This is a genomic window from Variovorax sp. BGA-UO-ETr-C22, from assembly GCF_059567965.1.
Map to the genome: position 1 here is coordinate 1 of NZ_JCAQPA010000010.1, position 227,750 is coordinate 227,750.

Genomic DNA, 227,750 nt, shown 5'->3' on the forward strand with positions numbered 1-227,750 from the left:
GCAAGCCCGGCTCGATCAAGCCGCACGTGCACTTCACCGCCGAGGTGTATGTCCTGTCCAAGGACGAAGGCGGCCGTCACACGCCGTTCTTCAACAACTACCGTCCGCAGTTCTACTTCCGTACGACGGACGTGACCGGCGCGATCGAGCTGCCCGCGGACAAGGAAATGGTCATGCCCGGCGACAACGTCAGCATCACCGTGAAGCTGATCAACCCGATCGCGATGGAAGAAGGCCTGCGCTTCGCCATCCGTGAAGGCGGCCGTACCGTGGGTTCGGGCGTCGTGGCCAAGATCCTCGACATCTAAGTCGAGCGTAAAGAGTACCGGAGGGGTATAGCTCAATTGGCAGAGCGTCGGTCTCCAAAACCGAAGGTTGTAGGTTCGATTCCTACTGCCCCTGCCACCTAGGTGGCACCCCGACAAGCCCATCGCGATCCGATGGGCTTCGGCGTCTCAAGAGACGCATTGAATTGAAGGCCGCGAGGCCACAGGAAATCAGCCGACATGGCCACTTCTCAAATCGAAACCGTGAGCACGGGTGCCGACAAAGCCAAGCTGGCTGCGGCGGTGGTGCTGGCAGTGGGCGCGATCGTCGCGTTCTACCTGCTGTCGCGCCAAGGCTCGCTGGTGCAATGGGCTGCGCTGCTGGTCGGCCTGGCTGCGGCCGTGGGCGCCTTCGGCAGCTCCGAGAATGGCCGTCAGCTGTGGGCTTTCGGTCGTGACTCGTGGCGCGAGGTCAAGAAGGTCGTGTGGCCGACCCGCAAGGAATCGATGCAGATGACGGCCTATGTGTTCGCCTTCGTGGCGATCATGTCCGTCTTCCTCTGGCTCACCGACAAGACGCTCGAATGGGTGTTCTTTGACCTCATTCTGGGCTGGAGAAAATAATGACCGACGACGCAGTTGAAACCACCCAGAGCACGCCGGAAGAGGAGCAGAACCCTCTCCTGACCCCCGCTGCCAACCCTGATCTGCGTTGGTACGTGGTGCATGCCTACTCGGGCATGGAAAAGGCTGTCGAGCGCAACATCACCGAGCGCATCACCCGCGCCGGCATGCAGGACAAGTTCGGCCGCATCCTGGTTCCGACCGAAGAAGTGGTCGAGATCAAGAACGGCCAGAAGCGCACCACCGAGCGCCGCTTCTTCCCGGGCTACGTGTTGGTCGAAATGATCATGGACGACGAGAGCTGGCACCTGGTGAAGCACACCAACAAGGTGACGGGTTTCGTGGGCGGCGCCAAGAACCGTCCGGCCCCGATCTCGCAGAAAGAGGTCGAGGACATCGTCAATCAGATGCAGCAGGGCACCGAGAAGCCGCGCCACAAGGTCGAGTTCACCGTGGGTGAGTTCGTGCGCGTCAAGGAAGGCCCGTTCACCGACTTCAATGGCACGGTGGAAGACGTCAACTACGAGAAGAGCAAGGTCAGCGTGTCGGTCATGATTTTCGGCCGCGCCACCCCTGTGGAGCTCGAATTCGGTCAGGTCGAGAAGACCTGATCCCATGGCCTGCCTTCGGGTGGGCCTGCCAGTTTCCGGCTGCGCGTTGTCCGACTCGGCGCGCGGTCTTGATCGAAGAGTCGTTTAACCCCGGGGAGCCGCGGCGAGAGCCAAGGCGATATCACCCGCAAGGAGCAAAGCATGGCGAAAAAAATCGTCGGCTTCATCAAGCTGCAAGTGCCAGCTGGTAAGGCCAACCCGTCCCCGCCGATCGGTCCCGCACTGGGTCAGCGCGGTCTGAACATCATGGAGTTCTGCAAGGCGTTCAACGCGCAAACCCAAGGCGTCGAGCCGGGTCTGCCGCTGCCGGTGGTCATCACCGCGTTCGCTGACAAGAGCTTCACCTTCATCATCAAGACGCCTCCGGCGATCACCTTGATCAAGAAGGCCATCAAGCTGGACAAGGGCTCGGCCCGCCCGCACACCGACAAGGTCGGCAAGATCACGCGCGCTCAGCTCGAAGAAATCGCCAAGGCCAAGATGAAGGACCTGACTGCCGCCGACCTCGACGCAGCAGTTCGCACCATCGCCGGCTCGGCCCGCTCGATGGGCGTGAATGTGGAGGGCGTGTAAATGTCCAAGATCACCAAGAAGCAAAAGTCGCTGCAAGGCAAGGTCGACAGCAACAAGCTGTACCCCCTGGCTGACGCCATCGTCATCGTCAAGGATGCCGCCACCGCCAAGTTCGACGAATCGATCGACGTGGCCGTGCAGCTGGGCATCGACGCGAAGAAGTCGGACCAGGTGGTTCGCGGTGCTGTCGTGCTGCCGAACGGCACCGGCAAGACCAAGCGCGTCGCCGTGTTCGCCCAAGGCGCCAAGGCTGAAGAAGCCAAGGCCGCCGGCGCCGACATCGTCGGCATGGACGACCTGGCTGCGATGGTCAAGGCTGGCGACATGCCTTTCGACGTCGTGATCGCTGCCCCCGATGCCATGCGCGTCGTCGGTACGCTCGGCCAGATCCTCGGCCCGCGTGGCCTGATGCCCAACCCCAAGGTTGGCACCGTGACGCCTGACGTCGCCACCGCTGTCAAGAACGCCAAGGCTGGCCAGGTCCAGTTCCGCGTCGACAAGGCCGGCATCATCCACGGCACGATCGGCCGTCGCTCGTTCGACAACGACAAGCTGCAAGGCAACCTCGCTGCGCTGATCGACGCTCTGGTCAAGGCCAAGCCGGCGACCAGCAAGGGCGTGTACCTGCGCAAGGTGGCTGTGTCGTCGACGATGGGTCTGGGTGTCCGCGTGGACACGCAAACCATCTCGGCAAGCTAAAGAGATTGGCCCGATCCCGCAAGGAGAGGGCGAATGTGGTGGGTCGTGGCAGCTTCGGTTGCCGCGAGCCATCCAAGACCGCTGGTGTGCAGGGCGCTGCACTTAATGGCCGGATCGATCCTTCCGGTATCCAGCGCAGATGGCGACCCCACTGCAAGGAATTTGATTTTTGTTCCGAAACAGTTGGTCGCTGCATGAAGCGCGATCCGAGGCCCCGGCCGAAGGTCGCATTAAAAGGAGTAGACCTTGAGTCTGAATCGCAGTGAGAAAGAAGCGGTCATCAGTGATGTGACCAGCCTCGCCGCAAAAGCTCAAACGCTCGTGATGGCGGAATACCGTGGCATCACGGTGGCCGATATGACCAAACTGCGCAGCGAAGCGCGCAGCAACGGTGTGACCCTGAGTGTTCTGAAGAACACGCTGGCTCGCCGTGCTGTCGCTGGCAGCCCGTTTGAGATCGTCGGCGACCAGATGACCGGTCCGCTGATCTATGGCTTCTCCGAAGACGCTGTGGCTGCCGCAAAGGTGGTGGCCAATTTCGCGAAGACCAACGACAAGTTGGTGATTCGCGGTGGCGCATTCGGTGGCAAGGCCCTGGACGTCGAAGGCGTGAAGCAACTGGCCAACATCCCTTCCAAGGAAGTGCTGCTGGCGCAACTGCTGGGCTTGATGCAATCCCCGATCTCTCGTACCGCCCGCGTGCTCGCGGCGCTGGCCGAGAAGCGTGGTGGTGGCGAAGCTGCACCCGTCGCCGATGCACCGGCAGAAGAAGCGCAGGCCGCCTGAGCGCGCCTCGTTTTTGAATATTCAACCCAATTGTTAGGAAACAAAAATGGCATTCGATAAAGACGCATTTCTGACCGCGCTCGACGCAATGACGGTCCTGGAACTCAACGACCTGGTGAAGGCCATCGAAGAGAAGTTTGGCGTGAGCGCCGCAGCTATGTCGGCACCCGCTGCCGGCGGTGGCGCTGCTGCTGCAGTCGCTGAAGAGCAAACCGAATTCAACGTCATGCTGATGGATGCTGGCGCGAACAAGGTGTCGGCGATCAAGGCCGTGCGCGAAATCACCGGCCTGGGCCTCAAGGAAGCCAAGGACCTGGTGGAGGCCGCTCCCAAGGCTGTCAAGGAAGGCCTGTCGAAGGCGGACGCTGAAGCCGCCAAGAAGAAGCTGGAAGATGCCGGCGCCAAGGTGGAACTGAAGTAATTCAGACCCCCTAGAGGGCTGGAGGTGCCTGAAAAGGCCCTCCAGCCTTTGCCGCTTTCAGAGCGCACCCAAAAGCCGGCTTGGCGCCGGTTCTTTCAGAGGCCGAAAGGTCGATGGAATAGCAAAAGCCAAGACGATTTTTGAGTGTCTTCTGAACCCGACTGCAGAAGACCCCTTGGTTCGGGCGATGTGCAATGCATCGCCGTCCGCCAACGGCTGGTAGTGGCCAGCCGCCAAGCAGTGGTGCCGTTCGCCCGGCACTGCTGACAAGTCGCTGAAGATCTCAAGCACCGGAGCTCTCATGGCCCAATCGTCCGCGTACAGTTACACCGAACGCAAGCGCATCCGAAAAAGTTTCGGTAACCGCGACAGCGTCGTCGAAATCCCCTACCTGCTGCAGATGCAGAAAGACGCGTACACCGCGTTCCTGCAAGCCGGCATCGCCCCCAAGCACCGCACCGTCGAAGGCCTGCAGGCCGCGTTCGACGCTGCCTTCCCGATCGTCTCGCACAACGGTTTTGTCGAGATGAAGTTCCTCGAGTACAACCTGGCGAAGCCGGCGTTCGACGTGCGTGAGTGCCAGACCCGTGGTCTGACCTTTGCCTCGGCCGTGCGCGCCAAGGTGCAGCTCATCATCTATGACCGCGAGTCGTCGACCTCGCAGTCGAAGGTGGTCAAGGAAGTGAAGGAACAAGAGGTCTACATGGGCGAAGTGCCGCTCATGACCGACAAGGGTTCGTTCATCATCAACGGCACCGAGCGCGTGATCGTCTCGCAGCTGCACCGTTCGCCCGGCGTGTTCTTCGAACACGACAAGGGCAAGACGCACAGCTCGGGCAAGCTGCTGTTCTCGGCCCGCGTGATTCCTTACCGCGGCTCGTGGCTCGACTTCGAGTTCGACCCGAAGGACATGCTGTACTTCCGCGTGGACCGTCGCCGCAAGATGCCGGTCACGATCCTGCTGAAGGCCATCGGCCTGAACCCGGAATCGATCCTCGCGAACTTCTTCGTGAACGACAACTTCCGCCTGATGGACAGCGGCGCGCAGATGGAGTTCGTCTCCGAGCGCCTGCGCGGCGAAGTCGCGCGCTTCGACATCACCGACAAGTCGGGCAAGGTCGTGGTCGCCAAGGACAAGCGCGTCACGGCGCGTCACACGCGTGAACTCGAGCAGGGCGGCACCACGCACATCAGCGTGCCGGAAGACTTCCTGGTCGGCCGCGTCATCGCCCGCAACATCGTGGACGCCGACTCCGGCGAAATCCTGGCCAAGGCCAACGACGAACTGACCGAAGCGCTGCTCAAGAAGCTGCGCACGGCCGGCGTGCAGGACATCCAGGTCATCTACACGAATGAACTGGACCAGGGCGCATACATCTCGCAAACGCTGCGCATCGACGAAACCGTCGACGAATTCGCAGCGCGCGTGGCCATCTACCGCATGATGCGCCCCGGCGAGCCGCCGACGGAAGACGCGGTGCAGGCCTTGTTCCAGCGCCTGTTCTACAACCCGGACACGTACGACCTGTCGCGCGTGGGCCGCATGAAGTTCAACGCCAAGGTCGGCCGCGACGAATCGACCGGCCCGATGGTGCTGACCAACGAAGACATCCTGGCCGTGGTCAAGATCCTCGTTGACCTGCGCAACGGCAACGGCGAAGTCGACGACATCGACCACCTGGGCAACCGCCGCGTGCGTTGCGTCGGCGAACTGGCCGAAAACCAGTACCGCACCGGCCTGGCACGTATCGAGAAGGCCGTGAAGGAACGTCTGGGTCAGGCCGAGCAAGAGCCGCTGATGCCGCACGACCTGATCAACAGCAAGCCGATCTCGGCTGCGCTGAAGGAATTCTTCGGTGCGTCGCAGCTGTCGCAGTTCATGGACCAGACGAACCCGCTGTCCGAAATCACCCACAAGCGCCGCGTGTCGGCCCTTGGCCCGGGTGGTCTGACGCGTGAACGTGCAGGCTTCGAAGTGCGCGACGTGCACGTGACCCACTACGGTCGCGTGTGCCCGATCGAAACGCCTGAAGGCCCGAACATCGGTCTGATCAACTCGCTGGCCCTGTACGCCCGCCTGAATGAATACGGCTTCATCGAGACGCCGTACCGCCGCGTGGTCGACAGCAAGGTCACGATGGACATCGACTACCTGTCGGCCATCGAAGAAGGCAAGTACGTCATCGCCCAGGCCAACGCGGTCCTGGACAAGGACGGCAAGCTGACCGGCGACCTGGTCTCGGCGCGTGAAGCCGGCGAATCGATCCTGGTGGGTGCCGAGCGCATCCAGTACATGGACGTGTCGCCCGCGCAGATCGTGTCGGTGGCCGCCTCGCTCGTGCCGTTCCTGGAGCACGACGACGCGAACCGCGCGTTGATGGGCGCCAACATGCAGCGTCAGGCCGTGCCTGTGCTGCGCCCCGAAAAGCCGATGGTCGGTACCGGTATCGAGCGCGTTTCTGCGGTCGACTCGGGCACCGTGGTCACGGCCACCCGTGGCGGTATCGTCGATTACGTCGATGCGACCCGTGTCGTGGTGCGCGTGAACGACGCCGAAGCGGCAGCCGGTGAAGTCGGTGTGGACATCTACAACCTGATCAAGTATCAGCGTTCGAACCAGAACACCAACATCCACCAGCGCCCCATCGTCAAGCGCGGCGACAAGATCGCCAAGGGCGACGTGGTGGCCGACGGCGCATCGACCGACCTCGGCGAACTGGCCCTGGGCCAGAACATGCTGATCGCGTTCATGCCCTGGAACGGCTACAACTTCGAAGACTCGATCCTGATCTCGGAACGCGTCGTCGCCGAAGACCGCTACACCTCGATCCACATCGAGGAACTGGTGGTGATGGCTCGCGACACGAAGCTGGGCGCCGAAGAAATCACGCGCGACATCCCGAACCTGGCCGAGCAGCAGCTCAACCGCCTCGACGAATCCGGCATCATCTATGTCGGCGCCGAAGTGCAGCCGGGCGACACGCTGGTGGGCAAGGTCACGCCGAAGGGCGAGACCACGCTGACGCCGGAAGAGAAGCTGCTTCGCGCCATCTTCGGCGAGAAGGCTTCCGACGTGAAGGACACCTCGCTGCGCGTGGACCAGGGCTCGCAAGGCACCGTGATCGACGTGCAGGTGTTCACCCGCGAAGGCATCCAGCGCGACAAGCGCGCCCAGCAGATCATCGACGATGAACTCAAGCGCTTCCGCCTCGACCTGAACGACCAGCTGCGCATCGTCGAAGCCGACGCGTTCGACCGTATCGAGAAGCTCTTGACCGGCAAGGTCGCCAACGGCGGCCCGAACAAGCTGGCCAAGGGCACCAAGCTCGACAAGGCCTACCTGTCGTCGGTCGAGAAGTTCCACTGGTTCGACATCCGCCCGGCGGAAGACGACGTGGCTTCGCAGCTCGAGTCGATCAAGAACTCGCTCGAGCAGACGCGCCACAGCTTCGACCTCGCATTCGAAGAAAAGCGCAAGAAGCTCACGCAGGGCGACGAGCTGCCCGCGGGCGTGCTCAAGATGGTCAAGGTCTACCTGGCCGTCAAGCGCCGCCTGCAACCCGGCGACAAGATGGCCGGCCGTCACGGCAACAAGGGTGTGGTGTCCAAGATCGTTCCGGTCGAAGACATGCCCCACATGGCCGACGGCACGCCGTGCGACATCTGCCTGAACCCGCTGGGCGTGCCTTCGCGGATGAACGTGGGCCAGGTGCTCGAAGTGCATCTGGGCTGGGCCGGCAAGGGCATCGGCCAGCGCATCGGTGACCTGCTGCAGCAAGAGGCCAAGGTGGCCGAGCTGCGCAAGTTCATGGAGCAGCTGTACAACGGCTCGGGCCGCAAGGAAGAGCTCGACCAGCTGAGCGACACCGAGCTGCTTGCCATGGCGGCCAACCTGCAAAGCGGCGCGACCTTCGCGACGCCGGTGTTCGACGGCGCCTCGGAAGAAGAAATCCGCGGCATGCTGAAGCTCGCCTACCCGGACGACATCGCCAAGCTCAAGGGCCTGACCGACACGCGCACGCAGGCCTACCTGTACGACGGCCGCACCGGCGACCAGTTCGAGCGTCCCGTCACCGTCGGCTACATGCACTTCTTGAAGCTGCACCACCTGGTGGACGACAAGATGCACGCCCGTTCGACCGGCCCGTACTCGCTCGTCACGCAGCAACCGCTGGGCGGCAAGGCGCAGTTCGGCGGCCAGCGTTTCGGTGAAATGGAAGTGTGGGCGCTGGAAGCTTACGGCGCCGCCTACGTCCTGCAGGAAATGCTGACCGTGAAGTCCGACGACGTGCAAGGCCGTACCAAGGTGTACGAAAGCATCGTCAAGGGCGAGCACTCGATCGAAGCCGGCATGCCGGAATCGTTCAACGTGCTGGTCAAGGAAATTCGTTCGCTGGGTCTCGACATCGAGCTCGAGCGTTCCTAAGTTGAAAAGGGAAAGAGTCTTATGAAATCGCTACTCGACCTGTTCAAGCAATTCACGCCCGATGAGCATTTCGATGCCATCAAGATCGGCATGGCTTCGCCCGAGAAGATCCGTTCGTGGTCTTTCGGCGAGGTGAAGAAGCCTGAGACGATCAACTACCGCACGTTCAAGCCCGAGCGCGACGGTCTGTTCTGCGCCAAGATCTTCGGCCCCATCAAGGACTACGAGTGCCTGTGCGGCAAGTACAAGCGCCTGAAGCACCGCGGCGTGATCTGCGAGAAGTGCGGCGTTGAAGTCACGCAGACCAAGGTGCGTCGCGAGCGCATGGGTCACATCGACCTGGCCGCGCCCTGCGCCCACATCTGGTTCCTGAAGTCGCTGCCGTCGCGTCTGGGCCTCGTGCTCGACATGACGCTGCGCGACATCGAACGCGTGCTGTACTTCGAAGCGTACGTGATCACCGACCCCGGCATGACCCCGCTGAAGAAGTTCGGCATCATGTCCGAGGACGACTACGACGCCAAGCGCAAGGAATACGGTGACGAGTTCATCGCCAAGATGGGCGCCGAAGGCATCAAGGACCTGCTCGAAGGCATCGAGCTCGACAGCGAGATCGAACGCCTGCGCGGCGACCTGACCGGCTCCGAAGTCAAGGTCAAGAAGAACTCCAAGCGCCTGAAGGTGCTCGAGGCCTTCCGCAAGTCGGGCATCAAGCCCCAGTGGATGGTGCTCGAAGTGCTGCCCGTGCTGCCGCCGGACCTGCGTCCGCTGGTGCCGCTGGACGGTGGCCGCTTCGCGACCTCCGACCTGAACGACCTGTACCGCCGCGTCATCAACCGCAACTCGCGTCTGCGCCGCCTGCTGGAGCTGAAGGCTCCGGAAATCATCGCGCGCAACGAAAAGCGGATGCTGCAAGAGGCTGTCGACTCGCTGCTGGACAACGGCCGCCGTGGCAAGGCCATGACGGGCGCCAACAAGCGCGCGCTGAAGTCGCTGGCCGACATGATCAAGGGCAAGAGCGGTCGTTTCCGCCAGAACTTGCTGGGCAAGCGCGTGGACTACTCGGGCCGTTCGGTCATCGTGGTGGGCCCGACGCTCAAGCTGCACCAGTGCGGCCTGCCCAAGCTGATGGCGCTCGAGCTGTTCAAGCCCTTCATCTTCTCGCGCCTCGAAGCCATGGGCATCGCGACGACGATCAAGGCTGCCAAGAAGGAAGTCGAATCGGGCACGCCGGTGGTCTGGGACATCCTGGAAGAAGTGATCAAGGAACACCCGGTCATGCTGAACCGTGCGCCTACGCTGCACCGTTTGGGCATCCAGGCGTTCGAGCCGATCCTGATCGAAGGCAAGGCCATCCAGCTGCACCCGCTCGTTTGCGCGGCCTTCAACGCCGACTTCGACGGCGACCAGATGGCTGTCCACGTGCCGCTGTCGGTGGAAGCGCAGATGGAAGCCCGCACGCTGATGCTGGCCTCCAACAACGTGCTGTTCCCGGCCTCGGGCGAACCGTCGATCGTTCCTTCGCAGGACGTGGTGCTGGGTCTGTACTACACGACCCGCGACCGCATCAACGGCAAGGGCGAGGGCCTGATCTTCTCCGACATCGGTGAAGTGCAGCGCGCGCTGGACGCCAACGAAGTCGAACTCACCGCCAAGGTCGCGGTGCGTATCACGGAGTACACCAAGGACAAGGAAACCGGCGTCTTCACGCCGTCGACCTCGCTCGTGGACACCACCGTGGGCCGTGCCCTGCTGTCCGAGATCCTGCCCAAGGGCTTGCCGTTCTCGAACATCAACAAGGCGCTGAAGAAGAAGGAAATCTCCAAGCTCATCAACGTCTCGTTCCGCAAGTGCGGCCTGAAAGAGACCGTCGTGTTCGCCGACAAGCTGCTGCAAAACGGCTTCCGCCTGGCGACCAAGGCCGGCATCTCGATCGCGATCGACGACATGCTGGTGCCCGCTGAGAAGCACGGCATCATCGAGCGCTCGGCCAAGGAAGTGAAGGAGATCGAACAGCAGTACGTCTCCGGTCTCGTGACCTCCGGCGAGCGCTACAACAAGGTGGTGGACATCTGGGGCAAGGCGGGCGACGAAGTGTCGAAGGTCATGATGGCCAAGCTGTCCAAGCAGAAGGTCATCGACCGCCACGGCAAGGAAGTCGAGCAGGAGTCCTTCAACTCCATCTACATGATGGCCGACTCCGGCGCCCGCGGTTCCGCAGCGCAGATTCGCCAGGTGGCCGGTATGCGGGGCCTGATGGCCAAGCCGGACGGCTCGATCATCGAGACGCCCATTACCGCGAACTTCCGCGAAGGCCTGAACGTGTTGGAGTACTTCATCTCCACCCACGGTGCCCGTAAGGGTCTGGCCGACACGGCGCTGAAGACGGCGAACTCGGGTTACCTCACCCGTCGTCTGGTCGACGTGACGCAAGACTTGGTCGTGACCGAGCAGGACTGCGGCACGCACGGCGGTTACCTGATGCGCGCCATCGTCGAAGGCGGTGAAGTGATCGAGTCGCTGCGCGACCGAATCCTGGGCCGCTCGGCGGCGGACGACGTGCTGCACCCGGAAAACCGTTCGGTGCTGCTCAAGGCCGGCGAGATGTTCGACGAAGACAACATCGAAGCACTGGAAGCCCAGGGCGTCGACGAAGTCAAGGTCCGCACCGCGCTGACCTGCGAAACGCGTTTCGGCATCTGCGCGACCTGCTACGGCCGCGACCTGGGCCGCGGCGGCCTGATCAACATCGGCGAAGCCGTCGGTGTGATCGCTGCCCAGTCCATCGGCGAACCCGGCACGCAGCTGACGATGCGTACCTTCCACATCGGTGGTGCCGCTTCGCGCGCTGCCATCGCCTCGAGCGTGGAAGCCAAGTCGAACGGCTCGATCGGCTTCAACGCCACGATGCGCTACGTGACCAACAGCAAGGGCGAGCTGGTCGTGATTTCGCGTTCGGGCGAGATCGTCATCCATGACGAGCACGGCCGTGAGCGCGAGCGTCACAAGGTGCCGTACGGCGCCACGCTGACGGTCAAGGCCGACCAGCAGATCAAGGCCGGCCACGTGCTCGCCAACTGGGACCCGCTGACCCGCCCGATCATTACCGAGTTCGCCGGCAAGGCGCAGTTCGAGAACGTCGAGGAAGGCCTGACGGTCGCCAAGCAGGTGGACGAAGTGACCGGTCTGTCGACCCTGGTCGTGATCGACCCGAAGCGCCGCGGCGCTGCCAAGGTCGTGCGTCCGCAGGTCAAGCTGATCGACGCCCAAGGCCTGGAAGTGAAGATCCCCGGCACCGACCACTCGGTGACGATCGGCTTCCCGATCGGCGCCCTGGTGCAGATCCGCGACGGCCAGGACGTGGGCCCCGGCGAAGTGCTGGCACGCATCCCGGTCGAAGGTCAGAAGACCCGAGACATCACCGGCGGTCTGCCGCGCGTGGCCGAGCTGTTCGAAGCCCGTTCGCCGAAGGACAAGGGCATGCTGGCCGAAATGACCGGTACCGTGTCGTTCGGTAAAGAGACCAAGGGCAAGATCCGCCTGCAGATCACCGATCCCGAAGGCGGCGTCTACGAAGACCTCGTGCCGAAGGAAAAGAACATCCTGGTGCACGAAGGCCAGGTGGTGAACAAGGGCGAAAGCGTGGTCGACGGTCCGGCGGACCCGCAGGACATCCTGCGCCTGCTGGGTTCGGAAGAACTCGCGCGCTACATCGTGGACGAAGTGCAGGACGTGTACCGTTTGCAGGGTGTGAAGATCAACGACAAGCACATCGAGGTGATCGTTCGCCAGATGCTGCGTCGCGTCGTGGTCGACAACATCGGCGACACGAGCTACATCTCCGGCGAACAGGTCGAACGCAGCGAAATGCTCAACACCAACGACGCCCTGCGCGCCGAAGGCAAGATCCCCGCGACGTTCACCAACCTGCTGCTGGGTATCACGAAGGCGTCGCTGTCGACCGACTCGTTCATCTCGGCTGCTTCGTTCCAGGAAACGACGCGCGTGCTGACCGAAGCCGCGATCATGGGCAAGCGCGACGAGCTGCGCGGTCTGAAGGAAAACGTCATCGTCGGTCGCCTGATTCCCGCAGGCACCGGCATGGCGTACCACCAGGCCCGCAAGGTCAAGGACGCCATGGACGAGGCCGAGCGCCGCGCCATCGCCGAGTCGGAAGCCGCCGAACTGGCCGGCTCCGGCGACAGCGATGCAGCGACCAGCACGGTCGACGCCAACGAAGGCGCCGCGACCGAATAACTGGTTAGCATCACCGGCATGACCGGTTGCCCACGCCCTCCGACCGCTCCGGTCGGGGGGCGTTTTTCTTTGTGTTCGCAGGGTTCCGACCGATGACCAAGAGGTTCTGTTTCCGATGAGCGTCCTGCCCGATTCGCTGGCCGGCTGGCTCGTTGTCGCGCTGCTGCTGTTCTGGTTCGTGGGCGCCTACAACCGGCTGGTGCGTCTGCGCGCGGCCGTGCTCCAGGCCTACGCGGTGCTCGACGTGGCACTGCGCAAGCAGCTGGATTTCGTCCAGGCCAGCATCACCGCCGCGCCCCGGCCCGAGTCGCCGCCCGAAGGCGCGCCCACCGTGGCGCCGCTGCAGGCCGCCACGACGCAGCTCGCGACCCTGCTCGGTGCGACGCGGGTGCGCCCGCTCGACCCGGGCAGCATGGCGGCGCTGGCCACTGCGCTGCAGGTGCTCATTGCGGCATGGCGACGCCAGTACCCGGGCGCGGTCACCGTGTTCGACGCGGACGGCACGCTGTCGCGGCCTGCGCCGCTGATGCCCGGCCTGGGCGGCGCGTCCGATCCGGCCGCGCCCATTGCCTGGCCCGAGCCCTCGGCGGCGGCGGAAATCGCACGCGGCCAGTTCAACCTGGCCGTGGCGCAGTACAACGCGGGCATCGCCCAGTTCCCGGCGCTGCTGGTGGCCTGGATCGTGCGACTGCGGCCCGCGGCCCCGCTGCTTTGACCTGACCCGACCCGGCGACAGGCGATAACGCCTTCGTTTCCATTCCCACCGCGCGGCGTGCTGTCTTTCTCGCCCGTTACCATCGGCCCCAACTTGCCAGCAGATCTTTCCTCCGACCCCTCTTCGGGCAGCGCCTCCTCGGCGCCGCAACAACCGCCGCTCTGGCGCCAACTGCAACTGACCGCAGGGGCGCTGGCGTCGATTCGCGCCGGCACCTCGGGCACCGTTGCGTTCGAGGCCGTCGAGCCCGCGCTGCGCCCCGGCGTGCAGGCGCTCGGCTTCCAGGTGCTGCGCTGGCTCGGCCGCGCCGAGGCGCTGCGCCGCCACCTGGCCAAGCGCACGCCGCCGCCGCTGCCCGACGCCTTGCTGTGCACCGCGCTCGCGCTGGCCTGGCACAGCGACCACGCCCCCTACGAACCCTTCACGCTGGTCGACCAGGCCGTGGAAGCCGCCAAGCGCAACCCGGCGACCCGGGCGCAGGCCAGCTTCATCAACGCCTGCCTGCGCCGCTTCCTGCGTGAGCGCGACGAGCTCGTGGCTGCCACCGACACCGAACCGGTCGCGCAATGGAACCACCCGCGCTGGTGGATCGAACGCCTCAAGCGCGACCACCCGCGCGACTGGCAGCGCGTGCTGTCGGCCGACAACGCCCAGGCGCCGATGACCTTGCGCGTCAACGCGCTGCAATCGACGCCGGCCGCCTACCTGCTGGAACTGGAAGCGGTGGGCCTCGCGGCCACGCGCGTCGGCGCCGACGGCCTGCAACTGGCCCGGGCCCGCCCGGTGCAGCAGCTGCCCGGTTTCGCCGACGGCGCCTGCTCGGTGCAGGACGCCGCCGCCCAACTCGCGGCCCCCTTGCTGCTCGATGGCCTGCTGCCGGCCACGCCCGGCGCCGCGCCGCTGCGTGTGCTGGACGCCTGCGCCGCCCCCGGGGGCAAGACCGCGCACCTGATCGAACGGGCTGGCCCCGGCGCCGTCGAGGTGACTGCGCTGGAGGTCGACGCCGTGCGCAGCCGCCGCATCGACGAGACGCTCGCGCGCCTCGGCCTGAAGGCCAAGGTGGTGGTGGCCGATGCCGGCCGCACCGCCGACTGGTGGGACGGCGCCCTGTTCGACGCCATCCTGCTGGACGCGCCGTGCACCGCTTCGGGCATCGTGCGGCGCCATCCCGACGTGCGCTGGCTGCGCCGCGAGAGCGACACGGCCCAGCTGGCGACCCAGCAGGCGATGCTGCTGGCCGCGCTGTGGCCGCTCGTGCGGCCCGGCGGCCGGCTGCTTTATTGCACCTGTTCCGTGTTCCGCGAAGAAGGCTCGCAACAAATTGATGCGTTTCTTGTACGCAACACCGACGCCCGTTTGCTGCCGTCCCCGGGACACTTGCTGCCTCAAAGTGGGGCGAATGCCCGTGGCGTCCCGGACAATCCCTCTGGTGACCACGACGGCTTCTTCTACGCCCTGCTTGAAAAACCCGCGCCGCACTGACGGCCGCCGGTCGATCCTGCTGGCCGGCCTGTGGCTGGCCTGGGCCCTGTGGATGGCCCTGTTCCCGGCCGCCGCCACCGCCCAGGGCAGGCCCGGCGGCGCCACCATCACCCAGATGCGCCTGGAGCAGGCCGACGATGGCGTCTACCTGAGCGCGGCCGTGCAGTTCGAACTGCCCACGCTGGTGGAAGACGTGCTCGACAAGGGCATCGCCATCTATTTCGTGGCCGAGGCCGAGGTCTTCCAGGAGCGCTGGTACTGGACCGACCGCAAGGTCGCCCAGGTGGCGCGCCACATGCGGCTGGCCTACCAGCCCCTCACGCGCCGCTGGCGGCTGAATGTGTCGCCGGTGCCGATCACCGGCGCCGCCGGCTTCGGCATCTCGCTGAACCAGAACTTCGACAGCCTCGGCGACGCGCTCGAGGCCATCAAGCGCATCGGCCGGCTGCGGCTGGGCGACGCCGCCGAGATCGGCGACGAGCCGCTGCACCAGGTCACCTTCCGTTTCCGGCTCGACACCTCGCAGCTGCCGCGTCCTTTCCAGATCGGCATGGTCGGGCAGGCCGAGTGGAACATCGCCGCCGAGCGCACCGCCCGGCTGCCGTTGGAGAAGCAGCGGTGAGCAGCAAGCCGCGCAGCGGCGCCGCGGCCACGCCTGCCGCCCGCCGCTCGCGCGCGCTGCGCTGGGCCGTGGGCGTCGGCGCCGCGATGGTCACGGCCATCGGCCTGGTGCTGATGTTCCTGCTCGCGCAGGCCACCAACAACCGCGCGCTGTACGAGCGCTACTACGTGCGCCTGTTCGGCATCAACGTGGTGGTGGCCGTGCTGCTGGTGCTGGTGATCGGCTGGGTCGCGTTCCGGCTGCTGCGGCGGCTGCGGCAGGGCAAGTTCGGCAGCCGGCTACTGATCAAGCTCGCGGCCATCTTCGCGCTCGTGGGGGTGGTGCCGGGGGCGCTGGTCTACGTGGTGTCCTACCAGTTCGTCGCGCGCTCGATCGAGAGCTGGTTCGACGTCAAGGTCGAGGGTGCGCTCGATGCCGGCCTGAACCTGGGCCGGGCCACGCTCGATTCGCTGTCCGACGACCTCGCCGCCAAGACCCGCACCGCCAGCGCCCAGCTGTCGCAGGTGCCCGACGTGAGCGCGGGGCTGCTGCTGGAGCGCATCCGCGACCAGCTCGAAGCCAGCGACGTGATCCTCTGGACCGGTTCGGGCCAGCTCGTGGCCAGTGCGGGCGCGTCGCGCTTCCAGCTCAACCCCGAGCGGCCGACGGCGCAGCAGTTCCGCCAGGTGCGGCCCGACCGCGCCGTCGCGCATGTCGAGGGCCTGGAAGAAACCGCCTTGCCCAGCGCCACGCCGTCGAGTGCCAGCGTGCGCGCGCTGGCCATGGTGCAGCGCCCGGGCTTCGACTTCGACACCGCGCCGCGCTACTTGCAGGTCACGCGGCCGCTGCCGCCGGCCGTGGTCGCCAACGCGCTGGCCGTGCAGGAAGCCAACCGCGAATACCAGGAGCGCGCGCTGGCGCGCGAGGGGCTGCGGCGCATGTACATCGGCACGCTCACGCTGAGCCTGTTCCTCGCCGTGTTCGGCGCCGTGCTGCTGGCCGTGCTGTTCGGCAATCAGCTCGCACGGCCGCTGCTCGTGCTGGCCGACGGCGTGCGCCAGGTGGCCGCCGGCGATCTGCGGCCCACCGCCGTGCTGCAGGGCAAGGACGAGCTGGGCGGCCTCACGCGCTCGTTCGCCGTCATGACCCAGCAGCTGGCCGACGCGCGCGGCGCCGTGGAGAAGACCATGGACCAGCTCGACGCCGCCCGCGGCAACCTGCAGACCATTCTCGACAACCTGACCTCGGGCGTGATCGTGCTCGACGCCAAGGGCACCGTGCTGTCCACCAACCCGGGCGCCACCCGCGTGCTGCGCGCGCCGCTCGCCGCCTATGAAGGCAAGGCGCTGGTCGATGTGCCGGGGCTGGCCGATTTCGGCGCCAAGGTGCAGCAGCAGTTCGACGAGTTCCTGGTCGAGCGCATGCAGCACGGCCTTGATCACTGGCAGCACGCCTTCGAACTGCACGCCACCGGCAACGACCTGCCGCAGCAGGACGACGCCATCAACATCGTCGCGCGCGGCGCCGAGCTGCCGGGCGATGCGCGGCTGCTGGTGTTCGACGACATCTCCGAAATCGTCTCGGCCCAGCGCGCGCAGGCCTGGGGCGAGGTGGCGCGCCGCCTCGCGCACGAGATCAAGAACCCGCTCACGCCGATCCAGTTGTCGGCCGAGCGGCTCGAGATGAAGCTCTCGGGCAAGGTCGAGCCACCCGAGCAGGCCATCCTGGTGAAGTCGGTCAAGACCATCGTCGACCAGGTCGATGCGATGAAGCGGCTGGTGAACGAATTCCGCGATTACGCCCGGCTGCCCGCGGCCGACCTCAAGCCGGTCGACCTCAATGCGCTGCTGGCCGATGTGCTGCAGCTGTATCACGCCGAGAACCTGCCGATCACGCTGCGCTCGGAGCTCGACGAGCGCTGCCCGCCCGTGCGCGGCGATGAACAGCAGATCCGCCAGGTCGTGCACAACCTGCTGCAGAACGCACAGGACGCTGCCGAGGCCGCCGCCAGCGGCACGGGCCGGGTGGGCGAGGTCGTCATCCGCACCCGGCTGGGCGATTCGGGCCAGCGCGTGCGCCTCACCGTGCAGGACAGTGGACCCGGCTTTGCCGAAAATATTCTCAAGCGCGCCTTCGAGCCCTACGTCACCACGAAAACAAAAGGTACCGGTTTGGGCCTGGCCGTCGTCAAGAAGATCGCCGACGAACACGGCGCGCGCATCGAGCTTTCCAACCGTGTCGTCGACGGGGCTGTGGCGGGGGCGCAAGTCTCGCTATCATTCGCGCTGGCAGGCGAACCGCGGGCAGCGGTCGCTCACACCGAAGATTCGAAATCTTCGTCCGCCTGAGTACCGGCGAATCCAGCGCATAGGGGCTGGATCGGGAGCGGATCAATACACACCAGCGCATACAACAAGCAGCACTCATGGCAAACATTCTCGTGGTCGATGACGAGCTGGGCATCAGGGACCTGCTCTTCGAAATTCTCAATGACGAAGGCCACAACGTGGAGCTCGCGGAAAACGCCGCCGAAGCCCGCGCGGCCCGACAACGCGCCCGGCCCGATCTCGTGCTGCTCGACATCTGGATGCCGGACACCGACGGCGTCACCTTGCTCAAGGAGTGGTCCACCGCGGGCCTGCTGAGCATGCCGGTCATCATGATGAGCGGCCACGCCACCATCGACACCGCGGTCGATGCCACGCGCATCGGCGCCTTCGCGTTCCTCGAAAAACCCATCACGCTGCAGAAGCTGCTCAAGGCGGTGGAGCAGGGGCTGGCGCGCGAGAGCGCCCGCCGCACCGCCGCCGGCGTGGTGCCGCCGCCCACGGGCGCCCACCAGGCGGCCGCCATCACGACCACGGGCGACAGCCTGCTGATGGCGTCGCTCGCGGCCGTGCCGGTGGCCGACGCGGGTCCTCAGTCGACCCAGAGCTTCGACCTGGACCGCCCGCTGCGCGACGCACGCGACGGTTTCGAGAAGGCCTACTTCGAGTTCCACCTCGCGATGGAGAACGGGTCGATGACCCGCGTGGCCGAGAAAACCGGGCTCGAACGCACCCACCTGTACAGAAAACTCAAACAATTGGGTGTGGACCTTTCCCGAGGCCGTAGAAGCGCTGTATAATTTGAGGCTGCACACAATGGCCCGGTAGCTCAGTTGGTAGAGCAGCGGATTGAAAATCCGCGTGTCGGTGGTTCGATTCCGCCCCAGGCCACCAAATTCAGTCAAAAAGCCCGACCTTCCGAGGTTGGGCTTTTTGCATTCTGGCGCCGTGTTTGGGGAATCACGTTCCCGCTACCCGGCCCGATCCCCGTTGATGTCGTCATGCCCGCGGCGCCTGCGTTCGGCCCGCGTCTTCGCCAGCGTGGCCTGGCTCTGCTTGGCCGCCGCCTCGCAGCGCGCGTGCAGCGCGATCAGCTCCTTGTCCGTGAGCCGCTCGATGCCGATGAAGTCGTCCTCCGCGTCGGAGGTGCGGATCAGTTCGTCGAGCTTGGTCTGCAGGGCGACGCTGTCGCGGTTCTGCGTGTTCTGGATCAGGAACACCATGAGGAAGGTGACGATGGTGGTGCCCGTGTTGATCACCAGCTGCCACGTTTCCGAAAAGCCGAAGAACGGCCCCGCGACTGCCCAGGCCACGACGACGACCACGCAGACCAGGAAGGCCGCCGGGCTGCCCGTCCAGCGTGCGACGGTGTTGGCGAAGGAATCAAAGAGTCGCTCCATGCGCGTGTCCTCCAGTCGGGGCGATGCTGCCGCGGTGGTGCGCGCGAGCGCGTCAGCCGAGGCCCGCCTCGCATGGCATCGCAATTCCCCTGAGGCTGTCGGCGCATAGCGGCGCGCGGCCGTGGCCTCGGACACGGCTTACACGCGTCGTCGGGTCGAGACGACAGGGCGCTTCCCGCACCGTGTCGACCATGAAGGCTCATTGCAGTCTTTCTTTCTCAACCCGGCCCTCGCTTTGGCGACCGGCCTTCAAGGAGCAACCACCCATGGCCAACGATACCCAGGCAACCACCGCGGACGCGGTGTCCAACGATCAGGTGATCGACGTTCTGAACGACCTGCTGGAGAACACGCGCGACGGCGAGTACGGCTTTCGCGCCTGCGCGAAGGAAGTCGACTCGGCGCAACTGAAGCCGGTGTTCGAAAGCCGCGCTTCGCAATGCGCCAGCGCGGCATCCGAACTCGTCGCGCTCATCCGCCAGCTCGGCGGCAAACCCGACGATGGCGGCACGGTCAGCGGTGCGGTGCATCGCGGCTGGGTGCATGTGAAGGGCGCGGTCGGCGCGAACAGCGCGCTGTCGATGCTCGAGGAATGCGAGCGCGGCGAAGATGCGGCACTCGCGCGCTACCGCAAGGCCCTCAAGGCCGACCTGCCGGCCGAGGTGCGCATGCTGGTGCAACGCCAGGCCGACGGTGCGCAAGCCAACCACGACCAGATCAAGGGGCTGCGCGATCAATTCCGCAGCGCCAAGGGCTGACCGGCCGGCACCCTCGGGATGCCTTCCACCATGACCGGTGACAGCCACGCGCTAGTCATGCCCAGTGCGCCGTCCGCGACGGAAGTTGCGGACGGCGTCGGCGAGCGCCTTCTCACTTTCAGCTACCTCGGCTGGTGGTTTTCGTGCGCCGCGCAGCGGGTGGACGATCAGACCTTCAGGCCGGTGGTCTTCTGCCGCGCCTATGGGGGCGGCAACGTCGAAGGCGCGGAGCAGCGCCTGCCGCCCGACACGGACAACGTCGCGTACGGCAGCGAGGCCGAGGCGCTGCGCCACGCCGAGCAGCAAGCCATTCGCTGGGCGCATGACCGCACGGGAGACGGCCAGGGGCGGTTCTGATCACGCAGCTCGGACGAGTGCGATCGTCGCGTCGTCCCGCGCGCCGTTGAAGTACTGCACCAGCACATCGCCGAACACGGGGGCTTCAGGCGCCACGATTTCGAACAGCGTCATGCAGGAGCGCAGCTTGAGATCGTCCGGCGAGCCGAAGACCTGATGCGCATCGGTGCCGGGCAGGGCGCGCACCAGCTCCGCGCAGTGGCGCAGTCGCTCACCGAGCACAGCGTGCTGCCAGTGCGCCGTCGCCTCGGCGGTACCGTCGAGGCCGAAGAACTGCGCTGTCGCACTGCGGCCCAGCGCCTTCAGTTGAGGAAACACGAACCACATCCAGTGCGTGCGCTTGCGTCCAGCCGCGAGTTCCGCGCAGACCTGGGCGTACACGGGCTCTTGTGCCGCCACGAAGCGTTCGAGGTGCCAGTCGATGGTCATGTGTTCACGCGCCCGGTGTGGTTGCAGTCGCCCGATCATGCTGCAACCGCGGCGGCAACCGAGGGTCGAGCCAGTCCATGCGCCAGGCCAGCAGCAGCACCGCGCCGACCACGCAGGTGACGGCCAGCGCACCCGCGAGGCCGTGCCGCTGGCGGTACGGATCGGGTGCGATGCGCTGGGCGCCCGGTGGCACGCGCGCCGTCTGCGACAGCATGCCGCCCAGGCGCACGTTGACCTTCATGCGGCCGTTGATGGCCCATCCGCTCGCATCGAGGATCGGGCCCAGGCTGCGCTGGCGCAGCTTGAGCCACGCGATCAGCATGCTCGGTCCCGAGATCGCGATCACGATGCCGACGAGCGCCACCGGAATCCATTGCCCCAGGTCGACGAACTTGCCGAAGATGCCGACCAGCACGGCACTGATGCTGCCCAGCGCCACGCCGATGGCGGCTACGGTGCCCACGTCGATGCGGCTGGCGGTGGGCAGGATCGGCCCCGGCTTGGCCGGCGTCTTCGTTGACGAGGCCGCTGCGTCGGTCGGTTGGTCGGCGGTGGCGACGCGTCCGGCCAGCGTCTGCAACGCGCTCTGCGAGCCGGCCTCGCTGGCCGCCGCGCGCTTCGCGACCTGCTCCTCGATCAGTCGGACGAACTTCTTGTACGGCGCGAAGAAGGCCTGCGCGACGCTCGTGGGGTTCTCGATCAGCTTGGTGACAGTGGCGTCCCAGTCGCGGCCCTGGCGGTCGTAGAACACGCCGTTGCGCCCGGCGAAAAGGAAGTCGACGTCGCCGGCCGTGAACGCGGCGACGATGCTCATCTTCTCTCCCTGGCGCGTGCAGTCGCAGTACGCGAGGCAGGTCTTGGCCAGGCCGGCCAGCGCGGCGTGGCGCGCGGTGTCCTGCACCTGCACCGTGAGCTCGCAGCTGCGCCCGTCGAGGTAGAGCGTGCCCGCCTGGAAGATCGCGCCCTCACGCCGGTAGAACGCCTTGAACGACACGAAGTTGTGCAGCAGCACGCGCAGGTCGCGCTGCAGCCGCAGCAGCTTCTCGAGGTCGGTCAGCAACCGGTTGTGGTGCTCGGCGGCCTCGTCTTCGGCAATGAGTGCGAGCAACGCGTCGCGTGTCGCGAGCAGGGCGTCGATGCGTTCACGCGGCAGGCCCGCGAGCGCGTTGGCAGGGCGCGCGGCGATCCATGCGTCGCAAGGCGCGAGCCGCTCGTGCAGCGCTTGCCACTGGGCTTCTTCGAGCGTGTCGCGTTCGCCGAGCAGCGGCGCCACCGCATCGCGCGCGAACGCGGCCATGGCCTCGGCCCAGGCGGGATTGAGGCTCGCACCGCTCAGTGGCAATGCGCGATGGGGCGTCACCGGCGCCAGCGGCAACTCGGCCACGGGCTGCACGTTCGCATCGAAGGTGTGTCCCGCGAGCGCGTCGTAGGCCTCGGGCGAGGGGTTGAGCGCCACCACCGCCTGCACGTCGTAGGCGGCCACGCGGCAGCGCGCGAAGAAGTCGTCGACCTTGGCCGCGACCGCGCGCAGGGCCTCGGCCGCGGCCAGCGTGCGTGCGCCCAGCGGGAGCAGCGCCTCTGCGTCGCCCTGCGCATGCCAGTCGCGGACCGCTTGCGCTTCGGCCATGAAGGCCTCGGCACGTGCGCGATCGAGGCCGGGCGTCTGCTCGTGCCGGTCGGGCGTGCTGCCGTGGGTGCGCATCGCTTCCTCGATGGTGGCGCGCAGCGCGTCGTCGGTGCCGGCCGTGGCCGGCGTGACCACACCGTCGCCGTTGAAGCGCATTGCTGCCAGCCATTCGCCGCGGTCGGCAATGTCGGCGAGGGTCAGCGTGTGCGTGTCCTGCTTGCCGAGCAGGTCGAGGATGCGTCGGCCTTCCTTCGCGAGGTCGGCACCCGGCGCACGCGTGTCGTCGAGGTCGTCCAGCGACAGCGTGCCGCCGCCCGCGAGCAGCACGTCGGCGCTGCGCAGCCGTTCGCAGGCCCACTGGCAGGCCGCGATGACTTCGGGCGGTCGCACGCGGCCGTCGCCGTCGGTGTCGATGAGGTCGAGCGTGCGCGCATCGAAGTCGATGCCGCGCGTGGGGCACGCGAGTGCGACCCACAGTTTCTGGTCGAGCTCGGCGATGCGTGCGATGTCCTCGCCGCTGCGGAACACCACCTGGTCCACGCCGCCCGCACGGATGAGCTGCCAGCGGTGCGGTGTCGGGCCTGGCGAGTGGGTGCCGGGAAGGCCGGCGGGAACGGGGGCGGTGGCGGTCGTCAACGGGCTGATGTCCTTGGGGTGGTCGTGCGGGGTCGGGAGTGTTTGAAGAGAGGGCTGCGTGCGTCATGCACGACGCAGCGCCTTCAATTCGTGGGCGTCAGCCTAGATCGCGCGACGGGGCGGTCGTGAGGACAGACGGCGCGCAGCGATGTCGGTCGACGCCGACATCGCGACCGACGACCGCGGCATCCCACCCATGGCCAGCAGGGTCAATGCCAGGGTATTGAGTGGATGCGCCGCGCCGACTTATCCTCCGGTCGCCATGACCGCCACACGCATCGATCTCGATCTGCCCGACGGGTGGAGTTGCTGGCTCGAACTGCAGCAATCCGCCGAAGGCGCCTGTTCGGGCAAGGCGGAACTTCGCGAGGGCAACGAGCCGCGGTGCGTGCTGGTGATTGCGCAGCAGCCGAACTGCGAAGCCGTGATCGAGCGGTTGAAGTTTCGCGCCGACTACTTCGTCGGAGAGTGGCGCATGCGGCAGCGCGAGGGGGGCGCGCCGCGGCCCTGAGCCTTGGGTAGCTTGCGACTTCTGCGCAGACCTCCAACCCGCAAGAAGTTGCACTCCCCAAAAGAAAAGCGACCGTCCGAAGCGGTCGCTTTTTCTCTTGATGCGCGAGGGTGCGTTCGCACCCCGGATCTCACATGCGATACGACGGCGCAGGCGAGGACACAGGCACCAGCTGGTAGCCCTGCCCGTAGACCGCGCGCAGCACGTACCCGTTTTCGCGCTGCAGCGACAGCTTGCGCCGCACGTTCGTGGCGCAGGCGTCGAGCGAGCGCGTGACGGGGCGTTCGGGCGGGAGCTTCCACACCGAACTCATGAGCCAGGAGCGCGTCAGCACGTTGCCGAGGTTGCGGAACAGCTCGAGTGCGAAGGAGAACTGCCGCGGCTGGAGCGCGATCTCGCGGTCGCGGTGCAGCACGGTGTTGTTGCCGTCCACGAAGCGATACTCGCCCCAGGTCCAGCGGTCCGTGGAGGGGGCCTGGCGCGTGGCGGCGCTCGTGTCCTGCTCCGTGTAGAGCGTGTGCATGTGCTGCACCAGCGCCTCGTTCGAGATGCGGCGCAGGTCGAAATTGGTACCGCTGCCCAGCAGGGGCATGTCGTCGAAATAGGAGGGCAGCGCAACCACGTCGGGTTCGCCCTGCGCGGTGATGGGCAGGGCGGGCATGCCCAGCACCCAGCACACGGTGAGCAGGCTCTCGCTGCCCATGGCATCGGGTGCGGCCAGCAGCAGGTCGAAGCGGCTGCCGCGGCTCAAGGTGGACAGCAACTCTCCGATGGTGCTGAACATCACGGGCCGGTGACCCATGGTGCGCAGGCGCTCCTGGAGCAAGGTGCTGCGCGAGCTGCTGTTGTCCAGCAGGGCCAGGGACAGTTTTCCCTCGAGGGTCATGGGATGGGTCGATTCCAAAAGACGGCGGTAACTCACAGCGGAATCAGCCAGCGACCTTGAACCTGCTTGCAAGGCGCCGAAGCTGCCTCCGCGGTGCGCGAAGAATCTTGATTCTGGTCAGGGGGTGTGCTTTTCTTGATCCGATCCTGCCGCTGGGTGATCCTTCCTTGCCCGCTTCTTGGTACGGAGCGAGCCTCTCCATGGGCTCTTACTTGTATTCGATGCTGAACGTGGCGGTGCCGTCGGCCCGACCCGGCGTCACCTGGTTGCCGGTCTGGAAGTAGCGCGCGGTGTAGTTCAGCACGTAGTCGCCGTTCCTCGAGGTGCCGACCAGCGCTTCTTCCCCGAACTTGACGGGCACGCTCTTCTCGTCGATCACCTGGATGCCCACGCCGGTCGCGAGGTTCGGCGCGCCTCGCGTGGGTTGCAGCACGCCTTGTTCGTTCGACGGGTCCTGTGCCGCGTCCATGCGCAGATACACCGTGTTCTGCGCGTTCTGCCCGGCCTTGCAGTTGAGCTTGATGCTGAACTTGCGTTCGGCCGTGGTGCTGCCGCGGCCCTTGAAGCCGTCCTTGGGCACCTTGCCGAATTGCACCAGGATGTTGCGCGAGCCCAGGTCGACCGAGCAAGAGGGCGTGATGATCGTGATGCCTTCGCCCAGCAGGTTCGTCGTGAGAACCGACTTGGTGTCGGCGACGCTGTAGTACTGGGTGTAGGTGCCCTGCGCGAGCGGGCCGTTGCCGGTGACGGGCGCGGTCTTGAACAGTTCCACCTGAAAGCGGGACGCCGCGTTGAAATCGCCGAAGTCGTCGGTGGTCGAGCGCTCGTGCGGGTAGTAGGAGACCGAGCTTTGGTCGAAGTAGCGCGACAGGCGGATACCCACCCCGGGGACGCTGGTGGTGAACACGTGGTCGTAGCCCGGCACGGGGGTGCCCTGCAGCATCACGCCTTTCACGACGCCGCCTTTCTTGCAGGTCCATGGCTTGTCGGTCGTGCCGGAAAGGGGCAGGGGAAAGAACTGCTGCTTGAACACCGTGCCCACGGTGGCGTCGTTGGGAATGACGACGCGGCCGATGTTCATGTTGACGATTTTTTCCACGTAGCCCTTGGTCACGTAGCACTCGGCCAGCACTGGCGAGGCGCACAGCAGCAGGCCCAGGGCCGAGGCTGCCGTGCAGGCATTCAACAGGGGGCATCTGCTCATTTCATTCCCTTCGGTGGCGCGCTGTCTGTCGCCTGGCATTGCGCGGTCAGTTCGCGGATGGGCGGGGGGCTGGGATCGACCGGCAGGCGGTAGGGCACGTTGCACTGGTCCGCCGCGTCCTGGCCCCAGCGCACCGTGAGCTGGCCGCTGTCGCCCGCGCCCGTGACGAAGGCCTGGCCGTCCGGTCCGACGACGCCGACTTCCTGGCCGCTCTCGTTCTCGATCCGCGCGCCCAGCGGCAGTGCGCGTCCCTTGCCGTTGGTCAGCGTGATCAGCAGCCGGTAGCCCACCGAGGTCTCGAACCGCGCGGCCACCACGGCGCCGCGCGTGGGCACCACGTCCATGGCGGCGTTCTTGACTTCCACGGTGTCACCCAGGTCGCCGGTGCGAAGCGCGACACGGTTGAGCCGGTACGGGCTGAGGTTGGGAATGACGGCGTCGCCCGCCCGGTCGGTGCTCACGCCCGGACGCGATTCGAGGCCGACGCCCTGCGCCTTCGGTGCCTGCACCAAGGCCACGGTCTCGCCCAGCGGTTGCGACAGCGTCACGCCGCCGGCATGCGCCAGCAGGCCACCGGCCACGCCGACCGTGGTCTGGCCGTAGCCCGGGCCGCGCGAATGCCCGAGATCGAAGCGGCCCACGGGCGAGAGGTAGCTGGCGCTTGCGCTGCCGCTGCTGTCGCCGCCCTGGTTGGCATGCGCCGCGGTCAGGTTGTAGGTCAGGCGACTGTCGTCGAACGCCGCGCCGTAGACGCTCGCCTGCTGCACCAGTCGCCCGCCGATCTCCCGGGTGGCGGCGTACTGCGCATGGGCGCGCGTGTCGCCCAGGGGAATGGTCAGCGTGAACATGATCTGCCGGTTCGGCGCGCGGTTCAGGCTGGTGCTGTGGTTGTAGAAGAGGCTGTAGCCGAACTGCCTGTAGCTGCCCGAGTAGCCGACCTGCACCAGCCGGTCCTGTGCGGAGGTGCCCCAGTAGCTCTGCTGGCGCGCCGAGGCGTACACCGACCCCCACTCGCCGAGCTGCTGCGACAGTTCGAAGCGCAGTTCGTTGCGCCGGCTGTGGAACGACTCCTGCGGCTGCAGGTCCTGCATCTGCACCGCCTCCTGGAAGGTGCGGTAGCCGCTGGTCGAATAGCGGTAGCCCGCCACGCGAAAGCTGGTGCCGGCGTCCAGGAAGGATTTCGAATACAGGAAACGCAGCGACTGCCCGTTGTAGACCGACGCGCCGTTCAGGGGCGTGCGATCGGTGGTTCGCGCGTGGGTCAGGTCGACCGAGACGGCGCCGAAATCGCGCAGGTTCTTGCCAACCCCGACGAGCAGTGACTGGTACATGTTCGCCCCCATCAGCCCGCCGTACAGCGAGAGCTCGTTGCCCAGCCCGCGCGCCAGCGTGGCCTGCAGGAAGGCCGGTCGTGCCGCCGCGGGTGTGGTCGGCGATGTCTCCACGCCTTCGCCATTGCGGTACCTGCCGACGGCGGCCGAGAAGCGCCACGTGCCTTCGCGCAGCAGTGTGGGCACGGCTGAGAAGGCCTGCGTGTAGCGCGTCTGCCGGCCGTCGGCCTCGGCGATGCTCACTTCGAGGTCGCCGCTCGACGACGTAGGGTAGAGGTCGTCGATGACGAACGGGCCGGGCGCGACGTAGGTGCTGTAGATGATGTAGCCGTTCTGGCGCACCGTGACCCGCGCGTTGGTCTGGGCGACGCCGCGGATGGTGGGGGCGTAGCCCTGCTGGCTGTCGGGCAGCATCGCGTCGTCGGAGGCCAGCTGCACGCCCCGGAATGGCAGGCTGTCGAAGAAGTTGCCGGGCGTGTTGCCGTCGCCGATGCGCAGGTAGGCGTTGATCGATGCCAGGTCGCGTTGCGCGTACGTGCTCACGCTTTGCCAGCGGCTGTGGCCGTCGAGGCCGCGGTTGTAGGTCGAGAAATGGCGAAAGCGCCAGTCGCCGACATTGAAGCCCGCGCGCAGTCCCGCGAAGAGCGTGTTGCGCTGCGGCTTGCGCGCGCTGTCGGCGAACGGATTGCCGTCTAAGATGTTTTGCGGCGCCGTTGGCATCGGCGCGGTGTCGCGCGTGCTGTTGCCGCTGTAGCGTGCGAAGTTCAGCTGGTAGTCCAGCATCGCGGCGGTGATGCCGCGGTCCCACTTTTCGGGGCCGACGGCCCCGCGTGCCGACCGCTTCAAGGCCGCTTGCGGAATGCTGAGCGTCAGGCGCTGCTTGCTGCCGTCGTAGGTGACGGCGGATTCGGGAATGGCGGAGGCCAGGTCGACGCAGGCGTCGTCCGGGAGGTTCGCCAGGCCGGGAAACACCGGCACGTTCAGGCCCCACGTGTCGAACATGCCGCGTGTGAGGCAGGGGGTGGCGTCGAGCTGGCCCTCTACCGCGGTGAAGCGGATGTCGGTCTGGCCGGTGCTGCGCTCGTTGAGCGAGACATCGACGAGATACGTCCCTGGCAGCACGCGGTTGCCCGTGGAGAACAGGGACAGGTCCGCATGCGGCTGGTCGCCGCCGATGCTGAGAAATTCCGCATTGAAGTCGGCACTGCCCGACGGCGGCCGTGGCGCTGGTTGTTGTGCGAGGGCGGGCACGCTCAGCATGCCGAGTGCACCCAGCATCGCGGCGTGGAGTGCTGATCGAACCGGCGCGCGAAAGACGCAGGAGTGGCGCATGGCGATTCGTCCCGGACGCGGGGTCATCACTGCTTGCTGCCATCCGCCGGGGCGGCGGGCGGCGGCAGCGGCTCGGCCTTCACCGCCACGGGCGTGGTGCCCTGGGGAACACGGACCTGCTCCCCGGGCGTTTCGCCGCCGTAGTCGTTGAGCGTGGTGAAGCTCACCCGGATCGCTTCGGGCGTCTTCACGGCGGTCAGCGGATAGCTGGCCTCGCCGAAGGGCGGCACCATGTCCGCGTTGATCTTCTGCTGGCCGTCGTTGATGTCCAGCGCCGTGAACGTCACGTGATAGGCCGACGGATTGGCGACCCGCAGCACCGCACCGCGCCCCTCGGGGCCGGGGCTCACCACCCACTGCAATTGCGCGCGCGACTCTTCCGGCTTGCCCGCCAGCCGCGCTGGCCGGTAGAACAGCTTGATGCGGCTGCGCACCGCGATCTGGAGCACGTTCTCTTCCTTCGATCGCTCGGGGATCTCCTTGACGTTGAGCCAGAACACCGACTCGCGGTCGGCCGGCAGGTCGCCGGCCACGCGCATGATGCGCAGGATGTTCTCCATGCCCGGATCGAGCCGCGACAGCGGCGGCGTGACGAGCAGCGGGGTCTTGTTCTGGCCTTCGCCGGCGTCGATCCAGGTCTGGACCACGTAGGGCGAGGTGCTGGTGTTCTTCACCGGGATGGAGGCTTCGCGGTCCTTCTCGCCCAGGATCACGCGCGTGCCGCTGAGCGTGATGCCCGCACCGGCCGGCCACGGAAGGCACAGCGCCAGCAGGACGGCCAAGGTCCATCGGAAGCGGTTCTTGCTGAACATAGAAAAAATTCCTCGGCGCGTTTCCGACACATGAACCGCGCGCACCCGACCGTGCCGGCGCACCACGCAGTGCGCCCGGCGTGCGGGCAAGAAATGAAAACGGGAGGTGGCACCTGCCGCCGTGTGTCGATCGGGCGGCGGTGCCGTGAAACCTGGGCGGTATCGCGCCGACGCGATGCGAAGGGCTTCAGTCGGCGTGCGAGGACCGCGGTGCGGCGATTACTTGTAGGCGACCGTGAACTGCGCCACCGCGTTGGCGGGGCCGGCCGTGACGGCCGTTGCGGTCGCGATGTAGGCGGCCTGGAACTTCAGCGAGTTGTCACCCTTGCCGAGGATGTATTCCTGCGACTTCTCGCCGAGCTTGATGCGGGTGCCGGCGGAGTCGCCGAGTTCGATAGCCACGCCCGTGGCGGTTGCCGTGCCGACCTGGCCGGCGTTCGCCAGGCCCAGCAGGTCCGGGTTGCCCGCGGCGGCCACGCCGTTGAAGGTCACGAAGGCACCGGTGGCCGTGGCACCGCAGCCGATCAGGTCGATGGTGAACTTGGCGGGCGTGGCCTTCTTGCCGACGCTGGCAGCCGCACCGACAGCGATCGGGTTGCTGTCATAGAAGGTGGCCCGCGACACCTTGCCCAGCGGCACGGTCAGGTTCTGGCTGCTCGGTGCGATGGAGCACAGCGTGTCGACGATTTCGCCGGTGAAGTTCACGGTGCCGTCGGCGGCCAGCGCGCCTTGCGAGAGAACCACGGTGACCGCGACTGCCGCAGCCTTGAAAAAACTACCCTTTTGCATTTTATTTCCCTGAATCTTTAAGAATGAATAACGCTTGCCTTTGTAAGGCGGGCGGAGTCTATTTCTTAAATCTTCTGGATGAAATGTGAAATTTTCAGTAATTAACTTTGGTTGTGTTTGGTTGTTTTTTCTTGTGAAGAAATGGTGACATATTTCATGTGAAATGCAGGCGGATGGGTTTGAAAAACTCACTGCATATAGACGCATGAATATGGCGATTCAAAGGAGGATTGCCGATTAAGGGTTGTCGGTGCTCAAGAAATTGCGTCCAAATCGTTAACTGAAGATGCAGATCGCCTCACGGAAAAAGCCTTTGCAAAGGCTCGTTCGATCCGGCCCAGCAACCGAAGTCTTGGGATGAACAGTTAATTTTCGAGTGATTTAGTTCGCCTTTGGCTGTCCGCAGGTCACCGGAGTATCACGCGGTTCCAAACGCGTATGCCTGCGGGACACACGCCGTTCATAAATTGGCCTGACTCCCACGCGACCGGCGCAGGAGCACCGGCGTGACAGGGCCTCCGAAGACGAACCCCGCGCGCACAACATCCAAACCCACGTCTTCAGGAGTTCACTCGATATGCGTACCCATTTCATTGCTGCCGTTACTTTCGCTGGCGCACTCGCCCTCTCGCAATCTGCCTCGGCGGCGGACGGGAACATCTCTTTCAACGGCGAGATCACGGGCCAGACCTGCGTGATCAACGGGGGCAACAAAGACATCGTCGTGACCTTGCCGACCGTCGCCGCCAGCACGCTCAGCGCGACCGGCAAGACGGCCGGCAAGACGCCGTTCAGCATCGACCTGACCGGCTGCGCCGCCACACCCGCCAAGGTGCAGGTCCAGTTCGAACCGGGTGCCACCGTGGACAGCACGACCGGCCGTCTCATTCCCTCCCCGGGTGGAGCCACCAATGTGCAGGTCGGCCTGAGCAACGCAGACGACGCCAGCCCCATCAAGCTTGGCCTGGCGCTGTCGGCGCAGAGCTCCAAGGCCGCCGACATCGTCAACGGCGCGGCCTCGCTGCGCTACACCGCCGAGTACGTCGCCAGCGGCGGTGCCGCCACCGTCGGCAAGGTCACGACGAGCGTCGTGTATTCGATCGCCTACCAGTGACGGGTTGCGCGGGCGGCCGCAGCCAGCGGTCGCCCGTGTCCGGAATGACCGCTTCGGGAGAACCCATGAAGACTGCGCATGCATCGGCTGCGATGCGGATCGTGACGGCGGCCGTCGGCGCGCTCGTCCTGTGTGGCGGGGTGCAGGCGGCCGTGGTGATGGCCGCCACCCGCGTCATCTATCCCGCGAAAGAAACCGAGGTGACGCTGAGGCTCTCGAACGAGGGGGCGTCGCCCGCCCTGGTGCAGGTCTGGACCGACGACGGCAACGCCGAAGCCGGTCCCGCCGCGAAGGGCGCGCCGTTCCTGGTCACGCCGCCGGTGTCCCGCATCGATCCCACGCGCAGCCAGACCCTGCGCATCGCCTACACGGGTGAGCCGCTGCCTTCCGACCGCGAGTCGGTGTTCTGGCTCAACATGCTCGAAGTGCCGCCCCGTCCCGAAGGGGCCATGGCCGAGGCGAACAAGCTGCAGCTGGCGTTCCGTTCGCGGATCAAGCTGTTCTTCCGTCCGCCCGGGCTGGCAGGCAAGGCCGAAGGGGCTCCGGCCCAGGCGGTCTGGCGGCTGGTCGGGCGCGAGGGCGCGCCGGCGATCGAGGTGCGCAACCCGACGCCCTATCACCTGAACCTCGTCTCGGTGGAACTCGAGAGCGAAGGCAAGCGCGCAGGGTTCGACGATGGCGTGATGGTGGCGCCGGGCGAAACCAGGGAGCTCCCGCTGAAGGGTTCGCTCGATGGCCGTGCGGCCGCAGACCTCCAGCTTCGCTATCAGACGCTGAACGACTACGGCGGCGCCGTGCCAGGCAACGCCGTGCTCCCCAAGGGCGCCGCACGCTAGCGGATGGCGATGCATGAAGGCCTCGAAGAACGCCGTGCGGACCGTGCGGCGGTTGTCCCCCTGCGCGGTGGCGGCGCTTCTGGCGATGGCGGCCGGCACGCAGGCCAGGGCCGACACGCCGGCCGCCGCAACGCAGCCTGCGGAAGTGCGTTTCAACGAAGACTTCCTGCGGCTGGGCAACGGCGTACCGCTGGACCTGAGCCGCTACAACAAGGGCAACCCCGCTGAGGCGGGGCGCTATCGCGCCGACCTCTACGTCAACCAGGTCTGGCTCGGGCGCAGCACCGTCACGCTGAAAGCCGTGGGCGCGCGCAGCGGCGATGTTGCGACCTGCTTCGACCGCGATCTGCTCGAGCGTGTCGGTGTCGATCTGCAGCGCCTGTCGCCCGAGGCAACAGCCCTGCTGCCGGGCGCAGCGCCGTCGCCATCGAAACGAGACTGCGTGACGCTGGCCCAGTTGGTGCCCGACGCGACCGCGTTCTTCGACAACGGCGAACAGCGGCTCGACATCGGCGTGCCGCAGGCGGCGCTTCGGCGCCAGGCGCGCGGCCATGTGGACCCGAGCCAATGGGACGACGGCGTGCCCGCCGCCTTGCTGCAGTACGACGCCAACTACTACCGCTCGAAGACCGCAGGACGCTCGGACAGCCAGGGCTACGTGGGCCTGGTGGCGGGCGGCAACATCGGCCCCTGGCGGCTGCGGCACCACGGCAGCCTCACGACCGGCTCGGCGCGCGGCACCCACTACCAGGGCACGCAAACCTACGTGCAGCGCGCCATCGAGCCCTGGGGCAGTCAGCTGGTGGTGGGCGATGCCTTCACCGAAGGCGCGCTGTTCGACAGCTTCGGCTTTCGCGGCGTGCAGCTGGCCACCGACGACCGCATGGTGCCGGAGTCCCAGCGCGGCTATGCGCCGCGCATCACGGGCATCGCCCGGGGCAACGCGGTGGTGCGCGTCAGACAGAACGGCAACCTGCTGCGCGAGACCACGGTGGCGGCCGGCGCCTTCGTGATCGACGACCTGTACCCCACGGGCTACGGCGGCGACCTCGACGTCGAAGTCACCGAAGCCGACGGCAGCGTGCAGGTGTCGAAGGTGCCTTACGCCGCCGCGGTGAACGCGCTGCGTCCCGGCATCACGCGTTACCGCGTGACGGCGGGCCAATTGCGCGATTCACAGCTGCACAGCCGGCGCGCGTTGTTCCAGGGCACAGTGCAGCATGGCTTCACGAACATGCTCACGGGCTACGGCGGCGTGCTGCTTGCACGCGGCTATCGCGCCCTGGTGGGTGGGGCTGCGCTCAACACCAGCTGGGGCGCCTTCGGCGTCGACCTGACCGGCACCGCGGCCAGCCTGTCCGGGCAGGAGCGCCGAAGCGGCCACAGCGTGCGGCTGGCCTACACCAAGATCCTGGCGCCCACCGACACCCACGTCACGCTTGCGGCCTACCGCTATTCGAGCAAGGGCTACCTGGGTCTGCGCGAAGCCGTGGCGCTGGGCGAGGCCCCGGGGCCCTCGCGCGGCGACGGCAGCGGCCTGCCGGGTGGACACCTGCGCGGCCGCCTTCAGCTCATGCTCAACCAGAACCTGCCGGGCGACCTGGGGTCCTTCTACCTGAGCGGCTCGACCCAGGACTACTGGAACCGCGAGGGCCGGGACACGCAGTTCCAGGCCGGCTACAGCAAGAGCTTCGGCCGCGTGAACCTCGGGCTCTCGGCCGCCCGGCAGTTCGACCCCTTGCGCAAGCGCTGGAACAACACGGTCATGCTGACCTTCGGCATTCCGCTGGACGCCGGGTCGCGCGAGGTCTACACCACGTCGAGCGTGCAGCGCGATTCCAGCGGCGCGATCGACATGCGCACCTCCGCAGGCGGCGTGTTCGGCGAAGACAACGCGTGGAGCTACAGCCTCAACGCGAGCCACAGCAGCGGGGGCGACGGGGTGTCGACGTCGTCACGCACCGGCGGCGGCGCCACGGTGGCCCATGTCTCGCCCGTCGCCACCTGGCGCGGCAGCGCGTCGGCCGGCGAAGGCTATTCGCAGCTGGGCGTGGGCGTGTCGGGCGGTGTGGTGGCCCACGGCGGTGGCGTGGTGTTCGCGCCTGCGATGGGCGAAACGCTCGCCATCGTCGAGGCGACGGGCGCGAACGGCGCGCGAGTCGCCAATGCAAGCGGGTTGCGTGTCGGGCCAGGAGGGCAGGCCGTGGTGTCGAACCTCGCGCCCTTTGCGAGCAACGAAGTCGAGCTCGATCCCAAGGGCCTGCCGATGAGCGTGGAGCTGAAGTCGAGCACGCAGCGCGTCGCACCCACGGCGGGCGCCGTGGTCAAGCTGAAGTTCGAGACCTCGGGTGGCGGGCGCTCGGTGCTCGTGCGCGTCACCCTGGCCGACGGCACGCCGGTGCCGTTCGGTGCGCGGGTGACGGACGCGGCGGGGCAGGAGGTCGGCACGGTGGCGCAGGACGGGCGGCTCTTGCTGCGCAGCGTGATCGCCGACGCCGCGCAGTACGAACTGGCGTGGGGCGAGGAGAAGGGGCAGCGCTGCAGCCTGCCGCTTCTGTCGGGCGTGGCGCCGACCGATGCCCCTGCGTCGCCGTGGCAGGCGGTGGACGCTCAGTGCGCCCAGTGAGGGGCGAGCCTGCCTCAAGACAACGGACAAACAAGGACACGCGATGAACTGCAAGGGATGGCTATCGAGATCGGGCAGCCGCATCATGCGCGCGGCACTGGTGTGTCTCGTCATGTGCTTGCTGGGGGTGCCTTCCATGACCCTTGCGCAAACGAAATGTGCTCCGATGGCCAATCAGATACTTGTTGTGCCAGCCACGATCGCTGTGCCTCGTGACCTGCCGGTTGGCGGGATCCTGATGGATTGGCGAGGCCTATCTTCAGCGACGACTTCCATGTATGAGTGCACCGGGAATGCCGTTTTCGGCGCAGCAATCAGGGTCGCAGGACTGTCCAAGTCAGGCATTCAGACCAGTTACTCGGGGGCAGCGGTCAGTGTCTTCGAAACCAATGTTCCAGGGGTCGGCGTCGCATTTGCCATCGGCCTTTCAGTGCAAGGGCTTGCGTGCATGAGTGGTGTACTGGATCCCGGTGGATTGCCTTCGGCAGGCGTTGCAGGAACGGTCCAGTCGGCGCCTGAATACGGCGTCTGGTTCCAGTGCGGGCTGGCGTCGTCGACCAAGACCACGCTGGGGATTGGCCTGCGCATGCAGTATGTGAAAACCGGCCCGATCAGCGGTGGCACGGTCACTCCCTCCGCGTCGATGCTGGAATCGAGGTACAGCATCAATGGCGTTCTCAGCAAGGGAGCATGGGGAGTGACCGTGGGACCCACTGTCGTCCAAGGCCCTCCGACCTGCACTGTGCAGGATGTGGCCGTTGCCCTGGGATCACACAAGAGCTCGGCCTTCAGCAGGATTGGAGCCACGGGGCCCGCGAAGGCGTTCGCGATCACGGTCACGTGCCCTCCGGGCATGCTGGTCACCGTCGGCGGCGTCTCACGGCCGCTGAACATCGGATATCAATTTGCCGCGCCCGCTGGTGTGTTGGTGCCATCCAACGGTGTGATCGCGTTGTCTCCGGGGGCGACCGCCTCGGGGATCGGCGTGCAACTGAAGGACGCAGCGTCCGCAGTCCTACAGTTCGGAAAGAACTATCCTCTGACGGGCTATAACGTTACTTCGGGTAGCACCCATTCCGTCAAGCTGCAGGCCGCCTACTACCAGACCGGAGCAGTGGTCGGGCCCGGTACTGCCAATGCCGTGATGACATTCACGTTGAACTACCAGTAGCACGCCCTTAACGCGCCCCTTGCGCATCCGGTCCGCACGCCCTCGGCACAACCCGCCATCTTGCACGCAGACAGCGCCGTCAGGTGGAGTGAATGCACTGAGAAACGCGTCACATTGCACGCTTAACATGGCTCCTTCGCCTTGCCCAAGGCGCTCTTGAACGTGCCGCTTCGGCGGCAGATGGCAAGGAGGGAGCACCCATGGAACGACGCACGGTTTCTCTTCGTCGGCTGGCCGCGATGGTTGGCATTCCCTGGCTGGGCGGCCTGGCGCTTGGCAGCCACGCCGGGGACGGCACCATTCATTTCACCGGTGCCATCGTCGCCGCGCCCTACCAGGTGGCCCTGGTGCAACCCCAGCAACATCAACGACAACAGCCGCAGCGGATGAAGGCGACATCGACGGGCGAACGCCAGGCCGAGCTGGCCTTTTCCCGTGAAACCGTGGACCGGCCCAGCGCGCGAATGAAGGTCGAGATGGCGCGCACGCAGGCGGTGTCGGCGCGCTTCGTGGACAGCCGGGGGCGCACGCAGGCCATCGATCCCGCGCAGTGGCATGCGATCGGCCAGCAGGGCGGCACGCTGTCACTGCTTGCGTTGGCGCAGCCGCAAGCAGGCGGCCCATCGGCCGCATTGGTGACGCTCGCCTACGACTGACGCTGCGATGTCGCGACGCTGGCGTGAACCGTGTCGGTGGCGGCCATCGCACCGACGCTGACGCCCGCCATGTCGAGCCGCGAGATCGGCAGCGTCTGGCTCTGGCTGTGGCGCATGGCCATCCGCAGGCGGAACTCCTTGGGCGTCATGCCCTTGATCTCCAGGAAGCGTCGGTTGAAGTTGGCGATGTTGTTGTACCCGGCGGCGTAGCAGATGCTCGAGATCTGCTGGTCGCTTTCCATCAGCAGCTGGCACGCCTTGCCGACGCGCAGCCGGTTCACGAAATCGGTGAACGGCACGCCCGTGGCCTGGCTGAACAGCCGCGAAAAACTGCCCTGGCTCAGGCCTGTCTGCGCGCAGACCTCCGAGAGTGACAACGGCTGGTCGAGGTGCTGCCGGATGTACGCGACGGCCTTGCCGATGCCAGCGACCGTCTCCGCGTTGCCCTTGACCGGCAGCCAGCCCGACGAGAGCACGCGATGCTGCCTGCAGCGCGTGAGCAGGCTCAGCAGGCCGAGAAACTCGGAGAACCGTTCGGGCCCTTCGCTGCGCTGCAGGCGCTCGAGGTGCTCGCGCACGTCGTCGCTGATGCCAAAGAACTCGACCCCGTAGCGGGCCATTTCGAGCAGCGGGGCTGCCTCCTGGAGCTCGGCGAACACCTGCATGCCCTGGCGTAGCGGCGCGTCCGGAAACTGCAAGGCGAGGCTGCGAAGTTCCACGCCTTCGGACGGCAGGTTGAGCGACACCCAGTTGTGCGGCAAGCGCGGCCCGGTGAGCACCAGGTGGCCGGGCTCGAAGCGCTCGACGTGGTCGCCGACGAAGGCCCAGCCTCCCGTGTCGGCGATCAGGTGCAGCTCGTACGCGTCGTGGCAGTGCCAGCGCTCCTGCGGTGACGGGCTGCCGTGCTGCAGGCTGTGCAGGAAGCCACGCTGGCCCGAAGGCACCGGCCCGGTCTGCGGATGGTGCATGAAGCTGTGCTCGATCTCCGGCGCGGGGTTGCGGCGCACGCCTTGCGGCTTGATGGCGCTCCTCATCGCGGATGCGGCGCGGCGGCGCCCCGTGCGGTCTTCCTGCGTGTCCCTCGTCGTGGCATCGAGCACTCCCCTTTGTCTGTGTCTTGTGGCGGTTGCCGGGCCGTCCGGATTCGCGGCAGGCGAACGGTCGGCGCTCAAGACCTATTGGGGCGGAGCTCTGTAAATAAAAAGTAAACAATTCAAAAGCACAAAGAAACACGCGCAATGCAAACAAGTGTTCTGCGCATGCGGAGGCCCGCGGCCCGGGGGCGCCCGCTCAGGTAACTCGGTCAGGCCGCGTGGGCCGTGGTCGCTGGTGCGTCTGTGCGGTGGTGGGCCAGGGCCTGCGCAATGGCCCGCACCAGGTCGGCCGTGAGGAAAGGCTTGCGCAGGATCCGCGTGCGCGGCGGCACCGCGTGGCGGTGCGCGAGCAGGTCGGAGGGAAGTCCCGAGATCAACACCACGGCAGTGCGCGGGTAGAGGCGCTGCACGTCGCGCATCAGCTGCAGGCCGTCGCCGCCGGGCCCCAGGCTGACGTCCGACAGCACCAGGTCGAAGGCCTGGCGTTCGAGCGCGGCGGTGGCGTCGGTGGCCGACGCCACCGCCTGCACTCGCGCACCGTGCTCCTTGAAAAATTCGAAGGTGGCGTCGCGCACGTCGGTGTCGTCGTCCACCAGCAGCACCTGCAAGGCGTCGAGCGACAGCGCGGGTGGCGGCGGTGCGCAGGCCGGCGCCGCCGACGGCGCGGCCTCGGGCAGCACCAGCGTGAACGCGGTGCCCTGGCCGACCGTGCTGCGCACGCGCAGGTCGCCGCCCGACTGCTTGACGAAGCCGTAGACGATGCTCAGGCCCCGCCCGCTGCCTTCGTTCTCCTTGGTCGAGAAGAAGGGTTCGAAGATGTGCTCCAGCACGTGCGGCGGCATGCCGTGGCCCGTGTCGCTGATGCGGATCTCGACCACCGGGCCAGGGCTGCCCTGCGCGCCATTCACGCCATGCGCCGCAGCCGCCGCCGCGTGCCACGCGCTGTGCAGCGTGAGCACACCCCCGCGCGGCATCGCCGCGCCCCCGTTCAGCGCCAGGTTGAGGATTGCGTTCTCGAGCTGCCCGCCGTCGGCCAGCACGCACGCCCCGTCGGCCTGCAGGTCGAGCTCGACGCGGATGCCCTGGCCGAGCGAGTACTCGATCAGGTCCTGCAACCCGGCCAGCATCTGGTCGACATCGATCACTTCGGCGCGCAGCGTCTGGCGGCGTGCAAAGGCCAGCAGGCGCGTCGTGAGCACGGCGCCGCGCTCCGAGGCCCGGAACGCCCGGTCCACGATCCGGCGCATGTCGGGCGACAGGTCGTCGCGCGACTGCAGCAGCTGCAGGTTGCTGAAGATCGCCGCCAGCAGGTTGTTGAAGTCGTGCGCGACGCCGCCCGTGAGCTGGCCCAGCACTTCCATCTTCTGCGCCTGCCGCACTTGCCGTTCGAGCGCGCGGCTCTCGCTCTGGTCGCTGTACAGCGTGACGAAGCCGCCGGCCGGCATGGGGTGGTTGCGCACGGCCAGCACCTGGCCGTTGTCGAGCAGGTAGTCGTCGCGCCGCCGCTGTGCGTCGGGCGGCCCCAGCAGGTCGACGGCGGGGCGGCCGTCGGCCAGCGCCGGTAGCGCCGCGCGCAGCGTGTCGAGCGTCGCGCCGGTATGGATCGCCTGCGCGGGCAGGCGCAGCAGCGCGGCGAAGCGCGGGTTCCAGGCCACCAGGCGGCCTTCGGCGTCGAACGCGCCCAGGCCGTCGTCGATGCTGTCGAGCACCGTGCGCAGCAGGCGCCGTTGCTCCGAAATGTCCGCACCCATCCGCCGCATCGACAGCGTGTTGTCGCGGAACACGTTGAATGCACCGACGAGCGCACCGACCTCGTCGTCGCGTCGCGAGACATCGGGCGGCGCGCTGGCGTTGCCGTGCGACAGCTCGGTGATGGCGGAGGTGACCCGCGTGAGGTCGCGCAGCGATTCGCGCAGGCTCCAGTACCCGAGCACCAGCGCGGCGGCCGCGACCAGCAGCGCGAGCGTGACCGCGATCAGCCCCGAGCGCACGATCAGGCCCACCGAATGTTCGCGCGAGGACACCTCGGCGCTGAGCGCCGCCACATGGCGGTCGACCGAGCGCGTGAGCTCTTCCGAGAGCACGCGCGTGGAGGTCAGCAGCAGGGTCTTGCGATCGCGCAGCGCGAGGTGCTGCCTGCGCAGCGCGAAGATGCTGTCGGCCTGCGCGGCGATCTGGGCGCGGATCGCCGCATCGATGCGCAAGGCGTTGGCTGAGCCGGCGTAGGCGAGATAGACCCGCTCGGCCTCGTCCAGGTCGAGCGTGTTGTGGGCGTACAAGGCAACCCGCAGCAGATGCAGCGTGTGGTCTGCAACGAACCTGGAACGCTCGGGCAGATCGGCGATGCGGTGCTCCATCTGGCTCAGCGCGTGAATGCGCCCGCGGCCTTCTTCCCGCAGCGCGAGGTCCAGGCGCTTGAACTCGATCAGATCGTCCAGCACCACCTGCATGGCGCTCAGCACCTTCGGCACACCGGTGGCTGCGCCGCTCGCTGGCGGCAGTTGCGCCGCGAGCGCGCGCACCTCCTCCTGTCGCTTCAGCAGATCGGCCTTTTCCTGGTTGAGCCGCGCCGATATCGACATTTCCGCCACGTACGGCGCTGCCGCCGCCAGGTGAGTGACGCGCTCCGACAGCGCGAGCGACTTCGCCACCGACGGCAGGATGCGCTCGTCGAAGCCCTGGATCGCGGCCTTGGCGTTGAACAGCGCCACCATCGCCACGGCGGCCAGCACCAGCGTGGTGATGGCCAGTACGGCGAACGCGGAGAGCCATCGCCCGCGCAGGCTGCACGAGCGCTTGCGCCCGCGCGCAGGCGCGTTCGCGTTCGAGGAGGTGCGGGGGCCTTGCATGGGGCGGGCGGGTGCCGGCGCTGCTGCCTCAGCAGCGCACCACGTTCGCTGCAAAGCGGTAGCCCGCGCCGCGTTCCGTGCAGATGAAGCGCGGATGGTCCGGATCTTCTTCGATCTTGCGGCGCAGGCGCGACACCAGCACGTCGATCGTGCGGCTCACCGCGTCCGACTGGGCGCTGCGCGTCTTGAGCAGCAGCTGCTCGCGGTCGATGACGCGGTTCGCATGCAGCACGAAGACCTCGAGCAGGGCGAACTCGCCGTGCGTCAGGTCGCAGGGCGTGCCGTCGCCGTGCAGCAGCTCGCGCGCGGTGATGTTGAGGGTCCAGGGGCCGAACAGGTAGCGCTCGTGGCTCAGGCGGTCGGTGCGCAGCGAGCGCGGCATGCCGGTCTCGGCCGAGCGGCGCAGCAGCGCGCGGATGCGCGCGACCAGTTCGCGGTTGTCGAAGGGCTTGGCGATGAAATCGTCGACGGCGGTTTCCAGGCCCAGGATGCGATCGGCGGCCGTGCCCTGGCCGGTGAGGATGATGATCGGGATGCGCGAGCGCGTGCGCAGCTGGCGTGCGAGCTCGATGCCGTCTTCCTTCTTCAGACGCAGGTCGATGATCACGAGCGAGAAGGCGCGCTGGTCGAGCCGGGCTGCCATGGCCAGGCCGTCCGGCACGGCCTGTGCGCGAAAGCCCGACGACTCCAGCAGGTCGACCAGCGTCTCGCAGACTTCGGGATCGTCGTCGACCACCAGGATTTCGGGTTTCACTACGTCAAGCATGAGGTTCCAGAAGGCCGGACTGTGTGTCCGGTCGTCCAAAATTCTTGCAGACAAAAGCGCACCAATTGATACCTAAAGGTTAATCAAGTCCCTCTCAGGCTGGTATTTCGCGACTTTTTTTCGTCCGATGCTTTACACATGCATCGAAGCATCCCTTTCGGGGACTTCAATGTGATCCGTTTGTCACCCAAGTGCGGGCGGTTCGACCGGCAGCGCCCGCTTGTGGGCGCTCTTGCGATGCGTCGACAGGATCACCGCACGCGCCGCGGCCGACACCGGCTTGCCTTCGAGGAAATCGTCGATCTGCTCGTAGCTCACGCCGAAGGCGTCTTCGTCGGGCTTGCCCGGCACCAGCGACTCGAGGTCGGCCGTGGGCACCTTGTAGACCAGCGCATCGGGCGCGCCCAGCAGCTGCGCCACCGCGCGCACGCGGCGCTTGTTGAGGCCGGTGAGCGGCGTGATGTCGGCCGCGCCGTCGCCGAACTTGGTGAAGAAACCCATCAGCGCTTCCGCTGCGTGGTCGGTGCCGATCACGAGGCCGTCGTGCGCACCGGCCACCGCGAACTGCGCAATCATGCGCTGGCGCGCCTTGATGTTGCCGAGCACGAAATCCTCGTGCGCCGCATCGCGAAACGCCTGCCCGCCCGCGCGCAGCGCGGCCAGCATCGCATCGGCGGCGGGGCGGATGTCCACCGTCAGCAGGCGGTCGGGGCGGATCACCGCCAGCCCGGCCTGCGCCTCGGCCTCATCGCGCTGCACGCCGTAGGGCAGGCGCATCGCGATGAAGGTGGCGTCGCGGCCTTCGGCGCGCAGCTTCTCGACCGCGCGCTGCGCGAGGCAGCCGGCGGTCAGCGAATCGACGCCGCCGCTGATGCCCAGCACCAGCGTCTTCAGGCCGGTGCTGCGCAGGTAGTCGGCGAGGAAGTCGGTGCGCCGCGCGAGTTCGGCGGCGGCATCGAAGACGGGCGCCACGTGCAGGGCCGCGATGATCTCGCGCTGCGTGGCATCGACGGGGGTGAGGTCTGCACTCATCTGTGGGGCCTGGATGTGAGGATGAAGATCAGAAATCGACGAGGCTGAGGCCGATGCTGAGCACCGTGCGTTTGCGGTTGTAGTCCACCAGCGTGTCGCCGTAGCCATGGAACAGCTGCGTGTGGAAGCGCAGGTTGCTCTTGGTCGGGTCGCCGATGGCCTTCAGCCATTCGAGGCGCACCGAGCCGCGGCCGCTGTCGCGCAGGTTGTTGCGCACCGTGATGCCCAGTTGGTTGTCGCGGTTGAGGTTCCAGCGGCCCGTGACTTCGGCGCGGCCGATGTAGTCGGCGATGTCGGGGTTGTCGTCCTTCGCGGCGCTTTCGGACATGCGCTGCCAGACGCGGCCCGTGACGGTGAAGCGGTCGTCGAGCTCGGCGCCGCCCATCAGGTACACGCGGTTCCAGCTGCGCGACAGCGGCAGGCTCTGGCCGTTCGACTGGTGCACGATGCCCACGCCCGCATAGCGCCAGCGCCAGCCGCCGGGCAGGTGGACGTCGGTCGGGTAGACATACATCAGCTCGGGCTCGTGGTCGGTGGTGCGGAAGGGCCGCGAGATCGAGCCGTTGAACAGCTGCCAGGTCGACTGCTGCGAATAGGCGAACCACAGCGAGTCCTTCTTGATCGGGTCGTTCTGCGTGAGCATGCCCTGCGCGAGCTTGGTGCGCACTGACAGGCCGATGCGCATCTCGTTCGCCTGGTAGGCCACGGGCTCGGCCGTGTGGCCGGCCGACGGCGAGGTCGGCGGCTGGGGCTTGTCGGTGGCGGCCGATGCCGACACCGTGAGCGGGCGGTAGCCGCGGAAACCGAAGGTGCCGCAGTCGGTGGCGTTCTCGAGTTCCCAGAAGCGCGACAGCGTCGAGTACTGGCGGTCGCGGCAGCCTTCGATGGTCGCGACCGAGACCACGCGCGTGGCCGGAATCGTGCCGTCCACCGGCGGCTGCGTGCTCGCGAGCACCGGCGGCGCCACGGGCACCGACACCGAGGGCAGCGTCTGTTGTTGCGACCAGCGGTCGTAGCAGGCCAGGCGTGCCTCGTTGTTCGCGCCGAGCGCGGCGCATTGCTGCCAGGTGAGTTGTGCATCGGCCAGCGGACTGGCGGGCTTGTCGACGGCTTGTGCTTGTGCGACAGATGCGGCGCCGAGGCATGCGGCCACGGCAGCCACGGTGCGCAGCGTGAACAGAGAAGCAGGGTGTCGTCGTGTCGTCTTCATGGCTTTCCTTCCTGTGCGACGGTCTTGCGCAGCACGAACGGGTGCGTGCGCTCGGTCGCGGCATCGCGCCACGTGCCGCGGAACTCGCGGCCGCAGGCGCCGGGTTGCAGCGTGCCCGACCAGACGCCGCTGATGGCGCGGCCGTCCAGCGATTCGTCGATGGACAGCGCGCCCTCGTCGTCGACATCGCCAGCGAGCTGCGCGACGGTCGTCTTTGTTGAGGCATCGGCGCGGCGCGTGATGGTGCCGCGCACGCCGGCGTACTCGGGGTGCTTGCCCAGCTGCACGACGGCCGTGCCGGGCAGGTCGTCGAAGCGGGCGTCCCACTGGCCGTACAGCGCCTGCAGCGGCAGCTCGCGTGCGTCGGCGGGGCAGTTGGGGTCGCGGGGCGTTGTGCAACCGGCCGCGAGGGCGGCGGCAAGCAGCGCGACTGCGACCGTCGCCGTCGTCCTCATGGCGTGGCGGCGGCCTTGGCCGCGCTGTCCAGCGCCTTGCGTGCGAACTCGGCGCGCAGCGCCTTCAGTTTCTCGCGCGGGTCTTCCTTGGTCGTGGCCTTGTCCAGGCCCATCTCGGCGATGAATCGGCTCGGCATGCAAGGCACCATGTCGCGGCCCTGCTTGCGCTTCTTGGTCCAGCTCACGGCCAGGCTGCGCTGCGCGCGTGTGATGCCCACGTACATGAGGCGGCGCTCTTCCTGCAGGCGCTGCGTGGTCTCGTCGCTCACCACCTTCTGGCGGCCGTTGTCGTCGTCGAGCTTGAAGGGCAGCAGGCCCTCGGTCACGCCGATGAGCATCACGTGCGGCCACTCCAGGCCCTTGGACGCATGCAGCGTCGAGAGCGTGACCACGTTCTGGTCCTGCTCGCGCTCGCTGATGGTCGACAGCAGCGAGATGGTCTGCGCCACCTCGAGCAGGCTCTTGTGCTCGTTCGGGTTCGTGTCATCGGCGCCCGAGGCGTCGTCGAGCGAGCCGCCGGCGCGCTGCGACATCCAGTCGACGAACTCCAGCACGTTGGTCCAGCGCGTGGCGGCTGCGGCCTCGCTGTCCTCGCCTTCGTACAGATGGCGCTCGTAGTCGATCTCCTTGAGCCACTCGAGCATGAAGGCGCGCGAGGCTTCGGCGCCCATGGTGCGGCGCGCGCGGTATTCCAGGTCGTTGATGTAGCGGCCGAACTCGTGCACGCCGTCGAGCGTGCGCTTGGGGATCACGCTCGGCAGCGAGGGGCTGAACAGCGCCGCGAACAGGCTCAGCTTGTACTGGCTCGCGAAGCTGCCCAGGCTGGCCAGCGTGGTGTGGCCGATGCCGCGCTTGGGCGTGGTGATGGCGCGCAGGAACGCCGGGTCGTCGTCGTTGTTGACCCACAGGCGGAACCAGCCGCACAGGTCCTTGATCTCGGCGCGGTCGAAGAAGCTCTGGCCGCCCGACACCTTGTAGGGAATCTGTGCCTTGCGCAGCGCCTGTTCGAAGATGCGCGCCTGGTGGTTGGCGCGGTACAGGATCGCGAAGTCGCGGAACTCCTTGTACTGCTTGCCCTGCGACACCGTGTCGCCCGCGCGCAGGCTGATGATCCGCGCCACCGTGCGCTCGGCCTCGTGCAGCTCGGTGTCGGCATCGACGATGCGCACCGGCTCGCCTTCGCCGAGTTCGGAGAACAGCGTCTTCGGAAACAGCTTGGGGTTGGGGCCGATCACGTTGTTGGCCGCGCGAAGAATGGCGCTGGTGGAGCGGTAGTTCTGTTCCAGCTTGATGACCTTGAGCGTCGGGTAGTCGACCGGCAGCTTCTTCAGGTTGTCCAGCGTGGCGCCGCGCCAGCCGTAGATCGACTGGTCGTCGTCGCCCACCGCCGTGAACTGGCCGCGCTCGCCGGCCAGCGCCTTGAGCACTTCGTACTGCGTGGCGTTGGTGTCCTGGTATTCGTCGACCAGGATGTGGCCCAGCATGGCCTGCCACTTGGCGCGCACCTCGGGGAACTCGTACAGCAGCTTCAGCGGCATGCCGATGAGGTCGTCGAAGTCCACGCTCTGGTAGGCCTGCAGCCGCTCTTCGTACTGGACCATGATCTCGGCCGTGATGCGCTCGTTGTCGTCCACCGCGGCGGCCGCGGCCTGCGCAGCGTTCAGGCCCATGTTCTTCCACTTGCTGATCGTCCACTGCCAGATGCGGGCGGTGGCGATGTCGACGGTGCCGCCGCAGTCTTTCAATATCTTGGTGACGTCGTCGGCGTCCAGGATGCTGAAGGCCTTCTTCAGGCCCAGCACGTGGCCGTCTTCTCGCATCATGCGCACGCCCAGCGCGTGGAAGGTGCACACCACCACCTTGCGCGCGTCGCGCCCGATCAGGTCCTTGGCGCGCTCGCGCATTTCGGCCGCCGCCTTGTTCGTGAAGGTGATGGCCGCGATGCGCTCGGGCTTCAGGCCCGACTGGATCAGCCGGCCGATCTTGTGCGTGATCACGCGCGTCTTGCCCGAGCCCGCACCTGCGAGCACCAGACAGGGACCGTGCATGTAGTTGACCGCTTCTTGCTGGGCGAGATTGAGACCGTGGGACATGGGGGAGGGGGAACCGGGAAAGCGGGAACGCGAAAAAGGCAGGAGGGGCCGCAGGGCGCGGCCGTCGCAAAGCGGGCAATGATACGGGCCCGGCTGCGGCCGTCCGTGTCAGCGGGCATCGCGCGACGAAGGAGGACGACAATGCCGGCGTGCTGCCTGTTTTCCTTGTTACTTTTCCTTTCTTCGCCCTGATCGCGGCCGGCTACGCTGCCGCCCGCACCCGCATCCTGCCGCTGGAGGCGATCCCGGGGCTCAACACCTTCGTGCTGTATTTCGCGCTGCCCTGCATGCTGCTGCGCTTCGGCGCCGGCACGCCCATCGCGCAGCTGCTGGACGGCAGCGTTGCACTGATTTGGGGCATCTGCGCGCTGGCCGTGGTGGCGGGCGTGGTGCTGTTCACGCGCAATGCGCGCATCGGCTGGAACGACGCGGCCTTCGGCGCGCTGGTGGCGGCCTTTCCGAACACCGGCTTCATGGGCGTGCCGCTGCTGGTGGCGCTGCTGGGCGCGCAGGCGGCCGGGCCGATCATCATCACCATCGCGTTCGACCTGGTCGTGACCTCGTCGCTGTGCATCGCGCTGTCGCGGCTCGACGGTGCCGGCAGCGCGGGCCGGCACGGCGCCACGCTGGCCGCGCGCAAGGCGCTGCGCGGCATCCTCGTGAACCCGATGCCCTGGTCGATCCTGCTGGGCGTGCTGCTGTCGGCGGTGCGCTGGCCGCTGCCCGGGCCGGTGGAGCGCACCATCGCCATGCTGGCCGACGCGGCCTCGCCGGTGGCGCTCTTCACCATCGGCGCGGTGCTCGCGCGCTCGGCGCTGCTGGCGCGCGAGCACGGCGCCAGCGCCATGGTGGCGGCGGCGATGGGCACCGGCGCCGGGCCCACGCCGAAAGCGCCGCTGGCCGACGTGCTGCCCGTGGTGCTGGTGAAGCTGGTGCTGCATCCGCTGGCGGTCTGGGCGCTGGGGCGCGGTGCCATCGCGCTGGGGCTGCCGCTCGCGCCCTCGGCGCTGGCCGTGATCGTGCTGGTCGCGGCGCTGCCGAGCGCGAGCAACGTGTCGATGCTGGCCGAGCGCTTCGGCGCCGACAACGGCCGCATCGCACGCATCATCCTGTGGACGACGGTGGCGGCGTTCTTCACCTTCCCGGTGGCGGTCGGCGCGTTGCGCTGACCGGGGACGCTACTCGGTCAGCACGCCGAGCTTGTACGGATCGGCGTCGGAGAGCCGCTCGCACTTCGAGAAGTCGCGGCCCTGCGTGCCGTCGCAGTAGTAGGTGTTGTAGATGCGGCCGAACAGCGTCGGGCTGGCCGTGAAGAGCACGCCGTGGTCCGGCTGCCAGTTGTCCTTGGGGGCGGGCGCGGTGGCTTCCATCGGCCGGGCCGTGTCGGTGGTGCCGGGGGCGGGCGTGAAATCGGCCAGCGTCTTGCGGGCTTCCTCGCCGCGCCAGCGCACCGCCAGCTCGGCCGCCGTGGGGCGGGTCGCCACCGGCACCAGGATGCCGTTGACCTGCAGGCCGTGCCCGAAGCGGTGCGTCTTGCCGGCCAGGAAGGCATAGGCGCAGGCCGCCATGCAATGGCCGCGCACCTCGGTCTGCACGCCGCTCTCGCGGATCGCGTCGGCATACGCGCCGGCTGCTTCGGCGGTGCCGCCGAACGAGTCTTCGAAGACCACGGTGCGCACCGTGCCGCTGCTCAGGAGTTCGGTGAAGGCCTTGACCTTGCTGCCGTCGAGCGTGCCCGACACCACCAGCCGCCGACCCTGCAGTTCGAGTTCCGCCGCGCCCGCGGACCCCGCAGCGGCAAGGTACGAGAGCGACACGGCGACAGCCACAGCAACCCCAGCCAGAAGAGACGACGATTTCACGGCGACCTTTGCATCAAGCGAGCGGGCACGAAACAACGCGGACCCAGCGATGGAACCGCACAGGCACAGCTTGTGCAAGGGCGGGGGTACCGTCAACTCTTTTTGCAGATTATTTCGGGGTAATCCCAGGGCATGTCTAAAGGCATACCGTGCGTTATCTCTTCAGATGAATGCTTGCGTATGCAGTTGCACTGCTACAGTGGTTCCGAGTCCAAGGTGTGAAGGGTCCAAGTGGGGCGCGCGATGGCAATACTGGTTCGCATCCTGATGTGGTTGACCTGGCTCGCTGCGGTGGGCTGGTTCTGGCATGCCGGCACGATCGGCACGGGCGCCGCGCTCGCGCTGGCCGCGCTGAGCCTCGTCGTGTTCGCCTGGCCGAACAGCATTGCGCGGCGACGGCACAACGAGCTGCGCTACGTCGACATGGGCAAGGAGCCCACCGGCTACCACTGACGATCGACGCGGCGCGTTCGTGCCGCGCATAGGACTTTGGTCCAATGCGCAACGACGCAGAGCTTCCTAGGATGGCGGCGCCTTACCGCCCTCCAGGAATCTCGCCGTGCCTCTTTTCTCCCCACGTTTTCGTTTCGCCCGTCTTCTGCTGCTGGCCGTCCCGATGGCCGTGCTCGTCGCCTGCGGCGGCGGGGGAGACGGGGGCTCTGGCGTCGGCTTCCTGCCGAACAGCGGCACGGGCACCACGCCGCCCGTCACCACCACCCCACCCACGGCACCGCCCGATGCGCCCGACGACGGCGATGCCTTGCGCAACGCGCCCTGGGTCGAGGGCGTGTTTCGCACCGCGAGCCTTTACAAAGACCACTGCGCGGCGCCGCGCACCGGCACCGACCCCGACGGCAAGCCCTTCGCCGACAAGACCGGCCGCACGCTCGACGAGAACAACTGGCTGCGGTCGTGGACCAACGACACCTACCTCTGGTACGACGAGGTGCCGGACCTGGACCCGGCGCTGTACGCCACGACCGACTATTTCGACCTGCTCAAGACCCACGCCGTGACGCCGTCGGGCAGGGACAAGGACCAGTTCCATTTCACCTACACCACCGAGGAGTGGAATGCGCTCGTGCGCGCTGGCACGTCCGTCGGCTATGGGGCGCAGTGGGCGATGTTTGCCAACCGCCCGCCACGCGATCTGCTCGTGGCCTATGTGGAGCCCGGCTCCCCCGCATCCGCGCCGGGTGTCGGCCTGCGGCGCGGCGACCAGGTGCTCAAGGTCAATGACACCGATTTCGTGAACGACAACACGGACAAAGGCATCGACATCATCAACGCGGGGCTTTTTCCTGCCGCCCCGGGGATGTCCACGCGTTTCACCGTTCGCGACGTCGTCAGCGGCATCGAGCGCGAGGTCACGCTGAAGGCCACCGCCGTGACCTTGGTACCTGTCCAGAACGTCAAGACCTTCCCGCACGGGGGCCGCACGGTCGGCTACCTGCAGTTCAACGACCACATCGGGACGGCGGAGCTGCAACTGAAGGCGGCCATCGAGCATCTGCGCGCGCAGCGGGCCACCGAGCTGGTCGTCGACCTGCGCTACAACGGCGGCGGCTACGTGGACCTGGCCAGCCAACTGGCCTTCATGGTCGCCGGCGAGGCGCAGACGCGCGGCAAGACCTTCGAGACCATGCGGTTCAACAACAAGCACGCCGAGCGCGATCCGGTGACCGGCGACGCGCTCGCGCCCACGCCGTTCTGGGCCACCACCCTGGGCTTTCTTTCTCCCATCGACCCGCCCCTTCCCCTGCCCAGCCTCGACCTGCGACGCGTCTACGTGCTCACGGGCCCCGACACCTGCTCGGCCAGCGAGGCGTTCATCAACGGCCTGCGCGGCATCGACATCGACGTGATCCAGATCGGTGGCACCACCTGCGGCAAGCCTTACGGCTTCTATCCGCAGGACAACTGCGGCACCACCTATTTCAATGTGCAGTTCCAGGGCGTGAACGCCAAGGGGTTCGGCGACTACCCGGACGGCATCGCCCCCACCTGCGCCATGCCCGACGATTTCGGCCATGCGCTCGGCGATCCGGCGGAGGCGCGCCTGGCCGCCGCGCTCTCGCATCAGGTCACGGGTGTCTGCCCTGCCGTGCCCGGCGGTCGCCTCGCCAAGAGTGCTGCCACCGGCCCCGCCGCACCCCTGCTGCACAAGCCCGAAGGCCTGCGCAACCGCATCCTGCGTCCGCGCTGAAGCAGGCGTTCGCGCGCCGCGCTCAGATGCTGTGCGGGTCCACGTCCACCAGCCAGCGGATCACGCCCTTGCCCTCGGGCGTGCGCCGCAGTTCGTGCAGCAGCGGCTGCCAGGCGGCCAGCAGGCGCTGCAGCGCGGCGCGTGAGGGGCTTTCGATGAGCATCTGCGCGCGCTCCACGTTCGCCACGCGCTGGATCGCCAGCGGCACCGCCGGGTAGCGCGTGACCAGGTCGGCGCCGGGCAGCGCCTCGGCCTGGTCGGCTGCGAGGTTCAGGAAGCCCTGCGCCACCGCCTGCTCGCGCGCGTCGGCGCGCACCAGCGCCTGGAACGCGAAGGGCGGCATGGCGGCGGCCTGGCGTTCTTCGAGCTGCTGCTTGGCGAAGGCCTCATAGTCGTGCCGGCGCAGCGCCGCGAACAGCGGATGCGGCGCATGGTGCGTCTGGATCCACATCTCGGCCTTGGCGCCTTGCGCCGCGAGGTAGGCGGCGTCGCGGCCCGCGCGGCCGGCCGACTGCATCAACAGGCTGAATAAGCGCTCGGGCGCGCGGAAGTCGCTGGAGAACAGCGCACCGTCGGGGTTCACCGCGGCCACCAGCGTGATGCGGCGGAAGTCGTGGCCCTTGGCGATCATCTGCGTGCCGACCAGCACGTCGACCTCGCCCGCGTGCACGGCCGCGAGCTGCGATTCGAGCGCGCCTTGCTTCTTGGTGCTGTCGGCGTCGATGCGCGCGATGCGCACCGCGCTGCCGTCCGCATGCTTCACGCCGGCGAACAGCTCGGCCAGGTGCTCTTCGAGCCGCTCGGTGCCGCGGCCCACGGGCGCGATGTCGGGGTTGCCGCAGGCCGGGCAGGCGCGCGGCACGCGCTCGGTGAAGCCGCAGTGGTGGCAGCGCAGCGTGCGGTCGATCTTGTGGAACACGCGGTAGGCGCTGCAGTGCGGGCATTCGCTCTTCCAGCCGCAGTCGCCGCAGGCCAGCACCGGCGCATAGCCGCGCCGGTTCAGGAAGATCATGCTCTGCTCGCCGCGCGCGATGCGCTGGCCGATGGCATCGAGCAGCGCGCCCGAGATCACCGTCTTCGGCGGCTGCAGGTTCATGTCCACCAGCCGCACCGCCGGCAGCGCGCCCGCGCCGATGCGCGAAGGCATGGCCAGCCGCACGTAGCGTCCGCCCGGGTCGTCGCCCTCGGGCGGCCGGCTCTGGTGCCAGCTCTCGAGCGAGGGCGTGGCCGAGCCCAGGATCACCTTGGCCTTTTCGCGCTGGCCGCGCCACACGGCGAGGTCGCGCGCCGAGTAGCGCGCACCTTCCTGCTGCTTGTAGCTGGGGTCGTGCTCCTCGTCGACCACGATGAGCTTCAGCCCCGGGATCGACGCGAACACCGCCATGCGCGTGCCCAGCACGATGCGCGCGGCGCCGCTGTGCGCCGCCAGCCAGCTCGCCAGCCGCTGCGGGTTGGTCATGCCGCTGTGCAGCGACACCACGGCCTCGTCGCCGAAGCGCGCCTTGAAGCGGGCCTCGAGCTGCGGCGTGAGGTTGATCTCGGGCACCATCACCAGCGCCTGCGCCTCGGGGTCGCGCGCCAGCAGGTTGGCCACGCAGCGCAGGTAGACCTCGGTCTTGCCGCTGCCGGTGCTGCCGACCAGCAGGAAGGTGCCGGTCTCGGCCTCGATGCGGGCTAGCGCGGCCGACTGTTCTTCGGAGAGGGCGATCAGGTTCGCGGATTCGGCCGTCTCGGCCACCGGCCCGGCGGTGGTCTTGCGCTTGAGGCGGCGCGCCAGCTGGGTGGTCGTCAGGTCGCGCAGCTGCGGCGGCAGGGCGGCCAGCGCGATCTCGCCGATCGAGCGCTGGTAGTAGCGCCCGGCAAACGCCACCAGGTCGCGCCAGGCCTCGCCCAGCGGCGCCAGCGCGTCGAGCGCCGCGCCCACGGGCTTCAGCGCCATGTCGGGCTCGGCGCCCTCCAGCGAGGTCGGCTCGTTCCAGACCACGCCCAGCACCTCGCGCTTGCCCAGCGGCACCCGCACCAGCGTGCCCGGCACCAGCGGCTCGGCGCCGGCGTAGCTCAGCAGGTCACCCAGCGCGGCATGCGCGGGCGTCTGCACCGCGATGTCGAGTCGCCAGGGGCAGGAGACGTTTGTGGCGGATGTGACCGTCGGCGCGCCGGCTTCGGGCGGCGATTCGGTGGAGGGGCTGGGCGTCCTTTTTGGCAAGGTTTGTTAATGCGTTTTGGAGCAAGACCGCTTAAGTTGTTGATTTCACAGCGCTTTGGCGGTCATCCAGAGTTTCTGTGGATAACTTTGTTGACAAGACGGCTGGATAGTCGCCGAAGCCTTGATTTTCAAGGCTTCCGCTGGAATGCCTGTAAAAAAAGCAAAAATCAAAACCTATATAAATCAACCACTTAGCGTCGCTATTGGTTTAGGAGCAGAACCAATGCCCCCTCAGATAATCTTGCGCAGTGCAACACGCGTTTTGTGCATAAGTCGGGCGTCCGGGGCCGTTTTAGGGCTTGACAAACGCCGGGCGACTGGCTTTCAGGGGGCGCTGAGTCTGCCAACCGGGCGGTCGGCAGTTCACATTTGTTAGCTCAAGTGCGCAGCGCGCGCGACTGGTCGTGCACCGCCTGGACCAGCGCCGCGACGTGGTCGGGCGGCGTGAACTGGCTGATGCCGTGGCCCAGGTTGAAGATGTGCGTCGGGCCCGCGGTGGTGCGGTCGGTGTGGGGCTTGCCGAAGGCCTGCAGCACCTTGCCGACCTCGGCCTCGATGGCCGCGGGCGGGGCGAACAGCACGTTCGGGTCGATGTTGCCCTGGATCGCCTTGGCCTTGTCCTCGGTGCCTTCGGCCACGAGGCGGCGCGCGGCGGCGAGGTTCACGGTCCAGTCGACGCCGAGCACTTCGCAGTCGAGCGCGCGCATGGCGCCCAGCCACAGGCCGCCGCCCTTGGTGAAGACGATGCGCGGCACCGGCTGGCCGTCGGGGCCGTTGCGTTTCAGGCCGGCGAGCACGCGTGCGGTGTAGGCCAGGCTGAATTCGTGGAAGGCGCCGTCGGCCAGCACGCCGCCCCAGCTGTCGAAGATCATCACGGCCTGTGCGCCGGCGTCGATCTGTGCATTGAGGTACGCGGCCACCGAATCGGCATTGACCGCGAGGATGCGGTGCATCAGGTCGGGGCGGCCGTACAGCATGCTCTTCACGAGGCGGTAGTCGCTCGAGCCCGCGCCTTCGACCATGTAGCAGGCCAGCGTCCACGGGCTGCCCGAGAAGCCGATCAGCGGCACGCGGCCGTTCAGCGCCTTGCGGATCGAGCCCACGGCGTCGAACACGTAGCGCAGCTTGTCCAGGTCGGGCACTTCGAGCGCGGCCACGGCCGCTTCGTCGCGCACGGGGCGCGCAAAGCGCGGGCCTTCGCCGGCCTCGAACGACAGGCCCAGGCCCATCGCGTCGGGCACGGTGAGGATGTCCGAGAAGAGGATGGCTGCGTCGAGCGGGTAGCGCGCCAGCGGCTGCAGCGTGACCTCGGTGGCGTAGTCGGTGTTCGTGGCCAGCCCCATGAAGCTGCCGGCCTTGGCGCGCGTGGCAACGTATTCAGGGAGGTAGCGGCCGGCCTGGCGCATGAGCCAGACGGGCGTGTGATCGGTGGCCTGGCGCCAGCAGGCCCGCAGGAAGGTGTCGTTTTGCAAAGGGGCGAAAGGCATGGCCCGATTGTCGCAGGGCCCCCCGCGTTCGCCGTCAGTTGACCGACAGCGCACTTTGCGTTGCATCAACCCGCCCCGATGCGCCAGGGCGCGCGCCAGCCGCGAGCATCCGTTCCCGACAACAACTTCAGTCTGGAACGGACATGGCGCAGCAGGTTTTCGATGTGGTGGTGGTGGGCGCCGGCTCGGCCGGCTGCGTGCTGGCGCACCGGCTGGTGCGCGCCGGGCGCCGCGTGCTGCTGCTGGAGGCGGGCCCGCCCGACGACGACCGCTTCATCTACATGCCCGCCACCTTCGTGCGCGTGATCGGCACCGAGCGCACCTGGGCCTACGAGAGCGAGCCGCAGCCCGCCGCCGCCGGCCGCAAGATGTTCGTGCCGCAAGGCCGCACGCTGGGCGGCGGCAGCTCGGTCAATGCCATGGTCTACGTGCGCGGCACGCCGGCCGACTACGACGGCTGGGAGGCGCAGGGCTGCGAGGGCTGGGGCTGGCGCGATGTGCTGCCGTGGTTCCGCAAGGCCGAGGGCAACGCGCGCTTCGCCTGCGAGCTGCACGGCACCAACGGGCCGCTGAAAGTGAGCGACACGCGCTTTCGCCATCCGCTGAGCCTGGCCTTCCTGCGCGCCGCGCAGCAAAGCGGCCTGGCCTACAACGACGACTTCAACGGCGCCGCGCAGGCCGGCGTGGGCTTCTACCAGACCACCACCTTCGAAGGCCGGCGCGCCAGCACCGCCGCCACCTACCTCGCGGCCGTGCGCGACGACCCGAAGCTCACCGTGGTGACGGGCGCGCACGTGCTGCGCGTGCTCACGCAGGACGGCGCGGCGAGCGGCGTGGTCTACCGCACGGGCCGCAACGGCAGCGGTGAAGAGGTGGTCGCCACCGCGCGCGATGAAGTGATCCTCTCGGCCGGCGCGCTCGCTTCGCCCAAGTTGCTGCTGCTGTCGGGCATCGGCCCCGGCGCGCAGCTGCAGGCGCTGGGCCTGCCGGTGGTGAAAGACCTGCCCGGCGTGGGCGAGAACTTCCAGGACCACCTGGAGGTGTCGGTCTACGGCCGCACGCGCGAGCCCGTGAGCCTGCTGGGCAATGACCGCGGCCTGGCGGCGCTGAAGCACGGCCTGCAATGGATGATGTTCGGCTCCGGCCTGCTCACATCGAACGTGGTCGAGAGCGGCGGCTTCGTCGACACCACCGGCGAGGGCCGGCCCGACCTGCAGTTCCATGTGCTGCCCGTGCTCGTGGGCGACGTCGACCGCGAACCGCTGGCCGGCCACGGCCTGTCGATCAACCCCTGCTTCCTGCGCCCGCAGTCGCGCGGGCGCGTGGCGCTGCGCAGCGCCGACCCGATGGCGCCGATCCTGTTCGACGGCGGCTACCTGCAGGCGCAGGCCGACGTCGACACGCTGGTGCGCGGCGTGAAGCTGGCGCGCCGCATCCTGCGCGCGCCGGCACTGCGCGAGGTGGTATCGGAAGAGCTTGCGCCGTCGGCCGCCGACGACATGTCCGACGAGGCCCTCGAGGACTACGTGCGCGAGCGCGCCAAGACCGTCTACCACCCCAGCGGCACCTGCCGCATGGGCCGCGACGCCATGGCCGTGGTCGATGCGCGCATGCGCGTGCACGGCGTGGCGAAGCTGCGCGTGTGCGACGCCTCGGTGATGCCTTCGCTCGTCAGCGGCAACACCAACGCGCCGACCGTGATGCTGGCCGAGCGCTGCGCCGACTTCGCGCTGTCAGGCAACTGAGATTGCACGTTCGGTCAATCGCCGAAGCGCACTGAAACCTAGAGTCCTTCCCAAACAGGAGACACAGCGAATGAGTTCCCCGAATTCCATGGCCGGCAAGGTCGCGTTCATCACCGGCGGCGGCACCGGCATCGGTGCGGCGGTGGCCGCGCAGTTCGTCGCGGCGGGCGGCCGCGTGGTGCTGATGGGGCGGCGCCTCGCGCAGCTCGAAGCGGTGGCGTCGAAGCTCGGCGGGCTCGCGGTGGCGGGCGATGCAGCGAACACTGCCGACGTGCAGCGCGCCCTGGCCGCCGCGCGCGAACGCTTCGGCGGCGTCGACGTGCTGGTCGCCAACGCGGGCGGCCACGGCGTGGGCGATGCGCTTGCGACCGACGACGCCTCGTGGGCGCTGTCCACGCGCCTGAACCTCGACACCGCCTTCGTCTGCGCACGCGAGCTGCTGCCCGAGCTCATCGCGCGGCGCGGCAACATCGTCGTGCTCTCGTCGCTCGCGGGCCACTTCGCGGGGCCGGGCGTGGTCGGCTACGTGACCATGAAGCACGCGCTCATCGGCCTCGTGCGTTCGCTGGCGCGCGACTACGGACAGCAGGGCGTGCGCGTGAACGCCGTGTGCCCCGGCTGGGTGCGCACCGAGATGGCCGACGAGCAGATGCAGGTGCTCGTCGACAAATGCCGCCTGCCCGATGCCGACGCGGCCTACGCCCTCGTCACGCGCGACGTGCCCATGGGCCGCGCCGCCAGCCCCGACGACGTGGCGAATGCCGTGCTGTTCCTCGCCTCACCGCTGGCCGCGATGGTCAGCGGCAGTTCGCTGATGGTCGATGGCGGCGCGTCCGCGGTCGACCTGCCCACCATCGCCTTCGCGCACGACGCCTGAGAAGAAGGAAGCAATCCATGAGCACCGACACCACCCAGCCCGCCGACTGGAAGACCTACGACCAGTTCGCCCTCGGCATCGCAACCAACCGCCTGCCCGTCACCGACGCACTCGCCGGCCAGACGCTGCGGCTCGCGCTGCCCGGCTTCCAGCTCACGCTGCAGCCGCGCGCGCAGCACACGCTCGACTGGCACGAAGACGGTGCACGCGGCGGCCAAGGCCAGGGCGACTGGTACGAGGCCATCGAGGTCGCGCCCGACACCTTCTTCCTCGACATCACGCAGGCCAGCCGCCCCAGCGAGGCGCTGACCGTGGTCCTCAACACGCGCACGCGCCGCGTGCTCGCGATTCGCTGCCGCATCATCGGCGCCGACGAGGCCGCGGGCCAGCCGCGCGTGCCGCAGGACTTCTGGCCCGGCACGCTCGAAGGCGGCGCCGCCACCGGAAGCGCGCCGCACGCCACGCGCGACCTCATCGGCCTGCGCACCTGGCAGACCTACAGCCCCAACCACACCTACGAGCACACCTACCTGAGCGCCGAGCGCTACGCCTGGCAGTGCCTCGTGGGCGTGCAGCGCGGCCACGGCGACGTCGACCTGGCGAGCTACTGGAAGTTCGACGACGACCAGTACGTCTTCACCTTCCGCGAGTTCCTGATCCCGGTCGCGTCGGTGTTCTTCTTCGACTTCGCGAACGGCCGCTCGACCGGCAAGTTCCTCGGGCTCACCGGCACCGGCGCGATCGCCAACAACCCCGCCGGCGCCTTCATGCGCAAGGCCTCGCAGACTTTCTACCCGCCCGAGTTCGGGCCCGTCTGACTTCACCGTTGTCCAGGAGCTTTTGTCATGCGCACCCCTTACCAGATCGTGGCCGACCACTACGCCGCCTCCGACCGCCACGACCTCGCCGCGATGTTCGCCGACGTGGCCAACGACGTGCAGTGGACCGAGATGGCCGGTTTTCCCTGCGCCGGCACGCACGTCGGCCCCGCGCAGGTGGTCGAGAAGGTCTTCCAGGTGCTCGGCGCCGAATGGGAGGGCTACCGCTTCGTGCTCGAGCGGCTGGTCGACGGCGGCGACACCGTGGTCGGCATCGGCGACTACCACGCGCGTCACCGCAAAACCGGCAAGCCGATGCAGGCCCGCGTCACGCATGTGTGGCAGGTGCAGGGCGGAAAGGTGCGGCGCTTCGAGCAGTTCACCGACACGCTGCTCGTGGCGCGCGCCATGCAGCCGTGACGCCTCTTTCCTTCGCATCCCTCGCATCCCTTCCCGGAGCCCGCCCATGAATCTGCGCGACCTGTCGATCGAACACCTCGGCCAGGTGGGCCTGCTGGCGCAGCGCCGCCGCGGCAACCACATCGACGGCCACGAGGTCGTGCCCCGCAACGGGCAGTACCTGCCGGTGGTCGACCCGGCCACCGAGATGACCGTGGCCGAGGCCCCCGACAGCGACGCGGACGACGTGCACGCCGCCGTCGCCGGCGCGCGCCGCACCTTCGAGAGCGCCGCGTGGAAGTCGCTGCGCCCGGCCGACCGCGAGCGCCTGCTGTACACGCTCTCGACGCTCATCGAATCGCACGCCGACGAACTCAGCGCGCTCGAAACCCTGCAAAGCGGCAAGCTGCGCGGCATCGCGCGCATGGTCGACGTGGGCGCGGGCGCGGAGTTCGTGCGCTACATGGCAGGCTGGGCCACCAAGCTCGAAGGCCAGACGCTCGACAACTCCATCGGCATCCCCGGCGCGCAGTGGGTCACGTACACGCGGCGCGAGCCGGTGGGCGTGGTCGCGGCCATCGTGCCGTGGAACTTTCCGCTCGCCATCGCGCTGTGGAAGGTGGCGCCCGCGCTGGCGGCCGGCTGCACCGTGGTGCTCAAGCCGTCGGAAGAAACGCCGCTCACCGCGCTTCGGCTGGCCGAGCTGGCGCTGGAGGCGGGCTTTCCGCCGGGCGCGCTCAACGTGGTGTGCGGGCGCGGCGCCACGGCCGGCGCGGCGCTGGCCGCGCACCCGGACATCCGCAAGATCAGCTTCACCGGCTCGACGGCCGTGGGCCGGCACATCGGCCACGCGGCCGTCGACAGCATGGCGCGCTTCACGCTGGAGCTGGGCGGCAAGTCGCCGCTCATCGTGCTCGGCGACGCCGACCCGGCGGCGGCGGCGCAGGGCGCGGCCAACGGCATCTTCTTTCACCAGGGCCAGGTGTGCACCGCGGGCTCACGCGTGTACGTGCAGCGCGGCCTGTTCGACGAGGTGGTGCGCCGGCTTGCGCAAGCGGCCGAGGGCCTGCACATCGGCTCGGGCTTCGACCCGAAGGCGCAGTTCGGGCCGCTCGTGTCCAAGCGCCACCTGGCGCGCGTGATGGCGCACATCGACGGCGCCGTGGCCGAAGGCGCCACGCTGGTCACGGGCGGGCGCCAGGCCTTCGACGGCGGCTGCTTCGTGCAGCCCACCGTGTTCGTCGACGCGCAGCCATCGATGCGCATCGCGCGCGAGGAAGTGTTCGGCCCGGTCGCAACCGTGGTGCCCTTCGACGACGTGGACGACGCGGTGCGCCTGGCCAACGACAGCGCCTACGGCCTGGCGGCCAGCGTCTGGTCGAACGACCTCTCGGCCGTGCACCGCATCGTGCCGCGCCTGCAGGCGGGCGTGGTCTGGGTCAACGCGCACAACGTGCTCGACAACGCGCTGCCGCTGGGCGGCGTGAAGCAGTCGGGCAGCGGGCGCGACCTGGGGCGCGCGGCGGTGGAGAGCTTCACCGAACTCAAGAGCGTGTGCATGGCGGTGTAGCCCCGCCCCGGTTTCGATCACCCAGAAAGAAGGAGACACCTCATGCAAAGCAAAAGACGAATCGCGCTGTCGGCCGTTGCGGGCGCGCTGGGCCTGGCCGGCTTCAGCGGCGCCTGGGCGCAGGCGGGCCCCGACTGCGGCCTCAACACCGGCAAGCCCGCCACGGGCGAGCCCATTCCCATCGGCGCCGTGGTCGGCAAGACCGGCCCCGACGACTTCAGCGCCTCGGGCCAGGCGGCGGCTGCGTACTTCAAGTGCGTCAACGCCAACGGCGGCATTCATGGCCGGCCCGTCGACTACCTTGTGCTCGACGACCAGTGGAACCCCGAGACGGCCGCGCAGGTGGCCTCCAAGCTCGTGAAGGACCGCAAGGTGGTCGCGCTCGTGGGCAGCACCAGCTTCGTGGAGTGCGGCGCCAACGCCAAGATGTACGCCGACGAGGGCGTGATGGTCATCGCCGGCACCGGCGTGCCGCGCGAGTGCTTCAACGCGCGCAACTACGTGCCGGTGAACGCGGGGCCGCGCGTGTCGGCCACCATCGCCGCGATGTACGCCGCGCAGAAGTACAAGGCGAAGAAGATGGTCTGCATCATCCCGAACATCCCGAGCCTGGGCAACTGGGCCTGCGAAGGGCCGAAGGAATGGGGAAAGAAGAATGGCGTGACGGTCGAGACCCTCACCATCGACCCCGGCTCGGCCGATGCCACCTCGACCATGCTGCAGGCCGCCGCGAAGAAGCCCGACACCATCATCATGAACGTGCCCAAGGGCATCCTGGTGCCGATGCTGGCCGCGGCCGAGCAGCAGAACCTGGGCAAGAAGATCCACTTCGTGTCGGCCGCGCCGGCCTACAACGTCGACGTGCCCAAGGCCATCGGGCCGTACTGGAAGGGCAACTTCGACGTCAACCTCGAATTCAACCCGCTCGAATCGGCCGGGCCCGACAACAAGAACTGGCTCGCGGTGATGGACAAGCACGGTGCCAAGAGCGACCCGCGCGACACCTTCTCGCAGGCCGGCTACCTGGCCGCGCGCCTGGCCACGCAGGCGATGCTGAAGATGGACCCGAAGAAGCTCGACCGTGCCAGCGTGACCGACGCGCTGCGCAAGGTGAGCGACTTCCGCAGCGACATCCTGTGCAAGCCCTTCTACGTGGGCAGCGGCAACCGCCACAACGCCAACAACAGCGGCCCCATGGCCAGCCCCGACGGCAACGGCTGGCGCTTTGCGCCCGGCGGCTGCCTCACGGCGGACGACCCGGAGCTGGTCGACATCCGTGCCGACGAGCAGAAGATGGGCCTGAAGTAAGCGCGCCGGGCCATGGAGGACTACCTGCCTTTCGTCATCTCGGGCCTGGGCCTGGGCGCGGTGTACGCGCTCTCGGGCGTGGGGCTGGTGGTGCTCTATCGCTCGTCGGGCGTGCTGAACTTCGCCTTCGGCGCCATCGGCGCGCTCGGTGCCTACGTGGCCTGGACGCTGCTCGAAGCCGACTGGCCGCAGGGCCTGGCGTGGTGCGCGGCGGTGCTCGCGGCCATGGCGCTGTCGCTGGCCTACGGGCGCCTGCTGGCGCCGCGCCTGTCGCACCGCGACCCGACCATCCGCAGCATCGCCACGCTGGGCTTCGCGCTCGTGGTGGTGGGCTTCACCGAATGGACCTGGGGCGAGCAGCCGCGCCGCCTCGTGCTGCCGACCGACGGCGGCGCGCTCGAATTCGTGTTGGGCGAGGTCGAGGTGCGGCTCACGCACACGCGCGCACTCGGCCTGGCGCTGGCGGTGCTGATGATGGGCGGCGTCGGCCTGCTGCTGTCGAAGACGCGCGTGGGGTTGAAGATGCGCGCGCTGGCCAACGACCGCGACCTGAGCGCGCTGCTCGGCATCCGCGTGCTCGGTGTTGACACGGTGGCGTGGATATTGAGCGGTGCCTTCGCGGGCGTGTGCGGGCTGCTGCTGGCCAACATCGTGCGGCTGCAGGCCACGCTGCTGACCTTCCTCGTGATTCCGGCCTTCGCCGCCGCGATCATCGGCCGCCTGCATTCGCTGCCGGCCACCGTGGCGGGCGGCATCGCCATCGGCGTGCTGGAGGCGCTGGCGATCACGGTGCCGGGCTTCGCGGCCTTTCGCACCGCCACGCCGTTCCTCATCGCGCTGGCGATGATCGTGTTCTACCGCGCGGGGACGCGGTCGGCATGAACGCGTCGATCCTCGAAGGCGCCATGCCCGCGTCCGACGCCGCACCCGCCGCGCTCGCGCAGGCCACGCGCCGCGCCCGCCGCTCGCTCATCTTGATGGTGGCTTGCGTGCTGCTGATCGGCTGGGCCGTGCCGTGGTTCGCGAACGCGTACTGGATCAAGACGCTCACGTCGTCGCTCGCGTTGTCGGTCGCGGCGGCCGGCGTGGCGCTGCTCTATGGCCAGCTCGGGCTGGTGTCGCTGTGCCAGTACGCGCTGCTGGGTGCGGGAGGCTGGGTCGCGCTACGCGCGGGGCACGGGCTCGGTTGGCCCTTCGAGCTGTCGGTGCTCGCGGGCGGGCTGCTGTCGTGCGTCGTGGGCATGCTCGCGGGGCTGCCGGCGCTGCGGCTCAAGGGGCTGTACCTGGCGCTCGTCACGATGATGATGGCGGGCGGCTTCCAGGTGGTCGTCAACGTGACGGGCTTTCCCGACGGCGGCGCGGGCTGGCTGGGCCGCGTGTTCGGCAGCGAGCGGTTGATGATGCCGCGGCCCGCGCTGGCGCTGTCGGACGCCGCGTACTTCCGCTACGTCGCCGTGTGGCTGGCGGCGGTGCTGGCGCTGATCGAGCTGCACCGGCGCACGCGCGCGGGCCGTTCGTGGGCGCTGATCCGGCGCGGCGAGGCGGCGGCCGTGGCGGCCGGCGTGAACATCCTGCGCTACCAGACCTGGGCCTTCGGGCTCGCGGGCTTCTGCGCGGGCGTGGCCGGTGCGCTGCTCGCGGGCGGCGTGGGGCAGCTCGACGGGCGCGCCTTCACGGCCGGCGAATCGGTGATGCTGTTCGCGCTCACGGTGGTGGGCGGCGTGTACCACTGGGCCGGCGCGCTCATCGCGGGCTTGCTGCTGCGCGCGGTGCCGGCGCTGCTGACCGACTTCGGCGTCAACGGCTACCTCGCGATGATCTTCTTCGGCGTGGCGCTGCTGCATGCGCTCATCACCGCGCCGAGCGGCATCGCGGGGCAACTGATGGGCGTGTTCGATGCGGTGCGCCAACGCTTCGCTGCATCGAAGGACAAGGACGCCGCGCCATGATCCGCATCGACGATCTCACCGTCGCCTTCGGCGGCGTCAAGGCCATCGACGCGCTCACGGCGCAGCTCGATGCGCCCGTGTGCGGCCTCATCGGGCCGAACGGCGCGGGCAAGACCACGCTGGTCAACGTGCTCAGCGGCCTCGTGTCGCCGAGTGCGGGTCGCGTGGCGGTGGACGGCGCCGACCTGCTGGGCCTGAAGCCCATCGCGCGCGTGCGCTTCGGCCTGCGCCGCTCGTTCCAGACCGAGCAGGTGGTGGAAGACCTCAGCGTGTGGGACAACGTGCGCGCGCTGCTCGACCATGTGCCGCATGCGCGCGGCGAAGCAACATCGCAGGTGGCGCGCGCGCTGTCGCACACGGGCCTGCTCGACGTGGCGACCGTCATGGGCCACCGCCTCAACCTGTTCCAGCGCCGCATGCTGGAGCTTGCGAAATCGCTGGTCGGTGCGCCCAAGCTGCTGCTGCTCGACGAGCCTGGCGCCGGCCTCACCGAGCAGGAGGCCGGCGTGCTGCGCCGCACGATCGGCGCGGTGCATGCGTTCTGCGGCGCGCAGGTGCTGCTCATCGACCACGACGTCGACCTGATCGCCGCGACCTGCACGCAAACCCTGGTGCTCGACTTCGGCCGCCGCCTCGCGCTCGGCCCCACGCGCGAAGTGCTCGACGATCCGGCCGTGCGCAAGGCCTACCTGGGAACGGAGTGACCACCCCATGCTGAACGTGACGGATCTGCGCCTGCAGCGCGGCGGCAAGGCCGTGATGCACGGCATCGACCTGCAGGTGCCGCCGGGCGAGGTGACGGCGCTGCTGGGCGCCAACGGCGCGGGCAAGTCGAGCACGGTGATGGCGATCGGCGGCGTGTTGCCGCTCGCGGGCGGGCGCATCGAGGTCGAGGGCCACGCCCTGCACGGCCAGCGGCCCGAGCGCGTGCGCGCGCTGGGCGTGGCGGTGGTGCCCGAGGGGCATCGCGTGCTCGGTGAGTTGTCGGTGCTCGACAACCTGCGCGCTGCGGCCACCGCGCTGCCTGCGGCCAGCGTGGCCGATGCGGTCGAGCGCGTGCTCGGCGTGTTCCCCGAGCTGCGCGTGAAGCTCGCGCTGCCTGCGCGTTCGCTGTCGGGCGGACAGAAGCAGATGGTCTGCATCGCGCAGGCGCTCATCGGAAACCCGCGCTACCTCGCGATCGACGAACTCTCGCTGGGGCTCGCGCCCGCGGTGGTCAAGCGGCTGGTCGAGGTGGTGCAGCAGGTCGCGCGCGAGGGCGTGGGCGTGCTGCTGATCGAGCAGTTCACGACGGTGGCGCTGGCCGTGTCGAGCCGCGCCTATGTGCTGGAGCGCGGGCGCATGGCCTTTGCGGGTTCGTCGGAAGAACTGCGCAGCCGGCCGGAGATCCTGCACAGCAGCTATCTCGCGGCGGCCTAGGCGCGCTCCTTCTGCGCCTTCCGTGCGGTGGGCATCACGAAGGCCTGGAAGTAGTCGCGCAGCCGCGCGGTGAACTCCTCGGCGATGGCCGAAGGCGCCGACTGCGGCGAGTACGCCATCGACACCTCCACCGGGCAGCGCGGCGACAGCGGCAGGATCTTCAGGTCGCGCGCGAACACGGAGGCCACGTAGGGGTTGACGATGCCGACGCCCGTGCCCTGCGCCGCCATCATGCAGATGGTGACCGAGTAGGTGGTCTCGACCGTGGCGGCGCATTCGATGCGGTGCTGCTGCAGCGTGCGCTGGAACTGCTGGTGAATCTCGTCGTCGGCATTCAGTGTGAGCAGCACCTGTTGCTTCAGGTCGCGCACATGGACGGCGTCGCGGTGCGCCAGCGCGTGCCCGGGATGCACGACGCACACCGCGCTGGCCTTGTGCAGGCTGACCGCGTCGAGCTGCGGGTCGTGGAAGGCGGCGGTGCTGAGCGCGACGTCGTACAGGCCGTAGAGCAGGCCCTCGCGCAAGGCGTGCGTGCCGACGGTCTGCAGGTTGACGTGCACCTCGGGGTGCAATCGCGAGAAGGCATGGATCACCTGCGGCATGACGCCCAGCCCGAGCGCCGGCGTGCAGCCCACGCGCAGCGAGCCCGCGCCCGACTTGCGCAGCACCGCCACGCTCTGCTCGATGCGGTCCAGGCCCAGGAAGTGGCGCTGCACCGTGTCGAACAGCTGGCGCGCCTCGTGCGTGGGGCGCAGGCGGCCCTTGTGGATGTCGAACAGCTTGAGCCCGGTGGCATGCTGGATCTGCGAGAGCAGGCGGCTCACGGAGGGCTGCGTGGTGTGCAGCAGGGCCGCCGCGGCGGTGGTGGTGCCGGTCTGCATCACGGCGCGGAAGGCCTCGATCTGGCGGAAGTTCAATGGGCGCGACATGCGGGGGCTCCTGGGGCTGCACGGTGCAAGGCAGAAAGCATGGCATATCTTTTCTGCATAGCCTGTGAATGAAAATGAATTTTTCAGAATGATGCTGCGTTCCTAGACTGCGCCCTATCCACCCCCTCCATCGCGCCGTCGCGGCGCACAGCAAGGAAGACGCATGACACAGCACTGGCCCCGCAGGGCCGCCGGCCTCGGCCTTCTCGCACTGGCCCTGGGCGTCGCTTCGATGTCGCAGGCATCGCAGCCGCAGGCCTATCCCGACCGGATGATCCGGCTCGTGGTGCCCTTCACCGCCGGCGGCAGCTCCGACGTGCAGGCCCGCATGCTGGCCGACCGGCTGGGCAAGCTGTACAAGCAATCGGTGGTGGTCGACAACAAGCCCGGCGCCGGCGGGCACATCGGCGGCAAGTTCGTGGCCGACGCACCGGCCGACGGCTACACGCTGCTGCTCGGCTCGATCGGGCTGCACGCGACCTACGGCGTGTTCAAGAAGCTGAGCTACGACCCCGCGACCGACCTGAAGGTGGTCACGGTGCTGGCCGAGATGCCGCACGTCGTGGTGGCCCACCCCGCGCTTCCCGCCAACGACCTGAAGCAGCTGGTGGCGCTGGCGCGCAAGCAGCCGGACACCATCAACTTCGGCTCGGCCGGCGTGGGGTCGTCGGTGCACATGATCGGCGAGCTCTTCAAGCTCACGGCCAACGCACCGCTCGTGCACGTGCCCTACAAGGGCAGCACGGCCGCGCTGAACGACCTGCTGGCGGGGCAGATCCAGCTGATGTTCGAGAACCCGCCGACCACGCTGGCCCACATCCGCGGCGGCAAGCTCAAGGCGCTGGCCGTGACGGGCAAGACCCGCCTGCCGGCGCTGCCCGAGGTGCCGACCGCGATCGAGTCGGGCTTTCCGGCCTTCGAGGCCACCTCGTGGACCACGGTGGCGGTGAGCGCCAAGGTGCCCGACGCCATTGCCGACAAGCTCAATGCCGACATCCGCAAGATCGTTGCGGCGCCGGAGTTCCGCCAGGGCCTGTCGGAGCAGGGCATGACGGCGGTGGCGAACACGCGAGATGTCGCGACGCGCTTCATCGCCGCCGAGAAGCTGCGCTGGGACAAGGTGATCCAGCAAGGCCGCATCGCCGCGGAGTGAGCCCGATGTCGTCGAACCCACTTCTCGAGCAACCTCGCCTAGCACCGGCACCCTGCCGCCGCGTGGGCGATGGCGCGCAGCACCATTTCTTCGGCTACTACAACAAGAGCGCCTGGGACCGCAGCGGGTGCTACCTGCTGGCGCAGCAGGTGCCCTGGATGGACGCCGAACTCACGCCGACGGCGGCAGCACGCATCGGCTACTTCGACCTGCAGGACAACGACCGCTTCCACGCGGTCGGCGACACCACCGCATGGAACTGGCAGATGGGCAGCCAGCTGCAGTGGCTCGACGGCGCACCGGGTCGCCAGCTGATCTACAACAGCCGCACCGGCGATGCCGATGCGTTCTACCCCGGCTTCGGCGCCACGGTGCTCGACGTCGACACCGGCGCGAAGCGCCTGCTGCCCTTGCCGATCTACGTGGTGGCGCCCGACAGCCGCTGGGCCTTGAGCGTGGACTACCGGCGCCTGTACATCACGCACCGGACCATCGGCTACAGCGAGGCTGGCGGGCCGTTCGAGCTGCCGCTCGCACCGGCCGACGATGGCATCCACGCGACCGACCTGGCCACGGGCACGGCGCGGCTGCTGCTGAGCTACCAGGACCTGCGCCAATTCCACCCGCGCGCGTCGATGGACAAGGCGATCCACTGGGTGAGCCACATCGAGGTCAACCCGTCGTCGTCGCGCGTGCTGTTCCTGCACCGCTGGACCGAGCGCGTCGAGGACGAGACCTGCTTCCTGCACCGGCTGCTCACGATGAACCCCGACGGCTCCGACCTGCGCCTGCTGGAGTGCTCCGACCACCCGCTGCCGCAGCTGGCGGACGACTTCGACCCGACGGCCGTGGGCACCTTCGACTACGAGAAGTCCGAGTACCAGATCTCGCACCCGCTGTGGCAGGACGACGCGCACATCATCGTGTGGGGCCCGCACGCCGGAAAGATCCACTACCACCTGTACCACGACCGGGAGGGCGGCGAGGTCCGCGTGATCGGCGACGGTGTGCTGGTGGAGAACGGCCACATGACCTTCTCGCCGGTCAACACGCGCTGGCTGCTGAGCGACACCTACCCCGACGCCCGCACGCACGAGCGCGTGCTGTTCCTGTTCGACATGGCCACCGGCCGGCGCCACGACCTGGGCAGCTTCTACGCCTCGCCGGACCTGAGCAAGGAGAACCGGTGCGACCTGCACCCGCGCTGGCGCCGCGACGGACTGCAGGTGTGCATCGACTCCGTGCACGAATCGCAGCGGCAGATGTACATCGTCGACGTGTCGGGGATCGTGGGCAGCCCCTGAAAGGCGTTGCCTAGTGTGTGAGCGCCGGCGACGCCGCCCGCTGCGCCTCGCGCCGCTGGAACTCGCGCGGCGACACGCCGTACTGCGCCTTGAACACGCGGCAGAAATGCGCGCTGCTGTTGAAGCCCCAGGCGAAGGCGATCTCGGACACCGAGGCGCGGCCGCCCGCGGCCTGGCGCAGCGCCTCGCTGCAGCGCTCCAGGCGCATCTGCCAGATGAAGCGGTCGAGCGTCTGGTCTTCGTCCTCGAACACGCGGTGCAGGTAGCGCTTGGAGCAGCGCAGCTGCTGCGCGATGAGGTCCAGCGACAGGGCCGGGTCGGCCAGGTGCGCGTGCACGAACTGCTTCACGCGCGCCTTCAGCACGCCCGGCAGCGGCTGCGCGCCGAACTGCTCGTCGGCGTGCGTGGCGAGCGTGGAGGCCAGCAGGCCCAGCACGGTGTCGCTGACCGAGCGGCCGACAGCATTGGGCAGCGACGGCAGCTGGTCGGCCAGCGAGGTAAGGAAGGAGCCGAGCACCGCGTACAGCCCCTGCATGGCCGGCGTGTGGGCCTCGCAGGTGTGCAGGTCGGGCATCTTCATGCCCTTGAACTGCTGGCGCGGGATCGTGATGGCCAGCAGGCGCGAGCGCTCGGGGTTGGTGATGGCGTAGGGCACGCGCGGGTCGTACAGGCTCCAGTCGCCCGGATGCAGGTGGAACTCGCGGTCGCGCTGCGAGATGTGGCCGTGGCCTTCGAGCTGCAGCACCAGCTTGTAGTGCTCGTCGAGCGCGATCTCGCGGTGCGTGTCGGGCCGCGCCACGCGGTGCGAAGGCGCCTCGATCATGAACATGCCCAGCGGCCCGAGTTCGTAGGCGTCCATGCGCGCGTCGAACGGGCCGGGGTCGAGGCACTGCACGCGCAGCGCGCCGAAGTACGACTCGTTGATGCGGCCCCAACAGGCCTGCCGGTCGGCCGGGTGTTCGAGCCGGGTGCTGAAGTGGTGTGCGTTCATGCCGTGGTTCCCTGGGGGCGCCGGAAGCGCTGGTGCAGGATAGGCAGGTCGGCGCGCGCCATCATCGGTACTTCCACCCGGGGCGGCAGGGGCGGTGCGCTCCCGGTCAATGGCCGGTGCGCGCTGGGTCAATGCCCGCGGTTCACACCTTCTCAGACGACGGGCACGCGGCCCGCGTCGGCCGGGTCGACATTGCGGCGGTACAGCATGAGCGTCGCGATCAGCCCGCAGGCCGCGGCGGCCGTCATCCACAGGCCGGGCGCGCCCTTGTCGCCGGTCATCTCGATCAGCCCCGTGGCAATCGCCGGCGTGAAGCCGCCGAACAGGGCCGTCGCAAGGCTGTAGGCCAGCGAGAAGCCGGCGGTGCGCACGCTGACCGGCATCACCTCGGTGAGCGCCACCACCATCGCGCCGTTGTAGCTGGCGTACAGGAACGACAGCCACAGCTCCACCTCGAGCATGCGCGCGAAGCTCGGCGCACTGACCAGCCACTTGAGCGATGGGTAGGCCGTGAGGATGGTCAGCACGGTGAACAGCACGAGCAGCGGCTTGCGCCCCACGCGGTCCGACAGCGAGCCCATGACCGGCAGCCAGAAGAAGTTGGAAATGGCCACGCACAGCGTGACGATCAGCGCGTCGGTGGTGCTCAGGTGCAGCACGGCCTTGCCGAAGGTGGGCGTGTAGACGGTGATCAGGTAGAACGACACGGTGGTCATCGACACCAGCATCATCCCGGCGACCACGAGGCCCCAGTTGGCCACCATCGAGCGGAAGATCTCGCGTGCGTCGGGGCGGTGCTTGCGCGCCATGAACTCCTCGGTCTCCTGCAGCGAGCGGCGGATGATGAACAGCACCGGCACGATCAGGCAGCCGACGAAGAAGGGAATGCGCCAGTAGAAGTCGCCGATCTCCTGCGAGGTGAAGGTCACGTTGAGCCAGTAGCCCAGCGCGGCCGCCACGACGATGGCCACCTGCTGGCTGGCCGACTGCCAGCTTACGTAGAAGCCCTTGCGGCCCGGCGTGGCCATTTCCGACAGGTACACCGACACGCCGCCCAGCTCCACGCCGGCCGAGAAGCCCTGCAGCAGCCGTCCGACCAGCACCAGCAGCGGCGCGATGACGCCGATGGTCGCGTAGCTGGGCACGCAGGCGATGAGCAGCGTGCCGACGGCCATCAGCGCGAGCGTGACGATCAGCCCCTGGCGGCGGCCCACGCGGTCGACGTACGCACCGAGAAAGATCGCGCCCAGCGGCCGCATCAGGAAGCCCGCGCCGAAGGTCATGAAGGTCAGCATCAGCGACGCGAACTCGTTGCCGGCGGGGAAGAAGGCCTTCGAGATCTGCGTGGCGTAGAAGCCGAACAGGAAGAAGTCGAACATCTCCATGAAGTTGCCGCCGGTCACGCGCAGGACGGTGGCGAATTTCGAGGAGGAATGCGCGTTGGCAGGCGCGGAAGTCATGGTGTGTCCCCTGGGGCGGTGTTGTGGGCCCAAGGGTAGGTCGGGGTTCCCGACCGGGACCTGACGGGGGGAGTCAGGTAGCTGTCAATGCGGCGCGCCGCGCAGGCCGGCGACGCGCGTGCGGCACGCTCAACTCTTGTACTTGATCGAACACCCGTACGGCCGTGTGCTCGCCATCGACACCGGTTTTCCGCCGGTCACTTCGCCCAGCGCCTGGTTCACGTAGTTGGTGGCGGTCTTGATGTCGTCCACGCGGGCCGAGGCGATGCTGTCGATGCCGCCGGCATACACCAGCGTGCCCTTGGGGTCGATGATGAAGATGTGGGGCGTGGTGCGCGCGCCGTAGACCTGGCCAATCACGCCGTCTTCGTCCATCAGCACGGCGGTGGGCGCGGCCTTTTGCGACTTCATCCAGGCGTCGAGCGCGTCGGCCTTCAGGTAGTCGCTGGCGGCGCGTTCGGTGGAGTTGATCGCGAGCCAGACCACGCCCTTGTCGGTGGCCGCCTTCTGCGTGGCCGGCATGTTGCCGCTGCCGTAGTGCTTGCGCACGAAGGGGCAGCCGGGGTTGGTCCATTCGAGCACCACGAACTTGCCCGCGAAGTCCGAGAGCTTGTGCTTGGCGCCGGTGGTGTCGACGGCCACGAAGTCGGGCGCCTGCTGGCCCACGGCGGGCGCGGCGAAGGCGTTGGTGCCCATGAGGAAGGTGGCGCCCAGCGCGACGGCGGCGGCCACGACGGCGCGGCGGGAAGCGCGGCTGAGGGCGGCGCGTGCCTGGCGCGCGGCGCGAAGGGAGCGTGAGTCGACAGTGGGCGAGAGCGTCATGGCCAGCTTGAACTCCAAAAAAAACAAAATTCCAAACAACAACTGCAGCTTAGAACGGTTTCTTCAAGTGCGTGTGACAACCCATGACAGCGGCGTTGTCATCTCGTTTCAATTCACCGCATCGGCGCTCAAAGCGCTGCCAACGCGGCGCGCACCTCGTCTTTGCTGAGGATTTCGGTCAGCACGACAGGCGCCTTGCCCGGCGCCTGCAGCACGTACACGGGTACGCCGCTGCGGCCCAGCGCGGTGAGCGCGGCGGTGATGGCGGGGTCGCGCCGGGTCCAGTCGGCGCGCAGCATGGCGACCTGCTTCGTGTCGAAGTCGGCGAGCACTTCGGCGTCGGCCAGCGTGCTCTTCTTGTTGTACTGGCAGGTCACGCACCAGGCGGCGGTGAAGTCGATGAACACGGGCCGGCCCGCGGCCGCCATGTCGCTCACGCGCTGGGCCGACCACGGCTGCCAGCGCTCGCCGTCGTTCGGTGCTGCCGAGGCCAGCTTGGCCGTCGGCTCGGGCACCTGCACGATGTTGCGGCCGATGGTGCCGGCCAGCACGGCGGTGAAGGCGATCATCACGGTGGCGATGACGACGCGCGTGCGTCCGGTCAGCGTGAGCGCCCAGACCACGGCGGCCAGGCACACCAGCAACGCGAGCAGCGTGCCTGCGCCGTCGATGCCGCTTTGCTGGCCCAGCACCCAGACCAGCCAGGCCACGGTCGCGAACATCGGGAAGGCGAGCAGGCGGCGCAGCGTGTGCATCCACGGGCCCGGCTTGGGCAGCAGGCGCGCCACGGCCGGCACGAAGCCCGCCACAAGGTAGGGCAGCGCCAGGCCCAGGCCCAGCGCGGCGAACAGCAGCAGCGCCTGGGCCGCCGGCAGGCCGATGGCAAAGCCCAGCGAGGCGCCCATGAACGGCGCGGTGCAGGGCGAGGCGATCACCACGGCGAGCACACCGGACAGGAAGTCGTTGGCCAGCGGATGCTTGGCCTGCGCGCTGCACACCGACTGCGGCGCGGCGCGGCCGAACTCGAACACGCCGGCCAGGTTCAGCCCGAGCAGGGTGAAGAGCGCCGCCAGCGCCGCCACCACGCCGGGCGACTGCAGCTGGAAGCCCCAGCCGAGCTGCGCGCCGGCCGCGCGCAGCGCCAGCATGGCGCCGCCCAGCGCGAGGAACGACAGCATCACGCCGCCCGTGTAGGCCAGGCCCGCCTTGCGGTGCGCGCTGGCGTTGCCGGCCTGCCGCGCGAAGCCCAGCACCTTGATCGCGAGGATCGGGAACACGCAGGGCATGAGGTTGAGCAGCAGGCCGCCGAGCAGCGCGCCGAGCAGGGCGACCATGAAGGTGCCGGCGGGCTGGGCCTGCGCAGCGGCAGCAGGGGCCGCCGCCTGGGCCGCGTTGGCGGCCAGCGCCGCCTGCAGCGCGGGCGACACCTCGGCGGCGCGCGGCGCGGCGGTGGCGGCGGGCCAGGTGCCCGACACCGGCGCCTCGGCGCGCCAGGCCACGGGCTGGCCGGCCTGGCGGTCGGCCTCGGCCAGCGCCACCACCACCGGCATGGCGGCGGGGCTTTCGCTGCGCTGGTCGGCCAGCGGCATGGTGGCGGTCCAGGTCGCGCCGTCCCAGGCCTGCGTCCAGTCCTTGCCGGAGACGGCGGCGGTGCGGATCACCTCGGGCGTTTCAGGGAAGAACTCGAGCGTCTTGCCGCGCACGGCGGCGGGCAGGCCTTCGAGGCGCACCTTGAGCTGCTGGCCCTCGACGGCGATGGCGCCGGGCGCGCCCAGCGGCTGCGGTTGCGTGGCCTGCGCGGTGTCGAAGGCCGGCTTGTTCAGCGCGGTCGAGCCGCGCGTGGGCAGCGAGAGCGTGAACTCGCCCTCTTCGGGAATGCATTCCTTGCGGCAGACCAGCCAGGAGGCCTGCAGCTTGATGTCCATGGCCGGCGAGCCGCCGGTGAGCGCCACGTCGGGCTTGTAGAGCGTCGAGACCTCGAGCGGCACCGGCAGCAGCACGGTGTTCTCGTAGCCGTAGTTGGCGAGCGTGCCGACCGGGATCTTCTTGGGCACCGGCCAGGCGATCTCGCCGGTCGAGACGCCGGCGGGCAGCGTCCACTTCAATTCGGTCGGAAGGCCGGAATCGCCGGCGTTCTTCCAGTAGGTGTGCCACTCGGGCTGGTGGGTGATCTGCAGCCCGACCCAGACCGGCGCGCCGGGCGCCACGCCCTGGGGCGCATGGGCGACCAGTTCGGCGCGCACGTGGGGGGTGGTGACCACGGCCCCGGTCTTCGGGGCCAGCTGGGCCGCAGCCGGCATACAGGCTGCGGCGGTAGCTATCAGAAAAGTAGCGAAAGAGATGCGCGAAAAGGTCATGCCGGTCAGTCGGAGCCAGAGGGCGGGGCGAAGTTCCTGGGGGCCGGGTCTTTCCCGAGGCTCAGGCCGCGGTGGCCGCGGGCCAGCCCAGCACCACGCGCCGGGTGGTCGCGCTCTTCTTCTCGATCTTGGTGACGACCATGGCGCCGATTTCCGCCGTGTTGGCCACGTGCGTGCCGCCGCAGGGCTGGAAGTCGATCGACGGCGCGCCGCCGTCTTCGCCCGTGCCGCCGATGCGGATGGTGCGCACCGTGCCCGTGCCGCGCGGCGGCTGCACGCTCATGCTCTTGACCAGCGCGGGGTTGGCGTCGAGTTCGGCGTCAGTGATGGCCCCCACGGTCAGCGGGTGGGCGGCCTCGACCAGCTTCGCAAGGCCCGCGGTGAGCGTTTCCTTGTCGAGCGGGTCGGTGATGTGGAAGTCGATGCGCGCGTACTCGGGCGTGATCGAGCAGCCGTTCACCGGCACCGGTACGAGGTGGCACAGCAGGTGGCTGGCGGTGTGAAAGCGCATCAGCCGGTGGCGGCGCTCCCAGTCGAGGCGGGCGGTGACGGTGTCGCCGGGCGCCAGCGCAGCCAGCAGCGCGGCCTGGTCGGGCGCGGGCACGTGGACGAACTCGGCGGTCGGCAGGCCCTCGGCGTCCTTGGCCTTGCGGGTGTCGGCGATGGCGATTTCGCGGCCGTCGGCGAGCACCAGCACGCCGGCATCGCCGGCCTGCCCGCCGCCCAGCGGATAGAACACGGTGCGGTCCAGCACGATGCCGGTGTCGTCGATGCGCAGGATGCGGGCTTCACAGGTGCGCAGGTAGGCGTCGGCGCGGAACAGGTCGTCGGTCATGCGGCGATGGTAGCGATGATGCGCGAAGGAGGTGCGCGCACGCCGGAAAGCGCCCACGACCGACACGCCCGCGCCGTGCGATTGCGCATGATCCGGCGGTCTGCGGCCGCCCGCCGCGCAAGGAATCCGCATGAACGCATCGCCGCACCTTCCCGTCCGCCTCGCTGTGTCCGCCGCGGCCGTGGCCGCCGTGCTGCTCGTCGCCGGCTGCGGCGAGACCGCCAAGCTCGCGCCCGAGCTCACGACAGGCCCCCGGCCGCAGCTGGCCGATCCGAACAAGACGCTGATCCCCACCGTCAACGTGGCGCCCGCCGTCGGCTGGACCGACACTGCCGGGCCCACGCCCGCCGAGGGCCTGCGCGTGACGGCGCTGGCGCGCGGGCTGGACCACCCGCGCTGGGTCTACACGCTGCCCAACGGCGACGTGCTGGTGGCCGAGAGCAACAAGCCGCCCAAGCCCGAGGGCAGCGGCGCCGGCGGCCCGGTCGCCAAGGTGCGCAACTGGGTCATGGGCAAGGTCATGGGCCGCGCGGGCGCCGGCGTGCCCAGCGCCAACCGCATCACCTTGCTGCGCGACGCCGATGGCGACGGCCTGGCCGAGGTGAAGCAGGTGTTCCTGGCGAACCTGACATCGCCCTACGGCATGGCGCTGGTCGGCAACGAGCTCTTCATCGCCAACGCCGACGCGCTCGTGAAGGTGCCCTACACCGAGGGCCAGACCTCGGTCAGCGCCACGCCCACCGTGGTGACGGCGCTGCCCGCCGGCCTCAACCACCACTGGACCAAGAACGTCATCGCCAGCGCCGACGGCAGCAAGCTGTACGTCACGGTCGGCTCCAACAGCAACATCGGCGAGAACGGCATGGCGGCCGAAGAGGGCCGCGCCGCGATCTGGGAGGTCGACGCGAAGAGCGGTGAGAAGCGCCTGTTCGCCAGCGGCCTGCGCAACCCCAACGGCATGGGCTGGGAGCCCGAGACGAACGTGCTGTGGACCGTGGTGAACGAGCGCGACGAGATCGGCAGCGACCTCGTGCCCGACTACCTCACCTCGGTGAAAGACGGCGCCTTCTACGGCTGGCCCTGGAGCTACTGGGGCGGCGTGGTCGATGCGCGCGTCACGCCGCAAAGGCCGGAACTGGTGGCCAAGGCGCTGGCGCCCGACTACGCGCTGGGCGCGCACGTCGCGCCGCTGGGCCTGGTGTTCTCGCACGCGCGCGGCATGCCGCCCGAGTTCGCGAACGGCGCCTTCATCGGCGAGCACGGCTCGTGGAACCGCAAGCCCAAGTCGGGCTACAAGGTGGTGTTCGTGCCCTTCATCGGCGGCAAGCCGAGCGGGCCGCCGGTCGACGTCCTCACGGGCTTCCTGAGCGCCGACGAAAAGGCGCACGGCCGGCCGGTGGGCGTGGCGCTCGACAAGAACGGCGCGCTGCTGGTGGCGGACGACGTGGGCAACGCAGTGTGGCGCGTGTCGAAGGCGAAGTAGCCCGGCGCGGTCGTTTCAGCGCCGCGGGTTGCCGATCCGGAACAGCCGGTGGCCGCGCAGCGCATCGCCTTCGGGCACCGCCGGATGCTCGAAGGCGCCGGCCACGTCCTCGTGCATGCCGATGCGTGCCATCACGGCGGCCGAGCGCAGGTTGCCGTTGGCGGTGAACGCCACGATCTCGTCGAGCCCGAGCCGTTCGAAACCGACCTGCAGCGCGCCGCGCGCCGCCTCGGTCGCGAAGCCCTGGCCCCAGCTGGCGCGCGACAGGCGCCAGCCGATCTCCACGCAGGGCGAGAAGGGCAGCGTGGCCATCGGCACGTTCAGGCCGGTGAAGCCGATGAACTCGCCTGTGTCCTTGCGCTCGACAGCCCAGAACCCCCAGCCGTTCTGCGCGATGAGCGCCCGGGCACGGTGGGCCGCTGCGTCGCTCTCGACGCGCGTGGGCAAGGGCAGCAGGAACTCCATCACCTGCGGGTCGCAGGCCAGCGCGAAAAATGGCGCGAGATCGCTCTCGCGCCATTGGCGCACCCGCAGGCGCGGGGTGTCGAATTCGATGAGGGGCGGGTGTGTGCTTTCTTCGGTCATGCGACCGATTGTGCGCAAATCAGAATCCGGCCAGCACCACCTTGCCCTGCGCCTTGCCGCTCTCGATGAGCGCATGCGCCTTGCGCAGGTTCGCGGCGTTGATGGTACCGAAGCTCGCATTCGCCGTGGTGCGGATGCGGCCCGCGTCGACCAGCGCGGCCACCTCGGCCAGCAGCTTGCCTTGCTCGGCGATGTCGGGCGTGGTGAAGCGCGAGCGCGTGAACATCATTTCCCAGTGCAGCGAGATGCACTTGGTCTTCAGCGGCATCGCGTCGAGCACCTTCATGTCGTCGATCACCGCGAGCTGGCCCTGGGGCTTGAGGCTTTCGATGAGCTGCGCGTAGTGCTGGTCGGTCTGCGTGAGGCTGGCGACCATGTCGACTTCATCGATGCCGGCGGCCTTCAGTTCGGCGGCGAGCGGCTTCGAATGGTCGATGACGACGTGCGCGCCCAGCGCCAGGCACCAGGCGCGCGTTTCGGCGCGCGAGGCGGTGGCGACCACGCGCAGCTTCGTGAGCTGGCGTGCGAGCTGGATGAGGATGGAGCCCACGCCGCCGGCACCGCCGGTGATCAGCAGCGTCTGGCCTTCGCCGCCGCCCTTGGGCACCTGGAGGCGGTCGAACAGCAGCTCGTAGGCGGTGATGGTGGTCAGCGGCAAGGCGGCGGCTTGCGCGTCGTCGAGGCTCTTCGGTGCGAGGGCGGCGATGCGCTCGTCGACCGCGTGCAACTCCGAATTGGCGCCGGGGCGAATGATGGAGCCGGCGTAGTAGACGCGGTCGCCGACCTTGAAGTTTTGCACGTCGCTGCCGATGGCTTCGACGGTGCCGACCGCGTCCCAGCCCAGCACCTTGGCCTGGCCGGCTTCGGGAGCGGCGTTCTTGCGGACCTTGGTGTCGACCGGGTTGACCGACACGGCCTTCACGCGCACCAGCAGGTCGCGCGCGCCGGGCACGGGGGCGGGGAGCTCGATGTCCTGCAGCGATTCGGGGTTGTCGATGGGGAGGGGCTGGTGGTAGCCGACGGCTTTCATGGGAAGAGACCTTCTTTCTGGAACGATGGCTGGACTGTAGGATGACAACGTCTGTTTGATAAGGTGGTATGAATCACCAACACTTTCAAATGAAGATTGAAAATATATCGGACCTGCAGGTGCTCGTGCAGACGGCGCGCGGCGGCACGTTGACGGCGGCGGGGCATGCGCTGGGGATCACGCCGGCGGCGGCCAGTGCGACGTTGAAGCGGCTGGAGGCGCAGTTGGGGGCGCGGCTGTTCGAGCGGTCGACGCGGGCGATGCGCCTGACGCCGCAGGGGCAGACGCTGCTCGACTATGCGGTGCGTGCCTTCGAGCTGCTGGACGAGGGGGAGTCGCTGGTCACTGCGGATCGGGGCGAACTTGTGGGCACCTTGCGGGTGGCCTCGCCGTCGGACCTCACGCGCAGCACCTTGCTGCCGTGGTTCGACGAGTTCCTGGCGTTGCATCCGGGGGTGCAGTTGTCGCTGTCTGTCGGGGACCGGCCGCTGGACGTGATGCGCGACGAAGTGGACGTGGCGCTGCGCTATGGGGCGCTGGCCGATTCGCGGCTGGTGGCGCGGGCGTTTGCGCTGACGAATCCGGTGCTGACGGCTTCACCGGACTATCTGCGTCGGCATCCCTTGCCTCGGGTTCCGCAGGATCTGCTGCAGCACAACTGCCTGACGTTCAACCGGAGTGGGCGACGGCACCGGGTGTGGCGGTTTGCGCAGTTGGGGCAGTGGACGGAGGTGCGGGTGAATGGGGATCGGAGTGTGGATGATGCTTCGCTGGCGCGGGAGTGGACTGTGGCGGGGTATGGGATCTCGCTGAAGTCCGCGTTGGATGTCCGTAATGACATTCGGGAAGGTCGTCTTGTGCGGCTGCTGCCTGACTGGGAGACGGAGCCTTATCCGTTGCATGCGCTGTTGCCTAGTGGGAGGTTTGTGCCGGCTCGGGTTCGTGGCTTTGTGGATTTCCTGGCTTTGAAGTTCGAGGGGTTGTTGGCTGTGGGGTGATTTCTTGAGGCTGCTGGCCGGGACTCGCCCCGGCGGGCGACTCACTTTCTTTGCTTCGCCAAAGAAAGTAAGCAAAGAAAGGCGACCCCACTGTCCGCGTCCCTCCGCTTCGCTGCGGGCAACCTGCGGTGCTCGCGTTTCGCGGGGTCTCGCCCAAACTCGCTTCGCTCAAACAAGGGCGAGCCCTGATCCGCGAAACGCTGCGCTCCTCGGCGCGGCCAGAGGGGAGGGGGAGCACTCGGGCCATCGCTTCGCTCGGCCTGGGGGATCGCATCACTGCGTTCGCTCCCCCCCTGCTGTCCCTTGTCAGATCATCGGGGTCACTGCGCCATCCATTGCCACGATCGCGCCGGTCACATAGCTTGCCTTCGGCGACGCCAGGAAAAGCACGGTGTTGGCGACTTCCTCGGGCGTCGCGATGCGGCCCAGCGGCAGGCGTGCAGTGGCGCGCTCCAGCGCCTCGTCGGTGTCGATGCCCTGCAGCTTTGCGTCGGCCTTCATGCCTTCCTGCAGCCGCGCGGTCAGCGTGAGGCCGGGGTTCACGGCGTTCACGCGCACGCCCTTCGCTGCGTAGGCGGCGGCCATGCCGGCGCTCACGAGCATGAGCGCGGCATTGGCGGCGCCTCCGGCCATGTGCACGGGGCTGGCGACCTTGCCGCCCTGGCCGATGACGTTGACGATCGCGCCGCGGCCGCGGGTGCCCATGCGCTTCACGACCGGGTCGATCATGTGGATGTAGGTGAAGTACTTGGCGTCCATCGCGTCGTGCCACGCAGCAGGCGTGAGCTCGTCGGGCGGGGTGCGGCGCGCGGCGCCTGCTGAATTGACGAGCACGTCGACGGGGCCGAAGGCCTGTTCTGCGGCGTCGAGAGCGGCCACGGCACTGGCGGGGTTCTTGAGGTCGGCGGCGTGCAGGCTGACGCGGCCTTCGGCTTGCGGGAGCGCGGCGAGCAGCGACTGCTGGCCCTGCTGCAGGTTCTGCAGGTCGCGCGAGACCAGGCTCACGCGCGCGCCTTCGCGCAGGAAACCCAGCGCGCAGGCCAGGCCGATGCCCTTGCTGCCGCCGGTGATGAGAACGTGCTGGTCCTGGAGCTGGAGGTCCATGTCGGGGGTCCTTGGAAGAAGGTGGGTCTGTCTGCGGCGCTGCCGCCGCGCGATTGAATCACCGCCCCGAAACCCCTGCAGCGACGCGGCCGAAAAGGCCGCGTCGGTTGCCTCTGCGCGTCAGGCCTTGCGGCGCTTCGCTGGTGCTTCTTCTTCGAGCGCGGCCGGCGCGGTGTCGGTGGCGTCGCGCAGCTGGCCGTGGTGGTCGTGGTGCGCCAGCAGCTGGCGCGTGCGTTGCCAGGTCGACAGGCGCGCGGGCGCGACTTCGATGTACGACGCCAGCGCGAACAGCGACGACTGCTCCTTCTCCGGCGGCGTCTCGCTGCGGTGCTGGCGGCGGCGCAGCGGGCCCATGATCAGCATCGAGGCGAGGATCACGCCGATGACGATGGCGTACAGGCCCAGTAGCTGAAGCACCTCGGGCTGGGAGCGCGCGCCCATCACGTAGGGCCAGGCGTACCAGATGGCGCAGAACCAGATCGCGACGGTGATCGCGGGACGCAACACGCGCAGCCACAGGTACATGGCCAGGGTGCGCGCCGGCGAACGGCCGTTGCCGAAGGCGTGCAATGGAATGCGCGCGGCGTCGATGATGGGTTCGTCCACCGCGGGTTGGCCCCACGAACGGGTGCGGGGCGGCGGGGCTTCGTGCAGCGCCGGCGAAGAGAGCGGGTTCTCAGGATGCATCGGAAGAAACTCCTCGGTCAGGGCTCGTCCACACCGCGCGCTTGCCGCGACGACGCATCAGAGCGTTGGGAAGGGCGACCACCGTGGTGGCCATCGTGATCGTCCAGAACGCGATCGGGTACCAGATCGTTCCGGCGAAATAGCGCATGAGGTCGCGGTCGTAGCGACGGTCGATCCACAGGCTCAGCAGCATCTGCAGGATGCAGGTCATGGCCAGCAGCGTGCCCTGCCAGTGCGGCAGCAGCGCCGAATGCAAGGCCGACTCGTGCGGCAGGAAGGGGCGGATGAAGCTGATCAGCAGCACCAGCGCCATCGCATAGGCCCACACCACGCTCACCATGTACTCGCTGTAGATGAGCCACAGGCGCCAACTGCGCAGGCGCAGGATGGACGGCGTGATGCGCAGCATGGTCTGGATGCCACCGACGGCCCAGCGCAGGCGCTGCTTCCACAGGCCGCGCAGGGTCTCGGGCATGAGGATCCAGCACAGCGCGCGCGGCTCGAAACGCAGGCGCCAGCCGGCGAGCTGGAGCTTCCAGCTCATGTCGATGTCCTCGGTGAGCACGTCGGGGCTCCAGAAGCCCACCTCGAGCACGGCGCGGCGGCGGAACATGGCCAGCACGCCCGACACCGTAAAGAGCGTGCCGATGAGCTGCTGCGAGCGCTTGATGAGGCCGATGATCGACGAGAACTCGCCCACCTGCATGCGCCCCAGCAGCGTGGTGCGCGTGCGGATGCGCGGGTTGCCGGTGACGGCGCCGATGCGATCCGAGGCCAGCATGCGCTTGAGCATCCACGCAATGGCGTTGGGGTCGACCAGCGCGTCGCCGTCGATGCCCAGGATGTACTCGCCGCGCGCCAGCTGGCAGGCGGTGTTCAGGCCCACGGCCTTGCCCTGGTTGCTGGCGTTGTGGATCACGCGCAGGCGGCTGAACTCTTGCGTCATCTCGTCGAGCAGCTCGCCGGTGCCGTCGGTGCTGCCGTCGTTGACGGCGATCACCTCGTAGTTCGGGTAGCGCGTGCGCATGAGCTGCTCGATCACTTCGCGCAGGTGCGGCGCCTCGTTGAAGCAGGGCACCACGACGGTCACGAGCGGCTGCGAGGGCAGCAGCGGCAGCGGGTCGATCTCGACGTCGCGCTTGCGCTCGAACGACCATGCGTGCGAGAGGCCGCCCGCGATCCACACCCACGCCATGAAGAACGGGTAGTAGAAGACGAAGCCGAAGAGCACCGGCGGAATCAGGTCCACCAGCATCTGGAGCGTGTTCATCGGGGCTTCCCTCCTTCAGGCGGCAGCGTGGCGGCGTCGTGGTTGCGCCGGGGGGCGCGCGACAGCAGCGAACGCACCGAGATCGCGCGGCGCACGGTCTCCAGCGAGGGCTGGTTGTTCAGGAAGTCGTCGGGGTAGTAGCCCAGGTGGCGCACGCCGGCGCGCTGCAGCAGGGTCCACTGGCGCGTGAGCTCGGCGTCGGCCACGGGTTTTCCGGTGCGCCAGTCGCGTGCCTGCAGCTCGAACACGGTGCGGTCCAGGCCGTGCGGCGTGGCGGCCGCGCGCTGCGCCAGGCGGCCCAGCCAGGCGTCGCTGTCGGCCGGGGTGCGGGCCTCCTGCTCCATGCGCGGCATGGCCATCAGGCCGATGTAGTCGTAGGCGGCCAGCGAGGCTTCGTAGTTCTGCGCGAACCACTGCTCGGCCTGCGGCTCCAGCACCGGCCGCGCGTAGAGGTTGCGCGCCGTTTCCAGCGCGGGGCGCCAGGTGCCCACGCGTGCCGCGAGTTCGTGCGTGAAGTCGATCAGGTAGCGGGTCTTGGCGGCGGTCCAGCGGGCCATGAGCGCGGGGTCGGCGCGCAGCGCGGCCACGTCGGCCGGCAGGCCCCAGCGGCGGTAGGTGTCGAGCGCGGCGGGGCTGGCGTCCTCGTCGTCCGAGAGCATGGCGTCGTCGTGGAACAGCAGGCCTTCGAAGAAGGTGTGGCGGCCCAGGTCTTCGTACAGGTCGCCGACCAGCGTGCGCACGGCCGGGTCGAAGGGCGAGAGCCGGTGGTAGCGGTCGACCGGCGCGTCGCCCTTGAGCGTGCGCACCGTGTGCGTGGCCAGCGGGTTCGACGCCGGCAGCCGGTAGGCGGTGACGGGCATCCACGCGTAGACCTTCACGCCGGTGCGGCTGCGCAGCTGCCAGGCGGCGCGGGCGAACAGGTCGGCGCGCATCGGCAGGTGGCGGTTGGGAAAGTACAGCGCGTCGGCCACGCCGTCGCCGTCGGGGTCGGCATAGGCTTGCAGGAACACCGAGCGCGGGCGCACGGCGGCCACGCGCTCGATCAGTGCCGAGAGGTTGCGCTCCTGCTGGGCCGGGTCGGCGTCGTACACGTAGTCCAGGTCGACGTGCATCACGCGGTTGATCGGGCGCACCTCGCCGCCCACCGGGCTGCGCAGCATCTGCACGTAGTCGGGCGCCTCGTTGTCGTAGGCGGCCAGCGCGCGACGGATGCGGTTGAGCGGAATCTCCTTGGTGTTCGCGCCGTCGTCGAGCGTGAAGGTGATCGGCATGCCCACGCGCGCCGAGGCTTCCAGCGCGGGCGTGTTGTAGGCGCCGTAGGGCCACACGGTGGCGCGCACCTTGGCGCCGGTGCGCTTTTCGATCAGCTCGCGGCTGCGGCGCAGGTCGGTCTCGATGCGGCGCAGGTAGGCGGCGTCGTCCTCGTAGCGGCCGGTCGTCGGGTCGTAGCGGTGCGTGGCCGCGGCGGGCAGCATGTTGCCCTGCGGGTTGGCCTGGATGCCGGTGTGCATCGCGTCGGTGTGGCTGGCGAACTCGACCAGCGGCGAGCGCGCCATCTCGGCGGCTTCGCGCCACAGCAGGAAGTTTTCGCGCGGCGCGGGCTTGTCGCCCCAGTGCACGGGCTGGCCTTCGGGCACCTCGAGCCAGCTCGTCACGAGCGCGAACAGCGCCGGGTAGTTGAAGCGCTGGAGCAGCGGGAACACGTGCGTGTAGGCACTGCGGTAGCCGTCGTCGAAGGTCAGCAGCACGGGCTGCGAGGGCAGCGGCTTGCCGCCGCTGCGCGCATCGATGATCTGCTGCAGGCTGACCGGGTGGTAGCCGCTGTGGCGCAGCCAGGCGAACACTTCGGCCAGCGTGCGCTCGTCGATGGCGGTTTCGTCGGGCGAGGTCTCGAAGCTGGCGCGCACGTTGGGGCGCACGTCGTGGAACGAGATCACGCGGAAGTCGACGCCGTTGTCGGGATCGGCGGGCAGCACCGGCGCCGCCAGTGCAGGCAACGACGCCGCCAGCAGCAGCCCGAGCAGGGCCGCGCGCAGCCGGAGGAAGAAGGTGGGGGCTTGCATCACGGACATCACTGCAGGGGCATCGAAAGGTTCAGGAACACGCCGCGCTGTTTTTCGCGCACGCCGTCGTAGGGGTGGCTGCCGAAGCTCAGTCCGTAGCGCAGCGTGAGCTTCTGGCCCAGGGCCCAGCGGTGCTCGTAGCGCACGTTCCACAGCGGGCCGCTGCCGAAGCCGGCCTGCTGGTAGCTGCCGCCGCCGAGTTCCAGCACCTGGAAGAACTGGCGGTCGTCGCTTTTCCAGGTGAGCCACTGGCCGCGCACCGACAGCTGCGCGCTGGCATCGCGCGAGGGGCTGAAGTAGCGCACGTCCTGCAGGCGGCTGCGGCTGGCATCGACGCCCAGCCGCGTCTCGATCTGGAAGCGCGGCGTGCTGACCCAGCGCTCGCGCCAGCCGAAGTCGAGGCCGTCGCGCAGGTTGCCGTCGCTGAAGTCGAGCCGGCGCCATTGCAGGTCGAAGCGGCGCGACTCGTTGACGACGTAGGCCGCGCTGGCGCCGAACTCGCGCGCGCCGATGGCCTGCGCGCCGAAGGGCACGGCGCGGGCTTTCCAGGGCAGCTCCTTGCTGTCGCCGTCGTAGGTGGCCGACAGGCGCCAGGCATCGCTGGCGCGGTAGTCGACGCGGCCGGCCACGCTGTTGCGGTAGCGCCCGCTGTTCGCATGCTGCAGCACGCCTTCGGCCAGCCAGCGGCCTTGTTGCCAGCTCGCGCCGAGGCCGCCGCGCGCCCACTGGGCGGTGCCTTCGGAGGTGTAGCCGCGGCCCAGCGTCTGCGCGTAGAACACGCGCCATGCATCGCCGATGAGGCCGGAGCTGAGCCGGCTGTCGACGCGCCATTCGCGGCTGGCCAGCGTGCCGCCGCCGCGCGAACCTTCGGCATCGACCTCGAGTTGCGGGCCGACCAGCGAGCGGCGCTTGCGCGCCATCTCGCGCACTTCGGCGGCGTCGGGCGCATCGGCCTCGAGCGACTCGGCACGGATGCGGGCCGCGCGGAATTCGTCGGCGTCGAGCAGCGCCTCGACATGGCCGGTGCGCACGCTCAGGTCGTCGGGGTGGTCGGCGCTCAGCGCCTCGAAGCGCGCCACGGCCGCCTCGGGGTGCTCGCGCAGCCGTTCGGTGAGCGCGGCGCCGTAGGCGTAGCCCGCATTGAGCGGGGCTTCCTGCGTGAGCGTGTTGAAGCGCGGCTGCGCGATCTTCGGGCGGTCGCCGTAGAGCTGCAGCAATGCGCCCAGGCCGCTCACTTCGGAGAACTGGTCGTTGGGACGGCCGGCTTCCGGCGCCAGCCGCATCAGCACGGGCGTGGCGCTTTCGATGCGCTGAAGCAGCGCCTCGGCCTCGTCGAAGCGGCCGGTGTCCAGGTAGGCGTAGACCAGGCCGAAGTGCAGGCTGTCGGGCATCGGCAGGTCGACGACCGCTTTCTCGAACAGCGGCACGGCATCGGCCGAGCGGCGCTCCTGCGCCAGCGCGCGGGCGGCGGTGCCCAGCGCGTAGGGCGGCAACGCGGTGCCGTCGGCACGCAGGCTGTCGTACAGCGCGATGGTGTCGGTGGGACGGCCGCGCTCCAGCAGCGCCATCATGCGGTCGGACTGCAGCCGCGTGCGCAGCGTGCGCCAGGTGTCGGCGTCCGGCGGGGCGGGCTGCGCGAGCGCGGCGTCGACGCGGGCCAGCGCGGCACTCTGGGCGGCCAGCACCTTGTCGAGGTCGGTGACGCGCGCCGCGCCCAGGCGCTGGTCGCGCGCCTTCACGGCCCAGCGCAGCTGCTGCGCCAGCGCCTGCTGTTCGAGCAGCGCGAGCGTCAGCGGCGCGAGGCTGCCGGGCTGCTTGCGTTCGGCCGCCTGCGCGTCCTCGAACGCGGCGGTGGCGCCGCCGTACTCGGCCAGCAGGAAGTCGGCGTCGCGCTGCGCATCGCGGCGCGCGGGCTGCAGCGCGGTGATCTCGCCGTAGGCCGTAAGCGCCTGGAAGGGCTGGCCCTGGGCACGCGCCAGCGCGGCGCGCAGGTCGAGCAGCGCGACGCGGTCGGCGACCTCGGTGGGTGCGGGCTGTGCGAGTGCGCGGTAGAGGGTTTGCGCGCCGGCCGTGTCGCCGCTGGCCAGCCGCCAGAAGGCTTCATGGATGCGCGGTTCGCGGGCCGCCGGCTGGCGCGCGCGCCAGACCTTGACGGTGTCGCCTTGCAGGGCGATGTCGCCCGTGCGCCGCGCGGCGCCGGCCAGCGGGCCGAGCGCGTAATCGCCCAGCTCGCCGGGCGGCACCTGGCGGCCCACGGCCACCGCGTCGGCGAACTGGCCGTCGGCCACCGCGATCGCGATGGCGTCGGACGCTACGCGGCGGCGCTGCTCATCGGCCAGGGGCGCCGCCAGCCATTGACGCAGCTGCTGCAGGGCTTGGGCCGGCGTGATGCGACCGGCACGGCGCGCGACGATGAGGGCGTCGTGCTGCGAGGCGTCATACGCCAGCGCGCTGCCCAGGGGGGCGGCCGGCGAGGGCGCGACAGTGGATTCCGCGTACGCGGTGCTGCTTCCGAAGACCAGCACGCACACGATCGGCGGCAAACCCCGCACGGCTCGTGCGAGATGGTGAGGCAATGCCTTGAAGGGCGCGACTTTGCGCCCGGCAACGACGGTGCCTCCATTTTTTTGTGGATGGATGGACACGCTACTCCCTTTTGCGTGAACTCTCCTGGGCCGTGACAAGCCGTGGCGGAAAGTTCGTGAAAAGTGACTCTAGGTCAATTTGTAAACAATAGGACCGAACATCGGGAAAGATGAGAACTAATCGTGAACAGATTCGCGATCAATTCATCCGATGTTGGCAAGTTGTATGCAAGTGTTGCCCCATGCGTCGCCCATGGCCCCGTCCTAAGATCGCGGCATGAACGCACTTCCGGCTCCTCTACCCCGTTTCTGGTCCCAATTGACGACGCGCGACTTCGCCGCGCTCGACGCGGCGACCACGGTGGCGGTGCTGCCGCTGGGCGCGACCGAGCAGCACGGCCCGCACCTGCCGCTGGGCGTGGACACCGTGCTGGCCGACGGCATCGTGGCCGCCGCGCTGCCGCTGTTGCCGCCGGAATTGCCGGCGCTGTTCCTGCCGACCCAGCAGATCGGCCTGAGCCCCGAGCACGCGCGCTTCGCGGGCACGCTCACCTTCTCGGCCGAGACGCTGATCCGCATGTGGAACGAGATCGGCGCGGGCGTGGCGCGCGCCGGCGTGAAGAAGCTGGTGCTGTTCAACGCCCACGGCGGCCATGTGGGCGCGATGGACATCGTGGCGCGCGAACTGCGCGCCGCGCACGGGCTGATCGTCTACAGCGTGAGCTGGTTCAACCTGCCGCTGGGCGATGCGAACGCGCAGTTCAGCGCCCGCGAGCATCGCTTCGGCGTGCACGCGGGCGAGATCGAGACCTCGATGATGCTGGCGCTGACGCCCGCACTGGTGCGCATGGACGAGGCGAAGGATTTCAGCTCCACCTCGGAGCAGCGCGCGGCCGACTGCGCGATCCTCGGCAACGGCAAGAGCGCCAAGCTCGGCTGGGCCATGGAGGACTACAACGCGCAGGGGGCGGCGGGCAATGCCGCAGCGGCCACGGCAGCGAAGGGGCAGGCGGTGATCGATGCGGCCGCGCAGCAGTTGGCCTTGCTGCTGGCCGAGGTGTCCCAGCTGCCGCTGAGCACGGCGAACACAGGGCCGCTGCCCTGAGACCGGATCAGGCGCTGCGCCCCAGCACCTCGGCGAACATGTCCGCGTCGACATTGCCGCCGCTCAGCGCAACGCCCACCGTCTGCCCGCGCCAGCGCTCCTTCTGCTGAAGCGCCCCCGCCAACGCGGCCGCACCCGCACCTTCCGCCACGTTGTGCGTGTCGCTGAAGAGCACGCGCATGGCTTCGGCCACCTCGTCGTCGGTCACGGTGATCACGTCGTCGGCCTCGCGCAGGATCACCTCCAGCGATTCAGGCACCGGTGTGCGGCAGGCCATGCCGTCGGCCAGCCGCGTGGTGGCGGGCGATTCGACCGCTCGGCGCGCGCGGAAGGAATCGCGGTAGGCCGTGGCATGCGCTGACACCACGCCGATGAGCTTCGTCGACACGCCGCAATGCGCGCGCGCCGCCGCCGCGCCGGCAAAGCCGGAGCCCAGGCCGATGGGCACGAACAGCACGTCGGGCGGTGAGTCTTTCAGTGCGCTGAAGAACTCGACATACGCGGTCGACACGCCGCGCACCAGCTCGCGATGGAACGAGGGCACGCGGTGCAGCGCATCGCGTTCGGCCAGCACCGCGGCGTGTTCGGCGGCCGCTTGAAAGTCATCGCCATGCTCGACCAGCGTCACGCCGAGCGCGCGCATCGCCGCGTTCTTCTCGCGCGAATTGCCGTGCGGCACCACGATGGTCGCGGCCAGACCGTGGCGCTGCGAGGCGAAGCCGACCGACTGGCCGTGGTTGCCGCGCGTGGCGCTGATCACGTGGCGCACGGCGGGCTGCTCGCGCGCGAGGGTCTCGAAGTAGGTCAGGCCGCCGCGGATCTTGAAGGCGCCGACCGGCGTGTGGTTCTCGTGCTTGGCCCAGACCGTGGCGCCCAGGCGCTGCGACAGCTGCGGCCAGGTGTACTGGGGCGTGGGCGGCATGGCCGCATGCACGGTGCGCTGCGCGGCTTCGATCTCTTCGCGGGTGAATCGCATCGACGTCCTTCGGGTTGCTTACTTGCGTTCGGTGAGTGCCACGCGCACTGCCAGCGCGGCCAGCACGCTGCCCATGATGTATCGCTGCGCGCGCAGCCAGCCCGCGCTTTGCGACAGCACGGCCGTGATGCTCGCGGCGCCGACGATCATCACGGTGTTGACCAGCGCGCTGCTCGCCATCTGCGCCATGCCCAGCTGCAGGCTCTGCAGCAGCACCGAGCCGCGCTCGGGATGGATGAACTGCGGAAAGAACGACAGGTAGAACATCGCCACCTTCGGGTTCAGCAGGTTCGTGAGAAAGCCCATGCGGAACAGCTTGGCCGGCGGGTCGGCCGGCAGCGCGCGGGCCTCGAAGGGCGCGTTGCCGCCGGGCTTGACCGCCTGCCACGCGAGCCACATCAGGTAGGCCGCGCCGGCGAAACGGATCGCGTCGAACGCGACCGGCACCGCCAGCAGCAGCGCCGTGAGGCCCAGCGCCGCGGCGAACAGGTGCACCAGGAACGCCATCAGCACGCCGCCCAGCGAGATGAGCCCCGCGCGGCGGCCCTGGATCAGCGTACGCGACACGCAATAGATCATGTTCGGCCCCGGCGTGAGCGCCAGCAGCAGCGAGGCGAGGGCGAACCAGGCGATTTCGGTCAGGGTGAGCATGAGAGTCAGAGTCCTTGCGATTCGAGGGTGACGGGGCCGCGCGGCGTGTCGAGCACGGCGACGAGGTTGGGCGGCCCGGCATCGACCGGCAGGTCGCCCATGCCGATGGCCGTGAGTGCGGCCGACAGCGCCGGCGCGCGCGGATGCGCCACGCGCAGCGAACGCAGCGCCAGGCCCGAGGCGGGCATGGCGTCGGTGGGGTGCACGGCGCCCCACTGGATCAGCGTGGGCAGCGCGCCGTAGAACAGGCGCTGGCCGTCGTCGCGCACCGTGATCTGCCATTCGAGCCGGCCGGCCGGCGTGTCGCGCGAGGCTTCGAGCAGGTGGCCGCGGTCGATGTGCGCATGCTCCTCGCGTGCGAGTGCCTGCGTGGCGGCGTGTGCGTCGGGCACGCGCGCCACGAAGTGGATGAGGCGCGGGCCGCGCTGCGCGAGCGCGGCCTGCAGCGCGGCGTCGTCCAGGTCGAACCAGCGGTGCGTCTTCGGCCGCGACGGCGCCTTGCCGGGCTCGATGGCGATGATCTCGGCATAGGCGCGCGGGAACGCGTCGCTCGCGATGTTCAGCAGCCGGTTGTGCGTGCCCATCAGCGGGTGCACGCCGCCCGGCGCGGGCGTGACGCCGAGCGTGGCCTCGCACCACGCCACGCCCTCGGCCAGCGAGGCGGCGGCAATCACCAGGTGGTCGATTTCGGCGGGGGCCATGGCGTGCCTTCGTTCAGAGGGTGACGTGGCCGTCGACGCAGGTCACGGCATCGCCGCCGACCCAGATCGTGCCGTCGCTGTCGCGCTCGATGTGCACGCGGCCCGCGCGGCCCAGGCATTGGCCCTGCGCGGCCAGGTAGCGCTCGGGCATGTGGCCGTCGGCGATCAGCCATTCGGCCAAGCTGGCGTTGAGGCTGCCGGTGACCGGGTCTTCCTGCACGCCGATGGGCTCGGCGAAGGCGCGCACCTCGAGGTCGATCTTGGCGCCGTCGTCGTTCGGCGTGGCGGGGCGGTTGCCGAAGGCGCGCGCCTCGCGGTTCGAACGGCCGATGAGCAGCGAGGTGTCGTGCGCCGAGGGCACGCCGGCCACGCCGGCCTTCACGCCCAGTTCCTTCAGCGCGCGGTGGTCGGGCTGCAGCGCCAGCACGGCGTCGGCGTCGTTCAGCAACAGGCCGAACCAGACCGGGCCGTTGTCGAGCACCTGCGCCGCGATGACCTGCTGCGCCTTCAGGCCCAGCGCGCCGGCCACCTTGGCCAGCAGCGCGGGGCTCGGGGCGCTGCGCTTGAGCGGCGGCGCGGCAAAGGCCAGGCGCTCGCCGTCGCGACGCAGCGGCACCAGGCCCGCGCCACACTGCTGTACCACGCGGCCCGCCACCTTGGGTTTGCCGCCGGCCTGCAGCCAGGCATGGCAGCTGCCGATGGTCGGGTGGCCGGCAAAGGGCAGCTCGCCGCCGGGCGTGAAGATGCGCACGCGGTAGTCGGCGCCCGGGTCGGTCGGCGGCAGCAGGAAAGTGGTCTCCGACAGGTTGGTCCACTGCGCGAAGCGCTGCATGGCGGCGTCGTCCAGGTCCTGGCCGTCGATCACCACCGCGAGCGGGTTGCCGTAGTAGGCGGTGGCGGTGAAGACGTCGACTTGCTTGAAGGGGCGGGATTTCATCAGGGTCATTCGAGGGAAAGGTCGAGCACGCCGCGCGTGCCCGGGCGGGACAGCAGTTCCGAATACCAGCGTTCGACGTTGGGCCAGACGGGCCGTCGGTACTCGGCGCCGGGCAGGCCGAACCAGCGGTGCGCCTCGCAGCCGATCGGGATGTCGGCCATGGTGAAGCGCTCGCCGGCCATGTAGGGGCGCTGCGCGAGGTGCGCGTCGAGCATGGCGAACAGCGCCTCGCTCTCGCGCACCGACGCGGCGATCAGCGCGGGCTGGCGCTCCGAGGGCGGCGTGCGCACCCATTGCACGAAGGCGTCGCGGCTGGCGCGGTTGAGCGTGGTCTGCTGCCAGTCCATCCAGCGCTCGGCGTCGAAGCGCGCGGGCAGCTCGCTCGGGTAGAGCGTGCCGTGCGAGTAGCGGGCGCACAGGTAGCGCACGATGACGTTCGACTCCCACAGCGTGACGCGCTCGGCGCCTTCGCCGTCGTCGATGGTGGGCACCATGGCGTTCGGGTTGAGCGCACGGTATTCGGGCGTCTGCACCACGCCGAACTTGCCGCCGGCCTCGGTGCGCTGGAAGTCGAGCCCGAGCTCCTGCGCGCACCACACGACCTTGCGCACGTTGATCGAACTGATGCGGCCCCAGATGTTGAGCATGGTGTTCAGTGTCCTTGTGCGCAGAGGGCGTCGGCCGTGGCCGATGGCTGCGTCTGCAGGTACGGTTCGATGTTGCGCAGCGCGCGCGCCACGTAGTCTTCTTTCTCGCCGACCGGCGCGACGTAGTGCAGCGCGCTCTTCGCGGCCTCCAGGCCTTCGGTGCGCGCGATGAGCCAGGCCGCGAGGTAGGGCGCCGAGAAGCAGCCGCCCGCGGTGGCCACGTTGCCCTGCGCGAAGAAAGGCTGGTTGAGCACCTCGACGCCGGCTTCCTGCACCCAGGGCTTGGTCGTGAGGTCGGTGCAGGCGGGCACCGTGCCCAGCAGGCCGAGCTTGGCCAGCAGCAGCGTGCCCGAGCATTGCGCGCCGATGAGCTGGCGCGACGGGTCGAGCCCGCGCAGCACGCCCATCAGGCCCGCGTCGGCGGCGATCTCGCGCGTGCGGATGCCGCTGCCGACGATCACCGCGCCCGCCTCGCAGGCCGCTTCGAGCGTCGCGGTGGCATGCACCGTGACACCGTTCATCGAGGTCACGGTGGCGCTGGGCGAGGCCAGCGTCACGCGCCAGCCGGGCTTCTTCACGCGGTTGAGCACGCCGAGCGCGACCAGCGAGTCGAGCTCGTTGAAGCCGTCGAAGGTGAGGATCGCGATGTGCATCGTCGTCGGCCTTGTCAGGCGTGGGCGGGGGCCAGCAACGCCAGTTCTTCGCGCAGCGTGACGGCAAGCGCGGCGATGGCGGTGTCGATCTCTTCGACGCTGGCGGTCACGAACGACAGGCGCAGCGTGCGCGGATCGCCTTCGCCCGCGTAGAACGGCGCGCCGGGCACGAAGGCCACGTTGCGCTCCACGGCCTTGGGCAGCAGGGTCACGGTGTCGATGCCCTCGGGCAGGCGCGCCCACAGGAACATGCCGCCCTTGGGTGCGTTGAACTTCACGTCGAGGCCGGCCATCTCGCGGTGCAGCGCGGCGATCATCGCGTCGCGCTGGCGCTTGTACAGCGCGCGGATGGTGGGCACGTGGCGGTCCAGGAAGCCGTCCTTCATCACGGCCGAGACCATGCGCTGCGTGAAGATCGGCGTGTGCAGGTCGACCGCCTGCTTGGCCTGCAGCAGCTTGGGGAAGATGGCCTTCGGCGCCACTAGGAAGCCCAGGCGCAGGCCCGGGGCCAGCACCTTGGAGAACGAGCCCAGGTAGATCACGCCCTCGGGGTTGCGCGCGGCCAGCGGCAGCGGCGGGGCTTCGTCGAACCAGAGCTCGCCGTAGGGGTTGTCCTCGACGATCGGCAGGTTCGCGGCGGCTGCGGCCGCGGAGACGGCGGCGCGGCGCGCCTCGGTCATGGTGCGGCCGGTGGGGTTCTGGAAGTTGGGCAGCAGGTAGACGAAGCGCGCGTCGGCCGCCTTGCTCACGAGGTCGTCGACGATCACGCCCTCGTCGTCGCTGGCCACGCCCACGGGGTGCGGCTCCATCGGGCCGAAGGCCTGCAGCGCGCCCAGGTAGGTGGGCGTTTCGACGAGCACCTTGCTGCCCGGATCGATCAGCACCTTGGCCACGAGATCGAGGCCCTGCTGCGAGCCGGTGGTGATGAGCACCTGCGAGGCGTCGACGTCCCAGGGCAGCATGTCGGCCACGGCCTGGCGCAGCGGCGCATAGCCTTCGCTGGCGGCGTACTGCAGCGCGGCCTGGCCGTCGTTGTGCAGCACTTCGGCGCAGGCGTCGGCGAATTCCTGGATCGGGAAGGTCTTGGGCGAGGGCAGGCCGCCGGCCAGGCTGATGATGCCGGGGCGCTCGGTGACCTTGAGGATTTCACGCAGCACCGAAGGATTCATCTTGGCGGCGCGGGCGGCGAGTTTCCAGTTCATGGGAGGCTTTCTTCTTTCTGGCGAATGAGAGGTGAGTCTGAGTGTGTCGTCAGGATGGCGGGATGTCGCCACGGTGCACGACATGGATTTTGTTGCCGTCCGGGTCGCGCAGGTAGGCGCCGTAATAGCCCTGCCCGTAACGGGGGCGGGGCCCGGGCGCGCCTTCGTCGCGGCCACCGTGGCGCAGGGCCGCCTCGTGGGCGGCATGAACGGCCTGCGGCGAGGGCGCGCAGAACGCGACCATGCTGCCGTTGCCGGCGCTGGCGGGTTCGCCGTCCAGCGGGATGTACACGTAAAAGCGCGGCAGCGTCTGGCCCGGCGCGATCCAGCAGGCGGCGTCGGGGCCGCCGTCGGGCGTCACGGGGCGGCGGATGAGGCCGAGCGGGGTCAGCACCGCGTCGTAGAAGGCGGCGGCGCGCGGCAGGTCGGTGCAGCCGACGGTGACATGGCTGAACAGCGTCATGGTCGTCAGCTCCTGGCTTGCGGCTCGGCGCCGCGTGGAACGGCAGGCGCCGCCGGTTGCGACAGCCGCTTGCCCGCGACCACCGTGGCGACCACGGCGGCGGCGAAGCCCAGCGTCACCAGGTCGAGCGGTTCGCCCAGCAGCGGGATCGACGCGAGGATCGACAAAAAGGGCTGCAGCAGCTGCGTCTGGCTCACGCGCAGCGCGCCGCCCAGGGCCAGGCCGCGGTACCACGCGAAGAAGCCGATCCACATCGAGAACATGCCCACGTAGGTGAAGCCGACCCAGGCCGAGGCGGCCACGGGCTGCTGCGGCCACAGGGCGATGGTGGCGGGCAGCGTCACGGGCAGCGCCATCACGCAGACCCAGCAGATCACGCGCTCGGCGCCCAGCGACGGCGTGACCTGCGCGCCGTAGATGTAGCCGACCGAGGCCGCGACGACCGCGCCGACCAGCAGCAGGTCGGCCCATTCGAAACCGAAGCCGTGGCCGCTCTGCTGCGCGCGCAGCACCGAGAACACCACCACCAGCAGGCTGCCCGCGACGGCGCAGAGCCAGAAGCCCAGCCGCGCGCGCTGGTGCAGCACCCAGGCCGCGACCGCGGCCGTGACCAGTGGCAGCAGCGCCGTCACCACCGCCGCATGGCTGGCCGTGACCACGCGCAGCGCAAAGGCCAGCAAGAGCGGAAAGCCGATGCAGTTGCCCAGCACCGCCATGCCCAGCGGCTTCCACTGGTGCGCCGCCGGGCGCGGCGAGCGCGTGACCAGCAGGAAGATGGCCGACAGCACGCCCGCCAGCGCCGCGCGCCCGAGCGTGACGAACCACGGCGACAGCTGCGGCGCCTCTTGCGTGCCTGTGGCCAGCCGCGTCATCGGCAGCGTGATGGCGAACAGCGCCACGCCGACCACCCCGAGCCACATGCCCAGCGTTTCGTCCTTGATGGCGAGCTTCATACGCCCACCATCCACCAGGCCGTGAGCACGAGGATCAGGCCCATCGCGCGGTTGAACCACAGCAGGCGCCGGCCCTTGGCCAGCCACTCGCGCAGCAGCGCGCCGACCAGCGCATAGGCGAAGTTGCTGGTGAAGGCGTAGGTCAGCATCACGGGCGCGACGATGGCGAAGCGCGCGAGCGCGTCGGGCTGGCCGGCGATCCAGCCCGCCACCAGCGTGAGCGCCAGCAGCCAGGCCTTGATGTTCACGAACTGCAGCATCACGCCCTGCCCGAAGCCGACCGAAAGGCGGGCGCTGTCGGCCTTTCCGAGCTGGGCGCTGCCGCTGAGCTTGTAGGCCAGCCACAGCAGGTAGGCGATGCCCAGGCCCTTGATCGCCAGGCGCAGCGGCGGCATGGCCACCACCAGCGCGCCGAGGCCGGCCGCGCAGATGGCGAGCAGCAAGGTCCAGCCCACCGGCACCGCGACCACGAAGCGCATGGCACGCGGCAGGCCGCCGTTGGCCGCCAGGGCGGTGGAGAGCGTGGTGTTGGGTCCGGGCGAGAAGCTCATCGCCGTGGCCAGCACCAGCAGCGCGGTGAATTCTTGCCAGTTCATGTCACAGACTCTAAACTTTGGACCATTACAGTTCCAGTACAGATGATCGAACAAATCTGAAATCTGTATTGGTCATTCCTTCGACACACGCCGCCCTTTTCTTGCTCTCTGTGCGATGCAGCCCGATCCGATGCTGACCCGAACCTCCACCCAGTCCCTGACCGGGCAGCTGGCCGACCGCCTCGCCGAGCGCATCCGCAACCGGCTGCTGGCCCCCGGCGCGCGCCTGCCCTCGGTGCGCGAGTGCGCGCGCCAGCAAGGCGTGAGCCCGTACACCGTGGTCGCCGCGTACGACCAGCTGCTCGCACAGGGCCTGGTCGAGGCGCGCCGCCAGCGCGGCTTCTACGTGCGCGACGCGGCGCCGGCGCCCGAGAGTTCGCGCAACCCGGCGCATGCCGTGCCCGTGGTGCCGCCGATGATGGCCTCGCGCGTGCCGGCCGACGCCAGCTCGCTGATCCGCAGCATGTTCCACCGCCCGAGCGACAAGCCGCAGCCGGGCATGGGCGTGTTCCCGCCCGATTGGATGGCCTCGACCTTCCTGGCGACCGCGGTGCGCCGCGTGACGACCACCTCGGCGTTGCAGGAGCTGTCGCTTCAATATGGCGAGCCTTCGGGCGACCTCGCGCTGCGCCGCAGCTTGTCGCAGAAGCTGGTGCGCATCAACGTGCCGGCCGGGCCCGACCAGATCGTGACCACCATCGGCGCCACGCACGCGCTGGACATCGTGAGCCGCACGCTGCTGCGCGCGGGCGATCCGGTGATGGTCGAGGAACCCGGCTGGGCGCTGGAGTTCGCGCGGCTCGAAGCGCTGGGCATGCGCATCCTGCCCGTGCCACGCCGCGCCGACGGGCCCGACCTCGACGTGATGGCGCAGTACTGCAAGCTGCACAGCCCCAAGCTCTTCGTCAGCGTGAGCGTGCTGCACAACCCGACCGGCTACAGCCTCACGCCGGGCAGCGCGCACCGCGTGCTCAAGCTGGCCAACGAACACGACTTCTACATCGTCGAGGACGACACCTACAGCCACCTCGCGCCCGAGCACGCCACGCGCCTGAGCGCGCTCGACGGGCTGCAGCGCACCATCTACGTCAGCGGCTTCGCGAAGATCCTGGCGCCCAACTGGCGCATCGGCTTCCTGGCCGCCTCGCCCGCGCTCAAAGAGCGGCTGCTCGAGACCAAGCTGCTGGCCACGCTGACCTCGCCCACGCTGTTCGAGCGGGCGCTGTCGTGGTGCATCGACCAGGGCCAGCTGCGCCGCCATTCGGAGCGCGTGCGCATCCGCCTGGACGGCGCGCGCGGCCGCGCGGTGAAGCTCGCCATGTCGCACGGCTGCACCTTCGCCTCGGAGCCGGCGGGGCTGTTCGGCTGGGTCGACACGGGCGTGGACACCGACGCGCTCACGCAACGCATGCTCGACCAGGGCTACCTGCTGGCGCCGGGCTCGCTGTTCCATGCGCGCCGCCCGCCGAGCACGATGATGCGGATCAACTTCGCGACCTCGCAGGACGCGAATTTCTGGAAGGTTTTCAGCCGGGTCAGGGACGAGCTCTGATTCGCTTGCAAAGGGCTTGGAGTAAGCTGGCAGCACAAGAAAACCCAGCCAGGAGACCTCCCGCATGAGCAACGCCAGCAAACCCTTCGACTTCAGCCAGTTCGTCCCCGGATTCGACTTCCTGAAGAACCTCGCCGGCGGTGCCGCCGCGGGCTCCGGGTCGGTGCCCGGCATCCCCAGCCTCGCGAGTTGGGTCGCGCCCACCATGAGCGTCGAAGAGGTCGACAAGCGCATCCAGGAACTCAAGACCGTCCAGTACTGGCTCGAACAGAACGGCCACGCGCTCAAGGCGACCATCCAGGCGCTCGAGGTGCAGAAGATGACGCTGTCGACCCTGCGCGGCATGAACGTGCGGATGGAAGACATCGCCAGCGCGTTCACCAAGCAGGCCGCGGCGATGGCGCCGGCGCCTGCACCGGCTCCCGCACCGGCCCCCGCACCCCGGCCCGAACCGGAGCCCGTCGAGGAAGAGGAAGAAGAGTTCGACGAGGCCGAGGAGGAAGCGGAAGAAGAGGAAACCCCGGCGCCGAAGAAGACCTCGCGCGCCAAGCCCGCCTCGTCCAACGGCGCCGCCGGCGTGGTCGACCCGATGCAATGGTGGGGCTCACTCACCGAGCAGTTCCAGCAGATCGCGAGCACGGCGCTGCAGGACGCGGCGCAGCTCAAGGTGCCGGCCATGGCACAGCCGCTGGCCGACGCCGTGGGGCAGGTCATCGGCAAGGCAACGGCGGCGCGCAAGCCGGCCGCCAAGACTGCCGCGAAGAAGGCCGCAGCGAAAAAAGCCGCGCCGGCACCCGCCGCGCGCAAGAAAACCACGTCCACCGCCGCGCGCAAGCGAACCTCCGGCCGGCGCTGACGTCTTACAGACACCTTTCCAGACGACGACGCACGGGTCGGTACGCACCATGAAACTGTTTCCCACCGGCCATGCCACCCACCCGCAATGGCGCATGGCCGCCGGCCTCGTGCTGGCCCAGTTGCGCGCGCAGATGGCGCTGCCCGACTACGCGTCGAACCCGACGCTCGGGCTGCTCTACATCACCGACCACTATGCGGCCGAGGCGCAGGAGATCCTCGATCACCTGAGCGCCGAACTGCCCGAGGTCACCGACTGGTCGGGCACGGTCGGTATCGGCGTGTCGGCCAACAACGCCGAGTACTTCGACGAGCCCGGCCTGAGCCTGATGCTGTGCGCGCTGCCCAGCGACCAGTACCGCGTGTTCTCGGGCGTGGCGCCGCTGGGCAGTTCCGAAATGAGCGGCTTCGAGGCGCACACCGCGCTCGTGCACGCCGACCCGGCCACGCCCGACCTGGGCGAGCTCATCGGCGAGATGGCGGGCCGCACCGACACCGGCTACCTGTTCGGCGGGCTCTCGTCCGGCCGCGGCGGGGCGCTGCAGTTCGCGGTCGGCGGCAACGGCAACATCCGCGGCCACGGGGCGGCGGGCGGCGTGTTCTCGGGCGGCTTGTCGGGCGTGGTGTTCGGCGAGGGCGTGCGGCTGGTGTCGCGCGTCACGCAGGGCTGCCAGCCGCTGCGCACCGGCGGTGCGCGCGAGCGCGAGATCACCGAGGCCGACGGCAACCTGCTGCTCTCGCTCGACGGCGAGCCGGCGCTCGACGTGCTGCTGGCCGACCTGCAGGTGTCGCTCGACCGGCCGCAGGAAGCCATCGACGCGGTGCGCAACACGCTGGTCGGCTTGGCCGACGCGGGCAGCGACGGCATCCGCCGCACCGGCGACCTGGGTGCCGACGTGCTGGTGCGCCACATCATCGGCCTCGACCCGACGCGGCGCGGCATCGCCATTGCCGACAACGCCGAGGCCGGCATGCGGCTGAGCTTCTGCCGCCGCAATGCGCAGGCGGCGCGCGCCGACCTGATGCGCATCTGCGCCGAGATCCGCGAAGAGCTCGAGCCCGAAGAACAGACGCTGGCCACCGCGCGCGCCGTGGCGGCGGGCGAGGCCGAGGCCGCGCCGCATCCCGCGCGGCGCATCGCGGGCGCGGTGTACGTGAGCTGCTCGGGACGCGGCGGCCCGCACTTCGGTGCGCCGGGCGCCGAATTGCAGATCGTGCGGCATGCGCTGGGCGACGTGCCGCTGGTCGGCTTCTTCGCCGCCGGCGAGATCGCGCGCCATCACCTGTACGGCTACACCGGCGTGCTGACGGTGTTCACTGCGCCGGACTGACTGACTGGCTGACTGACGGGAAAAAACGACGCGCGCGCCTGCGCGTTGTTTTCGCAAGCGCTTCGCGTCGCTAGAATCCGCCCGCTTTCTTGAATCTCTGCTGCTGCAAGAAAGAGTGATCCGCGCGCCCCGAGGCACGCGGTCGATCTCTTTCGCCCCGCCACGCGATGTGACGGGGCCCGGAAACCGACACGGTTTCCCCGAATGGAATTGCAGCCATGGGCAGCCCTACCAATAGTCATTTTTCGAGACTCCAGCGCGCCTTTTCTCGCGCGAACATCGCCGTCGACTACCGCGACGGCATTTATCACCTGCGCAACGAAGCCGCGCAGGCGACCGTGCTTCTGCCGCAGAGCCTGCCGCTGGAAGAAAAAGCCGTGAACCAGCTGCTGGCCTTCGCCAGCGTGCGCTCGCCCGACGGCGCGCACGGCGTGTGCAAGGCTTGCGCGACGCCGGACTTTCATCCGGGCTCGGTCGCGCCGGTGGGCAGCGTCGTCGCCACCGATGGCGACTTCGTGATTCCCGCCGCGGTCGGCACCGACATCAACTGCGGCATGCGCCTGCTGACCACCGGCCTCACGCTGGACCAGGTGGCGCCGCACAAGACGCAGCTGCTCGCGCGGCTCACGCGCAGCCTGCTCGACAACGGGCGCGACGTGCCGGTGCACACGGCGGCGTTTCGCGCGCTGTTCGACGACGGGCCGGCCGCATTCCTGGACGCCGTGCGCAATGACGGGCTCTGGGCCGCGTGCGACCGCGACCGGCTGCAGGCCGAGATCGGCGCGTGCATCGGCCTGGCGAGCTTCGGCGGGCAGTCGCGGCACGCACCGCCGGCCTACACCGGCGCGCGCCACGAGGTGTTCCGCGACCCGTGCCTCGGCACGCCGGGCAGCGGCAACCACTTCGTCGAGCTGCAGGTGGTCGACCAGGTGATGGACCGGCACGCGGCCTACCGCGCGGGGCTCAAGGCGGGCGAGGTCGTGGTGATGATCCACAGCGGCTCGCGCGACATCGGGTTCCATGTCGGCGGCCGCTGGATGGACCGCGCGCGGGCCGAGTGGCCGCAGGGCCTGCGTCATCCGAAGAGCGGGCTGTACGGGCTGGCCGGGCCGCTGGCGCAGGAGTACCTGGAAGCCATGGGCGTGGCCGCGCGCTATGCGTGGGCCAATCGCGTCGTGCTGGCCGAGCTGGTGCGCAAGGACTTCGCCGAGCTGCTGGGTGCCACGGCGTCGACGCTCGTGGTCGACGTGCCGCACAACGTGGTGCTGCGCGAGCACGGCATGAACATCCATCGCAAGGGCGCGACGCCGGCGCACGCGGGCGACCTGGCGCTGATTCCCGGGTCGATGGGCGATCACTCGTACCTCGCGACCGGGCTGGGGCATGAAGACTGGCTGTGGTCGTGCAGCCATGGTGCCGGCCGGCGCATGCGTCGGCAGGAGGTGCGCGCGATGCGGCCCGCGCCCGGCGACGCCGATGCCAGCTGGCAGTGCGTGACCTTGCGCGAGGAGCGCCGCATCGAAGAAGCGCCGCAGGCCTACAAGCCGATCGGCGCGGTGATCGAGGCGCAGGAAAGCGCGGGGCTCATCCGCTGCGCCGTGCGGCTCAAGCCCTGGGTCACGTTCAAGGCGTGACCAGAGGGCGGGGCCGTGTCAGCCCAGGGCGGGCTGCACGGCGCGCGGCGCGGGCGCCGGCATGCCGGCGAACGCGAAGTCGACCTCGGGCGCCAGCCCGCTCACGATGCGCGCGATCGACTTGCCCGAGCCGCAGGCGTGCGTCCAGCCGAGCGTGCCGTGGCCCGTGTTGAGGAACAGGTTCGGCAGCTTGGTCTTGCCGATCAGCGGCACGTTGCTCGGCGTGGCCGGGCGCAGGCCGGTCCAGAACTGCGCGCGTTCGGTGTCGCCGGCGCCGGGGAAGAGCTCTTCGACGCGCCGCACGATGGCTTCGCAGCGCACGCGGTTCAGGTCGCGGTCGTAGCCGTTGAGCTCGGCCGTGCCGGCGATGCGCAGGCGGTCGCCCGACTCGGAGGTGTAGCGCGAGAACACCAGCTTGTATTCGTCGTCGGTGAGCGAGACCTGGTGCGCCTTCGATGCGTCCTTCACGGGCAGCGTCACCGAGTAGCCCTTGGCCGGGTAGATCGGCAGGCGGATGCCCAGCGGCGCGGCGTACAGCGGGCTCAGCGAACCCATCGCGAGCACGAAGGCATCGCCGCGGATGCGCTGGAAGCGGCCTTCGTTGTCGGTCGCCTCGACGTGGTCGATGCTGCCGCCCGCTTCGCGCAGCGCGGTCACCGTGTGGCTCATGAGGAACTTCACGCCGGCCGCTTCGGCCAGCTTCACGAGCTCGCGCGCGAAGCGGTTGGCGTCGCCCGATTCGTCTTCGGCGGTGTAGGTGGCGCCGGCGAGTTGGGGGCGGATGTGGGCGAGGGCGGGTTCGATCTTGATGGCCTCGTCGGCCGAGATGACCAAGCGTTCGCAGCCCAGGGCACGCATCTGCTCGGCGGGCGCGAGGGCGCCGTCGAATTCTTTTTGCGTCGTGTAGAAGTGCAGGATGCCTTGCGTGCGCTGGTCATAGTTCAGGCCCGTGTCTCGACGCAATTGCTGCAACATTTCCCGGCTGTATGTACCGAGACGAACGATCTGTTCGATGTTGTGGCGGGTGCGCGCGGGGGTGCATTCGCGCAAGAACTGCAGGCCCCAGAGCCACTGGCGCATGTCGGCGCGGATGCGAAAGAGCAGCGGCGCATCTTCCTTGCCGAGCCATTGCAGCACCTTCAGCGGCGCGCTCGGATTGGCCCAGGGTTCGGCATGGCTGACCGAGATCTGGCCGCCGTTGGCGAAGCTGGTTTCGGCGGCCGGGGTGGCCTGCCGGTCGATCACGGTCACCTCGTGGCCGAGTTGCTGAAGGTAGTAGGCCGAAGTCACGCCGAGCAGGCCGGCGCCAAGAACGATCACACGCATTGCAAGTACCTTTGAGTTTGCAGCGCTTGAACGGCGGGCGTGGAGTGCTATTGAACCAATAGCAAGCAACCGGACGACCGATGTCCAAGTTGCCGCTCCCCCTGTCCTCGGTACCTGAGAGATTCACCCTGCTGCACCCGCAGCGGGTTTGCTCCTTCGGTGCGCCACATGGCGTGGCGGCTCTCCAGACGGCTGTATCGATGAGTGCAGTACTGACCCCTTGCCGAAGTTCCTGGGCGTTGCCTGGAATTTCGTCGGGCCGACCTGAGCGTTTATGGGAGTTTGCGCCTTCGGTAGGGCCTCCGTGGAGGCCCGCTCTCCTGCAATTGTTGGCGATTGTAGGCGGGCCCCGCAAGCCGGCCAAGCCCTGTACATCGGCACTTCACACCGATGGGATAATTGAATGTTGATTTTTGGTAAAGCAAACTTTTTTCTACATGCAGGGGACTCCATGATCCTGGTTACCGGCGGCGCAGGCTTCATTGGCGCCAATTTCGTGCTCGACTGGATCGCGCAGGGCAACGAGCCCGTCGTGAACCTCGACAAGCTGACCTACGCAGGCAACCTCGAGACTCTGGCGTCGCTCAAGGGCAACGCGAACCACGTCTTCGTGCAGGGCGACATCGGCGACAGCGCGCTGCTCGATCGCCTGCTGGCCGAGCACAAACCCCGTGCCGTCGTGAACTTTGCCGCGGAATCGCATGTGGATCGTTCGATCCACGGCCCGGAAGACTTCGTGCAGACCAATGTGCTCGGCACCTTCCGCCTGCTCGAATCGGTGCGCGGCTACTGGAACGCCCTGCCGGCCGACCAGAAGGCGGCCTTCCGCTTCCTGCATGTGTCGACCGACGAGGTCTACGGCTCGCTCTCCAAGACCGACCCGGCCTTCACCGAAGAGAACAAGTACGAGCCCAACAGCCCGTACTCGGCCAGCAAGGCCGCCAGCGACCACCTCGTGCGCGCCTGGCACCACACCTACGGCCTGCCGGTGGTCACCACCAACTGCTCGAACAACTACGGCCCGTTCCACTTCCCCGAGAAGCTGATCCCGCTGATGATCGTCAACGCACTGGCCGGCAAGAACCTGCCCGTGTACGGCGACGGCATGCAGGTGCGCGACTGGCTCTACGTGAAGGACCACTGCAGCGCCATCCGCCGCGTGCTCGAAGCCGGCAAGCTCGGCGAGACCTACAACGTCGGCGGCTGGAACGAGAAGCCCAACATCGAGATCGTCAACACCGTGTGCGCGCTGCTCGACGAACTGAGCCCCCGCGCCGACGGCAAGCCGTACAAGGAGCAGATCACCTACGTCACGGACCGCCCGGGCCACGACCGCCGCTACGCCATCGATGCACGCAAGCTCGAGGCCGAGCTTGGCTGGAAGCCCGCCGAGACCTTCGACACCGGCATCCGCAAGACCGTCCAGTGGTACCTCGCGAACGGCGAGTGGGTGCGCAACGTGCAAAGCGGCGCATACCGCGAATGGGTCGAGAAGCAGTACGACGCCGCACCTGCAAAGGCTTCCGCATGAAGTTGCTGCTGCTCGGCAAGGGTGGACAGGTCGGCTGGGAGCTGCAGCGCAGCCTCGCGCCGCTCGGCGAAGTGGTCGCACTCGATTTCGACAGCACCGACTTCCACGCCGACTTCAGCCGTCCCGAGCAGTTGGCCGCAACCGTGCTGGCGGTGCGCCCCGACGTCATCATCAATGCCGCCGCGCACACTGCCGTCGACAAGGCCGAGAGTGAGCCCGACTTTGCGCGCAAGCTCAACGCCACCTCGCCCGGCGTGGTGGCCGAGGCGGCGCAGCAGATCGGCGCGCTGATGGTGCATTACTCCACCGACTACGTCTTCGACGGCAGCGGCACCAAGCCCTGGAAGGAAGACGACGCGACCGGCCCGCTCAGCGTGTACGGCCAGACCAAGCTCGAAGGCGAGCAGCTGGTGGCGCAGCATTGCGCGAAGCACCTGATCTTTCGCACCAGCTGGGTGTACGCCGCACGCGGCGGCAACTTCGCCAAGACCATGCTGCGGCTGGCCAAGGAGCGCGACAAGCTCACGGTCATCGACGACCAGTTCGGCGCCCCGACCGGTGCCGAGCTGCTGGCCGACATCACCGCGCACGCCATCCGCGCCACCTTGCAAGACCCGACCAAGGCCGGGCTGTACCACGCCATCGCCGGCGGCGAGACCACGTGGCACGGCTACGCGCGCTTCGTGCTCGAGATGGCGCAGCAGGCCGGCGTCGAACTCAAGGCCGGCCCGCAGGCCGTGGAGGCCGTGCCCACCAGTGCCTTTCCGACGCCCGCGAAGCGCCCGCACAACTCGCGGCTCGACACCACCAAGCTGCAGACCACCTTCGGCCTGCGACTGCCGCCCTGGCAGGAAGGCGTGGCACGCATGCTGCGCGAGACGCTCTGACCGACTGATTTTTCCTGCCCCTCACAGAAGAAGACTCCCATGACGCAACGCAAAGGCATCATCCTCGCCGGTGGCTCCGGCACCCGCCTGCACCCGGCCACGCTTGCCATGAGCAAGCAACTGCTGCCGGTGTACGACAAGCCCATGATTTATTACCCGCTGAGCACCCTGATGCTCGGCGGCATGCGCGACATCCTCATCATCAGCACGCCGCAGGACACGCCGCGCTTCCAGCAACTGCTGGGTGATGGCAGCCAGTGGGGCATCAACCTGCAGTACGCGGTGCAGCCAAGTCCCGATGGCCTGGCGCAGGCGTTCATCATCGGCGACAAGTTCGTGGGCAACTCGCCGAGCGCGCTGGTGTTGGGGGACAACATCTTCTATGGGCATGACTTTGCCCATCTGCTGGGCGGCGCCGACGCGCAGGACGCGGGAGCCACTGTGTTCGCGTACCACGTGCATGACCCGGAGCGGTATGGCGTGGTCGCATTCGATGCACAAGGCAAGGCCAGCAGCATCGAGGAAAAGCCGCTCAAGCCCAAGAGCAACTACGCCGTGACGGGCCTGTACTTCTACGACAACCAGGTCATCGACATCGCCAAGGCGGTGAAGCCGAGTGCACGAGGCGAACTCGAGATCACGGCCGTCAATCAGGCGTACCTCGATCTTGGCCGGCTCAACGTGCAGATCATGCAGCGCGGCTACGCCTGGCTTGATACCGGTACGCATGAAAGCCTGTTGGAGGCGGGGCAGTTCATCGCCACGCTGGAGCACCGGCAGGGGTTGAAGATCGCCTGCCCGGAGGAAATCGCGTGGCGGCATGGCTTCATCGACAAGGAGCAACTGGCGCGGCTGGCCTTGCCACTGCAGAAAAATGCCTACGGCAAGTACCTCAATCGGCTGCTTGCCGAAGAGCACTCATTCTGAACACTGACACACAACAATTTCTTCGGTAGTACAAGTCATGCACGCATCAACTCAAACCCTGACGGGTCAAAAATACCTTGTAACCGGCGCAGGCGGATTCATCGGCAGTCACCTTGTCGAAGCACTCGTGCGTGCCGGCGCTGAGGTGACGGCTATGGTCCGCTACGGTTCCGCATCGAGTTGGGGCAATCTCGAATTCGCACCGGATGACGTGAAGGGGCAGTTCCGCGTCGTGGCGGGCAACATCGACGATGGCGATTTCGTCATGCATGCCATGCAGGGCATCGACGTCGTCTGCCATCTGGCGGCCCTGATCGCCATTCCGTATTCGTACGTTGCCCCGCGCAGCTACGTGCGCACCAACGTCGAGGGAACGCTCAACGTCGTGGAGGCCGCGCGCCGTCTGTCGGTTCGTCGCGTCGTCCACACGAGCACCTCCGAGGTGTACGGCACCGCGGTGCGCGTGCCGATCGACGAAGAGCATCCGCTGCAAGGGCAGTCGCCTTATTCGGCCTCGAAGATCGGGGCGGACAAGATCGCCGAGAGCTACTACCGCTCGTTCGACACGGGTGTCGTGACCTTGCGCCCGTTCAACACGTTCGGCCCGCGCCAGTCCGCCCGGGCATTCATCCCGACCATCATCTCGCAGGCATTGACCCAGGACGTGATCAAGCTCGGATCGCTGACCCCTGAGCGCGACATGACCTTCGTGACGGACACGGTCGCCGGCTTCGTCGCTGCTTCGGTGACGCCCGGGATCGAGGGGCAGACCATCAACCTGGGAACCGGCTCGACCTACACGATCGGTCACTTTGCCGAGCGCATCCTCAAGCTGATGGGCGTGGAAAAGGAGATCGTTGCGGACACTGCGCGCATGCGCCCCGACAAGAGCGAGGTCTTGAAGCTCGTCTCCGACAACGCGCTGGCCGCGAAGTTGATGGGGTGGTCGCCGCAAGTCGACCTGGACGAGGGGTTGCGCCAGAGCATCGAATTCATCCGCCGCAACATCCACCTGTACCGCCCTGCGGTCTACACCGTCTGAGAGAGCAAGCATCATGAAAGCAGTCGTCATGGCCGGCGGCAAGGGCACTCGCCTTCAGCCGTTCACCGCCTCGTTTCCCAAGCCCCTCATGCCCCTGGGGGACATGCCGGTGCTGGAACTCCTGCTGCGGCAGCTGCGTCGCGCCGGCGTCGACGAAGTCATCCTTGCGGTCAACCATTTGCATCACCTGATCCGCGCGTTTTGCGGCGATGGTTCGCGATTCGGGCTGAAGATCGACTACAGCCTCGAGGACAGCCCTCTGGGGACGGCCGGTCCGCTTGGCGCACTGATCGACAAGGTCGGCGAGAACTTCATCGTCACCAACGGCGACCTGCTCACCACGTTCGACATCGGCCAACTGATCCGCACGCATGCCGAGCGGCAATCGGATGCCACGATCTGCGTCTACGAACGAGAGGTCAAGATCGATTTCGGGCTCATCCAGATCGATGCGGAGATGAATCTCCAGGGCTACCTCGAGAAACCCATGAGCAAGCACCTGGTCAGCATGGGCCTCTACATGCTCAACCGCGACGCGGTGAAGCCGCATGTCAGCGAGGGTGTTCACCTGGACATGCCGGACCTGTTGCTCAAGTTGAGCGCGGCCGGCAAGAAGGTGCGCTGCCACCAACAGCCCGAGAGCTTCTGGCTCGACATCGGCCGACCGGAAGACTACTCGACAGCGCAGAAGATGTTCGACGAGAGTCGCGAGCTTTTCCTGCCCGAGTAGCCTATGCGCGTGTTTGTCACCGGTGCCAGCGGATTCGTCGGGCGGGCGGTGCTTGAAGAACTGCAGGCGCGTGGCCTTGAAGTCTTCGCCGTCAGCAGAGCCGAACGGGCCGCTGTCGCAGGCGAGGCAAGGCGCGTGCTTGCCGATCCTGCCGATGCGGCCGAGGTCCGCGATCTGCTCTTGTCTGTAGAGCCGCAGTTCGTCATGCATCTGGCGGGGGTTTCCTCCGCTCCCTCCTATAGCGAGCTCTACGAGGCCAACGTCGTATTCGCTGCCAACCTGTTGGATGGCGCGCTCGCCATGCCGCGCAAGCCGCGCGTGCTCCTGGCGGGTAGCGCAGCCGAATACGGGGCGGTGCCCGCCGCCCAGCAGCCCGTGCGCGAGGATGCGACCTGCCGTCCCAACACGGCCTACGGCGCGAGCAAGTTGGCGCAGACGAGCCACGCCTTCGTCGCGGCTTCGCGCGGGTTGCCCGTGGTGGTGGCCCGGCTGTTCAACCCCATCGGGCCTGGCATGCCGAAGTCTCTGGCCCTGGGAAGCTTTGCGCACCAGATCGCTTGCATGGGCACGCGTGGCGGTGTGCTGTCCACCGGCGATCTCGATGTCGTGCGGGACTTCATGGATGTGCGGATCGCTGCGAAGCTTCTTGTCGACCTGTCCCTGGCGAGCGACGCCTCTGCGCAGGTGGTGAACATCTGCAGCGGCGACGGACAGCGTCTGCTTGACCTCACACAGCGGTTGATCGCTGTCTCCGGCGTGCCGGTCGAGTTGAAGCACGATGAGTCGCGGCGCGGCAACAGCGATGTCAGGGCTTTTGTCGGCGACCCGTCCAGGCTGAAGGCGCTGGGGCTTCGCGTTGAGCCCTCCGACATGGACTCGGTTCTCGAAGAGACCCTGCGCAGCGCGCGCGAAGAGATCTCCGCAACTTAAATCAAGGGCGTGCAAGGGACGTGTCCGGCGCCACGCCGGACCGCCTTTCGTTTTCTACTGGCAAGCAAAAAAATGATCTGCAACGCGTGTTCCGGTACCAGCTTCAAGCCGTTCGCCTCCCGGGCGGATGGCATGGAAATCAAGCGATGCACTCATTGCGGCCTGGGTGTGATCGCCAACCTGCCGGAGAGCACGCAGGCGTACTACGACGACAACTACTACGTGAACGGCGCGAGCAGCGGCTATGCGGACTATGAGTTCATGGCCGAGCACGGACTGGGTTGGGCTGCCGCGCTGGTCCGTTTGCTGGCCGACCAGGGGAAGATTCTCGACATAGGCTGCGCGAACGGCTACTTGCTGGACAAGTTCACAAGCGCTTTCGACAAGTCCGGCATCGAAGTCAACGCCAAGGCCGCCGGGCAGGCGCAGGACAAGGGCATCCGGCTCCTTGGCAACGACCTGCTTGCGCCGCAGCTGGTGCAGGATCATCGCGCCGAATTCGACGTGGTGACCGCGATCGCGGTCTTCGAGCACCTGCTCGATTTTCGCGGCGGATTCCACGCAGCCATCGAACTGCTGAAAGACGACGGGTTCCTGCTGTTCGAGGTTCCTGTCATGTCGGCTGAGTCCAGCAACGCGGCGTGGCTGAACAGTTCGCTGGAGCACATCTACTATCCGAGCGAGGGGGCGATCCGCCACATCGTCGAAACGGCGCTCGGGGCTCATCTGACCGGCGCGGAAGTTTCCATCAAGGACTACGCCTCGACCTATGTCGGCATCGTCACGAAGAGCGAACGCCAGGCTGCGCGCGCCAAGGAAGTCTTTGAACGCTTGATGAACGCCGACTTCGATGGCGCGACGACCGAGGAAACCAAGGCCCTGACGCACCTGCACCTTCTGCATGCGGGCCAGTCGACCGAAGCCTCGGTGCGATCGCTCGTGCGACTTGACGGCGGCGAGTTCACGCCGCCGCTGGTTGCGCGCATTGGGCAGCTCTGGTCGTTCGACCTGAAGAGATTGCAATCCGGCGACCGGCAACCGGTGAGTTCCGGGGCTGCGAGCAGAGAGGTCCAGCGCCTGAAGGCCGAAGTCGAAGTGATCCTCTCGGATGCTCGTCTCAATGCGGCGCAGGCCACCGAGGCCATCAACTTCGAGATCAGGCGGGCCGCGGAGCGCGAGGGCGAGGCTGCGGCGCTTCGCAGGAAACTCTCCGAGGAGGTCGCGAAGACCGCTGCCATGGAACACCGGGCGCTGGAGGCCGCGGGTCGGGTGGAGGCCATGCAACAAACCATCGCATGGCGAGCCACGACGCCCTTGCGTCGCTGGGCGACGAGCAATCCCCGCGCTGCACGACGGGCGAAACAAGTCGCAAAGCTGGCGTGGTGGACGCTTCGGGGTCGCATCTTCGATCACCTTCGGGAATTCAGGCGCCGGCGCGCGTTGGCCGGAAGCGGCGCCAGGAACCTGGAGGCCGCGAAGCGCACCGCGGCGGCGGTCCGTCTCCTCGCACCGGCAGGCGTCGTGCCGGATGCCGTGCAACCGCCGAGCGGGCAGGACTGGCCATCGGATCGGCCGCTCGTCAGCATCGTAGTTCCTTGCTTCAACTACGGCCACCTCGTGGGCGAGGCGATCCGCTCGGTCGAGGCGCAGACCTTCACCGACATCGAGATCATCGTGGTGGAGGGAGGCTCGAGCTCCCCCGACTCCCGCCAGCGCCTGATCGATGCCGTCTCCAAGGCGTCGCCCAAGCTGCGGCTGCTGCTGCAGGACCAGCCGTACCGTGCCGGCGCCAACCGAAACTTCGGCATCAGTCACGCCAGGGGCAAGTACATCTGCTGCCTGGATGCCGATGACCGCATCGCGCCGACTTACATCGAGAAGGCGGTCTTCATGCTGGAGCATTCCGGTTACGGGGTGGTCTCGCCGGGGCTGCAGTTCTTTGGCGACAGATCGGATGTCTGGACGCCGCACGAACGCCCGACCCTGGACATGCTGCTCGACGGCAACAATGCGCTCACTTGCGCCGTGTACAGCAAGGAACTCTGGCGCAAGGCCGGCGGCTACCGGGACACGGACCCGACCACGGGGCATGTCCATGAGGACTGGCTGTTCTGGGTGCGCCTTGCGGCGCTCGGCGCGCGCTTCATCGGCATTCGCGAGCCGCTTTTTCACTATCGCAGCCACGGCAACACGCTGAGCAATAGAAGCGACGTGCTCGACAACGAAATCCAGAAGCTGCTGGTCCATCGCTTCAACGAAGACGTGCTGACGGAAGACGCACTCCAGTCCGCGAGAGCGGCAAGCGCTTCTGCACCGGCGCGTCCGCCGCAGTCTTTTGCGACCCGGCGCGACTTCCATGTGCAGACGACCACCGGCCCCACCTTGTTGATCGCCCTGCCATTCCTGGTGCTGGGTGGCGCCGAGCGCTTGTTGAGTGCCATCGTTGCGCAATTGGCGCGCAATGGGTGGCGCGTGGTGATCGTGACGACCGTGCCCGTGGGGCAAACCCACGGCGACACCACCTCCTGGTTCGAATCGGCAACGCCGGAAATATTCCATCTGCCGCGGTTTCTCGAACCTGAATACTGGCGCGACTTTTTCGATCACCTGCTGCAATCCAGGGATGTCCAGATCCTCTGGGTGATCGGCAGTGCTTTTGCGTATGACTGCCTGCCCGCATGGAAGCTCAGGTATCCACGTCTTGCCGTGGCCGACCTGCTTTTCAATACGGTGGGCCATACAGCCAACAACCGGCGGTATGCCGACTGCATCGACCTGACCTTCATCGAAAATGCCGAAGTGCGGGAATGGTTGATCGTCGCAGGCGAATCCCCGCAGCGCATCAGCCTGGTGGAAAGCGGTGTCGACCTGGAAAAAAACGCGCCAGCGGATCCGGGGCAGCCCTCCCCGATGGCCGGCGATATTCCTGGAAACGCAACAATCGTTGGATTCTTTGGCCGTTGGTCCGAAGAAAAAGACCCTCTGGGCTTCGTCGAAATAGCAAAGCGCATTTCCAGCGAATCGAATGTGGTGTTCCTGATGACCGGCACCGGCTCTCTCGAGCCGGAGCTCAGGTCGGCCATTGCAGCGGCCAATTTCCCGCCTGGGAGATTCTTGTTGAAAGGCTCCGTGCCGGATCTCAGGCCTTACCTCCAGGCGTGCGACATCCTGTGCCTGCCGTCACGGCTCGACGGGCGACCGAACATCATCATGGAAGCATTGGCCAGCGGCACGGCGGTGATCGCGTCCAGGGTCGGGGCGCTGCCGGACATGATCGAAGCAGGGCAGCAGGGCTATCTGTGCGCGCCCGGTGCGTACGACGAATTCGCTCGCAGGATTGAAGAGCTTGCTTCGGACAAGCAGAAGCTCGAAAACTTTCAATTGGCCGCCAGAGCCTTTGCGGAACGTCGCTTCGACATTCAGGCAATGCTCCGGCAATATGAGAGCGAACTGCGGCGCTTGATTGGGCAGGGGTGAAGCAGTCCAGTCAACTCCGTACAGCACCTGCGGGTGGTCGCCAAAGACTGCACCGTTGTTTTCAGGATCTCCTGGCATGGATACCCGGGGAAGGGGAGTAACGCCGGGCAATCCAGTCAGGATTTTGGATAACAATGCCCTGATCGTGGCGCCGGGTTTTGGCGGCGAGCGTTTCCCTAACGATGAAGTATGAAGATATCTCCCACCAGCATTCCGGACGTCGTGGTCCTGGAGCCCAAAGTCTTCGGTGATGCCCGAGGCTTCTTCCTCGAGAGCTACAACGAGGAGGTGTTCCGGCGATCGACCGGCTCGGAGCTGACGTTCAAGCAGGACAACCACTCCCGCTCGTCGAAGGGCGTGTTGCGGGGGCTGCATTACCAGGTCGAGCAGGCGCAGGGCAAGCTGGTCCGCGTGGCCCGCGGTGCCGTGTTTGACGTCGCGGTCGACATCCGCCCCACGTCTGCAACTTTCGGGCGATGGGTGGGGGTCGAACTGAGCGAAGACAACAACCGGCAGCTCTGGATTCCTCCCGGCCTGGCGCACGGCTTCCTGGTGTTGAGCGAAAGCGCCGACTTCCTCTACAAGACCACCGAATACTATGCGCCCGCCCACGAGCGGAGCATTGCGTGGAACGACCCGGCGATCGGCATCGAATGGCCGCTGTTCGGTGCTTCCCCGATCCTGTCGGCGAAGGACGCCGCCGCGCCGTCGCTCGCCGACAGCCTTGCCGGAGTCGGGCGTTGATTCTGGTCACTGGCGGGGCCGGCTACATCGGGTCCCACACATGTATAGAGCTGGCACGTGCCGGGCATGAATTCGTGGTGTTCGACAATTTCTCCAACAGCGCCCCAGCTGTCCTGGCGCGCATGGAGCAAATCATCGGGCGGCCCGTGGTCTGGCAGAAGGGTGACATCCGCGACCCGGCGGCATTGGACAAGGTCTTTGCAGGCCATCCGGTGTCCGCGGTCCTGCATTTCGCCGGGCTGAAGGCGGTGACCGAATCGATCAGCCAGCCGATCGACTACTTCGACAACAACGTGCACGGTTCCATTGCGCTCATGGGGGCGATGGCGCGTGCAGGATGCAAGACCCTGGTCTTCTCGTCATCTGCAACCGTCTATGGGCCCGGGCAGCCGATGCCGGTTGCCGAGGACGCACCCTGTGCGGTGAGCAATCCCTACGGGCGCACCAAGCTGGTCGTGGAAGAGTTGCTGAGTGAGCTGGGTCGCTCCGATTCGCAATGGCGCATTGCGACGCTCCGGTACTTCAACCCGACGGGGGCACACCCCAGTGCGCTGATCGGCGAGAGCCCTTTGGGCACGCCCAGCAATTTGATGCCGTTGGTGTGTCAGGTGGCTGCGGGGATCCGTCCGTCGTTGCAGATCTTTGGCGACGATTACCCGAGCCACGATGGAACCGGCGTGCGCGATTTCGTCCATGTCATGGATCTTGCAGAGGGGCATGTGGCTGCGCTCGATTTCCTCACGAAGAATCAGGCTCGCATCGTGGTCAATCTCGGAACAGGACATGGAATCTCGGTGCTGGAAGTCATCCGGACGTTCGAACGGGTCAGTGGCCAGCGTGTCCCTTATGAGATCGTGCCGCGGCGGGATGCGGACATCGGCATCAGTTTTGCCGACGTGAGTCTTGCGCGCGAACTGCTGGGCTGGGTTGCCAAGCGCGATGTCGATGAGATGTGCCGCGATGCATGGCGGTGGCAGGCTGCGAACTGCGGCTGAAGAGAACAGGCGATCGCTTGCGGGCGAATCAGCCGATGTAAGACGATGAAAAAGATCCCGAAGCGGGATGGGGGAGACGCAGTGTCTGATTCAATGTTGTCGGCTGGCGCGACGGTGTGCGCCAATCCGGGGTCTCCCGGCGGCGTGCGAGTTGGCCACGGTATTGCCGGCGGAACGCCGCTGTCGCACTCCGGCGTCGCCGGCGCTTTCAGGGAAGCTGAATGAGCCGTCTCGTGTTCGTTTCCACGGAGCTGACTCCGTACACGCCCGGGGCCAGCGGCCGGGTGATGCGCAACATGCTGCGTGCGCTCGACGAAGCAGACCGCAAGCGCACGACCCTGGTGATGGTCGATGCCGCCGTCGATGCCACGGCGTTCAAGGCCGCGTTCCCTCACGTGGAGCTGGTCGAGGTCGACACACGAGCGACCCAGGGCCGCTTCACCGATTCGCGCCATCATCCACCCGCCTCGGCGTACTCGAACACGCTGTGGCATTGGCGCTCGGCATGCGTCTTCAGGGCCCTGGCCGAATTGAGCAAGAGCGGCCCCATCGACTACCTGGAGTTTCCGGATCTCGGGGGGCTGGCATTCTGTACCTTGCAGGAATGCCGGCTCCAGGGCTTTCTGCCCGATGCCACCGTGGCCGTTCGTCTTCACGGATCGCACACCGCGCTCCTGCACGCTGAAGCGAGACCGCTTGCGATCGCAGATCTCAACTTGAGCGACCTCGAGCGCAAATGCCTGCGCGATTGCGACTACGTCGTGGCGCCCAGTCTCGCCGTGAGCGAGGCCGTGCGCGACATCTTCGATTTCCCGATGCAGGAATGGGAGCCGCGGGTGCTCTGCCACGTGCCGTTCGATCGCACGTCGCTCGCCACCGATACGGTGCCTGCGTCAACGGATCAAGCCGTGGTCTTCGCCTCCGAATTCCAGCGGTCGGGGCGCCCGGATCTCTTCGTGCGCGGCGTCGTCGGCCTGATGCGCAATTGCCCGCAGTACACCGGCGCGATGACGCTGGATGCGCGCAGCACCGACGAGGCCTATCGTGCGCAGATCGAACGGCTGGTTCCGCCGACGCTTGTCGAGCGTGCCGTTTTTCTGGCGCAGGCGGAGCAGCACGTGTTCGACGCGCTGGCCGCGAATGCGACGGTCGTGTTCCCCGGTGCCTTCGAGGCTGCAGCCACGGCGGCACTGGACGTGTCACTGCAGGGAGGGCGCGTGATCCTGAACAAGGCGAATCCCGCGTTCGGCGAAGGCACGCCTTGGCTTGACGGGATCAACTGCCTGAAGTTCGACGGAACGCCCACCGGGCTGGTCGAGGTGCTGGAGCGCAACTTCGCCCGCAATGAAAAGCTGGTGCCGGTGCGTCATCCGGAGAGTCCGTGGCCGTGGCTCTCCGCGGCGAAGCGAAAGCGGGCGTGGCGGGCATTGGGTGAACAACCTCCACTGGTCTCGGTCGTGGTGCCTCACTACAACCTCGGGGGCTATTTGCCCGCGACGCTCGAGAACCTGATCGGGCAGAACTACGGGAACATCGAAATCCTCGTGGTGGACGACGCGTCGACGGACGCACAGAGCGTGCTCGGAATCGACGAACTCGCGCGCAGTGCGGACCCGCGCGTCAAGGTGATCCGGCTGGCCGCGAATGTCGGTCTGGCGGGAGCGCGCAATGTCGGCGTTCGTCATGCGACCGGACCGTACGTGCTGACACTCGACGCCGACGACCTGATCCATCCGCGCTTTCTCGAGGTCGGCGTGGCCGCGCTGGAGAACAACGCGGAGTTCGATATCGTCGTGACGCCGGCGGGCTACTTCATCGATGGGGACGTGCCGCCCGTGGTGGGAGCAGCCGTCAACCCCTGCCGTGACTACGCCATGTTTTCCGGCGAGGCTGTTGTCGCCGGATTGCTCGAGAACAGGTTCTCCACCGCCACTGCGCTTTTCAGGCGATCGGCGATGGAGCGGTTCCCCTACCTGGAGAGCTTGAGCTGCTACGAAGACTGGTCGCTCTTCATGAGGATGTGCGATGCAGGCCTGCGGTCCATCGTGACCACCGACGTCTTCTTCTTCTACAGGAAGCGGCGTAATTCCATGGTGCACACGCCGCGCGATCTTGCCCGCAGGCGCATCGAATACAGCGACCTGCTGCGAACAAGTGCCTCCGCATCGCTCAGGCAGAAATCCAGGCAGCTCGTGGTGGGCCTTGGCTCAGCGGTCGCCGGCAATCAGTCGGAGGCTGTCGACGACTCCGTGGTCGCGCCTCCCAGGATGGAGCCCACGGCGGAAGAACTCATCAGCGGGCTCTTTGGATCGGGGGGGCAATACGACGAACAGATCGTTTTCGCGAGCCTCAAGGCTTCGCGTTGGCTCGAGCGCAACGCGCCTTGGATCATTCGGGGTGGCGTGTTGGGTGCCCGCTGGACCTGGCAGGCCTATCGCTTCGTTCGCCGCAAATGATGAAAATTCGGCTCATTGATCCTGACAACGGATGCAGTACCCTGAATTGGGTGTGCCAAGATTATTAATGCCTGAATCGAAATTGATTGAAATGATGGATCTGCACTTTGTTGAAGCAATTGCCTGATGAAAAAAGTGGAAAATAAAATAGGTAATTTTCTCGAATCAGGGCATCTGAAGCTGCTGCTCATATTCTTTGGAATTGCTCTGGCCGCAAGAGGCGGTGTCCTTGATCGAGGCTTTGCTGTAGACGATTACTCATTTGGGCAAGGGTTCTCGGGTAGCGAGTTTGACGTCTTTCTTGCGCAAGGGCGATTCTTTCTGGCGGCAATCGATGGGGTCATACACGCTTTGGGTGTAAATATAGCGGACATCTATATTTCCCTGGGATTTCTTTCGCTGCTGCTGCAAGCCGGGCTGGTTTTGGCGGTATTGAGATTCGTTGGGGCAGCCGATAGCCCTGGCGCTGTCATTGCGGGCTCGCTGATGGTGGCGCATCCGTATCTTGCGGAAATACTTACTTTCCGCATGGTGCTTCCGGGCTATTGCGTTGGAGCGCTGCTTACGATCATTGCACTTGAGGCATCATCGCAAGATACGGAAAAGAAAAACGGAGGCTTGCTGGTTTCTCTCGCTGCAACAGTGGGGATGCTCTTTATCTATCAAGGATTCTTGAATTATTTTTCGGTCGCGCTGATTTTTTCGTTCTTATTTGGCGAGATTTTAAAAAATACATCGATGTCGGATCAGCGGCCCAGCATCGATCATCGCAGGCGGGTCTTGCGTTTATTGCTTGTGTGCCTGGTTTCCGTCGTGATTTTCATGACGGCTGTGACCATATCCAAGCGATTGGGCCTGATCAGCTTGACGAGTCGTGCGGAATTCATCAAATTGCATGAGGTGCCCGAAAGAATCTCCCAGGTTCTCGAATTGATGGCAAGGATATATTGGCTCGGAGAGCCAATGGGAGCTCACTGGGTGAAAGTCGTCATAGCCATGATGCTTGTCATCGCTGGTCTTGCGGTGTGCGTTGAAATCTTTCGAAGCCCAGCAGGAAGCAGGTTGCGCTTTGAAAAAATGGCATTCTTGCTAGCGGTTCCATTGCTTGCATTGACGACGGTCGGCGTCATCCTTCCTTTCAAGGACTGGTGGCCAGTGCCAAGGGTGCTGTCGCAGACATCGCTGATCATCGGATTGATCTTGTTGCTTGCATACCCGATATTGCGTCGAAGTTTGGTGAAACTACCTGCAGCCGCCTTCATGCTGCTTCCGGTTTTTTTGATCGTGTCGTTTGTTTTAAAGAGCAATCAGGTTTTTGCAGATCAGCAACGCCTGAATTCCTGGGACAGGATGAAGGTCAATAGAATCGTTGCTCGCCTTGAGAAAAATGTCGATTTTCAAAAAATCGAATACGTTTTCTTTGGCGGTGGCGGATTTGGGTATCCGGCAGGGTTGAATACCGTTCAAGGCGACATGAATGTCTCCGCGCTCTATCCGACTTACTCAAAAATGCCATTGCTGCTGGAAACTTCCGGATATAGATTCAAGCCGGCGGTGGGCGAGCAGGCGATTCGCGGCGAAGATTTCTGCAAAACTGCAGCAGCATGGCCAAGCGAGAGGTCAGTTTCTGTGATTGGAAACTTGGCGGTAATTTGTTTGGGCGATTGAATTTTTGACTTTCCCGTTGCCTTGCGGGAAAAATGAATTGAAGTAACTCGGTCGATAATCGAGCAAGTGATGTATTGCAATGAATGATCCTCAGCGAATCTCTGTCGTCATCCCCGTTTATGCGGGCGAGCAGACGCTTGCCGCCCTGGTTGCGGAGATTGAAAAATTCACCTTGCCTCAAAAAACGGCGGGAGGGACTGAATTTTTTGTTTGCGAAATATTGCTCGTTCACGATTGCGGGCCGGATCGTTCGGATGTCGTGATCGGCGCGCTCGCAAAAAAATATTCTTTCGTTCACCCGGTATGGTTGTCCCGCAATTACGGGCAACATGCCGCCACGATGGCCGGCATGGCGAGCGCAACCGGCGACTGGGTGGTCACCATGGACGAAGATGGGCAGCAGGATCCAGAAAGCATCCAGGCTCTGCTCGATCAAGCGCTTCGAGACGGTTTGCAGCTTGTCTACGCCCAACCTACAAATCCGGCTCCGCACGGGTTCGTCAGAAATTTTTTCAGCAAGACCGCCAAAGTCATAAGCATGCGGCTTCTGGGTAACGCATCCATCGGACGCTTCAACAGTTTCAGGTTGATCGATGGTGAAATCGCGCGCACCTTGTCGGCGTACTGCGGAAACGGTGTCTACCTTGACGTCGGGCTTTTCTGGATCACAGGCCGGATTGGACATTGCCCGCTCCAGCTCAGAGATGAGTTTGGCCGACCATCGGGCTATTCTTTCCTCTCACTCGTGAAACATTTTTGGAGCCTGGTTCTGACGACCGGGACTCGGCCCCTGCGATTGATTACGGTCGTTGGAGCCTTTTCCATATTGTTTGCCGTTGGCTTCGCGATGTATGCCTTGTATGAAAAATACACAGGGCAGGTTCCGGTGGAGGGCTGGGCATCGCTGGCCGTCGTGGTGGCTTTTTTCTCGGGAGTGATACTCACAGCGCTCGGAGTCATTGCGGAATATTTGGCGGTGACGATGGGGATTGCAATGGGTAAGCCGCTTTACGTGGTCAGCTCCAAACCGACCCGGTCGAACCGTTCATGACGCTGGCTTGGGTGCTGGGTGCGCGAGGTCTGCTGGGATCGGCCTTGTGCCGGGCGCTCTCATTGCGCGGTGTGAGACCATTTGCGCCTTCGGAGCGATTCCAATGGGGCGATGAAGCGAGGCTGCGGTCGCAGATTGAATTGGCTGTCCATGAATTTTCCGACCATGCGAGTCAGGGGAACCACTGGGAAATCTATTGGGCCGCGGGTGTGGGGACCATGGCAAGTTCCGAAGAATCGCTTGGACCGGAGACCCGTGCCTTGGCTTGGCTGCTTGAATTGATCCAGTCGGACGCGCGGCTCATTGCCATACCCGGAAAACTCGTTTTCTCAAGCTCTGCAGGAGCGATCTATGCGGCTTGCTCGGACGAAGTGATCACAGAGCGATCCTTGCCGGCGCCTAACAGCGCATATGGCCGGGAGAAGTTGAGTCAAGAAGACTTGCTGCGATCCTTTTGCGCTGCGAATCCGACGATGACGGTACTCCTTGCCCGCATATCCACACTGTACGGCGCGGGCCAAGCAACGGGAAAACCGCAGGGACTGTTGACGCATGTCGCACGCAGCATCGTTCGAAACAAACCGGTAAAAATTTACGTTCCGATCGATACCATTCGTGACTATATCTCGGTCGACGATGCAGCAGCGGAAGTAATTTCAGTGCTGGATGAACTGAATGCAAATCTTGGTGTGTCTGTGAAAATTATTGCCTCAGAACGCCCAGTGACGATCGCCGAAATAATTTCAATATTCAAAAAGGTTGCGAAAAAATCGCCGAAAATCACAACTGGAGTCAGTGAGTCATCAATGCTATTTTCGCGGCGCATTCAGTTTCGTTCCATTGTTCCGATGGGGGCGCGCATGCGAAAAGTTCGCAGTCTCACGGTTGGAATTGCGCAATTGCTCGGTGCCGAGCGGCGCGCACATGCAAATCCTCGTTGCCAATCAAATTTAGGCTGACTTCGTGAATTTATTGAAAATGAAGAGAAGTGAAATTTTCTCCTCTCAGTTCATTCGATTTCTCGTTGTGGGCGTCATAAATACCTTGAGTGGGTTGTCGATAATATTTGCTGCGAAGTATTTCTTTCATGCAGGGGATGTCGTCGCAAATCTCATAGGCTATGGCGTTGGGTTGTGCATAAGCTTCAATCTCAACAGCCGATGGACGTTTGCATACGAGGGGCGACAACTGACTGCGGTAGTGAAATTTATTCTTGCTACTGCAGTTGCTTATGGCGCAAACCTTCTGACCGTCATCGTTGCAATAGAAAACCTTGGGTTGAATAGCTATCTTGGGCAGGCAATGGGCATGCCTGCCTACACAGTTACAGCCTATCTGGCGAGCAGGTATATCGTGTTTCGCCCGACCCGTTCGTGACGCGGAGCGGTTGCTGCTGGGACGCAGGTCAATCGGAATTGTTTTTCATCGGTGTGCTGCTGGTGGCTGCGGGTGTCACAGGTATGAAATGTCAACCGTATACTCGCCCGACTTGCTTCGGCGCGGGACACCTTTCTTCTGACTTACCACACCGTTGCACATGACTCTTCTTATCTATGGAGCGGGTGGACTAGGACGCGAAGTGCTGTCTGCCTTGCAGGCATCCGGGGAGCATGTTTCCGGCTTCATGGTCGATCCGGGCTTCCCGGTCACGGATATCCGGGGTCTGCCAGTGCGAGCCGAGCGTCTGGCGACTTTGCCGGACCCTGCCGCGCACTTCGTCCTGGCGGTCGGGGACGGCAGGGCGCGTCAACGCGCCGCACTGTCTCTGGGGGCCAGCACTGCGTTCGTCACGGTGCGGCATCCGGCAGCGGTGATCGGCTCCTGCGTTTCGGTCGGCAAAGGAACCATGATCATTGGCCCTTGCAACATCACGACGGATGTCTCGATCGGGGCCCACGGCCTGATCAATCCCGGCTGCACGATCGCTCATGACTGTGTGCTTGGGGATTTCGTCAATCTCGGGCCTTCGTGCGCCCTTGCCGGGCGCGTCACGATTCAAGAGGGCGCCAATCTGGGCGTGGGCGTCTGCGTCGCGCCAGGTGTCGTGATCGGTGCCTGGTCGACGGTGGGTGCCGGTGCCGTGGTGATCCGGGACGTCGAGCCCGGATCGACCGTCGTTGGTGTTCCGGCACGCCCCATTCGCCGCGGGGGGTGACGCCGCCCCTGCTGTCCTGTTTTCGGCCCAAGCCTTTATCGCCCCACTGCTCAGATGTCTCAAGTCATGCCCATTCAAGAACGCGACGCTTCCCCGGCGACGATCAAGGTTTTGCGACCGAAACTGCCAACGTCGGCTCAACTCCTTCCTTACCTCGAGCGCATCGACAGCGCCCGCACGTACAGCAACTACGGGCCGCTCAACGGAGAATTCGCGCGCCGTCTCGGCGATCTGGTCGGAGGCAGTCACACGACGCTGACCTCCAATGGAACCACCGCGATCGAGCTTGCATTGAGGTTGCGTTGCGAGCAGGGCGGTCACTGCCTGATGCCGGCGTTCACCTTTATCGCCAGCGCGCACGCGGTGTGCAATGCCGGGCTGACGCCGTACCTGCTTGAGGCAGATCCGGACACCCTGGCGCTCACGCCCGAAATCGCGACCGCCGCGCTGAAGTCCGTGCCCGGCCCGGTCGCAGCCGTGTTGGTCGTCAGTGCCTTCGGTGCGCCGCCGGACTTTGCCGCGTGGGCCGACTTCGAGGCGCGGCACGGGATTCCCGTCGTGTTCGATGCGGCGGCGGCATTGACTTCGCTCTCCGGTATCGGCCAGCAACCCGTTTGCGTGAGCCTGCATGCCACCAAGACGCTGGGCATCGGCGAAGGCGGCGCCATCTTCTGTGCCGACCAGGCGTTGATGGAACGCGCAACCGCCATGACGGGCTTCGGATTCGCCGGCCAGGAGCGCCTGTCTTCGCTGCGCGCGGGCAACTATCGCATTTCCGAATACGCGGCAGCGGTGGGTTTGGCGGCGCTGGACGGGCTGCCGGCGCGCCTCCAGGAAATGAGCGACCTGACGGCCGCGTATGCGAGTCGACTGGAAGGAAAAGCGGTGCAGCTGCAGCGTGGGGTCGGAACCGATTGGGTCACCATGACGTTGAACGTGATGGTTCCGGCTGCGGATCTCGCCGCGACCCTGGCTCGGCTCGACGACGCCAAGGTCGAGTGGCGTCGCTGGTGGGGCCTGGGTTGCCACAGGCATCCGGCGTTCAAGGATGTGCCGAGGTCCGACCTGTCGGCAACCGACGCCCTCGCACCCCGTGTCATCGGCTTGCCTTTCCACGCTGACCTGTCGGCGGGTGACCTGGACCGCGTCACCGGTTGCCTCCAATGAGCAAGAGCCCGCTTCTCTCGTACATCGTTCTTTCGTACAACTACGAGCGCTACATAGGCAAGACGTTGCGCAGCATCCTGGACCAGACGGTGCAGGACTTCGAGATCGTGGTCGTGGACGATGGATCCGTCGACAACTCGGTGGCTATCGTTTCCTCCTTCGAAGACCCGCGCATCAGGCTGTTCGTCAATGAGAAGAACCTGGGCGGTGCGGCCAGCTACAACCGGGCGGTTCAAGAAGCGCGTGGCGAGTGGTTGGTCAACCTGGATGCGGACGATTGGGTCGATCCACGAAAGGCCGAAATCCAGTTGGAGGCGGCTGCCCGGAATCCACAACTCGATGTCATTGGTACCTATGTCGCGATCTATGACGAGAATGACAATCGGCACCCATCGGCCGACGCGATGGAGGCGGGATACAACCAGCCGCGCGACCTGAATCTGGTCGACACCTGGATCGGTGCCAACCATCTGTGCCGGTCCTCCACCATGGTGCGCGCCTCCGCGCACCAGCGAATCGGGCTGGATGACCCGCTGATGATCCGCGCGCCGGACTACGAACTGTGGACTCGCGCGCTGCAGCACGGATGCAAGTTCGCCATCATTCCGCAGCCCCTGACTTCCATTCGCGCGCACTCGCGTGGCGTGACACACGGTGATCCGGTCGGCACGCTGCTCGAGGTCAGCTACGCGATGCAACGCAATCTGGTGCCTCTTGCCGAAGCGCGTTCGCTGCTTCCTTCCATCACGCGAATGGTTGCATGGACATGCCGCCATCCATCGCTGAGCCAGTTGCCACCATTGCAGGCCCACAGGCTGATCGGCGTGATGATGCAGTCGACAGCAGCCTCTGATTTCCAGCATTTCCGTGCCATGCTGGGAAACTACAGCGACCATCCCGAGCTCGCCGAAATCGGTCGGCGCTCCTTCGCATTCGTGGGACCGGGTGCCGATGCCTATCAGGATGTCGACAAACTCCACAGTGATATCCGGGCCTATATCGAGGCGAGGGACTACTTCAAAGGGGAGTGCGAGAACTGGGAGCGCGCCTATCGTTCGCTCCAGGCCGAGCACCAGGCGCTCAATGAAGCCCTGGCCTCACGCGGCTCCCCCTCCTTTCCCCGGCGTGCATGGTCGCGTCTTGTCCGTACCCTGACCAAATGAACTCGCCCCGTATCCTGGCACTGCTCCCTTTCCTGGTGAAGGGGGCCCTCTCGATTGCGATCTTCCGTGCGCTCAGAGCGCGCGGAGTCGAGATCACGGTGGCTTATTGCGGCGATGCGTCGACAGACTACGAGCCCGATGCGCTGGAAGATTTCGCCTCGACCGGGCATCTGCTCAAGCTGTCCGGCATGTCCTCGGTGACCCGGTTCGATCTGGTTCAAGAACTGCTTGTCGATCGCAAGATAGATCTCGTGCTGCAGGTGGGCGCGACCCAGCTGTATCACCTCCTTCCCTATTGGAAAGAGCGGTTGCCTGCGCTGCGGATCGCCGACATCCTGTACAACGAAATCGGCCATACGTTGAACCACTTCCTCTATGAAGGATGCTTCGATGCCGTGATCGTCGAGAGTGATTTCATGGGCGATTTCATCAGGCGATCGTCCCGCAGGCCCGATCCTCCTGTTGTCGTCGTTCGCAGCGGCGTCGATGTGGACGATTTTTTCCCTGCTGCCATGCCGCCCAGCGGCGCTGGACTCAAGGTCGGATATGTCGGCCGGATGTCAGGTGAGAAGAATCCTGTTGGGTTCATCGAATTGGCGCGGCGGCTGGCGAGCCTGAACCCCGGACTCGATTTCGACATGTTCGGCACGGGCCCCGACGCGGCCATGGTCAAGGAGCGCGTTGCAACCAGTGGGATCACCGACAGGCTGAGGTATCACGGTTTTGTGGAACACGCCAAAGAAGCATTGCACCAACTGGATGTGCTCATCCTGCCGTCGAAGTTCGATGGCAGACCCGTTCTGGTCATGGAGGCGAATGCGTGTGGCATTCCCGTGATTGCAGCGCCAGTGGGCGGAATTCCTGAACTGGTGGCCGACGGGGTCAACGGTTTTCTGATGCATCCGACCGAAACCGAGCGCATTCACGGGCTGCTGTCCAGGTTGCAGGAGCAGCCGCAGGCGCTCGACGCACTGAAGACTGCCGCGCGTGCCCATGCGCTGGCGCATTTCAGCCGCGAAAAGATGATCGAGGCGTATGGGGCCGCTTTCGCGAAAGTAGCCTTGATCTGAAAGACGGCTCGCGATCGCGCAGAGTGCGGCAGGGCCGCATTCTTGCCAGAGAGCGAGGCATCCTCCGCCCCAGCGTGGTCTTCAGTGTCGCTTGGACAGAGACTGCAACTGCTTGTACATCTCGGCGTTGGTCGCCTTCAGCTCTTCAGTGTCGTGATGCAAGCGATTCCACTCTTGCTGCCAGTTCTTCGCTTGCTGTTCGTGCCATTTCGCACTTTCCAATGCGCCTCCGGCATTGTCTGCAACGACCCGGTCCGCATGCCAGAGCTGGGTCAGGCGCTTCACCAGATTGAAACTGTAGGCATGCTTGACCAGCGTAGGCAGCGCCAGAATGCGGTCGGCAGTCACGTTGAATGAGTGGACGACGTTGTACGCAAGATTGATGCAGGTCTCCTCGTCGGCAAGGCCGGCGGGCGAAGGCCGTGTCATTGCCTCGAGAAGCTGGCTCACGCGAGCGAAGACCGCAGGATCGCGAGCGGCGACGCCGATGTAGGTCGAGCTGTACCCGGCGATATCGGACTCGAATCCAGTGAATTGATGGTCCGGAAATTCCTTGAACAAGGCCTCCAGCCCCTTGACCGTGGGGTAGTAGACATGCTCGTACGAGGATTCGAGCCAATCCTTGTTGTCCCTTGTGTACGACATCAGCGGGACCTCGAAGATGAGGACACCTTCGGGTCGAAGGGATTTCAGGGAAACATCGAATGCGCCCCTGAAATCGTTCACGTGCTCGAAGGTTGCGATCGACGTGATGAAGTCGAAACTGCCGTGCGTTTGATTGCTGACTGCGGGATCGAACACATCGGAGGCAATGACGGCCACGCCTCTTTGTTGGGCCACGCTGGCTGCGGCCGCATTGACCTCGATCCCGAAGCGTTCGTAGTCGCCGTTCAGGCTTCGGAGCAAATGGCCGTTGGCACAGCCGATGTCCAGAATCCGGCCCGCGGGTGAGATCGCCTCCAGCATCAGCTTGACCCACAGCAGGCTGTGATCCGCCGTGAACTCGTAGTCGTGGTAACCGACCTCGTCCGCGTTGCTCGCGCCGTAGTACGTGTCTTCATAGAAGACGCTCGTATCTTCGGGAACCACTTCGACGACCCCCATGTCGCAGTTCTCGCAGAACAGGACATTGCGCCCATCACCCCGTGTCAATGAGCGGCCCACACGGACAGACGCGCAAACGTTGCACTTGAAATGCATATTCATTCAATCCTTGGGGGGCGCAAGATGGGGCAATCATCATATTCGTTGAATGCCCGGAGGGTCTACGGAGACCGATGTGAGTCAAGGCGTTTGCAGCCGTACTCCCTCAGCTTTCGACGATTCGGCCGTGCTCCAGGTGAATCACGCGATTGCACTCCTTGGCAATCAGCTCGGGCGAGTGCGATGCCAGCACCAAGATGCCCGACTTGGAGACCACATCGCGCATCCGCTTCTCTGCCTTTTCGGTGAAGGCGGCGTCGCCCACCGACAGCCATTCATCCATCAGCAGGATGTCGGCCTCGACGCTGGTCGAGATGGAGAACGCCAGTCGCATCATCATGCCGGTCGAATAGGTGCGAACGGGCATGTTGACGTACTCGCCCAGGCCGCTGAACTCGCAGATGTCGGGCGTGAGCCGGTCGACCTCTTTCTTGCTCATGCCCATGACGAGGCCGCGCAGCATGATGTTCTCGATGCCGGTGGCGTCCATCTCGATGCCCAGTGCGGGGTCGATCAGGCTGGCCACGGAGCCCTGGCGCGTGAACTCGCCCGACGACGGTTCATAGACGCCCGCCAGCGTGCGCAGCAGCGTCGACTTGCCCGCGCCGTTGTGGCCGATCAGGCCCAGCCGGTCGCCGCTCTTGAGTTCGAGGTTGAGGCCGCTGAGCGCCTGCACCACGGTGACGCCGGTTTCCTTGCCGAAGCGCCCGCCGGTGACGGAGGCCGCCAGCGTCTTCTTGAGTGACACCGAGCCGGCCCCGTAGATGGGGAAGCTGACCGAAACGTTCTTGAGTGAAATGGATGCCATGGATCAGAGCCAGTAAACGACGCGGCGGCGGTATTTGACGAACATCACACTCGCGGCGGTCAGGCACAACACGGTCCACAGACCGATACCGATCCAGCTTTCGAGGTGGGCCACGCCGCCCATCAGCGGCGTGCGCAACAGGTCGAGCATCTGCGCGAAGGGGTTCCACAGCACGTACTTGGCGCGGCCCGGGAGGTTCTCGGGAAGCCAGAAAACAGGGGTGAGGAACATCAGCATCTGCATGATGCTGGTGATGATCTGCGTCACGTCGCGGTAGCGGGTGCAGATGAGGCCCAGCAGCAGGCCGAGCGCATGGGCGTTGACGATGAGGATCAGGAAGGCCGGAATGACCAGGAGAACCGACCACGACAGCGAGACGCCAGCCCAGAGGGCGACGGGGATGTACAGCACGATCTGGTGGGCGAACTGGATCAGGTTGCGCCCCAGGCCCCGCCACACGAAAAGGCTAATGGGAAAGTAGCCCTGCTTCAGGTAGTTGGAGGCGCCGACGAAGGCGTTGCAGGCATCGGTGACGATCGCGGAGAAGAAACCCCAGAAGATCACGCCGAGCGCCAGGTGCGGGAAGAACTTGTCCAGCTGGGTGCCGAAGAGCGAGGCATACAGCGGGCCCATGCCGCCGATCATGATGCCCATGCTCAGCGTGAGCCACAGCGGCCCCAGCATGGAGCGGCGATAGCGCAGCACCACGTCGAACCAGGCCAGCGTCCACCAGATGTCGGTGCGGCGGGTGCCTTCCCACCAGTCGGCCAGGGCGCTTCGATGGAGATTGGAATGAACTTGGCTCATGCGTGTGCGTCAGTGTCTTTGTCTGCCATGCGGATGCCGATGTGCAGGGTCAGGTTCCCACCGCCGCGTGAAACGGCGATGAGCAAAAGCGCTTCGTGGCCGAGGGGGTCAAGCGGGATTTCTTGGAGGGCTATGGCCGGATGGGCCGGGACGGTGCTCGTGCGAGCCCGCGCATTTTATTCAGAGTATCAACTGAGAGATAATTTTACCGGCTCCGGTTCCCCTGCAATTCGTAACCATGGAAGAGCCCACCGCTCCCCCGATCGGACGGGCTGCGGCTGCCATCGGCAGCATGCCCGACAGAAAAACGATCCACCCATGCGCAATCCCCGTCCTCTCGAAGTCTCCGTCGCCCTGTGCACCTACAACGGCGCCCGCTTCCTGCGCGAGCAGGTGCGCAGCATCTGCCTGCAGACCCGGCCGCCGATCGAGATCGTGCTGTCCGACGATGCCTCGCGCGACGGCTCGGTCGATGTCGTGCGTGCCACGGTGGCCGAATGCGCGGCGGAGCGCCCCGGGCCGCCCATTGCCTTGCGGGTCTTCGAAAATCCCGTGGCCCTGCGGGTCGTCAAGAACTTCGAACAGGCCATCTCGGCCTGCACCGGCGACCTGATCGCGCTGAGCGACCAGGACGACGTGTGGGTGCCCGACCGACTCGAGCGGATGGTGGCGCCCTTCGTGCAGGACGACAACCTCTGGCTGCTGCACACCGACGCGCGCCTCGTGGATTCCCAAGGCCGCGACCTGGGCAACACGCTGTTCCATGCGCTGGAGGTCACACCGTCGGAGCTCGAGCGGATCCACACGGGCCGGGCGTTCGATGTGTTCCTGCGCCGCAACCTCGTGACCGGCGCCACCACGGTTTTCCGTCGTACGCTGCTCGCCGATGCGCTGCCGCTGCCTGTCGAGTGGGTGCACGACGAATGGCTGGCCATCATCGCGTCGACGACGGCGCGGGTCGACCTGCTGGAGGCGCCCCTTATCGAATACCGCCAGCACGAATCCAACCAGATCGGCGCCCGCCGCGACACCTTCAGGGAAAAGGTGCGCAAGGCGCTCGCCTCGCGGGGCAACACGCACGTCGAGCGCGCGATCAAGGCCGAGCTGTTGCTGGAGCGCCTGCTGCAACTGGGCGATCGCGTGCCCCCCGAGATCATCGACAAGGTGCGCAGCAAGATCGTGCACCAGCGTTTCCGCGCCGCCTTGCCGGCCTCGCGCCTGGCCCGGTGCGTGCCGATCCTGCGCGAGGCCATGACCGGTCGCTACGACAAGTTCGGCCGCGGGGTGCGCGGCGTGGTCCGCGATCTTTTCGAATCCGTCTGACACAACAACAATGAATCCAACCAACGTCCCCGCGAACCCTTCCCCGCCCGGCGAGCCGACGGCCTGGCCGAACGTCGTGGTCATCATTCCGTTCTACAACGGCGCCGATTTCATCGAGCGGTCGGTGAAGAGCGTGTTCGAGCAGTCGGTGCCCGCGCACGAGGTGATCGTGGTCAACGACGGCTCGCGCCCGGAAGAGCGCGCCGCGCTCGACGGGCTGGCGGCCCGCTATCCGTTCCGTATCCTCGACAAGGAGAACGGCGGCCAGGGCTCGGCGCGCAATGCGGGCGTGGCGGCGTCGACTTCCGAGTACATCTGCTTCCTGGACCAGGACGACTTCTACCTGCCGAACCACATCGAGACGCTGGTGTCGTCGATCCCGTGGGATGACCGCCTGTTCGGCTACATCTACGCCGACCTGTACGAGGCGGACGGCGACGGCAACGTGATCCGCACCGGCGTCATCAAGGACCACGCACAGCACCCGAAGCGCAGCATCTTCGACCTGCTGCGCTACGACATGTTCGTGCTGCCCTCGGCCGCGCTCGTGAGCCGCAAGGCCTTCGACGCGGTGGGCGGCTTCGACTCGCAGTTCATGGGCTACGAGGACGACGACCTGTTCCTGCGCATCTTCCGCAAGGGCTACAGCAATCACTTCGTGGACAAGGCCGTGACGGTCTGGTGCATCCACACGGCCAGCACCTCGTTCGGCATCCGCATGGTGCGCAGCCGCTTCAAGTACTTCAAGAAGCTGCTGCAGATGTTCCCCGACGAGCACCAGCGCGGCCGCTACTACCTGCGCGAATACCTGATGCCGCGCTTCCAGCTGTTCTTCGTGAACGAGGCGATCGAGGCCATCAAGAAGGACGACCAGTACCGCGGCGAGATGACGGCGGTGCTGGACGACTACGCGGCCATCGTCTTCGCGAACCCGTATGTGGGCCGCAAGAAGAAGCTGCGGTTGTGGATCACGCTGTTCCTGCTGCGCCGGAGCACGCCGGGCATGGTGCGCTTCATCGGCGCGCTGACGAAGTTGCCGGGCATCCGCAGCCTGCGCAAGGTCTACAAGTCCTGATGCGCGCCGCGGCGGCCCGCAGGCCGCCGCAGCCTGGTCCTCAGCGGGCCGGCGCCGACGTCATCGCCGGGTCCATGTAGGTGGCGTGCGAGCGCACGTACTCGGCGCGCAGGTGGCCTGCGTCCTTGTAGATCGGCGTGGCGTCGGCATCGGCGCGGGTGCACCAGTCTTTCTGGCACAGGGTCGGGATCGGGTCGATCACGATGGCGCCGCTGCGCTGCGCGATCTGCCGCATGCGCTCGTGCAGCGCCTTCTGCCTCGGGTCCCAGGGGGCGGTAGGCGACATCTTGCCCACTTGCATGTCGCCCAGGCGGCCGCCCTTGATGAACTCTTCGGGGCCGAAGCCCTCGCCGACCGGGTTGTCCAGCAGCAGGTAGACCTGCTTGTGCTTGGCCAACGTGGTCAGCACGGTCTCGAGCATGTTGAGCGAGAAGTCCACGCCGCCGCCGCCCATGAAGCGCCGCTTGTCCTTGCCGTCGAAGAAGTAGTAGCGGTCGGCCGCTGCGTTCTCGGCGTTGGGCTTGCCGGTCTCGGAGAAATAGCAGTTCCAGCAGCCACCGAAGACGACGGCGTCGAACCGGTCGCTCATGGCCAGCCGCATGCCGCCGTCGCGGCGTTCGCCGCAGAGGTTGTTCTGCTCGTCGACCACGTTGGGAATCGGCGGGCAGGCGCCCCACGTCACGAAAGAGAGCGAATCGAGCGTGCTTGGCGAGGTCTTGGAGAGCTCGACGGCGCGCGGCCCGTACTGCTCGACGTGGCTGTCGCCGAAGAACAGCACCCGCCGCTTGCCCTGCCCGATCTGCTGCAGCACCTCGCCATCGACCTTGATCGGGCTCAGGCCGTCCGGGTAGGCCCAGTCCTTGGCGGCGGCGGCGGTCTTGTTGAAGTAGGGGTCGCTGTGGCGGCCGACGTAGTAGCGCGTGGTCGCCAGCAGGCCGAGCACGACGAAGCCGATCATCACGGCCACCAGCCCCGCCGTCACCGTCGGGTTCTCGCTGCGGCGCGTGTAGCGCTCGACGAACCGATAGGTGAGCCACGCCAGCACGAACGACGCCACCAGCATCAGCGCGCGGATGCCGTCCGACGGCAGCTTGCCCTCGAGGATGCGCGCATAGGCCAGCAGTGGCCAGTGCCACAGGTACAGCGGGTAGCTGATCAGGCCGACCCACACCATCGGCTTGGACGCGAGCACATAGCGGTTGAGCACGCCGCTCGGCCCGGCCGCGATGCAGAAGAAGGCGCCCACCGACGGCAGGATGGCCCAGAACCCCGGGAAGGCCTTGCCGCCGCGGATGTAGCACAGGCCCAGCACGATCAGCACGAGGCCGGCGATCGACTGTGCGTGGCGGCTCCAGCCCGGCTTCGGCGGCGGCCGGTGCAGCCGCGCATAGGCCAGCATGCCGCCGATCATCAGTTCCCAGAAGCGCGACAGCGGCGAATAGAACGCGGCCGTGCGGTGGCTGTGGATGGTCGTCACGTTGAGCAGGAACGACATCGCCGCCACCGTGCCGAGCACCGTGAGCATGCGCCACTTGCGCTTCCAGGCCAGGCCCAGCAGCACGGGCCAGAAGATGTAGAACTGCTCTTCGATGGCCAGCGACCACAGGTGCAGCAGCGGCTTGGTCTCGGCGGCGTTGTCGAAGTAGCCGGCCTCGTTCCAGAAGGCGAAGTTCGACACGAAGCCTGCGCCCGCGGCCACGTGCTTGCCCAGCTGTTCCCATTCGTGCGGCAGCAGGGCGAACCAGCCGAAGGCCATGGTGGCCAGCAGCACCAGCGCCAGAGCCGGGAAGATGCGCTTCACGCGCCGCGCATAGAACTCGCGGTAGCTGAAGCCGTCGCCCTGGAAGCTGCCCAGGATGATGGTGGTGATCAGGAAGCCCGAGATGACGAAGAAGATGTCGACGCCGATGAAGCCGCCCTTGATCCACTGCGGGAACGCGTGGTAGCCGAGCACCGACAGCACCGCGACAGCGCGCAGCCCGTCGATGTCCGGGCGGTATTTCGGGTGAACCAGGTGGGCGTGTTCGGGGAGGGAGGTCGGGCTGCTCGTGGTCGTCATCGTCGGTGCTGAAAGCGGCGCTAGCGGGCTTTTCGTGCGGGGCTTTTCGGCCCCGATTGTCCTCGCAAACGCCGCCGTGCCTTTTCAGGCGGCGGCGCGCTGCAGCCGCCAGTAGCGCCAGAAAGCGCCCGACAGCCACACCTTGAGCAGGCTGGTCACGTGCCAGTACAGGTACTTCTTGCTGCGGTGGCTGGCGCGCTGGGCGTCGTGGCGCGCGCGCAGGTCTTCGGTCACCTGGAGCTTCCAGCCGGCCAGGCGGGTGCGGGCGCAGATGTCGAAGTCTTCCCCGTACATGAAGAAGCGTTCGTCGAAGCCGCCGATCTTGCGGTAGGCCTCGCTGCGAAACAGCATGAACAGGCCGGGAATCCAGGCCGGCACGGTCGGCGGCTGGTAGCCGGGCTTCTTGCGGCCCAGGATCTCGAAGGGGGTCAGCAGCGCGCGGTGCGGCTCGGGCTCGGGCCGGCCCGACTCCAGGATGCGCGGCGTCATCAGGCCGGCGTCGGGCGCGGCCTGGGCGAGCATCGGGGCGAGCACGTCGGCGTCAAAGCGGATGTCGGGGTTGAGCACCAGGAACCAGGGCGTGTCGCAGCGCGCGAAGGCCTGGTTGTGGTTGGCGCCGAAGCCCAGGGGCGCCGCGTTCTCGATGCGCTCGATGGGAAAGCCCCACTGTCGTCCTGCGAGCAGGTCGGCCTCGGGAATGTTCAGCGTGAGCACGACCTTGGCGATCGCGTCGCGGCTGTGCCGGTCGAGCTGCTCGAGCAGCGGCAGCACCAGCGCGAGCTGGCCGTGGCTCACGATCGACAGGGTGACCGGGGCGTGGGGTGAAGAAGGGGGCGTGGGCATGGTCTAATTTCGCTCGGGAATTCTAGGGTTCCCCCAACCCCACTCATGATTGCCCTGATCATCCTCAGTTTCTTCGTCTCCGCGATCGCGGTGCAGCTGTTCATGCGCCGCGCGCGCAGACACGCGCGCCGCTACGGCGCCGACATGCCCCAGCGTTTCCACAAGGGCCACGTGCCGCGCCTGGGCGGGGCCGGCATCATGCTCGGCATGAGCGCGGCCTGGCTGGGCGCCGGCCTGATCGAGCCGCTGAACATCGCCTGGCCGCTCAAGTCCTCGATGCTCACGCTGGTGTGCATCCTGCCCGCCGTGCTCGGCGGCATCGTCGAAGACGTGACGCAGCAGGTCAAGGTGCGCTACCGGCTGGGCCTGACCATCGGCTCGGCGCTGCTGGTGTGCTGGGTGCAGGGGCTGGGCGTGGCGCGCACCGGCTTCGAGACGCTCGACGGCTGGCTCGCGCTGCTGCCCTATGCCTCGCTGGTCTTCGCGGCCCTGGCGATCGGCGGCCTGCCGCACGCCTTCAACATCATCGACGGCTACAACGGGCTGGCCGGCACCGTGGCCGTGCTCGTGTGCCTGGCGATCTCGCACGTCGCGCTGCAGCTGGGCGACCGGCAGCTGGCCGCGATGGTGATCTGCCTGGTCGGCGCCACCTTCGGCTTCCTGGTCTGGAACTACCCGCGCGGCAAGATCTTCGCCGGCGACGGCGGCGCCTACGTCTGGGGCATGGTGATCGCCGTGGCCTGCGTGACGCTGGTGCAGCGCCACCGCGTGGTGTCGCCGTGGTTCCCGATGCTGCTGCTGATCTACCCGGTGTGGGAGACGCTGTTCTCCATCTACCGCAAGCTGGCCCGCGGCCAGTCGCCGGGCACGGCCGACGCGCTGCACTTCCACCAGCTGATCTTCCGGCGCATCGTGCGCGTGGCCTTCGCGGACGACGAGGCGCGCCAGCTGCTGGCGCGCAACAACCGCACCTCGCCCTACCTGTGGATGTTCGCCGCGCTGTCGGTGGTGCCCGCGGTGCTGTTCTGGAACAACACCTTCGTGCTGATGCTGTTCTGCCTTCTGTTCGTCACGACCTACGTCGGGGCGTACCTGATGATCGTGCGCTTCAAGGTCCCGCGCTGGCTGCGGCCCTGACCGCCGGCGCCCTCTTGTTGCGAGAATTCTTCCCATCGTCCACCGCTTTGGAGCCTGACCGCCCATGACCGACCCCGTCCTCAACATCCCTCCGCGCGACAAGGCCGAGATCCTGGCCCAGGCGCTGCCGTACATCCGCAAGTTCCACGGCAAGACCATCGTCATCAAGTACGGCGGCAACGCCATGACCGACCCCGCGCTGCAGGCCGACTTCGCCGAAGACGTGGTGCTGCTCAAGCTGGTCGGCATGAACCCGGTGGTGGTGCACGGCGGCGGCCCGCAGATCGAGGCCGCGCTGAACAAGCTGGGCAAGAAGGGCAGCTTCGTGCAGGGCATGCGCGTGACCGACGCCGAGACCATGGAAGTCGTCGAATGGGTGCTGGCCGGCGAGGTGCAGCAGGACATCGTGGGCCTGATCAACCAGGCCGGCGGCAAGGCCGTGGGCCTCACGGGACGCGACGGCGGCCTCATTCGCGCGCAGAAGCTCAAGCTGGCCGACCGCACCGACCCGAACGTGCACCACGACGTGGGTCAGGTCGGCGACATCGTCTCCATCGACCCCAGCGTGGTCAAGGCGCTGCAGGACGACGCCTTCATTCCCGTCGTGAGCCCGATCGGCTTCGGCGAGGAGAACGAGAGCTACAACATCAACGCCGACGTCGTCGCCGGCAAGCTGGCCACGGTGCTCAAGGCCGAGAAGCTCATGCTGCTGACGAACACGCCCGGCGTGCTCGACAAGAACGGCAACCTGCTCACCAACCTGAGCGCGCGCGAAATCGACGACCTGTTCGCCGACGGCACCATCTCGGGCGGCATGCTGCCCAAGATCGAAGGCGCGCTCGACGCGGCCAAGAGCGGCGTGAACGCGGTGCACATCATCGACGGCCGCGTGCCGCACGCGATGCTGCTCGAGATCCTGACCGACCAGGCCTACGGCACGATGATCCGGGCGCGCTGAGCGCCCTCCGCGTGCCTTCCGTCGGCGGAAGGCGCGCGCTCACTGCGCTGTGCGAGAATCAATTGATTACATCTTTGCACGCGCTCCCATGCAGAACGAAGAGACAGCTGCCCCCGGCGTAGAGACCCCGGCCGACACGCCCGCCGCCGCACCGACGCGCAAGCGCCCCAAGCCGGGCGAGCGACGCGTGCAGATCCTGCAGGCGCTGGCCGCCATGCTGGAGCAGCCCGGTGCCGAGCGGGTCACCACCGCCGCGCTGGCCGCGCGGCTCGAGGTGAGCGAGGCGGCCCTGTACCGCCACTTCGCGAGCAAAGCCCAGATGTTCGAGGGCCTCATCGACTTCATCGAGCAGAGCGTCTTCACGCTGGTCAACCAGATCCTCGAGCGCGAAGGCGCCACCGGCAGCCAGCAGGCGGCCCGCATCCTCGTGCTGCTGGTGCAGTTCGCCGAACGCAACCCCGGCATGACGCGCGTCATGGTCGGCGATGCACTGGTGTTCGAGAACGAGCGCCTGCAGCAGCGCATGAACCAGTTCTTCGACAAGATCGAGGCCACGCTGCGCCAGGTGCTGCGCGGCGCGGCCGCCGCCGACGGCTCGGCCACGCCCAGCGTCGATGCCCAGGTGCGCGCCGCGGCGCTCACGGCCTTCGTGGTCGGGCAGCTGCAGCGCTTTGCGCGCTCGGGTTTCCGCCGCGCCCCTTCTGAGCACCTGGAAGCCACGATCGCCCTGATCGTTTGACGGCCAGGCCGGCAGGTCCGGCGCCGCCACGCTGAACTCGACGCGGCCCCTTGCGGCGCGTACGATCGATTTCCTCCCTTGCCGCCACGCGGTGTCGCGGTGACAAGCCCGTTTCGCATGACCTCTGGATCGGAGGCTCGCATGAGTGCTTGTCCTTCCCACAGCCGCCGGCTTTCCGGGGCGTGCCATGCCTGACGCCGCCGCTGCCCGCCCGGCCCTTCTCCTGCACGCCGTCGGGCTTACCGCCGTCGCCATGGTCGCGTTCGCGGCCAACTCGCTGCTGTGCCGGCTCGCGCTGCAGCATGGCGGCATCGACCCGGCCAGCTTCGGCAGCATCCGGCTCGCGTCGGGGGCGATCACGCTCGCGCTTGTCGTGCGCTTCCGATCGCAGCCGCCCGCCCTCGGGCGCACCGGCTGGCTTCCGGCCGTCATGCTGTTCGCCTATGTGGCGTTCTTCTCCTTCGCCTACCTCAGCCTCCCGGCGGGCACGGGCGCGCTGATCCTTTTCGGGGCGGTGCAGCTCACGATGCTGGGTGCGGGGCTGGGCGGCGGCGAGCGCTTCGGGGTGCTGGCGTGGTGCGGCTTTGTCCTCGCGGCGGCCGGGCTCGTGTACCTGGTGTCGCCGGGCGTTGCGGCGCCGCCGCTGCTGGGCGCCGTGCTGATGGCGGTGGCGGGCGTGGCGTGGGGCGTGTATTCGCTGCGCGGCCGGGGCGTGGCCGACCCGCTGGCCGCGACCGCGCGCAACTTCCTGCGCGCCGTGCCGCTGGCCCTGGCACTGAGCCTGGTGTTCGCCACGCGCGCGCACGCCGATGCGCGCGGCGTCGCGCTGGCCGTGGCCTCCGGTGCGCTGACCTCGGGGCTCGGCTACGTGGTCTGGTACGCGGCGCTGGGCCGGCTGTCGGCGTTGCGGGCGGCCACGGTGCAACTGTCGGTGCCGCTGCTGGCGGCGTTCGGCGGCGTGCTGTTCCTGTCGGAAGCGATCACGCCGCGGCTGGCGCTCGCCTCGGTGGCGATCCTCGGCGGCATCGCGCTCGTGCTGAGCCAGAAGTCGCGCCAGGCGGCGCGGCGCTAGGCGACGGCCACGCCCACCTTCGCGCCGGCGGCGACGATCTCGCCCCAGGTCGCGTCATCGACCCACACCCCGTCGCGCCGGCGTGCCGCGCGCGCCCGGCGCTCCGGTTCGCCCGCGATCTGCACGGCCTCGAAGCCCTGGCCCGGCGGGCTTTGCCGCAGCCAGCCGATGAACTCGCGCGCCTCCTCGTCGAAGGCCTTCTGCGTGCCGAGCTTCACGGGGTCGATCAGCACCGTCAGCATGCCGTTGAGCACCGTGCGGGCCGTGTCCGCGGGCCGGTGCCAGGTGCCGCCGCCCGTGAGCGCGCCGCCCAGCAGCTCGCAGGCCACCGCCATGCCGTAGCCCTTGTGTTCGCCGAAGGTCATGAGCGCGCCGAACAGGCCGTTGCCCTGCGGCACCACGACCACGCCCGGGTCGTTGGTGGGCGCGCCGTGTTCGTCGATGAGGTAGCCGTCGGGCACCTGCTCGCCCTTGTTGTGGGCCACGCGCATCTTGCCCTGCGCCACGCGGCTGGTCGCGTAGTCGAGCACGAAGGGCTCGGCTCCCGCCAGCGGAATGCCGATGCAGCACGGGTTGGTGCCGAAGCGCCCGTCGCCGCCGCCCCAGGGCGCCACCACGGGCCGCGAGAGCACGTTGACGAAGTGCATCGCCACCAGCCCCTGCGCCGTCGCCATCTCCGCGAAATGGCCGATGCGCCCCAGGTGGTGCGCGTTCGCGAGCGTGAAGATGCAGCTGCCGTGCTGCTTGGCGCGCGCGATGCCGAGCTCCATCGCCTGCACGCCGACGATCTGCCCGTAGCCGTGCTGGCCGTCCAGGCCCATCAGCGTGCCGATGTCGAGGTTGACCTTCACGGCCGCGTTGGGCACGAGCCCGCCTTCGGCCACCGCATCGATGTAGCGCGGCAGCATGCCCACGCCGTGCGAGTCGTGCCCGCTGAGGTTGGCCAGCACGAGGTTGGCGGCCACCTGCTGTGCTTCGGCGGCGCTGCTGCCCGCGGCTTCGAGGATGCGGGCGACGTTGGCTTGCAGGCCGTCGGCCGGCAGGGTTCTGGACATGGATCAGGCTCCTCGTGCGTTCAATGGGATGGCATAGCCGAAGGGGAGGGCGGGCCTCACATCACCGCGCCGACTTGCCACGGCACGAACTCGTTCTGCCCGTAGCCGTGCTGTTCGCTCTTCGAGTGCGCGCCCGAGGCCGTGGCCAGCACCAGCTCGAAGATGCGCTGGCCCATCTCCGCAATCGACGCTGTGCCGTCGACGATCTCGCCGCAGTTGATGTCCATGTCTTCTTCCTGCCGCTGCCACAGCGCCGAGTTGGTCGCCAGCTTGAGCGAGGGCGAGGGCGCGCAGCCGTAGGCCGAGCCGCGACCGGTCGTGAAGCAGATCAGGTTCGCGCCGCCCGCCACCTGGCCCGTGGCGCTCACCGGGTCGTAGCCCGGCGTGTCCATGTAGACGAAGCCATGCGCGGTGACGGGCTCGGCATATCCGTACACCGCCTCGAGGTTGCTGGTGCCGCCCTTGGCGACCGCGCCCAGCGACTTCTCCAGGATGGTCGTGAGCCCGCCCGCCTTGTTGCCGGGCGAGGGGTTGTTGTTCATCTCGCCCTCGTTGATCTCGGTGTAGTGCTCCCACCACTTGATGCGGTCCACGAGCTTCTGGCCCACCTCTCGCTTCACCGCGCGGCGCGTGAGCAGGTGCTCGGCGCCGTACACCTCGGGCGTTTCGCTCAGGATGGCCGTGCCGCCGTGCGCCACCAGCAGGTCGACTGCCGCACCGAGCGCCGGGTTGGCGCTGATGCCCGAGTAGCCGTCGGAGCCGCCGCACTGCAGCCCGATGGTGATGTGCGCCGCGCTGCAGGGCTCGCGCCTCACTGCGTTGGCGCGCGGCAGCATCTCGTTGATGAGTGCCACGCCTTTTTCGACGGTCTTGCGCGTGCCGCCCGTGTCCTGGATGTTGAAGGTGCGGAAGTTCTCGCCCTCGGCCAGGTGGCCGGTCGCGAGCCAGGCGTTGATCTGGTTGGCCTCGCAGCCGAGACCCACCACCAGCACGCCCGCGAAGTTCGGGTGCGTGGCGTAACCCGTGAGCGTGCGCTCCAGGATCTGCATGCCCATGCCCTGCGTGTCCATGCCGCAGCCCGTGCCGTGCGTGAGCGCGACCACGCCGTCGACGTTCGGAAACGCCGCGAGCGCCTGCGGATTGGTCTTGCGCGAGAAGTGGTCGGCAATGGCGCGCGCGGCCGTGGCCGAGCAGTTCACGCTGGTCAGCACGCCGATGTAGTTGCGCGTGGCCACGCGGCCATCGGCGCGCTTGATGCCCATGAAGGTGGCCTCGCGTTTTGCGGGCGCGGGCTTCACGTCGGCGCCGAAGGCGTAGTCGCGCTCGAAGTCGCCCTTGTCGGGGCCCATGTCCAGGTTCTGCGTGTGCACGTGTTCGCCGGCCGCAATGGGCTTGCTCGCGAAACCGATGATCTGGTTGTAGCGCCGCACCGGCTCGCCCTGCGCGATGGCGCGCATGGCGACCTTGTGCCCCGGCGGGATCAGGCCGCGCACGGCCACGTTCTCGACGAGCGTGCCGCCCAGCAGTTGCGAGCGCGCGATGACGACGTCGTCGGCGGGATGGAGTCGGATGTAGGGGGTCATCGTGGGTATCGTTCTCGGAGCCGGCGCGGGTGCGCCGGCGGTGGTCGTTACTGCATGATCTTCGGCAGCCACAGCACGGTGGCAGGCCAGTAGGTGATGATGCCCAGGCTCAACAGCAACGGCACCAGCCAGGGCAGGATCGCCATCGTCGTGCGCTCGATGCTGAGGTTGGCGATGCGCGCCAGCACGAACAGCACCATGCCCATCGGCGGGTGCAGTACGCCGATCATGAGGTTGAGCACCATCACCACGCCGAAGTGCACCGGGTCGATGCCCAGCTGGTTCGAAATCGGCAAGAGGATCGGCACCAGGATCGTGATGGCCGCCGTGGTCTCCAGGAAGCAGCCCACGAACAGCATCAGCAGGTTCGCCAGCAGCAGGAACACCCACGCTTCCTTGGTGAAGTTGAGCACCCAGCTCGCGATGTCGGCCGTGACGCCGGTGGCCGTCAGCATCCAGCCGAAGATCGAGGCGGCCGCCACGATGAAGAGCACCGTCGAGGTCGACTCCACCGTCTCCAGGCAGACCTTGACGAACATCTTCCACTGCAGCGTGCGGTACCAGAAGAAGCCCAACACCATCGCCCACACGCAGGCGGCAATCGCGCCTTCGGTGGCGGTGAACAGGCCCGTCGCCATGCCGCCGATGAGCAGCACCGGCGTCATGATCGGCAGCACCGCCTCGAACTTGAAGACCTTGTCGGCCGCGAAGAGGATCACCAGCGCAAGGGCCACCGCCGGTTGGGCCGGCGCGCCGAACTTGTCGACCGCGAACCACAGCAGCGTGGGCCACAGGCACACCACCAGCAGCTCGACCAGCGCCTTCATGAGCCGCGGCCACTGGAACTTCACGTCCGCGCCCCAGCCGTTCTTGTGCGCGTAGTAGGCCACCGTGAACATCATGAGCAGCGTCATGATCAGCCCCGGCATCAGCCCCGCGATGAAGAGCGCACCCACCGACACGTTGGCCATCATCCCGTAGATCACGAAGGGCAGGCTCGGCGGAATGATCGGCCCCAGCGTGGCCGAGGCCGCGGTCACGCCGACCGCGAATTCGGTCGAGTAGCCGTGCTCCTTCATGGCCTTGATCTCGATCGTTCCCAGGCCCGCCGCGTCCGCGATCGCGGTGCCGCTCATGCCCGAGAAGATCACCGAGCCGAGGATGTTCACGTGCCCCAGGCCGCCCTTGAGCCAGCCCACCAGCGCGAGCGCGAAGTTGTAGATGCGGTTGGTGATGCCGGCGTTGTTCATCAGGTTGCCGGCGAGGATGAAGAAGGGAACGGCCAGCAGCGGAAAGCTGTCGACGCCGCTCACCATGCGGTGAATGACGACGAAGCCCGGCAGGTTGCCGCTCCAGAGGATGTAGACCAGCGAGGCACCGGCCATGGCCACGGCGACCGGGATGCCGGCGCTCATGAAGAGCAGGAAGGCGATCTTCAGCATGTTGTTGTCGTGATGGAGTGGGGTTGCGACCTCAGCGGTCGTCGATCGTGGATTCGGGCCGCTCCAGCACGCAGTAGCCGCGGCGCCAGTGCACCACGCTCACCTGCACCGAGCGCACGCACATGGCGACGAAGCCCAGCAGGCACACGCCGTAGACGATGTTCATCGGCAGGTCGACGATGGTCATGCTCGCGTTGTTGCCGATCTTGAGCATCATCTGCACCGTCATGACCACCGCCGCCGCGAAGAACGCCGTGCGCAGCACGTCGACGAGCAGGCCCAGCGCGCGGCCCATGGCCGGCGGCATGTGGCGGTAGAAGAAGTCGACCTGGATGTGGTTGTTGCGCGCCACGCCGATCGACGCGCCCACGAACACCGTGCCCACCAGCAGGTAGCGCGCGATCTCCTCGGTCCAGGAGGCCGAGTCGTTCAGCACGTAGCGCGTCACGAACTGGTAGAGCACCGTGAGGCCCAGCACCCAGAAGATGCCCAGGGCGGCCCAGGCTTCCACGGTGGTGCCGGACAGGTCGACGGCCTCGTCCTTGGCGTGGAACTCGCCGTCGTCGCCCAGCAGCTTGTCGTCGCTCATCGTGTGGCCTTACTTGATCGCGATGATGCGGTCGTAGTCCTGCTGGCGGTAGCCGTGGTCGGTGGGCTTGGTGTTCTTGAGCACGGCCTCGCGGAACGCGCCCTTGTCGACCGTGATCACGTTGTTGCCCTTCTTCTTGAACTCCTCCACCAGCCGGGTCTCGGAGGCGATGATCTCGCGGCCGGTCTTCTCGGCGGCTTCCTGCATCACGTCGTTGAACATCTTCTTCTCGTCGGCGCTGAGCTTGGCCCACAGCTGGCCCGAGACCACGGTGAGCAGCGAGTCGACGATGTGGCCGGTCAGCGAGATGTTCTTCTGCACCTCGTAGAACTTCTTGGCCTCGATGGTGGGCAGCGGGTTCTCCTGCGCATCCACGGTGCCGCTTTGCAGCGCGAGGTACACCTCAGCGAAGGCGATCGGCGTGGCGTTGGCGCCCAGCGACTTGGGGAAGGCCAGGTAGGCCGGCGCGTCGGGCACGCGGATCTTCAGGCCCTTCATGTCCTCGGGCTTGCTCACCGGCTTGGCCGCGCTCGAGGTGACGTGGCGCGCGCCGTAATAGTTGAGCGCCGTGATGTGGTTGCCGGTCTTGTCGTCGTAGCCCTTGGCGAGCTCCTTGAACACGTCGCTCCTGGCGTACTTCAGCTGGTGCTCCGCGTCGCGGAAGATGAACGGAAAGTAGGTGATGGCCAGCGGCTTGTAGCTGTTGCCCGCGAAGCTCGCGCCGGTCAGCACGATGTCGACCGTGCCCAGCGTCAGGCCCTGGTTGATGTCCGCTTCCTTGCCCAGGCTGGAGGCCGGGAACACCTGGATGTCGTACTTGCCGTTGCTGCGCTTCTTGATCTCCTCGGCCGCCCACACCGAGTACTTGTGGAAGGGCTCCGAGGTCTCGTAGACGTGCGCCCACTTGAGCTTGGTCTGCGCCGAGGCGATGCCTGTCGCGCCCAGCGCGCCGGCCGCGAGGGCGCAGGCGGCCAGGGCCTTGAGGGTGGTGCGTTTGCTGTTCTTGCTGCTGCTGATCATGGGGTGTGTCTCCGTTGTAGTGAACTGGCAGGAAGGCTGGCGAGGAATCAGGCGGGCTTGGCGCGGCGCCAGCTCGCGCTGAAACGGTGGTGCGAGTTGTCCATGTGCGTGTGCATCGCACTGCGCGCGGCCTCGGCGTCGCGCGCGGCAATGGCGTCGCGGATCGCCTCGTGCTCGGTGATGGCGGCGCGCCACGAGGTCACGGTCTCGAAGTAGCCGCCCAGCCGCGTGAAGATCGGGCCGCGGCGCGAATCCCAGAAGCCCTGCACCGTCTCGACCAGCACCACGTTGCCGCTGGCGCCGACGATGGCCAGGTGAAAGGCGCGGTCGCCGTCCAGCGGCATGACGTTGCGGTCGGCCATCTCGCGCATGGTGGCGATGGCGCGCGTCATCGCGTCCACGTCCTTGCGCTTGCCCGAGAGGGCGGCGATGGCGGCGGTCTCGCCCTCGATCACGCGGCGCGCGCGGATCAGCTCCAACGGCCCCCACTCGGTGGGCGCCACCGGTGCGCTCGCGCGGTGCGAGCGGTCGAGCACGTACACGCCCGAGCCGGTGCGCACCTCGACCCAGCCCTCGACCTCCAGCGCGATGAGCGCCTCGCGCACCGAGGGCCGGCTCACGCCGAGCTGCTTGGCCAGGTCGCGCTCGGCGGGCAGGCGCGCGCCCACGTCGAATTCGCCCTTGGCGATCAGCCCCCGGAGCTGGTCGGCAATCTGGCGATAGAGGCGTTGGGGTTCGACGGTCTGGAGCGGCACGGGAGCAGGCAGTGGGTGCGGGCGAGGCGGTGGATCGGCTTAAGGGTTGTCCTGAATTGGACAAGTGGTAAGGCCAATTCAGAATACGGCGATTCACAGATGTCACCCATCGGGCCTAACCCGAACCCACCCCGCATCCGCAGAACACCCCAGGAGACACCGACCATGAGATTGAAGGGAAAGACCGTGCTCGTCACCGCCGCCGGCCAGGGCATCGGCCGCGCCAGCGTGCTGGCGCTCGCGGCCGAGGGCGCCCATGTGTGGGCCACCGACGTCAACGAGCAGCTGCTGTCGGCCTATGCCGGCGTGGCGAACGTCACGGCCCTGAAGCTCGACGTGCTCGACAAGGCCGCCATCGGCGCGGTCGTGGCGCAGCTGCCCACGCTGGACGTGCTGTTCAACTGCGCGGGCGTGGTGCACAACGGCACCATCGAGCAGGCCGGCGACGACGACCTCGACTTTGCCTTCCGCCTCAACGTGCGCGCGCAGATGTGGACCATCCAGGCCGTGCTGCCTGGCATGCTCGCGGCCGGGCGCGGCAGCATCATCAACATGGCCAGCGTGTGCTCCAGCATGAAGGGCCTGCCCAACCGTTTTGTCTACGGCACCACCAAGGCGGCGGTGCTCGGCCTCACCAAGAGCGTGGCGGCCGACTACGTGGCCCGCGGCATCCGCTGCAATGCCGTGTGCCCGGGCACGGTCGACACGCCCTCGCTGGGCGATCGCATCAACGCCAACGCCGACCCCGAGGCCGCGCGCAAGGCCTTCGTGGCGCGCCAGCCCATGGGCCGGCTCGCGCAGGCCGAGGAGATCGCGCCGGTGGTCGTGTTCCTGGCCAGCGACGAATCCATCTTCGCCACCGGCCAGTACTTCACGGTCGACGGCGGCATCACGATATGAACCGGCTCGATTTCGAAGGCCGCCACGCCGTGGTCACCGGTGGTGCCACGGGGCTGGGCTTCGGCATCGCGCAGCGGCTCGTCGCCTCGGGCGGCAGCGTCACGCTGTGGGACCGCGACGAGGCCGCCGCCGGGCGCGCGGCCGAAGCGCTGGGCGCCAAGGCCTTCGCGTTGAAGGTCGACGTGACGCAGCAGCCTTCGGTCGCGAAAGCCGTGGCCGCCACGCTCGCGCACGCGTCGCGCATCGATGCGCTGGTCAACAGCGCCGGCATCACCGGGCCCAACGTCAAGCTGTGGGACTACCCGGTCGACGACTGGCGCCAGGTGATGGAGGTCAACGTCAACGGCGTGTTCCTGTGCTGCCGCGAGGTGGTGGCGCAGATGCGCAGGCAGGGCGCCAAGGGCGAGGGCCGCATCGTCAACATCGCCTCGGTGGCGGGCAAGGACGGCAACCCCAATGCCAGCGCGTACAGTGCGAGCAAGGCCGCCGTCATCGGGCTCACCAAGTCGCTCGGAAAGGAGCTGGCCGACACCGGCATCCGCGTGAACTGCGTGACGCCCGCGGCGGTGAAGACCGCCATCTTCGACCAGATGACCCCCGACCACATCGCCTTCATGCTCTCGAAGATTCCCATGGGCCGCTTCGGCACCGTGGAAGAGGTGGCGGCGATGGTCGGCTGGCTGTGCACCGACGATTGTTCGTTTTCCACCGGCGCGGTCTTCGACCTCTCCGGTGGCCGCTCCACCTACTGACCCCATTCCCTATTTCAATGCACTGAAAGGAACGCATGAAACTCGTCCGCTACGGCAACCCCGGCAAAGAGAAGCCCGGTCTCATCGACAACGAAGGCAAGCTGCGCGACCTGAGCGCCGTCGTCAAGGACATCGGTCCCGACCAGCTCGGCGATGCCGCCATTGCCAAGCTGCGCAAGACCAAGCTCGACAAGCTGCCGCTGGTCAAGGGCAAGCCGCGCTTCGGCAGCCCCGTGGCCAACGTCGGCAAGTTCATCGCCATCGGCCTGAACTACGCCGACCACGCGGCCGAGTCGGGCCTGCCGGTGCCCAAGGAACCCATCGTCTTCATGAAGGCCACCAGCTGCATCCAGGGCCCGAACGACCCGGTGATGCTGCCCAAGGGCTCGGTCAAGTCCGACTGGGAGGTCGAGCTGGGCGTGGTCATCGGCACGAAGGCGCGTTATGTGTCGCAGAAGAGCGCACTCGACTACGTGGCCGGCTACTGCACCATCAACGACGTGAGCGAGCGCGAATACCAGATCGAGCGCGGCGGCACCTGGGACAAGGGCAAGGGCTGCGACACCTTCGGCCCCATCGGCCCCTGGCTCGTCACGCGCGACGAGATCGAGAACCCGCAGAAGCTCGCGATGTGGCTCGACCTGAACGGTCAGCGCGTGCAGACCGGCAGCACCAAGACCATGATCTTCAGCGTGGCCAAGCTCGTGAGCTACGTGAGCCAGTTCATGACGCTGATGCCCGGCGACGTGATCACCACCGGCACGCCGCCCGGCGTCGGCATGGGCATGAAGCCGCCGCTGTTCCTGAAGAAGGGCGACGTGATGACGCTGGGCATCGAAGGCCTGGGCGAGCAGCGCCAGGAAGTGGTGCCCTTCAAGCTCTGAGCACGCGCACCAGCTCGTCGTACACCAGCCGCACGCGCGCCGGCACCGGCGCGCGCTGCGGGCGGTAGACGTGGATCGGCCAGGGCTCCGGCGCCTCGGCCGCCAGCACCTCCACCAGCGCCCCCGACTGCAGCCACGGCTGCGCCAGCGGCCCGATGAGCTGGCCGAAGCCGATGCCCGCCAGCACCGCGGCGCATTCGGCGTCGATGTTGTCCGTCACGAACGCGGGCGACGACACGGTGAACACCCGCTTCTTGCTGAACGCCCACGGCCAGGGCCGGCCCGAGCTGTGGTCGATCAGCGCCGTCACCGGCAGCCCCGACAGCGCATCGACGCTGCGCGGCGCACCGACCCGCTCGACGAGTGCGGGTGAGCCCACCACGCACAGCGACATCTTTCCCACACCCCGCGCCACGAAGCGCGCGTCGCGCATCGGGCCGACGCGCACGCCGAGGTCGATCTGCTGGTCGACCACGTCGGCATGCTGCTCCGACAGCCGCAGGTCGAGCACCAGCCCGGGGTGCTGCGCCAGCAGCGGCGCCAGCGCCTGCGGGATCAGCCGGGCGTACACATGCGGCGCCGTGACCCGCACCGTGCCCGTGTGCTGCGACAGCGCGCGCCGGTCGATGCGATGAAAGAGTTCGTCCACGCCGCCCACGGCCACGCGGGCGCGCTCGGCGAGCTGGCGCCCGAAATCGGTGAGCTGCACGCCGCGCGTGCTGCGGTGAAAGAGCGGCTCGCCCAGTTCTTCCTCGAGTTCGCGCACGGCGCGCGTCACCACCTGCGGCGACACCGACAGGCGCACGGCCGCCTCGCGGAAGTTGGCGGCGTCGGCAGCGGTGAAGAACACGCGCAGGGCTTCGAGGCGGTTGGACATGGGGTGTTCCTTTTTTGGGAATTCTGAAGTCGCCAGAGTTTCATTTACTGGAACGCGTGGATTTTCCACACTGCATGCACTTCTTCAACACACCCCAAGGAAATTCCCATGACCTCCATTCAAGACAACATCCAGGGCAAGGTTGCCATCGTCACCGGCGCGAGTAGCGGCCTGGGCGAATCGACGGCGCGCCACCTGGCCGCGCGTGGCGCCAAGGTGGTGCTCGCGGCCCGCCGCACCGACCGGCTCGACCAGGTCGTCGCCGAGATCCGCGAGGCCGGCGGTGACGCCATCGCCGTGGCCACCGACGTGGCGAAGCGCGCCGACCTGGAAAAGCTCGCGGCCGCGACGGTCGAGGCCTTCGGCCGCATCGACGTGCTGGTCAACAACGCGGGCGTGATGCCGCTGTCGCCGCTCGACAAGCTCAAGGTCGACGAGTGGGACCGCACCATCGACGTCAACATCAAGGGCGTGCTCTACGGCATCGCCGCCGTGCTGCCGCGCATGCAGGCGCAGGGCAGCGGCCACATCGTGAACGTCGCGTCGATCGCCGGGCTGAAGGTGTTCACGCCCATCGGCACGGTCTACAGCGCCACCAAGCACGCGGTGCGGGCCATCTCCGAAGGCCTGCGCGTGGAGGTGGGCAACAGCGGCGTGCGCGTGACCATCGTGTCGCCCGGCGCCGTGGACTCGGAGCTGAAGTTCGGCAGCAGCGACGCCGAGAGCGCCGCCGGGGTGAAGGCCTTCTACGACGCCAACCAGATTCCGGCCGACTCGGTGGCGCGCGCCATCGTCTACGCGGTGGAGCAGCCGGCGAACGTGGACATCAACGAGGTCGTGCTGCGGCCCGTGTCGCAGGAGTTCTGATCCCGCCGGGCAAGGGTGCGGCCCCCTGGCGGCCGCCCCTTGCTTTGGCTAACCTTGATTAACCTACCGCGGCCCAAGGTCATTTGCGGTCAAAAGTGCAAAGCCCCTGCAAAATAGAACGACCGTTCGTTTTATTCGGAGCTTTCACGATGTCTGCCACCGCCGTTCCCGCCAAGCCGGCCCGCGCCGCCCCCAAAGGCCAGCAGACCAAGGCCATCATCGTCGACGCCGCGCTGGCGCTGGCCGCGCAGATCGGGCTCGAGGGCCTGTCGATCGGCGCCGTGGCCGAAATCACAAAGATGAGCAAGTCGGGCGTCTTCGCCCACTTCGGCTCGCGTGAAGAGCTGCAGATTTCCGTGGTGCGCGAATACCACGCGCGCTTCGAGCAAGAGGTGTTCTTCCCCGCCCTGCAGGCGCCGCGCGGCCTGCCGCGCCTGCGCGCCATGTTCGCCAACTGGATGAAGCGCACCTCGACCGAGATCGACTCGGGCTGCATCTACATCAGCGGCGCCTCCGAGTTCGACGACCGCCCGGGCCCGGTGCGCGACGCGCTGGTCGAGTCGGTCAGCATCTGGCAGGCCGCCGTGCTGCGCGCCATCGTGCAGTCCAAGACCGAAGGCCACCTGCGCGCCGACGCCGACGAGCGCCAGGTCGGCTTCGAGATCCACGGCCTGATCCTCGCGCTGCACTACGAAGCCCGCTTCCTGCAGGTGCCCGGCTCCATCGGCCGCGCCAACGTCGGCTTCGACAACATCCTCGCGCGCGCCGCCACGCCGGACGCGCCGCCTGCTTCCAATGCCGCCGAGTCCGCGCCCGCCGCGCGCGGCACGCGCCGGCTCAAGACCGTGCGCTGAGCGCCACGGCCGCCCGTTTCGTTTTCCGTTTTCGTTTTTTCTTTCTTATTTAGCTTCGACCAGGAGAGTCCCGGATGCCTACCTACAACCCCCCCGTGCGTGACATGCAGTTCGTGCTGCACGAAGTGCTCAACGTCGCCGAGGAACTCAAGGCACTGCCGGCCCACGCCGAGACCGATGCCGACACCATCAACGCCGTGATCGAAGAGGCCGGCAAGTTCGCCGCCGAAGTCACCTTCCCGCTGAACATCAGCGGCGACGAAGAAGGTTGCGTGCTCGACAAGGCCACGCACGAAGTGAAGACGCCCACCGGCTTCAAGGACGCCTACGCCAAGTACGTCGAAGGCGGCTGGCCCGCGCTGTCGTGCGACCCGGCCTTCGGCGGCCAGGGCCTGCCGTTCGTGGTGAACCAGTGCCTGTTCGAAATGCTCAACAGCGCCAACCAGGCCTGGACCATGTACCCGGGCCTGTCGCACGGCGCCTACGAGGCACTGGCCGCGCACGGCACCGACGACCAGAAGAAGACCTACCTGCCCAAGCTCACGAGCGGCGAGTGGACCGGCACCATGTGCCTGACCGAACCCCATTGCGGCACCGACCTGGGCCTGCTGCGCACCAAGGCCGAGCCGCAGGCCGACGGCACCTACCGCATCACCGGCAGCAAGATCTTCATCTCGGCCGGCGAGCACGACATGACGAGCAACATCATTCACTTGGTGCTGGCCCGCCTGCCGGACGCGCCCAAGGGCAGCAAGGGCATCAGCCTGTTCGTGGTGCCGAAGTTCCACGTCAAGGCCGACGGCTCGCTGGGCGAGCGCAACCCGATCTTCTGCGCCGGCCTGGAGCACAAGATGGGCATTCACGGCAACGCCACCGCGCAGATCGTGATCGAAGGCGCCACCGGCACGCTGGTCGGCGAGCCCAACAAGGGCCTGGCCGCGATGTTCGTGATGATGAACGCCGCACGCCTGGGCGTGGGCAACCAGTCGCTGGGCCTGACCGAAGTGGCTTATCAAAATGCGCTGGCCTACGCCAAGGACCGCCTCCAGATGCGTTCGCTGTCGGGCGTGAAGGCCAAGGACAAGGAAGCCGACCCGATCATCGTGCACCCCGACGTGCGCAAGATGCTGCTCACGGCCAAGGCGTACGCCGAAGGCGGCCGCGCGCTGCAGATCTTCTGCACGCTGCTGCTCGACAAGGAACACAACCATCCTGATGAGAAGGTGCGCAAGGACAGCGGCGAGCTGGTCGCGCTGCTCACGCCCATCGTGAAGGCCTTCATCACCGACAACGGCCACATCGCGACCAATTCGTGCATGCAGGTCTTCGGCGGCCACGGCTTCATCAAGGAATGGGGCATGGAGCAGTTCGTGCGCGACAACCGCATCAACATGATCTATGAAGGCACCAACACCATCCAGTCGCTGGACCTGCTGGGCCGCAAGATCCTGGGCAACAACGGCGCGTCGCTGAAGAAGTTCGGCAAGCTCGTCGCCAAGCTGGTGGAAGAAGAAGGCGTGAACGAGAAGATGGCCGAGTTCATCAACCCGATCGCGATGCTGGGCGACCAGCTCACCAAGTTCACGACCGAGATCGGCTTCAAGGGCTTCCAGAACCCCGACGAAGTGGGCGCCGCCGCCGTCGACTACCTGCGCGTGGCCGGCCACTTCGTGTTCGGCTACCTGTTCGCCCGCATGGCGCAAGTGGCCCTGCGCGAAATCGCCGCCGGCAACAACGATCCGTTCTACGTCGCCAAGCTGCAGACCGCACGCTTCTACTTCGCCAAGCTGTTCCCCGAGACCGTGATGCTGATGCGCACCGCGCGCGCCGGCAGCAAGGTGTTGATGGACACCGACGCCGCGCTCGCTTAAGCGACACACAGCCTTTCTTCATCGACCCACCGGGAGCCCGCTCATGAAAGCAACGCTTGCAGCCGTCTTGTTCACCGTCACCGCCGTCTCGGCCATGGCCCAGAGCACGCCGGTGGGCCTGTGGCGCAACGTCGACGACAAGACCGGCGAGGCCAAGGCCGAGATCCGCATCGCCGAGACCAACGGCGCGCTGCTCGGTCGCATCGAGAAGTCGTTGAAGAAAGACACCAAGCCCGACGCCACCTGCGACGAATGCGCCGACGACCGCAAGGGCAAGCCCATCGCGGGCCTGGAGATCATCCGTGGCGGCAAGAAGGCCGAGGGCAAGGACGTCTGGGAAGGCGGAAAGATCCTCGACCCCGAGAACGGCAAGGAATACCGCGCGAGCTTCACGCCGATCGACGGCGGCAAGAAGCTGGAAGTGCGCGGCTACCTCGGCCCCTTCTGGCGCACCCAAACCTGGAACCGTGTGCAGTAACTCCGCGCACAACCTATCCAAGAAATACCAAGCAACATGTCCCGATTTCAAGTGAAGAAGGTCGCCGTGCTCGGCGCCGGCGTGATGGGCGCGCAGATTGCCGCTCACCTCGTCAACGTGCGCGTGCCCGTCGTGCTGTTCGACCTGGCCGCCAAGGAAGGCCCGAAGAACGGCATCGTCACGCGCGCCATCGACAACCTCAAGAAGCTCAAGCCCGCGCCCCTGGGCGACGTGGCCGACGCGGGCCTGATCGAGCAGGCCAACTACGACGACGACCTGGCCAAGCTCGGCGAGTGCGACCTCATCATCGAGGCCATTGCAGAGCGCATGGACTGGAAGCTCGATCTGTACAAGAAGATCGCGCCCCACGTCGCCAAGCATTCGATCCTGGCCTCGAACACCTCGGGCCTGTCGATCACCAAGCTCAGCGAAGCGCTGCCTGAAGCCCTGAAGCCGCGCTTTTGCGGCATTCACTTCTTCAACCCGCCGCGCTACATGTTCCTGGTGGAGCTGATCAACACGCCCACCACGCAGCCGCAGGTGCTCGACGACCTCGAGGCCTTCGTCACCAGCACGCTCGGCAAGGGCGTGGTGCGTGCGCACGACACGCCCAACTTCATCGCCAACCGCGTCGGCATCGCCGGCATGCTGGCCACGCTGAAGGAAGTCGAGAAGTTCGGCCTCACGCCCGACGTGGTGGACGACCTCACCGGCAAGAAGCTGGGCCGCGCGAGCTCGGGCACTTTCCGCACCGCCGACGTGGTGGGCCTGGACACCATGGCCCACGTCGTGAAGACGCTGCAGGACAACCTGAACGCCGAAACCGATCCGTTCTACGCCAACTTCGCGACGCCGCCCGTGCTCGCCAAGCTGCTGGAGCTGGGCAACCTGGGCCAGAAGACCAAGGCCGGTTTCTTCAAGAAGGCCGGCCGCGACATCCTGCGCTTCGACCTGAAGAGCGGCGAGTACGTGCCCGCCGGCGCGAAGGCCGACGAGGTGTACGGCCGCATGCTCAAGAAGCCCGCGGGCGAACGCCTGAAGCTGCTGCGCGAAAGCGAAGGACCGCAAGGCCAGTTCCTCTGGGCCATCCTGCGCGATGGTTTCCACTACGCCGCCGTGCACCTGGCCGACATCGCCGAGAGCGCGCGCGACATCGACTTCGCGATGCGCTGGGGCTTCGGCATGAAGCAGGGCCCGTTCGAGCTCTGGCAGGAAGCCGGCTGGGCGCAGGTCGCCAAGTGGGTGCAGGAAGACATCGACGCCGGCAAGGCACTCAGCAGCGCACCGCTGCCGAAGTGGGTGTTCGAAGGCCCGGTCGCGCAAGCCGGCGGCGTGCACACGCCTGAAGGCTCGTGGAGCGCGTCGCAAAACAAGTTCGTGCCGCAGCGCAAGCTGCCCGTGCACGACCGCCAGCTGTTCCCCGAGAGCGTGCTCGGCGCGAACGCGGCCGATGCCAACACCGCCGGCACCACGATCAGCGACGAAGGTGATGTGCGCGTGTGGACGCTCGACGGTGAGGTGCTCATCGCGAGCATCCAGTCGAAGATGCACGCCATCAGCCCCGACGTGGCCGAGGCGCTGGGCGCCGCGGTCGACCTGGCCGAGGCCGAATACAAGGGCCTGGTGATCTGGTCGCCCGACGAGGTGTTCTCGGTCGGCGCCGACCTGCAGGCGATGCTGCCGGCCTTCGTGGTCGCGGGCATCGGCGCGGTCGAAGGCGCGGAGGAAGAGCTGCAGAACGTCATGCTCAAGATCCGCTATGCCAACGTGCCGGTGATTTCGGCCGTGCGCGGCATGGCGCTGGGCGGCGGCTGCGAGCTGGCCATCCACTCGGCCAAGCGCGTCGTCGCGATGGAAAGCTACATCGGTCTGGTCGAAGTCGGCGTGGGCCTGATCCCCGGCGCGGGCGGCCTGACCTACATCGCTCGCCGTGCGGCAGAGAACGCCTCGGCTTCGACGGGCACCGACCTGCTGCCGTTCCTCACCGAAGGCTTCACCGCCGCGGCGATGGCGAAGGTGGGCACCGGCGCGCTCGACTCGAAGAAGCTGGGCTACCTGCTCGACAGCGACGTGATCGTGCCGAACAAGGACGAGCTGCTCTACGTGGCACTGCAGCAGGCCAAGGCGATGGCCGACGCCGGCTACCGCCCGCCGCTGCGCCGCACCTTCCGCGTGGCGGGCCGCAGCGGCGCCGCGACGATCAAGGGCCAGCTGGTGAACATGCGCGACGGCGGCTTCATCAGCGCGCACGATTTCCACATTGCCAGCCTGATCGCGAACGTGGTCACCGGCGGCGACGTGGACGCGGGCTCGCTCGTGACCGAGGAATACCTGATGACGCTGGAACGCAAGGCGTTCTGCTCGCTCATCGTGCACCCCAAGACGCAAGAGCGAATCATGGGGATGCTCAGCACCGGCAAGCCCGTGCGCAACTAAGGACAGATTTCATGAGCAAGCAAGTACAAGACGCCTACATCGTCTCCGCCACCCGCACGCCCATCGGCAAGTCGCACCGCGGCTACTTCCGCAACTACCGTCCCGACGACCTGCTGGCGACCACGCTGAAGGCAGCGCTCGCCGCCGTGCCCGGTCTCGATCCGAAGGCCATCGAGGACATCATCTGCGGCTGCGCGATTCCCGAATCGCAGCAGGGCCTGAACGTCGCGCGCATCGGCGCGGTACTGGCGGGCCTGCCCACCAGCATCGGCGGCATCACCGTGAACCGCTTCTGCGCCTCGGGCCTGTCGGCCGTGCAGATGGCGGCGGACCGCATCCGTGTCGGCGAGGCCGACGTGATGATCGCGGCCGGCGTCGAGAGCATGAGCATGGTGCCGATGATGGGCAACTCGCCCTCGCTGTCGCCCTCGATCTTCGAGCGCGAAGGCGACGTGGGCATTGCCTACGGCATGGGCCTCACGGCCGAGAAGGTCGCGCAGCAGTGGAAGGTGAGCCGCGAGGCGCAGGACGCGTTCGCGCTCGCCTCGCACCAGAAGGCACTGGCCGCGCAGGCCGCCGGCAAGTTCGCCGACGAGATCACGCCGATCGAAGTGACCGACCGCACGCCGAACCTGGAAACCGGCGAGTCGATCGCCAAGACCCGCACCGTGAGCCTGGACGAAGGCGCGCGCCCCGACACCAGCATCGAGGGTCTGGCCAAGCTGCGTACCGTGTTCGCCGCGCGCGGCACGGTGACGGCCGGCAACAGCTCGCAGACCTCCGACGGCGCAGGCGCGCTGATCCTGGCCAGCGAAAAGGCCATCAAGCAGTACGGCCTCACGCCGCTCGCGCGCTTCGTGAGCTTCGCCAGCAAGGGCGTGCCGCCGCACATCATGGGCATCGGCCCGATCGAGGCGATTCCGGCCGCGCTGCGCTATGCAGGCCTGAAGCACGAGGACATCGACTGGTTCGAACTCAACGAAGCCTTCGCCGCGCAATCGCTCGCGGTGATGAACACGCTGGGGCTCGATCCGTCGAAGGTCAACCCGATGGGCGGCGCCATTGCACTGGGCCACCCGCTGGGCGCGACCGGCGCGATCCGCGCGGCCACCGTGGTGCACGCGCTGCGCCGCGAGAAGCTGAAGTACGGCATGGTCACGATGTGCGTGGGCATGGGCCAAGGCGCAGCAGGAATTTTTGAAAGGGTTTGAGCTAACCCCCAGTCTTCGCGCACTTCGTGTCGCTTCGCCAACCCCCTTGCAGGGGGCGACACCAGCGGCCCGGCAAAGCCGGTTCCGCGGTGTCTCGCGAAGGGACCGTGTTTGTTTTGAGGAGAAGGGCATGCAACAGCAGGTTCTGCCGGTCGACGCCGGCGCCCACGTGGCGGTTCGCCGCTACGACCCCGCCGGCGCACCGCGCGCCAGCATCGTCATCGGCGGTGCGATGGGCGTGCGCCAGTCGTTCTACGAGCCTTTCGCGCACTGGCTCGCAGGGCGGGGCCTGCGGGTCTGGACCTTCGACTACCGCGGCAGCGGCGACTCGCTCGGCGATGCGCCGCTGCGTGGTTTCCAGGCCGACCTGTTCGACTGGGCGCGCGACTACGAGGCGGTGATCGACGCCGCCAAGGCCGCGCTGCCCGACGAACCGCTGTACCTGCTGGGCCACAGCCTCGGTGCGCAGTTGCCAGGCTTCCTGCAGCGGCCCGGGCAGGTCGACGGCCTCGTGAGCATCGCGGCCGGCAGCGGCTACTGGCGCGAGAACGCGCCGAAGCTGCGGCGCGGCATCCTGTATTTCTGGTTCGTGCTGGTGCCGCTGGCCACGCGCCTGTGGGGCTACTTCCCGGGCCGCAAGCTGAAGAAGGTCGGCGACCTGCCGCGCGGCGTGATCCTGCAATGGCGCCGCTGGTGCCTGAACCCGCGCTACAGCGTGGGTGCCGAGGGCGAGCCCGCGCTGCAAAGCTATGCGCGCGTGCGCTTCCCGGTGCTCGCGCTCTCGATGACCGACGACGAGCTCATGACGCATGCCGGCACGCGCAGCCTCGTGAGCTTCTACGCGGGCGCGCCGAGCGCGGTCGAACGCATCGCGCCGGCCGACGTGCAGGCGCGGCGCATCGGCCACTTCGGTTTCTTCCGTGAGCAGTTCAGCCAGAGCCTGTGGCCGAGCACGCTCGACAAGCTGCACCGGCTCGCCGCGCTGACCGCGCCTGCGGCAGTGCAGCACGCCAACGTCCCGCACACGACTGCGTGACGTCATCCTCCGCAGGCACACTGGGATCACCATGAGCAGCACGACCCCACACCCCCTCGACAAAGCCCTGGCCCTGCACCACAGCGACATCCGCGTGGGGCACTTCACCGGCACCACGAGTCCCGACTACTGGAACATGGTCGGCCCGTTCGGCGGCACCACCGCGGCGCTCGCGCTGCAGGCGGTGCTCCAGCACCCCGACCTGCTCGGCACGCCCATCGCGCTGACCGTCAACTACGCGGCCGCGCTCGGCGAAGGCGCGTTCGACATCCAGGCCACCGCCGTGCGCACCAACCGCTCGACGCAGCACTGGACGGTGACGATCACGCAGCCCGGCGCCGATGGCACCGCGAACATGACGACCACCGCCACCGTGGTCACGGCCGCGCGCCGCGACACGTGGAGCCAGGCCGACCTCACCATGCCCGAGGCGCCCAAGCCCGAGGCCGTCGATCGCATCCGCATCGGTCCGTCGGGCGTGGCCTGGCTCGAGCAGTACGAGATGCGCCCCTTCAGCGGCGGCATTCCCGCCAAGTGGGACGGCAGCCTGCAGCACAGCGAAACCCGCCTGTGGGTGCGCGACGCGCAGGCGCGCCCGCTCGACTTCGCCTCGCTCGCCGCGTTGAGCGACGTGTTCTATCCGCGCGTGTGGCTGCGCCGCGCCACGCACGTGCCCGCGGGCACGGTGTCGATCACCACCTACTTCCATGTCGGCGCCGCCGAGCTGGCCGAGGTCGGCACGGGCTACCTGCTGGGCTGCGCGGCAGGGCAGCAGTTCTTCAACGGCTTCTTCGACCAGAAGGCGCAGCTGTGGAGCGAGAAGGGCGCGTTGCTCGCCACGTCGAACCAGATCGTCTACTACAAGGAATGAACGTCATGGCGCTCACCAAGGCTGCATTGATCGTCGGCGCGGGCGATGCCACCGGCGGCGCCATCGCCCGCCGCTTCGCGCGCGAAGGCTACGCCACCTGCGTCACGCGGCGCAGCCTCGACAAGCTGCAGCCGCTGGTGGCGCAGATCGAGGCCGACGGCGGCCGGGCCCACGCTTTTTCCTGCGATGCACGCAAGGAAGAAGAGGTGGTGGCGCTCATCGAGCAGATCGAATCGACCGTCGGGCCGATCGAGGTGATGGTGTTCAACATCGGCGCGAACGTGCCCGAGAGCATCCTCACCGAAACCGCGCGCAAGTACTTCAAGGTGTGGGAGATGGCCTGCTTCTCGGGCTTCCTCAACGGCCGCGAAGTGGCGAAACGCATGGTGGCGCGCGAGATGCCGGCCGGCGGCCATCGCGGCACGATCATCTTCACGGGCGCGACGGCCTCGCTGCGCGGCGCCGCCAACTTCGGTGCCTTCTCGGGCGCCAAGATGGCCCTGCGCGCGTTGGCGCAGTCGATGGCGCGCGAGCTGGGGCCGCAGGGCATCCACGTCGCGCACGTCGTGGTCGACGGCGCCATCGACACCGAGTTCATCCGCAGCAATTTCCCCGAGCGCTATGCGCTGAAGGACAGCGACGGCATCCTGAACCCGGACCACATCGCCGACAGCTACTGGATGCTGCACGCGCAGCCGCGCGATGCGTGGACGCACGAGCTGGACCTGCGCCCCTGGTCCGAGAAGTTCTGACCGGCGCCGCGCTACGCATCGCATCGCGGCGCACAGCCCCAAGGAGACGACACCCATGACGAAATCCGTCGCGTTCTATTTCGACGTCGGCAGCCCCGCCGCCTACCTGGCCGCCACGCAGTTGCCGCACGTGTGCGCCGACACCGGCGCCGAGCTGGTCTGGAAGCCCATGCTGCTGGGCGGCGTGTTCCAGGCCACGGGCAACCATTCGCCCGCCGAGATCAAGGCCAAGGGCCCGTACCTCACGACCGACCTGCAGCGCTTCGCCAGGCGCTACGGCGTGCCCTTCGTGCACAACCCGCACTTTCCGATCAACACGCTGCTGCTGATGCGCGGCGCCACCGGTGTGCAGATGAAGATGCCCGAACGCTTCGGTGCCTACATCGACGCGGTGTTCCATGCGATGTGGGTCGAGCCGAAGAACCTCAACGACCCCGCGACCGTCGGCGCCGTCTTGCAAAATGCGGGCTTCGACGCCGCGGGCCTGCTCGCGCTGGCCGGCGCGCAGGAAGTGAAAGACCGCCTCAAGGCGGTCACGCAGGAGGCGGTGGAGCGCGGCGTGTTCGGCGCCCCCACCATGTTCGTCGGCGACCAGATGTTCTGGGGCCAGGACCGCCTCGATTTCGTCCGCGAAGCCATTGACGCTTGAGCGCGTCGCCCCCCGTTTTACCTACCCAAGGATCTTTCCATGAGCGACATCCTCGTCCACACCGAAGCCGGCGTGATGACCATCACCTTCAACCGCGTCGACAAGAAGAACTCGATCACCAGCAGCATGTACGCCGCGCTGGCCGACGCGCTCGCCACGGCCGAGAGCGAAGCCGCCGTGCGCTGCGTGCTGATCCAGGGCGACCCGACGATCTTCAGCGCCGGCAACGACATCGGCGACTTCCTCAACGGCCCGGCCTCCACGCAGGAATCGCCGGTGTTCCGCTTCCTGCGCGGCATCGCCACCTTCCCCAAGCCCATCGTCGCCGCCGTGTGCGGCCCGGCCGTGGGCATCGGCACCACGATGCTGTTCCACTGCGACCTCGTCTACGCGGGCGACAACGCGGCGTTCTCGATGCCCTTCGTCAACCTGGGCCTGTGCCCCGAGGCCGCGTCGAGCCTGCTGGTGCCGCAGATGCTGGGCTACCACCGCGCCGCCGAAGCCCTGCTGCTGGGCGAGCCCTTCATGGCCGAGGCCGCGCTCGAAGTGGGCCTGGTCAACCGCGTGGTGCCGCCGACCGAAGCCAATGGCATCGCCCAGACGCAGGCGCGCAAGCTCGCGGCCAAGCCGCTGAGCGCGTTGATCGAGACCAAGCGCCTGCTGAAGAAGGCGCAGATGCCCGCCGTGCTCGAGCGCATGGGCGAAGAAGGTGCGAGCTTCGGTCGCATGCTGCGCGAGCCGGCTGCCAAGGAAGCGTTCGGTGCGTTCATGGAAAAGCGCAAGCCGGATTTCAGCAAGTGCTGAAATCCGACGCCTCGAACAGAGGCGTAGCCGCGCAAGCGGCGCGAAGCAGCTTTCGCCAGAAGCGCAAGCCCGATTTCTCGAAGGTCTAAGCCTTCCGTGGACTTGCCTGCGGACGGTGCCTGCGTACACTGTTCCTCGTGCCTGCTCCAGACGTCAACCCGCCCACAGCGCCCGCCACTCGGGCGATGCGTGCTACTGAAAAAGTAGCACTCGGGCCGACGCGCCGGCATGCTTTGGGCTTACTCGCGGGCTCGCTCGCGGCGCCCTCGCTGGTGCTGGCGCGCGTGCGGCCGTTGCGCATCGGGGTCATCGGCTCGTGGTCGGGGCCTTATGCGGGCGGCGGGCGCCAGTTCGACGCCGGCATGGCGGTCTGGCTGGCCGACCACAAGCAGCAGATCGCGGGCCGGCCGGTCGAGCTGCTGCGCCGCGACGTGCCCGGCAGCGCGCCCGAACAGGCGCGGCGCCAGGCGCAGGACCTCATCGAGAGCGAGCGCGTCGACCTGCTCACGGGGCTGGACTTCAGCTCCAACGCCTACGCCGTCGGCACCGTCGCCACGCAGGCGCGCGTGCCGACCGTCATCATGAACGCCGCCTCCTCGGGCATCCCCGGGCGCTCGCCGTTCATGGTGCGGGTGTCGTTCACCATCGCACAGGTCACGGCGCCGCTGGCGCGCTGGGCGCTGCAGCAGGGGCTGCGCGACGTGTGCACCGTGGTGGCCGACTACGCTTCGGGCGTGGACGCCGAGAGCGCCTTCGTCTCCGGCATCACCGCGGGCGGCGGGCGCGTGGGCGCGATGCTGCGCGTGCCGCTGAACACGCTCGACTACTCGGCCTACATGCTGCGCCTGCGCGAGCTGAAGCCGCAGGCCGTGTTCTTCTTTCTGCCGTCGGGCCAGATGCCGGCCATCTTCCTGAAGTTCTGGCGCGACCGCGGCATGGCCGACACCGGCATCCGCCTGCTCGCGACGGGCGACGCCACCGACGACCACTACCTGGACGGCATCGGCGAACTGGCCGAGGGGCTGGTCACCAGCCACCACTACTCCTTCGCCCACGAGTCGCCGGCCAACCGGCGTTTCGCGGGCGCCTTCGAGACCGAGTACGGCAGCCACCTGCGCCCGGGTTACTTCGCCGTGGCGGCGCACGACGGGCTCGCGGCCATCGATGCGGCGCTGAGCGCACCCGGTGCGCGCGGCGGCAAGGCGGGCGCCGAGCGGCTGGTGGATGCGTTTCGCGGCCTGCGGCTGGACAGCCCGCGCGGGCCGGTCGAGATCGACGCCCACACGCGCGACGTGGTGCAGTCGGTCTACATCCGCCGCGTGGAGCGGCGCGACGCGCGCTGGATCAACCGCGAGTTCGAGTGCTTCGAGCGCGTGCGCGACGCCGGCATGGGCGCCGCCTGAAGGCGGCTCAGGCAGCCGGCTGTTCGATGGGGCGCGGACGGCCGTTGTCGTCGATGGCCACGTAGGTGAAGGTGGCCTGCGTCACCTTGATGTACTCGCCCTGGGCGCGGAAGCGCTCGGCGAACACCTCGACCGTCACGGTGATCGAGGTGCGGCCCACGCGCACCAGCTTCGAATAGAACGAGAGGATGTCGCCCAGCCGCACCGGCTGCTTGAAGATGAACTCGTTGACCGCCACCGTGGCCTGGCGGCCCTTGGCGTAGCGCGCCGGGATCACCGAGCCGGCCAGGTCGCACTGCGCCATGACCCAGCCGCCGAAGATGTCGCCGTTGGCGTTGCAGTCGGCCGGCATCGGGATGACCTTGAGCACCAGCTCCATGTCGGTGGGCAGGCTCTTGAGGGTGGCGGCGGCGGCCGCTGCGGCGGAAGCGGCACTGGAAGGGGAGGACATGGGCACAATCTGAAGCAACAACAACACCCACGATTGTCCCCCATGCGCCGAAGCGGCGAAGCCCTTTCCTCCTCTCCCCATGCGCCCGGCGGCCATCCGCCCGCGCGCTCCGACCGTTCCGACTGGGCGACCCTGCGCCGCCTGTTTCCCTACCTCTGGCAGTACAAGTGGCGGGTGATTGCCGCGCTCGGCTTCATGATCGCGGCCAAGGTGGCGAATGTGGGCGTGCCGGTGCTGCTCAAGAACCTGGTCGACACGATGACGCCCAAGCCCGACATGGCGCAGGCGCTGCTCGTCGTGCCGATGGCGCTGCTCGTGGCCTACGGGCTGCTGCGCTTTTCGACATCGCTGTTCAACGAGCTGCGCGAGCTGATCTTCGCCAAGGCCACCGAGGGCGCGGCGCGCAGCATCGCGCTGCAGGTGTTCGGCCACCTGCATGCGCTGAGCCTGCGCTTTCACCTGGAGCGCCAGACCGGCGGCATGACGCGCGACATCGAGCGCGGCACGCGCGGCGTGCATTCGCTCATTTCGATGTCGCTGTACAGCATCGTGCCGACCATCATCGAGCTGACGCTGGTGCTCACCATATTGGGCGTGAAGTTCGACGCGCTGTTCGTGTGGATCACGGGCGCGGCGCTGGTGCTGTACATCGTCTTCACGGTCACTGTGACCGAGTGGCGCACGCAGTTTCGCAAGACCATGAACGAGCTCGACTCGATGGCCCAGAGCCGTGCGGTCGATTCGCTGCTGAACTACGAAACGGTCAAGTACTTCAACAACGAAGACTTCGAGGCGAAGCGCTACGACGCCAGCCTCGACCGCTACCGCAAGGCCGCCATCAAGAGCCAGCGCACGCTGAGCATGCTCAACACCGGCCAGCAGCTGCTGATCGCCGTGAGCCTGGTGCTGATGCTGTGGCGCGCCACCTCGGGCGTGGTCGAAGGGCGCATGACGCTGGGCGACCTGGTGATGGTCAACGCGTTCATGATCCAGCTCTACATTCCGCTCAACTTCCTGGGCGTGATCTACCGCGAGATCAAGCAGAGCCTGACCGACCTGGACAAGATGTTCGTGCTGATGGAGAAGGAGCGCGAGGTGCGCGACGCGCCCGGCGCGCAGCCGCTGGCGGGCACCGACTCGACCATCCGCTTCGAGGACGTGAGCTTCGCCTACGAGCCAGATCGCCCGATCCTCAAGCATGTGAGCTTCGAGATCCCCGCCGGCAAGACCGTGGCCGTGGTCGGCCCCTCGGGCTCGGGCAAGTCGACGCTGGCGCGCCTGCTGTACCGCTTCTACGACGTGCAGCAGGGCCGCATCACCATCGGCGGCGAAGACATCCGCGCCGTGCAGCAGGCCAGCGTGCGCCGTGCCATCGGCATCGTGCCGCAGGACACGGTGCTGTTCAACGACACGGTCGAATACAACATCGCCTACGGCCGCCCCGGGGCGACGCGCGAAGAGGTCGAAGGGGCGGCGCGTGCTGCGCGCATCCACGACTTCATCTCGGCCACGCCCAAGGGCTACGAGACGACGGTGGGCGAGCGCGGCCTGAAGCTCTCGGGCGGCGAGAAGCAGCGCGTGGCCATCGCGCGCACGCTGCTGAAGAACCCGCCGATCGTGATCTTCGACGAGGCCACCTCGGCGCTCGATTCGGCCAACGAACGCGCCATCCAGTCCGAGCTGCGCAGCGCCGCGCAGGGCAAGACCACGCTGGTCATCGCGCACCGCCTCTCGACCGTGGTCGAGGCGCACGAGATCCTGGTGCTCGAATCGGGCGTGATCGTCGAGCGCGGCACGCACGCCGATCTGCTCGCGCAGCAGGGCCGCTATGCCCAGATGTGGGCTTTGCAGAAGAGCGAAGCAGTGCCGATGCTCTAGCCCGATCATTCACCCCTTCTTTCTTTTCACCGACCCCAGGAGTTCAGACGTGTCGACCAAGATTCCCCTGCTGGTGCTCAACAGCCTCTCGAGCGCCCACCAGGCCCAGATTGCCGAGGTCTACGACATGACCTACGCCTTCGGCGACGCGCAGCGCGCCGCCGCCATCGCCGAGCACGGCGCCAAGTTCCGCGCGGTGCTGACCATCGGCGTCATCGGCCTCACGCCCGCCGAGATCGACGCCATGCCGGCGCTCGAGCTGGTCTGCTGCATGGGCGCGGGCTACGAAGGCGTGCCGCTCGAGGTCACGCGCGCACGCGGCATCGCCACCGCCAACGGCGCGGGCACCAACGACGACTGCGTGGCCGACCATGCCTTCGGCCTGCTCATCAGCATCGTGCGCGAGTTCCGCACGCTCGACCGCCTCTGCCGCGAAGGCGTGTGGCGCGAAGCCATTCCGCAGCCGCCGAACGTGTCGGGCAAGAAGCTCGGCATCCTGGGGCTGGGCACCATCGGCCAGAAGATCGCCAAGCGCGCCGCCGCCTTCGACATGGAAATCGGCTATCACAACCGCAAGCCGCGCGAAGGCGCCACGCACCGCTACTTCGACGACCTGAAGTCGCTCGCCACCTGGGCCGACTTCCTGGTGTTGGCCGCGCCGGGCGGGCCGGCGACCAAGCACCTGGTCAACGCCGAGGTGCTCGACGCGCTGGGGCCGCAGGGTTATCTCGTGAGCATCGGCCGCGGCAGCGTGGTCGACACCGAGGCGCTGGCGAAGGCGCTGCGCGAGCACCGCATCGCGGGCGCGGGCCTGGACGTGTACGAGAGCGAACCCAAGCGCCCCGAGCCGCTCATCGGCCTGGACAACGTGCTGCTCACGCCGCACATGGCAGGCTGGTCGCCCGAGGCCACGCAGAAGTCGGTGGACCACTTCCTCGCGAACGCCGAAGGGCACTTTGCGGGACGCGGCGTGCTCACGCCGATCTGATCAGAACCGATCAGGACAGGGCCGGCGGGCGCCGCGCCGCCCAGCCGCAGGCCTGGTCGTAGGCATGGCCCAGCCGCAGCACGTCGAGGTCCGCATGGATCGGCCCGGCCAGCTGCAGGCCCATCGGCAGCCCGCCGTCGCCGAAGCCCGCGCGCACATTGAGCGTGGGCAGGCCCGCCAGCGTGAAGGGCGTGACGATCTCCATCCAGCGGTGGTAGGTGTCGCTCTTCACGCCGTTCACCTCGGCCGGCCAGTGCAGCTCGGCGTCGAAGGGGAACACCTGCGCCGTCGGCGCGACCACGAAGTCGAAGCGCTCGAAGAGCTTCAGGAACGCGCGGTACACGTTCGAGCGGTAGTGCGAGGCCTGGTACAGCGAGGCGGCGTCCAGGTGCCGGCTCTGCTCGATCTCCCATTGCGCCTCGGGCTTGAGCTGGGCGAACAGCTTCGGGTCGCTCAGGTAGGCGCCGAGCTTGCCGCCCACCAGCAGTTGCCTCAATCGCAGCCAGGCGCTCCAGTTGTGCTCGCGCGGCACGTCGAGCGCGCAGGGCTCGACCTCGCAGCCGATGGTGCGGAAGGTGTCGAGCGCCTGCTCGCCGAGTTCGCGCACGCCCGGCGCCAGCGGCAGCTCGGGCCAGAGGCTGCCGAGCCAGCCGATGCGCAGGCCGCGGCCGTCGCCGTCCAGCTGCAGGTCGTCGGGCGAGGGCAGGGCGTGCGGCGACGACAGCGGCACGCGCGTGTCGAAACCCGCCTGCACGGCCAGCAGCCGGGCCGTGTCTTCCACGGTGCGGCCCATCGGGCCCTCGCAGCCCAGCTGCTGGAAGAAGAGTTCCTGCTCCGGGTCGCCGGGCACGCGGCCGCGCGAGGGGCGCAGGCCGATCACGTTGCTGAAGGCGGCGGGGTTGCGCAGCGATCCCATCATGTCGCTGCCGTCGGCCACGGGCAGCATGCCCAGGGCCAGCGCCACGGCCGCGCCGCCGCTGCTGCCGCCCGCGCTGCGCTCGGGCGCGTAGGCGTTGCGCGTGATGCCGAACACCGTGTTGTAGGTGTGCGAGCCGAGGCCGAACTCGGGCGTGTTGGTCTTGCCGATGACCACGGCGCCGGCCGCGCGCATGCGCGCGACGTGCAGGCTGTCGGTGCGCGCGGGCGAGCGCGGCGACAGCGGCGAGCCCATCGAGGTCGGCAGGCCGGCGGCGTGGCTCAGGTCTTTCACGGCCAGCGGAAAGCCGTGCATCCAGCCGCGCCGTTCGCCGCGCGCCAGCTCGGCGTCGCGTTCGTCGGCCTCGGCCAGCAGCTGGGCGGGGTCGCGCAGGGAGACGATGGCGTTGAATTGCGGGTTGAGCGCGTCGATGCGGGCGAGCGACGCCTGCATCACCTCGCGGCAGGACACGTCGCGGGCCGCGATCTTGCGCGAAAGTTCGGTGGCGCTGAGCTCAGGCAGGTCGTCGAAAGGCATGGCGCATGCGGGAAAAGGAGGGGGCGCCCAGTATGGCGCGGCGCTCGCATAATCGCCGCGTATGGAAACAAAGTGGCTCGAAGACTTCATCAGCTTGGCGGAAACCCGCAGCTTCAGCCGCTCGGCCCAGTTGAGGCACGTGACGCAGCCGGCGTTCTCGCGGCGCATCCAGGCGCTCGAAGGATGGGCCGGCACCGACCTGGTCGACCGCAGCTCCTACCCCACGCGCCTCACGCCCGCGGGCCAGACGCTGTACAGCCAGGCCATCGAGATGCTGCAGTCGCTGCAGAGCACGCGCGCCATGCTGCGCGGGCACTCGGCCGCCGGGCAGGACGTGATCGAGATCGCCGTGCCGCACACGCTGGCCTTCACCTTCTTTCCCTCGTGGGTCACCAGCCTGCGCGAGCATTTCGGGCCCATCAAGAGCCGTCTCATCGCGCTCAACGTGCATGACGCGGTGCTGCGGCTGGTCGAGGGCAGCTGCGACCTGCTGATCGCCTACCACCACCCCTCGCAGCCGCTGCAGCTCGATGCCAACAAGTACGAGATGGTCAGCCTGGGCGAGGAAACCGTCGCCCCCTGGGTCAAGGCCGATGCCGAGGGCGCGCCGCGCTACCGGCTGCCGGGCCGCCCGGGCCAGCCGCTGCCCTACCTGGGCTACGCGCCGGGCGCCTACCTCGGGCGCGTGGTCGACCAGCTGCTCAAGGAGTCGGGCACGGCCATCCACCTCGACCGCGTCTACGAGACCGACATGGCTGAAGGCCTGAAGGTGATGGCGCTCGAAGGCCACGGCATCGCCTTCCTGCCGCAGAGTGCGGTGCGCAAGGAGATCAAGGCGCGCAAGCTGGTGAGCGCGCTGCCGCCCGAGATCGACAGCCTCGAGGCCAAGATGGAAATCCGCGCCTACCGCGAGCGGCCCACCGCGCCGGTTCCGGTGAAGGGCGGCGCCGGCCGCTCGGCGGCGCGGGCCGGGCTGTCCGAAAGCCTGCAGCCCAAGCGCACGGCCGACGCCCTGTGGTCCTACCTGGTCGGAACCCAGCCGCCGCAATGAGCGGGCGAGTGTGAATGGCTGCAGATTTGTGCGCTGCACAATCTATAAGCACCACGCATACGACCCCCCGCAATCAGCATTGGCGGCCCGGCCGCGCCGCCACTACAGTCGCGGCAGTTTTTTTCGGCCGTTGCACGCCGGGGATCGCCGGTCGCTGCTTGCGCCACGCACAGCCGCCCGAATGCCGGGCACAAAGGCTGCTTAGTGAAAGTCGGACAATGCGAAATGTCTGGATTGCACCAGGCTGGCGCCCCGATGGGCGCCGCCGGTGCGAGGCGGGCGGCGATGCCCGTGGAATGCACCGGGTTGGTCCGGGTATCCCGCAAAATGCGAGTGTCTAGAATTTCGTTCTATTTGTTTCAGTCACCCTCAGGAGCTTTTCGTATGAAAAAACAAGTATTGGCATTGGCTGTCGCAGCGCTCGCCACCAGCGGCGCCTTCGCACAAGCCAATGACACCCTGGCCAAGATCAAGGCCTCGGGCACCATCACCGAAGGCGTGCGTGAGTCCTCCGGCCTTTCGTACACGCTCGGCAATGGCCAGTACACCGGCTTCCACTACGACGTCTGCGCCAACATCATCAAGGACCTGGAGAAGGCCGCCGGCAAGAAGCTCGAAGTCAAGTACCAGCCCGTGACTTCGCAGAACCGCATCCCCCTCGTGCAGAACGGCACCGTGGACATCGAGTGCGGCTCCACCACCAACAACGCCACCCGCCAGAAGGACGTGGCTTTCGGCGTGACCACCTACGTCGAAGAAACCAAGATCGTCGTCAAGGCCAACTCGGGCATCAACTCGCTGGCCGACCTGAAGGACAAGACGGTCGCCACCACCACCGGCACCACGCCGCTGCAGACCGTGCGCAAGCAAAAGCGCGCCGAGAACCTGACCTTCAAGGAGGTCTACGGCAAGGACCACTCCGACAGCTTCCTGCTGCTGGAAACCGGCCGTGCCGACGCCTTCGTGATGGACGGCTCGATCCTGGCTGCCCTGGCCGCCAAGTCGAAGTCGCCCAAGGACTACAAGATCCTGAACGACGTGCTGGCCGTGGAACCCATCGCCATCATGATCCGCAAGGACGACCCCGCCTTCAAGAAGGCCGTGGACGACAGCATCAAGGCACAGGCCAAGTCGGGCGAGCTCGCCAAGCTGTATGACAAGTGGTTCCTCAAGCCGATTCCCCCGGCCAACGTGACCATCAACCTGCCGCTGGGCGAAGCCACCAAGAACGCGTGGGCCAACCCGAACGACAAGCCCGCCGAAGAGTACGTCACCAAGGAATAAGCGCGCGTCGCTGCGTGAATGGACGCCCACCTTTCGCGGTGGGCGTTTCTTTTCAAGGGACGGTTTTTCGAAAAGAAGCTGAAGGAGTAAACACACATGGGAAACTGGGATTGGCAGGTCTTCCTGCAAGACCCCGGGGGGGAATATCCGAGCTACCTGCAATGGATGCTCTCGGCCTGGGGCTGGACCGTGTCGGTCGCGCTGCTGGCGCTGATCGTCGCGCTGGTGCTGGGCTCGCTGATCGGCATCATCCGCACGCTGCCCGACAGTCCGTGGCTCGTGCGCTTCGGCAATGCATGGGTGGAGCTCTTTCGCAACATCCCGCTGCTGGTGCAGATCTTCCTCTGGTACCACGTGATTCCGGCGCTGGTTCCCGTGATGAAGGGCGTGCCGAGCTTCATCCTCGTGGTGCTGGCACTGGGCTTCTTCACTTCGGCGCGTATCGCCGAGCAGGTGCGCTCCGGCATCCAGGCGCTGCCCAAGGGCCAGCGCTACGCGGGCATGGCGGTGGGCTTCACCACGCCGCAGTACTACCGCTACGTGATCCTGCCGATGGCGTATCGCATCATCATCCCGCCGCTCACGAGCGAGACGATGAACATCTTCAAGAATTCGTCCGTCGCGTTCGCCGTGTCGGTCACCGAACTCACCATGTTCGCCATGCAGGCGCAGGAAGAAACCTCGCGCGGCATCGAGGTCTACCTGGCGGTGACGGCGTGCTACGTGGTGTCGGCCCTGGCCATCAACCGGCTCATGGCGTACATCGAGAAGAAGACCCGCGTGCCGGGCTTCATCGTCTCGGCCAGCGCTGGCGGCGGAGGACACTGACATGATGAATCTCGACCTGTCCTTCTACAACTGGGACGTCATCAGCAACTTCGTCATCAAGGGCTTCTACTTCAGCATCATGCTGACGGTGGTGGCCACCATTGGTGGCGTGATCTTCGGCACGATCCTGGCGCTCATGCGCCTGTCGGGCAAGAAGTGGCTCGATGCGCCCGCGGCGCTGTACGTCAACGGCATGCGAAGCATCCCGCTGGTGATGGTGATCCTGTGGTTCTTCCTGCTCGTGCCGGCGTCGTTCTATTCGCTGTTCGGTTCGCTCGGCTCGAACTACCGCTCCGAGATTTCGGCGGTGATCACCTTCGTCGCGTTCGAAGCGGCCTACTTCAGCGAGATCATGCGTGCGGGCATCCAGTCGATCCCGCGCGGCCAGGTGAACGCGGGCCAGGCCGTGGGCATGACCTACGGCCAGAACATGCGCCTCGTGGTGCTGCCGCAGGCCTTCCGCAACATGCTGCCGGTGCTGCTCACGCAGACCATCATCCTGTTCCAGGACACCTCGCTGGTCTACGCCATCGGTGCCTACGACATGCTCAAGGGCTTTGAAACGGCGGGCAAGAACTTCGGCCGTCCGATCGAGGCCTACCTGCTGGCGGCGGTCGTGTACTTCGCCATGTGCTACGCCCTTTCCTGGCTGGTGAAGCGCCTGCACAAGAAAATCGCCATCATTCGCTGATTGAGTGGCTGAACTGAACCGGAGAGAAACAAATGTCCGAAAAAATGATTGAAATCAAGAACGTCTCCAAGTGGTACGGCCCGGTGCAGGTGCTCAACGACTGCTCGGTGAACATCTCCAAGGGCGACGTGGTCGTGGTGTGCGGCCCGTCGGGCTCCGGCAAGTCCACGCTCATCAAGACCGTGAACGCGCTCGAGCCCTTCCAGAAGGGCGAGATCACCGTCAACGGCATCCCGCTGCACGACCCCAAAACCAACCTGCCCAAGCTGCGCTCCAAGGTCGGCATGGTGTTCCAGCACTTCGAGCTGTTCCCGCACCTGTCGGTGACCGAGAACCTCACGATCGCGCAGATCAAGGTGCTGGGCCGCACGCCCGACGAAGCCAAGACCCGGGGCCTGAAGATGCTCGACCGCGTGGGCCTGATGGCGCACAAGGACAAGTTCCCCGGCCAGCTCTCGGGCGGCCAGCAGCAGCGCGTGGCGATCGCCCGTGCGCTGTCGATGGACCCGATCGTGATGCTGTTCGACGAACCCACCTCGGCGCTCGACCCCGAGATGGTCGGCGAAGTGCTCGACGTGATGGTGAGCCTGGCCAAGGAAGGCATGACCATGATGGTCGTCACGCACGAAATGGCCTTCGCCCGCAAGGTCGCGAGCCGCGTGATCTTCATCGACGTGGGCGGCAAGATCCTCGAAGACTGCCCGAAGGACGAGTTCTTCAACCACCCGGAAAACCGTCAGCCGCGCACCAAGGACTTCCTCAACAAGATCCTGCAGCACTGATTCGCTGCGCGCTCCAAGCAAAAAGCCACGCTGTTCGCAGCGTGGCTTTTTTTCTTGGGGCTTGGCGGAGAGCTCAGGGCAACCGCGCGATGTGCTCCGTCAGCAGGTCGAAGAAGCCCTGCGCATCGCCGTCGATGACCCACTGCACGTTCGCGGGCCGCTTCAGGCTGCCGTGCCAGTCGGCCACGGTCTGGCCGAAGCCCATGCCTTCGCGGCTGTCGATCTCGACGTGGATGCGGCGGCCCTGGAACAGGTCGGGGCGCAGCAGGTAGGCCGTCACGGTGGCGTCGTGCACCGGGCCACCCGGCATGCCGTAGTGGGCCATCTCCTGCGGCGCGTAGGCGTCGAGGATGTCGGCGACGATCGCGCCGGCGCGGTTGCCCAGCTGGCGCAGCCGCGCGATGCGCGCGTCGCTCGTGAGGATCTTGTGCGTCACGTCCAGCGGCAGCATGGTGATCGGCACGCCGCTTTTCAGCACCGCTTCGGCCGCGTGCGGGTCGGCGAACACGTTGAACTCCGCCACCGGCGTGATGTTGCCGCCATTGAAATGCGCGCCGGCCATGAGCACCAGCTCGCGCAGGCCGCGCACGATGTCGGGCGCCTGCTCGAGCGCCAGCGCGAGGTTGGTCTGCGGGCCGAGCATGGCGAGCGTCACGCTGTTCGCGGGCGCGGCGCGCAGCGTGCGAACGAGGTAGTCGACGGCATGGCCTGCGGCCAGCGGCACGGCGGGCTCGTGCACGGCCACGCCGGTGAGGCCTTCGCGGCCGTGGATGTTGGCGGCGTAGATCGGTGTGCGCTGCAGGGGCCGCTCGGCGCCCGCGTAGACCGCAAGCTCCGGCCGTCCGGCCCATTCGCAGGCCAGGCGCGCGTTGCGCGAGGTTTTGGCCAGGGGAACATTGCCCGCCACCGTGGTCAGCGCCTGAATCGCCAGCGATTCGGGCGCCGCCAGGGCGAACAGCAGCGCGACCACGTCGTCCGCGCCGGGGTCCGTGTCGATGATCAGGGTGTGCATGGCGACATTGTCATGCCGCCCCCGATCCACGGCGATGCGCGGCTTACTTCGCGCGCGCGGCGATGGCCTTCTCGGCCTTGGCCACCAGGTCGACGCCGACGGTCGACTTCCACTTGTCGTACACCGGGCGCGTGGCCTTCACGAAGGCGTCGCGCTCGGCCGGCGTGAGGTTGGTCACCGTCACGCCCATGGCCGCGATGTCCTTCAGCACGGGCTTGTCGGCTTCGACCAGGCCCTTGCGCGCGATGGCGATTTCCTGCTTGCCGGCATCGAGCGCGGCCTGGCGCACGATGGCCTGGTCGGCCGGCGTCCACGAGGCCCAGATTTCCTTGTTCACGACGAACACCAGCGGGTCGGCCACGTAGCCCCAGGTGGTGACGAACTTCTGGCCCACCGTGTGCATCTTGAGCACCGTGAACAGGAACAGCGGGTTCTCCTGGCCGTCGACCGCGCCGCTGGCGAGTGCGGGCTGCGCGTCGGCCCAGCTCATCTGCGTGGGGTTGGCGCCCAGCGCGGTGAGCATGTCGGAGTAGATGGGCGAGCCCACCACGCGGATCTTCATGCCCTTGATGTCGGCCGGCGACTTGATCGGCTTCTTCGAGTTGGTGATCTCGCGGAAGCCGTTCTCGCCCCAGGCGAGTGGCACCACGCCGGCCTTGTCGAGCGTCTTGAACATGTCCTTGCCCACCTCGCCCTGCGTGAGCGCGTCGATGGCCGCGTAGTCGGGCATCAGGAAGGGCATGGAGAACAGGTTGAGCTGCTTCACTTGCGGCGACCAGTTGATGGTCGAGCCCACGGCCATGTCGATCACGCCCTGGCGCAGCGCGCTGAACTCGCGCGTCTGGTCGCCCTGAATGAGCGACACGCCCGGGTACAGCTTGATGTTGATGCGGCCCTGGGTGCGCTCCTTCACGAGGTCGGCCCAGATCTTGCCGGCCTGGCCCCACGGCGTGGGCGGGCCCAGCACCAGCGACATCTTGTACTCGGGCTTGTAGGTGGCCTGCGCCATCGCGCCGGTCGAGAACAGGCCGAGCGTGGCGGCGACGGCGGCAAGGCCCAGTAGGGTGCGGCGGAATTTCATGAGAGAGGTCTCCTCTTGGTCTGTCGATGGATCGAAAAAATCAGTAGCCCAGCTTGCGCGGCAGCCAGAGCGCGAGTTCGGGGAAGGCGATCACCAGCACCATCACCACGAACATCGAGAACAGCATCCAGCCCACCCACTGCACGGTTTCTTCCATGCGCACCTTGGCGATGCGGCACGAGACCATGAGGTTGACCGCCAGCGGCGGCGTGAACTGGCCCAGCGCCACCTTCAGCGTGAGGATCACGCCGAACCACACCGGGTCCCACTTGTAGTGCTGCACGATGGGCAGCAACAGCGGCACGAAGATCAGGAAGATCGACACGCCGTCCAGGAACATGCCCACGGTGATCAGCAGCAGGATCAGGAGCGCCAGGATGCCGTACTCGCCCAGCCCCGAATTCACGATGGCGCGCGTGACCGGATCGATGACGCCCAGCGTGGACAGCGAGTACGCGAAGATGCCCGCCAGCGACACCACCAGCAGGATCACCGCCGACAGCTCGCCCGACTCGCGCAAGATCACGAACAGGTCGCGCACCTTGATCGTCCGGTGGATGCACATGCCCACGAACAGGCCGTAGAACACGGCGACCACGGCCGCCTCGGTGGGCGTGAACCAGCCCGCGCGCATGCCGCCCAGGATGAGCACCGGCGCCGCCAGGCCCCAGATCGCTTCGCGAAAGCTCTTCCAGAACGGCGGGCGCGGCAGCGTCGATTCGAGCGCGCCCATCTTGTGCTTGCGCGCCAGCCATACGGCCGGAATCATCAGCGCCAGGCCGGCCATCACGCCGGGGATCATGCCGGCCGCGAACAGCGCCGGCACCGAGGCGCCGGGCACCAGCACCGAGTACACGATGAACGCGACCGAGGGCGGAATCAGGATGTCGGTGGCCGCCGCGGCGCCCACCACGCTGGCCGAGTAGGCGGCCGGGTAGCCGGCGCGGCTCATGGCCGCGATCATCACCGCGCCCACGGCGGCGGCGTTGGCCGGGCCCGAGCCCGAGATGCCGCCCAGGAACATCGCCACCGCAATCGCCACCAGCGGCAGCATGCCGGGGCCGCGGCCCACGATGGCGATGGCGAAGTTGACCAGGCGCAGCGCCACGCCCGAGCGGTCGAAGATGGAGCCGACCAGCACGAACATCGGAATCGCCAGCAGCGGGTACTTGCCCAGGCCGGCGTAGAAGTTCTGCGGCACGGCCAGCAGGCCGAACCACTGCGCGTCGGCGTTGGCCAGCGCGATGCAGGCCGCGCCCGCCAGGCCGAGCGCGGCGCCGATGGGCACGCCCACCAGCATCATGAGCACGAAGGCGACGAAGAGCAGGGTGGCGATCACTTGGCGTCGCCCTTCTTGCTGTTGTTGTCGTCAGACTTGTAGTTCGTCTTGCGGCCACGACGGACCATCAGGCCGATGGCGCGCCCCGCGATCGCGAACGACACGATGGGCAGCCAGATCGAATACCACCAGGCCGGCAGGCCGATGCCGGGCGTGGTTTCCTCGAAGCGGTAGTCGTCCCACACCATGCGGATGCTGAGCGCGCCGATCAGTGCGAACAGGATGGCGATCATCAGCGCGCCGAACTGGGCCAGGCGCTTGCGCCGCGCCATGGAGCCGCTCTCCGAGAAATACTCGATGCGGATGTGCCGGTCGCGCGCCACCGCGGCCGAGCCGGCCACCAGCGCCAGCATGATCATGAGGAACACCGAGAACTCCTCCGTCCACGCGAACGACGAGTCGGTGAAGTAGCGCACGATGACGTTGGCGAAGGTGATGAGCGCCAGCGCGCCCATGATGAGAACCGTGAGCCAGTCTTCGATGGCGAGGGGAACCTTGGTGGGTTCGTCGGCGGCTTCGATGTCGGGGGGGAGGGGACTGGCGGCGTCCAGCGTGGGGCCGGACTCGGGAGGAGTTGTCATCGCAGGAAAGGGCAGCTGAGGCAGGCGCCAGGTCACCGGGCGGACGCCGGGACGCGATCCGTACACCTTGACAGGCGAGCAGCGCTCGATGCTAGGGGGTCAATGACCATTCATATATCGGGGGTTTCCTTAGCTGTGGCGGTGTGTTGACGGCCTCGGCTGGGGGGCCTTCGGGGCGCGTGCACAGGACACCGGGTACTCCCCTCCGCGAATGTCCCCCGGGGCTGCGCCCCTCCTCCTTGATTTCGCTGCGGGGAGCACCCGATGCCCTGTACACGATGAGCGCGGTTGTGGGGTTGGTGGTTCGACCGCTGCGGTGGATTGCAGATGGATGTGCGGGGCGTACCACTGAGCTTTCGTGAGCGACAGGCACTGGCGAAGCAGAAGCCCGAAGGGCTGGTGCCGGATGCGGTCGACATGGACATGGCTGCGTTCAATGTTCGCTTCAGACTGGTTGTTGTCGTTCGTTCGATCGGGCGGACCGGAGGGGTACTATCGGCCAGAACCAACCATTCGCTGCGTCGGGAAAATTCGAATAGAAGCGGGCATCGCAGAAAGACAAGGGACTTACATGCCAACGTTCTCGATTCATGCGCACGAGGTGCTGGTTGGGTACTCCAGCTTGGAGTTGGGCGACCCTCCTATGGGCGTAGCGTTTGGCATATTTCGACCGGTTCCGGGGTACTCGAATATCCGCGCCGAATGCATTTCAAATCACGCCGATCAGGCCCACCTTGCCCTAACAGTGCGAACAGAAGACCAAACGGTCCTCGCCTGTGCTGGCGTGTGCATCATGGACTGCGACGATGGCCCCGATAGCATCGAGGTGAACGTCTTGGGCATTTCCTACCCGGCCTATGAGACGTTGTTTCCCGAGCACGTCGCAGCCTATGAGCGACAGTGGAGCTGATCACGTCGGCTTTCCGCTGCGAACTCGGTCACGACGGCAGCGCGACTGGCTGCAGTCGGCCAAAAACAGACCTACCCATGATCTATCCAAGAACGGTTGAGGAAGCTGTCTCCAAAGCCCGGGGGCTTCTTTCCGCTGAGGACAAGGACGTGCTTCGGAACTGTTCGCTGGAAGAGGCTAGTTGGCGACTGCATATGACGGTCGGACACCAGTTGAGGAACGAATTCGGACTGTGGTCAGAGGAGGCGAAGCCGCTCTTCGACAACATCAACGCAAAGATGCCCCACCGTCTCGCTGTCGAAGGTGACTCCGCGTCCGCCGCGCTTATAGACGCGCTTTGGCATGATGCGCGATCCAGGTCTTGACGCCCGTCGATGCGCCGCATTCGGCCATGAGCTGACTGTTGTGATGGTCAGCTTTCGAGCCCGCCAGTTTGGTAGTCCCAGCTTTTGACCGAATAGCAAGAAAGAGGCGATGTCGTGCCAGCTACTGAGATGACGACAGCGGAGGTGCCCGGGGTGTACCGGCGCATCGCGAGCGCAATTGGTGCGGCACACTGGCAAGGTGCCGTTGCACGGCAGGAAGAGGCTATTCGGTCTAACCACTTTCTCCGCGACTACCTACATTCGGAGTACGCCGTCGCATACCAGTTGGATCGGCTGCGAAAACTGGTCGCGGCGTTTGGCACGGTGCCACACGATGTCTGCAACGACCCAAGCATTTTTCCGTCTATGGGCTTCGCGGTACAGGTACTCGGAGTCATGGAAAGGAGCACCCCCAAGCAGGCCAGAGCATTCGTCAAACGGGTCCGAAACGCCTTCAGCAGTCCCGGGAACATGCACGGTCTGGCCTTGGAACTGCAGGCAGCGACCCACTTTGCCCGTCGAGGACAACGTGTGGCGTGGCACAGAACGAGCGACGGGGGCTCTTTTGATCTCCTGGTCGAAGATCTTGGCCCCAACGGGCTCGAGGTCGAATGCAAGTCCATCTCCGAAAGCAAGGGTCGTCGCATCCATCGCCATGAAGCGCTGACGTTCTGGGGCGAGCTTTGGAAAGACTTGGTCGGCGTTGCGCAGAACCTGCGCTCGGCGCTTGCGGTGGTGCTGACCGTTCCATATCGCTTGCCAGTAGACGCAGGGGAAAGAATTGCACTCGCGAGAGAAGTCGTTGCTCGAATCGTGGCTGGGAACGGCGCGATGTTGGGCGGAGGCGCGGAAGTGCGCATTGAGCCCTTCGATCCTGCCAAGATCGAAGCGGCAGAGAACAAGGGCCGCATGGAGTTGCGTAAGGCCATCAGCGCCGCGACAAGAACTGAAAACCGCGAAGCAGCCGTGTACAGGACCCCTGCGGGGGGCATGCTGATGTTCGTGATGCAAAGTGCAGTTGAGGACGATGTGCTGGATCAGGTGTTTGCCACCCTCGACGAATCCGCGGCACGACAGTTCACCACCAATCGTGGCGCCTTGTTCTGGGTAGCATTGCAAGGCGTCGACGCAGATCAGTTGCTGTCGATACACGAACAAGACAGCGACGCGAGCGAGCAACCATCGCGGTTGAAACTCGGAGTTAGCAGCTTCCTCCATCGTGCTCCGAGCCACATCGTCGGTGTCGTGTTCAGCAGCAGAGGCGGCCTTTTTCCCTCTGTCGATGGCAGCACGGATTCGGGCGGAACAATGAACTTCTTCTTGAACGAAGACAGCCCTCTCTGGCACGCAAGCTTCCGCAGCCCACTAAGAGTGGCGGGGATGCTGGAGTAGAGCGCCTCAGCTGGTTGGTACGTCGGGCAAGGTGGGCAGAGCAGCGAACTGCGCCATCGATGCCCCTGAAAAGGGGCCCCATACCTTTCGAATGGAGGATTGAGGGGTAGGAACGAGATAAGGGCCCTTGTTGCCTCTATGCACCGAGGGCATTTGAATTTCAAATGGCCAAGACAACGCCGACAGGCCGATTCTGGGCGGCGAGTTAAAGGGCGCGGATGTCGCTGATGGGCCCATTGCTGAAGTTAACCTGTAGCCAACAGAAGCGTCGAAGGCTTCTGGAGCCCTTCATAATCTAAATCTGCCCCCCGCTTGTTCGAGATGCCGACCTTTCGTCATGGATAAATTCTTGCTGCAACAGCAGGTGCTGGAACGGCTCGCCGAAGACCTGCTGCAAGCCGAACAGGCAGTGCGGGCAGCCCATGAAACGGCGACTCACGAAGAGAACATCGCCGAAAACAAATACGACACATTGGGACTCGAAGCCGCCTACCTGGCCACCGGCCAAGCTCGGCGCGCCGAAGCCATACGCCAGGCGATGGCCAATTGGCGTCAATTCCGCCCGCGTCCCTACGACGCCAGCATAGGAATACGGCTCGGCGCGTTGGTCTGCCTGGTCGATTCCGACGACAAGCAGCAACAGCTCTTTCTCGGCCCAGATGGGGGCAGCATGACGTTGGTCAGCGGCACTCAGCTTGTTCAGGTCATCAGCAGCGAAGCCCCTTTGGGTCGGGCAATGCTGGGCAAATGCGAGGGTGATGAGGTGTCGATACAGGTCGCTCCAACCCGACAGCAGTTCGAGGTGCTGCGGGTTCTTTAAGCCGCGACTGGACAGAAGCGGCACGCGTGACGTTGAGAGTCAGTCGAAGGCGGCGGACCTCGACTTGCATGGACGCAAACTAGGGTCTCGACGAACGTTCCTCGAAGATGGGCCCCGATTTGCCAGTTGTAGATTTCAGCTGCGCGTTGGCGAGATCTCCAAGACTCCTGATAGCCCCTTCCAAGCGCGGGTCGCCGAGATACCCGTAGTTGATGCGCAGGTGCCGGGTGTATCGGCGGTCGGCTGAAAACAAATGGCCCGGCGCTACGCCTATGCCGAGCCGAAGAGCGTCCTGGTGCAGTGCGAGCGAGTCGACACCTTCTGGCAGCGCGAGCCACAGGAAATAGCCACCCTCGGGGCGCGTGACCCGCGTTCCAGTTGGAAAGTATCGATCGATAAATCGCAAGCATGCAGCCTGCTGGCGGCTGAGCGAATGCCGCAGGGCGCGCAGGTGACGATCGAAACTCTTGTGTTGCAGGTACTCCTGCAACGCCAGTTGCGAGGGGAGTGCCGTCGCCAGCGAGCTCATCAACTTGTTGCGACCCAAAGTGGCTGCAAAGCGACCGCCCGCTACCCAGCCGATGCGATATCCGGGGGCCAGGGATTTCGAGAAAGAACTGCAGTGCAGCACCCAGCCATCCCGGTCCCAGGCCTTGGCTGGTGGCGGTCTCCGAGCCCCATGCGCGAGCTCGCCGTACACGTCGTCTTCGATCAGCGGTATGGCGCGGGTGGCGAGCATGCTGACCAGTTGCTCTTTGGCTGCGTCGCTCATGGTGCAGCCCATCGGATTCTGGAAGGTCGGCATGAACCAGCAGGCCTTCACCGGATGCTGGTCGATCACGCGAGCAAGAGAGTCGAGATCTACGCCTGTTCGCGGGTGCGTCTCAACCTCGACCGCGCGAAGACCGCGGCGCTCCAGTGCCTGCAACGCACCGTAAAAGGTTGGCGTTTCGATCGCCACGAGGTCGCCTGGCTGCGTCACCGATTCGAGCGCAAGATTGAGTGCTTCCATCGCCCCGCTGGTGATGACCAGTTCAGACGCAGGAACATCCATCCCGATGCTGCCGTAACGCAGGGAGATCTGATGGCGTAATAAGGCGTTTCCTGGTGACAAATCCTCGACGGTCTGCCAGGGATCCATCCGCTTGAGCGCTCGCGTCAGGCCGGCGGCAAGTTGCTCGAAGGGAAACAGCTCTGGCGACGGAAAGGCCGAGCCGAGCGGGACCATATCGCGCTCGCGAGCCTGCGCAAGGACCTGAAAGACAAGCGACGAGACGTCGACCGACATGGACCGCAGGACAGGCTCGCTGGCGGCGAGTTCGTTAGTCGGCATTTCCGCGCCCGCTCGAACGAAGTATCCCGACCGCTGCCGCGCTTCGACAAGCCCTTGCGCCTCCAGCAGGTAGTAAGCAGAGAACACGGTGGACGCGCTGATGCCCATTTGCGACTTCAGTTCGCGCACGGAGGGAAGGCGATCGTTCGCCTTCAGGCTACCCGCGCGAATACGCTGAGCGATGTTGTCGGCAAGCTTCTCGTAGCGGTTCATGGGCATCTCTTTCTGATACGGTCGTTCTGGACCGCTCCAGAGATTGTCATATCAGACGTCGGCCTGCCCCGGCGCGACTACCGGCCTCCTTGCATCTGATACGAAAATTTTCAGCTGATCTGATTCTGTACGTATCAGCCAGGAAGATGAACACTCGACATCACGATGAGAGTGCTTCTGTGGTGCAGGCAGACTGCTCCGCCTTTCGACCCATGTCTTGCGTGCCTTTCGACGCGCCTTGCGGACGCGCATTTAGCTCACCGCAACCGTTTCGTTAAATTGATTGATTGAATTTCCGTTTCTTCATCGGTCTATTGAGCTAATCGCCGCACTCGGGCACTTCACCGTCTGTCACCATTGATATCCCTTCAATCATGAATTCAATCCCTATCTCTTTTGTTATTTTCAAGGTTCTCGTGCTCAGCGTGGGCATGTATTTAGCCGTCAAGTGGCATTACGAACGGGGACAGAAGGACAAGAATCAAAAGACAGTTGCAGTGGTACTGACATCCATCAAGGTGGGCGGGGCGTTCGTCGCTTCTGCGTTCCTCGTGCTCTTCCTCACCTTTGAATTTTGCAATTGGATGGGTCTGGACCTGGCCATGCAGTGATTGGAAGTTTTCGGTCGATAGCCCGGATACGGTGCGACTGACGGCACGACCCTTTCAGAGACGGACATCGACACGATGGCGCGGTATTTGGCTGGCATGCCGACGTGCGAGGCGAGCGCGCCGATGGCAAAGTGCTCGCCCAGAATTCATGTCAAGTGATCGCCTAGCTGCATAGTCTCTGCTCCTGCGCCAACCTGCGTTGGTGCCGGGCATCAGGCCGGTGACCTTCTTGCCAGCAGCCTTGAGGCGGCGCCGGAACTCGATCTGGCAATCTTCGATTTTCGTATTCGATGAGCTCGCCGAGTGGCTGCTTGTGGCCGCAACGAGCCCTAGTCATCGACCTCAACAATCTGAGGCCCCAATCGACTGAGCTCGTTCCGCTGACCCTCGGTGAAGGTGCGTCGCGCGAGCACAAGTGACTGCAACCCGGTGATGCCTGCCAATGCCGCGATGGTCGCTATGGAGAGCCGCGAGGCGTCGAGCGCAATTTGCTGGATGCCTCGCAGACCGCAAAGCGGAATGACCTTATCGTCCGCCAAAGATACATCCATAAGAGTGACCGCAAAGACCTCCGCGTCCCACACGTAGCCGCCACCGACGGCTTCCACGCCGTCGAGAATCGACTGATTGGCTTGGCTTTCTTCAGGCGTCATTTTCGGTTCACTGTATTGAAGGCGGCGGGAAGCAGGCGCGCCCCGTCTGGAAAGCTGAGAGGCGCCGACGAACTTCCGCTCTTGGCCGACTGCAGCCGGTCGCCTTGCCATCGCAAAGGGCGCTGCTCTCGACAATTTCGCGCGATCATGAAAGCTGGAGCTGGAATGGATTGACACACCCCCCGAGGCAATGGAAAAGGCCCATTTAGGATGTGTGAATCCTCGTCCCTCCATCAAAAATTCCTACGGATTTCGGCTGGGGCCCAGTGTCGATTCATGTATTTCATTGTGAATATGGGCCCTTCGATAATCCGGAGACGCACAACGTGCGTCTGATGAGTTCGCGCACATGAGATTAACTAAATAGAAACAACGCTTGTGGAGCAACATCGCTTTGGGCCTATGCTGCCACCGTACCTCCAGGTGTCGCGCGAAGGCCGTGTGCAGCACTTGGCCGAACACAGCGGCACCTGCCGCGGTGCAGTCCTGCGCATTGCATGCAACGGAATCGATGGCTTTCATGCCGGGATGGCAGCCAAGCAGTACGGCCACGCGTGTCCTGGCATCGAGGACACGGGGTGGGGCACGCGTGAGGTGACAGTTCGGCATTCCTTCGGGAATCGGTTGACGTTTGCCAACGCAGTGAGCACGTGACGGGCCGTCCGAATGCCCCGAACCGCCGACGGCCGTGGCTACAGTCGATGGCAGCCCTCGCCGTCGCGACCTTGATCGGCTGGGGGTGCCTTATTGGAGCGATCGAAGTGGTGGAAAGCGTGCGCACCGGGGTGCTCAACAACCGCAAAGGACCTGACATCCTTGCCGTCGAGCAGCCTGTCCTTTACTGGGCCCTGATCAGCTTCTACGCGGCGGCAACCCTGACCGCCGCCGGCTTGGCGCTTTTGGTGATGGCCATTGCCGTGCGCGATCTGATCAGTGCAAGAGGCCCTGAGCGATGAATGCGTCGTCTACGCGCTTGGCGACCTGCGTGCGCGTTGCCGAGGTGTAAAAGTGGCGCGATCTTTCCTATGCCGACTGGAGCGCGAGATTCCGGCTTGAAGATGGCCCGCGGACCTCGAAGGGTCGAGGTGGTGACGAGCCCGTTGCCGGCTGTCAGTGCGGCGTAGTTCTCCTGGTCAACTCGCAAGCGACTGCGTGGCGACGCCGAATGACTGCTTCTGTCCGAAGCCGGGCTTCCGCTGATTCACAGAAAGATGGTGTGAGGCTGCAGTTTCACTCCTTCTTACATACGCACTCACAAAGAGTTGACGACTTGTCCGTTCGCTGTGATTTGTCAGTGCGCCGAGAGCAGATACTTCATGCCCTGCGTAAAGCCACGCGGCGCGACGGTGAGATGGTCCTCGTCGTTCAGGACCGCTGACTTCAGCTTCAAGCTTGGGTACTTTCTGCTCTGTAGCGCCGTCTCCAGCGCCTGGTTGTCGGCAACCATGTCTACCGTCTGGTTGTAGCGCCGAACACCTTTGCGCAGCGCCTCATAGGCGCCGACATAAAGATAGACATTCGCCGTCAGGTCCCGATTCTGTTTGGCGTAGCTCGCTTCGAGCTTCAAGGCATGTCGCTTGTCGTACCAGAGAGATGGGCTGCCGAGGATATAGCCGTTGAACAAGCCGGGCTCGGTGAAAAGGATCTGCATCCCAAGCAGGGCGCCGTAGGAGTGACCGAGAAAGATTGTTCTGGCCGGGTCGGCCCGGTAGCGAGCGGCGATGAACGGCTTTACCTGGTTGCGCAGATATTCTTGATAGGCGCGCGCCTGACCGTGGACCGCATTGGCTGGCGCGGTGCTTGGGCCGTTCGGTGTCGGTGTGTAGTCGCGCTGGCGGCTGACCGCCCCGTCCTCGCCCTTTGCGTAAGACAGGCCGACGAGGATGAATTCCTCGATCCGAGGCCCTTCAACGTTCAGGCGGCGCCCCAACTGCCGGACGATCGGGAAAGCGTAGTCGGCGTCAGTCACATACAGCACGGGGTAGCGCTGCCGCGGCTGCTTCGCATAGGACGGCGGCAAAGCAATGAAGACTTGGTAGCCGCGGCCTGAAACCGGATCGGGCACGTCCCATACCTCGGTGTCGACAACCTCGTAAGGCCGCCCCTCGCCGGGCTGCACCTTGGGCGTCGTTTGGGCCTGGGCGCGTGCCGGATCGCCAGAGATGCCGAAGCTGGCGATGAGGGCAACCAGCAAGGCATTCAGAAAACGTTGTTGCATGTGATGAGGTCTTCGCAGATCGGAGGAAATTCTGGTGCAGACCGAGAGGATGGCTTTCGTTCGACACCTGTCCCATGTTGAGTGTCTGCTTGTGACCGAATCGTTCCGGCGCAAAAAACGGACGGTTGTTGGCCCCTGGTGACCTTAGGGTGTTCGCGAACTGGGCGGCGTGAGCCAAGGTCCGGTTCTGGCCGATAGCACTCATTCGCGCGAGGCCAGAAGATGCCGGCAACCGCTGCATCGCCGTCCTTCGTGTGCGCCCGCTTCAGTCTGTTGCGAGACAGGCCTGCACGCCTGGCTATCTCGCAAATGCACAACCATTCATTTCATTTGCATCTTTTACTCAGAGCAAATCGGCCGGCGCATCATGCCTTGTGCATGTCGTATGGATGCACTTTGGGTCTCGGCTCGACCCACCCGGCCGCTCCGGTATCCAACTACTTCAATTGGAGACCCAAATGAAAAAATTCATTCCCAGCGCCATCGCCAGCCTCCTGATCGCAGGGGCCATCTTGCCGGTCGCCGCCAAGGAGAAAGTCGTCGCCCGGAGCATCACGGAAGCGGAAGTCCTGGGGGCCCAGCAGGCCTGGTGCAAGGCGCTGGTCGACATCAGCGCTGCGAATTCCAGCGGAGGGCAGCCGGCCGCCAGGGCGCTGGCCGAGAAGGTCATCGACAGCGCCTACGCCTACCAGCTGGGCGCAGTGCTGTTCAAGCCGACGCTCACGACATCGCCGCAGACCTTCCGCACCGCTCGCGACGGCGCGCTGGCGTATTTCGTGGGCGGCAACCCTGCCTTTCCCAACGACACCGGCTTCGCCCTGAAGGGCTGGACCAAATGCGAGATTGCCAACAGTGCCGTGCTCATCCACGGCGACGTGGCCAGCACGCTGGGTAACGTGCTGTTCACCGACCCGGACGGCAAGGTCACCACGGTCGACAAGACCTGGACTTTCGTGAAGGACGGTGCCGGCAAGCTGCGCATCGTCGTGCATCACTCGTCGCTGCCGTACGCTGGCCGTTGAACACCGCATTCGAGCGCCGGCAGGCCCAGGCTCTGGTGCGGCGCCTTCAAGGGGCCTTCATCGGGTGATGAAGGCCCCTCGGAGGACCGTCATTGGTGGCCCCAAGGCGCGAATCGGTGGCAGCACGCCGTCGCAGTGCTCGACCTGCACCGCAGTGAGTTGCCCCGCGCAACCCTGCGCCAGTGAGGAGGTGCCGATGTCGCGCGTCAACACATTGGGCTTGCCGTGCACGCTTGCACTTCGAGCGGCAGTGGCCAGAGTGGCTGAACGCCTGTCTGTCTTGGGTCAGTAGGCACCCATGTAGTCGCGCTTGCCGATCTCCATACCGTTGTGGCGCAAGATGGCATAGGTGGTGGTCACGTGGAAGAAAAACTGCGGCAGTCCATAGTGCAGAAGGTATGCGCTTGCGGTCAGCTTCTTTTCCTTGGGGGTGCCGGGGCGCAATACGATCTCGCGGCTCTCGCAGGAATCAAATTGCTCAGGCTTGAAGGAGCCGATATGGGCCAGAGCTTTGGCGATCAACGCTTGCAGGTCGGCGAAGCTGACCTCGGTGTCGGGCCAGGACGGCACCTCGGCACCCGCCAGGCGGGAGGCAATGCCCTTGGAGAAGTCTGCGGCGATCTGTACCTGACGTACCAGCGGAAACATGTCAGGGAACAGCCGCGCCTGCAGCAGCGCATTGGGATCGATATTTTTCTGCGTCGCCTGGTCTTCGGCCTTCTTGAGCACGTCGGACAGGGCGCGCAGCATCTGCTGCATGACGGGAACGGAGGCGTTGTACAGCGGGCTGGTCATGGTGAGTTCACTTCTAAAAAATTGGGCGCGATGGCCGGAGTTGGCGTGGCAGAGGCCCTGCCTACCATGCAAGGCTAACAGCACAGGGTGAACTGAATCGCCCCGACTTTTGTGGCCAGCTTTTCTTCCCGCTGGTAGTCGGAGCCGCCGCGTTGAAGGGCAGGTCACTGGCAAGAAGCGGACGTCAATTGCAGATGCACGACAGACCGTGATCGCTGCATAGCAGTCGGTCGACCTCTCGCATCGAAGGACCGCTTCGGGCCCGAAGCGGCTGTACAGCCCGAGCTAAAGCAGTCCTCTTTAGGGTGCGTTGATGTTGATATGCAGATCTGGTCAGCGTCGGCTTTTGGCCGCATTCTGCCGCAGGCGCGCAGGCGTCAGTAGGCTCATAGTGGCCTTGGAGATTTGCTCCGAAGCGGACGTCTCAATCTTCACGATTTTCGTAAGTGGGCGTCTGGCCAGCTATAGATAAGAATATGAAGTCGGCCAGACAACGCATAGGTGGCATGCAGGCGGCAATTTGCGTCAACTTCCCACCTCTCTGCGGCTACTCGTCCATCATCGGTATGCCGTACCCATTCAGGTTCGCCGAGCTTCTTCCTTGCCGATCCTGTGTCATCGGAAAATGCCAACCCAAATGGCAAGGCATGTCTGTATTGGGCATAACGATCCGCGCCATCGGAGTAGAAGAATATGGTGTTAAAGAATAGTGGCCCAACGCCCATTGGCTGATCGTCTATTCCTAGAAACCAAGCTTCATCGGTGAATGCAAAAGAGACTCCGCCGCTAGGGCGCTCGATGTAGGCGCGATAGTCGTCTTCGGGAAGTTCAAGTTCGTCGCTCAAGTCAAAGCCAAGTGCAGTGAACGCCGCCTGGAGGTCCAAAGATGTTATGGGCAGCCCAAGGAATGGATACAGGATCTCGACGTTCATGGTTCCCTTGATCAATCGCTAGAAGAGTGCGTACTCCAGCTGACGGTGAGGAGATGCGAGCGTCAGCTTTGAGGGGAATTTGGTCTCGCTCAGGAGTGGCCGCTCATGGCCGATAGTACCCATTCGCGCGAGGGCGAGAGATGTCGGAAACCGCTGCAAAGCAGCTGCTCGCATTGTCTGCCGACGATCAGCATGGAGCGCATGGCTGCCACCGAGGCCTGCACCACAAGCACCTCAATCGAACCGAATTCCCTCCATCACAAGGGCTTCAGCAGTTGCACCCCAAAGAACCTGTTCACCAGGGCGGGCCGCGAAACACGCAGCCCGCAGACCAGCCGCTAACCGCCAGTCTTAAGCGCTGCGCGTCGCGCCTTCTCGCTCAGCTGAAACAGCTCCCCCGCCTTGCGAGCGAGATCAGCTGCAAGCCAAAGCACGTTGTCCAGTCGTCGAGGCCCGTCACCGCTGCACCAGTCGATCTCTTCCCCGTGGCAGACCCACAGGAGCGCTTCGAGCTGAGACAGGGTGTTTTCGAGAAGATCCGCCGGGTCTTGGGCGTTGTCTTCGGGAGCTACCGGCGTGCGAGGCCGGGCTATAGTCTTGGTAGCCATTTTTGTGCGTTCCTTCCAAGGCGATTGCACGAACTTGGTTAGACGGCTGGGGTGCTGATAACGCCCTGGCCGTCGCCTTTTGATACCTCGCATCTGCATCGCTGCTTTCGCAACGACGACCTGCCGCGAGGCAAGCAGCCTTCAAACATCTCAGTAGGGGGTGGGGTGTGGCGCCTTTCTTCTTCCCTTGGTGGGGTGTCGAGTGACAGGGGCATTCACTCTAGAGAAGAACCCGGCGAAGTGGCCGGTTCATGCGGCACGAAGTCTCGGCGAGCGCCAACAAATGCAGCTTCTGCGACGCGCTGAGCACGGACCTCGTGGGCCCGTGCCGCGCCAGTCCGAAGCGGCTCTGAACGCTCCCGTCGGCGGGAGCGCGGCAGAGCTTCAGTTCATCCAGCTGCGAGCGCGGTCCAGATGCTCCCGGCACTCGCGCACCATGCGTTCGAGCAATTCAGCGCAGGTCGGGATGTCGTCGATCAGCCCGATGCACTGGCCGGCCGAGACCACGCCGTTGTGCACCTCGCCCGACTCCAGCGCCGCGCGGCCGCGTGCACCGGCCACCAAGGGGCGGATGTCCTCGAACTCGCAGCCGCCCGGACGGCGTTCGGTGGCCACCACTTCTTCGGAGATCGCGTTGCGGAACACGCGTGCCGTGTTGTGCAGGGTGCGGAACATCAGCTTGGTGTCGCGCTCGGTCGCGGCCACCAGTGCCTGCTTGATGTTGTCGTGGATCGGCGCTTCCTGGGTCACGCAGAAGCGCGTGCCCATGTTGATGCCCTCGGCGCCCAGTGCCAGCGCGGCGGCCATGCCGCGGCCGTCGGCGATGCCGCCCGACGCGATGATCGGAATGCGCAGCTTGCGCGCCGCCACCGGCAGCAGCACGAGGCCGGGCACGTCGTCTTCGCCCGGATGGCCCGCGCATTCAAAACCGTCCACCGACACCGCGTCGACGCCGTTGCGCTCAGCCGAGAGCGCGTGGCGCACCGAGGTGCACTTGTGGACGATCTTCACGTCGTGGCGCTTCAGGGCCTCGATGAAGTCCTTCGGGCTGTTGCCCGCGGTCTCCACGATCTTCACGCCGCTGTCGATGATGGCCTGCACGTACTCGGCGTACGGCGGCGGCTTCACCGCCGGCAGGATGGTGAGGTTCACGCCGAAGGGCTTGTCGGTCATCGTGCGCGTGCGCGCGATCTCGTGGCGCAGGTCGTCGGGCGTGGGCTGCGTGAGCGCCGTGAGAATGCCCAGGCCGCCGGCGTTCGACACGGCCGCGGCCAGCTCGGCGCGGCCCACCCATTGCATGCCGCCCTGGATGATGGGGTAGCGGATGCCGAGCAGTTCGGTGATGCGGGTCTTCATCGTCGCAGCCGCTTACAGCGTGGTCACGAGTTCCGGCACGGCCGTGAACAGATCGGCCACGAGGCCGTAGTCGGCCACCGAGAAGATCGGCGCTTCTTCGTCCTTGTTGATCGCGACGATGACCTTCGAGTCCTTCATGCCGGCCAAGTGCTGGATCGCACCCGAGATGCCCGCGGCGATGTACAGCTGCGGCGCGACGATCTTGCCGGTCTGGCCCACTTGCCAGTCGTTCGGGGCGTAGCCTGCGTCGACAGCTGCGCGGCTGGCGCCCAGGCCGGCGTTGAGCTTGTCGGCCAGCGGCGTCATCACTTCGTTGAACTTCTCGGCGCTGCCCAGGGCTCGGCCACCCGAGACGATGATCTTGGCGGCGGTGAGTTCGGGGCGGTCACTCTTGGTGACTTCACGGCCCACGAAGGCGCTCTTGCCGCTGTCGGCGACGCCTTCAGCCGTTTCAACGGTGGCGCTGCCGCCGGTGGCGGCTGCGGCGTCGAAGCCGGTCGTGCGCACGGTGATCACCTTGGTGGCGTCGGTGCTCTGCACGGTGGCGATGGCGTTACCGGCGTAGATCGGGCGCTCGAACGTATCCGGGCTGTCGACCTTGGTGATGTCGCTGATCTGCGCCACATCGAGCTTGGCGGCCACGCGCGGGGCGACGTTCTTGCCGTTGGCAGTCGAGGGGAACAGGATGTGGCTGTAGTTGCCGGCGATGGCCAGCACTTGTGCGGCGACGTTCTCGGCGAGGTTCTCGGCCAAGCTGGCGCTGTCGGCAGCGATCACCTTGGACACGCCGGCGATCTGCGCGGCAGCCTTGGCGGCTTCAGCAGCGTTGGCACCGGCCACGAGGATGTGGACGTCGCCACCGCAAGCCAGCGCGGCGGTCACGGTGTTGAGGGTGGCCGGCTTGATGCTGGCGTGGTCGTGTTCGGCAATGACGAGTGCGGTCATGTTCGTTTCTTCCTCAGATCACTTTGGCTTCGTTCTTGAGCTTGTCCACCAGGGTGGCGACGTCGGGCACCTTGATGCCGGCGCCACGCTTCGGGGGCTCGCTGACCTTGAGCGTCTTCAGGCGGGGCTTGACGTCCACGCCCAGGTCTTCGGGCTTGAAGGTGTCCAGCTGCTTCTTCTTGGCCTTCATGATGTTGGGCAAGGTGACGTAGCGCGGCTCGTTCAGGCGCAGGTCGGTCGTGATGACCGCGGGCAGCGTGAGCGTGAGGGTTTCCATGCCGCCGTCGACTTCGCGGGCCACGGTGACCTTGTCAGCTGCGAGGTCGACCTTCGAGGCGAAGGTGGCTTGCGGCAGGTCGGCCAAGGCAGCCAGCATCTGGCCGGTCTGGTTGGCGTCGTCATCGATGGCTTGCTTGCCCAGGATGATCAGCTGGGGCTGTTCCTTGTCGACCAGCGCCTTGAGCAGCTTGGCGACGGCCAGCGGCTGCAGTTCTTCAGCGGTCTCGACCAGGATGCCGCGATCGGCACCGATGGCCATCGCGGTGCGCAGGGTTTCCTGGCACTTGGCATCGCCGCAGGAGACGGCGATCACTTCCGTGACCACGCCCTTTTCCTTCAGGCGAACCGCTTCTTCGACAGCGATCTCGTCGAAGGGGTTCATGCTCATCTTGACGTTGGCAATGTCCACCCCGGTGCCGTCGCTCTTGACGCGCACCTTCACGTTGTAATCGACGACCCGTTTGACAGGCACCAGAACTTTCATGGCTGTTCCTCTTGAATGACAAAAATGGGAAAAGGGGTTACTCGAGCTTGGCGCCCGACTGCTTGATCAGGCGCTCCCACACGGGGCGCTCCTGCTTCCAGGCCGCGGCAAAGAGCTCGGGCGAGCTGTCCTTGATCTCGAAGCCCATGGCCGCGACGCGCTCGCGCACGTCGGGCTGCTGCGTGGCCTTGCGCACTTCGTCGGCGATGCGGTCGACGATGGCCTTGGGCGTCTTGGCGGGCGCGGCAATGGCGAGCCAGCCGGTTACGCGGTAGGCCTCGTCCTTCAGGCCTTGCTCGGCCAGCGTGGGCACGTTGGGCAGCGTGCTCATGCGGCGCTCGCCGGTCACGCCGACGGCCTTGAGCTTGCCCGCGTCGATGTGCGGCTTGGCCGCGAGCGCGCTGGCGTAGGCCATCTGGATCTGGCCACCGATCAGGTCTTGCACCATCGGTGCCTCGCCCTTGTAGGCGACGTGGTTCATGTCGGCCTGCTGCGTGAGGCTCATGTGCGCGCCGGCCAGGTGCGGGTAGGCGCCCACGCCGTACGAGCCGTAGGCCACCTTGCCCTTGTTCGCGGCCACGTACTTCAGCAGCTCGGGGCCGGTCTTGGCGGGCACGCTGGGGTGCACCACCAGCACCAGCGGCGCCATCGCGATCTGGTAGACCAGCGTGAGGTCGCGCTGCGTGTCGTAGGGCAGTTTCTCGTAGAGGAACTCGTTGGTCATGAGCGAGTTGCTCAGCGACAGCACGATGGTGTAGCCGTCGGGCGCGGCCTTGGCGACCGCGTCGGTGCCGATGATGCCGGCCGCGCCGGGCTTGTTGTCGACCACGAGGGGCTGGCCCATGCTGGCCGACATCTTCTGGCCGAGCACGCGCGCCAGCACGTCGGTCGCGCCGCCGGCCTGGAAAGGCACGACGAGGCGGATCGGCTTGTTCGGGTAGGGCGCCTGCGCATGCGCGGGGGCCAGCGCGAACAGCGCGGCGGTCGATGCTGCCGCGCACAGCAGGGCGCGGCGGGTCGAGGGTTGATGGGTCATGGTTTGTCTCCCGTTCGGTTTCAGAAAATCGTGTCGAAGAAGAAGCAGGCCGGTCACTTCAGCGCGATGCGCGTCTTGAAGGGCAGCGGTTCCAGGGCCTTCTGCAGCCGTTCCTGCAGTGCTGCGGCTTGCGCGCCCGCCGCAGCGGCGTCGATCTGCACATGCACGAGGCTTTCGCCTTCGGTACTCACCGCAGGCCGCGCCGCATCGCTCAGGCCGAGTGCCGTGCAGACCTCGGCGACCGTGGCCGTCACCACCTGCCGCGCGGCCATGGCGCGCAGCTCGGGCTTGTAGATCTTGCCGACGTTGGTCATCGGCATCGTGGCGATCACCGACACCCACTTGGGGCGCGCGGGCGCTTCGTCCACGCGTGCAGAAGTGAAGGCCAGCAGTTCCTCTTCGGTGGCCGAGGCGCCGGGCACCAGCGTCGCGAAGATCACGGGCAGTTCGCCCGCGTAGGCATCGGGGGCGCCGACGGCGGCGCACAGCTGCACGGCCGGGTGCGCGCCCAGCGCGTCCTCGATGGTCTTGGGATCGATGTTGTGGCCGCTGCGGATGATCAGGTCCTTCGAGCGGCCCGTGAGGTGCAGCCGCTCCTCGGCGTCCATCCAGCCCAGGTCGCCGGTCGCGAGCCAGCCGTCGGCCGTGAAGGCCTTGGCGTTGTCGGCCGGATCGACGAAGCCCGAGAACACGTTGGGCGACTTGAACAGCACCATGCCGGTCTCGCCCTGCGCCACCTCGCGGTCGCTGGCGTTGCCGTTTTCGTCCAGCGCCACGATGCGCACCTGCGCATAGGGCAGGCGAAAGCCGACGCAGCCCGCGGGGCCGTTCACGCCGGGCGGCGTGATGGTCGAGATGCCGGCCATCTCGGTCATGCCCAGGCTCTCGTGCACGTGCAGGCCGAACAGGCGCTCGAAGCGCGCGGCCAGCTCGGGCGCGAGCACGGCGGCGCCGGTGCGGCAGTAGGTGATGGAGGAGATGTCGGCGCCGTCCAGCGGCACATTGGCCAGCGCGGCCAGCACCGTGGGCACGGCGGACAGCGAGGTCGGGCGGTACTTCTCGACCAGCTTCCAGTAGTTGGCCAGCACCTCCTTGTTGCGCAGCAGCGAGGGCGTCGGAATGATCACCTCCACGCCCGCCGACAGCGACGACAGCGAGGCCGGCAGCACGCCCGCCACATGGAACAGCGGGTAGCCGTTGATCGAGATGCCCTGTTCGTTCATGCCCGCGAGCTGCACGCTGGCCCAGGCGGTGAACACCTGCGCGCCGTGGCTGTGGCGCGCGAGCTTGGGCGCGCCCGTGGTGCCGCCGGTGTGGAAGTAGGCGGCGATGTCGGTGGGCGCGATGTCGCGGCCGCTCACGAGGCGGTCGCTCGGTTGCGCGGCGCGCAGCACGTCGAACTCGGCCACGCCCGGCAGCGCGCTCGCGCTGCCCGACTCCATTTCTGGCAACGTGCCGGCCGCACCCGGCGCTTCGTCGTGCGGCGCCACGCGCAGCACGGTGGTGAGCGTGGGCACCTGGCCGCGCAGGCGCATCGCCTTCGACCACATGCCCGATTCGCTGTCGGAGCCGTAGGCGATGAGCACCTTGGCGCGGCCTGCGGTCATCAGCGCGACCAGCTTCTCGTCGGTGAGCAGCGGGTTCAGCGGCTGCACGATGCCGGCCGCCTCGCCACCCCACAGCGCCAGGTGGTATTCGAGGCAACCGGGCAGCAGCACCGCCACTGCATCGTCCGGCCCCACGCCCAGCGTGTGCAGCAGGTTGGCCGTCTGGTGGATGCCCGCGAGCAGCTGCGCATACGACCAGCGGATGGGTGCATCCGCCGGGTTGCCGCTGGGCAGGAAGGTCAGCGCGGTCTTGTCGCCGAAGGCCGCGCCGGAATTGCGAAATAGCTCGTAGGTGCTGCGCACCGTGAGTGCTTCGCCGAGCGGCGTCTCCTCCAGCCGCCGGATGTCGGCAAGACCGCGCACCGTGAACAGGGGGCGGAACGGCGCGCTGGCCGGTCCCGTGGGGATGTTCTTGTCGTTGCCTGTTGTCATGTTGTCTCCTTGAGGGGGTCTTGCCGGCTGCGGACGGAGGCCGTGTCTTACTGGTTCGTGATCTTGTTGTCGCGAATCACCTTGCCCCAGCGCTCGAAGTCCTGGCGCATGCGCGTGGCGGTCTGCTCCGGCGTGCCGTAGGCCGCGAAGGAGCCCACGCTCTGCAGCTTCTCGTCGACTTCCTTGTCGGCCAGCGCCTTCTTCAGCTCGGCGCTCATGCGGTCGACCACGGCCTGCGGCGTGCCGGCCGGGGCCAGCAGTCCGCCCCACGAGGTGGCGTCGAAGCCGGGGAAGCCCTGCTCGGCCACGGTCTTCACGTCGGGCAGCAGGCTCACGCGCTTGCCGGAGCCCACGGCGATGGGGCGCAGCGTGCCGGCGCGGATGTGCGGGATCACGGCCACGAGGTCGGAGAACATCGCGGGCACCTGGCCGCCGATGAGGTCGGTCACGGCCGGGGCGCTGCCGCGGTAGGGCACGTGCTGCATCTCGAACTTGCCGATGTTCTTCAGCTGCTCGGTCGTCAGGTGGCCGAAGCTGCCGGCGCCGGCGGTCGTGTAGTTGAGCTTGCCGCCGTCGGCCTTGGCCTTGGCGATCAGGTCCTGCAGGCCGTTCACGCCGGGCAGGGCCTTCGGGTTCACCACCATCACGATCGGCAGGTCGTACACCGTGCCCACGGGCGTGAAATTCTTGAAGATGTCGTAGGGCACGGTGCCGTACAGGTGCGAGGCCAGCAGCGTCGGCGTGGCCAGCATCACGAAGGTGTAGCCGTCGGGTGCGGCCTTGGCCGCAAAGGCCGCGCCGATGGTGCCCGAGGCGCCGCTGCGGTTGTCGACCAGGATGTTCTGCTTGAGCGACAGCGACATCTTCTGCGCCACGATGCGCGAAGCCACGTCGGTCGGGCCGCCGGGCGGGAAGGGCACGACCAGCGTGATCGGCTTGGTCGGCCAGGCTTGGGCGAAGGCGCTGCCGGCCAGCAGGGGAAGGGCCAGCGCGAGCAGGGCGCGGCGCACGGGGTTGCGGGGGGTACGGAGGAACGGGAAGGCCATGGATTTCTCTTCAGGGATGCGGGCGCTGCCTACTTAGACAACGCCATTCGTTTTCAGCGCTGCCAGCTTTTCATCCGACAGGCCGAGCAGGGACTTCAGCACGTCGTGCGTGCCTTCGCCCAAAGTGGGCGGCGCGCTGCGCACGGGCAGGCGCTCGCCATCGAAACGGTAGGGCGGCGCCAGCACATTGACTTCGCCGGCCACCGGGTGCGGCTGCTTGGTCACCAGGCCGGCGTCGGTCGCGCGCGGGGAGTTCAATGCTTCCAGCAGGCCCAGCACCTCGCCGCAGGGAATGCCCGAGGCGTTGAGCTTTTCGAGCAGCGCGGCGCGCGGGCGCTTCGCGAGTTCGGCGTTCAGCTCGGGCAGCAGCGCCGCGCGGTTGGCCGAGCGCAGGATGTTGGTCTTGAAGCGCTCGTCGGCCGCGAGGTCGGGGCGCTCGATCACTTCGGTGCAGAAGCGCATGAACTGCGCGTTGTTGCCCACGGTGATCACCAGCGGGCCGTCGGCCGCGTCGAACACGCCGTAGGGCACGATCGACGGGTGCGAGTTGCCGTAGCGCGGCGGGTCTTCGCCCATCAGCAGCGCTTCGAGGCCGTAGTAGGCGGTGATCATCAGGCCGCAGTCGAACAGCGCCATCTCGATGTGGCGGCCGGTGCCGGTCTTCTCGCGCTGGTAGAGCGCGGCCAGCACGGCCTGCGCCGAGTACATGCCGGTGAACAGGTCGACGGCGGCCACGCCGAACTTCAGCGGCGGTTGGTTGGCTTCGCCGTTCAGCGCCATCAGGCCGGCCTCGCCCTGCACCACGAGGTCGTAGCCGGGGCGCGCGGCCTCGGGGCCGGTGCGGTCGTAGCCCGAGATCGAGCAGTAGATGAGGCCCGGGTTCTCCTTGCGCAGCTGTTCGTAGCCCAGGCCCAGCTTGTCGATGCCGCCGAACTTGAAGTTCTGCAGCACCACGTCGCACTGCTTGGCGAGGTCGCGCGCGATCTGCTGGCCTTCGGGCGTCTGCAGGTCGAGCGTGACGGAGCGCTTGTTGCGGTTCACGCTGTTGAAGTAGGCGGTCTCGGTCTTGCCCACGCGCAGGCCCCAGTCGCGCGTGTCGTCGCCGCGGCCCGGGTGCTCGACCTTGATCACCTCGGCGCCCATGTCGGCCAGCACCATGCCGCACCAGGGGCCGGCCAGGATGCGGGACAGATCGAGGACGCGCACGCCGGCGAGCGGCAGCGAGGAATTCAGCGAGGGCATGGGAACAACTCCAGGAAAACGAAAGACCCCCGCATCTGCACGCGGGGGAAGGGCGCGTGGCGTCAGGACGCGGCGCGGCGCAACGCGACGAAGTCGGCCTTGCGCTTGCCGAGGAAGGCGCCGATGCCTTCGGCGGCTTCGGCATCGGCCTGCGACGCCACCATATAGACCGCTTCGGCCTCGAGTTGTTCCTCGAGCGTTGCACGATGCGCCTGGCGGCACAGCGTCTTGATGCGTGCGCTCGCGCGCTGCGGGCCGTTGGCCACCTTGGCCGCGAGGGCGATGGCCTCGGCCAGTGCGCCGCCCTTGTCGGTCAGGCGGTTCACCGCGCCCATCGCATGCAGGCGCTCGGCCGTGAGGCGGTCGCCGGTGAGGCACAGCTCGGTGAGCAGCTGGCGCGAGACGAACTCCGCGAGGAAGGCCGTGGCGCCGCCGTCGGGCGTGAGGCCGACCTTGACGTAGGCCACCGTGTAGAACGCATCGCGCGCCGACACCAGCATGTCGCAGGCCAGCGCCATCGACAGGCCCGCGCCGGCCGCGCCGCCTTCGACGGCCGCGATCACGGGCTTGCCGCAGTCGCGGATCGCGCGGATCAGGTCGTGCAGGCCTTCGAGCTTCTCGCGGCGTTCGGCCTCGGGCAGTTCGCGGCGCTTGGCCAGCAGGTTCAGGTCGCCGCCCGAGCAGAAGAAGTCGCCCGCGCCGGTGAAGACGATGGCGCCCACCTCGGGGTCGTTCTGCGCATCGGTGAGCGCGGCCGACAGCTCGGCGTACAGCGTCGGCGTGATCGCGTTGCGCGCGGCCGGGTTGCTGTTGGTCAGGATGCGGACGGCGCCTTCCTGCGAGATGAGGACGGTCTTGTCCGTCATGCTGCGACCTCTTTGCCCAGAGCGATGTAGCGCTGCAGGTGGTGGTCTTCATCGCCGAGCTGGTGGTCGATCATCACGAGGCGCTTGGCGTAGTGGGGCAGCGGCAGCTCCCAGGTCATGCCGATGCCGCCGTGCATCTGGATGCTTTCTTCGGCCACCAGCGCGCCGATGCGGCCGATGCTGAACTTGGCGGCCGACAGCGCGCGCTCGCGCGCCACGCGGTCGCTGCCGTCGATGGCCGCGGCGGCGTTGATCACGGCCGAGCGGGCCTGTTCGATCTCGAGCAGCAGGTCGGCCATGCGGTGCTGCAGGGCCTGGAAGCTGCCGATGAGAATGCCGAACTGCTTGCGCGTGCGCAGGTACTCGAGCGTGGCGGTCTTGGCGGCTTCCATCGCGCCCAGGGCTTCGGCGCACAGCGCGAGCACGCCGCGGCCGATGGCGCGTTCCAGCGTGGCGGCGCCGTGGCCCTCGGCACCCAGCAGCGCGTCGGCGCCGAGCGTCACGCCGTCGAGCGTGAGTTCGGCCACGCGGCCCCCGTCGATCGCGGGGCAGCCGCGCACGGTGAGGCCGGCGGTCTTGGCGGGCACGAGGAACAGCGAGATGCCGGCTTCGTCGTCCACGTGGCCCGAAGTGCGGGCCGAGACCAGGAACAGGTCGGCCTGCTCGCCCTGCGGCACCACGGCCTTGGCGCCCTGGAGCACCCAGCCGTCGCCGCTGCGTTCGGCGGTCGTGGCCACGCGCGTGCGTTCGTAGTGCGTGTCGGCTTCATCGTGCGCAAAGGCCGCCACGGTCGCGCCGTTGACGATGTCGCCGATCTTCTCTTTCTGCGCATCGCTGCCGGCGGCGCTGAGCGCCTCGCCGACCATCACGGCACCCAGCAGCGGCTCGACCACGAGGCCGCGGCCCAGCGCTTCGAAGACCACGGCGATGTCGAAGCCGCTGCCGCCGAAGCCGCCGTCGGCTTCGCTGAACAGCGCGCCGATCACGCCGAGCTCGGCGAAGTTCTGGAAGATCTCCTTGCTGAAACCGTGCGCCGACTTCGCGATGCGGTCGCGCGCATCGAAGGCGTACTGCTCGGCGATGAAGCGGTTCAGGCTGTCGGCGAGCATGCGCCGGTCTTCGGTGTGTTCGAAGTTCATGGCGTCTTTCCTTTACAGGCCCAGGATCATCTTGGAGATGATGTTCTTCTGGATTTCGTTCGAGCCGCCGAAGATCGACAGCTTGCGGTTGTTGAAGTAGCGCGAGGCGGCGGCCTTGGCATAGGCCGGGCCGAAGGTCTCGCCGGTGAAGCCGTCCTGCAGCGCTTCGGCCACGAAGGGGCGGCCGTACACGCCCATGGCGCGGCGCGCGAGCGACGAGATTTCCTGGCGGATCTCGGTGCCGCGAATCTTCAGCATCGAGCTTTCCGCGCCGGGCACGCCGCCGCCGGCCACCGCCGCGATCACGCGCAGGTTGGTGGTCTTCATGTTCTCCAGGTCGATCTCGACGCGCGCCAGGCGCGCGGCAAAGGACGGGTCTTCGGCGAGCGGCTTGCCGTTCTTGGTCTGCGAGGCGGCGATGCCCTTGAGCTGTTCGAGCGCGGCCACCGAGAAGCCCACGCCCGCGATGTTGGTGCGCTCGTAGGTCAGCAGGTACTTGGCGCAGGTCCAGCCCTTGTTCTCTTCGCCCACGAGGTTCTCGGCGGGCACGCGCACGTCGGAGAAGAACACCTCGTTGACTTCATGCTCGCCGTCCAGCGTGATGATCGGGCGCACTTCCACGCCGGGCGAGGTCATGTCGACCAAGAGGAAGCTGATGCCTTCCTGCTTCTTCGCCTCGCGGTTGGTGCGCACCAGGCAGAAGATCATGTTGGCGTGCTGGCCCAGCGTGGTCCAGGTCTTCTGGCCGTTCACGATGTAGTGGTCGCCCTGCGCGTCGATGCCGCGCACGGCCGTGGTCTTCACCGCGGCCAGGTCGGAGCCCGCGCCGGGTTCCGAGTAGCCCTGGCACCACCAGTCGGCGCCGTTCAGGATGCGCGGCAACCAGTAGCTCTTTTGCGCTTCGTTGCCGTACTTGATGAGCACCGGGCCCAGCATGTTGACGCCGAAGGGCACGATGCGCGGCGCGAAGGCCAGCGCGCATTCGTTCTCGAAGATGAACTTCTCGACCGCGGTCCAACCCGGGCCGCCGTACTGCTCGGGCCAGTGGTTGGCGAGCCAGCCGCGCTCGTTCAGGATGGCGTGCCATTCCTGCATGTCGGCCTTTTCCAGGATCTTGCCGCCGCGCACCTTGTCGGACAGCCGCGCGGGCAGCTTGTTCGCCAGGAAGCTGCGCACTTCGCTGCGGAAGGCTTCTTCTTCAGGGGTGAAGTTCAGGTCCATGTCTTATCTCTCGGATGGAGGGTTGACGTATTCAAGTGGAACCCCGCGGAACCGGCTTTGCCGGGCCGCAGGGGTTGCCCCCGGAAGGGGGTTGGAGAAGCGACACGAAGTGCGCGAAGCCTGGGGGAGAGCGAAGGCTGTCAATAAATTTCGAACAGGCCCGCGGCGCCCATGCCGCCGGCGATGCACATCGTGACCACGGCGTACTTGGCGCCGCGGCGCTTGCCTTCGAGCAGCACGTGGCCCGTGAGGCGTGCGCCGGTCATGCCGAAGGGGTGGCCGATGGAGATCGCGCCGCCGTTGACGTTCAGGCGTTCCGAGGGAATGCCCAGCTTCTCCTGGCAGTAGATCGACTGCGAGGCGAAGGCTTCGTTGAGTTCCCACAGGTCGATGTCCTGCACCTTCAGGCCGTGGCGCGCGAGCAGCTTGGGCACTGCGAAGACCGGGCCGATGCCCATCTCGTCGGGCTCGCAGCCGGCCAGCGCCAGGCCGCGGAACGCGCCCAGCGGCTTCAGGTTGGCGCGCTCGGCGTCCTTGGCTTCCATCATCACGCAGGCCGAAGCGCCGTCGGACAGCTGCGAGGCGTTGCCGGCGGTGATGAACTTGTCGTCGCCCATCACGGGCTTGAGCTTGGCCAGCGCTTCGTAGGTGGTGCCGCGGCGGTTGCAGTTGTCTTCCGTGGCGGTGACTTCGCGGTGGGTGACCTCCTTGGTCTCCTTGTCGGTCACGGCCATCGTGGTGGTGCAGGCCACGATCTCGTCCTTGTAGCGGCCGGCCAGTTGCGCTTCTTCGGTCTTGCGCTGGCTCTCGGCGGAGAAGCGGTCCTGCGCTTCGCGGCTGATGTTGTAGCGCTTGGCGACGATGTCGGCGGTGTCGATCATCGCCATGTACAGCTCGGGCTTGTGCTCGACGATCCACGGGTCCAGGCTGAGGTCGCCACCGTCACCGGGGCTGCGGCCGCGGATCTGCGAGATGCTTTCCACGCCGCCCGCGATCATGGCCGGCGCGCCGTCCACGACGATGCGGCCGGCGGCCATGGCGATGGCCTGCAGGCCCGAGGCGCAGAAACGGTTCACGGTGGTGCCGGCGATGCTGATGGGCAGGCCCGAGCGGATGATCGACTGGCGCGCGATGTTGCGGCCGGTGGTGCCTTCGGGGTAGCCGCAGCCGAGGATCGCGTCCTCGATCAGCGCCGGGTCCAGGCCCGAGCGCTCGACCGCGGCCTTCACCGCGAACGAGGCCAGCGTGGCGCCGGAGGTGATGTTGAATTCGCCGCGGTGCGCCTTGGTGAGCGGGGTGCGGGCGGTAGAAACGATGACGGCTTCACGCATGGGGTTGTCTCCTGGACGGTGGGCTCTAACGGTTACTCGGATTGATTCAGGCTTGCGAAATCGGCGCCGCGTTCGACCAGCTCCACGAGCAGCGGCGACGGCTTCCAGAAGATCGGGTCGGCCTTGGCGAACTCGCGGATGTCGGCGAGCACCTTGGGCAGGCCCACGGTGTCGGCGTACTTCATGGGGCCGCCGCGGTGGCGCGGGAAGCCGTAGCCATAGAGGAAGGTCACGTCCACGTCGAGCGGGCGCAGCGCGATGCGCTGCAGCACGACATTGGCGCCTTCGTTGACCATGGCGGCCATGTAGCGGCGCATGATTTCTTCTTCGGTGAAGCTGCGCGGCGTGATGCCGGCGCGCTCGCGCTCGGCGTCGATGATGGCCAGCACCTCGGGGTCGGGCACGCCGGTGCGCGCGCCTTCGGGGTACAGGTAGTAGCCGCGCTGCGTCTTCTGGCCGAACCAGCCGCGTTCGCAGATGCGGTCGGCCACCTGCACGTAGCGCGCCTGTGGGTCGCGCGTGGCGGCCTTGCGCTTGCGCGTGGCCCAGCCGATGTCGCCGCCGGCCAGGTCGGACACCTGGAACGGGCCCATCGGGTAGCCGAAGTTGCGCACGGCCGCGTCGATGTCGTAGGGCGATGCGCCGTCTTCCATCATGTGGTCGGCGGCCTGGCGGTACACGGCCAGGATGCGGTTGCCGATGAAGCCGTCGCACACGCCGGCGCGCACGGGCACCTTCTTGAGCTTCTTCGCGAGCTCGAAGCCGGTGGCGACCACGTCGGCGCTCACCTTGGCGGGCACCACGATCTCCAGCAGCTTCATGATGTTGGCGGGCGAGAAGAAGTGCAGGCCCACCACGTCCTGAGGACGGGAGATGCTGGCGGCGATCTCGTCGATGTCCAGGTACGAGGTGTTGGTGGCGAGCACGGCGCCCTTCTTGCACACGCGGTCGAGTTCGGCGAACACGGCCTTCTTGACGCCCATCTCTTCGAACACGGCCTCGACCACGATGTCGACGCTGGCGAAGGCGTCGTAGCTGGTCGAGCCCGAGAAGCGCGCCATCACGGCGGCCTTGGCCTCGGGCGTCATGCGGCCCTTGGTGATGAGGCCGTCGTACACCTTCTCGACGTGCGCACGGCCGCGCGCGAGGCTGGGCTCGTCGCGCTCGACCATGGTCACGGGCAGGCCCGCGTCGAGCATGGCCACGGCGATGCCCGCGCCCATGGTGCCGCCGCCGACGATGCCGGCCGAGGCGAGCGCGCGCGGGCTGGCCGAACGGGTCTCGGGCGCCTTCAGCACTTCGCGCTCGGCGAAGAAGGCGTGGATCAGGCCGGCGCGCTGCGGGCTGTCGATGCACTGCAGGAACAGCTTGCGCTCCAGCGCCATGCCTTCGTCGAAGGGCAGCGTGAGCGCGCCTTCGACGGCTTCGATGATCTTCATCGGCGAGAACAGACCGCGGCTCTTCTTGGCGGTGTCGGCGCGCGCGGCCTCGAGGGCGGCGCGGGCGGCTTCCTTGTCGGCCAGGCCGGCGGCTTCGCGCGTGCGGCGGACCGGGGCGTTGGCAGCGACCAGTTCCTGCGCGTAGGCGAGGCCTTCGGCGCGCGCGTCGGCTTCAGCGCCGAGGCGGTCGACGAGGCCGAGCGACAGTGCTTCCTTGGCGCCCGCATGGCGGCCGCTGAGCATCAGTTCGAGCGCGGGCTTCACGCCGATCAGGCGCGGTGCGCGTTGCGTGCCGCCCGAGCCGGGCAGCAGGCCCAGCGCCACTTCGGGCAGGCCCAGCTTGGCGGTGGGCGCGGCGAGGCGGTAGTGCGCCGACAGAGCGATCTCCAGCCCGCCACCGAGAGCGGCGCCATGGATGGCGGCGACCACCGGCTTGCTGCAGTTCTCGATCTTCAGGCAGACCTCGGGCAGCGAGGGCTGCTGCGGCGCCTGGCCGAACTCGCGGATGTCCGCGCCGGCGATGAAGTTGCGGCCCGCGCCGACGATCAGCACGGCCTTGGCGCCGCTGTCGGCCTCGGCCGCGTCGATGGCGGCGGCCAAGCCGCGGCGCACGTCCACGCCCAGGGCGTTGACGGGCGGGTTGTCGATGGTCACCACGCACACGTCGCCTTGACGCTGGAAGGTGACGGGACCGTTGGACGTGGAAGGGCTGGGAGTGGGGGTGGCCATGTGCGTGTCGCTTGTCTCTTGCTTGCGTGGCAGGCCCTCGTGAAGTCTCGAGGGGTCCGGGGCTCTGGGGAGCCCTGCATTCTTGGCCGCCATCGCTGCTTTGACAATTGCATAGGTGGTTGACAGACTGTCAAAGAATTTTTGACACAATCCGCCCATGGACCTGCAATCGCTCACCCTGCTGGTAGAAATCCTTGACGCGGGCAACCTGAGCGCGGCGGCGCGCCGGCTCAAGATGACCCGCGCCAACGTCAGCTACCACCTGAACCAGCTGGAGCGCTCGGTGGGCGCGCAGCTGATCCGGCGCACCACCCGGCGCGCCGAGCCCACCGAGATCGGCCTGCGGCTGTACCAGCATGGCGTGGCCATCCAGGGCGAGCTGCTGGCGGCGCGCGAGTCGGTCACCGCGCTGGGCGAGGGCCTGCAGGGCCGCGTGCGCCTGAGCGTGCCCAGCGGCTACGGCCAGCTCGTGATGGCCGACTGGCTCATCGACTTCAAGCGCCAGTACCCCGGCATCGTGCTCGACGTGGTGTTCGAGAACCGCATCGAGGATTTGCTGCGCGACGAGGTCGACATCGCCATCCGCGTGATCCCCGAGCCGCCGCAAAACCTCGTGGCGCGCGAGATGGGGCCGGTGCGCTATGTGGCCTGCGCCACGCGCGCGTATGCCGAGCGCCACCCGTTGCCCGTGCAGCTCGACGCGCTGCGCGCCACGCCAGTGGTGACGGCCGCCGTCATCGGACGGCAGCTGCGCATCTCGGCCTACCAGGGCGAGACGCGGCGCGAAGTGATCCTGGAGCCGACGCTGATCTCGGAGAACTTCCTGTTCCTGCGCCAGGCCATCCTCGCGGGCCTGGGCGTGGGCCTCGTGCCCGACTACGTGGTGCAGGAAGACGTGCGCCGCGGCGACGTGGTGACCACGCTGGACGACTGGCGCCTGTCGATCTTCGGCACCCAGATGTTCATGCTCTACATGCCGAACCGCCAGCACACGCGGGCGATCCGGACGTTCATCGATTTCATCCTGGCGCGGGTGCGGCCGGAAGAAGCCGAAGAAGCTCAGTCGCAGCGGTAGACGACTTCTCCCGCCGGCACGCCCTGCGCCGGCACCTCCGACAGCGTGCTGCTCAGAAAGCGCATCGGCGCGCCGAAGTTGCGGCAGTAGTTCTCGGCGTCCTGCGCCGTGGGCGACTTGAACACGCCGTCGGCCAGGAAGGTGACGCGCGGCGCGGGTCGCGAGACGCAGCCCGCGCCGATGAGCAGGGCCGGAACGAGAACGGAGAAAGCAGCGAATCGGCGCATGGGGCAGGGCGGAAAGAAGAGGCCGCGACTGTAGCCGCTCGGCGGCCTCAGTCGGCCAGCCACACGCTGCCGTCCGCCGCCTCGCGCAGCGCCAGCGGCGTGAGGCGCGCGCCGCGGCAGGGGCCGCCCACGCAGCGCCCGGTGTCGGGCTCGAAGATCGCGCCGTGCCGCGCGCACATCAGGTAGCGCCCGGAGCTTTCGAGGATCTGGCCTTCGAAATCGAGCGGGCCGCCCGCGTGCGGGCACTGGTTCAGGTAGCCGTGCACGGCGCCCTGCCAGCGCACCGCGAAGGCCGGCGCGCCGCCGGGCGCGGTGAACAGGGCCGCGAGGCCGCCGTCGGCGAGGTCGGTGGCGATGGGCTGGGCGGTCGGGGCGGGCGCGGTCATGGGGAGCGAGCCTACCAAGGTCCGCCACGGGGCTGGCGCTGGGGGGCAACCCCGCGTCATCACATGTTTCGGCTATGTCATCCGACCAATAGACGCAGGGGCGTGCCGTTTTCACAATGCATCCGCTCGCTTTCCTTCGTCCGTGCATCCTTGTGTCAAGGGGGATTCCCACCGATGAGCACGCTGAAACAGGGCTGGCGCGGGGCCGATGTCCGTCGCCTGCAGGAGGCCCTGAACCGCAAATTGCAGCCCAGCCCCGGCCTCGCGCCCGACGGCGACTACGGCCCCGTCACCCGGGCGGCCGTGCTGCGCTTGCAGGCCGCGCACTGGCTGTGCGAAGACGGCGAAGCCGGCCCCTGCACCCGCAACGTGGCCTTCGACAACGAAACCCACGCCCCCCTGCTGCACCCCGTGGCGCTGATCCCGCAACCGGCGCCCGCGCTGTGCTGGGCGGCGGCCACCGCGATGCTCACGCGCGCCACCGTGCAGACCGTGCTGGCGCGCACGCCCTGCGAGCTGATGGGCGCCGACGGCGCCTTGCGCCGCTGCGTGGACAGCGACCGCCATGCGCAGGGCAGCCGCGATGACGACGACGACAACCGCCGCTTCGCCGCCGCGCACGGCCTCACGCTGCGGCCCCACGGCCCGTGGACCGTCGCCGCGCTGCGCACCGCGCTGCACGCCGGGCCGCTGATGTTCGACCTGCGCTGGGGCGCCAAGGGCGGCGCGCCCGCCGGCCAGCCGGGCCACATGGTCGTGCTCGCGGGCATCCGCGGCGACAACGACCCCGGCGGGGGCGGCACCACGCTGCGCCTGTTCGACCCCTGGCCGCCGGGCCGGGGCGCGCGCAGCTCGACCAGCCATGTGCGCTGGATGCAGGCCGTGGCCGACCGCATCTGCGGGGTGTTCCAGCGGTAGTGGCGCCTGGCTGCCGTGGCCGTTGGCACCGGGGCATGAAAAAATCCTGACTTTCCGCGAACCGTTTCGGCGGGTGGCCGCCTCTTTCCATGCGGGAGGGGCGTTCTGTTCCCCCGCATTCACACGTCACGGATCGAAGGAAACCACCATGCTCTACGTCAAGAATGTTCCCGGCTGGGAACGCGCCCTGCGCATCGCCCTGGGCCTCATCGGCCTCGCCTTCGCCGCCATGAACTGGCCGGCGGACGTCCTGGCCGTCGCGGTCGGCCTCGTGGGCGCGATGCTGGCCCTCACCGGGCTGGTCGGCTTCTGCCCGATGTGCGCGATGGTCGGGCGCACCCTCGACAAGGGCCACTGACCCATGGCCACCGCAGCGATCGACCGCACCTGCCTGATACTGGCCGCGCAGACCGGCGACCCCGTCGCCCTCGAAGGCCTGCTCGCCGCCTGCCAGACCGACGCGCGCCGCTACGCCCGCCGGCACTGCCAGGCCAGCGACGTGGACGACGCCGTGCAGGAATCGCTGCTGGTGGTCGCGCGCCGCGTGCGCGGGCTGCAGGCGGCCGCGGCGTTCTCGTCGTGGCTGTTCACCGTCATCCGGCGCGAATGCCTGCGCCTGCAGCGCGCGATGTTCCGCCACGACCCGCTCGACGAAGACACCGTCGAGCGCCAGCTCGCGGCCCGCAGCGACCACGCGCTGCGCATCGACCTGGCCCACGCGCTCGAATCGCTGCCGGCGCACTACCGCGAGGTCGTGCTGCTGCGCGACTTCGAGGAACTCACCATCGCCGAGATCGCCGAGCGCTTGGGCGAGCCGCCGGGCGCCGTGAAGAGCCGGCTGCACCGGGCGCGCCTGCTGGTGCGCGAGTACCTGCTGGGGTAGCCCGGGGGTGCTCCAGTCGAGGGGCGATGCGACAATCTCGCCGCAATGACAGACACCCTCACGATCACCCGCCCAGACGACTGGCACCTGCACGTGCGCGATGGCGCCGCCCTCGAAGCCGTCGTGCCCCACAGCGCCCGCCAGTTCGGCCGCGCGCTGATCATGCCGAACCTGCGTCCGCCCGTGACCACCGCCGCCCAGGCCGTGGCCTACCGCGACCGCATCCGCGCCGCCGTGCCCGCGGGCACGTCCTTCGAGCCCGTGATGTCGCTCTACCTGACCGACAAGCTGCCGCCCGAAGAAATCGCGCTGGCCGCCGAAGCCGGCGTGCGTGCGCTCAAGCTCTACCCGGCCGGCGCCACCACCAACAGCGATGCCGGCGTGACCGACATCCGCAAGACCTACAAGACGCTCGAGGCCATGCAGAAGCACGGCCTGCTGCTGCTGGTGCATGGCGAGGTGACCGACCCGGCCATCGATCTGTTCGATCGCGAAGCCGTGTTCGTCGACCGCGTGATGATCCCGCTGCGCCGCGACTTCCCCGAACTCAAGGTGGTGTTCGAGCACCTCACCACCAAGGAAGGCGCCCACTACGTGCGCGACGCCGACCGCTTCACCGCCGCCACCATCACGGCGCACCACCTGCTGTACAACCGCAACGCCATCTTCACGGGCGGCATCCGCCCGCACTACTACTGCCTGCCCGTGCTCAAGCGCGAGACGCACCGCGTCGCGCTGGTCGAGGCCGCCACCAGCGGCAGCGACCGCTTCTTCCTGGGCACCGACAGCGCGCCGCACCCCGCGCACCTGAAGGAGCACGCATTGGGCTGCGCCGGCTGCTACACCGCGCTCACCGCCATCGAGCTGTACGCCGAGGCCTTCGACAGCGTGAACGCGCTCGACAAGCTCGAAGGCTTCGCCAGCTTCCACGGCCCCGACTTCTACGACCTGCCGCGCCACACCGACACCATCACGCTGAAGCGCGAAACCTGGACCCTGCCCGAGACCGTGCCCTACGGCGAAGCTACGCTCAAGCCGCTGCGCGGCGGCGAGACGGTGAACTGGAAGCTCGTGTAATGGCCGTTGTCGGCACGCCGACGAGCACCACGGCCAAGAACATGGCCGTGTTCATCGATGCCGACAACCTGAACGATCCCACCGCACTCGATCACGTCCTGCTGGCGCTGCGATCGATGGCTGATCGTGTCATCTACAGGCGTGCCTATGGACGGCCGGAGAGCCTCAAGAGCATCCACGCCGTGCTTTGGAAGCATGGTGTTCGGCCGGTGGCGAACCTGATCGTCGACAAGACCACGACAGACAGCGCGCTGGTGATCGACGCCGTGGAGGCCGTGTGCACCAACGACATCGATATCGTCGCGATCTGCTCGGGTGACGCGGACTTCGTGCCGCTCGCCATCTGGTTGCGGGAGAAGGGGCGCAAGGTTCTTTGCTACAGCCTGGCCAACAAGATATTCGCAAACCCCGACAGCTTCTACGACGATGTTGTGCTGCTGGACGTGGTCGAAGCGCCGCCTCTCTTGGAGGTTCAACCCGAACCGAAACCTGCGCAGGACAGCGTGACGCTGCCGGATGCTCCGCCGGTCTTGCGCTCGTTGCCCGAGATCAAGCCGCTGCCCGAGATCAAGCCGCTGCCCGTGGCGCGAAAGACCCAAGAGCCGACGCAGGCCAAGGCATCGGCGACCGGAGCGCCATCTCTCAAGAAGATTCTTTCGATCCTTCCTGAGCTCAAGACCAAAGAACCGGTGCATCTGAGCTTGATCGCCAAGAAGCTGCGTGACGCTGGGTTGCTCACGGGGACTTCGAAGCCGGTGCTGCTTTTTCGCCGGCATCCTGCGCAATTCGAGTTGATGCCCAAAAGCCAGCCGAACACGGTGAGATATCGGGGCTGAGTGCCCCATCGCTTGCACGGTGATTGCCATGCAACCGCCAACCAATTACCAGAATCCTATGACCTCTAATCCTCTTGTGATGCTGCTGATCGACGCCGACAACGTCTCGGCCGACGTGATCGAGCAGGCCGTGCAGCGCACGATGGAAGACTTCGGCGCCATCCACGTGCGCCGTGCGTACTGCAATGCCGAGATGGCCGTGAACCGCCAGGCGCTGTTCAAGCGGCTGTCGGTGCGGCCGATGGTGAATCTGTCGGCGGGCAAGAACAGCACCGACATCGCGCTGGCCGTCGATGCCATCGACCTCGTGATCGCCGAGCGGCCCGACGTGGTCGTGCTGGTGTCGTCCGACTCCGACTTTGCGCCGCTCGTGATCCGCCTGCGCGAAAAAGGCTGCCGCGTCTGCGGCATCGGCCAGCAGGGCAAGACCGGCGAAGAGACCGTTGGCGTCTACGACAGCTTCATCGACATTCCGCACCACGGCGTGAAGCCGGCCGTGCGCACCGCGCCGGCCAAGAAGACGACCGCTGCCGCGAAGAAGGCGCCGGCCGCCAAGACGGCGCCCGCGAAGAAGGTGGCCGCCAAGACCGCGCGCAAGACCGCGGCCAAGACGGCCAAGCCCGCCGCGCCGCCCCCACCGCCACCGGTGCCTCCAATCTCCGAAGCGGCCGAGTTCATCCTGCAGGCCATGCCCGCGCTGCGCCGCGGCACCGACGTGCCGCTCAACGACGTGGCCAAGGCCCTGCGCACCGCCGGCCTGCTCAGCAAGAGCGGCAGTTCGCTCAAGCTGTTCGACAAGCTCACGGCCGAGTTCGCAGTGATGCAGCATCCCGACCGCATCCGATGGACGGGGGCGTCCGCGCCTTGAGTTCGGCCCTGCCGGCGGTCGCGGCCATCGAGTGGGCCGCACCCTGGCTGGCCCCGTACCGCGACCCCGGCGAAGCCGTGGCGCGGGCCATTGCACAGGGCGGCACCGTCGCCGCCGCGCTGCAGGCGGCCAAGCCACCTGCCGTGCCCGACTTCGTCACGCAAGACGCGCTGCCCGAAGGCCAGGCCTACGAGGCCCACATCTTCCGCACGCGCACCGTGCCCACGCGCGACAACCTGCACGACTTCTTCAACGGACTCGCCTGGCTGGCGTTTCCTGAAACCAAGCGCCGGCTCAACGAACTGCAGGCCACCGAGATCGCACGCGCCGGCGTCGGCGCCACGCGCGGACCGCTGCGCGATGCGCTCACGCTGTTCGACGAGAACGGCGCCGTGCTCGACGCGCCGCCTGCGTTGTGGGAGGCGCTGATCGCGCGCGACTGGCAGGCGTTGTTCGTCACGCAGCGCAGCCTGTGGCATGACGCACGCCTGCTGCTCTTCGGCCATGCGCTGCTCGAAAAGCTGGTGACGCCGCGCAAGCCGATCACCGCGCATGTGCTGTTGACGCACCGTGCGACCGGTGCCGCCGCTTTCGACGATGCGGCAATCGCACGGAGCATCGGTGCGAAAAGGCTCGAAGCCAAGCCTTTCGTTCCGCTGCCGGTGCTCGGCGTGCCCGGTTGGTGCATCGAGAATGACGCGGCTTCGTTCTACGCCGACCCGCAGGTCTTTCGACCCTTGCAGGGCTTGTCGGCAGGCTGAAGCCACGCCAGCACGCACGGGTTCGGGAGGGCCCTCGGCTGGCGGTCGCATCGCGCGCAAGTGCGCGCGACATACGTCAAGAAAAAATCAGGGAAATCAAAAAAGATGGACACCGTCCTCATCGTTCTCAAGCTCGGGCTGGTTCTCTACGGGATCTACAGCTTCATCAGCTACATGTCGCGACGCTCCGAGAACCGCAATGCGCTGAAAGACTTTCGCAGCAACTCGCCGGTGCTGCGCAGCATCAGCGACGAAGAAAAGTCGGCGCTGCAACCCTTTCTCATGGGGCAGGGCCTCGTGATCGGCGACAACGTGCACGAGCTCGACGGCGCGTTCGTGCGCCACGGCCTCCAAACGCAAGGCGCGACCACGCTGCACGACACCCTTGGCGACGTCGACGTGCTGCTGCCCTACGACGCCCTCCACTACGTCGAGGCGTACAACGAGGCGCAGGTGGTGTTGTCCGGCAAGTGCGCGGTGGTGATCCGCCTGAACGGCTTCGAACTGCTCGAAGGCCGGGCGCGCGCGCAGCGCCAGCAGGCCCAAGACCAACAATGGCAGCGCGGCGAGCTCGGCGCGCTGCCGTCGCTCGATGAGACCGTGGCGGCCGAAGTGGCGACTGGCGTGGTGGTGCCGGAAGCCGCGGTGGCATCGATAGCGACCGACCCGAACGCGCGCTACCAGCGCGGCGAGGTCGACATCCTGAGCCAGCGCACCGAAACGCCCGAGGAGGTCGAGAGCCGCATCGGGCGCGGCGGCTGGGCCTCGGCCTTCGCGTGGCTTCTGGCGTTCGTGCTGTTGTGGGTCGCCACCTGGGACGCCACGCGCGCGGCGCGCATCTACCTGCTGGGCGCAGGCCTGCTCGCAGGCTTGTGGGCCGTGTGGCTGTTCGTGCGCAAGCCGCCGGCCACGGCGCCGGAGCGGGAACCGCAGCCCGTGAACCGCGTGCGCGGCATGCTCAACCAGATTTCGGTGACGAATGCTGGCAACACGTCGGTCCAGAGCGTGGGCCTGTTCATCGGCGACAAGTTGAGCCTAGTGTTGCCCTCGCACTGGCGCAACGCGGCAGCGGTGGCGCACGGCGAGGTGATCGAAGCCGAGCTGCGCACCAGCGACTACAGCGCAGTGGGCTTCGGCCCCAAGTGGTCGGTGAGCGACGAGTGGCGGCGTTTCCAGCCCGTGTACTGGGGACGGCACCTGCTGCATCTGATCATCGGCCTGCTCGCCGCAAGTGCGGTCGCGCTGTCGGTGCCCGACCTGCGCAGCGAGGCTGCGCTGGCGGCGCAGTGGGTCATGAATGGCAGCGGCACCACCGCCTATGCCGACGTCGGGCAACTGGCCGACAATCCGCCGCCCTGGGGCAGCCGCGCGCGCATGGCAGGCGAAGGCCGGTGCGAGATCGACCTGAGCGGCCGTGCCGGCGTGCCCGCCACCGATTGCACCCTGGTGCGCTGGGACGGCACCGCACCCGTTGTTCCCGCGTTGGACATTCCGCAGACCGTGCTGGCGCTCGCCAGCCCCCACTTCATTCGTGTGTCCGAGGACTACACGATGTCCAGCCTGATCGAGGTGCAGCGGCTTCTGCAGGGCGGACGGGTGGACGACAGGCTCGCGGCCTACAGCGCGCGCGAGCGCACGCTGTGGATCGCGCGGGGTTTCGACCAGTCGGTGGCGGCGATCGAGGCCGCCTGCAAGGACGCCGATGGCCTGTCGCCCTCCGCCTGCGAGAGCCTGCAGCGCGACCTCGTGCGCACCATCGACGCCACCGTAGACAAGGACGGCGTCGACATGCCCGTGATCACCTGGCAGGCGTTGGCCGCGAGCGTGGCGACGGGCCAGGAGAACGCATCCCTGAGGCTGTCGCAGCAACAGCTGGCGTCTGTCCGGCGTGCGTTGCAACAAGCCGTCGACAGTACGGTGGCTGCGAAGATCGAGACGGCGCGCACCGCCATCGTGCCCGCCAAGGGCGGCGTGCTGCTGGCGTCTGCCACGCGCATCGTGGACATGCCGGCGCAGCCCGGCAAGGCCGAAGATGGCGAGAGCACCCCGCTCGCCCGCTGGACCCGCCTGCAGCTCAACGCCACACCAGACAGCCTGAAACCCTTCACCCTCGAAGGCCTCGTGACCGCCAGCGGCAAGGACACCACCGGCACGCCGTGGGTGCGCGTCGACCCGAGCCTCGATGCCTCGCGCATGACTGCGGCGGGCGCGCACGCGCTGTGGTGGCTGTTCGCCGCGGGGCTGCTGCTGGTCAACGGCGTGCTGTTCGCGCTGCGCTGGACGCAGGACAGCCGCCGACGCGACCGGCTCGAGGCTGACATCGCCACCCGCCCCGCACCGGGCACCAGCGGCCTTTTCTGACAGGCCTTGACTCCTGCGGGGAATATCGGGGCGCCAGAACTTTTGCTCCTATCATGGCTCCACCGGAAGCAACACCGAGGGCCTCCCTGTCGCGCGCGGCTTGAAGAGGGCCCCGGGGGCCTTATCTAAGGGGGCAGATTTCCCCACGGAGAATTCAACTTGAAACGTATCCTTCTGTTTGTCCTGACCAACGTGATGGTCGTCGCGGTGCTCGGCGTGGTCGCCAGCCTGCTCGGCGTCAACCGCTTTCTCACGGCCAACGGGCTCAACCTGACGGCGCTGCTCGGTTTTGCGCTGGTCATGGGTTTCGGCGGCGCGATCATCTCGCTGCTCATCAGCAAGCCCATGGCCAAGTGGACGGCCGGCCTGCGCATGATCGACAACCCCCAGTCGCCCGACGAGGCCTGGATCGTCGGCACCGTGCGCAAGTTCGCCGACAAGGCCGGCATCGGCATGCCTGAGGTCGGCATCTTCGAAGGCGAGCCCAATGCCTTTGCCACCGGCGCGTTCAAGAACTCGTCGCTCGTGGCTGTGTCCACCGGCCTGCTGCAGGGCATGACGCGCGAAGAAGTCGAGGCCGTCATCGGCCACGAAGTCGCGCACATCGCCAACGGCGACATGGTCACGATGACGCTGATCCAGGGCGTGATGAACACCTTCGTCGTGTTCCTCTCGCGCGTGATCGGCTACGCGGTCGACAGCTTCCTGCGCCGCGGCGACGACCGCTCGTCGGGCCCCGGCATCGGCTACTACGTGAGCACCATCGTGCTGGACATCGTGCTCGGCTTCGCCGCCGCGATCGTGGTGGCCTGGTTCTCGCGCCAGCGCGAGTTCCGCGCCGACGCCGGCGCCGCCGCACTCATGGGCAACCGCCAGCCGATGATGAACGCGCTCGCCCGCCTGGGCGGCCTGCCGGCCGGCGAGCTGCCCAAGGCCGTCGAAGCCATGGGCATCACGGGCGCGATGGGCAAGCTGTTTGCCACGCACCCGCCAATCGAAGAGCGCATCGCGGCGCTGCAGAACGCGCGCTGAGCCCACTGCAGAAGGCGGCCAACGCCGTCGTCCATGAAAAAAGCCGCCACAGTGATGTGGCGGCTTTTTTCGTTGGGGCGGGCGTGTGGCGTCAGTCCGCGGCGGGTGCTTCGGGAGCGGCCGGGGCGGCTTCTGCGTCGGGCGCTGCCTGCACTTCAGGCGCTGCGGCTGCCGCCGCTTCAGCGGCCACCGCTGCGGCAGCGGCCGCAGCCTCGGCCCGCTTCTTGTCGTCCCGCACGCGCTGCAGCGTGCGCGTCACGTCGCCGGGCTTCATGCCGTACATGTCGGCAAACTCCTGTTCGCTGCGGCCGCTGGCTTCGAAGGCGCGCAGCAGGGCTTCGCGCTTGGCGGCCTGCTGGGCGAGTTCGGCCAGGGCTTCGTCGACGACGGCGTTGTTGTTGGCGTCGCGCGAGCGCACCAGCACGGCATAGGCCTCGTGGTCGAGGCCCGAGGCTTCGATGGCCTTGGCGATGCGCGTCACCAGCTGCGGACGCAGGTCTTCGCCGGGGTTGCGGTGCGAACGGCGGCGGTGCAGCTCGAGGATGGCGTGGTGCACGTGCTCGGGCGCAACCGGGTCGAGCGCGTTGCCGTCCAGGTCGTGGCGCGCATGGCCGGCGGCCACGCTCTCGAGGTAGCGCGTGGAGCGTGCGTGCTGGCCCATCGCGATCTTCAGGTCTTCGGCCTTGAAGTCTTCGGGATGGCGCGCGATCAGTTCTTCGTACACGCCGAGCTTCAGCGGCACGAAGCGCGCGCCGAAGAGTTGCGGGTACAGCTCGAACAGGCGTTCGAGCACCGGGTTGACCTTGCGCGGTGCGCGCTGGGCTTCGGGCTGTTGTTGCTGTTGCGGCTGCTGTCCGCGCGGCTTGCGCCCTTGCTGCGGCTGCTGCTGCCCATGCGGGCGCTGTTGCTTCGCCCGCGGCGGGCGTTGTTGCTGCTGCTGTTGCGCGGGGGCGGGCTGCGCCGCCGACGCGTCAGCGCCTGCGTCGGTGCTGCCCGCGCCGGACTTCAGCTGCTGCAGCTGCTCGGCCATGTCCGGGCGCTGGCGCCGTGCGTTGCGCGAGTTCGTGTTCGGGGCGGCGGTGGATGCGTCGGTCATACGGAAGGCTCGGCGATGGGCGCGAGGGATGGAAAGGGAAGAAAAAGAACAACCGGTCCCGCGCGGTCAGCGCGGTCGGAACATCCTGCGGGTATTGTCAGGGCGGATCGTCATGCGCGTGCAGCGCCTCGGTCACCTCGGTCAGGGACCTGCCGCCCGATCAGCAGCCGGAACGGCAGCAGCATCAGCACGCCGACACCGAGCTTCACGCCCAGGTCGCCGAGCGCCCAGGTGAGCCAGGGGCCGTCGGTGCCCGCGAAGGCGATGCCCCAGAAGACGATGCTGTCGAGCACGGCCGCGATCACCGTGGCCACGAGCGGCGCGCGCCACCACAGGCCCCTACGCAGGCGGTCGAACACGCGGATGTCGAGCAGCTGCGAGGCGATGAAGGCCAGGCCCGAGGCGGCGGCGATGCGCGCCGGTGCGAGCAGCAGCGACACCGCCACGGCCACCGCGAAGCCGACCCACGCCACGCGGCGCGCCATGCCGGGGCCGAAGCGCCGGTTGACGAGGTCGCTCACGAGGTAGGCCACCGGGTAGGTGAAGGCGCCCCAGGTGAGCCAGTCGTTGATGGCGAACTGGACCAGGAGGTTGGACGCGAGCACCACGGCGGCCATCGCCAGCGTGGCGACGGCCAGCTGGCCGGTGGTGGGACGGTGGAAGTGCATCGTCAAACGGCGCTGCCGAGCACGCTGCGCGCCACGGCCTCGGCCACCTTGATGCCGTCCACGCCGGCCGACAGGATGCCGCCCGCGTAGCTCGCGCCTTCGCCGGCCGGGTAGAGGCCGCGCACGTTGAGGCTCTGGAAGTCGTCGCCGCGCGTGATCTTGATCGGCGACGAGGTGCGCGTTTCCACGCCCGTGAGCACGGCGTCGTGCGTGTCGAAGCCCTTGATCTTGCGGCCGAAGGCGGGGAAGGCCTCGCGCATCGCCTCGATGGCGTAGGCGGGCAGGGCCTGGTGCAGGTCGGTCGGCGTCACGCCGGGCTTGTACGACGGGATGATGCTGCCGAGCGCGGTCGATGGCTTGCCGGCGATGAAGTCGCCCACCAGCTGGCCGGGCGCGTGGTAGTTGCTGCCGCCGAGCACGTAGGCGTTGCTTTCGAGCTGGCGCTGCAGCGCGATGCCCGCGAGCGCATCGCCCGGGAAGTCGCGCGGGTCGATGCCCACCACGATGCCCGCGTTGGCGTTGCGTTCGTTGCGCGAGTACTGGCTCATGCCGTTGGTGACCACGCGGCCCGGCTCGCTGGTGGCCGCGACCACGGTGCCGCCGGGGCACATGCAGAAGCTGTAGACCGAGCGGCCGTTGCTGGCGTGATGCACCAGCTTGTAGTCGGCCGCGCCCAGCAGCGGATGGCCCGCGTGGCGGCCCCAGCGGGCGCGGTCGATCAGGCCCTGCGGGTGCTCGACGCGGAAGCCGATGGAGAAGGGCTTGGCCTCGATGTGCACACCGCGCGTGTGCAGCATCTCGAAGGTGTCGCGCGAGCTGTGGCCCAGTGCCATCACGACGTGGTCGGCGCGCAGCTCGCTGCTCTGGCCGGTCGTCTGGTCCAGCACCGTCAGGCCGCGCAGGTGGCCGTCTTCGATGTGCACATCGGTCACGCGCTGCTCGAAGCGGATCTCGCCGCCGAGCGCGACGATCTGCTCGCGGATGTTCTCCACCACCTTCACCAGCTTGAAGGTGCCGATGTGCGGGTGCGCGACGTACAGGATTTCGGGCGGTGCGCCGGCCTTGACGAACTCTTCCATCACCTTGCGGCCGAGGAAGCGCGGGTCCTTGATCTGGCTGTAGAGCTTGCCGTCCGAGAAGGTGCCGGCGCCGCCTTCGCCGAACTGCACGTTCGACTCGGTGTTGAGCACGCTCTTGCGCCACAGGCCCCAGGTGTCGCGGGTGCGCTGGCGCACGGTCTTGCCGCGTTCGAGCACGATGGGCTTGAAGCCCATCTTCGCGAGCATCAGCGCCGCGAAGATGCCGCAGGGGCCGAAGCCGATCACCACGGGGCGCGTCGCGTCCGCGGGCGCCTGGCCCGGCGGCGTGTAGCGCATGTCGGGCGCGGGCTGGATGTGCGGGTGGGCGGCGTGCTTGGCCAGCAGCGAGGCTTCGAGCGCCGCGTCGGCCAGCTGCACGTCGCAGATGTAGACCGTGAGCAGGTCGACCTTGCGGGCGTCGAAGCTGCGCTTGTAGACGGTGTGGGAGGCGATCGCTTCGGTCGGAACGTCGAGCGTTCGGGCGATCAGGGTGGCCAGCGCGTCAGGCGCGTGGTCGAGCGGGAGTTTGAGTTCGGAGATTCGCAGCATGTCGTGGGGCTTGTGGTTATCAAGCAGACCGACGATTTTAAGCGCCCGGGGCGCTATGAAACTTGTAGCTGGATCAGGCGGGCAGGAAGCCTTCGACGGAGAGGTAGCGCTCGCCGGTGTCGTAGTTGAAGCCCAGCACCACCGCATCGGGCGCCAGCGAGGGCAGCTTCTGCGCGATGGCCGCGAGCGTCGCGCCCGACGAGATGCCGACCAGGATGCCTTCCTCGACCGCGCAGCGGCGCGCCATTTCGCGCGCCGGTTCGGCGTCGACCTGCAGCACGCCGTCCAGCAGCGAGGTGTCCAGGTTCTTCGGGATGAAGCCCGCGCCGATGCCCTGGATGGGGTGGGGCGCGGGCGCGCCGCCCGAGATCACGGGCGAGGCCACGGGCTCCACCGCGAACACCTGCAGCTTGGGCCACTTCTTCTTGAGCACCTTCGCCACGCCGGTGATGTGGCCGCCCGTGCCCACGCCGGTGATGAGCACGTCGATGCCCTCGGGAAAGTCGGCCGCGATTTCCTCGGCCGTGGTGCGCACGTGCACGTCGACGTTGGCGGGGTTGTTGAACTGCTGCGGCATCCACGCGCCCGGCGTGCCGGCCACGATTTCCTCGGCGCGGGCGATGGAGCCCTTCATGCCGTTGGCGCGCGGCGTGAGGTCGAAGGTGGCGCCGTAGGCCAGCATCAGGCGGCGGCGCTCCACCGACATGCTGTCGGGCATCACCAGGATCAGCTTGTAGCCCTTGACGGCCGCGACCATCGCCAGGCCGATGCCGGTGTTGCCCGAAGTGGGCTCGACGATGGTGCCGCCGGGTTTCAGCGCGCCGCTCTTCTCGGCGTCTTCCACCATCGACAGCGCGATGCGGTCCTTGATCGAGCCGCCGGGGTTGGCGCGCTCCGACTTGATCCAGACCTGCTGCTTCGCATGGCCGAACAGGCGGTTGATGCGGATGTGCGGCGTGTTGCCGATGGTCTGGAGGATGTTCTGGGCCTTCATGGAATCTCCTTGGGTGCGAGGGTCGGATGGTCAGCGCGCATTGTGGCGCCCCCTGGGCCGGGTTGCACCCGGCCCGCGACCGTTTCAGCACGAGGGGATGGCAGGCCGTTGCGATTCAGGCCTCCAGGGCTTCCAGCGGCCCGAAGAACTCGTAGCGAAGCTGCTGCTTCGGCACGCCGAGCGCCAGCCCGTTCGCATACACCGCCTGCATGAAGGGCTTCGGTCCGAGGAAGTACAGGTCGACGTCGCGGTCTTCCGGCAGCACTCCGGCCAGCAGCTCGCGGGTGACGAAGCCGGTCGCGTGCGGCGTGTCGGTGTCGCGCGGCGCGTCGTAGACATACAGCGGCTTCACGTTCGCATGCCGCTGCGCGAGTGCGTCGACGCGGGCGCGGAACGCGTGCGCGCCGCCGTGCCGCGCCGCATGGACGAAGTGCACCGGCCGGCCCGTGTGCGCCACCGATTCGAGCATGCTCATCGCGGGCGTGATGCCCACGCCGCCCGTCACCAGCACGAGGGGCCGCGCCTGCTCGCCGGCGGGCTGCAGCACGAAGTCGCCGCACGGCGCCTGCACCTGCAGCCGCGTGCCGACCGCGGCGGCTGCGTGCAGCCAGTTCGAGGCGCGGCCCCCTTCCTCCTTCTTCACGCTGATGCGGTACCACGGCTTGCCCGGCGCGTCGGACAGCGAGTAGTTGCGCCGCACCGGCTGGCCGTCGATCTCCAGCACCAGCGTGAGGTACTGCCCCGGCGAGAACGCCAGCAGCGCGCCGCCGTCCACGGGCTCCAGGTAGAACGAGGTGATGACTTCGCTCTCGTCCTCGCGCCGGGCCACGCGAAATTCGCGCGTGCCGCGCCACCCGCCGGGTTGCGCCGCATTGGCGCTGTAGACGGCTTCTTCCGCGGCGATGAGCAGGCCCGCCAGCGATTCGTAGGCCTCGCCCCAGGCGGCGATCACCTCGTCGGTCGCGGCATCGCCGAGCACCTCCTTCACGGCGCGCAGCAGGTAGTGGCCGACGATCGGGTAGTGCTCCGGCAGCACGCCCAGCGCGGCGTGCTTCTGGATGATGCGGGGCAGGGCGCCGGCGATCGCTTCGAGCCGGTCGATGTGCGCGCCGTACGCGATGACCGCCCCCGCCAACGCGCGCGCCTGCGTGCCGGCCGCCTGGTGCGCCTCGTTGAAGAAGGCCTTCACCTGCGGATGGCCCTCGAACATGATCTTGTAGAAGTGGCTGGTGATGGCCTCGCCGTGGGCCTGGAGCGCGGGCACGGTGGACTTGACGATGGCGATGGTTTGCGGATTCATGGTCTGGCGGTCCTTCGGTTGAGATGCGTTGGTCATCTCACGATCCGTGCCAGCCGGAAGGCCTCTGCAAGTGCTTGACGTCATTGGGGATTTGCCGGATGTGGTCAAATTCGCAACAACTTCTGCGTTGTATTTATGACCACGATACGTGTCGATTCGACCACCGAGACCCCATCGCCCGAGCCCGAAGCCGAGGCCGCCCGCTACCGATCGCTGCTCGCCGCCGCGCGCGGGCTGGTCCGCTGCGATGCCGCCGCGCTGCTGCAGCTCGATGTCGACGTGCTGAAGCCCGTCGCGGTCGACGGCCTGAGCGACGAAACCCTGGGGCGCCAGTTTCCCGTCGCCGCGCATCCACGTTTCGCGCGCCTGCTCGACAGCGAACGGGGCCTGCGCTTCGCCCACGACAGCAACCTGCCCGACCCGTACGACGGCCTCGTCGCCGGCCAGCCGGGCATCCTGCCGGTGCACGACTGCATGGGCGCGCCGCTGCGCTTGCGCGGCGCCGTCTGGGGCCTGCTCACGCTGGACGCGCTGGAGCCGCACGCCTTCGATGCTGTGGGCCCGGCGCAGATGGAGGCACTGATCGCCCTCGTCGAAACCGGCATCGAGGCCGCCGATACGATCCGCGAAATGCAGGCGCGCGCGATGCGCGAGCAGGCCGTGGCGCAGGCGCTGCGCGCAGGCCGCGGCGCGCCCCGCGAGCTGCTGGGCAGCAGCCCGGCGATGAGGCAGCTGTGCCACGAGATCGACACGGTCGCCGTGTCCGACCTCACGGTGCTGCTGCTCGGCGAGACCGGCGTGGGCAAGGACCTGGTCGCGCAGCGCCTGCACGCGCGCTCGCGGCGCAGCGAGCAGCCGCTGGTGCAGGTCAACTGCGCGGCGCTGCCCGAGTCGCTGGCCGACAGCGAACTCTTCGGCCACAAGCGCGGCGCGTTCACCGGCGCCGTGCAGGACCGCGACGGCAAGTTCGAGATCGCCGATGGCGGCACGCTCTTTCTCGACGAGGTCGGCGAGCTGCCGCTGAGCGTGCAGGCCAAGCTGCTGCGCGTGCTGCAAAGCGGCGAGGTGCAGCGCCCCGGCAGCGACCGCATGCGCAAGGTCGACGTGCGCGTGATCGCGGCCACCAACCGCGACCTGCCTGCGGCGATCGCACAGGGGCGCTTTCGCGCCGACCTGTACCACCGGCTGTCGGTCTATCCGCTGGTCGTCGCGCCGCTGCACGAACGCGGGCGCGACGTGCTCGTGCTGGCCGGCAGCTTTCTCGAGGAGAACCAGCACCGGCTGGGCGCGCGCAACCTGCGGCTCTCGCCGGCGTCGAAGGCCGCCATGCTGGCGCACGGCTGGCCGGGCAACGTGCGCGAACTCGAGCATGTGATCAGCCGCGCCTCGCTGCGGGCGTTCAGGGAGCAGCCGCGCGGCTCGCGCTGGACGGCCATCGAGCCGCATCACCTGGCGCTGGACAGCGCTGCCATCGTGGGAAGCGCCATGGCAGCGCCCGCGCAGGCCCCGGCGAACGAACACGCGGGGCCTGCCATCGCTGGTGGCACGTTGCGCGAGGCGACCGAGGCCTTCCAGCGGGCCTGGCTTTCGGAACTGCTCGCCCGCCACGGCGGCCGCGTGGCCAGCGCCGCGCGCGAGGCCGGCATCGACCGCAGCAACTTCCACCGGACCTTGCGCAAGCTGGGCCTGGTGCAGGCCGGCGACAGCGAAACGCTCGGTTGAAGGTCGGCGCGCGACACCGCCTGAAGGGTCATTGATGGGGCGGGCGATAATCGAGCGGTGAAGCACGCCAGACCGCCGCTGGTGCAAGCCCGAAAGGGACGATGCTCTGCCTTCGGGCAACAGCATCGGGTCGAAAGATCGCACTGGAGGAACGTCCGGACTGCACAGGACAGCGCAGGAGTTAACGACTCTCCACCGTGAGGTGAGGATCAGAGCAACAGAGACGAGCCGATTCAGTTCGGGTGAAACGGGCAATCTCTGCGCGCAGCAACACCAAGTAGGCCAGTATTGAGGTGGTTCCGCTGAGCTGGCGGGTAGGTGGCATCGAGCCGTTTGGCGACAAACGGCCCAGAGTAATGGCGGTCACGCCGGGGTCTTCGCAAGAGGGCTCCGGTGCACAGAATCCGGCTTATCGGCGAGCTTCACACTTTTCTTTCCCTTCCCCCTTTTCCCTGGGCCGCGCGCTGACGTCGTGCGCGGTCGCGTGCAAGACTCGGTAGAAACCCGTACAATTGTTAGCAAGCTAACTAATTGATAACGCCGTGGCCGATACCGAACCCATCTCCCCGTTGCGCGAACACGCGCTGATGCGGCTCGGCACCTCGCTGTCGGTGCTCCAGCGCGGCTACCGCGCGGCGGCCGACAAGGCGGTGGCGCACGTGGGCCTGTCGCAGACGCTGGCCTGGCCGGTCGTGGTGCTCGGGCGCATGGAAGACGGCGTGCGCCAGGGCACGGTGGCCGAGGCGCTGGGCATCGAAGGGCCGTCGCTGGTGCGCTCGCTCGACCAGCTGGTCGAGGCCGGCTTCGTCGAGCGCCGCGAAGACCCGGCCGACCGCCGCGCCAAGACGCTGCACCTCACGCCCGCCGGCCGCGCCGTCTGCGAGCCCATCGAGGCCGCGCTGCGCCAGATGCGCGCCGCGCTGTTCGAAGGCATTCCCGACGAGGACATCGCCGCCACCTTGCGCGTCTTCGGCGCGCTCGAGGCCAAGCTCGGCCGCAGTGCTGCCGGCATGCAGAGCCTGCAGCAGGAAGGGCGCGGCCAGTAAATGGCGATGTCGATGGCCCTGCCGCGCTTCACCCGCGCGGAAGTTCTCTTTTCCGTCAAGAGCTTCGCCGCGGCGATGCTGGCGATGTACCTGGCCAGCCGCGCCGGCCTGCCGCGCCCGTTCTGGGCGCTCATGACCACCTACGTCGTCGCCCACCCGCTGGCCGGCGCCGTGCGCTCCAAGGCGGTGTTCCGCTTCTGCGGCACGCTCATCGGCAGCGTCGCCACCGTGCTGATGGTGCCCGCGCTGTCCAATGCGCCCGAGCTGCTCACGCTGGTGCTCGCGCTGTGGGTCGGGCTGTGCCTGTATGTGTCGCTGCTCGACCGCACGCCGCGCTCGTACGTCTTCATGCTCGCGGGCTACACGGCGGCGCTGATCGGCTTTCCGTCGGTGCAGACGCCGCTCGTGCTGTTCGACACCGCCGTGGCGCGCGTGGAAGAGATCGGCCTGGGCATCTTCTGCGCCACGCTGGTCCACAGCCTCGTGCTGCCCGCGGGGCTCGCGCCCACCGTGCTGGGCCTGCTCGACCGCACGCTGAAAGACGCGCGCCAGTGGCTCGGCGACCTGTTCCAGCCCGGCGACCGCAGCACGCCCAAGGACGCCGACCCCAAGCGCCTGGACGACGACCGCCGCCGCCTGGCCGGCGACATCACGCAGCTGCGCCTGCTCTCGACCCACGTGCCCTTCGACACCACGCACCTGCGCTGGACCGCCGGCGCGATCCGCGCCATGCAGGACCGCGTGGCGGCACTCACGCCCGCGCTGTCGGCGGTCGAAGACCGGCTGCAGGCGCTGGCGCAAGCCGAAGGCCGCCTCGCGCCTGACGTCACCGCCGTGCTGGCGCTGGCCGCGCAATGGCTGCGCGACGAAAGCGACCCGACCGTCGATGCCTCCGCACGCTTGCAGGCGCTGCGCCAGGCGATCGGCGCACTGGGCACCGCACAAGACACGGGGTTCAGCCCCTGGGCCCGCGCGCTGCGCATCGGCCTGGCGGGCCGGCTCGAAGAGCTGGTCGACGGCTGGACCGCCTGTGTCCGGCTGCGCCGCGACATCGACGAAGGCTTGAAGGGCGGCGCGCCGCTGCGCCGCACGGCCGCGCTCGGCCAGCGCGCGATGCACCGCGACCACGGCATGGCGCTGCTGTCGGCGCTGGCCGCCGTCATCGCCATCTGCGTGTGCGGCGCGTTCTGGATCCTCACGGGCTGGACCATGGGCTCGGCCGCCACCATGATGGCCGCCGTCTTCTGCTGCTTCTTCGCCACCATGGACGACCCCGTGCCCGCGATGCACGGCTTCCTGAAGTGGACGCTGTGGTCCATTCCCATCTCGGCCGTCTACGTGCTCGTGCTCATGCCCACGGTGCAGGACTTCGGCATGCTCGCGCTGGTCTGCGCGCCGCTGTTCCTGGTGCTGGGCCTGTACCTGCCGCGCCCGACGCACTTCATGGCCGCGATGGCGCTGGTCTTTGGCGTGTCGGGCACGCTGGCGATGCACGATACCGCCAGCGCCGACCTCGTGAGCTTCATCAACAGCATGACCGGCCAGATCGTCGGCGTGGTGATGGCCGCGCGCGTCACGCGGCTGGTGCGCTCGGTGGGCGCCGACTGGAGCGCGCGCCGCATCCAGCGTGCCACCTGGCGCGAGCTCGGCGACATGGCCGCCTCCACCCAGCCGCAGTACGCGCAAAGCGACGCCTACGCCGTGCGCATGCTCGACCGCATCGGCCTGCTGGCGCCGCGCATCGCGCAGGCCGGCGGCACCGTCGAGGGCGTGGCCGCCAACGACGCGCTGCGCGACCTGCGCATGGGCGCCGACATCGCCGTGCTGCAGCGCGTGCGCGCCCAGCTGCCGATGGCCACCTCGGCCGCGCTGCTCGGCGGCATCGCGCGCTTCTTCCGCCAGCGCGGCGAAGGCCGCATGGCGCCGCGCCCGGCTGCGTTGCTGCCGCAGATCGATGAAGCGCTGGCGGCGGTGCTCGCCGCACGCGACGTCACCACCGCCTCGCGCGCCGCCGTCACCGCGCTGGTCGGCCTGCGTCGCAACCTGTTCCCCGACGCGCCGCCTTCGCTGGCAGGCGTGGCCGTGTCTTCCTCTTCACCGCAAGGAGCTTCCGCATGATCGGCGAAGCCAGTTTCTACGGGCTCTACGTGCCCTGGCTCATGCTGCTGGCCGGCGCCGCGCTGCTCGCCCTGTGGGGCGTGCGCCGGCTGCTTGCCGCCACTGGCCTGTACCGCTGGGTGTGGCACCCGGCGCTGTTCGACATGGCGCTGTACCTGCTGCTGCTGTACGGCCTGAGCCGCCTCACGGCGCACCTGCAATGACAACGCAAACCACACAGAGATTTCCATGAAAGCCAATCCCTTCGCAGACAACCCCCGGGCGCAGAGCCTGCTGCGCGTTCTCCTCACCGTGGCCGTGGTGGCTGCCGCCGTCTGGGCGGGCTTTCGCCTGTGGGACCACTACGAGCTCGCACCGTGGACGCGCGACGGCCGCGTGCGCGCCAACGTGGTCCAGATCGCGCCCGACGTCTCGGGCCTCGTCACGGCCGTGCCGATCCGCGACAACCAGCCCGTCGCCGCCGGCACGCTGCTGTTCGAGGTGGACCGCGCGCGCTACGACCTCGCCGTGCGCCAGGCGCAGGCCGCGCTCGCCGCGCAGCGCGCCGTGAGCGCCCAGGCCCAGCGCGAGAACGCACGCAACACGGGGCTCGACGAGCTGGTGTCCAAAGAGTCGCGCGAACAGACCCGCGCCCGCGTCGAGCAGGCCCAGGCCGCCGTCGCGCAGGCCGAGGTGGCGCTCGACTCGGCGCGCCTCAATCTGCAGCGCGCCGAAGTGCGCGCGCCGGCCGACGGCCTCGTCACCAACCTCGATCTGCGCCAGGGCAGCTACGCCGCCGCCGGCCGTCCGGTGCTCGCGCTGGTCGATGCGCAGTCGTTCTACGTCGAGGGCTACTTCGAAGAAACCAAGCTGCCGCGCATCCACCTGGGCGACCGCGTGCGCGTGACGCCGATGGGCGGTGGCGCGGTGCTCGAAGGCGCGGTCGACAGCGTGGCCGCCGGCATCGCCGACCGTGACCGCTCCACCAGCGCCAACCTGCTGCCCAGCGTGAACCCGACCTTCAACTGGGTGCGGCTGGCGCAGCGCATCCCGGTGCGCGTGAAGCTCGACCCGCTGCCCGAGGGCGCGCGCCTCGTGGCCGGCCAGACCGTCACCGTGCAGGTCCTCGAACACGACACGGCCCACGCTGCCGCCACGCCGAAGAAGGGATGACCGCCATGACCCGCTTCGCCTTTCGCATGGCTTCGCTCGCGGTCGCGGCCGGGCTCGCGGCCTGCGCGGCGGTCGGCCCCGACTACCGGCAACCGCCCGAGGCACTGGCCAGCCAGCCCGCTGCCGGCAAGCCTTTCGCCGAAGCACCGGCGAACGCCGCGCCGCTGCCCGCGCACTGGTGGCGCCTGTACCACGACCCGCTGCTCGACCGGCTCGTCACCCAGGCCCTTGCGCACAACACCGACCTGCGCCAGGCCGTCGCCAACCTCGAGCGCGAACGCGCCATCGAAACCGAAGTGGCCGGCGCCAAGTACCCGACGATCGGCGTGAACGGCGGGCCGTCGTTCGGCCACGTCTCGGGCCTGTCGCTGCTGCAAAAGGGCTACGAGCCGCCGAACACCTTCAACTACAGCGCGGGCGCGTCGCTGTCGTACCAGGTCGACCTGTTCGGCCAGATCCGCCGCGCCATCGAAGCCTCGGCCGCCAACAGCCAGGCCGCCGAAGCCGCGCTCGACCTCGTGCGCGTGAACGTTGCGGCGGGCACCGCGCGCGCCTACGCCGAGGCCTGCTCGGCTGGCCTGCGGCTGCAGATCGCGCAGAAGTCGGTCGCGCTGCAACAGGACGCCGTGAACGTCACCGAGCGCCTGCAGCGCGCAGGCCGCGCCGGTGCCATCGACGCCGGCCGCGCGCGTGCCCAGCTCGCGCAGCTCGACGCCGCGCTGCCGCCGCTGAAGGCCCAGCGCCAGGGCGCGCTCTACCGCCTGGCCACGCTCACCGGCGCGCTGCCGCAAGATTTTCCGCGCGAGGTGGCCGACTGCACCACGCCGCCGCGCGTGGCCGGCGCGCTGCCGGTGGGCGACGGCGCCGCGCTGCTGCGCCGCCGGCCCGACATCCGCCAGGCCGAGCGCAGCCTCGCTGCCTCGACCGCACGCATCGGCGTGGCCACGGCCGACCTCTATCCGAAGGTCACGCTGGGCCTGTCGGGCTCGTCCGCCGGCCATGCCACCGGCTTCGGCCGCCAGGACACGCTGGCCTGGAGCGTGGGCCCGCTGATCTCGTGGACCGTGCCCAACACCGGCGCCGCGCAGGCCCGCATCGCACAGGCCGAGGCCGGCACGCGCGCCGCGCTCGCCAAGTTCGACGGCACCGTGCTCACGGCACTGCGCGAGACCGAGACCGCGCTCGGCACCTACGCCCGCGAACTCGACCGCCGCGCCGCCTTGCAGGCCTCGCGCGACGAAAGCGCCAAGGTCGCCGCGCAGGCGCGCCAGCTGTACCGCAACGGCCGCACCGCCTACCTCGACGCGCTCGACGCCGAACGCGCATTGGCCGGCGCCGACGCCGCATTGGCCGCCAGCGAGGCGCAACTGGCCGACGACCAGGTCGTGCTGTTCATGGCGCTCGGTGGCGGCTGGGAGCCGGCCGATGACGCGCTCGCACAAAGCCAACAAGGCAAGCCCGCCACGACCGTCCGCTGAGCGGCACGTGCCGCTCGCCGGCCGCAACGCTCAGCGCGTGAACAGCCAGCCGCCCTTGGGCTGGCGCATGAGTTCGTGGCGCTTGATGGCGCGCTCCTCGCCGTCGTCGCCCACGTAGACCACGTCGAAGCGCAGCAGCCGGGGCGACACCAGCTTCCAGTTCTGGATGCGCTGCACCGTCACGCAGGCGGTCTTGTCGTGGTACTGCATCTCGGCCATCGGCCCGCCCTGGAAGCCCGTGCCGTCGAACAGCCGGCCAGGCGCGGCGAAGGGGTTGAGCACCGCGCCGTTGCGCGCCGTGATGCAGCCTTCGGTACGCAAGAAGGATTCGATGGTCGGCGACGCGCTCCCCACCACCTTGCCCACCGCGGGGCTCGGGGGCTTGCCGCCGACGGCTTCGCGGATGCGTTCCACCTGCACGGCGGTGATCGGCGCGAGGCCATCTTTGGAAACCACGGCGGGTGGGGCGGCTGTTGTCGCGGCGGTCGGCGAACCGATCGGCGCGTCCGGGAACAGCAAGGCCGTGAGGTAGCTGCAGCCCGCCAGCAGCGTCAGGGGCAGGGTGCAGGCCAGGGTGCGGATCGGTGTGCCGAACTTCATGGTGCTGGGATCTCCCGTGTGCGGCGCGAGGCCGCTGTCTTCAGGTGGCAGTTTGCGGTGCTGCCTCGTCGTCCTCAAGTCGCTTTCAAAAACGCTCGTGCGGCGCCAGGTAGCGCCACTGCCCCGGCTGCAGCCCGGCCAGCGAGACACGGCCCACGCGCAGGCGCCGCATGCCGACGATGCGCAGGTTCACGCCGTCGCAGATGTGCGCGATCTGCCCGGGCCGCGCGCCCTTCAGCGCAAAGCGCAGGCCGGTCTGCTCGGGCGACTGCCGGCCGATGCTCACGCGCGCGGGCGAACGCTCCAGCCGTGCCAGCACCTCGGGGCTCACCGGGCCGGCCACGTCGACCATCACTTCGTGCTCGAGGATGCCCGCGTCTTCCTGCAGTTTGCGCTCGATGCGCCATTCCTGCGTGTAGGCCACGAGGCCGCTGGCGCCGGTTTCGAGCGGCGTCATGCAGCGCTGGCCGCGCGCATGCGCCGGCAGGAAACGCTGGCCCTCGCGCTCGGGCTCGTGGTGGTTGGCAGCCACCAGCAGCTGGTGGGCGTTGTCGGTCGGCATGCCGGCGGGCTTGTACAGCACCATCGTCACCGGCACCACGGGCTCGGGCCGCGCGCCGGCGGCGATCTCGACCTGCTGGTGCGGCTGCACGCGCGACTGCGGCAGCAGCGCGGGCACGCCGTCCACGCGCACCGCGCCGTTCTCGATCAGCAGCTCGGCCTCGCGGCGCGACACCTGGGCCAGCGCGGCCACGCGCTTGGCCAGGCGCACGCCTTCGTCGTCGGGTGCCGAGGGGCGGTTCGAGCGGTTCATCGCGCGTCGGCCAGTTGACGGATGCGCGCCACATGCGCCGCCAGCGAACGCGCCGCCACCGGCCACATGCGCTCGGGCACGTCGTCGTAGGCGAGCGGCAGCCACTGCGCGGGCGTGCCGTCGGGCAGCCGCTGCATCGCGGCGGCGATCTTGGCCTCGCGCTTGAGGCGGTGCGCCTTCAGGTGCGCGATGGCGGTGCGCGCAAAGCCGATCACGTAGCCGTGCGCCGGCAGGATGAAGTCGATGCCGCCGGCCGCGCAGGCCGCGTCGAGCTTGTCGAGCGAATCGAGGTACGCCGTCATGTCGCCGTCCGGCGGATCGACCACCGTCGTGCTGCCGTTGAGGATGTGGTCGCCCGAGAACAGCAGGCCGTCTTCTTCGAGCACCAGGCACAGGTGGTTGGCCGCATGGCCGGGCGTGTGGATGGCGCGCAGCGTGTGCACGAGCGGCATGCCGTCGGGCGCGGTGCCCGAGAGCACCAGCCGCTCGCCGTCCGCCAGTTCGCGCTCGGCACTGAAGCGTGCGGTGGCGCGCGCCGTGGGCGCGGACGACAGCCCGAGGATCGGCGGCTTGCGCGCTGCCGCGCACAGCGCCTGCAGCGGCGCGGCGCCCGGCGAGTGGTCGGCGTGCGAATGCGTGCAGACGATCAGGCGGATGTCGCCCTGCGTGGCTTCGATCAGCCGTGCGAGGTGCGTCGCGTCGTTCGGGCCCGGGTCGATCACGAGGTAGCCGGTGGCCGCGTCGCCCACGAGGTAGGTGTTGGTGCCGGGGCCCGTCATGGCGCTGGGGTTCGGCGCGGTGAGGCGCTGCACGTTCTTCAGCAGCGCCACGGGCTGCGTGCTCTGCCAGTCGAGCGCGTGCGCGATCTGGCCGTCAGGGCACACCAGCGCGAGCTCGCCGAAGGGCGACTCGTGTTCCATGTAGCGCGCGTCCTCGCCCTTGAGCAGGCCGGCGCGCGGGCAGCTGGTCCACAGCGGCTTCTCCTGGCCGTCGGCCCCAGGCGCGCAGGCCGCGAGCACCGCATCGACCGTCGCGTAGGCCGCCATGCGCTGCAGCGTGCGGATGGTCGGGAAGATCATGAAGAAGCTGCCCGCCTCGTGGCGCGCCAGCGCGTCGGCCGGGCGCACCCAGCAGGGCTCGAACTGCTCGCTCTCGTCGGCCGTGGGCTCCTGGCCCTCGGGCATGCGCGCCACCAGGAAGGGCACGTCGAAGCGCTTGGGCAGGTCGCGGTCGGTGATCCAGTGCGCGAAGGTGAAGACCTGGTCGGCCGACAGCACCAGGCCGCGTGCCGCGCACTGGTCGGCGAAGGCCGTGCCGGCGGTGGCATTGCGGTCCATGGCGGCGACCTCGCCGGCGCTCACCGCGCGGCCGTCGGCGTGGCGGGCCAGCAGGATGCCGAGTTCTTCGAAGGCCTCGCGGATCGCGGCGATGGCCTGCGTGTGTTGCGTGTCGCTTTGCGTGGCGCGGCGTGCCGCGATGCGCGCGGCGGCGGCGTCGGCCGCGTCGATGTGGCCCCCCGGAAAGACGTAGGCACCGGGTGCGAAGCTCGCGGTGGCCGAGCGGCGGGTCATGAGGACCTCCAGGCCGGCGTCGGTGTCGCGCAGCAGCAGGACGGTGGCGGCGGCGCGCACGGGCACCGGTTCGCGATGGGTGTGGAGTTGTTGTGTGGGGCGGACCATGGAGCGATTATGGAGAGGCAAGGGGCGCGGTGCATAAGCACATGTGCAAACAGATATCAGCCGCGCGCCACAATCGGCGCCTGCACCGTCCGCCTCGAAGAAAGACCGACATGGCCCATTCTCCCTTCCCGCGTCGCGCCCTGCTGGCCGCTGGCGCCTTGCTCTGCACCGCTGCCGCATCGACCCTGGCGCTGGCCCAGCCCGACTGGCCGCAACAACCCGTCACACTGATCATGGGCTTCCCGGCCGGCTCGGGCGTCGACGTGGTGGCCCGCGCCATCCAGGAGCCGCTGTCGCGCCAGCTCGGCAAGCCCGTGATCATCGACTACAAATCGGGCGCGGCCGGCAACATCGCCAGCGAGTACGTCGCCCATGCCAAGCCCGACGGCTACACGCTCTCGTTCGGCACCGCCGCCACGCACGGCAGCAACGCGGCGCTCTACAAGAAGCTGCCCTTCGACGTCGAGGCCGACTTCGTGCCCGTGGCGCCCGTGCTCGACGTGTCGAACGTGCTCACCATCAACCCCGACGTGATCAACGTGCGCACGCTCAAGGAGTTCGTCGAGCTGGTGAAGGCCAACCCCGGAAAGTACAACTACGCCTCCACCGGCAACGGCGCGGGCACGCACATGGCCTTTGCCGAGTTCAACTCGCGCCTGGGCCTGAACATGGTCCACGTGCCCTACAAGGGCGGCCCCGAGGCCATCACCTCGGTGGTGCGCGGCGAGACCTGCTGCATCATGAACCAGGTGCAGACCGTGCTGCCGCACTACAAGGCCGGCAAGGTGCGGCTGCTGGGCGTGACCACCGCCACGGCGGTGCCGGCCGTGAAGGAGGTGCCGACCATCGCCTCCAGCGGCCTGCCCGGCACCAAGGGCTTCGACAGCGCCATCTGGTTCGGCATCTTCGCGCCCAAGGGCACCGACGCGCACATCGTCGACAAGCTCAACGCCGCCGTGAAGACCGTGCTCGAGCAGCCCGAGATCCGCGAACGCTTCGAGAGCCAGGGCAACACCGTACGCATCGAGTCGCCTGCGCAGTTCAAGAAGACCGTGCACGCCAACCGCGTGAAGTGGGCCGAAGTCGCCAAGGCGGCGAACATCAGCATCGACTGATCAGAGCGTCTTCGTCAGCGTCAGGATGAAGCGGGCCTTGTTGGGCGAGTAGGTCGTCTGGCCGACGGTGCCGAAGCCGTAGTCGAAGCCCGGGTTGGCCACCGAAACGTACGAACTCTTCTTGTTGGCGCCCTGCACCGAGCCGGTCAGTGTGAGGCCGCTGCCGAAGTCGTACGTGGCGCCGACGTTGTAGTCCACGTAGCTCCTGTAGCCCAGGCTGCGGATGTCGCTCGACATGTTCGTGTAGCCCACGGCCGCCTTCAGCGTGACCTTGGGCACGATCTCCTTGCTGTAGGCCAGGTTCAGGTAGCCGGTGTTGCGGCCCGTGCGGTCCGAGCCGGTCTTGGCGCCGGCATAACCGAAGTAGTCCTTCGACACCGTGTGCGAGTACTTCAGCGTGAACGAACCCAGCGTCGCGTCGGTGTAGCCCGCGCTGGCGTACAGCTCCGTCGTGTTGCCTGTCGAGTTGCCCGGGTACAGGTAGGTGAGGGCGCCCACGTCCATGTCGAGCGGGCCGGCCTTGAACTTGTAGCCGCCGTACAGGTCGCTCTCCAGGCTGTTGCCCTTGAGCCAGTTGACGCTGGAGTTCCAGTTGCCGATGTAGAAGCCGCTGTCGCCGAAGGCGTAGTCGAAGCCGCCCTGCACGGCGGGCTTGAAGCCGCGGGTCTTGGCGTAGTCGTTCTTGCCGAGCATGTCCTGGTCCTGGCCGCGGAACTTGTAGTTCGTGGTCAGCGCCACGTTGCCCGTGAGCTGCGCATTGGCGAGCATCGGCAGGGCGAACAGGGTGGGAAGAACGAGCACCGGCAAGGCGGTGCGAAGGAGGTGTTTCATCGAAAGAATTCGCTAACGGATGGAGGAGCCGGCAGCGTAGAAGCGCGGGTCTAAAAGCCGCGTAAAAAACGAAGGCCCCGGCGCAAAAGTTGTGTGTCGGGCATCGTCATCGCGACCACGCCCACCACCACGCAGGCCAGCCCGACCCACGCCGTGGCCGCCAGTGTCTCACCCAGAAACACCACGCCGATCGTCACGCCGATGGGCACGCGCAGGTAGGCCTGCGCCGAGGTCGACATCGGCCCCAGCGTCTTGATGAGCCGGAAGTAGATCGTGAAGGCCAGCGCGGTCGAGAGCACTGCCAGCGCCACAACGGCCGTCATCGACGCTGCCGATGGGGCGAGCGTCCAGGGCCTGTCGATCGCCAGGCTCGCGGGCACGAGCAGGGCCGCGCCGCTCAACAGCGAGCCGGCTGCGGGCACCATCGGGTCCAGGCCCTTGAACACGCGGCCGAACATCGCGGCGCAGCCGTAGCAGACGGCGGCCACCACCAGCGCCAGCTGCGCCAGCAGCGAATGCCCCAGCCCCTGCAAGGCCTCGAAGCCCACGATCAGGCAGATGCCCGCCAGCCCCGCCCCCACGCCGAAGAGGCGCTGCAGCGTGGGCTTGCCCGCGCCGCCCAGGCCCCACCCCAGCAGGAAGATGAAGATCGGCGAGGTCGAGTTGAGGATGGTCGCCAGCCCCGCATCC

Annotated in this window: 203 protein-coding genes, 2 tRNA genes, 1 other RNA gene, 1 pseudogene and 2 riboswitches (1 of these 209 running past the window's edge); of the genes and pseudogenes, 117 read left to right on the top strand and 90 right to left on the bottom strand. The window is 67.4% G+C overall.

The genetic code is table 11. The features are described 5' to 3' along the window. From AC57B8_RS13475 to AC57B8_RS13550, 16 genes are all read left to right on the top strand, one after another. Positions 1-308: EF-Tu C-terminal domain-related protein (locus tag AC57B8_RS13475; protein ID WP_496479866.1), on the top strand; the 308-nt coding region annotated here is incomplete at its 5' end. A 21-nt stretch (positions 309-329) separates the two neighbouring features. Further along, positions 330-405: transfer RNA gene (locus tag AC57B8_RS13480), tRNA-Trp, on the top strand. A gap of 101 nt (positions 406-506) precedes the next feature. Next, positions 507-890, top strand: a complete 384-nt coding sequence (secE, locus tag AC57B8_RS13485) for a preprotein translocase subunit SecE (RefSeq protein ID WP_062479313.1) — start codon at positions 507-509, stop codon at positions 888-890. Further along, positions 890-1,501, top strand: a complete 612-nt coding sequence (gene nusG, locus AC57B8_RS13490; protein ID WP_062479316.1) for a transcription termination/antitermination protein NusG — start codon at positions 890-892, stop codon at positions 1,499-1,501. Before secE ends, nusG begins: the two co-directional genes overlap by 1 nt. Positions 1,502-1,642: 141 nt before the next feature. Further along, positions 1,643-2,074, top strand: a complete 432-nt coding sequence (gene rplK, locus AC57B8_RS13495; protein WP_056584627.1) for a 50S ribosomal protein L11 — start codon at positions 1,643-1,645, stop codon at positions 2,072-2,074. Continuing rightward, the gene (gene rplA, locus AC57B8_RS13500) at positions 2,075-2,773 is read left to right on the top strand and encodes a 50S ribosomal protein L1 (protein ID WP_062479319.1); all 699 of its coding nucleotides are present in this window, start codon (positions 2,075-2,077) and stop codon (positions 2,771-2,773) included. Between the two features lie 246 nt (positions 2,774-3,019). Further along, complete coding sequence (gene rplJ / locus AC57B8_RS13505; protein WP_056584633.1) at positions 3,020-3,559, top strand: 50S ribosomal protein L10; 540 nt, start codon at positions 3,020-3,022, stop codon at positions 3,557-3,559. A gap of 46 nt (positions 3,560-3,605) precedes the next feature. Beyond that, a complete protein-coding gene (gene rplL, locus AC57B8_RS13510; RefSeq protein WP_070063901.1) occupies positions 3,606-3,980 on the top strand; it encodes a 50S ribosomal protein L7/L12 in 375 nt (124 codons plus the stop codon). A gap of 301 nt (positions 3,981-4,281) precedes the next feature. After that, the gene (gene rpoB / locus AC57B8_RS13515) at positions 4,282-8,406 is read left to right on the top strand and encodes a DNA-directed RNA polymerase subunit beta (RefSeq protein ID WP_139701541.1); all 4,125 of its coding nucleotides are present in this window, start codon (positions 4,282-4,284) and stop codon (positions 8,404-8,406) included. 21 nt (positions 8,407-8,427) lie between these two features. Further along, positions 8,428-12,663, top strand: a complete 4,236-nt coding sequence (gene rpoC, locus AC57B8_RS13520; RefSeq protein ID WP_062479330.1) for a DNA-directed RNA polymerase subunit beta' — start codon at positions 8,428-8,430, stop codon at positions 12,661-12,663. 115 nt (positions 12,664-12,778) lie between these two features. Then, a complete protein-coding gene (locus tag AC57B8_RS13525) occupies positions 12,779-13,378 on the top strand; it encodes a LemA family protein (RefSeq protein ID WP_159278660.1) in 600 nt (199 codons plus the stop codon). 93 nt (positions 13,379-13,471) lie between these two features. Continuing rightward, positions 13,472-14,860 (top strand): 16S rRNA (cytosine(967)-C(5))-methyltransferase RsmB, encoded by a 1,389-nt coding sequence (gene rsmB, locus AC57B8_RS13530; RefSeq protein ID WP_495264793.1) that lies wholly within the window; start codon positions 13,472-13,474, stop codon positions 14,858-14,860. 52 nt (positions 14,861-14,912) lie between these two features. Next, positions 14,913-15,482 carry a DUF4390 domain-containing protein gene (locus tag AC57B8_RS13535; protein ID WP_175497139.1) on the top strand — a complete coding sequence of 190 codons (570 nt, stop codon included), beginning with the start codon at positions 14,913-14,915 and terminating at the stop codon, positions 15,480-15,482. Next, entirely contained in the window at positions 15,479-17,809 is a 2,331-nt protein-coding gene (locus tag AC57B8_RS13540; protein WP_496479867.1) for a sensor histidine kinase, read from the top strand. The genes AC57B8_RS13535 and AC57B8_RS13540 overlap by 4 nt, the downstream gene beginning before the upstream one ends. A gap of 77 nt (positions 17,810-17,886) precedes the next feature. Continuing rightward, positions 17,887-18,588, top strand: a complete 702-nt coding sequence (locus tag AC57B8_RS13545) for a response regulator (protein ID WP_062480363.1) — start codon at positions 17,887-17,889, stop codon at positions 18,586-18,588. An 18-nt stretch (positions 18,589-18,606) separates the two neighbouring features. Next, positions 18,607-18,682, top strand: a tRNA-Phe gene (locus AC57B8_RS13550). Positions 18,683-18,759: 77 nt separating this feature from the next. On the opposite strand, the gene AC57B8_RS13555 is transcribed toward AC57B8_RS13550, so the two are convergent. Continuing rightward, positions 18,760-19,188 (bottom strand): low affinity iron permease family protein, encoded by a 429-nt coding sequence (locus AC57B8_RS13555; protein ID WP_095743449.1) that lies wholly within the window; start codon positions 19,186-19,188, stop codon positions 18,760-18,762. A gap of 266 nt (positions 19,189-19,454) precedes the next feature. On the opposite strand from AC57B8_RS13555, the gene AC57B8_RS13560 reads away from it, so the two are divergent. After that, positions 19,455-19,946 (top strand): ferritin-like domain-containing protein, encoded by a 492-nt coding sequence (locus AC57B8_RS13560; protein ID WP_095949439.1) that lies wholly within the window; start codon positions 19,455-19,457, stop codon positions 19,944-19,946. Between the two features lie 30 nt (positions 19,947-19,976). Further along, complete coding sequence (locus AC57B8_RS13565; RefSeq protein WP_496479868.1) at positions 19,977-20,303, top strand: hypothetical protein; 327 nt, start codon at positions 19,977-19,979, stop codon at positions 20,301-20,303. Here the strand turns inward: AC57B8_RS13565 and AC57B8_RS13570 are convergent, their stop codons facing one another. Further along, a complete protein-coding gene (locus tag AC57B8_RS13570; protein WP_496479869.1) occupies positions 20,304-20,732 on the bottom strand; it encodes a DUF1810 domain-containing protein in 429 nt (142 codons plus the stop codon). Between the two features lie 4 nt (positions 20,733-20,736). Further along, on the bottom strand, positions 20,737-22,995 hold the full coding sequence (locus tag AC57B8_RS13575) for a hypothetical protein (RefSeq protein ID WP_496479870.1): 2,259 nt from the start codon (positions 22,993-22,995) through the stop codon (positions 20,737-20,739). 148 nt (positions 22,996-23,143) lie between these two features. Here AC57B8_RS13575 and AC57B8_RS13580 point away from each other — a divergent pair, with 148 nt between their 5' ends. Next, entirely contained in the window at positions 23,144-23,506 is a 363-nt protein-coding gene (locus tag AC57B8_RS13580; protein ID WP_496479871.1) for a hypothetical protein, read from the top strand. A 130-nt stretch (positions 23,507-23,636) separates the two neighbouring features. On the opposite strand, the gene AC57B8_RS13585 is transcribed toward AC57B8_RS13580, so the two are convergent. The 5 genes from AC57B8_RS13585 to AC57B8_RS13605 form a co-directional block, all read right to left on the bottom strand. Beyond that, a complete protein-coding gene (locus AC57B8_RS13585; protein WP_095949443.1) occupies positions 23,637-24,392 on the bottom strand; it encodes a winged helix-turn-helix domain-containing protein in 756 nt (251 codons plus the stop codon). A gap of 208 nt (positions 24,393-24,600) precedes the next feature. Continuing rightward, positions 24,601-25,596 (bottom strand): fimbrial protein, encoded by a 996-nt coding sequence (locus tag AC57B8_RS13590; protein WP_496479872.1) that lies wholly within the window; start codon positions 25,594-25,596, stop codon positions 24,601-24,603. Then, the gene (locus AC57B8_RS13595; RefSeq protein ID WP_496479873.1) at positions 25,593-28,205 is read right to left on the bottom strand and encodes a fimbria/pilus outer membrane usher protein; all 2,613 of its coding nucleotides are present in this window, start codon (positions 28,203-28,205) and stop codon (positions 25,593-25,595) included. Before AC57B8_RS13595 ends, AC57B8_RS13590 begins: the two co-directional genes overlap by 4 nt. Positions 28,206-28,285: 80 nt before the next feature. Next, entirely contained in the window at positions 28,286-29,071 is a 786-nt protein-coding gene (locus AC57B8_RS13600; RefSeq protein ID WP_496479874.1) for a fimbrial biogenesis chaperone, read from the bottom strand. A gap of 219 nt (positions 29,072-29,290) precedes the next feature. Then, on the bottom strand, positions 29,291-29,860 hold the full coding sequence (locus AC57B8_RS13605) for a fimbrial protein (RefSeq protein ID WP_496479875.1): 570 nt from the start codon (positions 29,858-29,860) through the stop codon (positions 29,291-29,293). A 577-nt stretch (positions 29,861-30,437) separates the two neighbouring features. Here AC57B8_RS13605 and AC57B8_RS13610 point away from each other — a divergent pair. From AC57B8_RS13610 to AC57B8_RS13630, 5 genes are all read left to right on the top strand, one after another. Further along, the gene (locus AC57B8_RS13610; protein ID WP_369631102.1) at positions 30,438-30,974 is read left to right on the top strand and encodes a fimbrial protein; all 537 of its coding nucleotides are present in this window, start codon (positions 30,438-30,440) and stop codon (positions 30,972-30,974) included. A gap of 65 nt (positions 30,975-31,039) precedes the next feature. Beyond that, the gene (locus AC57B8_RS13615) at positions 31,040-31,810 is read left to right on the top strand and encodes a fimbrial biogenesis chaperone (protein ID WP_369631103.1); all 771 of its coding nucleotides are present in this window, start codon (positions 31,040-31,042) and stop codon (positions 31,808-31,810) included. Between the two features lie 13 nt (positions 31,811-31,823). Beyond that, positions 31,824-34,436, top strand: coding sequence for a fimbria/pilus outer membrane usher protein (locus tag AC57B8_RS13620; RefSeq protein ID WP_496479876.1), 2,613 nt, complete (start codon positions 31,824-31,826; stop codon positions 34,434-34,436). A gap of 43 nt (positions 34,437-34,479) precedes the next feature. Continuing rightward, positions 34,480-35,607, top strand: coding sequence for a fimbrial protein (locus tag AC57B8_RS13625; RefSeq protein ID WP_496479877.1), 1,128 nt, complete (start codon positions 34,480-34,482; stop codon positions 35,605-35,607). Between the two features lie 200 nt (positions 35,608-35,807). Beyond that, positions 35,808-36,263: a hypothetical protein gene (locus AC57B8_RS13630; RefSeq protein WP_496479878.1), complete on the top strand. Its 456-nt coding sequence runs from the start codon at positions 35,808-35,810 to the stop codon at positions 36,261-36,263. Here AC57B8_RS13630 and AC57B8_RS13635 read toward each other — a convergent pair. The 7 genes from AC57B8_RS13635 to AC57B8_RS13665 form a co-directional block, all read right to left on the bottom strand. Continuing rightward, positions 36,254-37,363 carry a helix-turn-helix domain-containing protein gene (locus AC57B8_RS13635; RefSeq protein ID WP_496479879.1) on the bottom strand — a complete coding sequence of 370 codons (1,110 nt, stop codon included), beginning with the start codon at positions 37,361-37,363 and terminating at the stop codon, positions 36,254-36,256. The two genes, AC57B8_RS13630 and AC57B8_RS13635, sit on opposite strands and share 10 nt — an antisense overlap. A gap of 203 nt (positions 37,364-37,566) precedes the next feature. Further along, a complete protein-coding gene (locus AC57B8_RS13640) occupies positions 37,567-40,206 on the bottom strand; it encodes an ATP-binding protein (protein ID WP_496479880.1) in 2,640 nt (879 codons plus the stop codon). A 28-nt stretch (positions 40,207-40,234) separates the two neighbouring features. Further along, entirely contained in the window at positions 40,235-40,960 is a 726-nt protein-coding gene (locus tag AC57B8_RS13645) for a response regulator (protein ID WP_492733704.1), read from the bottom strand. 195 nt (positions 40,961-41,155) lie between these two features. Then, positions 41,156-42,004, bottom strand: a complete 849-nt coding sequence (gene nadE / locus AC57B8_RS13650; RefSeq protein ID WP_496479881.1) for an NAD(+) synthase — start codon at positions 42,002-42,004, stop codon at positions 41,156-41,158. Between the two features lie 28 nt (positions 42,005-42,032). After that, positions 42,033-43,214 carry a phospholipase A gene (locus AC57B8_RS13655; RefSeq protein WP_496479882.1) on the bottom strand — a complete coding sequence of 394 codons (1,182 nt, stop codon included), beginning with the start codon at positions 43,212-43,214 and terminating at the stop codon, positions 42,033-42,035. Then, on the bottom strand, positions 43,211-43,669 hold the full coding sequence (locus AC57B8_RS13660) for a hypothetical protein (RefSeq protein ID WP_496479883.1): 459 nt from the start codon (positions 43,667-43,669) through the stop codon (positions 43,211-43,213). Before AC57B8_RS13660 ends, AC57B8_RS13655 begins: the two co-directional genes overlap by 4 nt. After that, positions 43,666-45,762: an ATP-dependent helicase gene (locus AC57B8_RS13665; RefSeq protein ID WP_062476196.1), complete on the bottom strand. Its 2,097-nt coding sequence runs from the start codon at positions 45,760-45,762 to the stop codon at positions 43,666-43,668. Before AC57B8_RS13665 ends, AC57B8_RS13660 begins: the two co-directional genes overlap by 4 nt. A gap of 149 nt (positions 45,763-45,911) precedes the next feature. Between AC57B8_RS13665 and AC57B8_RS13670 the strand changes: the two genes are divergently transcribed. Next, complete coding sequence (locus AC57B8_RS13670) at positions 45,912-46,931, top strand: AEC family transporter (RefSeq protein WP_495270317.1); 1,020 nt, start codon at positions 45,912-45,914, stop codon at positions 46,929-46,931. Between the two features lie 9 nt (positions 46,932-46,940). Here the strand turns inward: AC57B8_RS13670 and AC57B8_RS13675 are convergent, their stop codons facing one another. Next, positions 46,941-47,579 (bottom strand): hypothetical protein, encoded by a 639-nt coding sequence (locus tag AC57B8_RS13675; RefSeq protein ID WP_496479884.1) that lies wholly within the window; start codon positions 47,577-47,579, stop codon positions 46,941-46,943. A 288-nt stretch (positions 47,580-47,867) separates the two neighbouring features. Here AC57B8_RS13675 and AC57B8_RS13680 point away from each other — a divergent pair, with 288 nt between their 5' ends. Both AC57B8_RS13680 and AC57B8_RS13685 read left to right on the top strand, forming a co-directional pair. Further along, positions 47,868-48,077 carry a hypothetical protein gene (locus AC57B8_RS13680; RefSeq protein WP_447740821.1) on the top strand — a complete coding sequence of 70 codons (210 nt, stop codon included), beginning with the start codon at positions 47,868-47,870 and terminating at the stop codon, positions 48,075-48,077. Between the two features lie 163 nt (positions 48,078-48,240). Next, on the top strand, positions 48,241-49,830 hold the full coding sequence (locus AC57B8_RS13685) for a S41 family peptidase (protein WP_496479885.1): 1,590 nt from the start codon (positions 48,241-48,243) through the stop codon (positions 49,828-49,830). Between the two features lie 22 nt (positions 49,831-49,852). On the opposite strand, the gene priA is transcribed toward AC57B8_RS13685, so the two are convergent. Continuing rightward, entirely contained in the window at positions 49,853-51,934 is a 2,082-nt protein-coding gene (priA, locus tag AC57B8_RS13690; protein ID WP_496480521.1) for a replication restart helicase PriA, read from the bottom strand. A 479-nt stretch (positions 51,935-52,413) separates the two neighbouring features. Then, positions 52,414-53,523, bottom strand: a complete 1,110-nt coding sequence (hemE, locus tag AC57B8_RS13695) for a uroporphyrinogen decarboxylase (RefSeq protein ID WP_496479886.1) — start codon at positions 53,521-53,523, stop codon at positions 52,414-52,416. 143 nt (positions 53,524-53,666) lie between these two features. On the opposite strand from hemE, the pseudogene AC57B8_RS13700 reads away from it, so the two are divergent. From AC57B8_RS13700 to AC57B8_RS13745, 10 genes and pseudogenes are all read left to right on the top strand, one after another. Then, positions 53,667-55,259: pseudogene (locus tag AC57B8_RS13700) on the top strand (GMC family oxidoreductase); the annotation flags it as partial. A gap of 79 nt (positions 55,260-55,338) precedes the next feature. After that, complete coding sequence (locus AC57B8_RS13705; RefSeq protein WP_496479887.1) at positions 55,339-56,145, top strand: SDR family NAD(P)-dependent oxidoreductase; 807 nt, start codon at positions 55,339-55,341, stop codon at positions 56,143-56,145. Between the two features lie 17 nt (positions 56,146-56,162). Further along, positions 56,163-56,963: a MoaF C-terminal domain-containing protein gene (locus AC57B8_RS13710; protein WP_496479888.1), complete on the top strand. Its 801-nt coding sequence runs from the start codon at positions 56,163-56,165 to the stop codon at positions 56,961-56,963. A gap of 27 nt (positions 56,964-56,990) precedes the next feature. Further along, entirely contained in the window at positions 56,991-57,383 is a 393-nt protein-coding gene (locus tag AC57B8_RS13715) for a nuclear transport factor 2 family protein (RefSeq protein WP_062476218.1), read from the top strand. Between the two features lie 46 nt (positions 57,384-57,429). Beyond that, positions 57,430-58,932: an aldehyde dehydrogenase family protein gene (locus AC57B8_RS13720; protein ID WP_496479889.1), complete on the top strand. Its 1,503-nt coding sequence runs from the start codon at positions 57,430-57,432 to the stop codon at positions 58,930-58,932. 42 nt (positions 58,933-58,974) lie between these two features. Next, positions 58,975-60,240 (top strand): ABC transporter substrate-binding protein, encoded by a 1,266-nt coding sequence (locus AC57B8_RS13725; RefSeq protein ID WP_496479890.1) that lies wholly within the window; start codon positions 58,975-58,977, stop codon positions 60,238-60,240. A 12-nt stretch (positions 60,241-60,252) separates the two neighbouring features. Beyond that, on the top strand, positions 60,253-61,122 hold the full coding sequence (locus AC57B8_RS13730; RefSeq protein ID WP_062476232.1) for a branched-chain amino acid ABC transporter permease: 870 nt from the start codon (positions 60,253-60,255) through the stop codon (positions 61,120-61,122). After that, positions 61,119-62,189, top strand: coding sequence for a branched-chain amino acid ABC transporter permease (locus tag AC57B8_RS13735; RefSeq protein WP_496479891.1), 1,071 nt, complete (start codon positions 61,119-61,121; stop codon positions 62,187-62,189). Before AC57B8_RS13730 ends, AC57B8_RS13735 begins: the two co-directional genes overlap by 4 nt. Further along, positions 62,186-62,893 carry an ABC transporter ATP-binding protein gene (locus AC57B8_RS13740; RefSeq protein WP_489060911.1) on the top strand — a complete coding sequence of 236 codons (708 nt, stop codon included), beginning with the start codon at positions 62,186-62,188 and terminating at the stop codon, positions 62,891-62,893. Before AC57B8_RS13735 ends, AC57B8_RS13740 begins: the two co-directional genes overlap by 4 nt. A gap of 7 nt (positions 62,894-62,900) precedes the next feature. Continuing rightward, the gene (locus AC57B8_RS13745; RefSeq protein ID WP_496479892.1) at positions 62,901-63,608 is read left to right on the top strand and encodes an ABC transporter ATP-binding protein; all 708 of its coding nucleotides are present in this window, start codon (positions 62,901-62,903) and stop codon (positions 63,606-63,608) included. Here AC57B8_RS13745 and AC57B8_RS13750 read toward each other — a convergent pair. Then, on the bottom strand, positions 63,605-64,537 hold the full coding sequence (locus AC57B8_RS13750) for a LysR substrate-binding domain-containing protein (RefSeq protein ID WP_496479893.1): 933 nt from the start codon (positions 64,535-64,537) through the stop codon (positions 63,605-63,607). The genes AC57B8_RS13745 and AC57B8_RS13750 overlap by 4 nt on opposite strands. Before the next feature lie 163 nt (positions 64,538-64,700). On the opposite strand from AC57B8_RS13750, the gene AC57B8_RS13755 reads away from it, so the two are divergent. Both AC57B8_RS13755 and AC57B8_RS13760 read left to right on the top strand, forming a co-directional pair. Continuing rightward, on the top strand, positions 64,701-65,690 hold the full coding sequence (locus AC57B8_RS13755; protein ID WP_496479894.1) for a tripartite tricarboxylate transporter substrate binding protein: 990 nt from the start codon (positions 64,701-64,703) through the stop codon (positions 65,688-65,690). 5 nt (positions 65,691-65,695) lie between these two features. Further along, positions 65,696-66,994: a hypothetical protein gene (locus AC57B8_RS13760; RefSeq protein WP_496479895.1), complete on the top strand. Its 1,299-nt coding sequence runs from the start codon at positions 65,696-65,698 to the stop codon at positions 66,992-66,994. 10 nt (positions 66,995-67,004) lie between these two features. Here the strand turns inward: AC57B8_RS13760 and AC57B8_RS13765 are convergent, their stop codons facing one another. The 5 genes from AC57B8_RS13765 to AC57B8_RS13785 form a co-directional block, all read right to left on the bottom strand. Then, positions 67,005-67,985: an AraC-like ligand-binding domain-containing protein gene (locus AC57B8_RS13765; RefSeq protein WP_095949470.1), complete on the bottom strand. Its 981-nt coding sequence runs from the start codon at positions 67,983-67,985 to the stop codon at positions 67,005-67,007. Positions 67,986-68,137: 152 nt separating this feature from the next. Next, entirely contained in the window at positions 68,138-69,445 is a 1,308-nt protein-coding gene (locus tag AC57B8_RS13770; RefSeq protein ID WP_496479896.1) for an MFS transporter, read from the bottom strand. Positions 69,446-69,574: 129 nt separating this feature from the next. Further along, positions 69,575-70,267 (bottom strand): redoxin domain-containing protein, encoded by a 693-nt coding sequence (locus AC57B8_RS13775; protein ID WP_174250269.1) that lies wholly within the window; start codon positions 70,265-70,267, stop codon positions 69,575-69,577. Between the two features lie 128 nt (positions 70,268-70,395). After that, a complete protein-coding gene (locus AC57B8_RS13780) occupies positions 70,396-72,624 on the bottom strand; it encodes a protein-disulfide reductase DsbD family protein (RefSeq protein WP_496479897.1) in 2,229 nt (742 codons plus the stop codon). 61 nt (positions 72,625-72,685) lie between these two features. Then, positions 72,686-73,459 carry an alanyl-tRNA editing protein gene (locus tag AC57B8_RS13785; protein ID WP_496479898.1) on the bottom strand — a complete coding sequence of 258 codons (774 nt, stop codon included), beginning with the start codon at positions 73,457-73,459 and terminating at the stop codon, positions 72,686-72,688. A 130-nt stretch (positions 73,460-73,589) separates the two neighbouring features. Here AC57B8_RS13785 and AC57B8_RS13790 point away from each other — a divergent pair, with 130 nt between their 5' ends. After that, complete coding sequence (locus AC57B8_RS13790; RefSeq protein ID WP_496479899.1) at positions 73,590-74,942, top strand: PQQ-dependent sugar dehydrogenase; 1,353 nt, start codon at positions 73,590-73,592, stop codon at positions 74,940-74,942. A gap of 15 nt (positions 74,943-74,957) precedes the next feature. On the opposite strand, the gene AC57B8_RS13795 is transcribed toward AC57B8_RS13790, so the two are convergent. Both AC57B8_RS13795 and AC57B8_RS13800 read right to left on the bottom strand, forming a co-directional pair. Beyond that, a complete protein-coding gene (locus AC57B8_RS13795; protein ID WP_496479900.1) occupies positions 74,958-75,527 on the bottom strand; it encodes a GNAT family N-acetyltransferase in 570 nt (189 codons plus the stop codon). A 19-nt stretch (positions 75,528-75,546) separates the two neighbouring features. Then, positions 75,547-76,557 carry a zinc-binding alcohol dehydrogenase family protein gene (locus AC57B8_RS13800; RefSeq protein WP_496479901.1) on the bottom strand — a complete coding sequence of 337 codons (1,011 nt, stop codon included), beginning with the start codon at positions 76,555-76,557 and terminating at the stop codon, positions 75,547-75,549. Positions 76,558-76,646: 89 nt separating this feature from the next. On the opposite strand from AC57B8_RS13800, the gene AC57B8_RS13805 reads away from it, so the two are divergent. Beyond that, positions 76,647-77,555, top strand: coding sequence for a LysR family transcriptional regulator (locus AC57B8_RS13805; RefSeq protein ID WP_070060281.1), 909 nt, complete (start codon positions 76,647-76,649; stop codon positions 77,553-77,555). A 306-nt stretch (positions 77,556-77,861) separates the two neighbouring features. Here the strand turns inward: AC57B8_RS13805 and AC57B8_RS13810 are convergent, their stop codons facing one another. From AC57B8_RS13810 to pgaA, 5 genes are all read right to left on the bottom strand, one after another. Next, positions 77,862-78,659, bottom strand: coding sequence for an SDR family oxidoreductase (locus AC57B8_RS13810; RefSeq protein WP_496479902.1), 798 nt, complete (start codon positions 78,657-78,659; stop codon positions 77,862-77,864). A gap of 120 nt (positions 78,660-78,779) precedes the next feature. After that, positions 78,780-79,346, bottom strand: coding sequence for a PgaD family protein (locus tag AC57B8_RS13815; protein WP_095743490.1), 567 nt, complete (start codon positions 79,344-79,346; stop codon positions 78,780-78,782). Next, entirely contained in the window at positions 79,336-80,616 is a 1,281-nt protein-coding gene (pgaC, locus tag AC57B8_RS13820) for a poly-beta-1,6-N-acetyl-D-glucosamine synthase (protein WP_496479903.1), read from the bottom strand. The genes AC57B8_RS13815 and pgaC overlap by 11 nt, the downstream gene beginning before the upstream one ends. After that, on the bottom strand, positions 80,613-82,679 hold the full coding sequence (gene pgaB, locus AC57B8_RS13825; RefSeq protein WP_496479904.1) for a poly-beta-1,6-N-acetyl-D-glucosamine N-deacetylase PgaB: 2,067 nt from the start codon (positions 82,677-82,679) through the stop codon (positions 80,613-80,615). The genes pgaC and pgaB overlap by 4 nt, the downstream gene beginning before the upstream one ends. An 8-nt stretch (positions 82,680-82,687) precedes the next feature. Continuing rightward, a complete protein-coding gene (gene pgaA, locus AC57B8_RS13830) occupies positions 82,688-85,222 on the bottom strand; it encodes a poly-beta-1,6 N-acetyl-D-glucosamine export porin PgaA (RefSeq protein ID WP_496479905.1) in 2,535 nt (844 codons plus the stop codon). A 319-nt stretch (positions 85,223-85,541) separates the two neighbouring features. On the opposite strand from pgaA, the gene AC57B8_RS13835 reads away from it, so the two are divergent. Further along, positions 85,542-86,369, top strand: a complete 828-nt coding sequence (locus tag AC57B8_RS13835; RefSeq protein WP_496479906.1) for a creatininase family protein — start codon at positions 85,542-85,544, stop codon at positions 86,367-86,369. A 7-nt stretch (positions 86,370-86,376) separates the two neighbouring features. Here AC57B8_RS13835 and AC57B8_RS13840 read toward each other — a convergent pair whose 3' ends face one another. Genes AC57B8_RS13840 through AC57B8_RS13885 form a run of 10 tightly spaced genes read right to left on the bottom strand, consistent with a single transcriptional unit; the run spans position 86,377 to position 94,148 of the window. Beyond that, the gene (locus AC57B8_RS13840; protein ID WP_496479907.1) at positions 86,377-87,345 is read right to left on the bottom strand and encodes a threonine dehydratase; all 969 of its coding nucleotides are present in this window, start codon (positions 87,343-87,345) and stop codon (positions 86,377-86,379) included. Between the two features lie 18 nt (positions 87,346-87,363). Next, complete coding sequence (locus AC57B8_RS13845) at positions 87,364-87,996, bottom strand: LysE family translocator (protein ID WP_062480600.1); 633 nt, start codon at positions 87,994-87,996, stop codon at positions 87,364-87,366. 5 nt (positions 87,997-88,001) lie between these two features. Further along, the gene (locus AC57B8_RS13850; protein WP_496479908.1) at positions 88,002-88,697 is read right to left on the bottom strand and encodes a VOC family protein; all 696 of its coding nucleotides are present in this window, start codon (positions 88,695-88,697) and stop codon (positions 88,002-88,004) included. 13 nt (positions 88,698-88,710) lie between these two features. Then, entirely contained in the window at positions 88,711-89,634 is a 924-nt protein-coding gene (locus tag AC57B8_RS13855; protein ID WP_172438398.1) for a PhzF family phenazine biosynthesis protein, read from the bottom strand. A gap of 5 nt (positions 89,635-89,639) precedes the next feature. Continuing rightward, complete coding sequence (locus AC57B8_RS13860) at positions 89,640-90,281, bottom strand: glutathione S-transferase family protein (protein ID WP_496479909.1); 642 nt, start codon at positions 90,279-90,281, stop codon at positions 89,640-89,642. Between the two features lie 5 nt (positions 90,282-90,286). Next, on the bottom strand, positions 90,287-90,934 hold the full coding sequence (locus AC57B8_RS13865; protein WP_496479910.1) for a DJ-1/PfpI family protein: 648 nt from the start codon (positions 90,932-90,934) through the stop codon (positions 90,287-90,289). A gap of 14 nt (positions 90,935-90,948) precedes the next feature. After that, the gene (locus AC57B8_RS13870; RefSeq protein ID WP_062471189.1) at positions 90,949-92,136 is read right to left on the bottom strand and encodes an aminotransferase-like domain-containing protein; all 1,188 of its coding nucleotides are present in this window, start codon (positions 92,134-92,136) and stop codon (positions 90,949-90,951) included. Between the two features lie 49 nt (positions 92,137-92,185). Then, entirely contained in the window at positions 92,186-92,593 is a 408-nt protein-coding gene (locus tag AC57B8_RS13875; protein ID WP_307696664.1) for a VOC family protein, read from the bottom strand. 11 nt (positions 92,594-92,604) lie between these two features. After that, positions 92,605-93,552, bottom strand: coding sequence for a DMT family transporter (locus AC57B8_RS13880; RefSeq protein ID WP_496479911.1), 948 nt, complete (start codon positions 93,550-93,552; stop codon positions 92,605-92,607). After that, entirely contained in the window at positions 93,549-94,148 is a 600-nt protein-coding gene (locus tag AC57B8_RS13885; RefSeq protein ID WP_070060269.1) for a LysE family translocator, read from the bottom strand. Before AC57B8_RS13885 ends, AC57B8_RS13880 begins: the two co-directional genes overlap by 4 nt. Before the next feature lie 130 nt (positions 94,149-94,278). Here AC57B8_RS13885 and AC57B8_RS13890 point away from each other — a divergent pair, with 130 nt between their 5' ends. The 4 genes from AC57B8_RS13890 to AC57B8_RS13905 all read left to right on the top strand — a co-directional run bounded on the left by AC57B8_RS13890 (position 94,279) and on the right by AC57B8_RS13905 (position 99,520). Then, complete coding sequence (locus tag AC57B8_RS13890; protein ID WP_496479912.1) at positions 94,279-95,700, top strand: aminotransferase-like domain-containing protein; 1,422 nt, start codon at positions 94,279-94,281, stop codon at positions 95,698-95,700. A gap of 64 nt (positions 95,701-95,764) precedes the next feature. Then, on the top strand, positions 95,765-96,556 hold the full coding sequence (locus tag AC57B8_RS13895) for a PhaM family polyhydroxyalkanoate granule multifunctional regulatory protein (RefSeq protein ID WP_139701496.1): 792 nt from the start codon (positions 95,765-95,767) through the stop codon (positions 96,554-96,556). Between the two features lie 49 nt (positions 96,557-96,605). Continuing rightward, entirely contained in the window at positions 96,606-97,886 is a 1,281-nt protein-coding gene (locus AC57B8_RS13900; protein WP_070060267.1) for an FIST signal transduction protein, read from the top strand. Between the two features lie 218 nt (positions 97,887-98,104). Further along, a complete protein-coding gene (locus AC57B8_RS13905; RefSeq protein WP_496479913.1) occupies positions 98,105-99,520 on the top strand; it encodes an RtcB family protein in 1,416 nt (471 codons plus the stop codon). Positions 99,521-99,538: 18 nt separating this feature from the next. On the opposite strand, the gene AC57B8_RS13910 is transcribed toward AC57B8_RS13905, so the two are convergent. Continuing rightward, entirely contained in the window at positions 99,539-100,846 is a 1,308-nt protein-coding gene (locus AC57B8_RS13910; protein ID WP_062471173.1) for a D-amino acid dehydrogenase, read from the bottom strand. Positions 100,847-100,937: 91 nt separating this feature from the next. After that, a riboswitch (glycine riboswitch) is annotated at positions 100,938-101,044 on the bottom strand. 44 nt (positions 101,045-101,088) lie between these two features. Beyond that, positions 101,089-101,179, bottom strand: a riboswitch (glycine riboswitch). Positions 101,180-101,297: 118 nt separating this feature from the next. Between AC57B8_RS13910 and rfbB the strand changes: the two genes are divergently transcribed. The 18 genes from rfbB (at position 101,298) to AC57B8_RS14000 (ending at position 122,839) form a co-directional block, all read left to right on the top strand. Then, positions 101,298-102,377: a dTDP-glucose 4,6-dehydratase gene (rfbB, locus tag AC57B8_RS13915; RefSeq protein ID WP_095743503.1), complete on the top strand. Its 1,080-nt coding sequence runs from the start codon at positions 101,298-101,300 to the stop codon at positions 102,375-102,377. Further along, positions 102,374-103,264 carry a dTDP-4-dehydrorhamnose reductase gene (rfbD, locus tag AC57B8_RS13920; protein ID WP_496479914.1) on the top strand — a complete coding sequence of 297 codons (891 nt, stop codon included), beginning with the start codon at positions 102,374-102,376 and terminating at the stop codon, positions 103,262-103,264. Before rfbB ends, rfbD begins: the two co-directional genes overlap by 4 nt. Positions 103,265-103,303: 39 nt before the next feature. Further along, positions 103,304-104,191 carry a glucose-1-phosphate thymidylyltransferase RfbA gene (rfbA, locus tag AC57B8_RS13925; protein WP_492740978.1) on the top strand — a complete coding sequence of 296 codons (888 nt, stop codon included), beginning with the start codon at positions 103,304-103,306 and terminating at the stop codon, positions 104,189-104,191. A 37-nt stretch (positions 104,192-104,228) separates the two neighbouring features. Next, the gene (locus AC57B8_RS13930; protein ID WP_492740979.1) at positions 104,229-105,233 is read left to right on the top strand and encodes a GDP-mannose 4,6-dehydratase; all 1,005 of its coding nucleotides are present in this window, start codon (positions 104,229-104,231) and stop codon (positions 105,231-105,233) included. Positions 105,234-105,246: 13 nt separating this feature from the next. Continuing rightward, the gene (locus tag AC57B8_RS13935) at positions 105,247-105,963 is read left to right on the top strand and encodes a sugar phosphate nucleotidyltransferase (RefSeq protein WP_496479915.1); all 717 of its coding nucleotides are present in this window, start codon (positions 105,247-105,249) and stop codon (positions 105,961-105,963) included. Positions 105,964-105,966: 3 nt separating this feature from the next. Beyond that, complete coding sequence (locus tag AC57B8_RS13940; RefSeq protein ID WP_496479916.1) at positions 105,967-106,893, top strand: NAD-dependent epimerase/dehydratase family protein; 927 nt, start codon at positions 105,967-105,969, stop codon at positions 106,891-106,893. A 72-nt stretch (positions 106,894-106,965) separates the two neighbouring features. Continuing rightward, complete coding sequence (locus tag AC57B8_RS13945; protein WP_496479917.1) at positions 106,966-110,370, top strand: glycosyltransferase; 3,405 nt, start codon at positions 106,966-106,968, stop codon at positions 110,368-110,370. Positions 110,371-110,559: 189 nt separating this feature from the next. Next, positions 110,560-111,114, top strand: a complete 555-nt coding sequence (gene rfbC / locus AC57B8_RS13950; protein ID WP_492733745.1) for a dTDP-4-dehydrorhamnose 3,5-epimerase — start codon at positions 110,560-110,562, stop codon at positions 111,112-111,114. Further along, positions 111,111-112,109: a UDP-glucose 4-epimerase GalE gene (gene galE, locus AC57B8_RS13955; RefSeq protein WP_496479918.1), complete on the top strand. Its 999-nt coding sequence runs from the start codon at positions 111,111-111,113 to the stop codon at positions 112,107-112,109. The genes rfbC and galE overlap by 4 nt, the downstream gene beginning before the upstream one ends. Before the next feature lie 221 nt (positions 112,110-112,330). After that, positions 112,331-114,565, top strand: coding sequence for a glycosyltransferase family 2 protein (locus AC57B8_RS13960; RefSeq protein ID WP_496479919.1), 2,235 nt, complete (start codon positions 112,331-112,333; stop codon positions 114,563-114,565). A gap of 126 nt (positions 114,566-114,691) precedes the next feature. Beyond that, entirely contained in the window at positions 114,692-116,233 is a 1,542-nt protein-coding gene (locus AC57B8_RS13965; protein WP_496479920.1) for a glucosyltransferase domain-containing protein, read from the top strand. 79 nt (positions 116,234-116,312) lie between these two features. Next, positions 116,313-117,284, top strand: a complete 972-nt coding sequence (locus AC57B8_RS13970; RefSeq protein WP_496479921.1) for a glycosyltransferase — start codon at positions 116,313-116,315, stop codon at positions 117,282-117,284. Then, a complete protein-coding gene (locus AC57B8_RS13975; protein ID WP_496479922.1) occupies positions 117,281-118,243 on the top strand; it encodes an NAD-dependent epimerase/dehydratase family protein in 963 nt (320 codons plus the stop codon). Before AC57B8_RS13970 ends, AC57B8_RS13975 begins: the two co-directional genes overlap by 4 nt. Positions 118,244-118,247: 4 nt before the next feature. Continuing rightward, entirely contained in the window at positions 118,248-118,661 is a 414-nt protein-coding gene (locus AC57B8_RS13980; RefSeq protein ID WP_496479923.1) for a GtrA family protein, read from the top strand. Between the two features lie 160 nt (positions 118,662-118,821). Further along, positions 118,822-119,439 (top strand): NeuD/PglB/VioB family sugar acetyltransferase, encoded by a 618-nt coding sequence (locus AC57B8_RS13985; protein ID WP_496479924.1) that lies wholly within the window; start codon positions 118,822-118,824, stop codon positions 119,437-119,439. 66 nt (positions 119,440-119,505) lie between these two features. Continuing rightward, the gene (locus tag AC57B8_RS13990; RefSeq protein ID WP_496479925.1) at positions 119,506-120,606 is read left to right on the top strand and encodes a DegT/DnrJ/EryC1/StrS family aminotransferase; all 1,101 of its coding nucleotides are present in this window, start codon (positions 119,506-119,508) and stop codon (positions 120,604-120,606) included. Next, a complete protein-coding gene (locus AC57B8_RS13995) occupies positions 120,603-121,769 on the top strand; it encodes a glycosyltransferase family 2 protein (RefSeq protein WP_496479926.1) in 1,167 nt (388 codons plus the stop codon). The genes AC57B8_RS13990 and AC57B8_RS13995 overlap by 4 nt, the downstream gene beginning before the upstream one ends. Further along, complete coding sequence (locus AC57B8_RS14000; protein ID WP_496479927.1) at positions 121,766-122,839, top strand: glycosyltransferase; 1,074 nt, start codon at positions 121,766-121,768, stop codon at positions 122,837-122,839. Before AC57B8_RS13995 ends, AC57B8_RS14000 begins: the two co-directional genes overlap by 4 nt. Positions 122,840-122,920: 81 nt before the next feature. Here AC57B8_RS14000 and AC57B8_RS14005 read toward each other — a convergent pair whose 3' ends face one another. From AC57B8_RS14005 to AC57B8_RS14015, 3 genes are all read right to left on the bottom strand, one after another. Beyond that, on the bottom strand, positions 122,921-124,045 hold the full coding sequence (locus AC57B8_RS14005) for a class I SAM-dependent methyltransferase (RefSeq protein ID WP_496479928.1): 1,125 nt from the start codon (positions 124,043-124,045) through the stop codon (positions 122,921-122,923). Between the two features lie 103 nt (positions 124,046-124,148). Beyond that, the gene (locus tag AC57B8_RS14010; protein ID WP_492733766.1) at positions 124,149-124,850 is read right to left on the bottom strand and encodes an ATP-binding cassette domain-containing protein; all 702 of its coding nucleotides are present in this window, start codon (positions 124,848-124,850) and stop codon (positions 124,149-124,151) included. Between the two features lie 3 nt (positions 124,851-124,853). After that, positions 124,854-125,657: an ABC transporter permease gene (locus AC57B8_RS14015; RefSeq protein WP_492686368.1), complete on the bottom strand. Its 804-nt coding sequence runs from the start codon at positions 125,655-125,657 to the stop codon at positions 124,854-124,856. A 318-nt stretch (positions 125,658-125,975) separates the two neighbouring features. Here AC57B8_RS14015 and AC57B8_RS14020 point away from each other — a divergent pair, with 318 nt between their 5' ends. Continuing rightward, the gene (locus AC57B8_RS14020; RefSeq protein ID WP_496479929.1) at positions 125,976-126,980 is read left to right on the top strand and encodes a glycosyltransferase family 2 protein; all 1,005 of its coding nucleotides are present in this window, start codon (positions 125,976-125,978) and stop codon (positions 126,978-126,980) included. 10 nt (positions 126,981-126,990) lie between these two features. Continuing rightward, on the top strand, positions 126,991-128,055 hold the full coding sequence (locus AC57B8_RS14025) for a glycosyltransferase family 2 protein (protein WP_496479930.1): 1,065 nt from the start codon (positions 126,991-126,993) through the stop codon (positions 128,053-128,055). A gap of 40 nt (positions 128,056-128,095) precedes the next feature. Here the strand turns inward: AC57B8_RS14025 and AC57B8_RS14030 are convergent, their stop codons facing one another. Both AC57B8_RS14030 and AC57B8_RS14035 read right to left on the bottom strand, forming a co-directional pair. Then, positions 128,096-130,114 (bottom strand): acyltransferase family protein, encoded by a 2,019-nt coding sequence (locus AC57B8_RS14030; RefSeq protein ID WP_496479931.1) that lies wholly within the window; start codon positions 130,112-130,114, stop codon positions 128,096-128,098. Positions 130,115-130,198: 84 nt separating this feature from the next. Beyond that, complete coding sequence (locus AC57B8_RS14035) at positions 130,199-130,957, bottom strand: glycosyltransferase family 2 protein (protein WP_496479932.1); 759 nt, start codon at positions 130,955-130,957, stop codon at positions 130,199-130,201. Positions 130,958-131,002: 45 nt separating this feature from the next. Between AC57B8_RS14035 and AC57B8_RS14040 the strand changes: the two genes are divergently transcribed. The 4 genes from AC57B8_RS14040 (at position 131,003) to AC57B8_RS14055 (ending at position 134,863) form a co-directional block, all read left to right on the top strand. Continuing rightward, the gene (locus AC57B8_RS14040) at positions 131,003-132,094 is read left to right on the top strand and encodes a glycosyltransferase family 4 protein (protein ID WP_062471143.1); all 1,092 of its coding nucleotides are present in this window, start codon (positions 131,003-131,005) and stop codon (positions 132,092-132,094) included. A gap of 64 nt (positions 132,095-132,158) precedes the next feature. Next, positions 132,159-133,052 (top strand): acetylglutamate kinase, encoded by an 894-nt coding sequence (argB, locus tag AC57B8_RS14045; protein ID WP_062471140.1) that lies wholly within the window; start codon positions 132,159-132,161, stop codon positions 133,050-133,052. 88 nt (positions 133,053-133,140) lie between these two features. After that, a complete protein-coding gene (gene slmA, locus AC57B8_RS14050) occupies positions 133,141-133,791 on the top strand; it encodes a nucleoid occlusion factor SlmA (protein WP_062471138.1) in 651 nt (216 codons plus the stop codon). A 187-nt stretch (positions 133,792-133,978) separates the two neighbouring features. Further along, on the top strand, positions 133,979-134,863 hold the full coding sequence (locus tag AC57B8_RS14055) for a DMT family transporter (protein WP_496479933.1): 885 nt from the start codon (positions 133,979-133,981) through the stop codon (positions 134,861-134,863). On the opposite strand, the gene AC57B8_RS14060 is transcribed toward AC57B8_RS14055, so the two are convergent. From AC57B8_RS14060 to AC57B8_RS14085, 6 genes are read right to left on the bottom strand one after another with little or no spacing between them, the layout of a single operon-like run. Beyond that, the gene (locus AC57B8_RS14060) at positions 134,860-135,918 is read right to left on the bottom strand and encodes a malate/lactate/ureidoglycolate dehydrogenase (RefSeq protein WP_495272256.1); all 1,059 of its coding nucleotides are present in this window, start codon (positions 135,916-135,918) and stop codon (positions 134,860-134,862) included. The two genes, AC57B8_RS14055 and AC57B8_RS14060, sit on opposite strands and share 4 nt — an antisense overlap. Before the next feature lie 56 nt (positions 135,919-135,974). After that, on the bottom strand, positions 135,975-137,501 hold the full coding sequence (locus AC57B8_RS14065; RefSeq protein WP_496479934.1) for a UxaA family hydrolase: 1,527 nt from the start codon (positions 137,499-137,501) through the stop codon (positions 135,975-135,977). 47 nt (positions 137,502-137,548) lie between these two features. Beyond that, positions 137,549-138,943, bottom strand: coding sequence for a TRAP transporter large permease (locus AC57B8_RS14070; protein ID WP_496479935.1), 1,395 nt, complete (start codon positions 138,941-138,943; stop codon positions 137,549-137,551). Positions 138,944-138,974: 31 nt separating this feature from the next. Then, positions 138,975-139,532: a TRAP transporter small permease gene (locus AC57B8_RS14075; RefSeq protein WP_070060225.1), complete on the bottom strand. Its 558-nt coding sequence runs from the start codon at positions 139,530-139,532 to the stop codon at positions 138,975-138,977. Positions 139,533-139,541: 9 nt separating this feature from the next. Beyond that, positions 139,542-140,552 (bottom strand): sialic acid TRAP transporter substrate-binding protein SiaP, encoded by a 1,011-nt coding sequence (locus tag AC57B8_RS14080; RefSeq protein ID WP_496479936.1) that lies wholly within the window; start codon positions 140,550-140,552, stop codon positions 139,542-139,544. Between the two features lie 47 nt (positions 140,553-140,599). Further along, on the bottom strand, positions 140,600-141,307 hold the full coding sequence (locus AC57B8_RS14085) for a FadR/GntR family transcriptional regulator (RefSeq protein ID WP_159273772.1): 708 nt from the start codon (positions 141,305-141,307) through the stop codon (positions 140,600-140,602). A 165-nt stretch (positions 141,308-141,472) separates the two neighbouring features. On the opposite strand from AC57B8_RS14085, the gene AC57B8_RS14090 reads away from it, so the two are divergent. The 3 genes from AC57B8_RS14090 to AC57B8_RS14100 are packed head-to-tail and all read left to right on the top strand — an operon-like array spanning position 141,473 to position 143,843. Beyond that, entirely contained in the window at positions 141,473-142,207 is a 735-nt protein-coding gene (locus tag AC57B8_RS14090; protein ID WP_062471114.1) for an SDR family oxidoreductase, read from the top strand. Continuing rightward, positions 142,204-142,959: an SDR family NAD(P)-dependent oxidoreductase gene (locus AC57B8_RS14095; RefSeq protein ID WP_496479937.1), complete on the top strand. Its 756-nt coding sequence runs from the start codon at positions 142,204-142,206 to the stop codon at positions 142,957-142,959. The genes AC57B8_RS14090 and AC57B8_RS14095 overlap by 4 nt, the downstream gene beginning before the upstream one ends. Before the next feature lie 35 nt (positions 142,960-142,994). After that, complete coding sequence (locus tag AC57B8_RS14100) at positions 142,995-143,843, top strand: fumarylacetoacetate hydrolase family protein (protein WP_496479938.1); 849 nt, start codon at positions 142,995-142,997, stop codon at positions 143,841-143,843. Here AC57B8_RS14100 and AC57B8_RS14105 read toward each other — a convergent pair. Beyond that, a complete protein-coding gene (locus tag AC57B8_RS14105; RefSeq protein WP_495261846.1) occupies positions 143,833-144,720 on the bottom strand; it encodes a LysR substrate-binding domain-containing protein in 888 nt (295 codons plus the stop codon). The two genes, AC57B8_RS14100 and AC57B8_RS14105, sit on opposite strands and share 11 nt — an antisense overlap. A 108-nt stretch (positions 144,721-144,828) precedes the next feature. Between AC57B8_RS14105 and AC57B8_RS14110 the strand changes: the two genes are divergently transcribed. The 12 genes from AC57B8_RS14110 (at position 144,829) to AC57B8_RS14165 (ending at position 157,952) form a co-directional block, all read left to right on the top strand. Further along, entirely contained in the window at positions 144,829-145,587 is a 759-nt protein-coding gene (locus AC57B8_RS14110; RefSeq protein ID WP_070060220.1) for an SDR family oxidoreductase, read from the top strand. A gap of 149 nt (positions 145,588-145,736) precedes the next feature. Further along, positions 145,737-146,441: a TetR/AcrR family transcriptional regulator gene (locus AC57B8_RS14115; protein ID WP_070060219.1), complete on the top strand. Its 705-nt coding sequence runs from the start codon at positions 145,737-145,739 to the stop codon at positions 146,439-146,441. A gap of 74 nt (positions 146,442-146,515) precedes the next feature. Then, the gene (locus tag AC57B8_RS14120; RefSeq protein WP_062471095.1) at positions 146,516-148,312 is read left to right on the top strand and encodes an acyl-CoA dehydrogenase C-terminal domain-containing protein; all 1,797 of its coding nucleotides are present in this window, start codon (positions 146,516-146,518) and stop codon (positions 148,310-148,312) included. 43 nt (positions 148,313-148,355) lie between these two features. Next, positions 148,356-148,790, top strand: a complete 435-nt coding sequence (locus AC57B8_RS14125; RefSeq protein WP_070060217.1) for a DUF2147 domain-containing protein — start codon at positions 148,356-148,358, stop codon at positions 148,788-148,790. A 36-nt stretch (positions 148,791-148,826) separates the two neighbouring features. Then, positions 148,827-151,226: a 3-hydroxyacyl-CoA dehydrogenase/enoyl-CoA hydratase family protein gene (locus AC57B8_RS14130; protein ID WP_496479939.1), complete on the top strand. Its 2,400-nt coding sequence runs from the start codon at positions 148,827-148,829 to the stop codon at positions 151,224-151,226. A gap of 11 nt (positions 151,227-151,237) precedes the next feature. Continuing rightward, complete coding sequence (locus AC57B8_RS14135) at positions 151,238-152,437, top strand: acetyl-CoA C-acyltransferase (RefSeq protein ID WP_062471086.1); 1,200 nt, start codon at positions 151,238-151,240, stop codon at positions 152,435-152,437. 130 nt (positions 152,438-152,567) lie between these two features. Beyond that, positions 152,568-153,473 (top strand): alpha/beta hydrolase family protein, encoded by a 906-nt coding sequence (locus AC57B8_RS14140; protein WP_496479940.1) that lies wholly within the window; start codon positions 152,568-152,570, stop codon positions 153,471-153,473. A gap of 31 nt (positions 153,474-153,504) precedes the next feature. Next, positions 153,505-154,344 (top strand): acyl-CoA thioesterase, encoded by an 840-nt coding sequence (locus AC57B8_RS14145; RefSeq protein ID WP_062471080.1) that lies wholly within the window; start codon positions 153,505-153,507, stop codon positions 154,342-154,344. A 5-nt stretch (positions 154,345-154,349) separates the two neighbouring features. Next, positions 154,350-155,096, top strand: coding sequence for an SDR family oxidoreductase (locus AC57B8_RS14150; protein WP_496479941.1), 747 nt, complete (start codon positions 154,350-154,352; stop codon positions 155,094-155,096). A 55-nt stretch (positions 155,097-155,151) separates the two neighbouring features. Continuing rightward, positions 155,152-155,745 (top strand): 2-hydroxychromene-2-carboxylate isomerase, encoded by a 594-nt coding sequence (locus AC57B8_RS14155; RefSeq protein WP_487848589.1) that lies wholly within the window; start codon positions 155,152-155,154, stop codon positions 155,743-155,745. 39 nt (positions 155,746-155,784) lie between these two features. Further along, positions 155,785-156,549 (top strand): enoyl-CoA hydratase, encoded by a 765-nt coding sequence (locus AC57B8_RS14160; protein ID WP_496479942.1) that lies wholly within the window; start codon positions 155,785-155,787, stop codon positions 156,547-156,549. A gap of 284 nt (positions 156,550-156,833) precedes the next feature. Further along, a complete protein-coding gene (locus tag AC57B8_RS14165; protein ID WP_095747423.1) occupies positions 156,834-157,952 on the top strand; it encodes an ABC transporter substrate-binding protein in 1,119 nt (372 codons plus the stop codon). Between the two features lie 7 nt (positions 157,953-157,959). On the opposite strand, the gene AC57B8_RS14170 is transcribed toward AC57B8_RS14165, so the two are convergent. Further along, on the bottom strand, positions 157,960-158,403 hold the full coding sequence (locus tag AC57B8_RS14170; protein WP_070060209.1) for an acyl-CoA thioesterase: 444 nt from the start codon (positions 158,401-158,403) through the stop codon (positions 157,960-157,962). 42 nt (positions 158,404-158,445) lie between these two features. Here AC57B8_RS14170 and AC57B8_RS14175 point away from each other — a divergent pair, with 42 nt between their 5' ends. Continuing rightward, a complete protein-coding gene (locus AC57B8_RS14175; RefSeq protein WP_496479943.1) occupies positions 158,446-160,281 on the top strand; it encodes an ABCB family ABC transporter ATP-binding protein/permease in 1,836 nt (611 codons plus the stop codon). Positions 160,282-160,330: 49 nt separating this feature from the next. After that, positions 160,331-161,269 carry a 2-hydroxyacid dehydrogenase gene (locus tag AC57B8_RS14180; protein ID WP_496479944.1) on the top strand — a complete coding sequence of 313 codons (939 nt, stop codon included), beginning with the start codon at positions 160,331-160,333 and terminating at the stop codon, positions 161,267-161,269. 10 nt (positions 161,270-161,279) lie between these two features. On the opposite strand, the gene AC57B8_RS14185 is transcribed toward AC57B8_RS14180, so the two are convergent. Next, entirely contained in the window at positions 161,280-162,722 is a 1,443-nt protein-coding gene (locus AC57B8_RS14185) for an amidase (protein ID WP_496479945.1), read from the bottom strand. Between the two features lie 61 nt (positions 162,723-162,783). Here AC57B8_RS14185 and AC57B8_RS14190 point away from each other — a divergent pair, with 61 nt between their 5' ends. The 5 genes from AC57B8_RS14190 (at position 162,784) to AC57B8_RS14210 (ending at position 167,358) form a co-directional block, all read left to right on the top strand. After that, a complete protein-coding gene (locus AC57B8_RS14190) occupies positions 162,784-163,773 on the top strand; it encodes a LysR substrate-binding domain-containing protein (protein WP_095949530.1) in 990 nt (329 codons plus the stop codon). A gap of 384 nt (positions 163,774-164,157) precedes the next feature. Next, positions 164,158-165,057 carry an amino acid ABC transporter substrate-binding protein gene (locus tag AC57B8_RS14195; RefSeq protein ID WP_062471058.1) on the top strand — a complete coding sequence of 300 codons (900 nt, stop codon included), beginning with the start codon at positions 164,158-164,160 and terminating at the stop codon, positions 165,055-165,057. A 96-nt stretch (positions 165,058-165,153) separates the two neighbouring features. After that, a complete protein-coding gene (locus tag AC57B8_RS14200) occupies positions 165,154-165,885 on the top strand; it encodes an ABC transporter permease subunit (RefSeq protein WP_492698161.1) in 732 nt (243 codons plus the stop codon). 1 nt (position 165,886) lies between these two features. Next, positions 165,887-166,576, top strand: coding sequence for an amino acid ABC transporter permease (locus AC57B8_RS14205; RefSeq protein WP_070060204.1), 690 nt, complete (start codon positions 165,887-165,889; stop codon positions 166,574-166,576). 44 nt (positions 166,577-166,620) lie between these two features. Then, complete coding sequence (locus tag AC57B8_RS14210; RefSeq protein WP_056576214.1) at positions 166,621-167,358, top strand: amino acid ABC transporter ATP-binding protein; 738 nt, start codon at positions 166,621-166,623, stop codon at positions 167,356-167,358. A gap of 73 nt (positions 167,359-167,431) precedes the next feature. Here the strand turns inward: AC57B8_RS14210 and AC57B8_RS14215 are convergent, their stop codons facing one another. From AC57B8_RS14215 to AC57B8_RS14230, 4 genes are read right to left on the bottom strand one after another with little or no spacing between them, the layout of a single operon-like run. Then, positions 167,432-168,370 (bottom strand): nucleoside hydrolase, encoded by a 939-nt coding sequence (locus AC57B8_RS14215; protein WP_496479946.1) that lies wholly within the window; start codon positions 168,368-168,370, stop codon positions 167,432-167,434. A 43-nt stretch (positions 168,371-168,413) separates the two neighbouring features. Next, on the bottom strand, positions 168,414-169,451 hold the full coding sequence (locus tag AC57B8_RS14220) for a DctP family TRAP transporter solute-binding subunit (protein ID WP_062471046.1): 1,038 nt from the start codon (positions 169,449-169,451) through the stop codon (positions 168,414-168,416). Positions 169,452-169,491: 40 nt separating this feature from the next. Next, positions 169,492-170,790, bottom strand: a complete 1,299-nt coding sequence (locus AC57B8_RS14225; protein ID WP_307635951.1) for a TRAP transporter large permease — start codon at positions 170,788-170,790, stop codon at positions 169,492-169,494. Continuing rightward, positions 170,787-171,371 (bottom strand): TRAP transporter small permease, encoded by a 585-nt coding sequence (locus AC57B8_RS14230; RefSeq protein ID WP_070060201.1) that lies wholly within the window; start codon positions 171,369-171,371, stop codon positions 170,787-170,789. The genes AC57B8_RS14225 and AC57B8_RS14230 overlap by 4 nt, the downstream gene beginning before the upstream one ends. Positions 171,372-172,358: 987 nt before the next feature. On the opposite strand from AC57B8_RS14230, the gene AC57B8_RS14235 reads away from it, so the two are divergent. The 3 genes from AC57B8_RS14235 (at position 172,359) to AC57B8_RS14245 (ending at position 174,858) form a co-directional block, all read left to right on the top strand. Then, positions 172,359-172,646, top strand: coding sequence for a DUF6794 domain-containing protein (locus AC57B8_RS14235; protein ID WP_496479947.1), 288 nt, complete (start codon positions 172,359-172,361; stop codon positions 172,644-172,646). Positions 172,647-172,775: 129 nt separating this feature from the next. Beyond that, positions 172,776-174,038 carry a hypothetical protein gene (locus AC57B8_RS14240; RefSeq protein ID WP_496479948.1) on the top strand — a complete coding sequence of 421 codons (1,263 nt, stop codon included), beginning with the start codon at positions 172,776-172,778 and terminating at the stop codon, positions 174,036-174,038. 337 nt (positions 174,039-174,375) lie between these two features. Then, positions 174,376-174,858, top strand: a complete 483-nt coding sequence (locus AC57B8_RS14245; protein ID WP_354346783.1) for a GreA/GreB family elongation factor — start codon at positions 174,376-174,378, stop codon at positions 174,856-174,858. 79 nt (positions 174,859-174,937) lie between these two features. Here AC57B8_RS14245 and AC57B8_RS14250 read toward each other — a convergent pair whose 3' ends face one another. After that, positions 174,938-176,404 (bottom strand): aminotransferase-like domain-containing protein, encoded by a 1,467-nt coding sequence (locus AC57B8_RS14250; protein ID WP_496479949.1) that lies wholly within the window; start codon positions 176,402-176,404, stop codon positions 174,938-174,940. Between the two features lie 374 nt (positions 176,405-176,778). Here AC57B8_RS14250 and AC57B8_RS14255 point away from each other — a divergent pair, with 374 nt between their 5' ends. Beyond that, the gene (locus AC57B8_RS14255) at positions 176,779-177,015 is read left to right on the top strand and encodes a hypothetical protein (protein ID WP_496479950.1); all 237 of its coding nucleotides are present in this window, start codon (positions 176,779-176,781) and stop codon (positions 177,013-177,015) included. Positions 177,016-177,344: 329 nt separating this feature from the next. Here AC57B8_RS14255 and AC57B8_RS14260 read toward each other — a convergent pair whose 3' ends face one another. Further along, entirely contained in the window at positions 177,345-177,668 is a 324-nt protein-coding gene (locus AC57B8_RS14260; protein WP_496479951.1) for a hypothetical protein, read from the bottom strand. A 378-nt stretch (positions 177,669-178,046) separates the two neighbouring features. Between AC57B8_RS14260 and AC57B8_RS14265 the strand changes: the two genes are divergently transcribed. Together AC57B8_RS14265 and AC57B8_RS14270 are read left to right on the top strand one after the other, a co-directional pair. Next, positions 178,047-178,322 carry a glyoxalase superfamily protein gene (locus AC57B8_RS14265; RefSeq protein WP_495264891.1) on the top strand — a complete coding sequence of 92 codons (276 nt, stop codon included), beginning with the start codon at positions 178,047-178,049 and terminating at the stop codon, positions 178,320-178,322. A gap of 47 nt (positions 178,323-178,369) precedes the next feature. After that, on the top strand, positions 178,370-178,624 hold the full coding sequence (locus AC57B8_RS14270) for a hypothetical protein (protein WP_159278616.1): 255 nt from the start codon (positions 178,370-178,372) through the stop codon (positions 178,622-178,624). Between the two features lie 335 nt (positions 178,625-178,959). Here AC57B8_RS14270 and AC57B8_RS14275 read toward each other — a convergent pair whose 3' ends face one another. Next, positions 178,960-179,886 carry an alpha/beta hydrolase gene (locus AC57B8_RS14275; protein WP_496479952.1) on the bottom strand — a complete coding sequence of 309 codons (927 nt, stop codon included), beginning with the start codon at positions 179,884-179,886 and terminating at the stop codon, positions 178,960-178,962. Positions 179,887-180,344: 458 nt separating this feature from the next. On the opposite strand from AC57B8_RS14275, the gene AC57B8_RS14280 reads away from it, so the two are divergent. Beyond that, positions 180,345-180,908 (top strand): metal-independent carbonic anhydrase family protein, encoded by a 564-nt coding sequence (locus AC57B8_RS14280; RefSeq protein WP_495264888.1) that lies wholly within the window; start codon positions 180,345-180,347, stop codon positions 180,906-180,908. Positions 180,909-181,193: 285 nt separating this feature from the next. Here the strand turns inward: AC57B8_RS14280 and AC57B8_RS14285 are convergent, their stop codons facing one another. From AC57B8_RS14285 to AC57B8_RS14355, 15 genes are all read right to left on the bottom strand, one after another. Then, entirely contained in the window at positions 181,194-181,703 is a 510-nt protein-coding gene (locus AC57B8_RS14285) for a DUF1993 domain-containing protein (protein ID WP_496479953.1), read from the bottom strand. 431 nt (positions 181,704-182,134) lie between these two features. After that, on the bottom strand, positions 182,135-182,635 hold the full coding sequence (locus AC57B8_RS14290; RefSeq protein ID WP_159278613.1) for a hypothetical protein: 501 nt from the start codon (positions 182,633-182,635) through the stop codon (positions 182,135-182,137). Between the two features lie 338 nt (positions 182,636-182,973). Beyond that, complete coding sequence (locus tag AC57B8_RS14295; protein ID WP_496479954.1) at positions 182,974-183,243, bottom strand: hypothetical protein; 270 nt, start codon at positions 183,241-183,243, stop codon at positions 182,974-182,976. Between the two features lie 384 nt (positions 183,244-183,627). Beyond that, positions 183,628-184,599: an NAD(P)H-dependent flavin oxidoreductase gene (locus tag AC57B8_RS14300; RefSeq protein ID WP_062470992.1), complete on the bottom strand. Its 972-nt coding sequence runs from the start codon at positions 184,597-184,599 to the stop codon at positions 183,628-183,630. A gap of 12 nt (positions 184,600-184,611) precedes the next feature. After that, complete coding sequence (locus tag AC57B8_RS14305) at positions 184,612-185,544, bottom strand: electron transfer flavoprotein subunit alpha/FixB family protein (protein ID WP_070060186.1); 933 nt, start codon at positions 185,542-185,544, stop codon at positions 184,612-184,614. 13 nt (positions 185,545-185,557) lie between these two features. Further along, a complete protein-coding gene (locus AC57B8_RS14310) occupies positions 185,558-186,307 on the bottom strand; it encodes an electron transfer flavoprotein subunit beta/FixA family protein (protein ID WP_496479955.1) in 750 nt (249 codons plus the stop codon). Between the two features lie 37 nt (positions 186,308-186,344). Further along, positions 186,345-187,343, bottom strand: a complete 999-nt coding sequence (locus AC57B8_RS14315; protein WP_095743556.1) for a Bug family tripartite tricarboxylate transporter substrate binding protein — start codon at positions 187,341-187,343, stop codon at positions 186,345-186,347. A gap of 53 nt (positions 187,344-187,396) precedes the next feature. After that, entirely contained in the window at positions 187,397-189,382 is a 1,986-nt protein-coding gene (locus tag AC57B8_RS14320; protein ID WP_496479956.1) for an acyl-CoA synthetase, read from the bottom strand. A 47-nt stretch (positions 189,383-189,429) separates the two neighbouring features. Then, positions 189,430-190,428, bottom strand: coding sequence for a Bug family tripartite tricarboxylate transporter substrate binding protein (locus AC57B8_RS14325; RefSeq protein ID WP_496479957.1), 999 nt, complete (start codon positions 190,426-190,428; stop codon positions 189,430-189,432). 33 nt (positions 190,429-190,461) lie between these two features. Continuing rightward, a complete protein-coding gene (locus AC57B8_RS14330; protein WP_354345833.1) occupies positions 190,462-191,670 on the bottom strand; it encodes a CaiB/BaiF CoA transferase family protein in 1,209 nt (402 codons plus the stop codon). A 62-nt stretch (positions 191,671-191,732) separates the two neighbouring features. Beyond that, a complete protein-coding gene (locus tag AC57B8_RS14335; protein WP_496479958.1) occupies positions 191,733-192,536 on the bottom strand; it encodes an oxepin-CoA hydrolase, alternative type in 804 nt (267 codons plus the stop codon). Beyond that, a complete protein-coding gene (locus AC57B8_RS14340; protein ID WP_496479959.1) occupies positions 192,533-193,675 on the bottom strand; it encodes an acyl-CoA dehydrogenase family protein in 1,143 nt (380 codons plus the stop codon). The genes AC57B8_RS14335 and AC57B8_RS14340 overlap by 4 nt, the downstream gene beginning before the upstream one ends. A 12-nt stretch (positions 193,676-193,687) precedes the next feature. After that, a complete protein-coding gene (locus AC57B8_RS14345) occupies positions 193,688-194,896 on the bottom strand; it encodes an acyl-CoA dehydrogenase family protein (protein ID WP_496479960.1) in 1,209 nt (402 codons plus the stop codon). A gap of 140 nt (positions 194,897-195,036) precedes the next feature. Beyond that, on the bottom strand, positions 195,037-196,227 hold the full coding sequence (locus AC57B8_RS14350) for an acetyl-CoA C-acyltransferase (protein ID WP_062478557.1): 1,191 nt from the start codon (positions 196,225-196,227) through the stop codon (positions 195,037-195,039). Positions 196,228-196,259: 32 nt separating this feature from the next. After that, positions 196,260-198,395, bottom strand: coding sequence for a 3-hydroxyacyl-CoA dehydrogenase NAD-binding domain-containing protein (locus AC57B8_RS14355; protein ID WP_496479961.1), 2,136 nt, complete (start codon positions 198,393-198,395; stop codon positions 196,260-196,262). A gap of 157 nt (positions 198,396-198,552) precedes the next feature. Here AC57B8_RS14355 and AC57B8_RS14360 point away from each other — a divergent pair, with 157 nt between their 5' ends. Next, positions 198,553-199,470: a LysR family transcriptional regulator gene (locus AC57B8_RS14360; protein WP_062478562.1), complete on the top strand. Its 918-nt coding sequence runs from the start codon at positions 198,553-198,555 to the stop codon at positions 199,468-199,470. Here the strand turns inward: AC57B8_RS14360 and AC57B8_RS14365 are convergent. Together AC57B8_RS14365 and AC57B8_RS14370 are read right to left on the bottom strand one after the other, a co-directional pair. Next, positions 199,455-199,697: a hypothetical protein gene (locus tag AC57B8_RS14365; RefSeq protein WP_390346755.1), complete on the bottom strand. Its 243-nt coding sequence runs from the start codon at positions 199,695-199,697 to the stop codon at positions 199,455-199,457. The genes AC57B8_RS14360 and AC57B8_RS14365 overlap by 16 nt on opposite strands. A 47-nt stretch (positions 199,698-199,744) precedes the next feature. Next, complete coding sequence (locus tag AC57B8_RS14370; RefSeq protein WP_447741036.1) at positions 199,745-200,083, bottom strand: Rieske (2Fe-2S) protein; 339 nt, start codon at positions 200,081-200,083, stop codon at positions 199,745-199,747. 174 nt (positions 200,084-200,257) lie between these two features. Between AC57B8_RS14370 and AC57B8_RS14375 the strand changes: the two genes are divergently transcribed. The 9 genes from AC57B8_RS14375 to htpX all read left to right on the top strand — a co-directional run bounded on the left by AC57B8_RS14375 (position 200,258) and on the right by htpX (position 208,819). Next, positions 200,258-201,001 (top strand): peptidoglycan-binding protein, encoded by a 744-nt coding sequence (locus AC57B8_RS14375; protein WP_496479962.1) that lies wholly within the window; start codon positions 200,258-200,260, stop codon positions 200,999-201,001. Positions 201,002-201,149: 148 nt separating this feature from the next. Further along, positions 201,150-201,359 (top strand): YgaP family membrane protein, encoded by a 210-nt coding sequence (locus AC57B8_RS14380; protein WP_496479963.1) that lies wholly within the window; start codon positions 201,150-201,152, stop codon positions 201,357-201,359. Between the two features lie 3 nt (positions 201,360-201,362). After that, positions 201,363-201,884 carry an RNA polymerase sigma factor gene (locus tag AC57B8_RS14385; RefSeq protein WP_062478577.1) on the top strand — a complete coding sequence of 174 codons (522 nt, stop codon included), beginning with the start codon at positions 201,363-201,365 and terminating at the stop codon, positions 201,882-201,884. A 45-nt stretch (positions 201,885-201,929) separates the two neighbouring features. Beyond that, on the top strand, positions 201,930-202,961 hold the full coding sequence (pyrC, locus tag AC57B8_RS14390; protein ID WP_496479964.1) for a dihydroorotase: 1,032 nt from the start codon (positions 201,930-201,932) through the stop codon (positions 202,959-202,961). Beyond that, a complete protein-coding gene (locus AC57B8_RS14395) occupies positions 202,961-203,797 on the top strand; it encodes an NYN domain-containing protein (RefSeq protein WP_496479965.1) in 837 nt (278 codons plus the stop codon). The genes pyrC and AC57B8_RS14395 overlap by 1 nt, the downstream gene beginning before the upstream one ends. 58 nt (positions 203,798-203,855) lie before the next feature. Then, positions 203,856-204,665, top strand: coding sequence for an NYN domain-containing protein (locus AC57B8_RS14400; protein ID WP_496479966.1), 810 nt, complete (start codon positions 203,856-203,858; stop codon positions 204,663-204,665). Beyond that, positions 204,641-205,426 (top strand): DUF3025 domain-containing protein, encoded by a 786-nt coding sequence (locus AC57B8_RS14405; RefSeq protein WP_496479967.1) that lies wholly within the window; start codon positions 204,641-204,643, stop codon positions 205,424-205,426. The genes AC57B8_RS14400 and AC57B8_RS14405 overlap by 25 nt, the downstream gene beginning before the upstream one ends. A 105-nt stretch (positions 205,427-205,531) precedes the next feature. Next, entirely contained in the window at positions 205,532-207,787 is a 2,256-nt protein-coding gene (locus tag AC57B8_RS14410) for an IgaA/UmoB family intracellular growth attenuator (RefSeq protein ID WP_496479968.1), read from the top strand. A gap of 159 nt (positions 207,788-207,946) precedes the next feature. Continuing rightward, the gene (gene htpX, locus AC57B8_RS14415) at positions 207,947-208,819 is read left to right on the top strand and encodes a protease HtpX (protein ID WP_056575841.1); all 873 of its coding nucleotides are present in this window, start codon (positions 207,947-207,949) and stop codon (positions 208,817-208,819) included. Positions 208,820-208,910: 91 nt separating this feature from the next. Here htpX and AC57B8_RS14420 read toward each other — a convergent pair whose 3' ends face one another. From AC57B8_RS14420 to hmpA, 5 genes are all read right to left on the bottom strand, one after another. Continuing rightward, positions 208,911-209,915, bottom strand: a complete 1,005-nt coding sequence (locus AC57B8_RS14420) for a ProQ/FinO family protein (RefSeq protein ID WP_496479969.1) — start codon at positions 209,913-209,915, stop codon at positions 208,911-208,913. 110 nt (positions 209,916-210,025) lie between these two features. Continuing rightward, positions 210,026-210,583, bottom strand: a complete 558-nt coding sequence (locus AC57B8_RS14425) for a VUT family protein (protein ID WP_139701420.1) — start codon at positions 210,581-210,583, stop codon at positions 210,026-210,028. Positions 210,584-210,585: 2 nt separating this feature from the next. Then, on the bottom strand, positions 210,586-212,211 hold the full coding sequence (locus AC57B8_RS14430) for an NAD(P)/FAD-dependent oxidoreductase (protein WP_496479970.1): 1,626 nt from the start codon (positions 212,209-212,211) through the stop codon (positions 210,586-210,588). A 73-nt stretch (positions 212,212-212,284) separates the two neighbouring features. Continuing rightward, positions 212,285-213,205 (bottom strand): cysteine synthase A, encoded by a 921-nt coding sequence (gene cysK / locus AC57B8_RS14435; RefSeq protein WP_062478599.1) that lies wholly within the window; start codon positions 213,203-213,205, stop codon positions 212,285-212,287. A gap of 115 nt (positions 213,206-213,320) precedes the next feature. Next, entirely contained in the window at positions 213,321-214,505 is a 1,185-nt protein-coding gene (gene hmpA / locus AC57B8_RS14440; protein ID WP_496479971.1) for an NO-inducible flavohemoprotein, read from the bottom strand. Positions 214,506-214,640: 135 nt separating this feature from the next. On the opposite strand from hmpA, the gene norR reads away from it, so the two are divergent. The 7 genes from norR to AC57B8_RS14475 all read left to right on the top strand — a co-directional run bounded on the left by norR (position 214,641) and on the right by AC57B8_RS14475 (position 222,021). Next, positions 214,641-216,227 carry a nitric oxide reductase transcriptional regulator NorR gene (gene norR, locus AC57B8_RS14445; protein ID WP_496479972.1) on the top strand — a complete coding sequence of 529 codons (1,587 nt, stop codon included), beginning with the start codon at positions 214,641-214,643 and terminating at the stop codon, positions 216,225-216,227. A gap of 59 nt (positions 216,228-216,286) precedes the next feature. Then, an RNA gene (rnpB, locus tag AC57B8_RS14450) (RNase P RNA component class A) lies at positions 216,287-216,655 on the top strand. 159 nt (positions 216,656-216,814) lie between these two features. Further along, on the top strand, positions 216,815-217,273 hold the full coding sequence (locus tag AC57B8_RS14455) for a MarR family winged helix-turn-helix transcriptional regulator (RefSeq protein WP_139701559.1): 459 nt from the start codon (positions 216,815-216,817) through the stop codon (positions 217,271-217,273). A gap of 12 nt (positions 217,274-217,285) precedes the next feature. Next, the gene (locus AC57B8_RS14460) at positions 217,286-219,391 is read left to right on the top strand and encodes an FUSC family protein (RefSeq protein WP_496480522.1); all 2,106 of its coding nucleotides are present in this window, start codon (positions 217,286-217,288) and stop codon (positions 219,389-219,391) included. Beyond that, a complete protein-coding gene (locus tag AC57B8_RS14465) occupies positions 219,388-219,594 on the top strand; it encodes a DUF1656 domain-containing protein (protein ID WP_062483051.1) in 207 nt (68 codons plus the stop codon). Before AC57B8_RS14460 ends, AC57B8_RS14465 begins: the two co-directional genes overlap by 4 nt. 25 nt (positions 219,595-219,619) lie before the next feature. Beyond that, positions 219,620-220,543, top strand: coding sequence for an efflux RND transporter periplasmic adaptor subunit (locus AC57B8_RS14470; RefSeq protein ID WP_496479973.1), 924 nt, complete (start codon positions 219,620-219,622; stop codon positions 220,541-220,543). After that, positions 220,540-222,021, top strand: a complete 1,482-nt coding sequence (locus AC57B8_RS14475; RefSeq protein WP_496479974.1) for an efflux transporter outer membrane subunit — start codon at positions 220,540-220,542, stop codon at positions 222,019-222,021. Before AC57B8_RS14470 ends, AC57B8_RS14475 begins: the two co-directional genes overlap by 4 nt. Positions 222,022-222,051: 30 nt before the next feature. Here the strand turns inward: AC57B8_RS14475 and AC57B8_RS14480 are convergent, their stop codons facing one another. From AC57B8_RS14480 to AC57B8_RS14490, 3 genes are all read right to left on the bottom strand, one after another. Beyond that, on the bottom strand, positions 222,052-222,621 hold the full coding sequence (locus AC57B8_RS14480; protein WP_496479975.1) for a hypothetical protein: 570 nt from the start codon (positions 222,619-222,621) through the stop codon (positions 222,052-222,054). An 85-nt stretch (positions 222,622-222,706) separates the two neighbouring features. After that, complete coding sequence (locus AC57B8_RS14485; protein ID WP_496479976.1) at positions 222,707-223,435, bottom strand: RNA pseudouridine synthase; 729 nt, start codon at positions 223,433-223,435, stop codon at positions 222,707-222,709. After that, a complete protein-coding gene (locus AC57B8_RS14490; protein WP_496479977.1) occupies positions 223,432-225,114 on the bottom strand; it encodes an MBL fold metallo-hydrolase in 1,683 nt (560 codons plus the stop codon). Before AC57B8_RS14490 ends, AC57B8_RS14485 begins: the two co-directional genes overlap by 4 nt. 110 nt (positions 225,115-225,224) lie before the next feature. On the opposite strand from AC57B8_RS14490, the gene AC57B8_RS14495 reads away from it, so the two are divergent. Next, complete coding sequence (locus AC57B8_RS14495) at positions 225,225-226,229, top strand: Bug family tripartite tricarboxylate transporter substrate binding protein (protein ID WP_095743580.1); 1,005 nt, start codon at positions 225,225-225,227, stop codon at positions 226,227-226,229. On the opposite strand, the gene AC57B8_RS14500 is transcribed toward AC57B8_RS14495, so the two are convergent. Continuing rightward, positions 226,230-227,060, bottom strand: coding sequence for a TorF family putative porin (locus tag AC57B8_RS14500; RefSeq protein WP_496479978.1), 831 nt, complete (start codon positions 227,058-227,060; stop codon positions 226,230-226,232). Positions 227,061-227,110: 50 nt separating this feature from the next. Continuing rightward, positions 227,111-227,750 carry the 3' portion of a DMT family transporter gene (locus AC57B8_RS14505; RefSeq protein ID WP_496479979.1) on the bottom strand. 308 nt of this gene lie beyond the right edge of the window, so 640 of the gene's 948 nt are visible here — the last part of the coding sequence; its start codon lies beyond the right edge, outside the window; its stop codon occupies positions 227,111-227,113.

Coding starts and splice junctions, on each gene's coding strand:
- secE (WP_062479313.1), top strand. CDS start 507: ATGGCCACTTCTCAAATCGAAACCGTGAGCACGGGTGCCGACAAAGCC.
- nusG (WP_062479316.1), top strand. CDS start 890: ATGACCGACGACGCAGTTGAAACCACCCAGAGCACGCCGGAAGAGGAG.
- rplK (WP_056584627.1), top strand. CDS start 1,643: ATGGCGAAAAAAATCGTCGGCTTCATCAAGCTGCAAGTGCCAGCTGGT.
- rplA (WP_062479319.1), top strand. CDS start 2,075: ATGTCCAAGATCACCAAGAAGCAAAAGTCGCTGCAAGGCAAGGTCGAC.
- rplL (WP_070063901.1), top strand. CDS start 3,606: ATGGCATTCGATAAAGACGCATTTCTGACCGCGCTCGACGCAATGACG.
- rpoB (WP_139701541.1), top strand. CDS start 4,282: ATGGCCCAATCGTCCGCGTACAGTTACACCGAACGCAAGCGCATCCGA.
- rpoC (WP_062479330.1), top strand. CDS start 8,428: ATGAAATCGCTACTCGACCTGTTCAAGCAATTCACGCCCGATGAGCAT.
- AC57B8_RS13525 (WP_159278660.1), top strand. CDS start 12,779: ATGAGCGTCCTGCCCGATTCGCTGGCCGGCTGGCTCGTTGTCGCGCTG.
- AC57B8_RS13535 (WP_175497139.1), top strand. CDS start 14,913: ATGGCCCTGTTCCCGGCCGCCGCCACCGCCCAGGGCAGGCCCGGCGGC.
- AC57B8_RS13545 (WP_062480363.1), top strand. CDS start 17,887: ATGGCAAACATTCTCGTGGTCGATGACGAGCTGGGCATCAGGGACCTG.
- AC57B8_RS13555 (WP_095743449.1), bottom strand. CDS start 19,188: ATGGAGCGACTCTTTGATTCCTTCGCCAACACCGTCGCACGCTGGACG.
- AC57B8_RS13560 (WP_095949439.1), top strand. CDS start 19,455: ATGGCCAACGATACCCAGGCAACCACCGCGGACGCGGTGTCCAACGAT.
- AC57B8_RS13565 (WP_496479868.1), top strand. CDS start 19,977: ATGACCGGTGACAGCCACGCGCTAGTCATGCCCAGTGCGCCGTCCGCG.
- AC57B8_RS13570 (WP_496479869.1), bottom strand. CDS start 20,732: ATGACCATCGACTGGCACCTCGAACGCTTCGTGGCGGCACAAGAGCCC.
- AC57B8_RS13580 (WP_496479871.1), top strand. CDS start 23,144: ATGTCGGTCGACGCCGACATCGCGACCGACGACCGCGGCATCCCACCC.
- AC57B8_RS13585 (WP_095949443.1), bottom strand. CDS start 24,392: ATGACCCTCGAGGGAAAACTGTCCCTGGCCCTGCTGGACAACAGCAGC.
- AC57B8_RS13590 (WP_496479872.1), bottom strand. CDS start 25,596: ATGAGCAGATGCCCCCTGTTGAATGCCTGCACGGCAGCCTCGGCCCTG.
- AC57B8_RS13595 (WP_496479873.1), bottom strand. CDS start 28,205: ATGCTGGGTGCACTCGGCATGCTGAGCGTGCCCGCCCTCGCACAACAA.
- AC57B8_RS13600 (WP_496479874.1), bottom strand. CDS start 29,071: ATGTTCAGCAAGAACCGCTTCCGATGGACCTTGGCCGTCCTGCTGGCG.
- AC57B8_RS13605 (WP_496479875.1), bottom strand. CDS start 29,860: ATGCAAAAGGGTAGTTTTTTCAAGGCTGCGGCAGTCGCGGTCACCGTG.
- AC57B8_RS13610 (WP_369631102.1), top strand. CDS start 30,438: ATGCGTACCCATTTCATTGCTGCCGTTACTTTCGCTGGCGCACTCGCC.
- AC57B8_RS13615 (WP_369631103.1), top strand. CDS start 31,040: ATGAAGACTGCGCATGCATCGGCTGCGATGCGGATCGTGACGGCGGCC.
- AC57B8_RS13620 (WP_496479876.1), top strand. CDS start 31,824: ATGAAGGCCTCGAAGAACGCCGTGCGGACCGTGCGGCGGTTGTCCCCC.
- AC57B8_RS13625 (WP_496479877.1), top strand. CDS start 34,480: ATGAACTGCAAGGGATGGCTATCGAGATCGGGCAGCCGCATCATGCGC.
- AC57B8_RS13630 (WP_496479878.1), top strand. CDS start 35,808: ATGGAACGACGCACGGTTTCTCTTCGTCGGCTGGCCGCGATGGTTGGC.
- AC57B8_RS13640 (WP_496479880.1), bottom strand. CDS start 40,206: ATGCAAGGCCCCCGCACCTCCTCGAACGCGAACGCGCCTGCGCGCGGG.
- nadE (WP_496479881.1), bottom strand. CDS start 42,004: ATGAGTGCAGACCTCACCCCCGTCGATGCCACGCAGCGCGAGATCATC.
- AC57B8_RS13655 (WP_496479882.1), bottom strand. CDS start 43,214: ATGAAGACGACACGACGACACCCTGCTTCTCTGTTCACGCTGCGCACC.
- AC57B8_RS13660 (WP_496479883.1), bottom strand. CDS start 43,669: ATGAGGACGACGGCGACGGTCGCAGTCGCGCTGCTTGCCGCCGCCCTC.
- AC57B8_RS13665 (WP_062476196.1), bottom strand. CDS start 45,762: ATGTCCCACGGTCTCAATCTCGCCCAGCAAGAAGCGGTCAACTACATG.
- AC57B8_RS13680 (WP_447740821.1), top strand. CDS start 47,868: ATGGCAATACTGGTTCGCATCCTGATGTGGTTGACCTGGCTCGCTGCG.
- AC57B8_RS13685 (WP_496479885.1), top strand. CDS start 48,241: ATGGCCGTGCTCGTCGCCTGCGGCGGCGGGGGAGACGGGGGCTCTGGC.
- hemE (WP_496479886.1), bottom strand. CDS start 53,523: ATGCCTTTCGCCCCTTTGCAAAACGACACCTTCCTGCGGGCCTGCTGG.
- AC57B8_RS13705 (WP_496479887.1), top strand. CDS start 55,339: ATGAGTTCCCCGAATTCCATGGCCGGCAAGGTCGCGTTCATCACCGGC.
- AC57B8_RS13710 (WP_496479888.1), top strand. CDS start 56,163: ATGAGCACCGACACCACCCAGCCCGCCGACTGGAAGACCTACGACCAG.
- AC57B8_RS13715 (WP_062476218.1), top strand. CDS start 56,991: ATGCGCACCCCTTACCAGATCGTGGCCGACCACTACGCCGCCTCCGAC.
- AC57B8_RS13720 (WP_496479889.1), top strand. CDS start 57,430: ATGAATCTGCGCGACCTGTCGATCGAACACCTCGGCCAGGTGGGCCTG.
- AC57B8_RS13725 (WP_496479890.1), top strand. CDS start 58,975: ATGCAAAGCAAAAGACGAATCGCGCTGTCGGCCGTTGCGGGCGCGCTG.
- AC57B8_RS13730 (WP_062476232.1), top strand. CDS start 60,253: ATGGAGGACTACCTGCCTTTCGTCATCTCGGGCCTGGGCCTGGGCGCG.
- AC57B8_RS13735 (WP_496479891.1), top strand. CDS start 61,119: ATGAACGCGTCGATCCTCGAAGGCGCCATGCCCGCGTCCGACGCCGCA.
- AC57B8_RS13740 (WP_489060911.1), top strand. CDS start 62,186: ATGATCCGCATCGACGATCTCACCGTCGCCTTCGGCGGCGTCAAGGCC.
- AC57B8_RS13745 (WP_496479892.1), top strand. CDS start 62,901: ATGCTGAACGTGACGGATCTGCGCCTGCAGCGCGGCGGCAAGGCCGTG.
- AC57B8_RS13750 (WP_496479893.1), bottom strand. CDS start 64,537: ATGTCGCGCCCATTGAACTTCCGCCAGATCGAGGCCTTCCGCGCCGTG.
- AC57B8_RS13755 (WP_496479894.1), top strand. CDS start 64,701: ATGACACAGCACTGGCCCCGCAGGGCCGCCGGCCTCGGCCTTCTCGCA.
- AC57B8_RS13760 (WP_496479895.1), top strand. CDS start 65,696: ATGTCGTCGAACCCACTTCTCGAGCAACCTCGCCTAGCACCGGCACCC.
- AC57B8_RS13765 (WP_095949470.1), bottom strand. CDS start 67,985: ATGAACGCACACCACTTCAGCACCCGGCTCGAACACCCGGCCGACCGG.
- AC57B8_RS13770 (WP_496479896.1), bottom strand. CDS start 69,445: ATGACTTCCGCGCCTGCCAACGCGCATTCCTCCTCGAAATTCGCCACC.
- AC57B8_RS13775 (WP_174250269.1), bottom strand. CDS start 70,267: ATGACGCTCTCGCCCACTGTCGACTCACGCTCCCTTCGCGCCGCGCGC.
- AC57B8_RS13780 (WP_496479897.1), bottom strand. CDS start 72,624: ATGACCTTTTCGCGCATCTCTTTCGCTACTTTTCTGATAGCTACCGCC.
- AC57B8_RS13785 (WP_496479898.1), bottom strand. CDS start 73,459: ATGACCGACGACCTGTTCCGCGCCGACGCCTACCTGCGCACCTGTGAA.
- AC57B8_RS13790 (WP_496479899.1), top strand. CDS start 73,590: ATGAACGCATCGCCGCACCTTCCCGTCCGCCTCGCTGTGTCCGCCGCG.
- AC57B8_RS13795 (WP_496479900.1), bottom strand. CDS start 75,527: ATGACCGAAGAAAGCACACACCCGCCCCTCATCGAATTCGACACCCCG.
- AC57B8_RS13800 (WP_496479901.1), bottom strand. CDS start 76,557: ATGAAAGCCGTCGGCTACCACCAGCCCCTCCCCATCGACAACCCCGAA.
- AC57B8_RS13805 (WP_070060281.1), top strand. CDS start 76,647: ATGAAGATTGAAAATATATCGGACCTGCAGGTGCTCGTGCAGACGGCG.
- AC57B8_RS13810 (WP_496479902.1), bottom strand. CDS start 78,659: ATGGACCTCCAGCTCCAGGACCAGCACGTTCTCATCACCGGCGGCAGC.
- AC57B8_RS13815 (WP_095743490.1), bottom strand. CDS start 79,346: ATGCATCCTGAGAACCCGCTCTCTTCGCCGGCGCTGCACGAAGCCCCG.
- pgaC (WP_496479903.1), bottom strand. CDS start 80,616: ATGAACACGCTCCAGATGCTGGTGGACCTGATTCCGCCGGTGCTCTTC.
- pgaB (WP_496479904.1), bottom strand. CDS start 82,679: ATGCAAGCCCCCACCTTCTTCCTCCGGCTGCGCGCGGCCCTGCTCGGG.
- AC57B8_RS13835 (WP_496479906.1), top strand. CDS start 85,542: ATGAACGCACTTCCGGCTCCTCTACCCCGTTTCTGGTCCCAATTGACG.
- AC57B8_RS13840 (WP_496479907.1), bottom strand. CDS start 87,345: ATGCGATTCACCCGCGAAGAGATCGAAGCCGCGCAGCGCACCGTGCAT.
- AC57B8_RS13845 (WP_062480600.1), bottom strand. CDS start 87,996: ATGCTCACCCTGACCGAAATCGCCTGGTTCGCCCTCGCCTCGCTGCTG.
- AC57B8_RS13850 (WP_496479908.1), bottom strand. CDS start 88,697: ATGGCCCCCGCCGAAATCGACCACCTGGTGATTGCCGCCGCCTCGCTG.
- AC57B8_RS13855 (WP_172438398.1), bottom strand. CDS start 89,634: ATGAAATCCCGCCCCTTCAAGCAAGTCGACGTCTTCACCGCCACCGCC.
- AC57B8_RS13860 (WP_496479909.1), bottom strand. CDS start 90,281: ATGCTCAACATCTGGGGCCGCATCAGTTCGATCAACGTGCGCAAGGTC.
- AC57B8_RS13865 (WP_496479910.1), bottom strand. CDS start 90,934: ATGCACATCGCGATCCTCACCTTCGACGGCTTCAACGAGCTCGACTCG.
- AC57B8_RS13870 (WP_062471189.1), bottom strand. CDS start 92,136: ATGAACTGGAAACTCGCCGCCCGCGCCGCCAAGATGAATCCTTCGGTG.
- AC57B8_RS13880 (WP_496479911.1), bottom strand. CDS start 93,552: ATGAAGCTCGCCATCAAGGACGAAACGCTGGGCATGTGGCTCGGGGTG.
- AC57B8_RS13885 (WP_070060269.1), bottom strand. CDS start 94,148: ATGAACTGGCAAGAATTCACCGCGCTGCTGGTGCTGGCCACGGCGATG.
- AC57B8_RS13890 (WP_496479912.1), top strand. CDS start 94,279: ATGCTGACCCGAACCTCCACCCAGTCCCTGACCGGGCAGCTGGCCGAC.
- AC57B8_RS13895 (WP_139701496.1), top strand. CDS start 95,765: ATGAGCAACGCCAGCAAACCCTTCGACTTCAGCCAGTTCGTCCCCGGA.
- AC57B8_RS13900 (WP_070060267.1), top strand. CDS start 96,606: ATGAAACTGTTTCCCACCGGCCATGCCACCCACCCGCAATGGCGCATG.
- AC57B8_RS13905 (WP_496479913.1), top strand. CDS start 98,105: ATGGGCAGCCCTACCAATAGTCATTTTTCGAGACTCCAGCGCGCCTTT.
- AC57B8_RS13910 (WP_062471173.1), bottom strand. CDS start 100,846: ATGCGTGTGATCGTTCTTGGCGCCGGCCTGCTCGGCGTGACTTCGGCC.
- rfbB (WP_095743503.1), top strand. CDS start 101,298: ATGATCCTGGTTACCGGCGGCGCAGGCTTCATTGGCGCCAATTTCGTG.
- rfbD (WP_496479914.1), top strand. CDS start 102,374: ATGAAGTTGCTGCTGCTCGGCAAGGGTGGACAGGTCGGCTGGGAGCTG.
- rfbA (WP_492740978.1), top strand. CDS start 103,304: ATGACGCAACGCAAAGGCATCATCCTCGCCGGTGGCTCCGGCACCCGC.
- AC57B8_RS13930 (WP_492740979.1), top strand. CDS start 104,229: ATGCACGCATCAACTCAAACCCTGACGGGTCAAAAATACCTTGTAACC.
- AC57B8_RS13935 (WP_496479915.1), top strand. CDS start 105,247: ATGAAAGCAGTCGTCATGGCCGGCGGCAAGGGCACTCGCCTTCAGCCG.
- AC57B8_RS13940 (WP_496479916.1), top strand. CDS start 105,967: ATGCGCGTGTTTGTCACCGGTGCCAGCGGATTCGTCGGGCGGGCGGTG.
- AC57B8_RS13945 (WP_496479917.1), top strand. CDS start 106,966: ATGATCTGCAACGCGTGTTCCGGTACCAGCTTCAAGCCGTTCGCCTCC.
- rfbC (WP_492733745.1), top strand. CDS start 110,560: ATGAAGATATCTCCCACCAGCATTCCGGACGTCGTGGTCCTGGAGCCC.
- AC57B8_RS13960 (WP_496479919.1), top strand. CDS start 112,331: ATGAGCCGTCTCGTGTTCGTTTCCACGGAGCTGACTCCGTACACGCCC.
- AC57B8_RS13965 (WP_496479920.1), top strand. CDS start 114,692: ATGAAAAAAGTGGAAAATAAAATAGGTAATTTTCTCGAATCAGGGCAT.
- AC57B8_RS13970 (WP_496479921.1), top strand. CDS start 116,313: ATGAATGATCCTCAGCGAATCTCTGTCGTCATCCCCGTTTATGCGGGC.
- AC57B8_RS13975 (WP_496479922.1), top strand. CDS start 117,281: ATGACGCTGGCTTGGGTGCTGGGTGCGCGAGGTCTGCTGGGATCGGCC.
- AC57B8_RS13985 (WP_496479924.1), top strand. CDS start 118,822: ATGACTCTTCTTATCTATGGAGCGGGTGGACTAGGACGCGAAGTGCTG.
- AC57B8_RS13990 (WP_496479925.1), top strand. CDS start 119,506: ATGCCCATTCAAGAACGCGACGCTTCCCCGGCGACGATCAAGGTTTTG.
- AC57B8_RS13995 (WP_496479926.1), top strand. CDS start 120,603: ATGAGCAAGAGCCCGCTTCTCTCGTACATCGTTCTTTCGTACAACTAC.
- AC57B8_RS14000 (WP_496479927.1), top strand. CDS start 121,766: ATGAACTCGCCCCGTATCCTGGCACTGCTCCCTTTCCTGGTGAAGGGG.
- AC57B8_RS14005 (WP_496479928.1), bottom strand. CDS start 124,045: ATGAATATGCATTTCAAGTGCAACGTTTGCGCGTCTGTCCGTGTGGGC.
- AC57B8_RS14010 (WP_492733766.1), bottom strand. CDS start 124,850: ATGGCATCCATTTCACTCAAGAACGTTTCGGTCAGCTTCCCCATCTAC.
- AC57B8_RS14015 (WP_492686368.1), bottom strand. CDS start 125,657: ATGAGCCAAGTTCATTCCAATCTCCATCGAAGCGCCCTGGCCGACTGG.
- AC57B8_RS14020 (WP_496479929.1), top strand. CDS start 125,976: ATGCGCAATCCCCGTCCTCTCGAAGTCTCCGTCGCCCTGTGCACCTAC.
- AC57B8_RS14025 (WP_496479930.1), top strand. CDS start 126,991: ATGAATCCAACCAACGTCCCCGCGAACCCTTCCCCGCCCGGCGAGCCG.
- AC57B8_RS14030 (WP_496479931.1), bottom strand. CDS start 130,114: ATGACGACCACGAGCAGCCCGACCTCCCTCCCCGAACACGCCCACCTG.
- AC57B8_RS14035 (WP_496479932.1), bottom strand. CDS start 130,957: ATGCCCACGCCCCCTTCTTCACCCCACGCCCCGGTCACCCTGTCGATC.
- AC57B8_RS14040 (WP_062471143.1), top strand. CDS start 131,003: ATGATTGCCCTGATCATCCTCAGTTTCTTCGTCTCCGCGATCGCGGTG.
- argB (WP_062471140.1), top strand. CDS start 132,159: ATGACCGACCCCGTCCTCAACATCCCTCCGCGCGACAAGGCCGAGATC.
- slmA (WP_062471138.1), top strand. CDS start 133,141: ATGCAGAACGAAGAGACAGCTGCCCCCGGCGTAGAGACCCCGGCCGAC.
- AC57B8_RS14055 (WP_496479933.1), top strand. CDS start 133,979: ATGCCTGACGCCGCCGCTGCCCGCCCGGCCCTTCTCCTGCACGCCGTC.
- AC57B8_RS14060 (WP_495272256.1), bottom strand. CDS start 135,918: ATGTCCAGAACCCTGCCGGCCGACGGCCTGCAAGCCAACGTCGCCCGC.
- AC57B8_RS14065 (WP_496479934.1), bottom strand. CDS start 137,501: ATGACCCCCTACATCCGACTCCATCCCGCCGACGACGTCGTCATCGCG.
- AC57B8_RS14070 (WP_496479935.1), bottom strand. CDS start 138,943: ATGCTGAAGATCGCCTTCCTGCTCTTCATGAGCGCCGGCATCCCGGTC.
- AC57B8_RS14075 (WP_070060225.1), bottom strand. CDS start 139,532: ATGAGCGACGACAAGCTGCTGGGCGACGACGGCGAGTTCCACGCCAAG.
- AC57B8_RS14080 (WP_496479936.1), bottom strand. CDS start 140,552: ATGATCAGCAGCAGCAAGAACAGCAAACGCACCACCCTCAAGGCCCTG.
- AC57B8_RS14090 (WP_062471114.1), top strand. CDS start 141,473: ATGAGATTGAAGGGAAAGACCGTGCTCGTCACCGCCGCCGGCCAGGGC.
- AC57B8_RS14095 (WP_496479937.1), top strand. CDS start 142,204: ATGAACCGGCTCGATTTCGAAGGCCGCCACGCCGTGGTCACCGGTGGT.
- AC57B8_RS14100 (WP_496479938.1), top strand. CDS start 142,995: ATGAAACTCGTCCGCTACGGCAACCCCGGCAAAGAGAAGCCCGGTCTC.
- AC57B8_RS14105 (WP_495261846.1), bottom strand. CDS start 144,720: ATGTCCAACCGCCTCGAAGCCCTGCGCGTGTTCTTCACCGCTGCCGAC.
- AC57B8_RS14110 (WP_070060220.1), top strand. CDS start 144,829: ATGACCTCCATTCAAGACAACATCCAGGGCAAGGTTGCCATCGTCACC.
- AC57B8_RS14115 (WP_070060219.1), top strand. CDS start 145,737: ATGTCTGCCACCGCCGTTCCCGCCAAGCCGGCCCGCGCCGCCCCCAAA.
- AC57B8_RS14120 (WP_062471095.1), top strand. CDS start 146,516: ATGCCTACCTACAACCCCCCCGTGCGTGACATGCAGTTCGTGCTGCAC.
- AC57B8_RS14125 (WP_070060217.1), top strand. CDS start 148,356: ATGAAAGCAACGCTTGCAGCCGTCTTGTTCACCGTCACCGCCGTCTCG.
- AC57B8_RS14130 (WP_496479939.1), top strand. CDS start 148,827: ATGTCCCGATTTCAAGTGAAGAAGGTCGCCGTGCTCGGCGCCGGCGTG.
- AC57B8_RS14135 (WP_062471086.1), top strand. CDS start 151,238: ATGAGCAAGCAAGTACAAGACGCCTACATCGTCTCCGCCACCCGCACG.
- AC57B8_RS14140 (WP_496479940.1), top strand. CDS start 152,568: ATGCAACAGCAGGTTCTGCCGGTCGACGCCGGCGCCCACGTGGCGGTT.
- AC57B8_RS14145 (WP_062471080.1), top strand. CDS start 153,505: ATGAGCAGCACGACCCCACACCCCCTCGACAAAGCCCTGGCCCTGCAC.
- AC57B8_RS14150 (WP_496479941.1), top strand. CDS start 154,350: ATGGCGCTCACCAAGGCTGCATTGATCGTCGGCGCGGGCGATGCCACC.
- AC57B8_RS14155 (WP_487848589.1), top strand. CDS start 155,152: ATGACGAAATCCGTCGCGTTCTATTTCGACGTCGGCAGCCCCGCCGCC.
- AC57B8_RS14160 (WP_496479942.1), top strand. CDS start 155,785: ATGAGCGACATCCTCGTCCACACCGAAGCCGGCGTGATGACCATCACC.
- AC57B8_RS14170 (WP_070060209.1), bottom strand. CDS start 158,403: ATGTCCTCCCCTTCCAGTGCCGCTTCCGCCGCAGCGGCCGCCGCCGCC.
- AC57B8_RS14175 (WP_496479943.1), top strand. CDS start 158,446: ATGCGCCGAAGCGGCGAAGCCCTTTCCTCCTCTCCCCATGCGCCCGGC.
- AC57B8_RS14185 (WP_496479945.1), bottom strand. CDS start 162,722: ATGCCTTTCGACGACCTGCCTGAGCTCAGCGCCACCGAACTTTCGCGC.
- AC57B8_RS14190 (WP_095949530.1), top strand. CDS start 162,784: ATGGAAACAAAGTGGCTCGAAGACTTCATCAGCTTGGCGGAAACCCGC.
- AC57B8_RS14195 (WP_062471058.1), top strand. CDS start 164,158: ATGAAAAAACAAGTATTGGCATTGGCTGTCGCAGCGCTCGCCACCAGC.
- AC57B8_RS14200 (WP_492698161.1), top strand. CDS start 165,154: ATGGGAAACTGGGATTGGCAGGTCTTCCTGCAAGACCCCGGGGGGGAA.
- AC57B8_RS14205 (WP_070060204.1), top strand. CDS start 165,887: ATGATGAATCTCGACCTGTCCTTCTACAACTGGGACGTCATCAGCAAC.
- AC57B8_RS14210 (WP_056576214.1), top strand. CDS start 166,621: ATGATTGAAATCAAGAACGTCTCCAAGTGGTACGGCCCGGTGCAGGTG.
- AC57B8_RS14215 (WP_496479946.1), bottom strand. CDS start 168,370: ATGCACACCCTGATCATCGACACGGACCCCGGCGCGGACGACGTGGTC.
- AC57B8_RS14220 (WP_062471046.1), bottom strand. CDS start 169,451: ATGAAATTCCGCCGCACCCTACTGGGCCTTGCCGCCGTCGCCGCCACG.
- AC57B8_RS14230 (WP_070060201.1), bottom strand. CDS start 171,371: ATGACAACTCCTCCCGAGTCCGGCCCCACGCTGGACGCCGCCAGTCCC.
- AC57B8_RS14235 (WP_496479947.1), top strand. CDS start 172,359: ATGATCTATCCAAGAACGGTTGAGGAAGCTGTCTCCAAAGCCCGGGGG.
- AC57B8_RS14240 (WP_496479948.1), top strand. CDS start 172,776: ATGACGACAGCGGAGGTGCCCGGGGTGTACCGGCGCATCGCGAGCGCA.
- AC57B8_RS14245 (WP_354346783.1), top strand. CDS start 174,376: ATGGATAAATTCTTGCTGCAACAGCAGGTGCTGGAACGGCTCGCCGAA.
- AC57B8_RS14250 (WP_496479949.1), bottom strand. CDS start 176,404: ATGAACCGCTACGAGAAGCTTGCCGACAACATCGCTCAGCGTATTCGC.
- AC57B8_RS14255 (WP_496479950.1), top strand. CDS start 176,779: ATGAATTCAATCCCTATCTCTTTTGTTATTTTCAAGGTTCTCGTGCTC.
- AC57B8_RS14260 (WP_496479951.1), bottom strand. CDS start 177,668: ATGACGCCTGAAGAAAGCCAAGCCAATCAGTCGATTCTCGACGGCGTG.
- AC57B8_RS14270 (WP_159278616.1), top strand. CDS start 178,370: ATGGCAGCCCTCGCCGTCGCGACCTTGATCGGCTGGGGGTGCCTTATT.
- AC57B8_RS14275 (WP_496479952.1), bottom strand. CDS start 179,886: ATGCAACAACGTTTTCTGAATGCCTTGCTGGTTGCCCTCATCGCCAGC.
- AC57B8_RS14280 (WP_495264888.1), top strand. CDS start 180,345: ATGAAAAAATTCATTCCCAGCGCCATCGCCAGCCTCCTGATCGCAGGG.
- AC57B8_RS14285 (WP_496479953.1), bottom strand. CDS start 181,703: ATGACCAGCCCGCTGTACAACGCCTCCGTTCCCGTCATGCAGCAGATG.
- AC57B8_RS14290 (WP_159278613.1), bottom strand. CDS start 182,635: ATGAACGTCGAGATCCTGTATCCATTCCTTGGGCTGCCCATAACATCT.
- AC57B8_RS14295 (WP_496479954.1), bottom strand. CDS start 183,243: ATGGCTACCAAGACTATAGCCCGGCCTCGCACGCCGGTAGCTCCCGAA.
- AC57B8_RS14300 (WP_062470992.1), bottom strand. CDS start 184,599: ATGAAGACCCGCATCACCGAACTGCTCGGCATCCGCTACCCCATCATC.
- AC57B8_RS14305 (WP_070060186.1), bottom strand. CDS start 185,544: ATGACCGCACTCGTCATTGCCGAACACGACCACGCCAGCATCAAGCCG.
- AC57B8_RS14310 (WP_496479955.1), bottom strand. CDS start 186,307: ATGAAAGTTCTGGTGCCTGTCAAACGGGTCGTCGATTACAACGTGAAG.
- AC57B8_RS14315 (WP_095743556.1), bottom strand. CDS start 187,343: ATGACCCATCAACCCTCGACCCGCCGCGCCCTGCTGTGCGCGGCAGCA.
- AC57B8_RS14320 (WP_496479956.1), bottom strand. CDS start 189,382: ATGACAACAGGCAACGACAAGAACATCCCCACGGGACCGGCCAGCGCG.
- AC57B8_RS14325 (WP_496479957.1), bottom strand. CDS start 190,428: ATGGCCTTCCCGTTCCTCCGTACCCCCCGCAACCCCGTGCGCCGCGCC.
- AC57B8_RS14330 (WP_354345833.1), bottom strand. CDS start 191,670: ATGCCCTCGCTGAATTCCTCGCTGCCGCTCGCCGGCGTGCGCGTCCTC.
- AC57B8_RS14335 (WP_496479958.1), bottom strand. CDS start 192,536: ATGACGGACAAGACCGTCCTCATCTCGCAGGAAGGCGCCGTCCGCATC.
- AC57B8_RS14340 (WP_496479959.1), bottom strand. CDS start 193,675: ATGAACTTCGAACACACCGAAGACCGGCGCATGCTCGCCGACAGCCTG.
- AC57B8_RS14345 (WP_496479960.1), bottom strand. CDS start 194,896: ATGGACCTGAACTTCACCCCTGAAGAAGAAGCCTTCCGCAGCGAAGTG.
- AC57B8_RS14350 (WP_062478557.1), bottom strand. CDS start 196,227: ATGCGTGAAGCCGTCATCGTTTCTACCGCCCGCACCCCGCTCACCAAG.
- AC57B8_RS14355 (WP_496479961.1), bottom strand. CDS start 198,395: ATGGCCACCCCCACTCCCAGCCCTTCCACGTCCAACGGTCCCGTCACC.
- AC57B8_RS14360 (WP_062478562.1), top strand. CDS start 198,553: ATGGACCTGCAATCGCTCACCCTGCTGGTAGAAATCCTTGACGCGGGC.
- AC57B8_RS14365 (WP_390346755.1), bottom strand. CDS start 199,697: ATGCGCCGATTCGCTGCTTTCTCCGTTCTCGTTCCGGCCCTGCTCATC.
- AC57B8_RS14370 (WP_447741036.1), bottom strand. CDS start 200,083: ATGACCGCGCCCGCCCCGACCGCCCAGCCCATCGCCACCGACCTCGCC.
- AC57B8_RS14375 (WP_496479962.1), top strand. CDS start 200,258: ATGAGCACGCTGAAACAGGGCTGGCGCGGGGCCGATGTCCGTCGCCTG.
- AC57B8_RS14380 (WP_496479963.1), top strand. CDS start 201,150: ATGCTCTACGTCAAGAATGTTCCCGGCTGGGAACGCGCCCTGCGCATC.
- AC57B8_RS14385 (WP_062478577.1), top strand. CDS start 201,363: ATGGCCACCGCAGCGATCGACCGCACCTGCCTGATACTGGCCGCGCAG.
- pyrC (WP_496479964.1), top strand. CDS start 201,930: ATGACAGACACCCTCACGATCACCCGCCCAGACGACTGGCACCTGCAC.
- AC57B8_RS14395 (WP_496479965.1), top strand. CDS start 202,961: ATGGCCGTTGTCGGCACGCCGACGAGCACCACGGCCAAGAACATGGCC.
- AC57B8_RS14400 (WP_496479966.1), top strand. CDS start 203,856: ATGACCTCTAATCCTCTTGTGATGCTGCTGATCGACGCCGACAACGTC.
- AC57B8_RS14405 (WP_496479967.1), top strand. CDS start 204,641: ATGGACGGGGGCGTCCGCGCCTTGAGTTCGGCCCTGCCGGCGGTCGCG.
- AC57B8_RS14410 (WP_496479968.1), top strand. CDS start 205,532: ATGGACACCGTCCTCATCGTTCTCAAGCTCGGGCTGGTTCTCTACGGG.
- AC57B8_RS14420 (WP_496479969.1), bottom strand. CDS start 209,915: ATGACCGACGCATCCACCGCCGCCCCGAACACGAACTCGCGCAACGCA.
- AC57B8_RS14425 (WP_139701420.1), bottom strand. CDS start 210,583: ATGCACTTCCACCGTCCCACCACCGGCCAGCTGGCCGTCGCCACGCTG.
- AC57B8_RS14430 (WP_496479970.1), bottom strand. CDS start 212,211: ATGCTGCGAATCTCCGAACTCAAACTCCCGCTCGACCACGCGCCTGAC.
- cysK (WP_062478599.1), bottom strand. CDS start 213,205: ATGAAGGCCCAGAACATCCTCCAGACCATCGGCAACACGCCGCACATC.
- hmpA (WP_496479971.1), bottom strand. CDS start 214,505: ATGAATCCGCAAACCATCGCCATCGTCAAGTCCACCGTGCCCGCGCTC.
- norR (WP_496479972.1), top strand. CDS start 214,641: ATGACCACGATACGTGTCGATTCGACCACCGAGACCCCATCGCCCGAG.
- AC57B8_RS14455 (WP_139701559.1), top strand. CDS start 216,815: ATGCGGCTCGGCACCTCGCTGTCGGTGCTCCAGCGCGGCTACCGCGCG.
- AC57B8_RS14460 (WP_496480522.1), top strand. CDS start 217,286: ATGGCCCTGCCGCGCTTCACCCGCGCGGAAGTTCTCTTTTCCGTCAAG.
- AC57B8_RS14465 (WP_062483051.1), top strand. CDS start 219,388: ATGATCGGCGAAGCCAGTTTCTACGGGCTCTACGTGCCCTGGCTCATG.
- AC57B8_RS14470 (WP_496479973.1), top strand. CDS start 219,620: ATGAAAGCCAATCCCTTCGCAGACAACCCCCGGGCGCAGAGCCTGCTG.
- AC57B8_RS14475 (WP_496479974.1), top strand. CDS start 220,540: ATGACCGCCATGACCCGCTTCGCCTTTCGCATGGCTTCGCTCGCGGTC.
- AC57B8_RS14480 (WP_496479975.1), bottom strand. CDS start 222,621: ATGAAGTTCGGCACACCGATCCGCACCCTGGCCTGCACCCTGCCCCTG.
- AC57B8_RS14485 (WP_496479976.1), bottom strand. CDS start 223,435: ATGAACCGCTCGAACCGCCCCTCGGCACCCGACGACGAAGGCGTGCGC.
- AC57B8_RS14490 (WP_496479977.1), bottom strand. CDS start 225,114: ATGGTCCGCCCCACACAACAACTCCACACCCATCGCGAACCGGTGCCC.
- AC57B8_RS14495 (WP_095743580.1), top strand. CDS start 225,225: ATGGCCCATTCTCCCTTCCCGCGTCGCGCCCTGCTGGCCGCTGGCGCC.
- AC57B8_RS14500 (WP_496479978.1), bottom strand. CDS start 227,060: ATGAAACACCTCCTTCGCACCGCCTTGCCGGTGCTCGTTCTTCCCACC.